This is a genomic window from Pseudidiomarina donghaiensis, assembly GCF_900116895.1.
GTDB lineage: Bacteria > Pseudomonadota > Gammaproteobacteria > Enterobacterales > Alteromonadaceae > Pseudidiomarina > Pseudidiomarina donghaiensis.
Genome location: NZ_FPCF01000001.1, coordinates 1 through 230,686 on the forward strand (window position 1 = coordinate 1; position 230,686 = coordinate 230,686).

Consider the following 230,686-nt stretch of genomic DNA (forward strand, 5'->3'; position numbering starts at 1 on the left):
CTAACACGGCTATCGGAGGCATTCCGCCCAAACAATTAACGCAAGCGGTTCATTAATTCTACGAATAACTGCTGCTTAAAATGGGGGAATTACAAGTACAAAATCAAGATTAAACGAAAATAGCGATAGCCAGTAACAAAGCTTCATTGCTTGGCCTTTCGATACACGTATAGTGGCGACTTACATGTTTTGCACATGTCATCGTTTTGATAACCCGACCAGCTAGAATTGCATTCTAAGCAGTTAAACTGATAAAAAATCGATGGTCTTTGAGTTACATTTCGCTCGACGAGCTCCGGTAAATGTTGCTTCACATGATATACCCACTTCTTGCCAGCTGTTTCATGTTTTAGATAGTTAATTACTATTTCTCGAAAAGGTTTATTTCGGCGCTCAAACTCTCTATATAAAGATTCGATGTTGAGCTGAATAACGCCGCAACGCTGAATTTCGGGACGGAGAAGGTTCATCGGAAGTCTGCGTCCTTTATGAACGATATATATGATTAATGGAACGCCTTGAACTAAAGATTTAATATCAACTAGCTGTCCTTCAAAATCACATCGCAATTCAACGTCATCAAGATTAAGCATTCTCTCCTTAGCAACGACTCTGTGGTCTATCTTTAGCTCTGGGACTGTAAAGCTTCTCAATTCCTCGAAAAGCTGGAGAATCATCAAGCGAACCGAGTGCTCAAACGAATAATCACATGGCTTAGTGGCAGAGTCATTATCTTTAGTTGTAGTAAGGTAATGAGAAAAGTGCCAGGTATTTACACTGCCTTGTCGTGCTATTAGAGGCTCGTCGCACGATGGACAAATGCAGTTACAACCTTGTCCTTTTTCGACTTCATCAACGGCTACAAATTGATCTGTAGCACGGTCTTTTGCAAATGGTATTTTGACGTTGTTCATATATTCTATTCCGAGTGTAATCACCCCATTTTAAGCAGCAGTTATTCGTAGAATTAATGAACCGCTTGCGTTAATTGTTTGGGCGGAATGCCTCCGATAGCCGTGTTAGGCCGTTCGTTGTTATAAAGCCAAAGCCACTGAGTGGCAAGTTCTTGTGCATGTTCTACGCTTTCAAACAGGTGCAAATCGAGCCATTCATGTCGTACTGTTCGATTAAATCGCTCAACATAGGCATTCTGAGTCGGTTTACCTGGTTGAATATAGAGCATCGTAATTTGATGTTTTTCAGCCCAGTTAATCAGCTCGCTTGACAAATATTCTGGGCCATTGTCGCAGCGAATCGCCGCAGGTTTTCCTCGCCATTCAATCACTTGCTCTAAGGCGCGAATAACCCGGGCACTTGGCAGCGACAGATCGACTTCAATGGTTAACCCTTCGCGGTTGTAATCGTCAATGAGGTTAAATGTTCGCAGTGAACGACCATCGACCAAACTATCGGACATAAAGTCCATCGACCAGACTTGATTCATTGCGGTTGGCACGCTTAAAGCGTCCGGTTTGTCACGTCGCAGGCGACGCTTGGGTTTGATTCGTAAGTTCAGCTCTAGCTCGCGATAAATGCGATACACGCGTTTGTGGTTCCATGGAAACCCCTTCACGTTACGCAAGTGCAAGAAGCACAAACCAAAACCCCAGCGTTTGTGCACCGTGGTTAAGCGCAGCAACCAATCAGCAATCACAGCGTTTTCATCGCTGAGTTTGCTTTGATAGTGGTAACAGCTCGTGCTAATGCCCGTGCAAACACAGGCAAAACGAACACTAATACCATGACGTTGAATGGCAGCTTGCGCCATCTCTTTGCGCTGAGATGGCTTTACAGCTTTCCCTCAAGGGCTTCCTTGCGGATCTCAGCTTTGAGTCGCTCTTCGGCATACATTTTTTTGAGGCGTTTATTCTCGTCCTCAAGCTCTTTGAGACGCTTCATCATCGATGCGTCCATGCCGCCAAACTTGGCGCGTCATTTATAAAATTGAGCTGAGCTCATACCGTGTTCACGGCAAAGCTCTGGAACCGGTATACCGTTCTCGTTTTGTTTCAGAATCTCTAAGATCTGACTGTCTGTGTATCGTGATTTGCGTATAGAAAACTCCTTCGTTTTAGTTTAACGGAATTTTCTACTTATAACTGCTCCGATTTTCTGGGGGGATTACACACTTTAGCCGGATATGGCGATTTAAGCTCGACTATTATGTTTAAATGATGTAGAAAAAGGTAATTCGTTTATAAGATTTAGGTTATAGGATGACAGCTGAAATTGCGGTATTGAATAAATCGGCCGTTGCACTTGCTGCAGATTCGGCGGTATCGATATCAGATGGAAATGGTAGTACAAAGGTTTATAACGGAGCGGAAAAGCTCTTTGCGTTAACTAAATTTCATCCTGTTGGGATTATGATATATGGAACAGGTAGCTTATGCCAAGTTCCATGGGAGCTTATTGTAAAAGAGTACCGAAAAAAGATAAAAGAAGACAGCTTTGATACATTAGAAGCTTATGCAGAGGACTTTTTCCAATTTCTCGCGACTGAACCGAAGTTGATTCCGATGGAACTGAGAGAACATTTTATTCGTCAGCATTGGAACTTCGTTTACACCCAGTTGTGGGAGCTCGTTGAATCAAAAGTGAGGGGGTTGATTGAGGATACTGGGCAAGACCCAACTCCGATTGAAACCTTCAATATTTTTGATAGTGAAGCTGCAGAAATAACGAAAATTTTGCATGAGAATAACTTTTTAAATAATTTCGATGCAGACGATGTTCGTACGATTCAGATGCAGGCTAAAGAATTCCTCGTTGAACTCATAAATCCAAGCCATCAAGACAGTGATTTCCCGCCTCAGTCTATTGAAATTGCTGCTGAAGTCTTAGCGTTGGCAACAGCAAAAGAGAATCCTCTTGGTTCGAATTCAGGTATCGTTTTTGCAGGTTACGGGAACAAAGAGTTTTTTCCGTCTGTTTTGGCTTTTAATTTAAAGGGATTCTGGTCTGAAAAATTACGAGTCATTCCAAACTCACAGAAGAGTGCGGTAGCTGGTTCTAGTGGGATACAAGCCTATGCCCAGGATGAAGAGGCACTGACTTTTATGCACGGTATTAGCCCGAGACTAAAATCAGACATTGTTAAGCAATTTCAACATCTCTTTCAAGAGATTTTATTTAAGTCAAATCAGCTTATTAATGATGCCACCATTGGAGATGGTGAGAAGGAGCAGTTGAGAGAGACACTTGTAAATACTGCACAACAACAGTGGGATGAAACGATTGCTTCGATTGAACGCCAGATACGAAGTCAATATACAGATCAGGTTGTCGATATGGTTGAGTTTTTGCCTAAGGATGAACTAGCATATATGGCAGAATCACTCGTTAACATGACGGCCTTCAAAAGAAAAGTGACAAACGACACGGAAACAGTTGGTGGTCCTATAGATGTTGCTATAATATCGAAAGGCGACGGTTTTGTATGGATTAAGCGAAAGCATTACTTCGATAGTGCGCTGAACACTCATTATTTTGATAACTTTTTGAAAGGAAAGTCAAATGTCAGGTAAAAACCTCAAACAAGAGCTGATGCTATACAAGTGGCGCTCTAAGTATTTACCTACCGAATCCACAGAGTCTAATAAGAATTCTCGCTTGAAGACTGGTCTGGATAAGAGTGAAAAACCAAAAAAGGTTGCATTTTCGTTGTAGATTGTCCAGCCTTGAGCATAAATTGTTTGAGGTGATGCCCTCACTTTTACCAAGCAAATAGTAAGTAAACATTATTACACTAAAATCCTTCAAAAATATCGGAACCGGCTATTAACAACGAAGAACTAAATTAAAAAGTTAGTTCGTCAAAAAAGCTAATAATAACTGGTATATCACCGTTAGCGTTATTGTAAGAGATAGGAACAGTTTGTCTAAATAACAGCATTACTTTCAATTCTTCTATGGACTCTAGCTTCAAGTAGTCTTTTAGTTTATCAATGTTGTCATCCAAAATTTCAAAGCGGTCCATGTGTTTTCTTAGGCGATCTGGTTTACCATCCGATTTTGTCACACCACGAAATTCGTATATCTGTTTAGCTATTTCACCTTGAGTTTTGGCAAACTCTAAGTCTTTACATTCAACTAGGTAGACGATTTTTTCGGAAGGACTCCATGCCAGTACATCAATATCGCCAAAATCTTTCTTGGTCTTTGCTTTAAGAATTTTGCTGACTTTAACATCAGCTTCAACTTCCCAGCCTAAGCGACTAAACTTGGCAGCAGCTTGTAGGTTGAATCTGTGCCCTGACTCGTTGCGTTGCGCTCCAATCCATTTTTTCATAGCTCTTGTATTGAAAAATGATCCATCTAAGGTTGCGTCATATGAATTTGACAAGCAATATAGAACTCCTTTACGTATCAGGCTAGGGGCGATAATCAACTGATCATTGAGTATAATTAATGGTCTTGCCGTTAACGACAACCGACGTCGATATCTCCAGGGAGAAATATCGCTAACGCGGAATTCTTTAGGTAGCACCGTCCAGCTTGACCTTTCTGGCAGAGTAAATCTATCAATAAAGGCTCTCATCACAGTGTCTGGAACACCATTAGTTTTAGAATGATGAAATAGCTCTGAGCGAGAGATTGGATAAACAGCTTTATTTTTTTCAATACCAATATCTTCAAAAACATCTAAAATCTTTCTGGCTTCATCGATCGATATACCAAACTCTTCGTGCCACGCAGACTCGAACTCCTGTTCTAATAGGCCTTCAACCTTTTCGTGAACTTGGGGCTCAGAGAAGTAATTATCATATTTGCTCGAAGCATGGTTTATCATCACGGTCTGAACGGATTTACCGTAAGGGTTTACTACGGTGTCATATGCGGTATGATCAAACTGCACATCACCATACGTGGAAAGTCTAAGTGTGGGCTTGACCAATTCGTACATTATAGAATCTGAGAGGTTTCCATATTGGAAAATGGCCGTTGCAAAAGTGATAAGCTTAGTGATATCGAGCTTATTTGGAACTCTGCCTCCATTATCTAATGATTCACATATAGCCATTTCAATTAGAATCCTAGCTCCTGTAAGCGTAGCATTATTGGATGAAATTCGTTCCAGTGCTACCGAATATACGTCATCCTTATTAAGATGAAGTCCCAACATGGCTTTGAAAGTCCGTTGCCAATGTTCAATATCGGCCTCTACGGCGGCATGGTTCTCAAGTAAGAAAAGCGTTAATGCTTTTTTGTTGAATGAACTCAAATAACACTGAATTTTTTTCCAAAGACTAAACGTTAAGTCGTTCAAATACTGCGTAGATTCATACTTGCCGTTGATATTACATGGTTCGTTATGGCTGTTTACCATCCATGCTAGCCCAATTTTAATAGTGGCGTCATCCAATCGATCTAACGCTAAAGGTTCCGGTAAGCTCATTTTTACGTAATCAAGAAAAGTTTGTGCAGTGAGCATATGCACTTCTTTCCCGTAGTGATCTAAAAAAATATGCTGAATGATTGCATCCACAATCTTCTCTTGATTATTACACTCAACAGACTCTTCTATAAAAACAGTGAGTAATGACTTAATGATTTTTTTCTCTGCGGTATTGTCAGCTCGATGAAGAGCAAGAAAATATTTTTTTAGGAACTTACAATGTATGTTTAGGAAGCCATTGTCTTCGAAAACAGATAATTCTATTAGACTGTTAAGAGTGTCAGGTTCAGGTACTTGATATATTTGCTTTGGGATATCAACATCTTCAAATTCAATTCTTAAAAAAACTTTGTCATGTAAAGACGAGTAGCCTAACTTAGATAGAGCTAAATCAGCTTTGCATATCCAATTACAGACACCATGCCATAACCTATATAAAAGGTCCTTGTTTTGAGTGTCAACCTGTGAAGGAGCGCACCACCATGAGCATAAGTTACCTTCGATCAACCCAAGTAGTTGTCCCTTATTAATGTTATCTACTGACGCATAAATTGGCTTGAAACGGTCTTCTTTAAAGTAGCTACCTGTAGTAAGTCTTTTCACTGAAATTACTTCATCGTATGGACTAAGAACTTTATGTATATCGTTTTCATTTTGTACTTCCCATCTAACATTTAACAAAGCGTTTTGAGCGATCATCATGAATAAAGATGAGCTAACAAAATCCTCATCAAAGGCTGCGTGAGGGATAATATTAAAATCATTATCTCTAGCCCACCCATAAAGATTGAGTAAACCGTTTAGATTGTGAGTATGAACTCCAGCATCAAGGACTCTAAGTTTAGCTTCTATAAGTCGCCAAAAGGTAAACGGACTCATGTTGATGATTTGATTGAAAGTATCCAAATCTGGCGCTGAAACGAACTCTAAATTCCAGTTATTAAATTCTGTACTGCCTTTAACTGCAAAAGCAACTGAACGGCCCCACCCACACCCAATAAGAATGCTAAGTCCGCTTTGAAATCCATCTAATTGGGACGCATAACGATGTGCTTTCTTTATGTGTTCAGTGAGAGTTTCTTCTAAATCGACATCTGGGCTCGGTGCACCGGTGATTAACCCATTTTCATAATTACGAAAGTTATCAAAAAACATTAAGAAGTGGACATATCGATGCTGATCAAGACAGACAAGTGCATCTGCACCGACAATTTCTTTATTGGAGTTTTTTATTGGTGAGAATGGTACGTTACTAATTTCGCCAAGTAACCGCGAGTGCTCACTAAAAAAATTAACGTACTTGACTTGCATGGCATATAGAAGCTGATCCAGCATTTTAAGCTTATCCATTTGTTGGATCACAAATAGGCGAACTGCAACACTCACCGCGGTTGGTAAAGCTAAGACGTATTGGCCAGCTTTTGTTTTATAAATAGGCTTACGCTCCAATGAGGAGTTTCCAAACGCTTCGTCTGTAAGCGCAATAATATCTGATTTTTCAATTATAAAAGGCTTAAGATCCTTTTCAGCTATTCCCAGTCGAGTTAAATCATCTAACGAAAAGCAAGCGATGTTATTCGATTTAGTCGATATGTAGGACGAGAAATCCCATTCTGATTTTGGATTCTCACAACCCCTCTGGTAACGCTTTAGACCTGTCGCAATAACAGACTCATTAGAGATAGATAGAATCGCCTTTACTGATTTTTTTATGCTTAGAAAAAAATCATAGTTTGGCATATCTTCTATTAAATCGATAAATATTTGCGTGTAGAAATAAGAGCTCTCCCACAGCCCGTTTAGGAGCATGTATGATCCTTCATTCGAATTGACTAGCCCAACCATAGTATCTTCAGCGGGGTCCTCCCACGAACCGATATATGTAGATCGAATACCATCGAATAGTCGAGTTAAACCGTCGCCATCTAGTAACTCCTTTCCACTGTCGGCAAGAAAACACTGATGAATCATAGTTTCGGTAGTCATTAGGTTGCTATGTAAATCTTGCTCGTATAGTAGACCTATTAGTTTGAGTAGAGCATCTTCAAAATCGTAGCTGTCGGTTAAATTACTTATATGATGATTAGTTCTAAATTGACCGAAGGTTGGGGCTATCATTTGTTGACTCTCATTAAAACGGAGTAGCTCGGAGAAGTCCAAATTATCAATATCCATATACAATTCTCAGTTTTTAACCATTCGAGTAAATTTTAATGCCGTTCAATAACCAACTGCAGTTGTTATGGAACGTGGGCCACCGCATTGCGATGGTTCAAAGTACTGATCTTGAAGTTGTAGGCTCATTGTCAAATCGCTTTTTCCATAACTATATTTTTACGTTAAATGCGTGGCTTGGGGTAAAATTCCAGATTTCCAGATATATCTTTAGTCAAAAGTACACCTATAACTACAAAAGATAAACTTTAGTTAGTAATCGCTGGACAGCTATTAGTGCTGTGTACTGTTGCAAGTAACGGATGCAAGAATTTTCAAACTAATATATGAAACATTTTACTACCAAGTGCTGGATGGTGGATCCTTATGGGGAACTAATTACTACCGATAATTGGCGTTATCGGAAGTAAAGATAACAGTTTGATTTGACTCTTAAGCTGGCCATGTTGCGCCATAATTGATTTGGCTACGCGCACCGAGGTGGTCTTGCTGTTGGTGCGTCTGCGTATAGATAATTCAGAGTTTTGCGTTGAAGGCATTTTCTACTTATAACTGCTCCGATTTTCCGGGGGATTACAATCATTTTTACAGCAAAAAGCACAGACCGGCCAGTATTGGCGCCTCTGTACTCTATACCTGCAGCTTTGGTTGCGCTGTAATAAAGCTAGCTTTTTCGAACGGAGAGTGAGTATGTGGGACGATACCAATACGGCGGAAGAACATGAGGAAATGGCGGGTGTCCGTCAGGAGTTCTTTGCTTTGTACAACAAAAGGCAGGCGCGAATAAGGATAAAATTCATAGATACAGCTCCGTCAATGCTCAGGTCTTTTTACGTGGTGTCATTTTTAGACCGGCGCACTAAATCCAGTTATCGAGGGCAGTTCAGTGATATCTATTGGCCTAGCATTTTTAATGACTTCGCCAGTCTTCAGGCGCATATTTCCTCGTTTCTAAAGCAATACGCTATCCCGACGGCATTTCTTGAGCAGTTAACTTGGGATGATCCAGAAGTAGCTTTCGAGCTCGACTTAGATGGTTCATGCCCAAGGAAATGATCTAGCTAGATCACTTCCTTGGGAATCAGTAGGAAGTGCATCAGCAATAGCAGGTGTACCCTCGACGATATCGTTGTTTTAAAGATTTCAGGAAGTTCGAATGCCCTCAAGAAATTTGATATTGGGAAAATAAGTGGAGGCCAATTTCTCTATGTATTGTTTTACATAGACCTGATTTTGATAATCAGAAAGCATGACCTCCGTTGCCGGAGCGCTATACTCTTGTTTTGATACGTCGCAAAGTAACATGTTGTTGTCTTTATTTTTTAAAAATGACTCAAAACGATTCAGGTCATTTTTCCCGGCATTTAAGGGCTCTGGATTAGAGATCAGTTCAATTCTTTCTCCCCATACTGTTATTGAATGATCTCTGACGTAACCGTTTATACGCTTTCTAATAGCTTGTTCAAGACTAAGTAAATCCAGTTCGCTCATAGCTATCGATGTAATGCCAAACTTATGAATAGTCCGGCGATCCCCGCACTGTAAGTGTTCATCTGCAGACCATAGATAAAAAAACTGATGGGTTGCCCTTTTCAAATTGTAAGTACGGTCTGAGTTAGGCAGACGAAAAGAAGGAATATCAGCTCGTTGTTGATTCGCAAGATAATCAATAGTCTGTTCCTGACGGTTGGTATAAGTCACATGCGCGCGCGTGCGAGAATGCTCGTCGTCCATTCTTTCAAAAAAGAGGTTTTGGATGGGGAACGGGTACCTTCGGCCATCAAGCCGCATAAATTCGCAGTATTTTTCGTGAAACGGATTGAATTGACGTAGGTATGTCTTTGTTGTCTCTTTAAGAGCACTCAAGGTTGTCACTATCCGTTCACCAGCGCCCAGCTCCACTTCGATAGGCAGGCGGATTTTGTACCTGAAAACCGGCTTCATGAATTGCCTATCTTGCGGCACTATGCGTGCCGATGTTATTACGCTAACCCGCACGACATCATAAAAGTCGTAAAATTTTTTAAGTTGAGGCATTACGCGTTCCTCAACAAAGTTGTCTACAAGCTCGGGGGTCGATAACGATTCGAAATCAAGAGACGGCATTGTGAAGTTACTCAAGAATTGAACTGCTTCTTCGATAGCGCCCTTTGAACGAACTACGCGACCGAAATTTTTAGGAGTGTTAAAGATCTCGATTCTTATAGGTAAGAACCTCTCGCCATTCCGAATTTCTGGTTTAAAGGTGCAGTTCGTTATTTCTGGGAATTTTTTGTATAGCTGCTCGATTGGTGCTTGAAGACGAAGGCTGCATTCTTCGCTGAAGATAGCCAAACGTTCTTCGGTCCTTAGATATTTAGTCGAAATCATACGAGAACCACGCATTCTAAAACTTCTTTTCGTAATTCATATTTGTGTTTGTAGTTGAGCATATTATTGACCGCCTGAAGGTTTATTGATGGGGGAAATATAGTCAAAGAATGGCAAAGGTCAAGCGGCGTGGGTGCAATAAGCCACTGAAATGTATAGTTAAAAAGCGTTTTTTAGTGGTTTTAACGGTAAAGGTTAGAACGAATTTTGCTTTAGCTGAACAGCATCTATAGCGATCGATCGAAAAAATGTAGAAGCATGTTTTGCATAGAACAACTGATCTAATATACGGTCTCACTTTCTCTTTCGATATATCAGCCGAAGAAATGCCTAAAAAATCTGAATGTTGCGGTAATGATGTGTTTAGGGAGCCTTGAGTTTGTTTGCAACTTGCCGCCGATATTTAAGCTATTACTCCACAAAAATTCAGCGAGTTTATGATCGCGCTTTATCGCAAATCGGGCAGGATACCCCTAAAAAAACAAATAAAAAATATAGGGTTACCTGGAAATTCTTTTTATGGACGTACGGAGTTTCCTTTCCCTCAAGAATAGAACCATGACTCGATGAGGCTTCATATTACTGACGGTCCCCCAGTAACAAGATCCACAAGGACGATGAATTTGGGCGTGATTTGACAGGTCTACATTTAGTTGGGGATGAGAAATGCATGTTGTTGTACTAATGTTGAAATTTAAACTGAAGAGACCCAAATGAAAGAGTCTACTGAAAAGCAAACGCTGATATGAAGTGATTATATGCTACACTAATAAAGAATCCTTAGCGTAAGGACATTGTTATGAGTACAACACAAGCTACCTTACTGTTATTTGCCCCGATAGTAATGCTTATCGGTGGTTTAGCTATGTTTTACTGGTCGCACAATAATAAAAAAGGGCGTGTAGATGCGAAAGCATCGTTAAAGCGCCTAGCTAACGACTCAAATGAAGCTCAATAACGAGCTTCTCTGAGCCGGGAGCAAACCCCGCTCAATAACACCTTCAAGCACCACTTTAAACAAACATCAAGCAGCTTTATTTTTACAGCATTCTCATAGAATTTGTAGGGGAATTGAACGAAACCCTTCAATGGCACACCTGACAGGATTCGAACTGTAGTGGTCAAGAAAAACTGGCCACCGGTTTATAGTTAATCCAATATGTTGCTCGGAGATATTTGGGCCGCACTCTCGGGGAATCAATTTTGCTCCGTTGGTAACCCTCTGCTCAAACCGTAAGGTCGGTACGAATGGACCATTACTACCGATAATTGGCATTATCGGAAGTCATGTCCTTGGTTTTTGCAGTAAAAAGCTTTGCTTTTGATGAGTAGCGAATGTGCTCCTGAAATGAAGACATTTCGTGAGCGAACTGTATAAAATTACGGGGTAGTTACATAAAGGCCGCATAGTGGATAGAGTAATCGCAAAGGAACGTAAAATATGAAATTCTTGCACCTGACCATAGTATTAACCATTTCATTAATAGCCTCTGCATGTGCCAGCACAGGGGTTATATCACTCGGCGAGAACCTCTATTACATCGGTAAGAAGGACGGCTCTCCGGGGCTCGGGATTAGCCTAGAGAATAAAGCTGAAGTGTATAAAGAAGCTAACGCGTTTTGTGAATCCAAGGGCTTGAAGCTTGAAATTGTAGAAGAAACTGTAGTGGCCGCGGCTCCTGCACGGCTGGGGTCAACTGAAATTGAATTCAAGTGCATTTAAGTTGCTTCAAAATTAATTGCTCCGTACCACTAAAAGTGGACACTTTTAGTGGTACGGAGCAACCTCCAAGGAAGCTCTGATAATGGATTCCTATCAACATCAAACAGTTCTTATGTAACGTCAAGTACGGAACAAGTCTCGTCGTCGGAAAGCTTAACAAGGGCTCAGAAAAATGCAGTACGATCGGCGAAACAATATCTTAATATGACTGGTTTTTCGCGAAGCGGACTTATCCGACAGCTCTCATCTAATTTTGGGGAAGGTTATAACCTTTCTGATGCAACTATCGCGGTTGATAGTATGAACATTGATTGGAACAAACAAGCGGTAAGATCTGCGAAGCAATATCTTAGCTTGCAGGGGTTTTCGTGCAAAAGACTCATAGAACAACTCTCATCTAGTGCTGGAGATGGTTATACCCAAAGCCAAGCAACTTACGGGGCTACGCAGGCCGGTGTTTGTTAGTCCCTTAAGGTCGAGAACCGGATTGTTTTATGTTGTCCTGCGTAAAATTGTGGGTGAAAATCGCTCAATTGTTAACTATGTCCGGTAAGGCCTAATATGTACCGATACTCTTTAGGTTAAACCGCATTCTAAGAGCGAACCGTATTATTTTAGGGGTAGTTACAAATGAACTCAATTTATAGGTTGAATTTACTATGATTTATTTTGCAATGATTACCGCAATTATTGCCATATTTCTGGCAATCCGAAATGATATTCAACTTAGAAAAGTTAATGAGTTACAGTTAAGTAATGAGCAATTGCGCAACGGAACAAGGGGAGTAGATGCGCGACTTGAAAAGCTGATACGCGAGAGTGAACATCAAACACTGCATAATAAAATCTTATTTGAAAGTATTATTTTTCACCTCTCAGCAAGCGGTACAGCTTATTCGTCGCGCATTTGGGAAACATATTCCGTTGAAATGAAGAAAGCTTGGGAAGTGGAATATGACGACGAACCATGGCCAAAATATCTGCCAATAATTGGTGAACCAAGCTATAGTCTCTCACGACGAGTAAACCAAGCAGACTTTGAATCTTGGCGATCTTATACAACAGGTGGTTGTCGATACAATATCGACGCCAGTATCGTTGTAACTTCAGACTATATATTTGATCTCGAAAGACGAATTGTGTGACTAATCCATGTGGGGAAGTTTCTCTTGGAATTGAAGAAGTAAGAATACTCGTATAAAAAGGCGAATAATTCTTACAACGAAGCCATTTCATGAGCGACCAATAGTAAATTTCGGGACAGTTATATTCTGCCTTGGGGAGTTCAAGTCTTAAGATATAATGCGTTAAAAAAACAAAAGCCATCAAACTTGGTGATGGCTTTTTGTGACAAGAACGTGGTTAGTTTTCCTGTCGTGGTGTTCAAATCCTCAAATGCAGTATCGCAAAAAGATTAATGTTGTACAACGCATTACTTTTCAATCAATGGACCGGTCAACCACTGCTTATCTTCATTATTTTGCCAGAAAGCTTCTGCTGAGCTTTTTGACAAAAGCTCGTCAAGACTATACTCATTAGCTTTCTCTTGCTTTATGCCTTTGCTTGTAGGTTCAACGCTTTGTTTCTGGAGATTCATCATTTACCCAACCTGTTTCAATATCTAACCGAGTTAACTCATCCGCGTGACTGGTGTATTCACGAAGCCCAGATAAAAGCTCTGACTCCTCGTACGGGAGCTTCAATTTTTCTTATTAGACTCACTCAAACCAGTCCACCTCTCAAACCTAACAACTGTTCTGCTTGTATCGCCATTGTGCTGGCTCGTGGTGCTTTATGATGCATTAAGCTCTAGTATGCTACCCAACTATGCTTTTAGCAAAAAGTATGGAAGCCACGTCAAGTTTCGCACTAATTTTATAAAGTACACTGTCGCTCGAGCGACTATTTGTAAAATGAGCAAGCGCTATAACGAAATAGCAAAAGGGACGCACCGGCGTTTTTCAAGGTAGTTGACACTTTTTTCTCGTTTAAGCAGCCTGTTTTTCTTCCTGCTTAACTGGCTTTTTCTCAGGGTTTAATGTTGTTGGCCCGACTGGCTCACAATTGCGTACATCGCGCTTACCCCATCGACTTGGATTTGCTGCTTTTGCAGCCTCCATGCACCGTTTCCGTTGAGCCAAGATGGCTTTGTCTTGGCCGGTGTGACGTTGATGAGGCGTCACAAAGTTTAATTGACTGTGTTTGTGCTCGTAGTTGTACCAGCGTGTGAACTTTAACACCCACTGTCGAGCTTCATCGAGGCTCTTAAAGCCACTTGATGGCCATTCTGGCCGGTATTTGCAGGTTCTAAATTGCGACTCTGCAAACGGGTTGTCATTACTTACTCGCGGGCGGCTGTATGAGGTGGTCACACCTAGCTCATATGCTTTAGCCCGCATCGTCTGTGACTTCATCGGCGCACCATTATCAGAGTGCAACACTAAGCCTGTGTGTAAGCAGTTTTCACGCAACAATGTGCGTTGTAAGAGTTCAGCCGCGAGCTCGCCGGACTCCTGCTCGTGAACTTCATCACCAACGATTTTGTGACTAAACAAGTCTTCGAGCATGTACCAATAATAAAATTGCCCACGTACAGCGCTCGGTAAATAGGTGATGTCCCAGCAGAACACTTGCCCAGGTCCCGTAGCTTCAAATGTCTCCGGCGCTTTATGGCCCTTAGGCGCTGCAGTGCGACCGCGATGATGCAATTGACCATGTAGCTTCAGCACCCGGTAAAAAGTTGATTCGGAGCCATAATACGCTGCAACGCCTATTCTTTCAGCTAATTTCAGGGCTTCTGCTTTAAATTCTTGTGTGTGGACTTTGCGTGTTTTATTTGCTTTCATGATTCACCGAGTTAAGTGATTTTACTCACTTAGCTCGGTGTCCAAAAGTACTGGTACGGATCAATGAAACAAACACCAACGTGGTTGGACAGAAAATATGATAGGTACACTCTTAGCAAAGAATGTTGACAGCAGCGCCGATTCTAGGATTAGGACTTATTGCTTTATATTGGAACCCTCATGGACGGAAAGGTAAGGACGGTAGTCGTTAGTGATATTTGTCGACATAAAGATGTGTTCTAAAATTTCAGGCCTTACCAAACACCGCGCTCCAAGCGATGGATAAGGGAAAGTACCTGCTGAAATTCGAAAAATGAATTTAAGTTTTCAAGGGGGGAGCGTTTACCTAGGGCTCTGGAGGGCTTTTTAGCCAATGAATAGCTTCGGAAAGATCTCCCCCAAAAAGTGCCTCAGCGTTAGTAATCACTTCAATTAATGCATAAATGCGATCGCTTTCCGCAGTGTTAAAGCGTCGATGCTTCCTTTGCTTGACTTTGTTCCAGTAAGGAAGGTGAAGCGCATGTAAGATTTCGTTTTCTGACAGCGCCGTCTCGTTCGCTATAGAACCTACGATGTCAAACCTGAAACCTTGCACGATGAGAACGCTCATGGCTAAGTGGTCGTCAGGCAACTCGAGCCTTTCCATTAAAGTTAGTTTTAATGGTTGGTGAGCAGATATTGGGATGTAGTTTTCGTGGTGCATTTGAGTATCTCGACGTTAAAGCCAAGTTATAAATATCCAATTTATAACACAGTCATCCCCTAGAGTATTTATCGTGCAGTTCAACGGCATTGTTTGTAGTTATTCTTGTGAGCCGTCTAGTTGAATAGAGGAGATTTATATTTTTCTCCCTTCTTTGTAACTCGACTAAACTAGTTTAGGTTTTGTCATCTCGTTGCGTTTTACGCTCTCTCAAATAGATGTTTATAAACATCGCAAGCCCGCCTACGACAAAGATGAGACCAGCAACAAGGATCAGAGTTGCTTGTGTTGTTGTCATAATCGCTTCCTTTTTCCGTTGCACCAAACACCAAACACTAAATGTTAAAATGGTGCCGACATAATTGCCGCAGGATGCTAAGACGCTCGCGAGCTACCAAGAGCGTCTTAAGTTAAGATTTGGCGAATCAAATTAAGCAATGATGCTTTAGATTTATTTACAATCGATTCGATGATTTCTCATATCACCATATTTAATATCGCAGTTATGATATTTAATTCTGGTCCATAATGATCCTGCCACAGTACATTGCATTTCGCCGAGAGATTTTTGGCAACGTGCAGCGTTTGCATAATATGGGTCAGGGTGTTCCCAGGAAAACCAATGTGCTGTGAGTGGTTGGACAATGAAGGAGCCACTGCCCCGCATTTCTACCTCTATTGGCGACTTCGAGTGGTTGTATACTGTAAACCGCGTAGTGTCAGCCTGTACAACCGAACTTCCAGAAACAAACATTAATACAAATAACAAGAACTTCTTAATCATTAAAGTATCCATCCTACTAGTAAATAGGCGATTTCTTTGGAAATTCAATTGCTAATGACAAGGATGGAACATAGAAGACCTGCGTTTTTCCGCTGACCAAGATGCAATACTGTAATGTTCCCTATTAGGATTGAACTTCCATATCACCAAAATCACAAAAGAGCCCATCATTTTAGATGAGATGCTAATCATAGTATGTAGATTCATGGTATGCAATGAGTCAATTTTGGCTCATGAAAAACCTCTCACAAAAGTGCATTTTGGTTAGCATTTTTGCTCAAAATGTAAAATCGTATCGTCTGCAACAGGGCCTTTCGCAAGAACAGCTTGCGGAGAGAGCTGGAGTTCATCGAACGTATATCGGAATGTTAGAGCGCGAAGAAAAAAATGTGACGATATACAACATAGAGCGAATCGCAATTGCGCTAGGGCTTGAAGCCTATCAATTACTAAAATCGAAAAATGATTAAACTGCGATGGGAAAGAAGCGAATATAAAGTAATCTATAACGATTAAGTGAATGCCTCCGCAACCCGCTCAACGATAGAAAATGCTTTATCAAACATTGCCTCCTAAAAAATAAAAAGCTGCGAGTAACCCCGCAGCTTTTAAAGGTAATAGAAGGATCTCTATTTACGGCGAATGCGCAAACGAAATGCCTTCTTACCACACTCATGAGCGTGAATACGACGTCCCAACTTTTTATGAAAAAAAGAGGTTACGTAAATGTATTCAAAGTCATCACCTGAGGTAAGCATAAGCTTTTCTCCTATAATTTCGGTTAAAGAAAAGCAGACGCTGTTAAATTGTCATTCGTCGCATTTGGATGTAAAAATTACACCACAAATACTAGAATACTGATCTCTCAAATCGGTACGACAGGTAACAGCGGTCTACCGTAACTTCTCTCATAACTTCGAGTGTCGAGCTCGCTGTTATGAGAGAGTCCCCACAACATGTTGTAGCTAAAGTTTTTCCTAGCACAGTATATTGCGATGGAACCTGTCCTATTCTAATTGATTATTCCACCCAATCAAGCGAATCAAAGGCGATTATTTGACCTGATTGATGGTTCTGAAGTGGGGGCTATCGCTGAATAGCTAACCAATAAAGCGCATTAGAAAAATCAATCAATTAAAATTTTTTTCTTATTATTTTTTTGTTTAACAAGGTGAATTATTAGACAATTAATCTCTATGACTAGATTTTAGTAGCTTTAGAGCTGTTGAACCTGATGTTAGCTACAACAATTACCGTATTCTCACACTAGATACACTTACTAAAAGTTGATGGCTGGTAAAGCCGCGCTTATCGGAAGCGATCGAAAAACAAGGTCAAGCGGCGACGCCGTGGTTGTCGGTAGTGATCACAAAATTGGGGGCAGCGGCAAAGCAGAGGTTATCGGTCGTGATCACAAAATTGGGGGCAATAACAAATCTGTGATTGTCGGGAATGATCACAAAATAGGGGACAATAACAAAGCTATAATTATCGGAACTGAACGCAAAACAGGGCGCACCATCAATACTATTGCCATCGAAAGTGTTCATACAGTCGAGATGTTAGCAACAAAGGTATAGTTGTCGGTCGTGATCACAAAATTGGGGGCAGCGGCAAAGCCGTGGTTGTCGGCATTGATCACAAAATAGGGGGCACCAAATACATAAACTAATAATACTAAGGAATACAATGTCGACCGAAAATGCACTTGTTCGCTCAACTGTTAGAGTAATGGCGGGTAAAAATGGCCAAGAACCTTTTTCCGTGGGGACTGGGTTTTACTATAAAGTGCAAGACCCCAAAACATCGAATGCGAAAATACTTATTTTAACAAATAAGCACGTTGTGAATGGCGCAGACTACATTAGATTTGTTCATTCTTATGCGGACTCTCTTGAAGACTTAGACGAACATCACCAACCTGTTGGAAGAGTTGATAAAACAGAACAAATTCCAATTGCACCATTTGTATATAACCATCCAAACCCAGATATAGACCTTTGTGCTATTGATGTAGCAGCTTTTCAAGGCTCAAGCGGTTCACCTGTTTTCTCGTATGAAGCACCAATGTTCAGACAAGCTAGTGGTGCATATACACCAGGAACCAAAGTAAACCTTATAGGTGTTGTTTGGGGCGTTATCGAGTCAAGCGTAGAGGGGGATTTAAAAGTCATAGAAATACCTTCTGCATTAAAGCATGTGCCGGTTATGAATGCTTCATTAAACCTTGCCTTAGCGCTTCATGCTGATGTAATTAAAGATCTAGATGCGTTAATTTTTGCAACAATAAACTGATATGAGCATGTGCATATTACAAGCCGGTCAAGAACGGACGCAAAACAGTAGGCTGTGCTCTTTCCTCGCCATTCTAGCATACTATTTACGCGCCGTTTACCGGGGCGTCATACCAATAGGATAAGATTGTGCGTGATCGACTGAAAAATTTAACAGAAGAAGATTATTGGGTTTATGGAGTAACCGAGTCTGACTTTGATCACGCTATAACTATCGTCCGTGAAATGATTGATGCTCGTACTCAACAATATAAGGAGAAGGAAGCTCGAGTACGGGCAGAGAGTCCAGACGTTGCCGACGACATACTTGACGATGTCGCACACTACTGTAGTGGTCAAGTAATATTGGCCACGGGTTTGTAGTTATTCCAGTACCGTTTTTCCGACTCAGATGGCGTCAATCCACCGTTGTACGAGTGCGGTCTCCATCGACTGTAATAACCGAGAATATAATCACTGATCCGTTGCTTGGCTTCAGTAAAGTTTCGATAGCCAGTAGTCGGCACCCATTCCGTTTTTAAGCTTCTAAAAAAGCGCTCCATTGGGCTATAGTCCCAACAATTTCCGCGTCGGCTCATGCTTTGCGTCATTCGGTAACGCCATATTAATCGTCTAAATTTGCGACTGGTATAATGACAGCCCTGGTCGCTGTGATACATCAAGTCCTTTGGCTGCCCCCTGCGCTCAAACGCCATCGTCAGCGCCTGACACGTTAAATTGCTGTCTGGAGAATGACTCATCGCCCAGTCAACGGGTTGTCGTGCGAACAAGTCAATGACAACGGCCAGGTAGGCCCAGCGGCTGCCTGTCCAGATGAAGCTGACATCGCCGCACCACACTTGATTGGGCGCGGTCACCGCAAACTGCCGGTCCAATAAATTTGGAATCGCAACATGCTCTTGTGCCGCTTTCTTATAAGCATGCTTCGGTAACTGGCAGCTAACCAGTTCTAGCTTCTTCATCAAGCGCCCAGCGCGATAACGTGTCAGCGTAATGCCGTGCGTATCGTCATTGGTAATCATGTCAGCGATTGTTCTGGCACCGGCTGAGCCATTACTTAAACGGTGCGCTTTGCGCACTAGGCTGCGGAGCCTAATCGCTTCTGGCGAGATACGTTTATCTCGTCGCTGCCAGTATTTAAATGTGCTGCGGTGGACATCCAGTACCTCGCACAAATCTTTCACCGAATACCGGCGTGTATTGCTCTGACTCAGTCTCTCGATTAACGCGAGTGTTTCATGGAGTCCGACATCAACAGAGCTGAAGCCTTTTTTAATATATCGTTTTCTAATTCAAGGCGTTCGACGCGCTTCTTGAGCTCACGGATTTCAACCTGTTCAGGCGTCATGGGGCTGGCTTTTGGAGCCTTACCGGCGCGTTCTTCTCGTAGCTGCTTTACCCATTTACCAAGCGTTGAATACCCAACGCCCATGGCATCGGCGGCTTCCTTGTGAGAATACCCCTGATCGACGACTAACTGTGCTGTTTCCAGTCTAAATTCCGGACTAAATTTAGGACGGTTCTTCTTTGTCATTTTGTCACCTAATTTTGCTATGCTGTCATCATAACAGCTCTAATCAGGTGGCCAAATTAACTATGCCACTACAACTCGTTTGAATAAAAATTTTACTCACAGTGTGAGATAAGTATTAAATCAGCGAATCACTGTCGCAAGTAACACGAACCAGAGCCGATCAACGATGAATGACAGAGCAGAGCCAATGATCCAAAACACGGAAGCGTTTGAGCAATTACTCGAGTCACATCGCGGTATTTTGTTCAAAGTCGCCAATACATACTGCTGGCAGCCGGATGACCGAGCTGATCTGCTGCAGGAAATGGCGACTCAGTTATGGCGCGCATGGCCTGACTTTGACCCGACTCGCACTTTTTCGACCTGGATGTATCGCATTGCATTAAATGTCGCCATTAGCTATTTGCGCAACCAGTCGCCGCATCGACGGAACCTGGTGTCAATGAGCGAAGAGCATCACCTGGTTGCAGATCCGCAAACGGCTGAGCAAACATCTGAGATGACCCATCACCGCCTGCTATTACATAACTTTATTGAGCGCCAGACAGCTTTGGACAAAGCCTTACTGTTGCTCTATCTGGAAGAGCATTCGCAGCGGGAAATTGCTGACATTCTGGGTATTACGGAAAGCAATGTTTCGACCAAGATTGGTCGGCTGAAACAGCGCTTACACGATGAGCTGTGAACATGCACTTAAGCGGCAAATGAAGTAACAAAGTAAGTAACAAATTAAGCAAAGGACATCACCATGGAAACTCATGAACTAAAAGCGGCCTGGCAAGCTATCGATAAGCGCTTCGAGCGAGAAAATCGCTTAACCTGGCAGTTATTGCGCGACCAACGGCTCGACAAGGTACGCAGCAGTTTGTGGCCTTTGATTATGGGCCAATGCCTGCAGATGCTATTTGGGATAGTTTTTATTCTGCTGGCCGTTCTGTTGTGGAACACCTCGGCAAAGCCTGTTGCGACTATGATTGCCGGCATTGTGGTGCATGCTTATGGTGTCATCGTGATCATTACCGCCGGGGTGGTGTTGGGCAAACTCCGGTCAGTCGATTACGCGGCTCCCGTACTCGCCATTCAAAAGCAATTGGCGCAGGTGCGTCGTTACTACGTGATAAGCGGCATGATCGCCGGTCTGCCCTGGTGGTTTATGTGGGTACCCGTGCTGATGGTGCTGATAGGTCTCACGGGCGTTGATTTGTATGCCCATACGCCCTGGACAGTCTGGTCAGGTATAGCAGTGGGCGCCATCGGGTTGCTTAGCACGGCGTTGTTTCACCGCTGGTCACGCAGCAGCAAACGGCCAAAACTAGCTCGCTATATGGAAGATTCCGTCACCGGTTCCAGTTTGCGCAAAGCACAGTTGCAACTAAGCGAGTTGCAACGCTTTGAAGAGGATTAAAAAAGCCGCTGGAGCAAACAATGCTCCGGCGGCTTCGATGAACCAAACCGTGGTTACTTAATATCAAACCGGTCAGCGTTCATCATCTTCGCCCAGACCTTGGCAAAGTCTTTCACAAACTTCTCTTTGCTATCATCCTGAGCATACACTTCAGCGTAGGCGCGCAAGATAGAGTTTGAACCAAAGACCAAGTCAACGCGGGTTGCGGTGAAGCGGACGTTACCGGTGTTACGCTCGACAATTTCATACGAGTTCTTGCCGGTTGGTTTCCACTGGTAGCCCATGTCGACTAAGTGCACGAAGAAGTCATTCGACAGCGTGCCCACACGGTCGGTGAAAACCCCATGTTTGCTGCCACCATAGTTCACACCCAGAGTCCGCATACCACCTAAGAGCACGGTCATTTCTGCTGCTGTTAAGCCCATCAACTGTGCTTTATCCAGCATCAACTCTTCCGGCTTCGACTTAAAGTCATGCTTTAAGTAGTTACGGAACGCATCATGCACAGGCTCTAGTGGTTCAAAGCCCTCGATGTCGGTTTGCTGGGCAGTTGCATCACCCCGACCCGGAGTGAAGGGCAGAGTAATTTGCACGCCACCGTCTTTCGCGGCTTTTTCAACCGCAGCGGTGCCACCAAGGACAATTAAGTCCGCTAAGCTTATTTTTTTCGCTAAACCGCTTTGAATACCTTCCAGTACGTTAAGTACTTTCTGTAAGCGGGCTGGCTCGTTGCCTTCCCAGTCTTTCTGTGGGGCTAAACGAATTCGTCCACCGTTGGCACCACCGCGATTATCTGAACCACGGAAAGTACGTGCGCTGTCCCATGCCGTTGCAATCAGTTCCGCTACCGTTAAATTGGTTGCCAGAATCTTGGCTTTCAATTCACTGATTTCACTGTCAGACAGCGTGTAATCAACCGTTGGAATAGGATCCTGCCAGAGTAAATCTTCGCTCGGCACGTCCGGGCCCAAATAACGGCTTTTCGGACCTAAATCGCGGTGCGTTAGTTTAAACCAGGCACGAGCGAACACGTCGGCGAAGTATTCCGGGTTGTTATAGAACCATAGTAATGGACAGTAATCATTAATTCGGGAAAGGTTTACTTGTAAACATTCTTCAAAATAATTTAAGTGTCTGAAATTTATTGATTTACTAGGCTCAGTGCATTTTTTGGCTCGTGAATTTTGCTAATAAATCATCGAAGTTGGTAATAGCCTCCTTATGAAGCTCAGAGATCACACTTTTACCGCGGATATCACAGAGAATGTTTCAGTGCCTACAGTCATTTTTCGATCACCTTGTTTTCGCATGATAGTTTCTTCTTATATTGGTAAGCATGTAAAGGTTTGCAATATAGGTTAATACAATTTAGTTAGCAGTGTTAGACAGTTTTAGGGTACTTAACTATTGAATGTCGCGATGATTACTTCCGATAATAACCATTATGTGAAGTAATCTCATTCGCTGGACATAGAAGAATGCGTTCGGTATTTTTCGTGACCAGACTAACTGGAATTATTGCTTGAATTTTCGGTAAGGTTCAGCAAGAATGAAGAGGTACGGATTAAGAACGTTTCGATTAGTAGTCTGTCAAATTACTAATCACCTCAATTCAAAATGGAGCTCCTAAAGAGCTCCATTTTGTTAATACTGTCGAATATTGCAATGAAGCACGAGCCCTCAGATATTATTTCAGATATTTTAATGGCGCACGCAACTTCTAATCGTATGCCGTTTATGGGGTATTCACAGATTAGTATTGTAAGAGCATTGGAACAGGGGGTAGATGCAAGGATTGTTGAGCAACTAAAGTCCTACATTCTGTTCTCGATTCAATGTCAAACATTAGGTTTGAGCGAAACATCACTTAAACGAAAAATCAAACTGAACAAAAAGCTGAGTCCAAAGCAGGCAGATAATCTTCTGCAGCTGACCATATCTTGGCATGCGTTAATCAACTTCTTTAATCACGATCGCCAATTGTTATCAAGTTGGCTTTATACTGACCTGCCGGCTTTAGACGGAACAACGCCAGCCAGCATGCTCAGTACAAACTTTGGGTGACGAGTTTTATCCGAAACACTTGAAACTATGAAATATGGCGAGTTTTTTTAGCATTCCGCCCTCGTCTCGAAAGGCCAAGACGTCTTGCGTGCCACCTTGTTTCTTCCTCGCCTCGATTCAAAATTTTTGCGATTTCACGATACGTTTTAGTTGCGATATTACGCCTCAGAACCTGCTGTTCTGTATGTGAAAGTGGCTTATTGCGTGTACTAATGTAAACACCCAAGCGATTTGCTTTTCGACGAACACCTTCTGAAGTTCTGTTTAGCTTTTTAGCGATATCCTGGGCACCAAGTGCTTCTATATTATCGCGAATAAACGCAATATCTTTTTCACTGTATTCTGCTTTCAGAGCGGTTCCGGCTGCTCGTTTTGATTGAATTTCTAGACTCCGCGCACGTCGGAGTAATGCTGATTTTGTGACTCCGAGCTTTTCCGCAATATGACTTGCCGATTTTCGGTGATAATAGCGTCGAAGATACGCGTCCATTTTAGCTGTCCAATCGATTCTCGTGGTCATCATATTTGCTTCATTTGAAGACCGCTAAACAGCGGTCTTTTTATCATTAAAAAAGAAATTTAAGACGCCGCGCTTGGATTCTGTAATTTCTGTAAGGCGACGTAACTTGTAAAAGACGAAGTTGTGACATAGAACTCGTCACCGGAGTTCGCAGGGTTATGCAAAAGTACATTGACGTCATCGTTGAAGATTTTTAATGCTGCGATTAACGACGATCGTAGCGTTTTAATTTCCTCGAAATCCTCGAGTCCGATGTGCGTTTTAATGACTAAAGAGAGTTGGCCAGCCTCGGGCTCTGACTCAAACTGAATCAACTTCTCAGTGTCGTTTTTAATCAAAGAAATGAAAACGAAGTCTTCATTTTTCTTCTGCTTAGCATCGAGCTTTTCGAGTGCTTTGATACACATTTCTTTGTTCAAAGTGAGTGCGTCTGTTTCACTAAAATTCGGTAACGCGCAAACCATTGGGCGGCGAATGTGCTCCTGTGTTTTAAGAAAAACAACAGAATCCTTAGTACGCAAAATAATTCGTTCATGCTCTTGCGTGAACAATATTTGTGCATCCGCGGTTGCCCTCAACAAGTTGATCATCTTTCTTAGCGCGTGAAGCGTACTAGAATCGAGAACCGAGTTGACGGTTAACTCTTTATCAATTTTTTGTGTCTTAATGCTAAAATTACTTGATTCAAAAACTAGAGCACCTGATCTGTTTTGTATCGTGACATAGTCCGCGACGGATGCGCCTTGCGCTTTGTTAAAGTCATCGATTAGCGCAATGGTGTTATCTGAAGATTTGCTCAACTGAAATGCATCCTCACTTTCACTTAGTTGCGGTAAGTCATAGTCAGAAAGCGTATCTAATATTTTAATGTTCTGTCGAAGTGTCGATGAATCATCATTCGCAACAAATTTATTTTCCTCTGGAAATAAGTCCGCTTGATTATCGTCGACTGGAGCCTTGCCTGATAGGATTGCCATTGATGCCGCGACCGTATTAATTTCGAGTTTTATATGGCGTGCGAATAATGTTTTTTCTATCAGCGTCGAGAAAAAGACAGCATCAAGTTCTATCCATAGTGAATCAGTGAACTCATCATCAAAAATGGCATCTAGCTTGTGCCAGGCCCAGAGCTCTTCGTTTAAAGGCGAGGCAAGCGTAAGTGTGCTTGAGCTTGCATCACAGATGAGAACAATTGCATTGCGATTCAATGTATCGCGATCGTTTTGAAGCGATGTCGTCTCTTTAAATAACTTCGCTGCACATTTGAGCGGGAAGCGGTCAACAATAGTATCCATAATCATAATGAATTTATTTCCTTTTTGTTCGATTCGAATGTGATGTATGAATCAAGGAGATTCAAAATTTCAGGTAAGTAACGCCAGAGCGGCCAGCGCAAATTGAGTGGCTTGGTTGCAATAGAAACGCAGGTATCGACATCGTGCTCTGATAGTGATGGTGTAAAAGCATTTTTATCAATAAGCGCCTTCCATTTCTCTGCTCTCGCATCATGCCTAGGTAGGTGAAGTGCAATGGTCAAATTTGTAAGAGAAAGAAGTTTAAGCGCACGGAAATGTCTCTCTGCGATGCGTAAGTTAGTAATTGAATCTTTATCAATTGTCTGGCGAAGTGTTTGAATCGCGCGTCGATTCTTGGCGTTCCAAGTTATATTCGAGACGCTATCAAGATGTCGAATCCAGGCTCGATTATTTGACGTAAATGGCTTATCGCTTAAGAAGTTGATATCGAGTTCGCCAGCGTGCGCTTCGAAGTGAGTTTCGAAGTGAGTGAGTAGGGCTTCTTCGATGCTGCGCCCTGATGATTGTTTGTATAGCTTCAACGCATTCAAAAAGTCACTAAATGAAAACTGCTGCGTGACGAGGTCATCATTCTTCGTGATGATTGCTGAACACTGAAGTACATACTTTAACCCGCGAGTGTAAGACTTAAACAGCAGCTGCTCGCAACGAGAGATATCGGGTAGGTACGACTCGTATTGTTTTTTGAATTCAAATCGATAATTGCAGGTGGAAACAAGTGCGGCAGCAAGCTCCGATGATAGCGCCTGCGCACGTTGCGCATCGTGCATAAAGAACAAGACGTCGAGTAAGTGTAGATAGCTTCGCGCTGTGACGGCGGGGCTGACGTGACCGAGGATTTGGGCAGCGACATCTAACGTTGGGAAAAATAGGTTTGCTGACTTCCCAATTTTTTTAAGTGATTGCGAAATGCGGTTGATTCGTGCATCAGAAAACGTGTCGTTTTTTAAAAAATATAAACGCTCTCGATAGTCTAAAAGCCCTAATACACAGCACATTGCAAATAGCAGAACTAAGTTGTTTGCTGCTGAATGCCGGAGCGAGTGATTAACGAGCTCATCGTTATTGCATGTTTCACGCAAAATGGCTAAAAACTCGTCATCGAGAGTAGTAAGAGTCGCTTCGTCAAACACAGTTGAATAGCCGAGTCGGCGGCGCTCGTCAATATGCGTTTGTAGCTCGAGCTCAAGTTCAGGTGACAACAGACATGTCGGAATGTGCCGAATGGCTCGCATAGTTTTACGTTGCATGAGTCGTGACACATTAATCGTCTCGAGGTTGAAGCACACGTCATCAATTTCAAGCAAAGTTGCTTCTTTACGTCGTAAACCAGTCGCGTAGCTGAGATTAACAAATAGAATAAACTGACGACGTTCTGCAATGTTCGACTTAGCAAGAAAAGCTTCGCATGCCTCATTCAAATCTTGCGTGTTTATATAATGAGCGCGCGTCTCAACGCTACCTGCACCCGAATATTCCAGCTCTTGCGCATCGAAAAACTTGAGTTTGGTGGCTTGTGATAAGTACTGTAAAAAGCCAAGCGCAGTGCCTTGTTTGCCGGCTTCGCCAATGGTGCTAAGCGCATCCGCAACGGACTCGGTGAGCTCTTCGAGTTGTTCGTTTGATTCTTGCGCGTTACGCAAAAGTAACTCATCGCACCATGCCGATTTTGCGAAAACTGTTAACGTTGATAAGTACGTTTCAATCGTACTCATTCGTAATTTATCTTTGAAATGACTACCGTGCAGAGCTAAGTCGACAATATATGTCGCAACGGCAACAGCGGTTAAACTGATGTCACTATCAGCATCATATGCGCTTGATAACGCCGCTATCAGATTTACTTTTAGTAGTTTAAATGCGGCTGTATTTCTACGCTGGCGTTTATCTGCCTTTGCAAATGCTTGTACTGACTTTCGAATACTATCGAGTAATTCAGAGTCGGATGATGCGGTGCGTGCATCAAATGCAAATTTTCGCAAAGCATTGCATTCAAAAAGCTCAGTGAGTTTCTCTAGCTTTACAAATTCTTTCGTGGTGCGTTTGTTTCGCCTTACCTGCGCTGGTGTCGCATTATCAACGAAGGAAGAAGGCGCATCTATGCCAGTCACGGCTTTTATAAAGCTCACATCACTTAGCTGCGAAAAAGCATCTTCAAACGTCGTGGCGGCGATGCTTTGGCTTAAGAAAGAAACAGCTTGGATTGCGCTTGATAGCGTAACCGCTTTTTCATTAAAGGACTGTCCAATCGAGTAGGTTAGCCAAAGCGATTTAAGTTGAGCTGCGATGACAGCTGTTCTCAGCTCGCGAGGCGGACGGGACTTTAAGAGCTTAAAAGCTTGTATCGCAACTGCGTCGAGTAAAAATCGCTTCGAAGCTGTAGTTAGTGATGCGAAAAGCGCATCTTTAAAAGCCACCAAATCATTGAAGTCAGCGCTAAGGACAGCGGTTAATTGCGCAACAGACTTTATATTGGCGTGACGGCAAAGGAGCAGCGCCAAAACAATGGTCTGTGCTTGAGATTTATCCCGAATGAGCTCTTGCTCAATCATCGCATTAACGCCATCGATGAAAGCAAAGGACGGACTGTCATCGGCAATCACTGGCTTTACTTGCTTAACTGCTAAGCGCGCAGTTGGCGTTGTGAGCGCGTCGTTATACTCCCGACAATATTCGTATAACGCAAAGAAACAAATGCGAACGGCATTGAGTTCGACATCTCTTTTTGCATGCGCGTAAACTTTTTGAGCGCGTTGCGAGAAATAGTGTTTTGGGATATTTTTAGGCTGAGATAACGCTTTCGCACACTCATCTTGAATGACTCTGTATGCGAAACCAGCGCAATCGCGTATACCTTTGTTTTCATTGCTAAGTTTTTCAACAAAGAAATCGAAGTTTAACTTCATAACTTAAATTCCTTCCTGAGGAGCTCCAGAAGTTGCAACGCTTTTGCATCGTTTTCATGATGATGCGCATCATAGACCTCAAGCTGCTTACGTTGGCTCGTGATGAAGTCAGTAATTGAAAGCAGGCTGTGATTGCTAAGCGCATAGGCATTGCTGCGTGAATGGTTAAGAAATAAGTTCAAAGCAGACTGTAAGAACTGACCTTGCGTTATTGAACTTCGCAAAAACGATTGAGCTGCCACATGACGGAGCGAGTGGCTTGTGACTTTCGCAGTAAGTAGTTGAGTCAGTTTGTCGTTGACGAATGCGCTTGAAAAAGACTCCCACTTTTTGTTGTCGGTGATTCGTGACACAATGTGTATTGGTGTTGAAATGGCAAGTATTGATGCGAGTCCTTCAGCAACTGCAATGTGTGCATCAATCAATTCACAAAGCTTTGATGTTAATACAATCAGTCGTCGCTCTTTTTTATGATGAACGGCTTTATCTTTGACGCTCATGACTCCCAGTTTGCTTGAGTAGAATTCGTGATTAGGGAATGGTTCAGCAACTGGTCGCAGCCCAACCGTCATTGAGACGCGCAAATAAATATAAAAAGCTAGCTCGTTGAACGCATGAAAAGCCTCGGTTTTTAAATGTTGTGAGGCTGAATTGACGCTGTGCATAAGAATTTCATCGAGCAGCGAGCTTCGTAGTGTCATTTCAGAGCCTGCATGAGCGAGATGTTCTGAGTGCGATACCGCGTCCACACGAGTTACTCTCGTAAAGCCGACTGTGGCGATGAAGCTGCCCCAAGCTTGATTAATTTGCTTGGCAATTTCTCGATGGGATTGAAGTAGGTAGTGCTGTTGTACGGATCCTTGCTGCTGTAACAAATTAAGTGTCGCCTCAGGTATAGCCTCCCGGGCGTATTGTAAAAACACTTTTTCAAATGAACTTCGCGTTATACCGAACTTAGCAAACCCTGCGCTTTTTATTTGAGCGTTTATCCAAGCGTTAGAGTCATTTTCCTCAATACCAAAGGCATAGGAGATTTCACACTCATGACGGCGAGTTGCATCGATATTAGAAAGTGAGTTCTGTAGCAAGGAAATCAACGGCTCTGGAAGACGAATCGTTATAAGCTCACTTGTGTAGTAGTGGAAACGTCGAGATTCTTCTTTAGGGCCTTCGATGTCGATAAGTCGTGCATTAAGCGTGAGCCGCGCGTCCTCAAGTTCGTTCTTGACGCGTTTTTTTAGTAGATAATCAATAGAGCCAGCCTGAATCATTGATGCTGAAAATTTGGGGGAGCCGCGATTTATGAGCATTAACTCAAGCGGCCTGGGCACGCCTAAGATCTTGAGAAAAAATATAAAGAGATAGGCTGACGTCTTTGCGTCGATTTGAGAAAACTTTTCGAGGATGAGATTTTTATCGATATGATTTAACAGCGCGGTCAACTCGCATGGCGTTGCAGCCGATAAAGTCCACGCAGGCGCAACTTCTGCATTATAGAGAGCTCGTTGAATCCCTGTGATTTTCTTCTGAAAGATTGAATACTCCTGACTCGTAAGCTTTGTGAGCTCGGGCGTGATATGAAGCACGCTCGCCAGGTGCTCCCCGTTTTTGTTTAACGCATCGACTAAATCTGCATTAATATCGCCGTCGAGCTGTAAGCGTTGGCGAAGATACTTAGCTGCAGCATTAAAGCCGTCCGAGTGCGCATTTTTTGAGGTTGGTTCACGAGACGGTTGGTAGTATCTCGAAAGCTTTTCGAGTTCAGTATTATTTCGATTTAACGCGACTTTTCGTAGTTCGACTTGTACTTCATAAATGCTTGCGCGAGTCACGAAGTTCGCGCCGAAAGGGAGCTGTGCGTCGTTGTTTCTTATAAACGTTTTATAAAATTGCAGATATGCTTCGTAATCATCGGTGCCGCGCGAGAGGTAGAGTCGAGCTAACATGGCACACAGTAATTTAAATTGATGAAAATTGGCATGATTTTCGCCGAACGCAGGGATGAGCATCATCGTCACTGAAAGAGGGTGTGACTCAAGTTCGCCATGGAATTCCGTGCGGCGAAAATTCGTTATTTCAGCTTCTTTATAACTGCACAGATATTCATAAATCCTAGAAAGTTCTGAGCGCTCCTCTGCGCTAATTTCATTTATCTCAAGCACAGCTTCGCATACGAGACGAAGCCGCGCGGCAACTTCAGTAATTGCGAGACTTGGCTGAATATGAAAGTACTTTTCGATAAGCTCACGCATTATGCATTCACTCGCTTTAACTTGGGCGCGGGAACGTCTTTGAGTAACTCCTCAGTATTTATGCTGCTAATTTGTGTCTCAGTGTTGAACACAGCGCTTTTCGTGAAAGCCTTTTTCTTCTTTTTGAGAGCGCTTGTGGTGCATGCAATGACTTTGGCGTAGTCGCATTGACGCAAAAAGGGAGAATTCGCGTCGGCGGTGTGTGAAAAAGCATAGCCAGATTTGGCATCTAAAGAGCATAGCGATTCGAGCTCTAATCTATTGAGAACTCTTTGACGCAGGGTAAGCAGTGTGGGTGTGTTTTTTAGGCGCGTCACAACAACGTCAGTATGAAGTTCAGGAACCATTTTTGAAAGGGCACAGAATACGAACGCATTTTCGTAGAAGTAGAGCTTTTCGCGAATTGAAACTACGCGAACGGGAGTCATTAACTCAAGAAATTGTTCAAGTCGGTCTGTTTCAAATAACAACCGCAGTAGTCGGCGCACCTGGACGTTATGCTTTGCATGAACATCAAGCTCGACACTGTCGATGTCACGCAAACGTACTTTTTTAATTGATTCGGCCATTACAACATTCCCGTAGATTTTTCTTTTACTGACGAAAATGCTACGGGCTAAATTTTGAATAGTGAAGAGCACAGACAAGCGTTTTAGAGGGTGTCTGTACTCACACATATAAGAAAACGCTCAATTTTCGGTCAAAAAGTAATCGATTTTGATCTTTTGAGGTTTTTGCAACGAGTAAAAGCTAATTGTGTTGAGTGAGGCGAGATATTTTTTTGTTGGGGAATTAGGTCCGCTTGGTGCCAATTGCGGACGTTAACTTAGACCGAAGTGGCGGCATGTTGATTGCGACTTTTTATTATTGCTTTAAACGCCACTTGCCATGTCCATCAACACAGCTTTGGTTGATGATAAGTATCTATCTAAATTGCATCTACTAGTGCGTTTGATAGAACTCAAAAAAGCACCGGGGGTGATGTTGACGTTAGCACCATAAGTTAACCTAACGACAGTTTTGAAATCCGCTTTTGCAGATGTTGTATTATGAGCCAAAACATTCCTCATCTTTCGCATTTCGTCGATAATATTTCCGTTTCGTTGAGCCGAGATTATAAACGGATCCGATGTCGAGATAACATGTTGAACGCTTTCACGAATATATTTTGACTTTGTCCATTTCAGATTCTGAACAGGTATTGTTCTACCGTAACTTAGAAACAATCCTCTAGCCCCAGACATTGCGCCCGCTGATACCGCCAAAGCTGGGAAAGTACCATTTGTGTACGTTGCGCCAGAGACAAGCTTGTAAGCTATTTCTGCTACAGAATCCTCGAAAATAGAGAAGAGTCTAAGCATTATCATTTCTGCTATAAAATGCTGATATTTAGCCTCGATGCTTCCTGACTCAGACCTATACTTCTCTAATCTATCGATCTGCTGGTGAGCATTTCTAACAGTTATCTCTAATTTTGGTGCCGGCATGACTAGAAGAAACTTCGAATATATTGATCCCGTACTCGCCTTTGCGCTATCCGTTGCGTAGTAGATTTGCACGCATCCACAAACTCTATATCTTGCTGAGTTTTATTCTCTTCAGAGTTATACCGCTCGTCTATCTCTAAGACCACTTCTTCTAAAGCCTCAGTTGAAGGTTGTATGTCGTCTATCACTATAATCAATGAGAATAGAATTGGAGAGCGATTGAAAATCGTATCAGAGATTCTTTCTGGTGGAAGGCTCGCTATCCGATCAAAACATTTGTCCAGCCTTGCAGATATCTCATTAGAATCATCAAAGCTCTCATCATAGGCCTTATAAAAGGCATCAAGCTTTGTAGAGCTATAGTCAGATAAACCGTTTATAAAATTAAAAACAATGTCCGATATAAACTGTGTCTCATTCATGCGAGCGATGTCATTTGCTGTGAATATTCCGTAATTTCTCCAGAAGTTAATTCTGGATGAAGCTTGTTTTAGGCACAGCTGTTTCATTTCACCGCTATACGCAGCATTCCTTTTCTCTTGAGCATTGAGAGACTTGCTTATTGAATTGATTCGACCAAATATTTCTATCACATCTTCGTCGTTAGCTCCGAGGAGATAACCGACGGGAATGGCAGTGAGGAGATACTTTTGCTGTTCATCACTCTTTAGCTGTGAGAACTTGACTTTTTTTTCATGGTTTGGGTGCTTAGATGAAAATTCATCTAACGTGAATCCAATAATGGATCTGCATCGCTGCTGGCCATCCACCACTTCCTTGATGCTCCTAGAACGTTCTAAATCGAGCGAGTGCCTTACATAGATTGCTGGGATTGGCTTTTGTTCTAAGAGACTATTAATAAGATACGACTTTTGTGCCAGACTCCATACAGAACGCCTCTGATACCAAGGGTTCAAATCAAGTTGCCCCTCCTTATTAAGGTTTATTAAGTCCTGTATAACTATTGTTTGATAATCTACTCGGTCCATTACACATTCCATTTTTTATATTTCTAGCAATGATAATATTTGAATTCTCTGTGTTTATCTATCTCTGTTTAGTGAAAGCGAAGAAGTCCAACGCGCAATATTGCTGACTTGAGCTGTCTTGCATGGTAAATATCGCCCTTATTTATTAATCGCGGGGGAACCATAACCTTAAAAAGTTCAAAGTCCGCTCTTCGCTCAAAGCTGTCGAAATGCTTCGTATATGAAGATATACAAAATAAACACTTCTTCGTCTAGAATAACTCTCAGCGAATTTGTTGAGGAAACCAAATATGTCTACAGTCCAGATGATGTCACTCGCGGTTTTGATAATTGGGATTGGAAGCTTTTACGCGCTTGGGATTTGGGGTATCAAGCGATTGAAGCAGTCGGACAAAGAAACATAGCTCTGCATAAAGTGCAGGCTGAACGACTTAGCACTTCACTCCCTCCCCCCACAGACACGCCTTCGAAGCTCGCGAATGCCATCACGAGCTGATTCATCAAAATCATACTTGAGCATTACGCGTAGATATCGAGTGACGTACTGACAGTGAAATTTTCGATTAGGTGGCAACCAATCGCGAGGGCCTTTTGCGCCTTTACTCCGATTAAGACTGGCTGCGACTGCAAAAAGATTGATTGAGTCGTTAGCAAACTTTTCTCGCTCTGCATCTGTCCATTTCTCCGCGCCATGCTCCCAAGCCCACGCGAGTGGCACAAGGTGGTCAATATCCATTTTCGATGAGTCAAAAAGTGCGCTCCCCGAGTATGGATCGTTCCAGCGTCCACGAAGCACGCGACAGCCATTTTCTGACATTGTGACTGGTCCAGTCGATAAGTCTTGTAAAAGTTCGTGACGAGTGTTTAAGCAATCACCATCGTCATCTGTCCAGTGTGCAAAAGCGCTCCTTGAGTAGCTTTCTGATGTTGTTGAACTTGCACGCTTAGTAACTGAGCTTTTATTATGTTGGAGATTTCCTTTTGGTAGCCTTCCACCAGCCGCAACGCAGGCTTCGAGTGTTTCGAAAGCAGTGAAGTTTTTCGTTCGCGAGTAATATTGACTTGAGCTGTCGTGACAAATTTTGCTCTTGCTCATTTTGACCTGCTTTGCGAGCAGTTCACCCGAAAACGTCAGTAGGCAACATGACACGAAAATGATGATGGCTGATTTGAGTAAGCGCCCAGTGTACTTCGATTGCATAGCGTTATAGTGCATGTCGTATTCTCGCGTGCGATATCTGATATCTACAGTGTAAGTCATTTCGTAAATCGAGTGTAACGTCTAGTAGCCACCTGAAACATCGCATAACCTAGCTGAAGAGCTTGATATAAGGATGTTTTGACATGACGCCACAGGAAATTAGTAAAGCAATTAACAAGAAGGGTTTTGACCAAGGTGCGATAGCGCACGCACTCAATTGTTCACCAAGCCTGATTTCAAAAATTATTAACAGAAAAGCTATTTCAATGCGAGTTGCCAAGGCAGTAGCTCTTACGATTGAATTACCCTTGCTTGAAGTGTTTCCTGAGTATGAGCGTTTAGTACGGCCGGTTTTGACGAGAGAGAAACAGCAAGAATTACTTAAATCTAAGTTGATTGACTTGCTTTAGTAACGCTTTCAAAAGGCGAGACTGATAAGTAATGACCTCCTCAATAAGGTTATTTAGTGTTTTTTATTTGAGTCGTTCTTATCCTTGTTTTGAGCAGATAAAATGATTACCAACCCGATAGCAACGAAGGCTATTGGCGTAAGTGTCATGATGATTGCTTGCGTTATAGTCATGCGTCAAGTCCTTTGCGGCTGTGAGTATTACGACCTACGTTTTATCATTAGTATCTTTCATTCTAGCTACCTAATTTGAGCTATTGTAAGTAACCAAGCAACCGGTTAGAAAGCGGGTAAGAGGAGCAGTAGGGCCCATGTTAATGTCATGTCTTGATTCAGTATATCGACTTTTCGAAACAAACCAAATGAACGGCGCTGACTGATAGGCCAGCACCGTAAACTATTCCTATTTATCTCGCGAGGTAGCTTCACCTTCTTCACTTGCATGTTTTTTTATCATGTTCGTAAAGATGTACAAGAATTTCGTCGAAATCCTCACGCATTTTTAGAGTTTTCAGGAAAAAGTGAAAGCTGTTTTTGAGTGCGGCAAGCCCGGTTACTCCGTGCTCTTCCAAAAAATCAAAGAGAAGAGGTTGCTCCAGTGTCATTAGTTTATTAATTTCAGAGCTATCCCAATATCCAAGCTTGGCGAGCGGTAACTCAGCGGTTGATGGTATCCCTGTGAGTAGCAATGAGAGTCGAAGGTGCTCGCAGAAATCGATAATATGAAAGCCTGTGGGAGACCAGAACTTGTCCGAGTTGATGCATAGACATTCCCAGCCGAGTTTTCGATGCTCACGTTGGTTAGCGACAAGCTGTGACGTATGTTTTGTCGTATGCATCGATTGACGCAGCGGAGCGCTTTGTATCACTTCGATATAAACACCGCGGTTAATTAGCACAAAATCAACACGCTGCTCTGAGTCGCTAATTGAGTCTCCTACCAGCGCCTGTGTTAAAAATGGAATTTTGTTCAATCGCAAAAAATTAGCGGTGACAAGTTCGCCGATTGAGCTATGACGTTTACCGCTGGCGTCTAAATAATAAGTTGGTATCGCCTGATCTTGTTTTCCATGCTTCCATTCAATCTCGTTAATCATAAGTTTACCTTTAAATAAAAAAATAAAATTCACATCAAATAAAGCGGCTCAGCTTCACGTTTCATGCGGCGTACGCAATGTTTCTGCTTTGGTTCGAGCGCTTTGCTTTTTTGCCAAATCATGTGGGGATACAGGGTGGTAAAGTGAAATCATTATGTGCATGAGCTCTGTTAGTTGAAATAAAAATGACTCAACTTTCGAATGATTTACTGCGACAAATTTTGTCGCAATGGTTGTCGATGTCTTTGAAAGTAGCATGACAGAATCGCGACAGATAAGACGTTTATGTCCTGACTTTTTCGAGTGAAGCTGTCCTAAGTGAACTTTGCGCGAGATGGTGCGCTCACATACGTTTGCAAGCGCTGCCGCTTCACGGGTCGTGATAAAGTCCTGACAACCGTCTAGACATGAGTCGTGATGCTGCCGGGACATAAGTCCCGACTTGTCTTGATTAGTGCGCATAACGTGTCATCTCCATACGAAGTTGGATGTGATAATCACGCTCAGCCGCTTCTAGAATGCCCTGAAGAATAACCTCTAGCATTTCGAAGTGCTCTTTTGTGAACGGAATCTTCAGAGTGTTCGAGATGAAATACACCCATGACTCTAAAGCTTCCAAATTATTACGCTCAAAACCAATTCCGATGATTCTGGTTAGTTGATTGCCCGGCAAAATTTGAAGTTTTGTCATCAAATGACGAGCAGTGAACCCGGCATATTCACGATGCTCTTTCATCACTTGCTCCGCATCATCAGCCATAAACATATCGTTATTCATCATGGCTCACCTCCAACGTTTTCACATCGAAGTTTTGCTTCAACAAACGCTCAAATGCGCTACCATCCTGGCGGGTCAGGTTTGGCACATAACGCGAGTAAACTCGAAATAACATCTCAGTCGTTGCATGACCCATCTGCCGAGCAATCCACTCAGGGCTTTCACCCGAGGCAAGCCAGAGCGTGGCGGCAGTATGTCGAGTCTGATATGCCCGCCGTTTACGCAGCCCCAGATAGCGCAAGAGGGGGTACCAAACACGTTTAGTCACATTGTTATGCGAAAGCGGGGTACCTGCGCGGGTGGTGAAAACGAATTGATTATGATCGGTTGCTTCACGTTGAGACATGAGCGCATCGTAAACAAGCTGACTCATGTCGATAGCTCGAAAAGAACCATCCGTTTTTGTGCTTTCGATGCGACCATTAACGAGGGTACTGCGGACTAAAACTTGGCGTTGTTGAAAGTCCACTGCATCCCACTGTAAACCATCAATTTCGGCAGTGCGCATGCCAGTGAAAAAACGAACCGTGTAGTAGTTCTTAAAATCAACACGCACATTATCAAGAATGAGCCTCACCTCTTCGAGCGTAAAAGGTTCTACATCCGTACGCGGAACCTTTAACGATTTAATTCCTTGATAGGGTGAGCTAAAATTAAATCGGTTGGCTGCCTCATTAAGGATCATGCGCAATGGCGTCATGATATGGTTGATCCGCGACGGTGATAGCTGTTTGCCATTTCGAGCTGTAACTTTGGCGAGGGAGGCTCGAAATGACAGGATTTCCGCTTTGGTGATGTGGCCAACTTCTTTTTCTCCAAAATTCGGAATCAAGTACTTATCAATAGTGTTCCGAACGGTGTCGCTATGTGATTTACGCCACTGGGTCTCCATTTCACCAAACCACTGCTCAGCAAAGTTGCGGAACGTTGGAAAATTACCGGAACTTTCATGTAAAGCCTGACTTGCAAAAAGCTTGGCTCGGTTGCTGTTTGGAAAATATTTGTGATATTCAAAAGAGCCTAGCGTGATTTCAGCTTCGATTGTTTGAAGAAGCTTCTCTACTTTTTTTCGGTTCGTTTTTGTGTCCGGTAAAGAGGTCGTTTCTTTACAACGAACACCTTGGTACCGGAAATCTATAATTAACCGCTTTGTTTCTGGCCGAGCATAAACACTACCCATGAGCTACACCTCCCTTTGCCATGGGAACCATGGTTGATGCCTGTGAGAATTTACCTAAGTCATCACGAATTTGCTCCCAGAGGTACAGGATCTTCCGTTTCCCAAAAGGTCGGATGTAATGAATCCCTTCTATTAGTACGGAATCCTTAAGCTGTTCGCGGATCGTGCGAGTGTCATATTTGATTTTTTCAGCAAGCTCAGCCGTGGTTAAGTAAGTTATATCTTTTTGCATGGAAACCTCCAATCATTGGTGATAGATTAGATGACATATAGTTTTTCAAGATTTCAATTTGCCATCTAGAATGACACATTAGCACGCAAAATAACATTTGCAATGACTTTTTGCCATTTTAGATGACATTTTTCGGGGGAGTCATGATAAAGGTTCATTTGGCAAGAATGATGGGTGAGCGAAAGCTAAATATTACTGATGTTGCACGAGCGACGAATTTAAATCGAAATACCGTAACATTGTTATACCGTGAAACAGCGAGGCGAGTGGATTTCGAGACACTCGAAGTACTCTGTAAATTGTTTGAATGTGAAGTAGGAGATTTGATTGAATATATAGAAGAGTAGCGATTACGAAGTTTTAGTGAAACGTATATCTTGTTAATTGAGCACAGTTTTAATCGCCCCTAGTTCACTAGATACTCGTTAGCCTCGATACACAGCGCTTTTCATACGTTATGTGATGACTGCGTTATAAATGAGGTAGTTACACGGTAGCTGTAAATGTCTCTTAAGGCTCGAGATACTAACTTTTGAGTATGTCGATTCAGCACATGACACTATTTGAGTACTATAGTGCCGGATAATTACACTAGAAGATAACGATGTCATAAATTAATTACATCAAAACATTGAAGCTGAAATTTTAGTCCATGTTTTACTATCGGTTGTAGCCATAAATTTGCGACCATCTTTTAGATAACAAGCGATAACAACTTCTTTCTTATTTCCTCCGAGCAACATTCCTCCTATAGCGCCTATAGGACCAAGTAAAACAGCGCCAGCCAGACCCCATCCGGCCGTCCCAGCGAGTTTTTTTACTTGTTCTTCACTTAACAACTCTACCCTTTCAAAGTCGGTACCGAAATTATAAGTTTCACCTTTAAAAAGGTGGCTTGCTGTGCTGGCTCGAGTCATAATTGCAACGCCTAAAAGACTAGAAAATTGCCATGCTCCGTGGTCTAAATCGCCTGCGTGAATTTGTATTTTTGCCATGTTTCGTCCTTAAAACGCAGTTGCTTTCTTTTTGCAGCGTTCCGTAGCAACACTCTCGGCTGTGCGACCAGCATTAGTGCCTGATTTGAGTGTTGGATAAGAGCCGATCTCTTTAAAATATTCAACGCCTCGCGCTACGCAGCGTTCGACTTTATCATTACCAGTGCAGGCTGAAATTGAAATGAGGAATACAAACGATATAAACTTTATTAGATAGTTCATGAGCATCTCCGAAGTTGAGAATGTTTTTGTAAGATAATACATGCCATGTACAGTTTCACAACAAAATATTAACCAGGCTGGGCGTGAATATTGGATTTGCTTTATGGGGCTAAGATTCCCAAGCAACTTTTGAAGTTCAATACTCCTATGTCCTTTAGAGGTTAGTTAGCGCCGCTTGTTTTCATACGTAATCTAAAACTTACCCGATGGAGGTGTGCGGGGACTGTATAGTCAGAAAAAACTCAATTCAGGAGTCACTCGGATGGTAATTAGCTATAGAAATCCCTTCGTGAGCTAAAGGTCAGAATTTATCATTAGATATTTTTTTAAGAAATCCCTGGTCCCAGAACGGTCCCAATTTGGTCCCAAATGCTTTTTCGTTAGTGGACACTATCAATTGAAGCTAGATCAGAATGGCGCACCCGACAGGAGTCGAACCTGTGACCTCTGCCTCCGGAGGGCAGCGCTCTATCCAGCTGAGCTACGGGTGCGTAGTAATTCGTGGTGAATTCAGAAGAGCCGGCATTATAGAGGCCGGCGGCGGTTATGTCTACCGCCTTCCGGCTGTATGTGGGGGTTAATTTGCGCACGAAAGGGCGCTTAACGGTAGTGCCTTAATGCCGCCTTGCCACAAACCAAGATATAGCAATTCTTCGTCATCATGTTGCGCTAGCATCAGGCTTTTTACGCCACCAATGTCGGTTTCCGATGAAAAGTCATGTGACTGCCAACTTTCACCGTTATTTTCACTACACAGCACAATAAGCGGCTGTTCCGGCTTTAGTTTGGTATAGCGGGCGGTATATAAATCGCCGTTGGTGTCAGCTTTTACATCCCAGAAAAAGGCGTGCTCGACATCGCCCAGTGGCGTTGTCCATGTTTCACCGTAGTCGGTGCTGCGCACAATGCCATTTTCTCCGCTAAACATAACGGTATTGTTATCAAGGGGGTGAACAAGGCCGCCTTTGAATGTAGAGGGCGGCGCAAGTAAGTCGTTCCATTCCTGCACGCTGCCCGTGGTTTGATTGTAGCGGCCAAAATAACCGTTTTCGATAGCGCCTTGGCCGCCAAACCACACCGTTGTTTTAATGGGGTCTATAACCAGTAAGCGCATGCCTGTTGCGAATGTGTCCCACGCGCCATGAAGTAATGTCCAGTTTGCAGCACTGCGGTTTGCAACTGCAAGAGCACCTTGGCCTAAGGCATAAATTTGATCGGTTCGTGCGTCGTACGCAAGATTAAAAATTGGCGTATTAAATTCGCCGCCGAAATTATGCGTAATGGCTTGCCAAGTCTGCCCACTATCGGTTGACTCATACAGCGGAAAAGGTTGGTCGGCTTGCTCGCTAGGTTGGGCGGCCACAATATAATGGCCGGCGCCAATAATAGCGATGCCGGTAATGGCTGTTGCTGAGGGCGTGCGAAGTTGCCAGCTAGCCGTAGAAGACTCTCGCCAGTATAAACCTGTGGTTGAGCCTGCTAGTTGGGCGTCGCCATCGGTCTTCAAAAACTCGACGGTTTGGTTGCCGCTTAATATCACGCGTAGTTGACTAACCGGTGGCGGCTCGTTAGGTGGCTCGCTGGTTTCGCTAGAACCACCGCAAGCACTCAGTTGAACCACTATAAACAGCAGGGCGAAGCCGCGAAGGTTTGTCATAAAATCCGACATGATTTTCTCCTTGTTGTTTTTTTAGACAGATGCAGCGCGGCGCGAAATTGTGACAGCCTCGAAATTACTCCTGTTTCATGAGCTTGAGGTTATGAAAGTCAAAGCTAAAGTCGGTGAACGGTGCCGCCGCCTCAATAGTGGCGCTATTAACCCGATTTTCGCGGTCAGCCGCAAAATCAATAAAGGCGTCCGCCTCAAGCAAAGGCTCTGCCCAGCGAATGATAAAGGTATCGCCGTTGTAATGCTTTAACTCGCCGGTTAATAGTTCTGTGTGGGCAAAGTCAATGAGCAGTTTGCCATCGCGAGCGCGCACCGTCACATCGCCATACCACGGGTCACGGTAGGTGCCAACGTACGCGCGCAGCGGCAATGCGGGGCGAATATTGTCTGGTTGCTCTATGCTGAACAGCAGCTTTTCACGCATCGACGCCTGATATTTTTTCTGTTCGTCGGCTACCCAGTCGCGGTCAGGTACGTCTAAAACTTGTTCTAGGGCTTCTTGCGTCACCGCCGTTAATGCGCCAAACGCCTGCTGGTTACTCAGCACCACCATGCCGAAGTTTTTTTCAGGAATTAATGTGGTGAGCGACAACATGCCCAAAATACCGCCGCTGTGGTAAACATGCTTAACGCCGTGCTGTTGCTTCACAAACCAGCCTAAGCCGTAACCCATGCCATCGCGTATGGGTGTGGTAAGGTTCCAGTTTTGCTCTGGCGGGTTTTCTAAATTGTCGATAAGCCATTTGCCTAAGTCATTCACGTTGGCGGCCATGGCTCCGGCGGCGCGGAAATCTTCAATATAGTCCAAGCCAAAGCGATGCAGCTCGCCCTGGTATTCAATAGTACCGACGGCGCGATTGGTGTTTTCAACTGGAATATTAGAATAGCCAACGTACGTATTTGTCATGCCAAGCGGCTGCAAAAACTGTTGTTCAATGTAGTTGCTATAGGGCATGCCGCTTACCCGTGCAATAACCTCTCCGGCCACCACAAACATGAGGTTGTTGTAGTTAAACTTTTCACGTAGCCCGTCTTTTAATGGCACATGAGCCAAGCTGGCAATAATGTCGCTAGTGGTTTTGTCCGTATTTGGCCAAATCATTAAATCGCCAGCACCAAGGCCAAGCCCACTGCGGTGGCTAACCAGGTCACGAATGGTCAGCTCTGCCGAGCGTTGTGGGTCGCTTAAGCGAAATTCAGGAAGATATCGCACGACGGGGTCATCCCAGCTGAGCTTATTATCGGAAACTAACTTGGCTAACGCAGCGGTGGTAAAGGCTTTGGTGTTCGAGGCAATGCCAAACAATGTGTCAGCGGTGACTAGGGCTTCACTTGCAATGTCGCGCACGCCAAAGCCTTCGGCTAAAACCACTTCGCCATTGTGCACAATGACAACGGCTAAACCAGGCACGTTAAATGCTTCTAGGCTTTTGGTCGCGGCCTCGCGGGCGGCATTGGTTGGGGATGCTGACGCGTTCAGTATAGCGCCAGAGAAGAGCATGCTGACTAGAGTAATTAGAAAACGCTGCATAGGCTTCATGTTATTTAGGGCTCGTATTAATACAAAGATAATTTCTAACATAACCAAATTTGGTTTATATAAGAAGTCAGCATTTCAAAATAACCTCACTAAGAGGCAACACCTATGAAGCGTTTTTACTTAAGCGTTACGGTCGTTCTTTTTATGCTCATAACCAATACGGTTTGGGCTGACGAAGCAAAAGATCTTATGCGAGCCGCGCAACAAGCACAGCACAATAATCAGCATGAGGCCGCAATTAAACCGTTTGAGCAGGCCTTTAGCCAAGGCGCGTATGAAGCGTTTTTGCCCTTGGCGCGCTATTACTATAATGCTGAATACAAAAATGACACGCGCATCAATGCGCTCATCAAGCAACTGGAGCAGGCATCAGAGCAGGGCCACACGAATGCGTCTGAAATGGCTAGGAAGCTCTTTCTTTCAAATGAGTTTACGAACAAAACTAAGGCTTTCCACCATGCCCAACTGGCCGCGGCGAATAGCACGAAGGATACCGAACAGTGGGTTGAGGCAAATATGGTTCTGGCCGAACTTTATTTTGCCGGGCTAGGTACTGCAAAGAACAGTGAAACCGGCTTTAACACCATGAAACGTGTCGCGTATTCCAATGGTAAGCCTAATCTCAAGGTTCACGTGCAGCTAGGCCTGTTATACGGAAGGCAAGGCAATATTGATGAGTCTGCAAAGTGGTTCAATTCGGCAATTAACGCACGAGCAGGTTACAAAAAGGATGCAAAGTCGCTCATATCCGATATTTATTATCAATTGGGTATTAACGATCATTCGGTGCAAGCCGCTTTTGAGTATTTTGAAGGTAAGCCATTAACTGCAGAGCAGCTAAACGACTTAAAAACCTTTGCTGCAGAAGGTGACCAAGATGTTCAGTTGGCACTAGCCATGGCTATGGCGAGGGCATGGCTAAGAATCAGCAAATGGCCGAGTTCTATTTCCAACAAGCCATAACAAACGACGACTTAGCTAGTTTAAAAGCCTATATAGAGTGGCTTGATTACTACGTTGACACAACCCATGCTAAGGCGTTTCCTTATGTTCTGCGTGCCGCCAAGAAAAACGACCCGAAAAGTATGGGGCGGATGTCTGATCACTATCTAAAAGGTATTGGTACCGCGGTAAACTATGGTGCGGCGCGTGATTGGGCAGCGCGTGCTATCAGCGCTGGGTTGGAAGATGCTGAGAATGAGTTGGTGTTAGCCTTGCTTATGTCAACACCCCCGAGCAGTACTCATTGGTATTCTTACACTCAGAATACTCGAGGCGGCAAATTATACACAGCGAGCTCCGCAAATTATGGGCCGATGAACCTAAGTGGCCGGCGTATTCAGTACGTATTAAATCTAACAAAATACGGTTCAATACAAACTCAGCACTACGATGACATTATATTTCCGCGCGAATATACGAATTTTGTCACCGCGTATAAAGTCGATTGTAGTCAGCGCGAGCTGCAAGAAATAGGGTATTTGCTCCTTAATGGCGACAAGCTAGTTTATGAAGCTTTAGAAAGCGGTCGTTGGGGCTGGGGCAAGCCAGACTCAACCAGTACGACATCGCGTTTGTTGCAGCGAATTTGTAACTAGCGCTAAAGCAACACACTTCGAATAAGTAGGCCGACGAGGGTGACACAAATCACCCCGGCGGCCCACAAGCCGATAAACCATAACCAACGCTGCCAAGCTGGTTTAGTCATGGTAACCACTCTGTTCACTGACTTTGCCGCGAAACACCCAATAGGTATAGCCAGTGTAGGCAAATATTATCGGCAATAGGATAACAGCACCGACTAGTAAAAAAGCTAGGCTGTTATCCGGCCCGGCAGCCTCCCAAAGGGTAATTTCAAACGGAATCAAATAAGGGAATATGCTGGCACCAAAACCGACAAAGGCAATTAAAAACACCCCAAGTGCCCACAAATAAGGTCGGCCTTGTTGTTGCTTGGTTAGTGAATTTAGTAAACCGCCACCAATAATGGCTAAGGCAAATGGCACTAACCATAAGCCGGCAGAGCCTGGCCAAGTTAACCAACGTTCGGCAACGTTATCGAAACTAGAAACCAAGTAGACGCTTACCCCAGCAATAGCAATAATAAGTAAAATTGCGGTATTTAAACCCCATTTATAGGCCTTTCGCTGCAAATCGCCGTTGGTTTTCATGACTATCCAAGTTGCGCCAAGTAAGGCGTAACCCACACAAACGGCCAAGCCAGCAAAAATAGTGAAAGGGCTTAACCAGTCAAACCAGCCGCCGGCATAAGCTCGATCGGAAACTTTAATGCCTTGTAGCATGGCGCCAAGCATAATGCCTTGGCTGAAGGCTGCAACCATAGAGCCAAGCATGAAGGCACGATCCCACCAGTGTTTGTTGCTTGTGCTTTTAAATCGAAATTCAAAGGCGACGCCTCTAAAAATCAAGCCAAGCAGCATGGCGATAACAGGCATGTACAGTGCGGGCATTAACACTGCGTAAGCTAATGGAAATACCGCTAGCAATCCGCCGCCGCCAAGCACTAACCAAGTTTCATTGCCATCCCAAACGGGGGCAACCGAGTTAACCATGCGGTCGCGGAACTTTTCTTGTTTAACCCATGGAAACAAAATGCCCATGCCCAAATCGAAACCATCTAGGGCCACGTAAGCAAAGACCGCAATGGCAATTAAAATAGCCCAAATGAATGCATAATCCATGGTTTAGCCCTCCTCGTGATAAAGGCGTTCGGCAGCCATAGGTACCCGCGCATAATCGGGAATGTGGGTGTGTTCAGGGTTGTCGGCCATTTTGCGTAAGATATACACAGTACCTGCGCCAAAGACTAAAAAATACACCACTATAAATGCTACTAAGCTTGCACCGACTCCAACGGCATCAATCGGTGAGGCGGCGTCGCTAGTTCTCAGCAAGCCGTGAATAACCCACGGCTGACGACCAACTTCTGTGACAATCCAGCCGGCTATGACGGCGACAAACCCCATTGGCCCCATGAACACTGCCGAGCGCTGCAACCATGGTGAATCGAAAAGCTTGCCGCGTAAGCGAAGATAGCCTGACCACAACCCAACCAAGACCATCAATAAACCTATACCGACCATAATGCGAAACGACCAAAATACAATGGGGACTGGCGGCCAGTCTTCCTGAGGAAACGCATCTAGTCCGGTTACTTCTGCATTCACGTCATGCTTTAGAATTAAGCTTGCTAACCCCGGCACCTTAATCGCGTAGTCTACTTCGGCGGTGTCTTCGTTGGGCCAACCAAATAAGTAGAGAGGAGCGCGAGCTTCGGTTTTAAAATGCCCTTCCATTGCAGCCACTTTCGCCGGCTGGTGTTCTTGCGTATTTAAGCCATGAAAGTCACCAACGACTACTTGCAGAGGTGCGACAATAAGCGCCATCCACATCGCCATAGAGAACATCTTTCGCGCGACTGCTGACTTACTGTCTTTCAACAAATGCCAAGCGCCAACGGCGCCAACAACAAATGCCGTGGTTAAATAGGCAGCCAGCAGCATATGAGCAAGGCGGTACGGGAACGATGGATTAAAAATGACTTCCATCCAGCTTTCGACAATAAATTGGCCTTGCTCGTTTATGGCGTACCCTGCTGGAGTTTGCATCCAGCTATTGACGGACAGAATCCAAAATGCGCTGATGGCTGTGCCTACCGCAACCATTAAAGTTGCAAAGAAATGTAAGCGCTCACCAACTTTGTTCATGCCAAATAGCATAACACCTAAAAAGCCGGCTTCGAGGAAAAATGCAGTGAGTACCTCATAACCCATCAATGGGCCAATAACGGGACCAGCCTTGTCAGAAAACACTGACCAATTCGTGCCAAATTGGTAGCTCATGACAATACCTGACACCACACCCATACCGAAAGCCACGGCGAATATTTTTAACCAGTAACGATAAAGCTTTTGGTAAACTGGGTTGCGAGTTTTAAGAAACAGCCCCTCAAGTACGGCAAGGTAACTAGCGACACCGATAGTAAATGCTGGAAAGATAATGTGAAACGCAATGGTAAAGGCGAATTGTACTCGCGCTAGAAATACTGCGTCAGCTGCTGAGAACCACGTTTCAAACATGACAGACCTCGTAAATGCAGAACCTTTAGTCAGTATAGGTGCTCTTGGTCAACTTTTTATGGCAAATTGCGTGGTTTTTCAGGATGATTTCTAATATTACCCCTACAAAATATATGGCAAAAAGTTAATGGTGTACCTGAGTTTGTTTTTCGCGGCACTGCTGTCGGCAACTTTACTGCCGGGCTCGTCCGAAGTTTTGCTGGTAGCACTCAAGCTTGATGGGCATCAGGGCGTCAGCCTGTGGCTTGTCGCAACCTTAGGGAACACACTAGGTTCGTGTGTGAATTACGCTTTGGGGCGGTATGCATTGCACTGGCAGCATAAGCGCTGGTTTCCAGTTACACCTAAGCAGCTGAATAAAGGCCAGCAGTGGTTTGCTAAGTACGGTAAGTGGAGTCTATTGCTGGCGTGGATGCCAATTATTGGCGACCCGATAACGCTATTCGCTGGCATTATGCGGCTTCGCTTTGCGGTGTTTTTAGTGCTCACCGCCATTGGCAAAGCCGCACGCTATGCCATTTTACTTGGGCTACTCGGTGTTACGGTTGGGTGAGTTACGCATCCCTGCATTTCTAATTGCTTCTAAACGGCTATCGATGGTTGCTCTGTCAAACCATTGACCTGCCACCATAACACCCGAGCGCTCGGCCAGGGCTGACGGGTTTTCTAGTGGATTTTGTTGCAGCAACACCAAGTCAGCGCGATGGCCTTCTGCAACGCGGCCAAACAAATCTTTGTCGTCAAAGTATTCTCCAGCCGCAACGGTTGCACTGTGTATAATTCCAGCGAGCGGAATGCCGGCATCATGCAACACGGCAATTTCACGTAAGGCAGAGAAACCCGGCACGCTAAACAACTGCGGGGCGTCGGTGCCAAAAATCATCGGTACCCCCCCGTCAAACAGGGCCTTAATTAACCGCTGTCGATTGTCGTGTTGAATCGCCGCTGCTTCGGCATTGAAGTAACCCAAGCTCGGTTCTTCTAGGTAATTAAACCAGCCAGCGCGAACGGTTTCGGGCACGTAATCAATTTCGTCATATTGGCGCAGCTGTTCGATATCACTCGCGCCAATAATTGTTGCCCACAATGCCTGCGTTGGCACTACAGCGGCCCCGTGGCGCAGGGTTAAGTCAACAAGATAGTCGAGTTCATATTTGCTGGCGGGTCGATTTAAAGCGTCAATGGCTTCTAAATAGCCATCTAAGTGATCAATAGTGCGTTGCCCTTCTGTCAAAGCCACTTCAAGACCTACGTCTTTCGGTACGTGACCCGCAAAATCCATGTTTGCGTCACGGGCTGTTTTCGCCATCGCTTGGTATTCGCTAAGCGTGAGCCCAGGGTGAACCTTTAATAAGTCCCAGCCTTCGTCACGTTGTTCAATAACGCGTTGCGTGGCTTTTTCTGGCGACTCAATGCTGTTGCCGTTGAAGCTTGGTCCAGCCAAATATAGTGTCGGTCCAACTCGTTTTCGTTCGGCAATATCGCTTTTTAATTGTAACTGGTGGGGGTAGCCGAGCATGCCGCGTACCGTGGTGACGCCGTTGGCGACATACATAAACAACACATCATCAAGGTAGCGTTCCGGTAATTGACCAAAGCTAGTCGCTGGTGGCACATGGCCGTGCATTTCTGTTAAGCCAGCCATTAAAAATTGGCCGGTGCCGTCAATGTGTAGGTAATTCTCGGGAATGGCCACATCAGAAGTGGCGCCAACAGCAACAATGCGATCGTCTTCAACCAGCACGGTTTGACCTTCGGTTAGTTGCCCCGAGTCGCGCGTAACGCTCACCACTGCAACATTGATAAAGGCAAAAGCATTGGGTGTTTGAGGCGCAGCTTCGGGCGCAGGTGGTTGAGCGGGCTCGCACGCTGCGAGGAAAATTAGCAAAGTAACAAGTGTCATGAAGCGAACTATTGTGTTCATTGTTAAGTCTCGGTTGTCTACCGCAGCGACAAGCAGGTTTGGCGTGTTGCTGCGCACTTTGGCTGGTGATTGGTTTAGGCTCTGATCAACAAAAACGATCACTTAAACATGAACAAGGATTATCGAAAATGCAATATTCACGACTCATTGCGTGGGCTGGCGCTTCAGTTTTGGCGCTGCAGGTTTTTGCAGAACCAGTTTTGGCGGCAACGATGGAAGGGAAAAAACAAGTGTCGACCTTCCAAGCTGAGGACATTTTCGCACTGGAATGGGCAACTGACCCGCAAATTTCACCTGATGGCCGTTACGTGGTGTATGTGCGTCACGGCTTTGACATTATGAAAGACAACACCAAGCGCAGTTTGTGGATGCTTGATACAAAATCAGGCAGTCATACTCCATTGTTTGATGATCAATATAGCTATGGCAATCCTACCTGGTCACCGGATGGCTCACGCTTGGCGTTCAGCTCGAATCGCGGCGGTAAAAATCAGATTCATGTTTACCACGTGGCAACTAAAACGCACAGTGCGATAACCGAGGTGCAGGAAAGCCCGCGCCAGTTTGCCTGGTCAAAAAACGCTAAACACCTAGCTTTCATGATGAATGTTGCAGCCCCGAAAACAGATTTTGCCAAATCGGTGAAAAAACCAGAGAAGCCTAAAGATGCTAACTGGGCAAAACCGCCAGTGGTGGTTGAACGAACCTATTATCAACGCGATGGTGCTGGCGTTTTAAAAGATGCGTACAGCCAATTATTTGTGGTGCCCAGTGATGGTGGTCACGCACGTCAATTAACCGAGGGTGCACATAGCCATAATGGCCCCTTGGCATGGGTTGATAATGACCAAGCTTTGGTGTTTAGCGCCAATCGCAACGATAACTGGGAGCATCAAGTAAATGAAGCTGACTTATGGCAGGTGGCAGTGAGCGATGGTGAGCTCACTCAAATAACGAGCCAACTTGGCCGTGAATATGCCCCGGTTATTTCACCCAACGGCAAGCAACTCGCGTATTTACAGCGCGGTAACGAGCCGGTTCCGTACTACAATGCCAAGCTTACTGTTATGGATTGGCAGAATAAAACGTCACGCCAGTTACTTAGTGACTTTGATCGTTCTGTAGAAAGTCCGCTGTGGATAAACAACTCAGCGCTAGCGGTGCAGTATGCAGATCGCGGGCGCTTTAAATTGGCGAAGGTGACACTCAAGGGTCAATTGACTGACTGGGTAAACGACGTCGGTGGTGTTTCTATCAGTCGCCCGTATTTAAGTGGTAGCTATTCGCTAGCGGCTGAATCTGGCGCTGTTGCATACACGGAGGGTAGCTCATATCGGCCGGCAGATGTGACGCTATATCACCAAGGTAAAAAGCGTAAACTAACCGCACTCAACGAGGATGTGTTAGGTCACCGCGAACTTGGGAAAGTGCATGAGTTTACCTATACCTCAAGCTACGATGATACCGAAATTCATGGTTGGTACATTACGCCGCCAAACTATGACCCGAATAAGAAATACCCGCTGGTGTTAGAAATTCACGGTGGCCCGCACTTGGCCTATGGCCCAACCTTTGCTGCTGAGCAACAACGCTATGCCGCAGAAGGTTATATTGTGTTTTATAACAATTACCGCGGTAGTACCTCGTATGGTGCCGAACACGCCTTAAAACTAGACGGTTTTTACTCGTCTGAGCGCGATCACGCAGACCATATGGCTGGTATTGATGTATTAATTGATAAGGGGCTTGTCGATGCTAGCAACTTATTCATAGCAGGTGGTTCAGCAGGTGGTATAGCGACGACTTACGCGGTGGGTTTAACCGACAGGTTCAATGCAGCAGCGGCAACGAACCCAGTTATTAACTGGGTAAGCAAAACACTGACTGCCGATAGCTATTTAGGGCAAATTCACAATCAATTCCCTGCTAAGCCTTGGGAAGACTATGAACACTATTGGAAGCGTTCACCGTTATCGCTGGTAGGCAATGTGAAAACACCAGTTATGTTATTCAGTGGTGAGAATGACCGGCGCGTACCCATGTCGGAAATTGAGCAGTTTTATCAGGCTCTGCAGTTACGGCAAGTAGATACGGCTATGGTACGTGTACCCGATGCCTCGCATGCGGTAACTGCTCGACCTTCGAATATGATTGCGAAAATTGAACACACATTAGCGTGGTTTAAACGTTACTTGAAAGAATAAATATTGATATTATGGCGCTAGATACAGTTCACAACGAGCAAAGATAATCATGGAACGTTTTCTTGAAAATTTGATGTACAGCTTACGTTGGCTGCTAGCGCCAATTTACTTGGGTTTAAGTTTGGCAGTTATGCTGCTTGGTATAAAGTTCTTTCAAGAGCTGTACCATGTAGCGCCAGTTATTTTTACCATTAAAGAAGTGGACCTTATTCTGCTAACGCTGACGCTCATTGATATTGCGTTAGTCGGTGGGCTGCTGGTTATGGTGATGCTGAGCGGTTACGAAAATTTTGTCTCAACGCTCAATATTAATAACGACACCGAAAAGCTCGCGTGGCTAGGTAAAATCGATTCGGGCGGTTTAAAAAACAAAGTGGCGGCGTCTATTGTTGCTATTTCGTCTATTCACTTATTAAAAGTGTTTATGAACGCCGAAAACCTGACAGAAACCACCATAAAATGGTATGTCATTATGCACCTAACTTTCGTGGGTTCGGCGTTTGCTATGGGTTATCTCGACCGCTTAACGCGTAAAAGTGGTGACGATTAAATAATAAAGTTAGCTGACAGGTACGCGTGGTACGCGAGCACTAACACCAGTGAGCAAGTCGTAGCTGATAGTGTCTGCACACTGGGCGATCTCGGCAACTGAAACATTTGCTCCCCACAATTCAACTTCATCACCGATGTTCACTTCGGGAACGTCGGTGATATCTACCATGATCATGTCCATGGTTACGGTTCCCGCTAAATGTGCTTTGTGACCGTTTATAAATACTGGTGTGCCGTTTTTAGCGTGACGCGGGTAACCGTCAGCGTAACCAATCGAGACAGTTGCTATTGTACTATCACGTTTGGCTTCCCATGTGCCGCCATAACTGACAGTGTCGCCCGCTTTGATATCGCGAATTGCAATCACCGCAGCAACCAGTCGCATGACACTTTGTAGCGGTGCAGGAAGCTGTGAAGAGCTTGGGTTGTCACCATAAATTAGAATACCCGAACGTACCCATTGCTGGCTGGGGTGTGCCAAGTCAATGGCGGTGCTGACCAACGCGGCAGAGTTCGCGACGCTTAGGTCTAAATTGGCTTCGGTCACCGCGCAAGCATCTTCAAATAATTCAAGTTGCTGTTGATTGAGTTTATGGTTGTGGGAATCGGCCGCGGCAAAGTGCGACATCATGGTCACGCTAGCGACTTGTGGGCAACGCTTTAACTGTTGATAAGCCTCTGCCACCTGTTCAGGCGCCCAACCTAGCCGGTGCATACCAGTGTCCACTTTCAGCCATACCGCCAACGGTCGCACTAGTCGAGCGGTGGTTATTGCATTTAGCTGTTCTTGTTGATGTACCACCGGTTGAAAATTGTAATGTGCGCAAATGGGCAACTCAGCCTCGCTAAAACAGCCTTCAAGCAAGATCACCGGTTGTTGAAAACCGGCATTACGCAATTGCACAGCTTCGTCCACAAACGCCACTGCAAAGGCATCAACATAACGCGCTATAGCATTGGCAACCGTCAACATACCGTGCCCATAACCGTCAGCCTTTACTACACCAATAAGGCGTGCGCCCGCCGCTAACTGACGAGCAACACGTGCATTATTTTCAAGGGCTTGGCGGCTAATTTCTGCGCGGGTTGGGCGAAAGTGCACTCCGTTATTCATGGGGCTCCTTAAATCATGACAAAGCTGGCAATAATATACAGTACAAAGGTTATCACGCCGCCCGTTAGTGCATAGGGTAACTGGGTGCGCACATGTTCGAGCAAGTCGCAGCCCGAAGCCAATGCAGACACTGCGGTGGTGTCGGAAATGGGCGAGCAATGGTCACCAAATACGCCACCACCTAATACCGCGGCGAGCAGCAACGGGGCTGGTAAATCAAGCGCGACTATCATGGGCGCGGCAATGGGAATTAGTATGGCAAACGTGCCCCAAGATGTTCCTGTGGTGAAGGATATCAGTGCTCCGGCAAGAAATAACATAGGTGCAATTAAAATTAATGGTAAAAAGTCACCGACTAAATTGGCTAAAAATATGCCAGTGCCTAGCTCGCGCAAGCTGCTGCCAAGAGCTAAAGACAGCAGCACAATGCTGACTAACGGCAAGAGCTCGGACATACCTTTAAAACCGATATTGACCAATTGCTGATGACTTTTACGTTTGCTTGCCAGCAGCATAAGGTAAGCAACTACGCACGCTAAAGCCGTGGCATAAAGCACAGATTTCGAACCGTCGCCTTGGGTGATATCGCCACCGCCAGTACCGAACATAAAGGCCACCATGCCAAATACCATGACCAACAATGGCACCAGCATATAGCGCGCTTTACTGTTGCTAGGCACATGTTCAGGCAAGTCTTGGTGCGGCTGAGGCTGTGCTTCAATGGCGCGCATTGGGCCATGAACTTTACCGCTAATTGCCGTGTAAAACACCAAAACCAAAGTAACTAACGCATAAAAGTTAAAGGGAATTGTTGCCCACAACGTCGCGACTGACGAGCCGGGTAGGTTTTGCTGCTCAAGCATACCTAATACATAGGCGCCCCAGCCGTTCAGTAAAATTAATATGCAAATTGGGGCACTGGTACTGTCAATTAAGTAGGCAAGTCGCGCGCGACTCATGCCTAACTTCTCGAATAAGCCGCGTGACAAAATACCCGCGGTTAACACACTGAGGTTCGACTCGATAAACACGAAAACGCCGGTAAAAACCGTCATTAAACTGGCACTACGTTTGGTTTTCCCTAAGCCCCGAGCCAACAGGGCTTCAACCGTTGCGGCAACGCCACCAGACTCGCGAATGTAGGCCAGTAATGCGCCGACCATTAAGCTGAAGATTAAAATTCGTGAATTCCCAGCTGAACCGAACACGGCGACAATTCGCTCAAGGGTAGCTACGAAGGTGTACAGTAACGACTCGTTCGTGTGCCACATGAGTAGCAATTCTGAAGAGGCTATTGCTAAAAGAAGGGCAACAATGACTTCTTTTCGCCAAAACACCACCAAAATTGCTACCAGTGGAGGGATTACTGACATCCAACCCATATTCTGTGCCTTCATGTTATTGTTTGTCGCTATTGTGCCAAGGACACATACCTTGCGCAATTTAGCAGTATTGTTGTGCCGAACACAACAAACTGATACTAGCGAAGGTGCCTTAAACGATGTACTTTGTAGGCATAATTTCCAATTTACATCATGCGCTAATGACACAACGTATACCTATAGCAACGCTCGGGCCGGCCGGCACATTTTCTGAACTGGCGGTTTGGGAGTTCGCTAAACAATATGAGCACATGCATTATGCGCTCTACCCAAGCTTACAGCGCACCTTGGCAAGCGTGCCATCACGCCACGATATTGCGGTGGTGCCGCTAGAAAATATCGTTGAAGGCATTGTTTCGCCGGTGGTCGACAGCTTTGTGCGGCAACCGCTGCAAATTATCGCTGAACTTGCTATTCCAGTGCGTTTTTCTTTGGTTGCGAACCATCAAGAGCCGCAGCGTGTGTTTGCGCAGTTTGTGGCTCAGGGGCAATGCTCAGACTGGCTCGCGCAACACGAGGGCGATGTGGTAACCACTGCCAGTAATACCGAGTCGCTAGAATTACTGCTTAACTGCCAAACCCCAGCCGCTGCAATTGTGCCGGAGCATTTAATAACCGAAGCGTTATTAGCTAAGCATGAATTTGCCCAGGTGGTGCACGATGTTACTGATTACGCCCATAACGTCACGCGCTTTGTGGCCGTGCAGCACCCGCAACCCTTGGCCGCCGCGCAACCTGATAAGCACTATAAGTCGTCGATTGTTATTGTCGATGATCAAGACCATCCGGGCTTATTGCTTGAACACTTGCAGGCTTTTGCTGTGCACCAAGTGAATTTACTAGCTCTGGTTTCTCGGCCGACCGGTCAGAAATTTGGCCAGTATCATTTTTTCATTGAGCTTGAAGGGCACTTAGAGCATCCGCGGGTGCAGGCTGCCTTAAGTGCCGTGAAACTGCGCAACCGCGTTATTGAGCTTGGTAGTTATGTCTACTCTAACTCTAGTTCAAGTTGCAGCTGATCATCAGGGTCGGGTAGCGCGACACTAATGCCGATAAGCCGAACACCGCGATGATCACGGCGCTCCCAGGCTTCGCGCAATAAATGATAAAACAAGCTGGGCGATGCGGTTTGCAGCGTGCGCGACACCGTGGTTTGTTGAAAGTCGCTAAATTTAAGCTTCACGGTTTGGCTTTTTATATGCGCTTGCTGCCAGCGTGTTACCCGTAAGCGTTTTTGCAGCTGCGGTAACAATACTTCGTCAATAAACTGCTCGACTTGCCGCAGCTGGTGCATGTCTTGCGGTAAGGTTTCTTCAACCCCAACACTTTTACGTACGCGCTCGGTAACAATTTGGCGCGGGTCGTGCCCTTGGCAACGCTGGTATAGCAGCCAGCCCGATTTGTCACCCAACAGCTCTTGAAGTTTGGGCAGCTCGCATTGCTGAATGTCATGCCCAGTAAAATAGCCGGCGTAATTTAATCGCTCTAAGCTTTTAGGGCCAACCCCCGGAATACGCTTCAGTTGCAGTCGGCCAATATAGTCAACAACCGCATCTGGCGGCACCACAAACTGGCCGTCGGGCTTGCGCTCCTCGCTGGCTATTTTAGCCACCATTTTTTGATTGGAAATGCCCGCCGAAGCGGTCAACCCCATACCTCGTAACCGGTGCCGAATGCTTTCCATGGTCACACTAGCACTGCCGTGGTATTGCGTGTTGTGGGTTAAGTCCAGGTAAAACTCATCAATAGAGGCTGGCTCAACCAGTTCGGTGGTTTCTAGCAACACCGCAAGTACCTGCCTTGAAAGTTCGCGGTAGTACCCGTGGTCGGGTGACACAAAATGCAAATTCGGGCATAAACGCCGGGCGTGGGCTCCGCTCATGGCACTGCGCACACCAAATTGTCGCGCTAAATAGTTCGCCGTTGCCACCACGCCACGCTCTCCGCCGCCGCCCACGGCAAAAGGCTTATTGCGTAAGCTGGGGTCGCGCAAAACTTCAGCGCTGGCAAAAAATGCATCGAGATCCAATAAAGCAATTTTTCGCGTATTTAAATCTGTATTTTCTGACATAGCACGGAAGTGTTTAACCTTGGACGGAATCTGGCTATAATCGCAACAACGAAACGAGCAAGCAAGCTCATCAGCTTATACAGGAGTCCACTGTGAACGTACTGAAAGTCGTAAAATCTAGCCGTGTTTGGGTTGCTGCAATGGCTTTAGCAGTTGGTAGCGCTAGCGCCAGCATGATGCCGCAACAAAGTAATGATGACATTAAAGAGCGTATTGCTCCAGTTGCACAAGTGCGTGTTGCTGGTGCTTCAGCTGCAGCAAGTGGTGATACTGGTGGTGCACGTTCAGGTGACGCGGTATACAACAAATTTTGTGCTGCTTGCCACACGTCAGGTGTGCTAGGCGCACCTAAATTAAATGATGCAGCAGATTGGGAGCCGCGGTTAGCGCAAGGCATGGATACTGTGCTTAAGCATGCTATTGAAGGCTACAACGCAATGCCACCAAAAGGCACTTGTAACGACTGTAGCGATGAAGAAATTCAAGCTGCAATTGACTACATGATTGCTGAAATCTAAGCGATTTCTAACCAATATTCATAGTGCTTATGATGAAAAAAACCGCTGCGGCGGTTTTTTTATGCCTGTAATTTGACCAAAGTACTTTTCTAATGCGCTTATGAAAGATATACTCAGGCGTTAGTTTTACTAAAAGTTTACATTGTTTTTAGCACAAACGTCAGTATAGGTTTGTTCAAATAACAAACAATGCAATACTCAGAATATAAAATAAAATTATAAAAAAACAGAACATGCGACAGCGTCACGAAGCTGAAACCAACGAGCTGCATCAAAAACAGCAGCAAGAAATTGCGCGCCTGCGCAAGGCTGTCGCTCGTCTGAAAGACCTCACCACCAAGTATCGCCAGTCTGAAGTTATTCAAAAAGCTTTGTTTAAAATTTCAGAACTTGCTTCGTCGGTTACCGACATGGAGCAATTTTATCAATCGGTGCACGCCATTATTGGCGACCTTATGGTGGCGAAGAACTTCTTTATTTGTTTGCATGACCAGGTTGAAGACACGGTTCGTTTTGTTTATTTCGTTGATGAATATGACGACATACCATCGCTAAAAGCTATTCCAGCTGAATTATTGGGCAAGGGACTCACCGGCTATGTCATGCGTACGGGTAAACCGTTTTTGTATGATGAAGAAATCTTTAATCGGTTGCGCGATAGCGGCGAAATTCGCGATTTAGGGGCCGCTCCGGTTGACTGGTTAGGCGTACCATTGCACTCGGATAGCCGAGTTATTGGTGCCATGGTAGTACAAAGTTATACCGAAGACGTTCGCTACAGCGAAGCTGACAAAGAACTGTTCATGTTCGTTTCGCAGCATATTGTTAACGCCCTTGAACGGGTGCGGCAGCGTGAAATGATGCAAGAGGAAATTGCGCACCAAACGGCCAAGCTACGCCAAATTAACGATGATTTGAAATCAGAAATTTCCGAGCGCGAACGGGCTCAACAGTTGAGTACCGTATTGTTCGCCATCTCTGAGGTAACCAACACCTCTGACTCAATTCAAAGCTTCTACCAGCAGCTGCATCGGCAAATTGGCCAACTTATTAACAACGATAACTTTTTCGTGGCGCTGCTTGATGACGAGCGAAAATACCTAGAATTTCCGTACTATGTCGATGCTTTCGACAATAACTTGCAAAAAAAGCGGCCGTTGGCGCGCGGTATGACCGAGTATGTTATTCGGCACAAAAAACCAGTATTTATTGACGCCGATATGTATCAAACCTTGGTCAGCTCAGGCGAAGTTGAAGACGCGACCAGTTACTACGGTACCCAGCCAACACAGTGGCTAGGCTCACCATTGGTGGTTGATGACGAAGTTATTGGCGTGCTGTCGGTGCAAACCTACACCGGCGAAGTAGCCTATAAACAAGACGACTTAGAATTGTTGAACTTCGTTTCGCAACACGTTGCTGTGGCGATTGAGCGACGCCGTAACGCGGAAGAAGTACGTCGTGTAAACGCGTACCTAGAACGGAAAGTTGCAGAGCGCACCGAAGAACTGGTGAACGAAATTGAGCGCCGTAAAAAAGTTGAAGAAAAACTGTTTTATGATGCGCACCACGATGCCCTCACCGGCCTACCGAACCGCTCCATGTTTACTGAGCGTCTGCAACAAACACTCAAACACAAACGTCGTTATCCGCATCACAATTTCGCCGTGTTGTTTGTAGATCTAGATCGGTTTAAAGATATCAATGACACGCTAGGCCACTCTGCCGGTGACGAATTCTTACTTGAAGCCAGCCGTCGTATTGGTGAGTGTATTCGTGACAATGACACCGTAGCCCGGTTAGGCGGCGACGAGTTCGTTATTTTATTGGACATGATCCGTCATGTCGACGACGCTAAAGACATTGCCTCACGCGTGATTGAGAAAATGAAGCAGCCTTTTGTGTTTGGTGAAAGCGAACATTATTCCGGTGCTAGCGTTGGTATTGCCGAGTGTAAGTCACGCAATGACTCTGCTGAACGTTTATTGCGCGACGCCGATGCGGCTATGTATCAAGCGAAAAGCATGGGGCGTGGTTGTTATGTGGTGTTTGACGAAAGTATTCACAAAGATCTTGTCGCCTCATTACACCGTGAAACAGAATTACGACATGCGCAATTTGACCAAGACTTTGTGCTGCAGAAATTTAATGTATTTGAGCTGAACAAAAATCAAGCCGTGGCGCAAGAACTGCTGCTGCGTTGGCAACGTGATGACAGCTTGCTGCCGGCCGACCGGTTTTTAGCCATAGCGGAAAAAACCGGCATGACCATGGCGCTTGACCAATGGATGCTAACCCGCTGTTGCGAGCTGCTCGCGGAAGACGAAAGTACCTTGCCGGTTTATGTCAGTATTTCTGCGAAACACCTGTTTAAGCTGGCCGATGTTAAAGCCTTGCAAGAAATTATTGTTAGCTCAGGTGTGGCACCCGAGCGGCTTATTCTTGAATTCAGCGAAACCGAGCTGAACGATAACTCAAAACGTCAGCTGAGTTGTTTACGTCAGCTTGCAGACTTTGGTGTGGGCCTTGCGCTTAATGAGTTTGGGCGCAGCGCCGGTGCACTCCAATATATTTTGAATTACCCGTTTACTCACGTGAAGCTAGACCCACGTTTTGTGGCTGATATAGCCACCAGCCAACGCGCACAAACCATGGTGCGTAACGTGGTTCATTTATGTCGCGACTTAGGCATTGAAATAGCCGCCGCAGGAATTGACTTTGCCGACCAGCAAAAAGCCTTGGTGCATAACGGCGTCAATTTAGGGCAGGGAATACTGTTTGGAGAACCCGAACAGGTAAAGTCACTTTCTCAACAACAGCCGACGCAAGCGCAGTCGGCGGGCACCGCATAACCTCAAGTTAGTCTTCCATGGCTTTGCGCAATAACGCTAAACCGCTCGCACGTGCTGTTTCACGGGCTTGTTCGTTGGCTTTGGCTTGCTCTTCCCACTCTAAGTCATCTTGCGGTAGCTCGTACAAAAACCGGCTTGGTTCAGGCCTTACAACGTCACCGTATTGGCGGCGCTCTTTCGCCATAGTGAAAATAAGTGACTGCTGCGCCCGCGTAATGCCCACATAGGCCAACCGCCGCTCTTCTTCAACCATGTTATCGTCAATGCTTGACTGGTGTGGCAGTATGCCTTCTTCCATGCCCACCATGAATACATGTGGAAACTCCAGGCCTTTAGAGGCATGCAACGTCATCAGCTGTACTTGATCACCTTGCTCTTCTTCTTCGTTGCGCGACAACATGTCGCGCAGGCACAGCTTGGCAACCGCTTGCTCAAGCGTGACCGGTTCATTGTCATCGTCACCCTTAAGCATTTCGCTAACCCAACGCATTAACTCGCTCACGTTCTTCCAACGCATTTCGGCAGCACTCACACTAGGGCTGCTTTCATAAAGCCATTCCTCATAGCCAATCAGTTTTAATAAGTCGAATAAAGCGCCGGTGGCTTCTGGCGTGTGGTCGCAGCGCCGTGCGGTACGCTTCATGAAGTCGACAAAATACTGCACCGACTGAAATTCTCGTGCGCCTAAACGTGTTTTTAATGCTTGGTGATCAGCCGCTTCATACAAACTAACATGTAGCTCGTGAGCTAACTCGCCAATACGTTCAACCGTATGCGGGCCGATGCCGCGCTTCGGTACGTTGATAATACGAATAAATGCAGTGTCATCACTGGGGTTTACCAGTAACCGCAAATACGCCATCACGTCTTTTACTTCTGCTCGAGCAAAAAAGCTTTGCCCACCGGTCATACGGTAGGGAATACGGTTGCTCATGAGGGCTTTTTCAAAAATGCGAGCCTGGTGATTACCGCGATATAGAATTGCGAATTGATGGTAAGGCGTGCGCTCCAAAAAGCGTCGGCGGACAATCTCTGCTACCACACGTTCTGCTTCATGCTCTTCGTTGCGGCCATAGATAACCCGCAGGGGAACACCATATTCCATTTCAGAAAACAGCTTCTTGTCGAATACGTGCGGGTTGTTTTCAATTAAAATATTAGCAGCTTTAAGAATACGCCCATGCGAGCGATAGTTTTGTTCGAGCTTAATGACTTTTAGCGCCGGGAAGTCACGTTGTAACAGCGCTAAATTTTGTGGCTGCGCACCGCGCCACGAATAAATGGATTGGTCGTCATCGCCAACCACAGTAAAGTTAGCGCGCGTGCCAACCAGTAAACGCACCAGTTCGTACTGGCTGGTATTCGTGTCTTGATATTCGTCCACCAACAAATAGTGAAACTTCTGTTGCCAACGCTCGCGGGCTTTTTCATCAGCCTTGAGCAATAACGTTGGCAGTAAAATTAAGTCGTCAAAGTCTATCGCGTTGCAGGCTTTCATATTTTGCTGGTAACGCCGATAGAACTCGGCAAACATTTGCTCATCTGCTTGCTTCGCCTGTTCAAGCACTTGGTCTGGACTAAGCATGGCGTTTTTCCAGTTGCTAATTTGGCTTTGTAGCAACTTTAATAAATTCTTATCACCATCAAGCTCTGGTTCAGTAAGTGCCTTTAATAACGCAAACGAATCTTGATCGTCAAATAGCGAAAAACCGGCTTTCATATTCAAGCTTTTCACTTCTTTACGAATAATATTCAAACCTAACGTATGAAAGGTGGACACGGTAAGCCCACGCGTATACTGGCGGCCCAAAGTTTGGCCAACACGCTCTTTCATTTCACGTGCAGCTTTGTTGGTAAAGGTTACCGCTGCAATGTGCCGCGCTTGATAGCCACAGCGCTGAATAAGATGTGCAATTTTTTCGGTAATAACGCGCGTTTTGCCACTACCAGCGCCCGCCAGAACCAGAACTGGCCCTTCAATCGCTTTGACAGCTTCTTGTTGACGCGGGTTTAACAACATGGCTTAGCGTTACCTTTTATTGACATGAGCAGACGAAACACCTGCGGTGAAGCGGCAGATTTTACCGCAAACTCCTGCTAAGCTAAAAGGCAATTACTGATTAACTTGAAATTAGCGGTGGATATTGATCATGGACGCAAAAAAAATTGAAGATATAGCTCGTCAAATTAACGACAGCATTCCTGCAGGCGTAAAAGATTTTGCTGGTAGTTTAGAGCAGCGTATTAAAACTATTTTACAGCAACAATTAGGTAAGCTCGACGTCGTGACGCGCGAGGAGATTGACGTGCAGCAGCAACTGTTATTGCGTTTACGCCAACGCGTAGAACACCTTGAGCATGAGCTAGAGGCAATGAAAAAAGAAGACTAATTGCATTGCGCCCAAGTGGTGTTCATGCTGACAGGAACAAACTCTGGTAGTGCATCGGCAGCATTTTCAAGGCGTTTAGTATACTCACTTAGTGCCAATTCATTGCGAAGAATAGCGTTAACATCGCGGTTAATAAAATACCCAAGCTCGCCTACCTTGTACATCGGCGACCCTTTGGTTTCTCGCACTAAGCTTGTTGCATTGCCATTGATGGCAGACAAGCAACAGTTTTCTAAGTTATTAACCATGGTTCGAATAATTGAGTCGGGAACCTTCATATTCTCAGGATCACGGGAGAAGCGACGAAGCCCTTCAATTTTTTCATAAGCGTCGCTGACGCTTACCATGGCTTCTCTAAGTAAGGCTACTGTCTCATGGGCTAAAGCTAGATTGAGCTCACTCAGTATGCTACGGCTCGTGGTCGCTTCGTGCAGCGGAAACACACTGCGATTAAGGTTTAGTTCACGCCACTGTTCATTCAGGTAACGTAAGGTAGCGGTTTCAGGCGCCTCTAACTTTTCAAGCGCAAGCAGTTGTTCGGCAAAGCGGCATACGCGATCATGACTTTTTGCTTGATCGCTGGCTGGCTGTGTATTTGGTGTTGCTGCTGTAGGCGAGCTACTGTCAGTGCAACCAGTAAATAGAATGAGAGCAAAAGAATACAGACTTACCTGCCAGAGATGCTTAATTAGCAAACTCAATCTCCTTGTGTGCGTTAAGCTTTATCGCCCGAGTGTAACACTGACTTTACGCAAAAAGCACCTGCATAACTAGAATTATTCAAGCGGAATTCATACTATGGGTTTCGCGTAACAAATCTTCATTTAAGGAGAACAAAAATGGCGCAGTGGTTAACCGGTGAAGTGATTGAGAATTACGCATGGAACCAAGAGTTGTTCAGTTTGCGTGTACGTACACAGCCGTTTGAATTCATTGCTGGCCAGTTTGTTAGGCTTGGCCTACCGCATGAAGGTGGGCGCGTGCAGCGCGCGTATTCATTGGTCAATGGCCCCGATGAGCATGTCCTCGACTTTTTAGTTAACCGTGTACACGACGGTTTATTCTCTCCGCTGCTGCATGACTTGCGCGCCGGCCAAACCATTGAAGTATCACAACCGCCCAGTGGGTTTTTCACCCTAAATGAAGTACCAGACGGTGACAGCTTATGGCTTATTTCAACCGGTACTGGCATTGGCCCGTATTTATCTATGCTCAGTACCGATATTCCATGGCAGCGCTTTAAACGCATTCACTTAGTGCATGCCGTGCGTTATTCGGCCGACCTAGCCTATAACGAAAAAATTCTACAGTGGGTAGCGGAACACCCCGGCCAGCTTACCTATCAACCCGTAGTAAGCCGCGAAGATCACGCTGGTGCATTACGTGGCCGTATTCCGGCGCTTATTCAACAGGGCGACTTACAGCGCGCCGTAGGCGATATCTTAGACGAACGCGCCCAGGTCATGCTATGTGGTAACCCAGACATGATTCGTGATGCCAAAACAGTGCTCGCCGATAGGGGACTTGCCAAGAATTTACGACGCAAACCCGGCAACGTCACCATGGAACATTACTGGTAAATAGACTATGCACAAAATTTTATTAAAGATGTTTGCACTATCCGTTGTTGTAGCCGCAGCAGCAGGCTGCTCTCAACCCGTGGACATTCAAGCGAGTAAACAGAACTTTATTGAGCACCAAGAGAGCTTTGACCGTCTATCAAATGTTGCTTGTACCTTTGCAAATTCAAATGATATCGATTTCTTCCGTTACCCATTAGATGTTCAGGGCGAGAAAGCGGAGGCTTTTAAGTCGGAGTTTGATGAGATTGAGCATTTATTGGATACAGTAAACTCAGAACTGGTCGTAATCCGAGACTTTGATGATTACCACTGCGAACTATTTGTAATCATAAACGGCACATCATTTCTCGGTGAAGGAAGCAGTTTGAAGTATAAAATTCAGCCGGTGGATCTGGGGAATTATGAGTACACGGACGACTTTTTTAGCGAAGAGAGCAGGTTATATCGCGAAGCAAATCGCGCACGAGGTGAGGATGTAAAGTTCTCAATCGAACTAGAGAACGGCTGGTACCTTCAGTACCACTTATATCCATAATTGCGTCGAGTGTATTAAAACACCCGGCAACGTCACCATGGAACATTACTGGTAATTCGTACACCGAAATACGTGGTTGTTATCCGTCGAATTGTTGGTGCTCACGCTACACTCTAATTTTTCAGCGAGGGAGAGTGAGCATGGCAAAGGAAGGCGTTCGAATTGCCAAGATCTATACGCGGGCACTGCAAGGCATTGAAGCGCCACTAGTAACCATAGAGGTGTGTTTGGCATCTGGGCTGCCGTCATTCACCATGGTGGGGTTGCCACAAACGGGAGTGCGTGAGGCGCGCGACCGGGTGCGCTCGGCGATGTTGGCTAGCGATTTTTCCTTTCCCAAAGGGCAAAAAATTACCGTTAACTTAGCACCTGCCGATTTACCAAAGTTTGGTGCGCGCTACGACTTGGCCATCGCCATTGGTATTTTAGTTGCGAATAACCAAGTGCCTGAGTCGAGCACCGTCGGGCGTGAATTCTATGGTGAATTAACACTTAATGGTGATTTGCGTGAAGTGACCGGTATATTGCCGGCGGTAATGAGCTGTCGGGACGAAGGGCGCGAAGCGGTTATTCCATTAGAAAACGCCGATGAAGCAGCGGTACTGCGTGAGCAACAATGTGTGGCAGCCATTAGTCTGCGCGATGTGGTGGAGCACTTAATCAGCCCGAATAAATTGCCATTTATCAAACCGCAACCACCTAGCCAGCCGGACCCTATGCATGGTGATGTGGCCGATGTCATTGGTCAACATCAAGCCAAGCGTGCATTGTTATTGGCAGCTGCCGGTGGTCATCACTTGATGTTTGTTGGGCCTCCGGGCACAGGGAAAACCATGCTAGCTCAGCGTTTACTTGGGTTACTGCCCGCTCTTGATGAACGTGATGGTTTAGCGGTGGCTGCCATTCGCTCGGTGAGCGGAACCCTGCGCGGTAACCACTGGCAACAACGTATTTTGCGGGCGCCCCACCATTCCTGCTCGGCTGCGGCATTGGTTGGTGGCGGGTCACCCCCGCAACCTGGTGAAATTTCGCTAGCGCACAGATCACTGTTGTTCTTAGACGAGTTACCTGAGTTTGCACGCCATGTGCTTGACTCACTGCGTGAGCCACTCGAGTCAGGCACTGTGACTATTAGTCGAGCCGGGCATCAGGTAACGTACCCGGCGGATTTCCAACTGATTTGCGCGTTAAACCCGTCGCCATGCGGCTATTTTGATGGCGACCTTTCAAGTGCTCGCGCTTCGCCAGACCAAATATCACGTTACTTAGGTAAGCTGTCCGGGCCCTTGTTAGACCGAATTGACATGCAAGTAGATGTGCCACGTCAGCCAGATGTGTTGCGCCAACAGCACGAGCAGCAGGAACCGCTTTCGCCTACTTGGCGCGGATGGGTAGCTGAAGCTCGGGCCTGCCAACTTGAGCGCCAAGGCTGTTTGAATAGCGAGCTAAAACCAGCACAGTTAGCTGAGTTTTGTCGGTTAAGCGATGATGATCATGTGTTTTTGGTTGCTGCCATAGAGCAGTTTTCACTATCGCATCGTGCTTACCATCGTTTGTTGCGCTTAGCGCGAACCATTGCTGACCTTGACGATAGTGACGCTATACAGCGAAAACATTTGGCCGAGGCGCTTAGTTTTCGCGCTCTCGACCGAATACTTCAGCAGTTACACAAGTTGTAACGCTTGTTTGAACAAGTGCACCGCGGTGTCGACGTCTTCATCGCGAATATTGAGATGGGTGACCAAACGCATACGCTGCGAACGTGCAGTTAATATGCCGTTATCGCGTAAGTAATCACTCACTTTTTGTGCCTGTTCAAGTGACTCAAAGTTGACATAAACCATGTTTGTTTGAGCTGGCTCAACCGAGATATTCGGTAATCCGCTTAGTGCATCATGTAACTGTTGGGCGCGCATGTGGTCTTCAGCTAAGCGCTCAACATGATGATCTAAAGCGTGGTCCATTGCTGCCGCGATGATACCCGCTTGGCGCATGCCGCCACCAAGCATTTTGCGCCATCTATGTGCCCGTTGAATAAACTTTTTGGAGCCAACTAATACCGAGCCAATCGGTGTGCCTAAGCCTTTCGAGAAACAAATAGAGACACTATCAAAAGGTTCCACAAGATCACTTAGTGACTTTCCTGTCGCTACACAGGCATTAAAAATTCGAGCTCCATCTAAGTGCAATTTCAGCCCATGCTTATCGCATAACCGCCGCGCTTTTAACATGTAGTCTTGCGGAATTACACGCCCAGTATGGGTATTCTCAAGCGACAATAACTTGGTGATTGGAAAGTGTGGGTCATCCGGTTTAATTCGCTTTTCGACAGTCGCCAAATTTAACGTGCCATCGGCTTCTACTTCAAACGGCTGTGGAACAATACCGCCTAATACCGCAGCACCGCCGGCCTCGTAACGGTAGGTGTGGTATTCTTGACCAACAAGGTATTCATCACCGCGTTGGCAGTGGCTTAATAAGGCCAGTAAGTTGGTTTGAGTGCCACTACTGGCGATTAACGCGGCCTCTTTACCGGCTAACTGCGCCACTCTTTGTTGCAGTGCATTAATAGTCGGGTCATCACCAAATACGTCATCCCCTACTGGCGCCGCGGCCATAGCCGCACGCATTGCGGCGGTCGGGAGAGTGACGGTATCACTACGCAAATCAATCATGGTACCCCCAAGCTGGTGGTGGAAGATCAATCGGTTGGCTCAAATCGACCTGTACTTCAAAAATTCGCCCTGGGCGTGAGAGCTTATAACTCATTGTTTGCGCGTCGATAAATTGAATGGTCCAGGTGTTGGTTACCGACACATCCAAGCCATTCTCAATAAATAAGCTTTTGCTGGCATCGTCAACAGGGAAGGCTTGCACAGTTGCCGAGCCGCTCGCTAAGGTTTGCCCACCATAAGGTGAAACTGCATCAGCGCTGCCGTCTTCGTGTAAATGAATGTGTTGAAAGTCAATATAACCAGGATGTTGTGTCAGTACCCAAGTTCGTGAACGATCTTCACCAACATGTAATGGCATGCGTATCACTTGGTCTTCGCAGTCGCGAATATGTACCACCAGAGGATGATCCCATGCGGCGCTTGGCTGGTTATCTTGAACAATAGTTGCCCGAAAGGCTTGTCCACAATACGGTTGAAATTGCTCCATGAAGGCTGATTGCTCAGCGAGCAATTGCCCATTGCCATTATGGTTGGCTGGTGCGCAAGCGGTTAGCCCAGTAACAGCAACGAGTGTTGCAAAAAATGTGTTGGTACGCCCTAATTTTAACGCAGAGTAAATCATGGAAGATTCCTTTTTATAAAACGAGGGGCTTTGCTGTAAGTGGCCACCTGGTTATTTGATATTCCAAAATGTGTGGATACTTTGCCATAGCTTGCTTTGCTATAAAACATACCGTCGTGCGATAATGTCAGCCATTCGACGCAAAATACACTGCGACTCAAAGTAAAAAACGGACAAAACAATTATGCATGTTTACCAAAATGTTCTGGAAATGATTGGCAACACGCCAATGGTCAAAGTATCTAATATCGACACTGGCCCTTGCGAATTATATCTCAAGCTAGAATTCATGAATCCAGGCGGTTCAATAAAAGATCGCATTGCCGTAAGCATGATTGAAGCGGCCGAGGCCTCAGGTGCACTCAAGCCGGGTATGACCATTATTGAAGCAACCGCAGGTAATACCGGGTTAGGTTTGGCGTTAGTGGCAGCCAGCAAAGGTTATCCGCTGAAAATTGTTATGCCAGACAAAATGTCGGCTGAGAAAGTAAATAACCTCAAAGCTATGGGCGCTGAAGTTGTACGCACGCGTTCAGACGTGCAAAAAGGGCACCCTGAATACTACCAGGACATGGCTGCACGCTTAGCAGAAGAGCACGGTTATTTTTACGTGAATCAGTTTACTAACCCTGCCAATGTGGCCGCGCACTATCGCACCACCGGACCAGAAATTTGGCAACAAATGCAAGGCAATCTTGACGCCTTTGTCTGTGGCGTTGGCTCTGGCGGCACCTTGTCAGGTATTGGCCGCTATTTGCGTGAGCAAAACACCAATGTCGACTTAGTATTGGCAGACCCAGACGGTTCAATATTAGAACCGCTGATCAACCGCAACGAAACCGTCGAAGCGGGCAGTTGGTTGGTTGAAGGTATTGGCGAAGACTTCGTGCCAGATATTTGTGAAATTAACTTAGCCAACAAAGCCTATGCGATTAGTGACAAAGAGGCCTTTCATACCGCCCGCGAGCTGTTAGTTAAAGAAGGCGTCATGGTGGGTTCGTCAAGCGGCACACTCATTGCCGCGGCATTACGTTATTGCCGTGAGCAAACTGAAGCAAAACGCGTTGTCACCTTAGCCTGTGACACGGGCAACCGTTATTTATCAAAATTATACAACGATGAGTGGATGGCCGCTCAGAACTTGCTGGAGAAGTAACATGGCACAAACAAAAGACTTAAAATTCGCAACCCTAGCAATTCATGGTGGCCAGTCACCCGAGCCGGCAACAGGTGCGGTTATGCCGCCAATTTTCACCAGTTCGACTTATATTCAAGAAAGCCCTGGCGTGCACAAAGGCTTTGAATATTCGCGTTCGCATAACCCAACGCGATTTGCGTGGGAACGTGCCGTTGCTAGCTTAGAAGGCGGCAAGCAAGGCCTTGCGTTTGCATCAGGCATGGCTGCCACGTCAACGATTATGGAATTGCTTGATACTGGTGACCATGTTATTGCCATGGACGATTTGTATGGCGGTACGTTTCGCTTGTTTGACAAGGTGCGTGGGCGCTCAGCAGGGTTGAATTTCTCTTACGTTGATTTGGCTGATTTAGCTGCCGTTGAAGCCGCAGTGACGCCAAAAACACGCATGATTTGGATTGAAACACCAAGCAACCCAATGTTGAAGCTAGTGGACATTAAAGCTGTCGCCGCTATTGCGAAAAAGCACAACATGATTGTGGTGGTGGATAATACGTTTGCAACGCCATACAACCAACGGCCGCTAGAAATGGGTGCCGACATTGTCATGCACTCGGCAACCAAGTACCTCAATGGTCACTCAGACATGGTGGGTGGCATTGCCGTGGTTGGCGACAATGATGAGCTAGTTGAAAAAATGCTGTTCTTGCAAAACTCGGTTGGTGCAGTGGCAGGTCCATTTGACAGCTACCTTGCGCTGCGTGGTGTGAAAACATTAGCCTTGCGCATGAAGCACCACAATCAAGCGGCCATGGAATTAGCTCAGTGGCTTGAGCAACACCCACAAGTTGAAAAAGTGATTTACCCTGGCCTAACTAGCCACCCGCAACATGAGCTGGCGAAGCAACAAATGTCAGGGTTCGGTGGCATGATCTCAATATTATTGAAGGGCGACCTTGAAAAAGCCCGTCGCTTCCTAGAAACCGTCGAAATTTTTGCACTTGCAGAAAGCCTAGGTGGGGTGGAAAGCTTGATTGAACACCCAGCAATTATGACCCATGCGTCGATTCCGAAAGAAAATCGCGAAAAACTCGGTATTTTGGATAATTTTGTGCGCATTTCGGTAGGTATTGAAGACCTAGACGACCTAAAATCGGACCTAGAAAAAGCGTTAAGCGCCTGATATTTCAGGCGCTTTAACACTCTTTTACAATTTGATGAATTTACGCTAGGCTAAGTTCCACTATTAAAACGACGCTGAAAAAGCGCAAAATAAGGGAACAAAGTTATGCCTCTTAGCCTATTTTTAATGCAAGGTTTGGTGGCCGCGTTGTTGTTCTATGTGTTGGTGGGGCAATATCACCGCCAACCGTTGTGGAATATGCTTGCCGTACTCGTGTGTGGGCTTCTGCCACCACTTAACTGGACTATTTTGTTGGTCGCAGTTGGGGTTCGCATGTGGCGTCGGTCAACACCAATGGTGCCTATTAAGTAATAACACTAGGTAAAACAAGTAGCGAGATACGCCGTTAATATGCAGTCAACACTTCAACCGTTTCATTTAGCTGTGCCGGTGCATGATATTGCCAAAGCGCGTGAGTTTTATGGCGCTATTTTAGGCCTTAGCGAAGGGCGCAGCAGCGAACAATGGGTTGATTGGAATTTCTACGGCCACCAATTCGTAACCCACCTAGCCCCAGAAAAAACTGGTGTGGCGCACCATAACCCGGTCGACGGCCATGCCGTTCCTGTTCCTCATTTTGGGGTGGTATTAACCATGTCCGATTGGCATACGCTGGCTGAACGTGTCCGCGCCGCTGGCATTGAGTTTGTTATTGAACCGCACATTCGCTTTAAAGGGCAGCCTGGTGAGCAAGCCACCATGTTTTTTTATGATTTCAGCGGCAACGCACTTGAATTTAAAGCCTTTAACGACTTAAACCAACTGTTTGCAAGCTAGCCCTAGTACTAGCGCGCTAAGTTGCCGCCACTAATAATGACCCCAATGCGCTGCCCCGCAAATAGCTCTGGGTAACGTTGAATAGCCGCAATAACAGTTGCCGATGAAGGCTCTATCCATTGTTCGGTCAATTCAAACACTAACTTTTGCGCGGCCAAGGCTTCGCTGTCAGTCACTAATAAAATGTCATCAACGCGCTGCTGAATAATTGCAAAGGTTTTATCGCCAACGCTTGTCAACAACCCATCGCATACACTCATTGGCGGCATGGCGGGTTGTAACACGCCCGTACGAAACGAGGCTTGCCCATCGGCGGCTAACTCAGGCTCAACCCCATACACCTTGGGCACCCCATTGGCTTTGGCTGCCGTTGCGGTACCGCTCAGTAGCCCCCCACCGCCAAGTGGCGCCACCACACAATCTAAATCGGGCTGCTCAAGCATCAGCTCATGAGCCGCAGTGCCTTGCCCTTGCCATATGTGCTCGTGATTATAGGGCGGTATAAATTCACGCCCAGTAGGCTTTTGTGCTGCAACAAATGCCTCGCGAGCCGCCATACCTGGGTCAATGGTGATTAATTCAGCATCATAACGCGCCATGTTGTCGCGCTTAAATTCAGAAGCATTCGCTGCCACACCAACCCGAACCTTAACCCCTAATTGCTGGCCAGCGGCTGCAAGCGCCGCCCCGTGATTACCCGACGACACGGTATAAACGCCGCGAGCTCGCTGTTCTTCACTTAATTGCAGCAGCGCATTACACGCCCCCCGAAACTTAAAGGCGCCTGTGTGTTGCAAATGCTCGCATTTTAACCACACCCGAGTAGCCAGCGCTTCATTCAGTTTTAAGCTGACTAACACGGTAGTGCGGCGCACGTATGGAGCGATGCGCTGGCTTGCTGCGGTTATCTTGGAATAGTCGTCTTGTATCGTCATAAAGCGTATACTACCTGAAAGCAAAATCGATATTAGCTATTAGATATTAGTTCTGATGTTTCGAGCTCTTGCTAATATCCAATATCTAATAGCTAATATCGCTTTAGGGGTTTATATGGTTTTGAATACTTTTGAGCGCATTCGAGCGCTGCCCATGGCGTACCAAACCGTCATGGCACTGTACCTGTGCCAACGCATGGTACCGAACTACGAATTATTTCATCATGTTACTGGTTTTGGCGACCCGAAACCACTGCAAGGTGCATTGAACGCGTGTTGGGACTGGGCTTGGCAGGGCAAAGCGGTGAAAGTGAATTTCGCCCGTTGGCAAGAAAAAGTCGATGACGTGACACCAAGTGAACATGGTCATGACATGCTCGGCGTGTACCCGGCTATGGACGCATGCACAGCCATAAGCACCTTGTTGCAGGGGCTTATGGATCAAAATAGTGCTGATTTAGTTAGCGTTGCCAAGGTTTCCCAAGCGAGCGTGGCGAAGTTTTTAGAGCTGACAGAAGGTGCTGACATGGATGCGCAGGAGCGCCGCAAGCTGCTTCGCGAGCATGAGTTAGCGCAGTATGAAATTGAAGTGCAGCAGGCTATTTTGAACTATCTAGAAACCGTTGCTGAGCATGAGGCGCAACCATCGCAAACCTTGGTGCGCCAAGTGCGTGACATGATCGCCGACGAAGGCGTATCTAACATCGGCGTTAGCATGGCGGAAGAGTAATTTACGACTCTTCCTTATTTTCGGTGCGCGCTGGTTGGGCGCGCACAATGGCCAACCAACCAATAACGCCAAACAAAACAATCTGCCAATAGTCGCCGCGGCGCCATTGAATATGTTCTTTGTATACAGTTGCAAACATCAGCAATTGAATAAGGTGCAAGGCAATCAGCAGCACCATAAGAAATAGAAAAAATGCGAAGCCCTTACCGGCAAACGGTGACACTATGTTGGCCAGCATAACGCCCCAAATAATCGCAAACACTAAACGCCCTAACCACACTGCAATTCCCATCATTTAATCCTGTTCGTGAAGTGGCTCAATATCACTGCGCACTTGATAAAGTCTGAATGTAACCTGGCCAGCGTGCTTTTCACGGTGCAAACGCCAACTATGGGGCACGGTTGGTACCAAGCCGCGCTCCGTTTCAACGTAAACCCAGCTTTGTTCCGCTAACCAGTTATTTTGCACCAGTTGCTCAATACAACGCTCAGCTAACCCCATGCCAAATGGCGGGTCAATGAACACCACATCAAATGGCTGTGCAGGCTGCTGGCGCAAAAATGCCAGCGCATCGGCTTGCTGCACTAATGCTTGGCCTGAACAAGCAGGTGACAATGCCGTGGCATGTTGCGTTAACAGTCGCGCGGCCTGGGTGTCTTGTTCAATCAAAATAACTTGCGCAGCACCGCGTGAAAGCGCTTCAAACGCAAGCGCGCCGCTACCGGCAAATAAATCTAAACAACGCGTATCAAGCAGCTCGAATTGTAACCAGTTGAATACGGTTTCTCGCACGCGGTCAGTGGTTGGGCGTAAACCGGGAACATCGGCTATGGCAAGTTTGCGTCCGCGCAATTGCCCGCCAATAATTCGTAGCTCGCCAGAGCCCTTGCTTTTCTGCTTGTGCGTGTTTCGCGGCATGCTAAAGTAAGCCTTCTTATAAATGACGTGTTAAACTGTGCGGCATTGTAAACTGACCCGCACAGAACTTCCAAAGGTAAAACAGGCATGGCCAAAGGATCTTTCTTTTCGTTGTTTCGCAAAAACAAAAACGACGACGCTAAATCATCAGCAGACACCGCTGTTCAAGAGCAAGAATCACAGGCGCAACCAGAACAGCAACCAGAACAGCAACCAGAACTGGAAGCCGAGCAACCGCTACCAGAAGAACCGTCTATGGCTGAAGTTGTAGCGCCCGATGCTGCCGAAATTTGTGCGCAAGTTACCGCCGAGTCGCGTGCTGACGCAGCACCGCAGGTGGAAGAAACCCAGTCGAAGCCAAGCCTTTGGAAACGCTTAACGGCAGGGTTGCGTAAAACCTCAAGTGCCATTGGCGACGGCTTATGGGGTATTTTCAAAGACAAAAAAATTGATGACGAACTGTTTGAAGATCTCGAAACCCAATTGCTTACAGCCGACATTGGCGTGCCGACAACCTTAAAAATAGTTGAGCAATTGACCGAGCAAGCCAGCCGCAAGCAGCTGCAAGACGCCTCAGCGCTGTATGAACTCCTCCAGCAAAACATGACCGATATTTTAACCCCAGTGGCGCAACCATTAACGATTCCGGCCGAGCAAAAGGGGCCCTTTGTTATTTTAATGGTTGGCGTGAACGGCGTAGGTAAAACCACAACTATTGGCAAGCTGGCTCAGCAATTTAAACGCGAAGGTAAGTCGGTTATGTTGGCTGCAGGTGACACATTCCGCGCTGCGGCAGTTGAACAGTTACAGGTGTGGGGCCAACGTAATGATATTCCGGTGGTTGCCCAACATACTGGCGCTGATAGCGCGTCGGTGATATTTGACGCGGTAGAAGCCGCCAAAGCCCGTGGCATAGATGTTTTAATTGCCGACACGGCCGGACGCTTGCAAAACAAAGCCCATTTAATGGACGAGCTGAAAAAAGTGGTGCGGGTGATGCGCAAACTCGACGACACTGCTCCGCACGAAGTTATGCTCACCTTAGACGCAGGCACTGGGCAAAATGCAATTAGCCAAGCCAAGCTGTTCACTGAAGCGGTTGGGGTTTCAGGTATTACATTGACTAAGCTTGACGGTACCGCCAAGGGTGGTGTTATTTTTGCCATTGCCGATCAATTTAATATTCCTATTCGCTATATTGGTGTTGGCGAAGGCATTGACGACTTACGGCCATTTGTTGCCAAAGAGTTTGTCGGCGCACTATTTCAACGCGAATTAAGCGAGACAGAAACCTCATGATTAAGTTTGAGCAAGTTAGCAAAACCTACCCTGGTGGGTTTCAAGCGCTGAATAACGTAAGTTTTCACCTTGAGCCCGGCGAAATGGCTTTTTTAACCGGCCACTCGGGCGCAGGCAAGAGTACCTTGCTAAAGCTAATTAGCATGATGGAACGCCCAACAGCTGGGCGAGTACTTATTAATGGCCACGACTTAAAGCGTATCAACGTACGCCAAATACCCTATGTGCGCCGCGATATTGGCATGATTTTTCAAGATCACCGCCTATTAATGGACAAAACGGTGCTGGATAACGTGGCTCTGCCATTGCTTATTGAAGGCTACAGCATGCAAGAAGCTCGCAAGCGTGTGCAAGCGGCGCTTGAAAAAGTAGGGTTGGGTGACAAATTACGCCATTACCCCATGATGCTTTCAGGTGGTGAACAACAGCGAGTTGGTATAGCGCGCGCTGTGGTGAACAAACCACCGTTATTGTTGGCCGACGAACCAACCGGTAACTTAGATCCGAAATTATCAAGTGAAATCATTAAGTTATTTGAAGACTTCAACCGCGTTGGTGTGTCTGTGCTTATTGCTACCCATGACTTAGGCCTCATAGCGCGACTGCGCTACCGCACCTTAACGCTACGCGATGGCCGTATGATCAACGACGGCTTGCAAGAGGAGGGGTAAGCAATGAGTTTACTGTTCCGTAGTCGCCAACAAGGCGCGCAACAAGTCAAAATTTCTGGCTTTCGTCGTTTTGTCATGTTTTGGGTGCATAATGCCCAGCAAGCCGTTGCAAGCCTTGGTGAACTAGCGCGTTACCCGTTAGCAAGCCTCATGACCATGGCCGTATTAGGCTTAAGTTTAACCTTGCCAGCAACGCTGTATGTGGTGGTTAAAAACACAGAAACCATTGGTGCTGATTGGCAACATGCCTCAGAAATTACGCTGTTTCTGCGCAAAGACTTAAGCCAGCAAGAAGTTTCAACCTTTCACAAACGGTTAAGTTTGTCGAACGATGTTGAAAGCGTGCGCTGGATTGATAAAAACGAGGCGTTGCAAGAATTTCGCGAGGCCTCTGGGTTTGGCGATGCCTTGAATGCATTAGAAAACAACCCGCTACCAGATGTGTTGTTAGTGTTGCCCGTTGCCAACAAACGCGGTACGGCTCAGGCCCAAGCGCTAGCGCAACAGCTGAGTAACGAGCGCGAAGTTGAGCAAGTGCGGCTCGATTTAGATTGGCTGCAACGCCTAGAAGCGTTGTTAAACCTAGTACGCGATGGTTTATTGGCGTTGGCAACGTTGCTATGTGTCGCTGTGGTGCTCATAGTGGGCAACACCATTCGGTTAAATATCAACAGTAAGCGTGACGAGATCATGGTGATGAAGCTCGTTGGTGCAACCGACGGCTTTATTCAACGCCCATTTTTGTATACCGGTGTGTGGTATGGTTTTGTTGGCGGTTTTATTGCGTGGTTAGCAACCGCAATGGTGATCTGGTGGATATCGGGTGCCGTAGCAGACATTAGTGAGTTGTACCAAAGCCAGTTTCGGTTATCAGGTTTAAACTTTAATGAAATGATGGTGTTATGGCTGGTTGCCATTGGTCTTGGTTTGCTCGGTTCTTACATTGCTGTAAGAAAACATGTACGAACCATTGAACCGCAGTAATTTGATCCCCATTTGATCATTGTCAGCAGCGTCAAGTTTGCTAGAATGAGGGAACTTTCAGATCATAAAGTGGTCTGATGTGTGTCTGGATAATGAAGTGCGGGCACAAGCGAGAGAGGATGTTGTTGCATGAGCTCTGAAATGACAAGTATGGCATTAGCTGTTCCACAAGCCAGTGGCAGCCTAGAAGCGTATATTTCGTCGGTAAACCGTATTCCAATGCTAAGCGCAGAAGAAGAGCGGGAGCTGGCTACACGCTTACACGAACAGGAAGACTTAGAAGCTGCGCGTCAGTTGATTATGTCTCACCTGCGTTTTGTCGTGCATGTTGCACGTGGCTATTCTGGCTACGGCTTACCTCAAGCAGACCTTATTCAAGAAGGTAACATTGGCTTAATGAAAGCAGTACGTCGTTTTGACCCAGCGGTTGGCGTACGCTTGGTATCGTTCGCGGTACATTGGATAAAAGCTGAAATTCATGAGTATGTGCTGAAAAACTGGCGCATGGTCAAAATTGCCACCACCAAAGCGCAGCGCAAATTATTCTTTAACTTGCGCAAAATGAAAAAGCGCTTGGGTTGGTTTACGCAAGAAGAAGTGAACACAGTTGCAGAAACCTTAGGTGTTAGCACCAACGAAGTGTTGGAAATGGAAGCGCGGATGAGCGCCCATGACCAAGCATTTGAGTTAAGCTCAGATGACGATGACGCACGCGAAGGTTCTACCTATTCACCAGCGCAGTATTTAGAAGATAAGCGCTCAGACCTAGCTGAAGAAGTTGAAAACGAGCAGTGGGAATCACACACCCAGCAGCGTTTATTGTCAGCGATTAAAACCCTTGATGAGCGCAGCCAAGACATTGTCCGCGCCCGTTGGTTAGATGATGACAACAAAACCACGTTGCAAGAATTGGCTGATAAATACCAAGTTTCAGCGGAACGTGTGCGTCAGCTAGAAGCAAATGCTATGAAGAAATTGCGTATGGCAATGGCTTAAGTAAAGAACACATTCATTAAAAGCTCGAAGTTGTTATAACAGCTTCGAGCTTTTTTTATGGATAAAATTCAGCAGCTCTTTAGCACCTTTGGTTATGGCCTTGTTACTTCATGTTCAGTAAGTTCAATGGTCGGTGCTGGGTGCTCTCGATACGCCAGTTGCGAAGCGAAAACCAGTTGAATACCGTTAGTGCCAAGTTCTGGTAGCTTAGCTTGTAGAAATTCATATGTGGTTCTATGCGGGTGAGCAATGGCGATGGCTTCCCCATTTTTCTTTGCATGTTTGAGTAGGTCATTCCAACGAGCAGATATTTCGCTCAGGCGCGGATCATTGTCAAGAAACACATGGCGTCGAGCCACGGGTAGGCCGAAATTTTTTGCTATCTGTTCTGCCTGGGTTGCAGCGGTTGTGCGGCTGTCGAGAAAATAGAAATTGCGCAGTGCTAGCTGCTCCATCACCCATTGCATGGGCTCAACCAGCGAAGTAAGCCGACTGCCCATGTGGTTGTTCATGCCAACAGCTTGTGGTAATTGCATGAAGGCTTGTTCCATCAGCATGATAAATTCAGCTTTGTTGTCTTCGCTGCGAAGCATGCCTAGGCCTGCATCGATGTTATTACCGGGTTGCATAGGCATGTGAATAATGACTTCTTTGCCTGTTTTCTGTGCTGCTTGTGCAATACGCTCAGCATAAGGAGTGTGTGGTAGCAGCGCTAGGGTCAGCGCACCAGGAAGCTCTGCAAAATTTTGCTGAAAACGACTGTTACCTAGGTCATCGATAACAATGGCAATTCTTATCGGCGCAGAGTTATCGGTAGCAGCTACGTCGGCTTCTTCCACGGCTTCGCCGTTGGCGCAAAACGCCATAATGAAAACCATGAAACCACCGAAAAATCGTTGCATTAACGACACCATTGAACTGGGTTAACCGCGTCACCTTTAACGCGAATCTCGAAATATACCGCAGGTTCCTCACGGCCGCCACTCTGACCAACTAACGCGATGGTTTCGTTGGCGCGCACAATGTCGCCTACGGCCGGAAGTATGGTTTGGTTGTGGCCGTACAAACTCATGTAACCATCGCCGTGGTCAAGAACAATCAGCAAACCGTATCCACGTAGCCAGTTGGCATATAACACGCGACCATCAGCAATGGCGCGTACTGGCTCCCCATCGGCGGCATTAATAACAATGCCTTTCCAAGTAACCCCGCCGCTGCGAGCTCGACCAAACACACGTTGTACTTTACCTGCCGCGGGCCAGCTTAGCTTGCCCTTTAATGCTGATAGGCCTTCGAGTCGAGGTTCGTCACGCAGTGCAGAACGAATGGCGGCCAACACTTGCTCAAGTGCTTCTTGATCTTGCTTCAGTTCGGCAATGCGCTGCTGGTCGGCCGACTGCTCGCGGCTCAGGCGCTTGATAAGCTGCTTTTGTTCGTCTTGCTGAGCTTTCAACACACCTTGTTGTTGGCGTTGTTGTTTCTTACGGCGCTCAAGCTCTTCTTGTTGGGTTAATACGTCGCTACGAACTTGCTGCAGTTGCTGCTGCGTTTGCGCAATCGCATCGATTTCAGCTAAACGTGCGCGGTTAAAGTAACCATAATAGCCAAGCACACGCTCAAATTTGCTCGGCTCTTGCTGTTGCAATATAAGCCGTAAGTAGTCGTGTTCGCCCACGCGGTAGGCTGTATCCAGTTGCTTCTCTAGAAGCTTACGTTGTTGGCTGAGCTGCCGTTCGAGCGCTTGCGCCTGGCTTTGTAAGTCGTTGATACGACCTTGCGCATCTTTGAGTTGCTCTTGGGTGCGATTCAATTCACTGGCAACCGTCGCCATTTGCTGTTCAAGTTGCTTCAACTCGCGCTCAGTTAATGAGAGCTGTTCAGCGCGCTGGCCAATAGCCGCTTCGCGGCGTTTCAGTTCGGTCGCAATCTGTTCAAGCTGAGCCTCTGTTTTGGCTTGTTCTTCGGCACTTGCTTGCTGCGCCGCTGCATGCAGCGGCGCTATAAGCATTATGAAAACAGCCAGCCATCGCATCACGAGGTTAATGTCACAATCGGTTTGCCGGTCATTTCTGGCGGCTGCTCAAGGCCCAACAGGTGCAGCATGGTTGGCGCAACGTCAGATAACGTGCCACCTTCGCGTGCAACGGCTTGCCGACCGACATAAATAAACGGCACTAATTCGCTGGTATGCGCCGTGTGAGACTGCCCGGTACTATGGTCTTGCATTTGCTCGGCATTGCCGTGATCGGCAGTGATTAAGCATTCGCCCCCAACTTTTTCTAAAGCAGCTACAACGCGTGCAATAGAACGATCAACGGCTTCGACGGCCTGAACGGCGGCATCAAAGTTGCCCGTGTGGCCAACCATGTCGCCATTTGGGTAATTACAAATAATGACATCAAATTCGCGATTTTCTATTGCGCTAACCAAGGCGTCGGTGAGTTGCTCTGAGCTCATTTCGGGTTGTAAATCGTAGGTTGCGACGTTGGGTGACGGAATTAAAACACGCTGTTCGCCGTCAAATTCTTGCTCACGCCCGCCACTAAAGAAAAAGGTTACGTGGGCGTATTTTTCGGTTTCAGAAATACGTAATTGCTTATATTGCTGTTTCGCAAGCCATTCGCCCAGTACATTGTTTAAACTCTCGGGTGGATAGGCAATAGGCCCCTGCAAATTCGCTTCGTATTCGGTCAGCATGACAAAGTGCGCAAGGTTTGGTACCTGACCGCGCTCAAAACCACTAAACTCAGTGTCTAAAAAGGCATGGCTAAGCTCACGGGCACGGTCGGCGCGAAAGTTCATGAAAAACACACTGTCGCCATTTTGAATTGGGGCTGGCTCGGCAATAATGGTTGGCTTCACAAACTCGTCGCTTTCATCACGCTCGTAGGCGTCGGCTAAAGCAATGAGCGCATTATCGGCAGTGAATGCACCTTGACCATGCACAAGTGCCTGCCAAGCTTGTTGCACACGGTCCCAGCGCTTGTCGCGGTCCATGGCAAAGTAGCGGCCACAAAGTGTAGCAAAACGGCCGCGGCCAAGCTGTGCAAAGTGTTTATCAAAACGCTCAATGGTGTCTTTCGCGGAACGCGGTGGCGTGTCACGGCCATCCAAAAAACCATGCACATATATTTTTTCAGCACCGCGTTGTGCCGCCAATTCAACCATGGCTAACAAATGGTCTTCGTGGCTATGCACGCCGCCGGGTGATAACAACCCCATGATATGAATCGCTTTGCCTTGCTGAACCGCTGCGTCAACGCCTTCGGTTAATACAGGGTTGTTGAAGAAATCACCATCGGCAATGGCTTTGCTAATGCGGGTGAAATCTTGGTACACCACGCGCCCGGCACCTAAGTTCACATGGCCAACTTCAGAATTCCCCATTTGCCCATCGGGTAGGCCGACGGCCATACCTGAACCGTCAATGAGTGTATGCGGGCACGACTGCCACAATTTATCCATTGTCGGCGTATTTGCCGCAGCAATTGCATTATCGGCGGCCGCCTCGCGGTGGCCCCAACCATCTAAAATTAATAAGGCAAGTGGTGTGTGTGGCTTGGCCATGACATCCCCAATGGTTTAGTAGTGATTTCAAAAAATTGGGTTTATTTTATGCGATTTTTGCGTGGCGCGCATCCTTTGTCGACGCTAATGAACTGCGGCCCATGCGCAAATTTTACTGGCAACGACAATTGCAGTCGGTATACTCTGTGGCTGTTTTTTTTCAATTGGAGTCATCAATCTCATGGATCAACTTCTCGCTTTCGCAATGGACCACTATTTTATGAGTTTATTGTGGGTGATTCTGCTGATTGCGATCATCGTAAGTTACATCAAAGGCGCAACCTCAAAAGTGAAACTACTAGAGCCACAGCAAGCGACTCTGCTAGTGAACCGTAATGACGGTGTGTATGTTGATATTCGTTCTGTGGATGAATACCGGAAAGGTCACATTCAAGATTCGATTCATTTAACGGCCGAGAAGATTCGAAAAAATGAGGTGCAAGCTCTTGAGAAATTCAAAACTGCCCCCATCGTGGTTGTATGTGCAACAGGAATGACTGCGCGATCGGCCGCAGCCGCTCTTAGCAAATCAGGCTTTGAAAATGTTGCCGTACTGCAGGGTGGAATTTCTGCTTGGCAGGGCGCCAGTTTTCCACTGGTTAAGAAATAATTTTAATCTCTCGTAATAGGACGTATAAAAATGGCTGACGAACAGCAAGTAAATGGTGCAGACCAACAAGCGCAACAACAAGCATTCCAAATTCAACGCATTTACGCGAAAGACGTGTCTTTCGAAGCGCCAAATGCTCCGGAAATTTTCCGCAAAGAGTGGACGCCTGAGTTAAACTTAGACATGAACGTAAAAAACACCAAAATTGAAGACGGTGTTTACGAAGTGGTTCTTAAAATTACCGCAACCAACAAAGTTGGTGACGACGTTGCGTTTTTGGCTGAAGTTCATCAGGCTGGTATTTTCACTATTTCTGATGCAATCGAAGACGGCCAACGTGCGCATTTGTTAGGTGCTTTCTGCCCGAACATTTTGTTCCCGTACGCGCGTGAGTGTTTATCAAACTTAGTTAGCCGTGCAACGTTCCCACAATTGAACTTAGCTCCAGTTAACTTTGACGCCGTATTTGCACAGCACGTGCAGCAACAACAGCAACAAGCACAGCAAGCCGCTGAGCAAAAAGCTGACGCATAATAGCCACTAATTATGCGTAATTCGCAAGTCACAGTGCTAGGCGCTGGTTCGTACGGAACCGCCCTAGCGCTTTGCTTTGCCCGCAAGGGCACTCATACCTGTTTGTGGGGGCGCGATGCTGAGCAAGTAGAAAGCATGGCCAAAACCCGCGAAAACACCCGTTACCTGCCGGGTATTCAACTTCCTGACACCTTACATGTTACGGCTGACTTAGCTGAAGCTGTGGCCGACAGTAAAAACATTGTGGTGGTGGTGCCAAGTAGCGCCTTTGCACAAGTATTGCGTGACATGAAACCGCATTTACGCGCTGACGCACGAATCGCTTGGGCAACGAAAGGGCTTGAGCCTGAAACAGGGCGTTTATTATTTGAAGTTGCTGAAGAAATATTGGGCACAGACCATGCGCTTGCGGTGTTGTCGGGCCCAACGTTCGCCATGGAAATGGCGAAAGGCTTACCAACTGCTATTTCAATGTCGTCAACCGACCCCAAATTTGTCGAAGAGCTTTCAGAACTGCTGCATTGCGATCGCAGCTTCCGTGTCTATACCAACGATGATTTTATTGGCGTGCAATTAGGTGGTGCGGTAAAAAATGTGATTGCCATTGGCGCTGGCATGGCCGACGGAGTAGGTTTTGGTGCTAACGCGCGTACTGCGTTAATAACCCGTGGCTTGGCCGAACTCACCCGTTTGGGGCTGAAACTAGGCGCGAAGCCGGAAACCTTTACGGGCATGGCCGGTTTAGGTGACTTAATTCTTACGTGTACCGATAACCAGTCGCGTAATCGGCGTTTTGGCTTAGCTCTAGGCCAAGGTAAGTCGGTGGAGCAAGCCATGAAAGATATCGGCCAAGCCGTTGAAGGGTATCGTAATACGCGCGAAGTGGTCACCCTGGCGAAACGTCACGGTGTTGAAATGCCCATTTGCGAGCAGCTTTACGATGTTTTATACGGCGACACCACGCCTCAACAAGCGGCAATTAACTTGTTGAGCCGGGCGCGCACGTCAGAATAATTAGCTTAACAATTGCTGGGCAATGGCTTGCCATTGCTCATCAAAATGCTCCGTTGGTGCGCGTTTAAACTCAGACCGTACAAACTGTGCAATTTTGCCCTCGGCGTAAGCCATTACTAGATTTGCAAGTATACCTTCATCAAGACCGCCACGCACTTGTTCACGTAAACGGCGCTCACGTAGCACTTGTTTAATATTTGCTTCGACCTTTTCAAAAATACCAAGCACACGGGCGCGCAAACGGTCATGTTCACCAAGCAGTGCATCGCCAGTAAGTATGCGTGTAATACCCGGGTTACGTTCGACAAATGTGAGCACCAAGCGCACAATAAGCTCACAACGTGCAACCGTGTCTTTTTCATTCTCAGTGATTTGATTTATACGCGACAAAATTGCGTCTTCGGTAAAATCAATTAACCCTTCGAACATTTTTGCTTTTGACGCAAAGTGTCGGTACAGAGCAGCTTCAGAGACGCCCACCTCTGCTGCAAGTCGAGCAGTGGTAATACGCTGGCCTGGGTTAGTTTCAAGCATGGCAGCGAGTGCTGCCAAAATATCTTGCTTACGGTTTTGTTTCGCAGCCACGCAAAACTCCTTTTAGTGATTATCTTTAATTTGTGCAGCGTGTCGCAGAATTTGCTCTGCAATGGCTTGTTTAGCAGCACGTGCTAATTGTGTTTGCTGAATTTCTCCGGCGTTATCGCGCCATAATAACGTCATTGCGTTGTCGTCGCTGTTAAAACCAATGTCGCTGTTGCTAACATCATTAGCGGCAATCATGGCCAAGCGCTTACGTTCAAGTTTACCTCGTGCGTAATCTACAACGTCATTGGTTTCCGCCGCGAAACCAATGGTAAAAGGCGGATTATCACGCGCTGCAACCTTGGCTAAAATATCTGGGTTTTTCACCAACTCAATGTGCATGGTGTCTTGGTTCTTTTTAATTTTTTGCGTTACCGCAATTTCAGGGCGGTAATCGGCAACAGCCGCACAACCAATAAAAATGTCGGCGTCGGCAATAACTTCATCTACGGCATTAGCCATGTCATTTGCACTCACCACATCGACGCGCTGTACGCCAGCAGGTGTTGTTAGGTGACAGGGGCCAGCGACAAGTGTAACGCGAGCGCCAAGTTGTTGTGCTGCTGCAGCAAGCGCAAAACCCATGCGCCCAGAACTGTGGTTACTTAAATAGCGAACAGGGTCAATAGCTTCGCGCGTTGGCCCGGCTGTAATGACAATGTGTTGGCCCGCGAACAGCGCTTCACTAGGTTGTAACAGTTGTACAATGAATTCGCGTAAAGCTAACGGCTCTGGCATGCGGCCAGCGCCAATATCACCGCAGGCTTGTTCGCCACTAGCGGGTGGTACTATGGTCACGCCATGCTGCGCTAAGCGTTGACAGTTACTTTGCACGAGCGAGTTTGCCCACATTTGCTGATTCATAGCAGGTGCGATAGCAATAGGAGCTGACGTGGCGAGACAGAGGGTACTCAATAAGTCACTAGCGTGGCCGTGCGCAAGCTGGGCGATGGTGTTAGCTGATGCTGGCGCAATAAATACGAGATCGGCCCACTTAGCCTGCTCAATGTGCCCCATTGCAGCCTCTGCAGCCGGATCAAGTAGATCGGTTGCTACCGCATTGCCAGACACCGCTTGTAATGTTAGCGGGGTAATAAAAGCTTGGCCGCCTTGGGTCATGACACAGCGCACTTCAGCGCCATAATCTTTAAGGCGCCGAACTAGCTCAGGAATCTTATAAGCAGCGATACCACCGCTAATACCAACTAGAATACGTTTACCAGCAAGGGTTGCCATAGTAAATATCCATATGTTTCGGGAGTGTTACCCACCTGATTTGTCGCGAACTTTAAATTTACCACAACCTCACTTTGTTAGCGATAACACAAAATGTTACAAACAATGGGTTTGCATTTTCCGTAAGAAAATTTAAAATTAGTATTCAAATTTTTAACAATTCGGTTGGGTGTTTATGAAACAAGTAAAATTAGTTGTTGGTGGTGCGTTGGCTCTTTTATTGGCTGCATGCAATTCGACAGGCTCAGGTTCTACCACAAGTGCTAACTATATCTTAAATGAAGAGGGCGAGATCACGCATATTTGCCGTAATGAAACTAAAGTCGGCACTAACTTCAAAGAGCGTGTATGCCGTACGGTAGCTGAAATGGAAGAAATGGGTGAAAAAGCACGTCAAGATGTTGAGCGTGCACAGCGTAGCCACATGGACTCACGCAACTTCTAATTCCGAGTAAGCTTTGCCATTCGATGTGTACTCACTTAGGAGAATGGAATGGCAAAGTTAAAGGAATGGCCAGAAACTGAGCGTCCGCGCGAAAAAATGGCGGAGCTTGGTGTTGGCACGCTCACGGATTCAGAGCTTCTCGCGATTTTACTGGGTACCGGCATTCGCGGTAAAGATGTCGTTACTTATTCGCGTGACCTACTGAGTACCTTCGACGGTATCGGTGGTATGTTGGCAGCTCCGGCCGCAGAGTTATTAAAACAACCCGGGCTAGGGCCTGCTCGCGTTATGCAGCTGCAGGTTGTCATGGAAATCTCTCGGCGTTATCTTGCCTGGCAATTGCGGCGCGACGATGGGTTTACCCAACCTGCTATGGTTAAAGACTACTTAACTGCACAATTGCGTCACCAACAGCGCGAAATTTTTGTCGTACTACTATTAGATAGCCAACACCGATTATTAAAGTACGTTGAATTATTTCAAGGCACTATTAATGCAGCGCCGGTGTATCCACGTGAAATTATAAAATTAGTTATGCAGCATAACGCGGCGGCTGTGATTTTAGCGCATAATCATCCGTCGGGTGTTGCTGAGCCTAGCCAAGCTGACCAGCGGGTTACAGAGCGTTTAAAGCGGGCATTGACCATGATCGATGTGGCTTTACTTGATCACTTCGTTATTGGTGCAGGATCGCCAGTTTCATTTGCCGAACGAGGGCTTCTGTAGTAAAGTAGCGCCGCCGTTTACAGGATCACAACGATCAAAAAATATCAGCGATCACTTGATTGCCGGGCCGATTTGCTGTATAAAATGCGCCCTCGGATTCAAGGCAAGGCCGCGATGGGCGACAGGCGAGCTTGAAGCAATTTTGGAGTAAAAAAACGATGTCACGAGTATGTCAAGTTACAGGAAAGCGTCCGGTTACCGGTAATAACCGTTCACACGCGCGCAATGCGACCAAGCGTCGTTTCCTGCCGAACCTACAATCTCACCGCTTCTGGGTTGAATCAGAAAAGCGTTGGGTGAAGTTGCGTATCTCTACTAAAGGTATGCGTATTGTTGATAAAAATGGTATCGACGCGGTGCTTGCAGAAATGCGCGCTCGCGGCGAAAAAGTGTAAGGAGCTAAACCATGCGCGATAAGATCCGTCTAGTTTCTTCTGCCGGTACTGGTTTCTTTTACACTACCGACAAGAACAAACGCAACATGCCAGAAAAAATGGAAATCAAAAAATACGATCCAGTGGTTCGTAAGCACGTGATTTTCAAAGAAGCTAAAATTAAGTAAGCTTCTTCTGAGCACAAAAAACCCAGTCTTGACTGGGTTTTTTTGTGTCTCAAATTCAGCTGCACTGGTTTAACGGGTTGGGTCAACCACCCCATTCACACTGGTATTATGACGGTACCAACCGGTAATGCTGAAACGGTCACGCTGGCCAGCAAGCACTTCGTGCACAAATACGTCACTTAGAAACACCACAAGTTTGCCCGCTTCCGGTAGCACTTGTTCAAGCACTTCACCACGTTCGCCATAAATGACTAGTTGCCCGCCGTCAGTGTCTTGCCAATCGGGATTTAAATAGAATACGGTGGTTAAGATACGGTTGCTACGTCCTTTAAATGCATCTAGATGTTTGCGATAAAAGGCCCCTGGAGGGTAATGCGCTAAGTGGCATTCGTAATCGAAAAGCCCCATGAATAATTCGCGATTAACCTGCAAGCGTAAATTTTCCATCATGTCTAAATAAGCTTTTTCTGGCGTCGCTTGTGCATTCAACCAACGGATCTTATCTTGGCGCACCGCCGTATTCGTGGTGTATTGATCAGCGCGACCAATACCCGCTTGCTGCCAATCTGCAGCGGTTAGCTGCTGTGCATAGTCAAACAGCTGCTGGCAGTATTCGAGCGCTAAGAAATTTGGCACAATAACGTAGCCGGAGGCGGCCAGTTGATCAAAATCAATCGCCGAGGTTTTAAAGGCGGATTGATCAATCTCTGGTGCTGTTATTGTCATGAAGTGAATACTCCCAAGGTTGGTCGCGCGAATATAGAGTAGCTTGCCAATAAAAACAAGCATCATACTATGGACTATTTATGCCAGAATTACCTGAAGTTGAAGTCAGTCGGCGTGGTATTGCGCCGCATTTAGAAAATCAGCAAATCGCTGATGTGGTGGTGCGCGATAGACGTTTACGCTGGCCCATACCTGAAGCGGTTTCGAAGGTGGTTGGCGCAACGATTACGCGCGTTGAGCGCCGCGCAAAATACCTAATTATTCATACCACACAGGGGTATTTAATTGTTCATTTAGGCATGTCCGGTGCGCTGCGCGTCGTTCCAACCGACACTTTGGTTGTGAAGCATGACCACATTGATCTGGTGTTAGCTTCGGGGTGGTGTTTACGTTTTAACGACCCACGCCGTTTTGGTTGTTGGTTATATAGCGAAGAACACCCTGCGCTTAACCACCCGCTATTAGCTAAGCTTGGACCAGAACCACTCACTGCTGCGTTTAATGTTGAACACTTATACAGCGTGTCTCGTGGCAAGCTGCAAGCGATTAAAACGTTTATTATGGACAACCACGTGGTTGTTGGGGTGGGCAATATATACGCGAACGAGTCGCTGTTTAAAGCTGGCATTAACCCGAAACGTGCGGCGGGTAAAATTAGCCGTGCCCGCTATGAGCGTTTAGTGCCAATTATTAAAGAAACTTTGGCCAAAGCTATAGAGCAGGGCGGCACGACCTTACAAGACTTCACCCAAGCCGACGGCCAGCCTGGTTACTTCAAACAAGAACTAATGGTGTATGGCCGCGGTGGAAAGCTTTGCATGCAATGCGGCGGACGGTTAAAAGAAATCCGCCTTGGTCAACGCAGTACTGTTTATTGTACTCAATGCCAGCGTTAGCAAGCCTGCATGGCAAGCGTGCGTGCCAACATTATGTCACTTAAAGCTCGCTATTAACTTGCTGTAAAAACGGCCTCAATGCGTCAATGAACCCCGCAGCGTCGCTAATAAAGGGCGCGTGGCTGCAGTGAGCCGCAATCACCGGTTGCTGTGTTGCGAGTGTGGCCGGTAGTAGCTGCGTTACTTGCTCAGCAACAGCGACAGGTACTAATGCATCAAGTCTGCCGTATATCCGTAGCAACGGAACTTGTAGGTTCTTCAGCTGTTGTCGTAAATCGACAGTGGCGAGCATATCTAAACCGGCATCAAGCACCTCAACCGAAGCCATGGGCTTGGCAAATAACCACTCTTTGATTTGTTTGACGTCGTCACGGGCGTGCGGCGAACCTAGTGACTGCAATGCCAAAAAGCGCTCAACCGTGCGTTTAAAGTTTTTACTAAGCTGTTTCGCGAACGTGTTGAGTATATGAGGTTCAATACCGGGCCAGCTGTCTTCTTGCGCCGGGAAGTAAGGTGATGAAGCCACTGTGGTGAGGCTGTGAAATCGCTCGGGGTGGCTTAGCGCCAATTGGGTAGCCACAAGGCCCCCTAGTGACCAGCCAATCAGGTGACACTTTTCAGGTAGTGCTTCAAGCGTCAGTCGGCATAAATTCTCAAACGACAATTCGCAGTTATCTGGCCATTGTGAGTCACCATAACCTGGTAAGTCGAGGCGATGTAACCGTCCCTCGCGGGCTAAAGGTTCCACCACGGGTGTCCAGATGTTGGCATTCAGCCCCCAGCCATGGAGTACAACAATATCCGTTCCTGTGCCCCTGACGGCACGCCAAACTGAAGCTACCATTACATGTTCTCTACCACTGCGAAAGGAAGCGTCTATGTTAGGGTATTGCTGGCTATGTGATCAATCGTTGCGTGTTGCTGAAGTGACAGGGTTTTGCCAAGTGTGCTTGCGTGACTTACCCAGGTTGCCACCGTCGTGTGTGCGTTGGCGCTGTCAAAACCCAGAACGAGCTGCTGGGCGTCACTGGTTTTCGGCTTTTAGTTGGCAACCGGATATTCAGCATCTTATTCATCGTTTCAAATTTCAACGGTGTCCTGAGTTGGCTAAAATATTGGCGCCATTTTTGGCGGGGCAGGTGCGTCATTGTTATCGAGACCGTCCTCAAGCTTGGCCCGATATGCTGGTGGCCATGCCGATGACTTACAAGCGTTGGTGTCAACGTGGTTACAATCAAGCAGGGTTATTGACGCATGCTTTAGCGCCGGTGGTGCAGTTGCCGGTTGCTGCAGGCTTGCTTCGGCGTTTGCGCGATGATCAAGGCAAACAACATCAGTCTGGGGCAGAGCAGCGCTGGCAGAACATGCACCAAAGCATGTATTGCACACGCAATGTTGCAGGGTTAAAGCTTGCGGTTATTGACGACGTATTAACCACTGGCGCATCAGCGTCGGCAGCTGCCAATGCACTGATGCGCCGTGGAGCAAGTGCGGTTGATGTGTGGACTCTTGCTTATGCCGAGCCACATCAACCGCGAGACGCTGACTAATGCGCGTGAGCGGCCTCAGCAGCTTCGGCTGCTGCGGCTTCTACGTTTTCTTCGTCACTGAGTGTTGGACGTACTTCAGGCGCCAGGAAAATAGCGTTGCTCAAAAGCTTAGCGCTGCCCCAGAAGAATGCTCGGAAGTTAACATCGTCAGCAAATGCAATAACCCGACCGCGGCCTTTACGGTGCGCCATGATTGCCGCTTTATCGGCCAACGTTTGTTGGTTAGGCTTGGCGGTAAAACCAGCCAACAGAGGCGTCTTTTCGCTGTAGCGAGCAACGGTTACAAATGGCTGCTCAGGCACGACCATGGCGTTGAGGCTATCTTTGAACACCGGCAGCGTATTACGTGGGAAGCCAAATGTTAGCGGGTGCGTAGTGTCTAGCTGCAGTTCGAAAATCGCACCTGCTAAACGACGTTCGCCGTAATAGTCATCCATGTCGCCGTAGTTAAGCTCTTGCTGTTCAAAGGCATCACGGAATGTTTTGGTATCAACAAACTTAGCGGCCAAAATGTTTTGTTCACTGAGCCATTTCGCACCACCTTGTTGACCAATAATAACACCGCCATTGTGCACCCAATCACGCAGCCGTTCAGCGCTATGCTTGTTCAGTTTGGAATAACGACCATCAACCATCAAAATATGCGTGTAACGGGTTAAATCAACTTGGTTTAGACGATCGGTGTCGACCATAGATACCGGCAAACCAACGTGGCGATCAAGGTAGTACCAAGCTTCACCGGCTTCGTACATATTGGCATCAGTACCCACGACCATCATCACACTTACAGGTTTCACTGGCGCTAAATTACGGCTGCCCAAGTCCATGCCTTTAGGTGTTAATCCTGAGCTAATAGCATGTACTTTTAACTGGTTGTCGGTGGCAATTTCGGCAAGCTTCGCTTGTACTTGTTGCCAGTCTTGCGTTTGGTAAGCGCGTGTGACGACTACAGTGCCCGGCGCCAGCTCAACGTCGCCATTAGCAGTTTTCGCTGTGAACCCCTGATTGGCTTGACGCACATGAATGTCTGCTTGCAGTAGACGGGTTAACGCTCGTGGTGCAAAGTAGCTGTGCCATTCAAATGCGTAAGCATAGGCGTCTGCTGGCAGTTCAACAGACAGCGGCGCTGGTGCTTGCCATGGTTGTTTTGCGACATCAATGCTCCAGCCGTCAAATTCACCAAATTGCACGTTAAATGCATGTGGGAAGGTCCAGCCAGAAACATCGTAAAAAGTATTATCTTTAAAACTTTTCTGGTCCATGAATATGGCGCGAATGAGCACATACTGCTCTTGTGCCAGCGGAATATAATAGCTGCTACCCGGGGAGTATTTTACGCCGTCAACATTAACAGCTTTGGTCAACGGATAACTTTTAATGCCATGCTGAGCAAGAATATTTAGCATTTCGTTCAGGCGGGCTGGGTCGGTATTGTCGCCCACAACGTAGCCTTTAAAATCGGCCTTTTTGGCAGCTGCCATTGCGTCATCGTAAAAACGCTGTTGATAGTCTAAGAACCATTTTTTATTCGCGTGTGCACCATACATAGTGGTTAACGAAGTGGTGAACTGGTTCTGAATGGTGAACGGGAACTGAACTAAACCGTTAATAGAATCTTGAGCGTGCCCGCGGCTTGATGCCTGCTCAAACAAAATGCCGATCGCGCCTTGAACATCTGGATAGGTTGAACCTTTACCTACGTAAAAGTCATCGAACGCTTCTTCGGTAAAATACAAACGACCTTGTTCATCCAATGCTGCCGCATGACCTTCAGCCAAGGTTTGGGTAAGTTTGACATTTTCTGCAGGGGTATTTGGGTTTTTGCGTGACGGAATACCGGGCTGAAAGAAAAAGGTACTATCGGTGCCCATTTCATGGAAGTCGGTTAACACGTTTGGTTTCCACTTTTGGAAATTGGCAATACGCGCGCGTGACTCAGGGTGTTGCAACAACAACCAGTCACGGTTTAAGTCGAACCAGTAGTGGTTAACTCGGCCGCGCGGCATGGGCTGTATGTGTTCACGGTGCTGGGTGTCAGCCACGAGGTTTTGGCTTTTATGCTGGTTTGCCCATTGAGCAAAGCGCGCCAAACCGTCAGGGTTAAAACTTGGGTCAAGCAAAATAATACTGTCGCGCAGTACCGCCTCAATTTTTTCACCTTCCGCAGCGGCTAAATAATAGGCGTACAAGAGTGCTGAGTTGCTACCACTTGGCTCGTCGCCATGAATGCTATAGCCCATGTAAAGCACTAAAGGTGCTTTGTCGACGTCACCTTTTTGGTTTGGATCGGCCAATGCGACATGTTGCTGACGCAGCGCTTCGATATTGCTGTGGTTTTGTGGTGAAGTCACTGTTAGCAATACCAACGGACGGCGTTCGTGGGTATAACCAGTAACTTCCATTTGAAAGCGATCAGACTTCTCCGCTAGCACTTCCATGTAGCGAACAAGTTGCTCAGGACGCACATGCCATTCGCCTACTTCATAACCCAAAACCTCTTTCGGGGTGGGTATATCAGGATTATAACTAACGTCTTTCGGTAGATAGTCATCAAGACTAGTAGCGTGCGCCGTAAGGGACAAGACAACGCCCATTAACGCGATAGCAAACTTGCGAAGCATGATTAATTCCTATGTTTCTAGCTAGAATATTGGTCTACCAAACTAGCAAATTCTTTGCCTAAGCCAAAGCCGCTTACTATGCAATGACCAATTTTTGCGATAAGATATACCCTACTAAATTACTCAGGTATAGCAGTGAGGTGGTTGACCCATGATTCGTATTACAGAAAGTGCACAAGCACATTTTCGCAAATTGCTTGCCGATCAAGCGGATAATACAAATATTCGCGTGTTCGTGGTGAACCCGGGTACGCCTTCAGCTGAGTGCGGGGTGTCTTATTGCCCACCAGATTCGGTTGAAGCCGACGACGAAGTACTGCCATTTAGTGGCTTTGATGCAGTGGTAGACTCAGGTAGTGCGCCGTTCTTAATCGATGCCGTCATCGATTACGAAGAGCAAGATCTAGGTTCACAGTTAACCTTGAAAGCACCTAATGCAAAAGCTAAGAAAGTCGCCGACGATGCACCACTTATTGAGCGCGTTGAATACGTTATTCAGTCAGAAATTAACCCACAACTGGCTAACCATGGCGGTAAAGTGGCAGTCAGCCAAATTACCGACGACGGTATTGCCGTGCTGCAGTTTGGTGGTGGTTGTAACGGTTGTAGCATGGTCGATGTCACCTTAAAAGAAGGCATCGAAAAAGAACTTGTACAACGCTTTCCTGGTGAGCTGAACGGCGTACGAGACGTGACAGAGCACCAACCTGGTGAACATTCGTACTATTAATTTTTACCAAAAATTAATCTTGTATAGAAATTGGATGTGATCCCATCCACTAATTTCCTTCGTAGTGTGAATTGCCTATACACGCAATGAGGAAATAGTCATGAATGGGATCACAAAACTTGGTCTCGCATTGTCAGCAGCAGTGGTGCTTGCTGGCTGTGGTAGCGACAATGATACTCCAACAACAGTAGTAACTCCACCACCCCCACCACCAGAATCAACTTTTGTGCGTGTGCACCACTCGGTGGCTGATGCCCCTGATGTCAACGTATTGGTTAATGGTGAAGCAGCACTTAGCGGTGTGCCCTTTGGGGCCTCTTCAGAAGTACTTGAGCTTGACGAGGGCACTTACAGTATTCAGGTTGACGGCATTTTAGTCGACGAATCAACCGCTACTGTGATTGGGCCGGCTGACTTAGAGCTCGCTGCCAACACACGCTATGAAGTTTTTGCCGTGGGTAAAGTCGGCGACGAAACGATTGCGCCATTAATTATCGATAATCCAGTGAGCGATATTGCTGAAGGCAACTTCCGTCTGCAAGTGGTTCACGCAGCACCAGATGCACCTGCGGTAGATATTTATCTAACCGTTGTAGATGCTGATTTAACCGCGGAACAAGCTGCAGCAACCTTAGAATTTCAAGACTTCACGCCGCAGCTAGATGTTCCAGCTGGCGAATATCAAGTTAGAGTTACGGCAGCAGGTGATGCGTCAGCGGTGGTATTTGATAGTGGCGCAGCAACTTTTGAGGCGGGCGAAGACTTAGTTATCGCTGCTGTAGCTAACACCGGCACAGGGCCGTCACCTATTCAGTTGCAGGTTGCTGATGGTACAGGTGCACAGCTGGTTTCTTCAGTTGACGCCGGCGGTGAGCTGCGTATTGTGCATGCCAGCGCGGATGCTCCGGCGGTGGATATCACCGTTAACAATGCGGCTACACCAGCAGTGTCTGGTCTAGCATTCTTGCAAGCCACTGACTTTATTAATCTGCCGGGTGCAGAGTATTTAGTAGATGTTGCGGCGGCTGGAGGCGACCCTGTTGTCATCGATGATGCGGTGTTGCCTTTGCAAGATAACCAACGCGTCAGTGTTTATGCAGTAGGCGCCTTGGGCGACGGTTCTCTAACCTTGGCTGTCATTGAAGATTGGACGCGCCGCATTGCTACCGAAGCGCAGGTGCAGTTGGTGCATGCATCGCCAAGTGCAGGTGCGGTAGATATTTATGTGACAGCAACAGCTGATATTGCCGAAGCAACACCAGCATTTGAAAACGTGCCATTCGACTCTGCAGCTTTGGTGTCTACCGGTTACGTTTCGCTTATGCCTGGCAGCTATGTGATTACCGTGACAGCAACAGGCACAAAAGATGCTGCCATTGGGCCTATCGAGTTACAGCTTGATGGCGCCGGTGTTTATACAGCCGTCGCTGTTGATGCCACCGGTGGTGGTTTACCGCCCCAGCTTATTCTGATGGATGATCTGGCACCAGTGATGTAAGCGAACGCCGTTTTAAGTAAAGCCATTGGCTAACGCCACGGGCGAGTAGAAATAAACTCAGCGCCAACCATAATCCATGGTTGGCGCTTTCTTTATCAATAAGCCACTGCCCAATAAAAACAGCAGGTATGAATATACCCAGCGCACTTACAGCCATGGTATCGCGCATGGCTTGAGTTAAACCCAAGCCAATATAGACACCGTCAAAATAGTAGCTCCAATGGCCAAGCAACGGTAAAACCACCAGCCATGGCAAATACACAAGTGCCGTCGTAATGACATCGGGCAAGTCGGTAAGCAAGCGAATAATAAATTCGCCGGCCAGCAAAAAAACTAAGCAATAGACGAGTGAAAAAATAACCGACCACAGCAAGGTTAACTTCATCCAATAGCGAATATTTTTAGTGTCGCCGCGGCCTCGGGCAGCCCCGAGCAATGCTTCGACAGCGTAAGCAATGCCGTCTAGGCCCAGTGAAATGAGCATTAAAAACTGCATTAGAACAGCGTTTGCGGCGACCACAACAGCGCCAAACCTTGCGGCATAACCTGTCATAGTGGCCATACAAAGTTGTAGTAATAACGAACGAATAAATACATCACGGTTCATTTGAGAAAACCGTTTGAAGTAAGCTACGTCAAATTGCCATTTTCGAACGTCTGTCAGGGTGTCGCGAATAAGCCAGATGCCAACCAAGGCGGTACTTACCTCAGCCAATACTGAGGCCCAAGCCGCACCTTTAACGTTAAGGTTTAACCCCAAAATTAGAATCACGTCAGCAATGACGTTCACGGCGTTAGTAAAAATGACCAGCGCCATAGCACTGCGGCTTTGCTGGCGGCCGAGTAGCACACCAAGCACCAACAAGTTAATTAATGCGGCTGGGGCAGCTAACAGTCGAATAGACACATAACTACCTGCAAGTTGACCAAGCTCTATACCTGGTTCAATAAGCCACCAGGCAAAGCCAATGAGTACTGGTGAAAGTAGCCACAGCAATATACCTAACCCCAGCGCTATTGCGATGCCATGCAACACCACACGTTGCTGAGCCGAGTGATCATTGGCGCCAAATGCAGCTGCAATTTCAGCCGTTGTGGTCATGCGTAAGAAAATTGCGAGCAAAAAGATAAAACTAACTGTCATAGCACCAAGAGCAACAGCGCTTAAGTATATCGATTGCGGCAAATGGCCAACAATTGCGGTGTCAATTAAGCCCAATAACGGAGCCGCAATATTTGATATAATCATTGGCAATGCAATGGCGAAAATAATGCGATGATCTGCCAACTTGCCAAATTTGAAGGGGAACTTTTTAATGCGATTCATGCTTATTATTCTTGCGTTAGTTAGTTGCGGCGCATGGTCGGCACCGAATAGCGTCGCTATTTTGCAATACCATCATATTGGCGATGATACACCGCGTGTTACCTCAGTAACAGCGCAAGAGCTTGAAGCACACTTTGCCTGGCTAAAAGAGAATGACTTTGTGGTGATGTCGTTGGTTGAAATTCAGCAGCGATTAGCGTCGGGCGAAAATCTACCCGAATACACCGCTGCAATTACCATTGACGACGGCTGGCGCAATGTTTACCGCAATGGTTTGGCGGTGTTCAAAAAATACCAATACCCGTTCACTATATTTGTGAATCCAAAACTTATGGCGGAAGCGCCAACACAGTACATGAGTTGGCAGCAGCTTAAAGAGCTGCAAAAATATGGGGCGAGTATTGCGAACCACTCAAACAGTCACTGGCACATGACTTGGCGGAAGAGTTCAGAGCCGACTGAGGCGTGGCGCGAACGTGTACGCAATGACGTGGTTGAAGCGCAACAGCTCATCGACGAACACCTCGGCGAACAAGCGAAACACTTTGCTTACCCATATGGTGAATATGACGAAGCACTTCAAGAAATTCTCGAGCAAGCAGGTTTTATTGCGTTCGCTCAGCATTCAGGACCTTGGTCTGCTGCCAGCCCACTTACCGCGATTCCAAGATTTCCGGCATCTGCCCAATACGCATCGATTGAGACGCTAGCGACAAAACTAAAAAGTCTTGCTTTGCCGGTGGTTGATTATCATCCACAGCAACCGTTATTGGCTGCAGACAATAATACCCCCGAGGTTGTGGTCGAATTAGCAAACACAGACGACTTTGATAAAAACCAAATGAACTGTTTTGCTAGTGGCCAGGTACTCCAGCCGACATGGCAAGCGAATCGCTTTCGTGTGAGCCTAACCGAAGCACTGCCAATTGGGCGCTCTCGCGTGAATTGTACAGTGCCAAGTAAGTCATACAATTGGCGCTTTTACTGGTATTCGCATCCGTTTATTCGTGCCGACCAACAGGGGCGTTGGCCGGATTAATGAAAGGTTGGTGCGATTATGGAAAAGTCCGTTGCTAGCTGTTCCATGCTTACCGTTGGAATTTCGCCAATGATATGCTCGGCTTTGAATATGGCTTGTCGGTGTCCAGCAGGATTTACCAGCACGATGGCGGCACTATGGTTAACGAGGTAATCCGTTTCACCCTCTTCGGGAATGGAATACATTAAGCCTAAGTCATTCACGAACGGATAAAGCTGTGGGTGCTCGGCACGAATACCAACAAATTCATCGCCAAAAAAAACCGCATAATCGCTAACACGTTTTACATTATCGCGTTGCGGATCGACCGAAATCATCCACACTTTTACTGGTGTGTCTGTGTATTGCTTTAACTTAGGCAATACCTGACGTAAATCCGCCATCGTGGTTGGACAAATATCTGGGCAAAACGTATAGCCAGTAAACAGCAGTGTCCATTGCCCTTCAAGGTTGGCATTAGACACGTTATGGCCCAAAGAGCTCTCCAGTACAAATGGCTGAAGCGTTCGAGGCGGATCGTAAACTAACGCCTTAGGTTGTGGCTTCGGAAGGTTATTGTAAATAACAACTCCCGCAACTAACGCAATGAGCGCAACAACGGTGACAAGTAATCGTTGCATCGTGTTTTATCCTACAGGTAATACAGGGCTGACTAAATAATGATCTGCTAGCAATAATGCAAACAACGCAAATAGCTGCCAGATAGAGAATTTAAACATGTTAAACGCAGTATGTTTAGTCGGGGCAAACTTTAGCTTCCACGCATACCCTAAGAACCAAATGCTTAGAATGCTGGAGCCAATTAAGTAAACAATACCAGACATTCCAACAATGTAAGGTAGCAAGCAGATAATACCGAGCAAAATGGTGTAAAGAAAAATACAAGTTTTGGTGAACTCTACGCCATGAGTCACTGGCAACATGGGGATTTCAGCTTTAGCGTAATCTTTTGCGCGATGCACCGCGAGCGCCCAAAAATGCGGTGGGGTCCAGGTGAACACAATCATCACCAGCAAAATGGCAAATGGATGAATTTCATTGGTTACTGACGTCCAACCTAATAACGGCGGAGCCGCCCCGGCTAAGCCGCCAATGACAATGTTTTGTGGCGTTGCGCGCTTTAAGTACATGGTATACACCATGGCATAGCCAATAAGGCTTGCGAAGGTTAACCAAGCGGTTAGCATATTCACCCAAATAGCTAAAACAGCAAACCCAACAACACCAATTGTCGCAGCAAAAGTCAGCACTCGCTTAGGTGACAGGGCGCCTGATGGTAGAGGGCGACGTAAGGTTCGCGCCATACGCGCATCAATATGGCGGTCAACCAAATGATTCACCGCAGCGGCAGAGCCGGACATTAAACCGATGCCAATAAGTGCTGGCACCATAATTTGCCAGGCAATCCAGGTTGGTGATGCTAAACACATACCAACCAGAGCTGTAACTAATAGTAGTAAGACCACATTGGGCTTAGTTAACGTAAGATAGTCACGCCAATTTGCTTGTTTTTTGTATGTTTGAGCAAGTGCTTCGTCGGCACTTGCCATCTGTGCTTGTTCTGCCATGTTGTTATCCTCGCCTCTTTTGAAGTTTAGGCATTGCGGGCGATTTTATAATTTAGTCCGACTAAGCTTAGCAGCAATAATGCACCCACTGCATTATGTGCAACGGCAACACTGAGTGGCAGCAGCAATAATACATTGCTAAAACCTAGTGTTACTTGGGCAATTAATAAAACGGTTATCCAGTTTAAGCTGGTACGAATGACGTTTGAGCTGGCGCGGCGGTACCCCATCCATAATAAAAGCCCAACGACTAAAATTGTAAAATAAGCACCAAAACGGTGCGCTATGTGAATGGTCATGCGTTCTGCGTAGTCATGCGCACCGTATTGGTAAGTGCTAGCCTCAGGTACTGAAAATGCTCCGGCTATATCAAGTCGTTCAGTCCAGTTACCTTCACAAAATGGTAACTCGGTGCAAGCCATTGCAGCATAGTTTGCAGCAACCCACCCGCCTAATGCTATTTGGCCGAGTACCACAATTAATGCAAACAGCGCAAACGCTGATAATGACCTAACTTTCGGGTCGCCCAACGGTATATGCACGCGTTGTAGCCTTAAACTGAGTAAATAAAGCAACGATATAGTGCTAAACCCACCTAATAAGTGCCCCATAACGACCAAAGGTTGCAAATTCATGGTTACTGTCCACATTCCCAGTGCGGCCTGAAATGTCACCAGTGCTAATAAAAATAACGGAAGCTTTACGGGTTGTTCACTGTGTTGACGTTTGCGCCACAGTGACCAAATAGCGATACCAAGAATAACCAGCCCTAAAGTACCTGCTGCATAGCGATGAATCATTTCGTTCCATGCTTTATGACTTTCAAGCGGCGTGTCTGGGAACAACTCGGCTGCTTTGTTGGCGTCTTTGGGTACGGTCAGTTCACCGTAACAGCCCGGCCAGTCAGGGCAGCCTAAACCGGCATCAGTAAGGCGTGTGTAAGCCCCTAAAACAATCACCACAAAGGCGAGAACAATACTTAATTTTACGAAGCCACGCATGCTGTTACCCTATCTTTGAGAGCTTTAACAAGGTGCGTAAGTCGGCCAGCAAATTCTTGGCTTCCGCACGCATTTTTTCTTCATCGGCGAACGTTGCATAGTGCAGCACGACGTTGCCTAGCGGGTCGATAATCATTAAATGGTGTGCCGGTACAGCATTGATTGCTTGGCTAAGTGCGGCGTCAGAGACCGCCGTAATCAACGGAACATTGCTTAAGTCTAATGAGCTTGGTTGAGCGCTGATTAACACTGGTGCGACGCGGTCGGTTTCTTTGCCTAAGGCGACGTCAAGTTGGTTCATGGCGTACAAGGCTTGAATACAAGCTGCACCGCATGCACCGTCGTCACGCAGGGCAACGCGCCAACCTTCGGGGAGCAACTGGTTGAGTTGTTTGAGCTCAAGTGGTGGCACCAACATGGTGCCTTTATTGGTTACCGCGCCCTGATACCAGTTTTGGTCGAGCACTAATTTGGCGCCAATAACAGGAATTAAAAAGGCCAGCACAACACCAATTAACGTGGCTCGCGATTTTTTAACGTTCGACATGATCATTCCTCTGTTGTTATTTTTTTGGAACGGCTTGCAAACCAAAACACCAATAAACAGGCGAGGGCCAATGAGAACCACTGCCATGCGTATGCACGATGCTTTTCAGGTGTCATGACTTGCGGCTGCCATGCTCGTGGCCAGCCCATTTCTTCTTGCTCCGAGAGTAGCACCACATAGGGTTCTATGGGAAGCTGCAGCGCGTTGCCAATAACACTGGCGTTTAGTTGCTGCACGCGAACCGGCTTTTGTTGGTGTTCCACCAAGTGTGCGTTCGCCCCCCAAACGCTACTTAGCTCGGGTAAGTAAAAGTACCCAGTCAGCGTTAAAGGCTGCTGCGGTATTTGCAGTTGTGGCCTGACTTCGCGACTTTTGCCCAGCGGTACCCAGCCTAAATTCACCATGACAATACGTGACGCATTATCCATGTCTGCTTGCAACAAGCCCACCACGTGATAGCCAACCTGGCCCGCTTGAATTTGGTTATCAAGTAGCAAGTAATCCGCTAGAAATTCACCCGAAACAGTTACTTGGGTAAATCGCGGTATTGTTTCTTGCGGGTTCATGCTGTTATTTAGCTGAACGGTTTGCTGGCCACGTTGTTCATAGTCGGCAAAAAATTGTTCTTTTTGATTGGCGCGCTCAAGTTGCCAAAAACCAAGCTTGACCAAAATAGCAATTGCTAGCACAGTGAGCAGCATGCCAATAAGTTTGCTCATGCGAAATGACTTACGCATAGCAAGCCTGACAATCAACGCCTTTAAGCGGGCGAACTCGGGAAGGAACAATGGTTACTGCAGCAAAAATCATACTGGTACTACTCATGTTATTTATGGTCGTTAATTTATTTCGCGCATTGTTTGCCATGCTGCGTAACGACCCGACCAAACCCTCAATGACAAAATATCTCGGCCAGCGAGTGATGTTCTCGGCGATAGCCATTGTGGTGATCGTGATATTACTGGCGTCTGGATTGCTGACACCGAATCCGCGACCGTACTAAGCTTTCAAGCTTAGTACGGCCACCACTACTTTATAAAATGTATACGAAAATAAACAAGCACACCCAAACCACATCAACAAAGTGCCAATACCAACTCGTGGCTTGGAAGGCAAAATGGTTGTCTGGTGTGAAGTGACCTTTAATGACGCGCAAGAACATGATGATTAACATCAGTGTTCCTAGGGTAACGTGCAAACCATGGAACCCGGTCAACATGTAGAAGGTATTACCGTAAACACCAGAATCTAATGTCAAACCAAGATCTTGGTATGCATGTACGTATTCTGCGCCTTGCAAGTATAAGAAGATACAACCTAAGACAATGGTGATACCCAGCCACAGTGTGAGCTGCTTACGGTTATTCTTCTCAAGGCCAACGTGTGCAAAATGACAGGTAAAGCTGGACACAATCAGAATAATGGTGTTGTAGAGCGGTAAGCCAAACCAACCCATTTCGCCTGATTTTGTGCCACCTGGCGTTTCTGTAAGCGGCCAATGCGCTTCAAAAGCTGGCCATAACACTTCATTAGTCATGGCGTTGTTACCAGCGCCGCCAAGCCATTCAACAGCAATTACTCGGGCATAAAATAACGCACCAAAGAACGCCGCGAAGAACATGATTTCAGAGAAGATAAACCAGCTCATGCCTTGGCGATAAGAATGCCCTAATTGGTTACTGTACAAGCCCGACATTGATTCGTTAATCTGGTCGCGAAACCAACCAAATAACATCACAATCATGACTGCTACGCCACCAAGCAGGACGTTTGTGCCCCAGCCGTCGGTAGCTTCATTTTTCATATCAATAACGGTGTGCCCTGCACCAAACGCAATTAAGCCTAAACCAATAGCGCCAACTATTGGCCATGGGCTAGAAGCAGGGACGTAATATTTTTCATGTTGTTGTGCCATAAAATAATCCTCAGTCGGCCGATGGCGTCGCTTCAAAAGTAGCGAGCACATCCGGTTGAGCATTGGCTGTCATATCGTACATGGTGTATGACAAAGTCAACGTATGTATATGTTCTGGAATATCTGGGTCAAGATAAAACTGCATGGGCATTTTGGTGTCAGCACCTGCCGCAAGTGGTTGCTGATTAAAGCAAAAGCACTCAGTTTTATTTAAATACAGCCCGGCTTCACCCGGTGCAACAGATGGAATAGCTTGCGCCACCATGTTCTGTCCCGTTGGGTTACTGGCCAGAAAGTTAACAACCTTGGTCTCACCAGGGTGAACACGTACTGAGTTCACCTCTGGCGAAAAGCCCCAAGGCATGCCTTTGTTGACCCGAGTAATAAACTGCACGTTAATAGTGCGCGAGGTATCTACTTGGCGCGTGTTAGCGGCTGCTTGTTCGTTTTTAGTGCGGCCGTTAAACCCAGTGATGTCGCAAAACACTTCGTACAGTGGAACCAACGCAAAGCCAAAGCCAAACATGCCCACAACAACAAACAGTAGACGTTTTACAACGCGCGCGTTGTCTGGCCGCGCGTTAGTTGGGGTTGGATCGTTGGTTGCCATAATTACTTCACCTCGGGCGGCGTTTCAAAGGTGTGATACGGCGCCGGTGAAGGCACTGTCCACTCTAGCCCTTCTGCACCCTCCCATGGCTTCGCAGGTGCTTTTTCGCCGCCGCGTGCGCACTTAATCACCACCCACAAGAAGATAAGTTGTGATAAGCCGAACGCAAAGCCGCCAATACTAACAATTTGGTTAATATCCGCGAACTGCAGCGAGTAGTCAGGAATACGACGAGGCATGCCCGCTAAGCCCGCAAAGTGCATTGGGAAGAACAGTAAGTTGACCGAGATTAACGAGCACCAGAAGTGCCATTTCGCTAATGTTTCGTCATACATGTGACCTGTCCACTTTGGTAACCAGTAGTACGCTGCCGCCATAATCGAGAAAATAGCGCCGCTAACTAGCACATAATGGAAGTGTGCGACCACGAAGTAGGTGTCGTGATACTGGAAGTCAACCGGTGTAATAGCCAACATGAGCCCAGAGAAACCACCAATGGTGAACAAAATCACGAATGCGAGTGCAAACAGCATCGGCGTTTCAAAGGTGATAGAGCCGCGCCACATGGTGGCCACCCAGTTGAATACTTTCACCCCAGTGGGCACCGATATCAACATAGTGGCGTACATAAAGAATATCTCAGCGGCTACCGGCATCCCTGTGGTAAACATGTGGTGCGCCCATACAATAAAGCTTAAACCGGCAATTGCTGCAGTGGCGTAAACCATGGATGAATAGCCGAATAGCCGTTTGCGTGAGAACGCTGGAATAATGGCTGAGATAATCCCGAATGACGGCAGAATCATGATGTACACTTCGGGGTGCCCAAAGAACCAGAATATGTGCTGGAACAAGACTGGATCACCGCCGCCAGCGGCATCAAAGAAGCTCGTGCCAAAATACTTATCAGTGAGCACCATGGTTACCGCACCGGCAAGTACCGGCATAACGGCAATCAACAAGAATGCTGTGATAAACCATGTCCACACAAACAACGGCATCTTCATGTACGTCATGCCAGGGGCACGCATGTTCATAATGGTCACGATAACGTTAATCGCCCCCATAATGGACGAAATACCCATGATATGAACAGAGAATACGAATAATGCGGTTGAGTCACTACTATAGGTAGTTGATAGCGGTGCATAGAATGTCCAACCAAAGGCTGGACCACCGCCTTCCATGAATAACGAGGCCAATAAAATGGCAAAAGCAAATGGCAGAATCCAAAAGCTCCAGTTATTCATGCGCGGCAATGCCATATCTGGCGCGCCGATCATCAACGGTACCATCCAGTTGGCTAAACCGGTAAAGGCCGGCATAACCGCCCCGAATACCATGATCAAGCCGTGCACTGTGGTCATTTGGTTAAAGAAGTGCGGGTCTACTAATTGTAGGCCTGGTTGGAATAGCTCGGCGCGAATAACCATCGCCATAGAGCCGCCAACCAAAAACATAATAAAACTGAACCATAGGTACATTGAGCCAATGTCTTTATGGTTCGTGGTAAATAGCCAACGGGTAAAACCCGATGGCGCGTGGTGGTGATGATCGTTATGATCCATCTCGCCAGCAACTGTGCTCATATCGGGTCTCCCTTACTCGTTCATGAATTTATTAACATCAGCGGCCTGAATGAGGTCGCCCGTGTTGTTACCCCAAGCATTACGTTCGTACGTAATAACCGCGGCCAACTCACGTAAACTCAACTGATTACCAAACGCCTGCATAGCGGTGCCGGCTTTGCCGTTCACCACAATATCAATGTGACCATCAATATCATTAAGCACCATGTCAGTGCCTTTCAGGCTTGGGAATACGCCAGGGATACCTTCACCGCTTGGCTGGTGGCATGCGGCACAGCTGCCCAGATAAATACGCTCACCAAGTTCCATCAACTCGTCTTTGCTCATCGACATAGACAGCAAGCGTTGTTCTTCTTCTTTGGCTTGCTTCTGAATGGCTTCTTGCTCGCTTATCCAAGCTTGATACTCAGCCGGCTCTTTGGCAATAACCACTACCGGCATGAAGCCGTGGTCTTTACCACATAGCTCGGCACATTGGCCGCGATAAATACCAGGTTCGTCAACCTTGGTCCAAGCTTCATTGATAAAGCCAGGGTTGGCGTCTTTTTTAACGGCAAAATCCGGTACCCACCAAGAGTGAATAACGTCATCTGAAGTCACTAAGAAGCGAACTTTGGTGTCAGTAGGAATAACCAAAGGGCGGTCTACTTCAAGCAGATAGTTTTCGCCTTTATCCAGTCGGTTATTAATTTGGTCTTGGCGTGTGGCAAGTAAACTAAAGTACTCGACGTCATGATCAAAATACTTATAGTGCCATTTCCACTGTGACCCAGTAACCAATACGGTAACTTCTGCTTCGGATGTGTCTTCCATAGCAAACAAGGTTTGCGTAGCTGGAATAGCCATACCAATAAGGATCAAAAAGGGAATGACCGTCCAAATGATTTCCACCTTGACGTTCTCATGGAACGTTGCCGGCTTCGGATTTTTAGACTTACGGTGGATGACCATGGAAACAAACATGGCACCGAAAACGATAACGCCTATGACACAACATATATAAAAAATTGTCATGTGTAGGTCGTAAACGCGTTGACTGATCTCGGTTACCCCTTGAGTCAGGTTCAACGACGATTGTGCGCTGGCAGCAAATGGAAGCATTGCTGTTAGCGCGGTGATGAGCTTAGTACTCACGCGACATCTCCTCTCATTCTTCCGACGTGGCTTGGGCCACGAATACACCGAAGTGCGAGCCTGAAGAACAACGAGGTGAGTAGAAAAAGGAACAGCATTTCGTTAGAAAATCGCTTTCCCCACTAACCCTTTGTTGTTATGTATCAATAATTATTGTTGTTTATTGTGTTAGCAGTTAATGCACATTCAAAATACCATTTTCTGGTGAAAAAGAAACCGGCAATTCGAATAAATTTTACATTTGCGTATAAAAAAAGGGCCACTAATGTGGCCCTAATAGACAACCTTCACTTGCAGGATTAGTGGAGTGGGGTGGGTGAAGGTAGATCATTCAATACAAAACTGTGCGTTTGGCTAACTTTGCTTGCCATTTTAAGACGTTGTTGCATGCGCGGCGAAAGCTCTCCCAACCAGCTGAGTACAATGCTACTCGTGCCGGCGAGTAACGCTTGTTCGGTTGCCCATTCGCGTTCATCTTGATTGCGGCCATGTACCCAACGGATGCGCGTACGGCTAATACCTGCGGCAACAAGTTGTTCGATCACCTCACGACGAGCTCCAATCACTGTTATCCATTGATGAGTACGCACGGACAGCGCTTGAAGGCGTGGAAGCAAGCTTTCAATGTGCTGGCAATTCGACTCTAATGCTGGTGTCGTAGACCAAACATCAAAACCAATCTCATTCATTACATTAAAATTTTCGTTTCTCATAACCATGCTCCATTGCGAATCACACCTACAGCCAAGCCTTCAATGGTGAAATATTGGTGTGTTAAATCGACCTGAATTGGCGAAAACTCTTCGTTTTCTGGGTGCAACAATATGATATTTCCGCGCCGTTCGAACCGTTTCACGGTCACGTCGTCTTCAACTCGAGCGACAATAATTTGGCCATTGCGGGCTTCATGAGTTTTATGTACCGCAAGTAAATCACCGTCTAAAATACCGATATCTTTCATGCTCATACCGTTAACACGAAGCAAGAAGTCAGCATGTGGCTTGAATAAGTTTTGATCGACTTGATAGTGGCTTTCGATATGCTCTTGAGCCAAAATAGGCTCGCCCGCAGCAACTTGCCCGATTAAAGGAAGCCCTTCGGGAACTTCTTCTTGCTCAAAACCGACTAAGCGAATACCACGTGACATGCCGGGCATCATTTCGATAACGCCTTTTTTGGCGAGCGCTTTAAGGTGTTCTTCAGCTGCGTTCGCTGATTTAAATCCAAGTCGCTGCGCAATTTCTGCCCGCGTCGGTGGCATACCCGTTGCGTCTATATTGTCTTTAATAAGTGTCAGAATTTGCTGCTGTCGTGGCGTTAATGGTCGCATAACGATACCTGTTTATCTATACAGTAATACTGTGAGTATATACAGGTGTTTTGGATTCGCAACTTTTTTGTGCAACTTTTTTTCAATCAGACAAATTTTTTCAACAGTGGTATGCTTTATAGGTCTGTAATTAGTGGGGATATTACATGAGTCTGAAAGGCTTTTGGCGCGCTTGTATGTACTGGCCAGTGCGCTGGTTAACGCGCTATGAAGTAATTCTCGACGACACTGCACAGCAGGTAGTTGGCGAGAAGCATGTGGTGTATGTGATGCGTTCAACGTCGACCACAGATTTATTGGTAGCGCAGCGTGCACTGCAAAGCGTCGGGCTACCTGATCCGACCGATGATCTGATGATCAACGGTCAGCAGTTATCGCGCGTGATGTATTTAGATCAAACTGACCATGACTGCGCGCAACAAGCGATCACGGATTTCGAGAAGCTGATTGGTGCTCATCAAAAAGACAGTCAGTTGAATATTCAGGTTATGCCGATCGGGTTGTTCTGGGGGCGTTCGCCCGGACAAGAGCCTCGGCAAGGCCATACCATGGTATCAGACGTTGATAACCCTGGGCACTGGCGCAAGTTTTGGCTCGTCATGTTCTCAGGGCGCCATGTATTAGTACGGGGCAGTCGCCCAGTAGCGCTGCGTGAGATGGCCTCACAACGCGGCACAACCCAGCGTTTAGCGCATAAATTAGCGCGTGTTGCGCGGGTGCACTTTGTACGTATGCGTCACGCCGTTGCTGGGCCTAAGATGACCGAGCGCCAAGTGGTCATTCAGGACTTATTAGACACGCCAGCGCTCAAGCAAGCCATAGCGGATGAGGCTCGTAGCAAAAAGGTCTCTGAGCAGCAGGCACGTAAAACCGCTGAGAAATATCTGCATGAAATAGCCGCTAGTTATAGCGACACTTTAGTTCGTCTATTAGATCGCTTTATGACTTGGTGTTGGAGCCGAATATACAATGGTATTCACGTGGAAGGTGGTGAGCGCATTCGAGCTTTAGCCGAAGCTGGGCATGAAATTGTTTATGCACCGTGCCATCGTTCGCACATGGACTATTTGTTACTAAGCTATGTGATTTATAAAGAAGGCCTAGTGCCACCGCATATAGCAGCGGGCATTAATCTAGACTTTTTCCCTGCTGGTCCAATTTTCCGCCGTGGCGGGGCGTTTTTTATTCGTCGTAGCTTCCGCGGTAACAAGTTGTACTCAACAGTTTTTCGGGAATATCTCAATCGTTTGTTCCAAAAAGGTTACCCAGTGGAGTACTTCACTGAAGGTGGTCGTAGCCGAACTGGACGACTGTTACCACCCAAAACCGGCATGATAGCCATGACGGTTCAAGGTATGTTGCGCGGCGGCCAGCAGCGCCCCATGTCGATTGTGCCGGTGTACCTAGGTTATGAGCATGTGATGGAAGTGGGCACTTACTTAAAAGAGCTCAAAGGGAAGTCGAAAGAGAAAGAGTCGGTGTGGCAAGTGTTAAGTAGCTTGCGCCACTTGCGTAATTTCGGTCAAGGCTATGTCAGCTTCGGTGAGCCTATCAATTTGGGCGAAGCGCTTGAGCAATTACAGCCAAAATGGCGAGACGCTATTACTACCGGTGCCGAAGAACCTGAGCGCCCGAAGTGGTTGACACCAACAGTGAACGTGTTGGCCGATCAAATTATGTGCCGTATCAATAACTCGGCAGCGCTCAACAGCATAAACCTGTCAGCGCTGATTGTGCTAAGTTCAGAGCATCATGCCATTACGCGTGAAGAGTTAATAAGCCAACTAAATTTGTATACCCGTATTCTACGTGAAGTGCCTTACACGAAAGACGCATACGTACCTGAGCAAAGTGGTGCAGAGCTGTGGGAACTCGCCAAGAAGCACGATAAGTTTACCGTTGAGGCGGATGGTATTGGCGAGATGATTCGGTTAGATGGCACTACAGCGATTGCAATGACCTATTACCGAAATAATATCATGCACATGGTAATTGTGCCGGCGTTACTTGCCGCCTTTGCCATGGGGCATAAGCGTTTTAGCGCTGACCAAGCTGTTAATTTGCTGACTAATTTACACCCTCTGTTAGCGGCTGAACTGTTTATTAGTCACAGTAAGAGTGACATGGCGTTGTGGGTCAAAGCACTGCTAGAGCAATATGTTCAGTGCGGTTTGCTAACACAGTTAGACGCCGATACCTATACCGTGCCGAAGCGCGATTCAGCCAGTTATTCGCAGTTGGTGTTGTTGGCCAGAAGCGCCAGTGAAACGGTGCAGCGTTTTGCCATTGTGCTTGAGCTGCTGCAGCAAGCACAGCCGATATCACGTTCAGATCTTGAGCAGTACTCGGTGCAACTTGCCGAGCGCCTTAGTGCCATTCACGGTGTCAATGCGCCCGAGTTTTTCGATAAGAAAGTACTCAGCACGCTTATTGGCACGTTGAAAAGTGAAGGCTATTTCACGGTTGAAGAGTCAGGTGCAATGGTTGCCGATGCGCGAGTCGACAACTTTAGTGATGGCGTTGACTTGTTATTAGAGCCGGCGGTGTTACAGACTATTCGTCAGTCGGTGCAGCAACTTGTTCAGCGCGAAACTGACACTAACAACTAGGCTAAAACCAATAATGTGCAGCAACAACGAGGGCTAAAACCCAGCCCACGTTGTTGTTGTGCAAAAAGGCTTGAAAGCAGCGTTGTGGCTCGCGGTACCATATCAGATAGTGTTGCCATAAAAACATGCCAATAATCACGGCGAGCCCTAGCCAATAAACGAATCCAAATAGCAACTCGTAACCTAACCAAGCCAATAAAGCCAACGTAGCTATTTGTAATAGCGCAATGGCAAATTTGTCATGGCCAGCGAATAATATTGCGGTAGATTTTACACCGATCTTTACGTCATCGGCGCGATCAGCCATGGCATATTCAGTGTCGTAGGCCACTGTCCAAGCAATGTTTGCGGTAAATAAAATCCAAGCAACGAGCGGCAGCCCTTGCTCTAAGGCCGTAAAAGGCATGAGCACGCCAAAACTAAAGGCAACCCCAAGTACTACTTGCGGTAGCTGGGTAAACCGTTTGCAAAACGGGTATAAGGTAGCCACGCCGGCTGCCGCAAAGCTGAGCAAAATGGTGGCCTGATTAAATTGTAAGACAATGATAAACGCAATAAGCAATAACAAAGCAAACAATGCCAGAGCATGCCACGGCTTGAGCTCACCTGTTGCTAAAGGGCGCAGCTTGGTGCGGCTAACATGACCATCAATGTTGCGGTCAGCGTAATCGTTAATGACACACCCTGCTGAGCGCATAACAAATACGCCAAGCATAAACAAAACCACGGTGCGTAAAGGCGGATTGCCATTGCCGGCAATGAGTAGGGCTACCAATGTAGGCCAACCAAGCAAGAGGCTGCCAATAGGCCGATCAGCACGCATTAATCGCCAACAGGCGCTGATAAACTGTCCAATGTTAATCATGGGTATTGTCCTGCATAAGTGTGGCCGCTATTTGAGCTGGAATAGACTCGCCGATAAAAACTTCGGCAACCAGTACCCGCTGACCCGCCGCGGTAAAACAGCTGCGCCGGCCCCACAGCGATTGCGCCGGATAACCTAAGCATTGATGAAGTACACCAATGCGTGACTGGGCGGAAAACGTAGATACCTCAATGCGCGAGCGCTGTAGATCGGGTTGCGCAAATAAATGAGCACCTAGTGGCTTGTCGCCAAGTTGGCCAAGTTTTAATGCCGCAGCCTCAAGGGCGCTTTGTGGGAAAACACTACGCGCAAATACCCAAGGCTTGCCGTCACAGCATAAAATAACTTCGCGAATGGTTGCGTTGGCTTGCCCTTGGCTTGCACTTTCGGTTAACCACTTAGCTTCGTCTGGGCGAATCATTCCCGGACGCTGGCCGAGCACCTCAACCGAAAAGTCTTGGCAATGACGCTTTAATTTCGCGGTAAGGGAGTCGGGGTCAAGCAGCCATTGAGTTAGGAGTGCACTGGTAGGTAAGTGCTGCGCCAGCGCTGGCTGCCAGTCTGCTTGCTGGCCCTGGCTGACGATAGGAAACTCGAGTTGTTGTAACTCAGAAAAGCGCATGTACTACCGACGACCGTATTGGGTTAAAAACCGAATAACAACGCCAATGACCAAGCCGGAAACCAGCCCCGCTGTGTGTGCGGTATTGGCAATATTGACCCACAGTAGCCCTGTATAACCAAGCACCAACCATGCGAGCATAAAAATAATTAAGCCGTTTGGAAGAAACAATGGGTGTCGAGGGTTTTTCCAACCAACGACACTGGCAATACCGAATAGACCATAAACCACGCCAGAAAGGCCGCCAAAATAAGGGCCACTTTCTATAAACTGCGAGGTGTTTGAGGCTATTGCGCAAACTGCGAACGCCAATACTAACCACTTAGTGCCATAGTATCGCTCAAAGCGGCCACCTAAATACCACCACCAAAACACGTTAAAGAGAATGTGCAGCACACTGAAGTGCAACACGGCCGGGCTGACAAATCGCCAAGGTTGCGCCCAAGGCAAGCTTTCAAAGTCATTTGGGTTAAACAGTAGAGCGCCTAAAATACCCTCGGCTAAAGGCGTCATTAAGCCAAGAAAAACCAGCACAACAATTGCAGCATATAAGGCTGTGAACCAACCTGCTTGACGCAACATTATGCTCAGCATGGAAGATGGGTTAGTGTTTGTTTGCTGCGGTTGAGCCGTTTGCGAGTCAGTAGACTCAACGGCTTGATTGGCAATATCTGGGTTGTCTTTAAAGGCTTGAATAAGTGCTTTTGCATGCGCATGGTAGCTGGAAACAGTTAACCACAATTCAAGCTGATTACCCTGTTCGCTAACGGTTACTGGCACACCGTTTTGCTGTAGGTAACGATACAGGTTCGCCATCATTTCAGCATCACGGGTGGTCAGTAATTTTTGCATTTAACCGCGCTCCACAGCCTCTGGAAACTGTTGTGCCCAAGCGGTCATGCCGCCGTCTAAGCTACTGGTATTCTCAACGCCTTGGTTAACCAAGTATTGCGCAGCACCTTGGCTGCTATTGCCGTGATAGCAAACGACCACCACAGGGTTGTCGTCATCAAGCCCATTCAGAAAATCTTGTAAGTTGGCATCGGTTAAGCGCTGTGAACCGGGTATGTGCGCTGCAGCAAACGAGCGTTCGTCACGAATATCGACAAATCGTGTCTCGCCTTGCTGCCACATTTGGTGAGCGGTGGTCACATTAATTCGTTTAAATTCTGCCATGGTTACTTCCTAATTTTCTGTATTGGCGCAGATTAACTCCAGTCTAAAACGACTTTGCCTGATTGACCAGAGGTCATAATGTCAAAGCCTTCTTGGAAGTCATCAACCGACATGCTGTGGGTCAATATTGGTGACAGATCGAGACCTGACTGCAGCAAGCTTGCCATTTTGTACCAGGTTTCGAACATTTCACGACCATAAATGCCCTTAATGGTGAGACCTTTGAAAATAACTTGGTTCCAGTCAATGGCGACGCTTTGCGGTGGAATGCCAAGCATGGCTATTTTGCCGCCGTGATTCATAGTTTCAAGCATTTGCGCAAACGCTGAAGGCACGCCAGACATTTCCAGGCCGACGTCGAATCCTTCTTTCATGCCAAGCTCGTTCATCACGTCTTTCAAGTTTTCTTTACTGACATCAACAGCGCGCGTCGCACCCATTTTCTTCGCCAAATCAAGACGATATTCATTTACGTCGGTAATAACCACGTGGCGCGCACCAACGTGGCGAGCTACTGCTGCGGCCATAATTCCAATGGGGCCTGCGCCGGTAATCAACACGTCTTCGCCCACTAAGTCGAAGGCTAAAGCGGTATGTACAGCGTTACCAAATGGGTCAAAAATAGCGGCTAAATCATCGCTAATGTCGTCTGGTAATTTGAAGGCGTTTTCCGCCGGAATAACCAAGTATTCAGCGAATGCACCAGGGCGGTTAACACCCACACCAACGGTGTTACGGCATAAGTGACGGCGCCCGGCGCGGCAGTTACGGCAATGGCCGCAGGTAATATGGCCTTCGCCTGAAACGCGGTCGCCCGTGTTAAAACCACGCACACCTTCGCCCATTGCCTCAACTACGCCAACATATTCGTGACCGACCACCATAGGCACTGGAATAGTCTTTTGTGACCATTCGTCCCACTTGTAAATATGTACGTCAGTGCCGCAAATAGCGGTTTTTTTAATGCGAATGAGTAAGTCGTTGTAACCGTACTCAGGCTTTTCAACGTCAGTCATCCATATGCCTGGTTCAGCGTGTAATTTGGCTAAAGCTTTCATCGTTTTTACCTTCAGTAACGGTGTTAAATTATGCCTAAGTCTTTACCAATTCGGGTAAAGGCGTCAATGGCACGGTCAAGTTGCTCACGCGTGTGGGCAGCCGACATTTGGGTGCGAATACGTGCTTTGCCACGCGGCACCACAGGGAACGAGAAGCCAACAACGTAGATGCCTTCTTTGAGCATGCGCTCAGCCATTTCTGATGCCAATTTAGCATCGCCAATCATTACTGGAATAATGGCGTGATCTGCGCCGCTGAGGGTAAAGCCTGCCGCAGTCATTTGGGTACGGAAGTAATTTGCGTTGTCCCAAAGCTTTGCGCGCAACTCGTGACCGTTTTCAAGCATTTCAAGCACGCGAATAGACGCTTGCACAATAGCTGGCGCGACTGAGTTTGAGAACAAATATGGGCGTGAGCGCTGACGTAGCCAGTCAATGACACATTTTTTACCTGAGGTATAACCGCCTGACGCGCCGCCTAAGGCTTTGCCTAAGGTACCGGTAATAATGTCGACACGACCCATCACGTTGCAGTACTCGTGCGTACCTTTACCGTTTTCACCTAAGAAACCAGTTGCGTGACAGTCGTCCATCATGACTAAAGCGCCATACTCGTCGGCTAAGTCGCAAATGCCATTTAAGTTGGCAATAACACCGTCCATTGAGAATACGCCGTCGGTCGCGATGAGAATGTTACGCGCGCCATCGGCCTTAGCTTGTTTAAGTTGGGCTTCTAAGTCGGCCATGTCGTTATTTTTGTAACGATAACGCTTAGATTTGCTTAAGCGAATACCATCAATAATAGAGGCATGGTTTAGCTCGTCACTGATAATGGCGTCTTCTGGGCCCATTAAGGTTTCAAATAAACCGCCGTTAGCATCGAAGCATGATGAATACAAAATTGTATCTTCGGTGCCCAAAAAATCGCTGAGTTTGGCTTCGAGCGTTTTGTGAATATTTTGCGTGCCACAAATAAAACGCACGGAAGCAGTACCAAAACCGTGTTCATCAAGGCCTTTTTTTGCGGCTCGAATAAGTTCTGCGTTGTTGGCTAAACCTAAATAGTTGTTGGCACAGAAGTTAAGAACAGATTCACCATTGCCGACTTCAATTTCAGCGTCTTGGTCGCCTAAAATAATTCGCTCGTTTTTGTATAAGCCTTCTGCTTGCAGCTCGTCTAGCTGGGTTTCAAGCTGTTGATAAAAATCTTGCTTCATGTAATTCTCCGTGCGTTGACGTTACGGGTGAACCATAATGTTATTGATTACCCCATAGTTTACCTGATCAGCAGGGGGCTTGGCATCCTCATTTATATAGGTGGAGAAATTTCATGCATCAACGGGCAATTTATCCTGGCACCTTTGACCCAATAACCAATGGTCATGCCGATTTAATCGCGCGTGCAGCCAACCTGTTTAGCGAAGTGATTGTGGGCGTCGCGAACAGCCCAAGTAAAAAGCCGATGTTTTCGCTGGATGAACGGGTTGAGCTGGTACGACATGTGGTGTCGCATCTGCCCAATGTCACCGTTGTCGGTTTCAGTGGCTTACTAGTCGACTTTGCCAAAGAATATCAGGCCACGGTACTTATTCGAGGATTACGTGCAGTATCTGACTTTGAATATGAGTTTCAGTTGGCCAACATGAACCGTCGACTGTTTTCAGAACTAGAAAGCGTGTTCTTAACACCGTCGGAAGAAAACTCCTTTATTTCATCAACCTTGGTGAAAGAAGTCGCCATTCACCATGGCGATGTGCGCCAGTTTACCAGCGCTCGTGTGGCCGAGGCCTTAGCGGACAAGGTGAAAGCAAAAGCGCTGTAGTTTTACAGCGCTACGTCAACAAATACCCATGCCAATAATAGTGGGCAAACCACACGTAAATGCCAAAACAACAAGCGATAGCGAAGTTCAGTATGGGCCAATTCGCGAAGCCGATTGCTGCGCCGCCATAGCCAACCGATAACGATAAAGTAAAAGAGCCCAGACAAAGGGAGTTGAAATTGCGTCACGTAAGTAACCACCCAGTTAAACAATGGGTCGAAGAACACCACCAAAGTTATCCCAATTAAACTAATCATTGCAGCAATGATTAGTGCTGCTTGGCGACGATTGACTGGGTGGGTTTCAATGGCATAAGCAATAGGCACCTCGGCAGTTGCAATGGTGGACGTTAGAGCAGCAATGCTTAACAACGCGAAAAAGCCAAACCCTAACCAAGAGCCAGTATTGCCGAGGCGATCAAATAAGTCCGGCAGCACCTGAAAAATTAAGCGGCCTTCGCCAATAAGTTGCTCACCTTCAGTGACAGACAATCCTTGTGCCATAGCCACATACAGCGCCGGAATAATTAACAAACCGGCCAAAAAGGCAACCAGCGTATCAAGAGCTGCAACGCTCCAAGTTAAGCGGCCTAATCGCGTTCCTTTTTTCAAATAACTTCCGTAGATCATCATGCCGCCAAGGCCGATAGACAGCGAGAAAAAGGCTTGCCCCATAGCCGAAACAAGTAAATCAGCACTGAACATGGCATTAAAATCGGGTACTAAGTACGCGCGAAAACCGTCACTGGCGCCAGGTAGCGTGGCAATGTAGACAATGAGACCTATGAGCAACACCACCAATAATGGCATGAGGCGCCGCGACCATCGTTCAATACCATTCTGCACCCCTTTGATAACAATTCCAAAAGTGAGCGTAACAAAGACTAAAAGCAAAATAATATCACGCAACATGGAACTCGTTTTTGTCCATTGCGCCAAGCTACTCATGCTTAATGCTTGCAGCAGAAAAGTAAGCCCCTCCGCCACCATCCACGCAGCGACCAAATGATAGAAGCTGAGCATAAGAATAGCGCCGATGACGTTCAAGTAACCCATGGTTTTACCGCTAGCGGCAGTAACAGGAGAGTGAGTTTGGCTTAATGTTGACAGGGCTTTAACGGGGTTTGCTTGTGCCGCATGGCCTAGGCTTAATTCGGTGTACAAAGCCGGCACCGCGAGAATAACTACAACGGCCAAGTAGACCAGTAAAAATGCCGCACCGCCGTGGTTTGCAGCTTGGCTAGGGAAGCCCCAAATATTACCTAATCCGATAGCTGAACCGGCAGCGGCAAGAATAAATCCAATTCTGGTATGAAAGCTATCGCGCATAAAACAACCAATTATTAGTTAAGATTTAGGCAGAAATTAGCCGTTAAAAGCAAGCATTCTAGCCTGTATAACATCCATAAGACTACCATTTTTGCCCTTTTCACGTTAGAATCGCGCCCACATTTACTTTTCGATAATTTTGCTCAAACCAGACCCGCAGGAGTCCGCCACATGACTGATCTGGATCTTGGCCGTTACGGCATCACAGACGTCACTGAAATTGTCCATAACCCTTCCTATGAACAATTGTTTGAAGAAGAAACACGTGCTGATCTACAAGGCTTTGAAAAAGGCGTTGTCACCGACTTAGGCGCCGTTGCTGTTGATACAGGTATCTTTACTGGTCGCTCGCCAAAAGATAAATATATCGTACGCGACGACGTAACCAAAGACACGTTGTGGTGGGCAGACCAGGGCAAAAATGACAATAAAGCCATTACCCCAGAAATTTGGGCGGACTTAAAAGACACAGTTACCACGCAATTATCAGGCAAACGTTTGTTTGTTGTAGATACTTACTGTGGTGCGAATGAAGACACCCGTTTATCGGTACGTTTTATCACTGAAGTTGCATGGCAAGCGCATTTCGTGAAAAACATGTTTATTCGTCCTTCAGCAGAAGAGCTGGAAAACTTTACGCCTGATTTCGTGGTTATGAACGGTGCAAAATGCATCAACCACAAATGGCAAGAACACGGATTAAACTCTGAAAACTTTGTTGCCTTTAATTTAACCGAACGTATTCAACTTATTGGCGGAACCTGGTACGGCGGCGAAATGAAGAAAGGTATGTTCTCTATCATGAACTACTACTTGCCGTTGCAAGGTATTGCGTCAATGCATTGTTCTGCTAACGTTGGTGAAGACGGTGACGTTGCAATTTTCTTTGGTTTGTCAGGTACCGGGAAAACGACGTTATCAACCGACCCGAAGCGTCAGTTAATTGGTGACGATGAACATGGTTGGGACGACGACGGTGTCTTCAACTTTGAAGGCGGTTGTTACGCCAAAACCATCAACCTGTCAGCGGAAGCTGAGCCGGATATCTACAACGCCATTCGTCGCGATGCCTTGTTAGAAAACGTTACTGTGAATGACGAAGGTGTGGTTGATTTCAACGACGGCTCGAAAACCGAAAACACCCGTGTTTCATACCCGATTTACCATATCGACAATATCGTGAAGCCAGTGTCTAAAGCGGGCCACGCGAAGAAAGTTATTTTCTTAACGGCAGACGCTTTTGGTGTTTTACCACCGGTTTCTAAGTTGACCAAAGAACAAACAGAGTATTATTTCTTGTCAGGCTTTACTGCCAAGTTAGCTGGTACAGAGCGTGGTATTACTGAACCAACGCCTACTTTCTCAAGCTGTTTTGGGGCTGCGTTCTTAACCTTGCATCCTACCCAGTATGCCGAAGTTTTGGTGAAACGTATGGAAGCATCAGGTGCTGAAGCCTACCTAGTCAACACCGGTTGGAACGGCACTGGCAAGCGTATTTCAATTCAAGCAACCCGCGCTATTATTGACTCCATTTTAGACGGTAGCATTGAAGACGCAGAATTTGTGCAATTGCCATATTTCAACCTTGCCATGCCAACCGCGTTAGCAGGTGTTGAAGAGCAACACATTCTAGACCCACGCAACACCTATGCAGACCAAGGTGATTGGGACGTGAAAGCGCAAGACCTAGCCAATCGTTTTGTGGCGAACTTTGAGAAGTTCACCGATAACGACGAAGGCAAAGCGTTAGTTGCAGCTGGCCCGCAGCTGTAAAACACAAGCTTTAGCGTTGGTAATAATCAAACCGCAGCTGCGCAAGTGGCTGCGGTTTTGCGTATAAAAAGCCCTGTAATAAGTCGCAATCCGCCTCGCGCAGCAATTGAGCCTGTACTGGAACTTCTACCCCTTCGGCAACTACCGTAAGATCAAGCTGGTGTGCTAGTGCAATAATACCGGCCAAAATGGCATTGTCGCGCTTACTGTTGGCAATTTCACGCACGAAACTGCGATCAATTTTTATTTTATGCACAGGCAAAAAGCGCAAGTAAGCCAAACTTGAATAGCCAGTACCGAAGTCATCAAGCGAGACTTTGATGCCCATACTATCCAGTGTGTGAATGGTATCGATGGCGCGTTCCTCGTCAGCCATCAGTACGCTTTCAGTTATCTCTAGCTCCAGGTGAGCAGGCTCAACGCCAGTTTTTTGCATAATTTCACGCACGGTCTGCAAAAAGTTCGGTTGAATAAATTGCACCGGCGAAATGTTCACCGCCACCGAAATAGCTTTGCTTCGCTGCTTGTTCATTTGAGTAATGTCATGACAGGCCTGCTCAAGTACCCAATTGCCCATGGCGACTATTTGCCCTGACTCTTCAGCCAGTGGAATAAACTCCGCAGGTGACACCATGCCGCGTGTTGGATGATGCCAGCGAATAAGGCTTTCAATGGAGCATACCGTTTGCTGGTTGGCGCACAAAATAGGTTGATAATACAATTCAAGTTGTTGCTTTTCTAACGCGTCATGAAGCTCTTGTCGCAACAGTAACTTGGCGCTGAGTTGCTTTGAGATGTCCTGGGAGAACCAATGTGCGGTATTGCGACCATTTAGCTTGGCCTGATACATAGCCATGTCACCATGTTGTATCAAGGTGCTAGCTTCAGGTACCAAGGTTAGCTTTCGCGAGGGCTCATAGGCGGCAATACCAATGCTTGGGGTAATGCTTAAAGCATGCTGACCAACAGTAAAGGGCTTTTTAAATACACCTTGCAAGCGCAGCAAAATACGTTGTGCTTCTTCGGCGTTGGCAACCTCGGGCACGAGTAAAGCGAACTCGTCGGCCGCCAAACGGGCTAGGGTGTCACCGGGATCAAGCAGCTCGTTAATACGCTCGGCAATTTGTTTTAATAGCGCGTCACCGCCAGCTAAACCGAGTGCGTCATTGACAGCCTTAAAGTTATCAATATCAATGTAGTAGAGTACCAACATTTGTTGCTGGCGCTGGGCAAGTAACAAGTCATGTTCAACTCGCTCCTCAAAGAAGTCCCGATTCAAGCAGCCAGTCAGTGCATCATGGGTTTGGCGGTAGGTTAGTTGCTCTTCCACTGACTTTTTGTCGGTAATATCCTGCAATACTCCAATAAAGTGTGACACCTCGCCATTGACTTCGCGTACCGGCGAAATATGTACCTCATTCCAATAGCTAGTGCCGTCTTTGCGGTAATTGAGTACCGTTGTTTTTAACTCCAGTTGGTGCTCTAACGCATGAACAATTTCATCTATAACCGCTTGCTCAGAATGACCGCCCTGCAAAAAGTGCAGGCTTTGCCCTAGCACTTCGCTGGCGGTGTACCCGGTTGTTTTATAAAAAGCATGATTGGCGTAAACCAGCGGGCGTCCCGGCGCTCGCGCATCAATAATAACAATACTATTAATGCTTGACTCTACCGCACGCTCAAGCAAGAAAGCTTTTTCATGCTCAATAGGGCTTAAGGCAATGACGTTATGTGGTTTAACTTCCATGCTACATCTTTACGTTAGTTTACTATGTTTACTCGAATATACTAATGTAAAGCTTATGTAACAATGGGTTAATTATACCTTAGTGTAAGTTTTCCCAAGGCGAGTACAGTCACGGCCATCATGTTTGGCTTGATATAGCCCTTCATCGGCACGACGAACAATGGAAATAAGTGTGTCTTGTTCATTGAGTTCTGCTACCCCAACGCTAATTGTTAGGTGCAGATGTTCATCGGTGAATCGGTGTTTCGCGGTAGCCGTTCGAATTTTTTCAGCCAACTCAACAGCGCCTTCAGCGTCGGTATTTGGCGCAATAATCATAAATTCCTCGCCACCCCAACGGCCTAAAATATCTGTGGCACGTATTTTCTCGCGTAACAATTCGCTTAACTCAATAAGCACTTGGTCACCGACAAGGTGGCCATAGCTATCATTCAGTACTTTAAAGTGATCAGTATCCAGAATTAAAACTGAAAGCTCTGTGTTGTGGCGCTGAGCACGCTGAACTTCGCTGTCAAGCACAGCGTCTAGATGCGAACGGTTATGAAGTTGGGTCAGTCCATCGGTAATGGCAATGCGTTGTAACTCTCCATTACGTTCTTCTAAAAACGCATAAGCTTCCGCGCGGGACTTTTCATAATGGCGGGCAATGGTTAACACCGCAAATAATGCACAAGAAATATTAAAAAAAGCGGGTAAGTTAATCGCATAGCTAGGCCAGGCGTTAGCCGACCAGACAATATAACCAATGGTTAGCAGCAAAAATGGTACGGTAACTTGCAGGCCTCGGCGTATACCGAGCAAGAAGAACGCGATGGTCGGCACCATGCTTAACCAAATAAACGCGTAATTACGCCCTTGGGTTAACGCAACATAGATAACCATAAACACAATAATTGTGCCGGTTAGCCAGTTAGCACTGCGCTCTAAATTCAGATTGCGCCGAAGGTCGGTTTGAATGCCTAAAATAACGCCAAAAACCGCAAGGTTGGCTGCGGCAACAGTGTAATAACCGAACAAGGTCAGGTTCAGAATGACAAAAATGCCGGAATACAGCTGTAATATAAGCAGCAAGCTTTGCATCAATCGAATACGCCAATAGCGCGGGTCTTGTCGTTCAAAAGGGTGGTTTATAATCCACCACCCTTTTTTAAGCAAAGCTTGCCAACTCATACATTAATTACCGTTGTTATTATTTTAAGTTTTCGGCATGCGGCAGTTCGTGAGCTGGCGCTTCTTTGTTACCTTCGACTAAGAAGTGCTGCATCCAACGCATTAAACGCATGGAATAATCTAACTGGGCGGCAACGCGGCGATTACCGTGTCCTTCACCTGGGTAAAGCACTAAACGCACAGGTACATTACCATGAGTTTTCAAATAGCGGTATAGCTCCATAGACTGGCTCGGGTGTACCCGCGTGTCTTCTTTGCCGTGCATAATAAGAATTGGCGTGCGCGCTTTTTCTGCATGGTAAATCGGGCTGCGCTCTAAATACCACTGCCACTTTTCCCAAGGGTAGCTGCGTGCATGTACGGCGTGCATTTCTTTGGCAATGTCAGTGGTACCAAACTTAGAGATATTGTCACTAATACCGACAAACATGACGCTTGCGGCAAAATGTTCAGTTAAAGCTGTGGCTGCCCAAGCTGAGGCAAAACCGCCATATGAACCGCCAGTAATACCCACTTTAGCGCTGTCGACCAAGCCAATATCAACCAAGTGCTTTTTGGCGTCAACTAGGTCATCAAACTCTTTACCAGCGTAGTCGTTTTGGCCGAGCTTCGAGAACTCAACGCCACGGCCAGTACTGCCACGGTAGTTTGGGAAGAATAGGGCATAACCTTGCTGCGCAGCATATTTTACTGGGCTGCCGTAACGATCAAGCCAGCCATTGCTGTAATGCGACTCGGGGCCACCGTGCACAACCATCATGAGTGGATAGCGTTGGCCTTCTTTGTAGTCGGTAGGGTAAACGACAATGCCTTCAAGCGTTAAACCATCGCGCGCTTTGTAACGCATGGTTTCTTGACGCGGCATGGTAATATCGGCTAACCATGGGTTCGAGTCAGTCATGCGGGTAATGCGGTCGCCACTAATGCGAAACAGTTCAGTAGGATGCTCAGCGCTGTGGGCACGAACCAAGACGTCGCTTTTACCTGCGGCAACGTCAATGTCAACGGCCACTAATTTGCTTGGCTCCATGATTACGCGACTTTCAAACCACTGCATGGTTAAAGCTTGTACTTCACTCTGTGTGCCGCGGTGGCCAAGCCAAATCAGTTCGTCATTGCGACGCCAAGCAATGTCTTGTACATGACCCAAATAATCAGGCAGTACATCTTTACGCTCATTATTTTTGTTAGTGTCATAAACGTACAAGCGACCATCGGCTGGGTCGTTATAATCAGCCGCGCCGATCACCGCTAAGTAACGGCCATCGGGGGAAAACTCAGCTTTACCGAGTTTACCAACTGACTCAAACGCTGAAACTTGTTTACCATTTAGGTCGAGTAACTGGTATTGGCTACTCATATAGTTGTCGTCAACTAAAGCAGTTGGTGCAACGCGCACTAAAAGTTGCTCATGACCAGGGCGAAACGCAACCGATAATACTTGTATGTCGCTAGTAATTTTTACTGCACTGGCATCGGCCTTTTGGGTGTCATAAAGCCATAAGTGAGTAAATTCATGTTGCTCTTCGTAAACCTCGGCCTTGAAACCTTTTTTGGCAAGCTTCGATTTAGTTTCATCGGCTTTTTCGCGGGCACGAAACGCAATGTAACGGCCATCGTTGCTAATAGCATAACTGCTAATTGCGGCGTCGTGGCTTAATACCAACTGCGCTTCACCGCCCGTGGTAGACATTTTATAAAGGCTGGTGTGCTTCGCGTCACCGCGCTTGGCTAAGAAGTAAATTGTTTGGCCGTTAAAACTGACAGCGCCTAGTGACTCTTTACCGGTAATGAACGGCACGCTTTGGTTGGCGCCGTTGGCCACATGCAGCTCAATATACGAGCTACCGTCTTCATCAACATAAGGTGTGCGAGGCACCACTCGGGTAAATGCTGCTAGCTCGCCATCCGCCGCTAGAGCAGCACTATTGATTGATTTGACGGTGACTGTTTCGGTTAACGTAATGTCGCGCGCTAGCGCTGGGAATGCAGTCACTGCGGCAACTAACAAGATAACTAAGTTGCGTAACATACTAAACTCCTCTTATAAATTTAATTCAGTTTACCAGTAAAATTATTGACTTCCCACGAAATATAGCCAATCTGTTAACAACATTTCAGCAACGGGCAAGCTATGAACGATCAACTACTCATCGGTGGCATTCTAATAGGCGCGCTGGTTCTCTTTGTATGGGATCGCTGGCGCTATGACTTAGTCGGAATGTTTGCCTTGCTGGTTGCTGCAGCGCTCGGCTTGGTGCCCGCCCAAGAAGTGTTTTCTGGCTTCGGCAATGCGGCGGTTATTACCGTTGCCGCTGTGTTAGTGATTAGTCATGCGATGTGGCGTTCCGGCGTGGTTGATGCGTTAGCTTCTTTAATGAAGCGTGCTGGCGATAAAGCTTGGGTTCAAATGATCGCGTTAACCAGCGTAACAACCTTTTGTTCGGCGTTTATTAGTAACACGGGCACTATGGCGATTATGATCCCCGTAGCCTTACAATTGTCGCGCAGTGGTATCGGGCATGCGTCCCGAGTGCTCATGCCTATGGCCTTTGGCTCGTTATTGGGCGGCACCATTACTATGATTGGTACGCCGCCAAATATAATCATTGCCGATATTCGGCATGAAACTATAGGCGAAAGCTTCGGTATTTTTGACTTCACGCCGGTGGGACTTAGCTTAGCAGCGATTGGCTTAGTCTTTATGTGGCTGACTAGCAAATGGCTGGTACCGAAAACGAAGAGCCGTGATGCCGCCAACTCGCCTTACGATATGAGCTCTTATATAACCGAACTGTGGGTACCAGAGTCAGCCGGTTTCGTTGGGCAAACCTTGTATGAATTAGAATCAAAAATAAAAGAGAACTTTGCGGTAGTTGCGATAAAGCAAGGTAAATCGGTTACCACAGCGCCCCCTAGGTACTATCGAATCAAGGCAGAAGACGTGTTGATTGTTGAAGCTGATACAGACACGTTACAACAGATTATTGACGCAACTGGCTTCGAATTAAACGCCGACGAAGAGCTTGCTGAACGTTTCCTGGTGTCTGACGAGGTGCAAGTAGTGGAGGGGGTTGTTGGGCCTGACTCAAGGTTAATTGGCCGTTCAGCCGCGGACTTGCGCTTGCGCCATCGCTTTGGGGTGAATGTTCTTGCGGTTGCGCGCCAGGGGCAGCCGGTTAAACCAAACTTAGCAAATATTCGATTCAAACCTGGCGATGTGTTGCTACTGCAGGGCGACGCTGAAATACTTACCGATGTGTTTCGTCGCTTCGGCTGTTTCCCATTAGCCCAGCGTAGCATGCGGATTGGCGGCGAGAAGAAATTGTTTACCCCATTAGCTATTTTTGCTGCAGCCATACTGACCAGTGCGCTTGGTCTTTTATCTGTGCCAGTTGCTTTCACGGCCGCAGCCGGAGCTATGGTGCTCAGCAACATTATCCCATTGCGCGAACTTTATGAGAACGTGGACTGGCCTATTGTTGTTTTATTGGGCGCCACTATTCCGCTAGGCGGAGCATTGGAGCGTAGTGGTGCGGCTCATACTTTGGCGGAATGGGGGTTATTAATAAGCAACGATGCGCCAGTAGCTGTTGCGTTAACGGTGTTGTTGGTTGTCACCGTTGTATTATCCAATATTGTGAATAATGCAGCGGCAGCGGTACTCATGGCGCCCATTGCGTTAAACATGGCGTCGTCGTTAGGAGTGTCTGCTGACGGTTTTTTAATGGCGGTAGCAGTAGGGGCGGCATTACCATTTATTACCCCAATTGGGCACCAGTCAAATATTCTGGTTATGGGGCCGGGCGGTTATGCATTTGGCGACTATTGGAAGCTAGGCCTGCCCTTAACGATTGTACTCATTGCAGCAGCTGTGCCGCTTATTCTTTGGTTTTGGCCGCTAGCCGCGTAGCCTCAGCACCGCGCGCAACAATGCGTAACTGCGATATGGTTTGTTCGGTTAAGCGTTGCTTTTCTTTACTATCAGCGTCAAGCGCGTCGGCACCTGCACTAAAAACAATGCGCACAATAGCGTCTGCTTGTAGCTCTGCAAGTTCACGCGTAAATTTCTGCTCAGCAACTAAATAATCTACGAGCTCAGCGGTAAAATGCTCAACTTCACGCGTGACAGCCAACCTGAAATCCCGCGAATTCCCTGACTTTTCTTGCAGTAAAAGGCGAAATATCGCGGTGTTATTACTGACAAACTCCATAAAAGTGGTCACCGATGCCCGAATAATCGAACCGCCTTTGGCAATCTGCTGGCGCGACTGGCGCAGCAATTGGCGCAAGGTTAAACCGCCTTCATCAACCAGTGTTAACCCGAGTTCTTCCATGTTTTGGAAGTGACGATAGAACGAGGTCGGTGCAATGCCGGCTTCGCGCGCCACTTCACGCAAGCTCAAACTGGCGTAGCCATGCTCGGCACTCAATTGGTTCATGGCCGCTTGAATAAGGGCTCGACGAGTTTTTTCTTTTTGGGCAGCACGAATACCAGCCATGTTCTAGCAACTCTTTTTGTAAGTTGTGGTCGAACGAATTATGTCAGTGAACGCTTGTTCACGCAATTCATCGTTTTTTACATGAAAGTACTTGCACCTAGTGCTGGCCACATGTAAATTGAGCGAACACTTGTACTCTGAATTACATTGGAGGCAAAAGTGTCAGATTATTTATTTAGCAATTTGAGTTGATTTATATGTCCTTACGCGAAAGCTCAGCAGCCGCTGAAAAACCCCCTATTATTTGGCTAAACACCTTGGTGTTTGCTATCACGTTTTCAGTTGCCGCTATTGGTGTGCCTGTATATGCGTTCACACATGGCTTTTCCGCCGGTTTGATTACTGCGCTGGTGGGAACCATTGTCTTTGCCGGTATTTCAATCACCGCGGGCTACCACCGGTTGTGGGCCCACCGCACCTATGACGCCCATTGGTCACTGCGCATTTTATTCGCCCTTGGCGGTGCGTTGGCGGTGCAAAACAGCGCACTGCATTGGTCGTCTGATCACCGCGAGCATCACAAGCACGTTGACGACAACGACAAAGACCCGTATTCGGCTAAGCGTGGATTTTGGTATTCGCATATTGGCTGGATGCTGCGTGAATACCAAGCGTCGCGTTACAGCAACTACGATAACGTGAAAGACCTTCAAAAAGACCCTGTGGTGATGTGGCAGCACCGCAACTACTTGCTGTTAACCTTGCTCACGACCATTGGCTGGCCCGTAGCTATTGGCTTGATGTTAGGCGACGTGTGGGGTGCAGTGATTTTGGTTGGTTTTGCACGTTTAGTCATTAATCACCACACCACCTTCTTCATTAATTCGTTGGCACACATTTGGGGTAAGCAAACTTACACCGACCGCAACACTGCGCGTGACAACGGTTTTCTGGCTTTATTGACGTTTGGCGAAGGCTATCATAACTACCATCATATATTCTCAGCCGACTATCGTAACGGTATTCGCTGGTGGCAGTTTGACCCAACGAAATGGTTGATTCGTTCATGTTCATGGTTAGGCCTTACCCGTAACCTGAAGCGTACAAACGGCTACCAAATTGAAAAAGCACGCCTTGAAATGCAGTTTAAAAAGGCCACCGAACAAGCTCAAATTTCGTGTGAAACCACATTGGCGAAGTTGCATGAAGAGTTTGATGTGCTAGTAGCAAAATTGCGCGAATATTATCAAGTACGCAAACAATTGCTTGATATAAAAACCAAGGCATTAGCGCAAAATGTTCACGTGCCAACGGTTGCTGAACTGCATGAAAAAGCTGAAGCCGTGCGCAACGCGCTCAATCACCATAAGCGTGAGTTTTCACAAATGCTGGCGCGCAGCCTGCAAGGGCCGAACGCCGCTTAGTATCGGCCAAATGCCGTCGTTAATAGAGCGCAATAGAGCACGCAGTTATCTGCGTGCTTTTTTATTCCTCTAATTCCCACACAAAAGAATGTGGAAAGCTTGGTAGGTTTTCCGCGGTGTTATTTTTTCGTGCTTCACTCACCGCCTGCGCAACCTTATTGCGGTAATCGGCAAGCTCAAACCATACTTCGATAAAACGCTCGGAGGGTTGCTGGCCGCTCTCAACGTACGCTTGCAGCAACGAACCCGCTACCGCGTAGGCTTCGCGTAAGCGCGTTGCTTGCTTGGCTTCATAGGCGGAAATTTGTTGCAGCACTGGTGCTGAAAAGTCATCATCTTGGCTAAATTCTTGGTCTATAAAATAACTCCAGTAGGCCTCAGAACTTTTGCTTTTAGCATTCATCCAGTCGTGAAAATCAATGCGGTTAACAATGTCGCCACTGTTCGGCTCAATAATCAGCACCGTGGGAGTACCGAAGTAAATGGGTAAGCCAAATTGATTGGCAACATCAAAGCCTGCGGCAAAATAGCCGGTATTCACTATTGCCACTTCGTAGCGTTGCTTAACTGCGGCGTATAAGCTGGGTTCGGAAAGCTGAGTAGCTAGTGCCTGACTGTCTTTGCACCAGGTTGCACCAAGTACCACTAATAAGTGCTTATGGTTGGCTTTGGCCAGTTCTCGCGTAGCAATAACGTGTTGTAGGTTTGCTGAGTTTTGCTCGAAAGCAAAATCCGGGTTAATTTGTGGAGCAGTTTCACAAGAAGCGGTAGTGCAGGAAAAGCTCGGCGTGCTCGCCAATAAACCCGCGCACGTAAGTCCAACAATGAGTGTCGCTTGAATACTTCGAATAAACATTGGGTAGTTCGCCTTCTGCAACAGAACACATCAAGACAACGCTGCGCATAAGTTTTTAGGCATAAAGTTTTATGCAAAAATTAAGGCGCAGCGTGTAAGTAATCGCTTACTTCTTGGCTTTAGCAAAGGCTTCAGCCAGCGCTGATCCCATAGCTGAGTTCATCGGTGCCTGGCCACCTGACTGACCACCCGCTTTTCCACCTTCTCTTCCACCTGAACGTGAACCACCTTGGCGTGGCCCTTTGGCTTTGCCGCTTTCCGGTCTATTACCAGCCGCTTTGGCTGGGGCGGCGGTAGGCTCATCACTTAAGCGCATGGTTAAACTAATACGCTTGCGCGGTACATCCACTTCAAGCACTTTCACTTTCACTATATCGCCGGCTTTGACAATTTCTCGCGGATCACTCACAAACTTGTCAGCCAAAGCAGAAACATGAACCAAGCCGTCTTGATGCACGCCAATATCCACAAAAGCACCAAACGCCGCCACATTGCTCACCACGCCTTCAAGCGTCATGCCGGGTTTCAAATCTTTAATGTCGTCCACACCGTCTTTAAAGCTAGCCGTTTTGAACTCAGGACGCGGGTCGCGGCCCGGTTTATCCAATTCGCGCAATATGTCCTGCACCGTCGGTAAACCAAATTTTTCATCAGTGAAATCGCCGGCATTTAATCCGCGTAAAAAGCTCGAGTCGCCAATAAGCTCAGCCACCTTGCGATCGTGTTGCGCGGCCATGCGCTCAACCACCGGGTAGGCCTCAGGGTGTACCGCAGACGCATCAAGTGGCTGTTCGCCATTCATAATGCGCAAGAAGCCGGCGGCCTGTTCAAATGATTTTGGCCCCATGCGAGCCACTTTAAGAAGTTGCTGGCGGGTCGCAAAACGGCCGTTGCTGTCACGGTGCGCGACAATGTTTTGGGCTAAGGTTTTGCTTAAACCAGCCACGCGCGCAAGCAAAGCAACTGAAGCGGTATTAATATCCACACCAACAGCGTTTACACAGTCTTCAACCACCGCATCAAGGCTATGTGCCAACTGCGCTTGGCTTACGTCGTGTTGGTACTGGCCAACACCAATTGATTTTGGCTCAATTTTTACCAGCTCAGCAAGCGGGTCTTGTAAACGACGTGCAATAGACACCGCGCCACGAAGTGACACGTCAAGATCTGGGAACTCCTGAGCCGCTAACTCAGACGCTGAGTACACCGAGGCGCCGGCTTCGTTCACAATCACCTTGCTGGCTTTAATTTCAGGGTTGGCTTTCAGCATTTCACCCACGAGCTTGTCGGTTTCGCGCGAGTAGGTGCCGTTGCCAATCGAAATCAATTCAACTTTGTGCTGTTTGCACATACCTGCAAGTGTGCGCATGGCCTTGTCGACTTGATTCTGCGGTTGAAATGGAAACACGGTGTTGGTGCCCAGTACTTTACCGGTGTTATCTACCACCGCAACTTTAATACCAGTACGCACACCAGGGTCAAGGCCCATGGTTACTTTGGCGCCGGCCGGTGCGGCCATGAGCAGGTCTTTCAAGTTATTGGCAAATATTTGAATGGCGTCGGTTTCTGCGCGTTCACGTACAGTGCCGAATAGCTCGGTTTCCATGTGCAGCAAAATTTTAATACGCCAGGTCCATTGCACGGTTTGCTGCATCCAGGTGTCCGCAGCACGGCCTTGGTCTTGCCAGTTTATGTGGGCAGCAATAAGTTGTTCGCCGTAACTACGCGCTTTGGGGTCATCTTGTTGCGGGTCGGCATCAAGCTTCAACTGCAAAATGCCTTCGTTGCGGCCACGGAATAGGGCAAGAGCGCGGTGTGACGGTATTTTCTTAACTGCTTCGCTAAACTCAAAATAGTCGCGATATTTCGCGCCTTCGGTTTCTTCTCCGCTTGCGACCACACTCGAAATATTCGCGTTATTCCATAAATAATCACGAACTTTCTTCAATAATGCCGCATCTTCGGCGAAACGCTCCATAAGAATAAAGCGCGCGCCATCTAACACGGCTTTCTCGTCGGCAAAGCCGGCGTCAGCATTGATGTAGTTAGCGGCTGCTTGTTCTGGAACCGTATCTAAGTTGCTAAAAAGCGTGTCCGCTAGTGGCTCTAAACCCGCTTCAATGGCAATTTGGCCTTTGGTGCGGCGCTTCGGTTTGTAAGGTAAATATAAGTCTTCAAGCTCGGTTTTTGACTCGGTGGCAGTAATCGCCTGCTCAAGTTCGGCTGTTAATTTCCCTTGGTCGCGAATACTGGCCAAGATCACCGCGCGGCGGTCTTCAAGCTCACGTAAATAAGTTAAACGCTGGGCTAAATTACGTAATTGGGTGTCATCTAAACCACCGGTTACTTCTTTTCGGTAACGGGCAATAAAAGGTACTGTGGCACCGTCGTCCAATAGCGCGATAGCAGCTTTTACTTGCTGCGAACTGACCGCTAACTCGTTCGCGATTTGCTGAGTAATCGAGCTCATAGCTTCTCTCTTTGGTTCTGGAGTTTCTGTTCGGTTTAAAAAAAACGGGCTCAAGTATATCAGGGCGTTTTGCGAATGTGCGCTTTTGTGCGTTAAAAAGCGGTTAGCTAAGCTGAAGCCTTGGTCAGTTGGTAACTGATATCGGTTACAAACCAAAGTTGAGAGCCGGTTGGGGTGCGTACCACAAATTCGTCATCAAGCTGCTTACCCAAGGCGGCGCGTGCCATGGGCGCATCAATAGATATCACGTCATTGCGTTGATAAATCTCGTCGGGGCCAGCGATGGTGAAAGTTTTCTCCAGACCTTGTTCGTTTTCAACGGTCACGGTTGCGCCAAAAAACACTTTGCCGTCTTGTTGTGGCGAATAATCAACGATTTTGAGTTGTTCTAAACGCTTGCGCAAAAAGCGAATACGTTTGTCTATTTGCCGTAGTTTCTGCTTATTGTATTTGTAATCGGCGTTTTCACTACGGTCGCCTAGGCTGGCTGCCCAAGCGACTTTTTCAGTGGTTTCACGGCGCTCTACGCGCCACAAATGGTCAAGCTCGTTCTGTAATTTCAAATAGCCCGAGCGACTAATTAAATTGGTTTTCATACTGCTTGGCTAATTTCTTCTACCGATGACACCGGAATAAGAAGCTCTCGTGTGCTTGTACTCAACCAAATCATGGGGGTCCACAAGTCAACTTTGAGTTCCGGCAGACGAAACACATGAGCGAGGTCGATAACTGGCAAAATTTGGCCGTGAATAGATACCACCCCCGCAATATTGGCTGGGGCGCCCGGCAGCTGCGTTGGTAGTAGCATGGGTACAACTCGTAAAACGTGCTCAAGTGGGACAGCGTACTGTTGCGCAGCAAGATGAAAAGGCAGCACAGATATCAATGTATTTCCTTTATGATGAACCTAAATGGATTCTTATTTTAATGCTTGCTGATTTAGCTAAGCTTAGCTTAAAAGTTGCAATTCTCAAGAAAAAACTGGTATCTCGCGCTTAAACTAACTACTTTAAAACTATAAACTTTTATGGCGCGAAAGCGGGCAGGTAAGTCATGCAGCAGCGAAAACAGCAAGACATTAAACAGCGCAATTGCATTACTGTGCACAGCGATCAAGGTCGGCCCGTGGTTTTTGGCCATGGATTTGGTTGTGACCAACTCATTTGGTTGCCGGTTATTGGTCAGTTGCCCAAAAGTGTGGCGCCCATTACGTTTGACTTCATGGGCTGCGGTCGCTCTGACTTCAGTGCTTATGACAAAGAAAAATACGGCAGCTTCAATGGCTATGTACAAGACTTAATTGATGTTATTGAAGCGTTAAATCTAGGTGCCGTTGATTATATTGGCCATTCGGTGGCCGGTATGATTGGCATGCTAGCTGCAGTGAAACGGCCCGATTTATTTAAACAAATCATTGCTATTGGCCCTTCGCCAAAGTATCTAAACGATGCCGATTACCAAGGTGGCTTTGAACGTGAAGACATTATTGATTTGTTGTCGATGATGGAGCGCAATCACTTTGAGTGGGCCGGCTACCTAGCCCCGATTGTGATGGAAAATAGCCAACGCCCTGAATTGGCAGAACAGCTGCGTAAAAGCTTCGCAAATTCAAACCCGGAAATATCACGCCGGTTCGCAGAAGTACTATTTTTATCGGACAATAGGGAGCACCTAAAGCACGTACCGGTTCCTGTGACCTTAATGTACTGTGCTGTGGATGTGATTGTTCCAGTTGGCGTTATAGAATACATGGCGGCACAAATACCGCACAGCAAAATGGCTGAGCTGAATGCCGCGGGGCACTATCCGCATGTCAGTTCACCGCAAGAAGTAAGTCAGGCAATAATGGCGATTTTATGATGGACAAGAACGCGTGGGTTGAGCAAGCCCCCGTCGGGTTACTGGCTATTCATGGGGATAGCACAATTACCCACATTAATACCATGCTATTGAAACTACTAAACTATGAGCGCGAAGAGTTAATTGGTCAGCCGATTAATTTGCTGTTTGCCCGCTCAGGGAAATTATTTTTTCTCACCCATGTATTTCCGTTGCTGCAGCACCAAGGCCTGGTTGAAGAAATGTATTTGCGGTTGCGAGACCGCGATGGCCATGACATTCCCGTATTAATTAATGCCAGCAAAGTTGAGGACAGCAAAGGAGCCCCGCGCTTCTTGTTTGCCATGATGCCCATTCAACGACGCTTTATTTTCGAAGACCAACTGGTTGAAGCGCGCAAAGAAGCTGAACAGGCGCTCATGGCTCAGCGCGAGGCGACTGATGCGCTACAGTCAGCGCGTGAAGAGCTAGAAGAAAAGCAAGCACAGTTGCTGCGTTTGAACGAGCAGCTGCAGCGCCTTGCCAATACTGATGAGCTAACCCAATTAGCGAACCGCCGTAGCTTTGAAGAGCAATTGGAATATCAACTGGCTTTGCAAAAACGGCAAAGTGGCCGTGCCGGATTGATGCTACTTGATATTGACCACTTTAAGAAAATTAATGATCTGCATGGCCATGGTTGCGGTGATGAGGTGCTGTGCAAAGTAGGTAAGCTTCTGCGTGAACTGATGCGTGAGGTAGACACAGCGGCGAGGATAGGCGGTGAAGAGTTCGCGATTATTCTGCCGGGTGTTGATGAGCAAGGCTTGCAGACTGCTGCCGAGCGTATCCGTAAGAAAATCGAGTCGACGCGCTGGCGTCATGGCTCTGTAACCATGAGTGTTGGAGTAACTATGGTACGTCACGATGATAGCCGTGAGGCAGTCATGCAACGTGCTGATCGCGCCATGTACCAAGCTAAGCGACAAGGCCGAAACTGCGTCGAAATAGCCTGAAACCTTTCGTTACAAGCCGTTGTTGGTAAACTAAATTATTTCGCCCTATAGTGGCATTATGAACTTGTTTGAATAAACTGAGCACGTCAACAATGAGCCAAGAAACCTTTAAAATATTAGTGGTAGATGATGATGCGCGTCTGCGCAGTTTGCTGGAGCGCTATTTGCATGAGCAGGGGTTTTATGTGCGCTCAGCTGCGGAAGGTGAGCAAATGAACCGCTTGCTTGAGCGGGAAAATTTTCACTTGATGGTGCTAGATTTAATGCTGCCAGGCGAAGACGGGCTGTCGATTTGCCGCCGTTTGCGCCAACAAAACAATGATATCCCTATTGTCATGTTAACCGCCAAAGGCGACGAAGTAGACCGCATCATTGGTCTTGAACTTGGCGCCGACGATTATCTTGCCAAACCCTTTAATCCGCGCGAGTTGCTGGCCCGAGTGCGCGCTGTGTTGCGTCGCCGTGGGAAAGAAATACCCGGCGCTCCAACCGCTGATGACCAAGAAATTACCTTTGGCGAATTTCGCTTAAATTTGGGCACCCGTGAAATGTACCGCGGCGATGAACCGATGCCGTTAACCAGTGGTGAGTTCGCGGTATTAAAAGCGCTGGTCACGCATCCGCGTCAACCAATGTCGCGTGACAAACTCATGAATCAAGCCAGAGGGCGCGATTATAGCGCCTTAGAACGAAGCATTGATGTGCAGGTATCGCGCTTGCGTCGCATGCTGGAGGCTGATCCAGCGAATCCGCGCTACATACAAACCGTTTGGGGTCTTGGCTATGTGTTTGTTCCCGACGGCAAGGGTGCCGACGTAAAAGCGACCAGTTAATGCGACTTTTTCCGCGCTCCGCGTTTGCTCGTACCGTTGCATTGATAGCGGTACTGCTACTTATTAACCAACTCGTGTCGTATGTGATGGTTGGTCTGTATGTGGTGAAACCAAGTATGCAACAGGTGAGTAGCGTTGTGGCGCGGCAAGTACAAGGCATTTTAGCGCTTGATCAGTGGCTGTCTGAAGTTGAACTTGATGCTGAACACCAGCAACGTTTAGTTGAGCGCTACACGCAAGCAACAGGTATTCGCGGTGTTAATGTTGAAGACGCCTTAGACCAAGGGCTAGCCAATACCACAACTTATAATTTTCTATCCGCACAATTGTCAGATTTATTGCAAGCTAATACCGAAGTGCGTATTTCGCAAGGTGACGTTTACCGCGTGTGGCTGCGCACCGAAAACCTACCGGGCTATTGGCTTACCCTAGAACTTGATAGTTTTGATGAAGCGCGCTTCTCACCATTGCTGTTTTATTTGGTACTCATTGGCGGTCTGAGTGTGTTGGGGGGCATGGTTTTTACCAACTGGCAAAACCGCCCATTAAAATCACTTGAGGCTGCTGCAAAGCAGATTGGTAGCGGTGAATATCCGGATGCTTTGGCTGAACGGGGCTCAACTGAAGTGATTGCGGTAACGCGAGCTTTCAACCAAATGAGCCAAGGCGTCAAACAGCTAGAGCAAGACCGTGCGTTACTGATGGCTGGTATTTCGCATGACTTGCGCACGCCGCTGACTCGCATCCGTCTTGCGACCGAAATGATGCCGCCAGCCGAAGATTATTTGGCCGAGGGTATTATTAGTGACATTGATGATATGAACTCGATTATTGACCAGTTTATTGATTATGTGCGCAGTGACACCTCGGCAGACAACGAACAACAGAACTTAAATTACTTGGTCGAAGACGTGGTGGCTCATGTGCCAGACTCATGGCACTCAAAAATTGAAGTGATTTATAACGACATGCCGAACGTGCCGGTACGTGAAATTTCGATCAAGCGAGTACTGCTGAATTTGTTAGAAAACGCCGAGCGTTATGGCCATCACAAAGTACTCATAGAAACGGGCTACGACACCGAACGCCGTATGGCGTGGTTTAAAGTGTGCGACGATGGCCCAGGTATACCGGCTGCCGAAGTGGAGCACCTAATGCAGCCCTTTACTCAAGGTGATAAAGCACGCGCTATGAAAGGCTCTGGCCTTGGCTTGGCCATTATTAAACGTATTATCGAACGCCACCATGGCCGTGTATTACTCGGCCAAAGCGAACGCTTGGGTGGGCTGTGTGTGCGCGTTGAACTGCCGGTTTAGCGCGGTTTAGCCGCGCACTCGGTTAAGCCCGTTCAGAGCAGCAACACGGTAGGCCTCAGCCATGGTTGGGTAGTTAAAGGTGGTGTTGACGAAGTATTCAATGGTGTTACCTTCACCTTTTTGTTCCATAATGGCCTGGCCAATGTGAATAATTTCTGCAGCACGCTCACCAAAGCAGTGAATGCCGAGCACTTCGTTGGTTTCTCGGTGAAACAGAATTTTTAAGCTACCCACCGCCATATTTGAAATTTGCGCTCGAGCCAAGTGTTTGAACTGAGCGCGTCCCACTTCGTAAGGCACTTTCTGCGCGGTAAGCTCTTCTTCGGTCTTTCCAACTGAGCTTATTTCCGGAATGGTATAAATACCTGTCGGAATATCACTGATTAAGCGTTGGTTGCACTCGCCTTTTAGCATGGCGGTAGCGCAGATGCGGCCCTGGTCGTAGGCTGCACTGGCCAAGCTTGGGTAACCAATAATGTCACCGACAGCATAAATAGTGTCGGTTTTGGTTTGGTAATGCTTGTTCACTTCAAGTTGGCCGCGGTAGTTTGGTTTTAACCCAACGCTTTGTACGTTTAGTCCTTCAATGTTACCGGAACGACCGTTGGCAAAAAGTAAGCAGTCGGCATCAATGCGTTTGCCTGATTGAGTATACAACGTAACGCCGTTGTCGTGCCCTTCAATACGATCGTATTCTTCGTTATGGCGAATAACGACACCGCTATTACGCAAGTGGTAGCTCAACGCATCAGAAATTTCAGCATCAAGAAAGCTAAGCAGGCGTTCGCGGGTATTAATGAGATCAACCTTGACGCCTAAACCGCGAAAAATACTGGCGTATTCACAACCAATAACACCAGCGCCATAAATAATAATGCTGCGGGGTTCATGTTTAAGGTCTAATACGGTGTCCGAGTCGTAAATGCGTTCGTGGTTAAAGTCGACATCGCTTGGGTGATAGGGGCGTGAACCTGTGGCGATAACCACTTGCTTGGTGGTGATGTATTCAATAGTACCGTCGGCTTGGGTTATTTTTAACCGATTGGCATTTTCAAACGCGGCACTGCCATGAATAACACTCACACCATTGCGCTCATAAAAACTGCTGCGCAAACCAACCTGTTTACGAATCACGCCTTGCGCATGTTTTAAAATTTCCGCAAAAGTTAAACCACGATGAATACGCTCGCCCGCGAACAGCGGGTTGGCGTTATATTCAATTAAGCGGCTTACCGAATGGCGCAGGGCTTTAGAAGGAATAGTGCCCCAGTGAGTACAACCGCCGCCGAGTGAACTGTGTTTTTCAACCATCGCAACGTTACGGCCATTTTTCGCCAGTTGCATAGCTGCACCTTCGCCACCAGGGCCGCTACCAATCACTACCGCATCAAATTGTGCCTCGCTTACACTCATTTACCACTCCTTCTTGGTTGTGCCCTAAGCTTCTTTGCCGTTATAGTAACGGAAACAACTCGTGTTCAGCCAGTTTAATGGAATCGTCATGGCGCACAAACCTGTTCCCGAAATATTAACCCGTCACATTGTAGCAGCTAGCCGCCTGTTGCGTATTGAAGCGGTAGACTTACGCTTTAGCAACGGCGTTGAACGTCAATTTGAACGTATGGCCAGTAGTGGTCGCGGTGCTGTGATGATTGTTCCGTTCATTGATGACGACACGCTCATGCTTGTTCGTGAGTATGCAGCAGGCTTACATAATTATCAGCTGGGCTTTCCAAAAGGCTTGATAGACCCCGGCGAAACGCCTGAACAAGCCGCTAACCGTGAACTAAAAGAAGAAATTGGCTATGGCGCAAAGCAGCTGGTGCCATTGAAAAGTGTGACCATGGCGCCGCAGTTTTTTTCAGCGACGATGCATATTTTTATTGCCCGCGATTTATATCCCGAGTCATTACCTGGTGATGAACCCGAACCACTTGAGCAAGTGCCTTGGTTAATCAGCAAGGCTGATGCGTTGCTGGAGCAAGAAGATTTTACTGAAGCCCGAAGTATTGCGGCGCTGTTGATGACACTGCGGGAGTTACAGGCATGAATAAGCACATAGCCCCAGAACAACTTGCCGAATGGTTGCAAGGGGCTGCCGAAGTAGCCTTGCGCGCCGGTGATTTAATTCTTGAGTTATACGAAGAACAAGCATACGAGACTTACGAAAAAGATGACGAGTCGCCGGTGACCAGTGCTGATTTTGCTGCCAACCGGTTAATTGTTGATGGTTTGGCCAAGCTAACACCCGATATTCCAATTTTATCGGAAGAGGGCTCGCATTTGAGCTTTGAAGAACGCCAGCAATGGCCGCGGTATTGGATTATTGACCCGATAGACGGCACCCAAGAATTTATTGCCCGCAGTGGTGATTTCGGCGTGATTATTGCGTTGGTTGAACATAACAAGCCGGTACTGGGCGTTATTTATTGGCCTGCCGGTGATGTGTTGTACACCGCGCAACGTGGGCAAGGTGCATTTCGTCAAGACGCGCACGGCAAGCAACAAATTCACATTCGGCGCTTGGCCGATCCCGCCCAAGACGTTATCCATCTGGCAATTAGCCGTCGGCAGCCACGTGAACGTGTGTTGCAGCGCATGACCGCTGAGCGTGAACTTGCATTGTTTCCAGCTGGCAGTTGTTCATTAAAAGCCTGCATGATCGCTGAGGGCCGTGCCGATTGCTTTTTACGCGTCGGGCCTACTGGCGAGTGGGACACCGCTGCTGCTGAAGTGATCGTTGGTGAAGCCGGCGGCTGCATTGTCAGTGAAGATTTCCAGCCGCTAACCTATAACCAAGAAGCAAACCTAGGCAACCCGAATTTTATTATTTTGGGCGACCCAGCCGTTGCTTGGAAAAGCGTGTTTACTCATCATCAAAACGATGATTAGCGGGCAAAATATTCACCGTCTCGTGCAATTCTGACCACACTAAAACGGCGTCTCCGCGCTCTAATTGAGCGCGGACATCGGCCACTTTTTGCTCTAGCGATTTTTCTTCATCGCCATAGTCAGTGCCCTCACGCAGCACAAAAGCCTCAATGAGTTGGGTGAGCGTGTCGGGATTAACTTGCTGCCAAGGTATTTCCATTAGTTTTGCGCCTCTTGTATGGCTTCTTCAGCCTCTAACCATTCCGCTTCGGCTTGCGCGAGTTGAGCTTGCGCGTGTGCTTGTTGTTGAAGTAGCTCGGTCAATTCATCTTTACGCTGAGCTTCGTACAGAGAATTGTCAGCCAGCGCTTCGCTAAACTCGCTCAGCTGTTGTTCAAATTTCTGCATGGCTTGCTCCGCCTTTTTTACGCGATCTTTCAGTGGCTTGAGCGCTTGTCGGCGCTCAGCTTCTTGGCGTTTTTCAGCTTTGCGATCAGTTTTACCCGAGCTGCTTTGGGTGGTCGCGGCTTTTTGCTGTTGCGCATGCTGCTTCAACCAGTCGTGGTAGGCGTCAAGATCGCCGGCAAAAGGCTCGACGTGTTGATTGGCCACTAAATAAAACTCATCCACTGTGGTGCGTAACAAGTGTCGGTCATGCGACACAATAACCATTGCGCCGTCAAAATCTTGTAGCGCATACACCAGCGCCTCACGCATGGTGCTGTCTAAGTGGTTGGTTGGTTCATCAAGCAGCAACATATTTGGCTTTTGATAAACAATTAGCGCCAATACCAAGCGCGCCTTTTCACCCCCCGACATAGGGCCAACTAGTGCTGTTGCGGCATCGCCAGAGAAGCCAAAGCCTCCTATAAAATCACGTAGCTGTTGTTCGGTTGCAATGGGGTCTAAGCGCTGCAAGTGCTGTAGTGGGGTTGCCTGCACATCTAAAGTTTCTAATTGGTGTTGGGCGAAATAGCCAAGGCTAATGCCAGGGTTTAGCGCGACCACACCGGCTTGTGCATTGAGTTCACCGGCAAGTAGCTTCACCAAGGTTGATTTACCCGCACCATTACGGCCGAGCAGGCCGATACGGCTGCCGGGTACTAAATTGAATTTAATGTCGCGCAAAATAATTGTATCACCATAACCGGCTTGAACTTTTTCTAAAGTCAGTAATGGATTCGGTAGCTGCGCTGGTGGCTTAAACTGGAAGTTAAAACCACTGGCTGCGCGCAGTGGTGCCGAAGCCTGCAACCGTTCGAGCGCTTTTATGCGACTTTGCGCTTGCTTGGCTTTACTTGCTTTATAACGAAACCGGTCAATGTAACTCTGCAGATGTTTTCGCTGAGTTTGCTCTTTTTCAAATTGCGCTTGTTGTTGTGCAATGTGCTCTGCTTGCTGGCGCTCGAAGCTGCTGTAATTGCCGCTATAGCTCGTCGCAGTAAAGTTTTCAATGTGCACAATGTGCTGTACCGTTGCGTCAAGAAAGTCACGGTCGTGCGAAATAACCATGAGTGTACCAGGGTAGCGTTGCAGCCAGTCTTCTAACCAAAAAATAGCGTCCACATCTAAGTGGTTGGTTGGTTCGTCAAGCAATAGTAAATCGGCGCGAGCAATCAGTGCTTGGGCTAGGTTTAAGCGCATACGCCAACCGCCCGAAAAGGCCTTTACCGGATGGTATATTTGCTCTGGCTGGAAACCTAGGCCATCGAGCAACGCCGCCGCTCGAGCAGCAGCATCATAACCGCCAATGGTGGCCAGTTTGTCATGCAGCGTACCGATAGCGTGGCCATCATGGTCGGCTTCGGCTTGTGCCAGCTGCGCCTCAAGTTCACGTAATTCCGTATCGCCATCAAGCACGTAGTCTAGCGCTGAACGCTCAAGCGCTGGGGTTTCTTGTTGAACACTCGCAATACGCCAAGCCTTAGGCGCTTCGCAGCTGCCTTGCTCAACGCTTAGCTCTTGACGTAACAGCGCAAACAGTGACGACTTACCGGTACCGTTACGGCCAACAACGCCTACATGGTGACCAGGGAAAATGGTGATGTCTGCATTTTCCAGCAAGACCTTGCCGCCGCGCATTAACGACATGGCGCGAATGTTTATCATATGAAGCCTTAACTTGGTGTTCGACGAAGTTTCTGCGACAATTATACCTGATAGCCACAGAGGTGAATATGACTCAAACTCGCAAACGTTTTATCGCTGGCGCTGAATGCCCAGCTTGCCATGCTCAAGATACGCTCATGCTGACCATTGCGGGCACTGACGAAAAAGTTAGCTGTGTGCAATGCGGGCATGAATTTTCCGAACGTGGCGCGAACAAGCCAGAGCCTGAAACGGCTAAAAAATCAGTGGCGCAAGAGGGGCTTATTGGCATATTCAAACCCGAGTAAGTACGCTACATATGTGCGTTGCATGGGGGCTGAATAACCGCTACTGTTAGAGCATCTTTTTTGTATTTAACGAAAATAAGCGAGAGCAGCATGAGTCAAATAGTCTTCGGCGGTATTTGGGTTATTCTTATCACTGTTTTTATTCAGTGGTTGATTGCCAGTGGCTCAAAAGCCAAGCAGCCAGGCGCTGTGCCGGGCAAAATTAATGAATCATTAAGCCACAACTCCTTTGTATTTCGGGCGCACCGCACTTTTCAAAATAGCATTGAAAATGTCCCGTTTTTTCTTGCCGCGGCATTTTTAGCCATTTTCGTGGGGGTAGACTCACAGTGGTTTACTATTTCGGTATGGGTATTTGCGTTTGCTCGCATTATTCACATGCTGTTGTACTACGGCATTGCGACAGAAAAAAATCCCAGCCCACGTAGTTACTTCTTCATGATTGGCGTCATTGCTAATGCGGTGGTGCTGGTTCAGGTCGCTATTGCGCTGGTGGCTTAAAAACTCAATTGCAACGTTTAGGATAATCTATGAATCAACGGCAGTATCCAATTGGCACTCCGGGCGAAGCTTGGGGCGCAGAAGAAAAACAACAATGGTTAGCGGCGCAACAAGTAAAGCGCTCTTATTTTGATGACGTTGTAAGTCAAATCAACCAGTTGCACGAACAATTCGATGTTGAGCAATACGGAGCATTAGAATATCCCAGCAATACATTCCCATTGTTTATTGTGAAAACTCGCCATTGGGACAACAGCAAACCAAATGTGTTAGTTACCGGCGGTGTTCACGGCTATGAAACCTCAGGAGTGCATGGTGCCTTAGCGTTTATCAAAGAGCACGCGGAGCATTATAGTCAGTGGTTCAACATTATGGTTGCGCCGTGCATTAGCCCGTGGGGTTATGAAACCATTAATCGTTGGAACCCGTTCGCGATTGACCCAAACCGTTCATTCAAAGAAAACAGCCCAGCGGGTGAAAGCGCAGCAATTATGGACTACCTACAGCGTCATGAATTGACGTTTTTAATGCATATTGATCTGCACGAAACAACAGATACCGATAACTCAGAATTCCGCCCAGCACTGGCTGCTCGCGACGGTACTTTCAATGAGAATTGGAATATTCCCGATGGTTTTTACACGGTGGGCAATTCAGAGAAGCCTACCCAAGATTTTCAACAGGCGATTATCGATTCCGTGCGTAAGGTCACCCACATTGCACCGCCAGACAATGACGGCAAGATTATTGGTGCGCCCATTGAGCAAGAAGGGGTGATTCATTACGCCGGTAAGCAATTGGGTTTATGTATGGGCTTAACCGATGCACCTTATGTGAGCACTACCGAGGTATACCCAGATAGCGACAATGCGTCACCAGAACAATGTATTGCGGCCCAAGTGGCAGCAGTGAAAGGTGCGTTAGAGTTTCTGCGCACAGTATAAAACCTGTGCTATGGTTATTTTTAGCAAACGGAATGCAGTACTGCTTTAGTGAGCCCAACGCTTTGGCAGACCGATGACAACAGGGCATAATAACAAGGAAAAATAACATGAATTGGTATATTACAGTTTTAAAAAAATACGCTGTTTTTTCGGGACGCGCCCGCCGTTCGGAATACTGGTTTTTTGTATTGTTTAACATCATTGTTAGCTTTGTACTTGGCTTTATTGACGGCATGCTCGGCTTGGGTAACCCTGAGGCTGGTATTGGTATTTTGAGCCTCATTTATGCTTTAGCTGTGCTTATTCCATCCATTGCTGTTGGTGTACGCCGGTTACATGACACGAATCGCTCAGGTTGGTGGCTATTAATCTCATTAATTCCGCTCATTGGTGCAATTGTGCTTATCGTATTCTTTGTGTTGGATAGCCAGCCAGGTGAAAACCGCTTTGGCCCAAATCCAAAAGGCATGTAATGCAACCTAGTATCTCGTTTATTACCTTAACGGTTGAGAATCTAGAACGAGCCGTCGCGTTTTATCGCGACGGCCTCGGCTGGCCTACTGAAGGTATTGTGGGCGAGAGCTATGAAAATGGCGCGGTGGCTTTTTTTAAGTTGGCCAACAATTTGACCTTTGCATTATGGCCAAAACAAAGTCTTGCCAATGAAACTGGCTTGCCGCACGACAACCATGGCCCCACCAATGTGCTGCTTGCCCATAATGTGCCCAGTGAAGCGCAAGTAGAGCAAGTACTGCTAGAAGCAAAACAAGCTGGCGCAACTTGGGTCAAACCAGCCAAGCGAACTGCTTGGGGCGGCTATGCCGGGTATTTTATGGACCCCGAACAACATTTATGGGAAGTGGTTTACAACCCGCACTTATGAGCCAAAACCATCAAACCATCACTGCACAAACCGCCCGCTGGGTTAACGACGTTATTGTTGCACATAATTTTTGCCCTTTTGCGCGCCGCGAAGTCGAGCAGCAAACCATTCACTATGAGGTAGCCGATAGTGCTGACAGGGCACAGCAGCTGGCGCAGCTACTGCAGCTTTGCCAACAGCTTGATGACTCCCCTGGCATAGCGACCACGTTGTTTGTTATTCCTGAGGGCGTGAGCAACTTCGACGACTTTCTTGATCTTGTCGATGTGGCAGAGCGTTTGTTAGAGCTTGAAGGGTACGACGGCACCTACCAGTTAGCGACATTCCATCCAGACTACCAGTTCGCGGATAGCCCCGCAGATGATGCAGCTAATTACACCAATAGAGCGCCGTACCCAACCTTGCATATTTTACGTGAAGAAGGGCTAAGCTTAGCTTTAGCAAGTTACAACAAGCCGGAACGCATTCCACAGCGCAATATTGACTATGCACGTGCCAAAGGGGCTGATTATTTTGCTGATTTACTTGAGCGCATTAAAGCTGGCATGAAAACAACCGTGCGCCTGCAAAAATAGCTCAAGCTGAAACGTCACATGGATTGCCGCCAAAAGCATTTGTGTCAATGTTGGTTTGCTAAACGACATTAGTGACAAAACACTTAAAGTTAATATGGGAATTGTCGATACTAAAATTATCGTGCAGTTAACCAAGGTTGTTCATCTGTTATGAATTTATCCACGCTTCTGGGCATGTTGTCCGGCATTGCTATTGTTGTTTTATCCGTATTTTTAACCGCTGCTGACGCCTGGGCTTTCGTGAACTTGCCAGGCCTTGCCATTGTGCTCGGCGGAACCTTTGCGGCCACGCTGCTGGCATATCCGCTACGCGAACTCGTACGAGTCTTCAAGATATTATGGATAGTGCTGCGTAACGAAAAAATGTACGCCCAGGATGATCAAAAAGAGCTGGTTGAAGTTGCGAAACAGCTAGTACAGGGGCGCATTGCCAACGCTGAAGACCAGATGAACCAGGTGAAGAATCCATTTTTGCGCACCGGTTTACAATTACTCATTGACCAAACCCCCACGCAAGATATCGCCGAGCTGCTAGAGTGGCGTATTTTAAAAATGAAAATTAAAGAGCGTGCGGAAGCGCAGGTTTACCGCACCATGGCTGCTTTTGCGCCAGCTTTCGGTATGCTTGGTACCTTGGTGGGGTTGGTGAACATGCTGCACGGCATGGGCGAAAGCAGTATGACCGAGATTGGTGTCGATATGGCCTTTGCCTTGCTAACCACCTTATATGGAGTGGTGTTAGCAAACATGTTGTTCAAACCAATTGCGATTAAGTTTGAGCGCCGCACTGAGCGCCGCGTGCAATTGATGAACATGATCTTAGAAGGCATATTGCTCGTCGCTCGTGGTCGCAGCCCTGGCTATATTCGTGAATATCTCACCACCTTCTTTGCGCATGTCGAAGATGAACTTGATATTGACGAGCATAATCAATTAGCCAACGGGCGCGCTTAAGCATGGCAGAGCCAACCTTGAATGACATGCTTGAACGTGAAAACCAGCGTGCGTCTGCTCCAGCGAGCCGGCGCAGTGGTAATACAGCGCGTGAACCCAGAGAGCATAGTCAGCAAATTTCAGCACGCATGTTTGGTAACGTGTTAGAGGCCGATAACCAGCAGCAAGACGAAGACAGCTGGGTGACAACCTACATGGACTTGCTAACGTTGCTGCTGGTTTTGTTTGTGGTGCTGCTTGCCAACGCCGACTTAACTGGCGGTAAGCAACAGGACGAATTTAGTACCATGCAGGGACAAATCGAACAGCAAATGGCAAGTTCAGGCTTCGGTGATAATGTGGAAGTAAGCCGCAGCCCAGGAAAAATCAATATTAAACTGAACGACAAAATTTTATTTGATAGCGGTGAAGCGACCTTTAATGACAGCGCCGCTGAGGTGATGGCGCCGATTGTCGACTTGCTTGCAAAAAACCGCTTAATGATTAGCGTGGAAGGTCATACCGATAATATTCCCATTAGTACTGCGCAATTTCCAAGTAACTGGGAGCTGTCGGCGGCGCGCGCTATTTCTGTGGTGCGTCTGCTGCAACAACGGGGTATTGATGGGCAGCGGCTACGAGCTATTGGCTACGCGGATAGCCTGCCACTACAAAGCAATGACACTGCTGAAGGGCGGGCGGTGAATCGCCGAGTTAATTTGGTACTGAGCGAACCCGAGTAACATTTACCAAAACCTTGCAGAGTGCTTATTGAGACAAACCTGCTGGCTCTTTACTATGTGCAACGTTAAATCACTGGTTAACGTTGCAACGTGGGGGAGCACAGCATGTACAAGTTATTATTGGGCTTAATTATCAGCACCATGGTTGTGTTAGTGGCTTGCAGCCCGCAGGAACAAGAAGCCTTTGTCAAACCCACAACAGCACAACCGAGTGTTTCAAAAAGTGCCGCTAAGCATCGCGAGGTAAGCCTTTCTCGATCGCACGCACAAGTCGTACAACTTGCTTTTCCACTTTAACCGCTTCTGAGCGCTGGCGCTGTAACGCCCAGTCGATATGCTCTTGCACCATCGCGGTGCAGTGTTCACGACGCTGCTCTAAGGCGTGAATAATGTCGGTATCTGTTGGCGCGTTGCCCATGGCGACCGCGAGGTTTCTTAGCCAACAGTCATAACCAATGCGCCGAATTGGCGAGCCCTCAGTTTGCTTTAAAAAGGTTTCTTCATCCCACGCCCACAACTCAAGCAATTCGGGCGCATGCAAATTTGCGCGCGGCGAAAAATCATTTTCGTCGGTCAGTTGAGCATAGCGGTTCCATGGGCAAATAAGTTGGCAGTCATCACACCCATAAATGCGGTTACCAATAAGCGGGCGTAACGGTTCTGGAATACTGTCGCGCAGCTCAATGGTTAAGTATGAGATACACTTGCGCGCATCAAGCACATAAGGCTCAACAATCGCTTGGGTTGGGCAGATGGTGATACAAGCACTGCAACTACCGCATTTTTCTTCCACGGGTTGGTCGGTAGGTAATGGTAAATTAATTAACAGCTCGCCTAAAAAGAACCAAGACCCACTGCCTTCATCCAGCACGAGCGTGTGTTTGCCGCGCCAACCTAGCCCGGCTTTGATTGCCAGCGGTTTTTCCATAATTGGGGCAGAGTCAACAAAGGGCCTAAAATCGAGATCGCTGCATGCTTCTTGTATACGATCGCCAAGTTGCTTGAGGCGCTTGCGCATTAACTTGTGGTAGTCACGCCCAAGGGCATAACGGCTAATGTAGCCAAGCCGTGGGTTTTTGAGGGTTTTTGCGAAACCAGCTTCTGCGGGTAAATAATTCATCCGCACCGAAATGGCGCGCACGGTACCGGGGTGTAGCTGGTCGGGGCGAGTGCGCAAATCGGCATGACGCGCCATCCACTCCATGGTGCCGTGCATGCCACTGGCGAGCCATTTCTGCAAATAATCGCGTTCGGCGCTAAGATCAATATCTGTGATGCCAACTTTTTGGAAGCCTAGTTCAGCGCCCCAACGTTTGATATCTGCAGCAAGTTGGTGATAATCCATAAAAATGCATTTATCCTTAACAAAAGCTGACAAACCAGCGTGACAATTCGCGCTAACATAGCAAAAAACACCAAGGTCTGCACTGATGAGCGCTGATTACAGCACAATGATTTATACCACTGAGCAAGTTCGCCACGGAGAACGTGCAGCGGCTGAAGCCTTAGATATAAGCATGGCGCAATTAATGCAACGTGCGGCGCAAGCGTGTTTGCTCGCAATTCGACAGCAACAGCCAGCGCCGGCGCGTGTACTAGTTTTGTGCGGGCCCGGTAATAACGGTGGTGACGGCTGGGTTTTAGCGCGCCTTGCCCAGCAACAGGGGTATCAGGTGCAAGTTGCGGCTGCAGAGCCGCAAAGCCCATTAGCCAAAGACGCCGCTGCAGCTTGGCACGATTTAGGCCAATCATCGCTGGCCTTGGATACGCTTGAAGACCATCATTTTCAAGCGCAGGACATTGTGGTGGATGCCTTATTAGGTAGTGGACTTAACCGTGACTTAGACGGCGACATAATGCGCGCCGTTGACCTCATAAACCAAGCTACCAAACGCTATTCAAACTGGGTGCTCAGCGTTGATGTGCCAACGGGGCTGAACAGTGACACGGGGCAGCCGCAGCCGATGGCCGTTGAAAGCCACCACACTGTCACCATGGTGGCAGTAAAAGTGGGCTTGGTCACAGGGCTAGCGGCCAACTATTGTGGCGCCATTGAGTTAGCTGATTTAGGCATTGCCGCTACTTTTTATAAGCAGCAGCCGAGCTTGCGAGTCATCGGCAGCCATTGTGCTGAACACCAGTTGTCACCGCGGCTAAAAGCGTCACACAAAGGCAACCTTGGTCACCTGCTGATCATTGCCGGTGGCCCAGGGATGAGCGGAGCGGCCGTTCTTGCTGGCCAAGCGGCATTGCGTTGCGGCGTCGGTAAGGTTTCGGTGGCATGCCACCCACAATCGCAGTTAGCCATAGCGGTGCAGCAACCCGAACTTATGGTTCACGTGGTGACAGATGATCTGCAACCTTTATTAGCAAAAGCCGACGTGGTAGTGATTGGTCCTGGGCTGGGGCAAAGTGAGTGGGCGCATCAATTGGTTAGCAGCGTGGCCAAGTGGCACGGCCCCGTTGTGTGGGATGCCGATGCACTGAACCGTCTAGCCGAGTTAACCGTGACCAAGCCAGTTGAGTCTATTTGGTATATGACGCCCCACCCAGGAGAAGCCGCGCGATTGTTGAAAACCAGTACCTCGGAGGTCAATGCCGACCGATTAGCTGCACTGACTAAACTTTGTCAGAACTTTCAGGCACAAATATTACTCAAAGGGGCTGGTACCCTAGTACAAAGTGGTTCGCAGCGATGGGTATGTCGGCGCGGCAGCCCAGCGCTGGCCAGTGGCGGCAGCGGCGATGTGTTAAGCGGTATAGTCGGCGCGTTGATTGCACAAGGCGTTGCAACAGACATGGTATTGCCACTCGCAGCATGGCTGCATGCAGTCGCTGGTGAACTTGCGGCGCGCGATGGTGAACGTGGTACACTTGCCAGCGATATTATTGCGGAACTGCGTGCCTTGGTGAACCCATGGCAAGTAATTGATAAATGAGTGGAACTTAAATGACAGATGTGACACGTCATGCCGTTGATGAAGCGGCGCTGCTAAGTTTAGCGAATGAATTGGCACAGCAAGTGCAAGCGCAAGAGGCGCAGTTAGAACAAACGGGCCTCACCATTTACTTGTTAGGTGAATTAGGTGCTGGCAAAACCACCTTTAGTCGCGGCTTTATTCAAGCGTTGGGGCACAAAGGGCACGTAAAAAGCCCAACCTATACCTTGGTTGAAACCTATGAGTTAGCACCCTGGTTTGTGAACCATTTTGACTTATATCGTTTAGCGGACCCAGAAGAACTTGAATTTATGGGTATCCGTGATTACCTTGGAAACCATAGAATCGTATTGGCCGAATGGCCGCAACGCGGCGCGGGCTATCTTCCGCCTGCAGATATAATTATAACGATTGATTATGCGGGCTCAGCGCGATCAATCAATTTAAGTGCGCAAACAAAACGAGGTCGGGTATTGCTCGATAATATGTAATGCAAAAGCTAACAGCGGTACTTCTAAGCTTGGTCGGTGCGTTGGTCTATATGCTTTCGTTCGCCGCGCTAGCTAATGACATTAATAATGTGCGAGTGTGGCCAGCGCCGGACAATACGCGAGTGGTTTTTGACTTAAGTCAGAGCCCCGATTTTAGCTATTTCACACTGTACCAAGCGGAGCCCTACCGATTGGTAATAGATTTTAATGCAACGCAATTGAAGGTTAATTTGAGCGCGATTGAGAACGAGTCGCTGTTGATTAAAAAAATTCGCACCAGTACCCCGAAAGACAAACAGTCCACCCGAATTGTTCTTGAGTTAACAGAAAAGATAGATGTCAATGTGTTTCCGTTAGCGGCGAATGATCGTTACGGTGAGCGTTTAGTGGTTGATTTGCCGGGCCGTTCGTTAGCACGTAAAAACGAACCATTACGTGTTGAGCAATTAGAAGAGCGCAAGGTAACTATAGCGATTGATGCGGGCCATGGCGGCGATGACCCTGGCTCAATAGGGCCAAGTGGTACCTACGAAAAGCACGTCGTATTAAAAATTGCCAAAGCGCTGGCAGATATCATCAATCGTGATCCTGCCATGCAGGCTTATCTCATTCGCACCGGTGATTATTACGTGGGGCTAAACGCGCGACCACGGAAAGCCGAAGAAATCAAAGCTGATTTATTGGTCTCCATTCACGCCGACGCGTTTACCAGCCCGCAGCCTCGAGGGGCCTCGGTGTGGGTGTTGTCTAGCCGTCGAGCAAACAATGAAATGGGTCGCCTACTGGAAGACAAAGAACGCTTGTCTGACGTATTAGGTGGGGTGGACTTGCGTATTGAGGAAGACGATACCTATGGTTATCTCAATAAGGCGCTGATTGACATGTCAATGGGCCATGCGATGAGTTCGGGTTACGATATGGCAACCGAAGTTATTGCGGAGATGAAAGCTGTGGCACGCATGCACAAAACTGAACCCCAGCATGCTAGTTTAGCGGTATTGACGTCTGGCAATGTGCCTTCAATGCTGGTTGAAACAGGCTTTATTTCGAATCCACAAGAAGAAAAGCTGCTGCAAAGTAACAAGCATCAGCAGCAACTTGCACGCTCAATTTATCAAGGTATTCGCAATTATTTTCAACGTCGCCCACCAGATGGAACGCTATTTGCAACCAACAGGAACAGTACTCATGTGGTGCGTTCTGGTGAGTCGCTTTCAGTGCTGGCAAAGCGTTACAATACCACCATAAAAGCGATTAAAGAGCAGAATGACCTCAACAGCAATGTGCTATATGTGGGGCAGAAGCTACAAATTCCATCGTCATAACGGTTAGGTTAATACATGCCCATTCAGCTATTGCCGATAAGTCTGGCTAACCAGATTGCGGCCGGCGAAGTTATTGAACGCCCAGCGTCTGTTGTGAAAGAGCTGGTGGAAAACTGCCTAGATGCACAAGCGACTGAAATTACGGTCGACATTGAGCAGGGCGGGCGCCGGCGCATTCGGGTGCGCGACAACGGCGCAGGTATTCCGAAAGAGGAACTCGCGCTAGCACTTAGCCGCCATGCAACCAGTAAAATAAGTTCGCTTGCCGATCTTGAGGCTATCCAAAGCCTTGGATTTCGTGGTGAAGCACTAGCCAGTATTAGTTCGGTATCGCGTTTAACGCTAACAGCAAAAACCGAGCCGCAAGAGCAAGCTTGGCAAGCTTGGGTTGAGGGGCGCGACATGCAAGCTGAGCTTGCTCCAGCAACGCACCCTGAAGGCACAACAGTTGACGTTCAAGACTTGTTTTTTAACACCCCTGCGCGGCGTAAGTTTTTACGCACCGACAAAACAGAATTTAGCCACATTGATGAAGTGCTCCGACGCATTGCGTTAGCGCGCTTTGATGTGCGTTTTAATTTAGTTCATAACCGTAAACCGGTACGGCAATATCACGCGGTAACAAAACCGGAAGACTATCTGCAGCGCGTGGCGCAAGTGTGCGGAAAGTCTTTTACCGATGTGGCCGTCGGTGTAGAACAGCAAGCTGGGCCGGTACGATTGTGGGGCTGGGTTGCGCCGGCGCATGGGTGTCGACACCAAGCAGATGTGCAATATTTTTACGTAAACGGCCGAATGATGCGCGACCGTCTTCTCGGGCACGCTGTGCGCCAAGCTTATGGAGAAACACTTGGCGACGAGCGAACGCCGACGTTTGTGTTGTATTTGGAATTACCAGCAACCGATGTTGACGTTAACGTGCACCCGGCTAAGCATGAAGTTCGCTTTCATCAAGCTCGGCAAATTCATGACTTCGTGTTGCAGGTCGTGCGTCACGCGTTGCACAACGCCGCGACTTCAACTAACAAGAACGGCGCATCTGAGCAGCCAGAGTCAGCAAGCCATGGGTATAAGCCAAGCCATGAGGCACTTGCCGCACAAGTGCGCGAGTTACAACCCAGGCACAGCTCTGTTTTCCCCAGCCGAGAAGTGCCAGCGCCAGCCGTGCCGGCCGTTTCGCAAGGGCCACTACCTGAACAAGCGGCAGGCGTTGCCGCTGTGGTACAACAGAGGTTCGCGTTGCTGACACAGCCAAGTTTGAGCCTGCTTGATTTGCAACGTGTGCAGCACAGTTATCTAACCCAACATATGCAACAGCAATTTAGCGTTGGGCTTGCCGGCCAACCGTTACTGGTTCCAGTAAAAATTTCTGAGCCGGCGTTGGTCAAACAGCTGACGCAACTTGATGAGAAATTATTAGCACGCTTGGGCATACGGCTAGAAATAACAGCCGGCAATGCGCCTTCGGTTACCGTACTGCAAGTGCCAACGCCATTGCGTCAGACTGATATTGTCGCGAGCTTGGCGGACGTTGCCGCACGCCTAACCACGCACGCCAGTGCGGTGGAGTCGCAAGTGCTGCCGTGGTTAGCTAGTCTGGCGGTACAAACCGAGTATTCAACCACCCAGGCAGAGCATTGGTGGCGCTGGTGGCAGGATAACTGCGACGCTAACGCGGCTTGGCTAATACCGATACCGCTGCCGGAACTGCCGGAGGCCTTACGATGAACCCGCAGGTAAAACAACCTTTTGTGATTTGCTTATATGGGCCAACTGCGGCCGGTAAAACTGGGTTAGCGATTGCGTTGACGCAGCACTTGCCGTGCGACATTATCTCGGTGGACTCGGCACTCATTTATCGCGGTATGGATATTGGTACGGCCAAACCTACCGCCGCAGAGCAAGCTCAAGCGCCGCATCGTTTGATTGATATTTGTGAGCCTTCCGAGAGTTACTCCGCGGCACAGTTTGCTGCCGACGCGCGGCGCGAAATAGATGACATTATTGCGCGCGGACGCATTCCGTTATTAGTCGGCGGCACTATGCTCTATTTTAAAGCGCTGCTTGAAGGCATGTCGAAACTGCCTGAAGCTAACCCGGAAATTCGCGCCCAACTGCAACAAGAACTTGAGGTACAAGGCGCGGCTGCGTTGCACCAGCAACTGCAGCAAATAGACCCAGTAAGTGCTGAGCGAATTCACCAAAACGACCCTCAGCGCTTGCTACGAGCCCTAGAGGTTTACCGAATTAGTGGCAAATCGCTCACTGAATTAACGCAACAACGGCATGGCGCTTTACCGTATCCTGTTATTCAAATGGCCATAGCGCCCAGTGATCGCAAAGTACTGCATGAACGTATTTCGTTAAGATTTCGTCAAATGTTGGAACAAGGCTTCTTGGATGAGGTCAAACGACTACGACAACAGTCTGATTTACATCTTGATTTACCGGCTTTACGCTGTGTCGGGTACCGTCAAGCATGGCAATACTTAGACGGTAAATTTGACGACAACGAGCTGATAGACCGTGGTATTTTCGCCACGCGGCAGCTAGCCAAGCGGCAGCTAACGTGGTTGAGAAAGTGGCCCGGCGTGCATTGGTTAGAAACCGATGCCGATAATTTAGTGGAGCAAGCACTAGCGATTTGTGCCGGTGAGCCAGAGTTATTTAGTCAAGTTGCTCTTGAAAACGAATAGATTCACCCTATATTCAATAAGGACTAAAATAAAAAATGACACTGTAAAAAAGCAGTTCTTAAACTATATTAACAAGTGACTAGCATGAGCGGGCGGTAAGTTGTTGCTGGACACAAACAATAACAAAAAAGGATAATAAATATGGCTAAGGGGCAAACGTTACAAGACCCGTTTTTGAATGCGCTTCGCCGTGAGCGTGTGCCGGTTTCGATTTATTTGGTAAACGGAATTAAGTTGCAAGGTCAAATTGAGTCGTTTGATCAATTTGTCATATTGTTGAAAAACACAGTCAGTCAAATGGTTTACAAGCATGCCATTTCAACAGTGGTACCGGCGCGTATTCCGCAAAATTATTTGCCAGTAGCTGAAGGCAGCGAAGAGGCGATTGATTAATTATATTCAAAACAGAATAAAGGAGCAGTGATAGCTTGTTTGATAGGTTTGAGAGTGGTGAACGGGCTATCCTGGTCCACGTTGATTTTCCAGCAGAAATCGATCGTGAAGACCTTTCTGAATTGCAGTTATTAGTATCTTCAGCAGGGGTGGAAACTCTTGGTGTAGTTACCGCTGCGCGCAGTACCCCAAGTTCAAAATATTTTGTCGGCTCAGGTAAAGCCGAAGAAATCGCCGATCAGGTAAAACTGCTTGAGGCGAATATCGTTATTTTCAATCATGGTTTAAGCCCCACCCAAGAGCGTAACTTAGAAAAGCTCTGCCAATGCCGAGTGCTTGACCGAACCGGTCTTATTCTCGACATATTTGCCCAGCGCGCCCGTACCCATGAAGGTAAGTTACAAGTGGAGCTGGCGCAGTTGCGTCATATTTCAACCCGACTGGTACGCGGCTGGACCCACTTAGAGCGCCAAAAGGGCGGTATTGGTTTGCGCGGTCCGGGTGAAACCCAGCTTGAAACTGACCGCCGTTTAATTCGCGGTCGTATCAAGAATATTCTTGGCCGTTTAGAAAAAGTTCAAAAACAACGTGAACAAGGTCGGCGCGCACGTCAGCGAGCGGAAATACCGACGGTTTCATTGGTGGGGTACACCAACGCCGGAAAATCAACCTTGTTCAATCGCGTGACAGAGTCTGATGTCTATGCGGCAGACCAGTTGTTTGCGACGCTAGACCCAACGTTGCGCAAGTTAGAGTTACCCGACGTAGGGCCAATTATTTTGGCAGACACAGTTGGTTTTATTCGACACTTACCCCATGAATTGGTCGCCGCATTTAAAGCGACCTTGCAAGAAACCCAAGAGGCTGACTTGCTACTCCATGTGATTGACGTTGCTGATGAGCGTCAAGCGGAAAACATCGCTCAAGTACATGAGGTATTGCAAGAAATTGGCGCCGACGACATACCACAGTTATTGATCTGCAATAAAATAGATAAACTTGCAGACGGCGTTGCGCGTATTGATACCGATGACCAAGGCATGCCGACGCGCGTTTGGCTATCAGCGCAGTCTGGTATTGGAATTGATTTGTTACAAGATGCGTTAGTAAGACGCTTGCGCCCACAGATGGTTGACGTATGCTTGCGAATTCCGCCCTCTATGGGCAAATTACGTGGTAAGCTGTATGCCATGAAAAGCGTTACGTCAGAGCAAACCAGTGATGACGGTAAGTTGGCGCTACACGTACGAATGTCTGCTGTTGATTGGCAGCGTTTGAGTAAGCAAGTCGCCGAAGAGTATGGCGATACTTTGCAAGGCTTTGTAGAATAGTTGTAAGCAAAGCGAAAAATAGAATTCATAAACTACCCAGAGTTGGAGTAATCAATGGCCTGGAATCAACCGGGAAACGGTAACAATAACGACCGTGATCCATGGAAAAATCAAGGCGGCCGCGATCAAGGCCCGCCAGATCTCGACGAAGCAATTAAGAACTTGCTTGGCAAGCTTGGGCTTGGTGGTAACAAAGGCAAAGGCGGTGGTAGCAATAAAACTGGTGGTGGCTTTCCAGCCCGCGGTTTTGGTGTTATTGCCATTATTGCTGTAGCCATCTGGTTTATTGCTGGTTTTTACACAGTGAAAGAAGCCGAGCGTGGTGTTGTGCTGCGCTTTGGCCAGTATCACAACTTGGTGGAGTCTGGTCTGCATTGGCGCCCATTGTTTGTCGATAGTGTACAAACCGTCGATGTTAGCAACGTACAACAGTTTCAGTCAGAAGGCTTTATGCTGACCCAAGACGAAAACGTTGTTCACGTTGAGCTTGACGTGCAGTACCGCATTGTGAACCCGCGCGACTATTTATACGCGGTTGAAAATGCTGACAACAGCTTGGCTCAAGCAACCGACAGTGCGCTGCGTTATGTTGTGGGTCACACCACCATGGACGAAGTACTGACCGTTGGCCGTGAAGCTGTACGCCAGAACACCCTTGAGTTGCTTGAAAATATCATTGCGCCATATCAGCTCGGTATTCAAGTTGTCGATATCAACTTGCTACCAGCTCGCCCACCAGAGGCAGTAAAAGACGCATTTGATGATGCTATTGCCGCACAAGAAGATGAGCAACGCTTTATTCGTGAAGCCGAAGCCTATGCGCGTGAAATTGAGCCGTTAGCCCGCGGTCAGGTGCGTCGTGTGTTACAAGAAGCACAAGCTTACCGTGAGCAAGTGGTGTTAAAAGCACAAGGTGAAGTTGCTCGATTCAATGAGTTACTGCCGCAGTATAAAGCTGCGCCACAAGTGACTCGTGAGCGTTTATACATAGAAACACTTGAGAATATTTACAGCAACACTGCCAAAGTCATGGTAGACGTTGAGGGTAGCAACAACATGATGTATCTACCGTTAGATAAAATTCTTGAGAAGCAGCGTGCCAGTGAGCAGCCTGCGCGAAATGAAGCATCAAGCACTAATTCGCGTCCAACAGAAAGTGTGCAACCAAGCAGTAGCACCACAACACGCTCTAATAATAGCGGCATTCGCACCAGCGACCGCTTTAATGATGGCCGGGGGTAAACGATGAAAAATTTTGTAGCTGTACTCGTAATCGTTGCCGTAGTGTTGGGCTTTTCATCAATTTTTGTGGTGAAAGAAGGCCAGCGCGCCATTGTCGTGCAATTTGGTAAGGTTCTGCGTGATGCAGAAACGGGCGAACCAGTTGTTTATACGCCAGGTTTGCATTTCAAATTACCTTTTATTGAAGACGTGAAACGCCTTGATGCACGGTTTAAAACCTTAGACGGCAACCCAGATCGCTTTGTAACGAGCGAGAAAAAAGACCTGATTGTTGATACCTACGTAAAATGGCGTATTTCTGACTTTGCGACTTACTACCTATCCACCAACGGTGGTAACCAAGCACAAGCGGAAGCGCTTTTAACCCGTCGTGTTAGCAGTGGATTACGCGCCGAGTTTGGTAGCCGTACCATTAAAGAGATTGTCTCGGGTGAGCGTGATAACCTCATGCGCGAGGCCTTGATTCGTGGTGCTGATAGCGCTCAAGAACTAGGTATCGAAGTGATTGACGTGCGAGTGATGCAAATTAACTTGCCAACCGAAGTAAGTCAGTCAATTTTCCAGCGTATGCGTGCTGAACGTCAAGCTGTGGCTATGGAGCACCGCTCTGAAGGTCGCGAGCAGGCAGAGTTCCTTCGTGCTGACGTAGATGCACGTGTCACGGTTATGTTGGCAGACGCAGAACGTGAATCACGTGAACTTCGTGGTCAAGGTGACGCAGAAGCGGCAGGTATCTATGCAAACGCCTACAGCCAAGACGCTGAGTTCTTCTCGTTTATTCGTAGCTTGCAAGCTTATGAAAAGAGCTTCGAAGCGGGTAACGATGTTTTGGTGTTAGAGCCGGACAGCGATTTCTTCAAATACTTGAAGCAATCGACAGCGAATTAAAAGCAAGAGCGATATCAGCTAGTCGATATTGGATATTAGAAAAACCCGCGGTTGTTCCGCGGGTTTTTTGTGTTTAAGCTCTAGCGATTAACGAATAACGAATAACGAGCAGCGAACTATGTCCTATAAGTCGCATTACCAACAATTTATGGCGCAACATCCTGACACCTTGCATTGCGCGCCACACAGCCACCATTACTGGCCAGACTGCACCCGAGATGCCCAGTTAGCTTATTGGTCTGATAGCGCTAAAGGTGTTGATCACAAATGGGACATAATCTTCGGTGAACGCGTACCCGATGTGCAGCGTCGTTTGGCTGAATTGCTAAATCACCCGCACCCGCAGCAGTTTGTATTTGCAAGTAATACGCACGAGTTATTGTACCGTGTGTTTAGTAGTTTTGATCCAGCCAAACCGCTACGGGTTCTTAGTACCGACAGTGAGTTTCACAGTTTTTCACGCCAAATTCGGCGCCTGCAAGAACGTGCTAAGTTTGAGCTTGTCACCGTGGCTACCGAGCCATTTGAAACCTTCCCACAGCGCTGGTTGGCAGCAGTGAAGCAGGGTGGTTATGACCTTATTTTCACCAGTCAAGTGTTCTATAACTCGGGGGTGGCAGCACCTGAGCTATCAACCTGGTTGCCTGAAGTGTCGGAACAGACACAGGTTATAGTTGATGGTTACCACGGCTGTGGTGCATTGCCTACTGATTTACAAGCATACGCAGACCGAATTTTTTACCTAGCCGGCGGATATAAGTACTTGCAAGCTGGGGAGGGCTGCTGCTTCATGGCGGTGCCGAAACAGTGCCAGCTACGCCCGGAATATACCGGTTGGTTTGCCGACTTTGCAAACTTAGCGAAACCGCAGCAAGGCGAGGTGGCTTATGCCGGAGATGGCATGCGATTCGCTGGTGCCACCATGGATTTTACCGCGTTGTATCGATTGCAAAGTGTACTGGCGTGGTGGCAGCGTGACGGGTTATCTGTGGCGACAATGCATGCGTATGTGCAGCAGTTGCAGCAAGCATTTTTGGCGACGCTTGACGAGCTGCAGCACCCGCTGGTTAATCGCGACCATTTGCTGGTACCAGACTTGGCCAATCATGGTCACTTTCTTACCTTTAAACTCGACACCGCTGAGCAAGTCGCAGAGTTAGCTCAGCAGTTAGCAGAACAGGGTATTCACACTGATTATCGTGGCAACCGTTTACGTTTCGGCTTTGCGATATACCATGATGTTGAAGACTACCAACGATTGAAAAAAGCGTTAAGCCCGAACTGATCGGGCTACCGCCAGTGCCAAATACCTGTTAAAATCGCCGCCTGTTTTTTCAACAGTAACCGCTGGTAACGAGATCATGGGCAAAAATGTAGTAATTTTAGGTACGCAATGGGGTGACGAAGGTAAAGGCAAAATCGTAGATTTGCTGACAGACAAGGCGTCACTAGTGGTTCGCTATCAAGGCGGACATAACGCAGGTCATACCCTTGTTATCGACGGTGAAAAAACCGTTTTACACCTTATTCCATCCGGAATTTTGCGCGAAAATGTAAAATGCATTATCGGCAACGGCGTGGTGCTATCGCCAGAAGCCTTGATGGAAGAAATTGCCATGCTCGAGAAGCGCGGCGTACCAGTTCGTGAGCGCTTATTGATCAGCGAAGCTTGCCCTCTTATTCTGCCTTACCATATTGCGCTTGACCAAGCGCGCGAAAAAGCCCGTGGTAGCAAAGCTATCGGCACCACCGGCCGCGGCATTGGCCCAGCGTACGAAGACAAAGTGGCTCGTCGTGGATTGCGAGTTGGCGACTTGTTCCATTTTGAACGCTTCGAAGAAAAACTTCGCGAAGTGGTCGAGTTTCATAACTTTACCTTGGTTAATTATTACAAAGCTGAAGCTGTAGACGTTGAAGCGGTACTCGAATATTGCCGTGAAGTTGCCAAGTTGCTTGAAGGTATGATTGCCGACATTCCAGCATTGCTTGACGAAACACGTCGTGCTGGCGGACATATCATGTTTGAAGGCGCGCAAGGCACATTGCTCGATATCGACCACGGAACATATCCGTACGTAACGTCTTCAAACACCACCGCTGGTGGGGTGTCAACCGGTGCAGGCTTTGGCCCGCGCTACATTGACTATGTGTTGGGTATCGTCAAAGCCTATACCACACGCGTTGGTAGTGGCCCATTCCCAACTGAGCTTGAGTGTGAAGTAGGCCAGCACCTTGGCGTTAAAGGCCATGAATTTGGTGCTACCACCGGCCGTAAACGCCGTACCGGCTGGTTCGACGCGGTTGCTGCACGTCGTGCTGTACAAATTAACTCAGTGAGCGGTTTTTGCTTAACCAAGTTAGACGTACTTGACGGTTTGGACGAATTGAAAATCTGTATCGGTTATAAACTACCAAGCGGCGAAGTGGTTGATTATCCGCCAATGGCAGCCGAAGATTATGAAACGGTTGAACCAGTTTATGAAACCATGGCAGGTTGGAAAGAAAGCACGTTTGGCATTACTGAACACAAAAACTTGCCAACAGCAGCGCTTGCTTATATAAAACGAATTGAAGTTCTGACTGGTGTGCCAGTGGACATTATTTCAACAGGTCCAGACCGCGCAGAGACCATGATTTTGCGTCATCCGTTCGCAAATTAACCAAACGGACCGTAAAAGCTAAAAAAAATGCGTTTTACTATTGCATCATCAAAATCGATACAATAGAATGCGCTCCACCTAACCGGGGTGCCGGCATAGCTCAGTTGGTAGAGCAACTGACTTGTAATCAGTAGGTCCCGAGTTCGACTCTTGGTGCCGGCACCAACTTACAATATGGTTATGGAGGGGTTCCCGAGCGGTCAAAGGGATCAGACTGTAAATCTGACGGCTCAGCCTTCGCAGGTTCGAATCCTGCCCCCTCCACCATTTTGCATTGTCTGTAGAATGCGGTGAGTCCAGAATGGTTTGAGGTGGCCCGATTCAAGGCATGCGGGTATCGTATAATGGCTATTACCTCAGCCTTCCAAGCTGATGATGTGGGTTCGATTCCCACTACCCGCTCCAATAATCTGTATTTGTGCTGATATAGCTCAGTTGGTAGAGCGCACCCTTGGTAAGGGTGAGGTCGGCGGTTCAAATCCGCCTATCAGCACCACGTATCTGGCCAAACTCTTCCCTTGTCTCGTCTCGCTAATTTCGGCATAATCGCCGGTTAATGATTTTCAATTGTTGGTGTTAATCACCGTACGTTGTCCAAAAAGAGGCTGTCATGGCAAAAGAAAAATTTGAACGTTCCAAACCGCACGTTAACGTCGGTACTATCGGCCACGTTGACCACGGTAAAACTACTCTGACCGCTGCGATCACCACAGTATTGGCGAAAACCTACGGTGGTTCAGCACGTGCATTCGATCAAATCGATAACGCACCAGAAGAAAAAGCGCGTGGTATCACCATCGCAACTTCACACGTAGAGTATGACACTCCAGCACGTCACTACGCCCACGTAGACTGCCCAGGGCACGCTGACTATGTTAAAAACATGATCACTGGTGCTGCGCAGATGGACGGCGCTATCTTGGTAGTAGCTGCAACTGACGGCCCAATGCCACAAACGCGTGAGCACATCATATTCATCATCGTTTTCATGAACAAATGTGACATGGTAGACGACGAAGAGTTGTTGGAATTGGTTGAGATGGAAGTTCGTGAACTTCTTTCTGAGTACGATTTCCCAGGCGACGACTTGCCAGTCATTCAAGGTTCAGCGTTGAAAGCGTTGGAAGGCGAAGAGAAGTGGGAAGCGAAAATTGTTGAATTGGCAGAAGCATTGGATAACTACATTCCAGAGCCAGAGCGTGATATCGACAAGCCGTTCATCATGCCAATCGAAGATGTATTCTCAATCTCAGGCCGTGGTACTGTAGTAACTGGTCGTGTAGAGCGTGGTATCGTTCGCACTGGTGACGAAGTAGAAATCGTAGGTATCCAAGATACCGTGAAAACTACTGTAACTGGTGTAGAAATGTTCCGTAAATTGCTTGACGAAGGTCGTGCAGGCGAGAACATCGGTGCCTTGTTGCGTGGTACTAAGCGTGACGAGATTCAACGTGGCCAAGTATTGGCGAAGCCAGGTTCAATCACTCCACACACTCAGTTTGAAGCAGAAGTGTACGTATTGACCAAAGAAGAAGGCGGACGTCACACTCCATTCTTCAAAGGCTACCGTCCACAGTTCTACTTCCGTACCACTGACGTAACTGGTGCAGTAGAATTGCCAGAAGGCGTAGAAATGGTTATGCCAGGCGACAACCTGAAGTTCGTAGTAGAACTGATTCACCCAATCGCGATGGACGAAGGTCTTCGTTTCGCGATTCGTGAAGGTGGTCGTACTGTAGGCGCAGGCGTAGTATCTAAGATCATCGCTTAAGACCTTTCGGGGTTGTAGCCCGGCGTTCTACGCCGGGTTGTTTTGAAAGGGGAGCTTCGGCTCCCTTTTTTGTTTCCGGAAAAGACTCTTTGCTCGTCCGTCAATTTGACAACTTCTATTTCCTTGCCTAAATTATTTTTAACAACAAATAACAAAGGAGGTTGTAATGAAATTGCTACATATAGGAATGATATTTGCTATTTTGCTTGCCTTGACAACGTCGGCAGCTTTTTCGCAGAACAAAGCTAGTCAAATAGAAATCTATAAGGGCGAAATTTCGAGTGCTGAGGAACTGAGTTCATACTTTCGAAATACTCCAGCTCGAGAAAACCCGCTCAATAAGTTGTCGTCAATGGGCCGTACTATCTTTATTGAGGATTTAGTTTGGACCGATAAAGGCTTAGGAAGTATCAATACTTACCCACTAGAAATAGAATTAGATTACGATGATGCGCATGCAATACTGGTGTTGTTTGGCTTGAAAGATATGACCGCGTTGATTTTCGATGACTTGCAGCTAAGTAGTGGGGTCGCTGATGACAACAACGAAAGTGGCAATTATCCTACCAATAATTCCTGTCCATTGCTAGAAAACTATCGCTGCGAGCCGCCGGCAACATGTACATATGCACATCGTAATTATTGTATTACTTGCAACTGCGGAATGGCTATACCTTAATTTATAATGATACTGCCAACCTATACGATAGCTACTCTTATCGGGCTTGGTTCGCTTGCCCCTAATGCTTGGTATACAGAAGTTGACCAACATAATAAATGTCGTGATGACGTATTGACGGCATTTTATGAGTACTTTGATCTGATTGAGACATATCAAATAGCTCCTGCAGTCGATTCTGGATCGCGCGAACCCATTTTTAAACGACTATTTTCGAAAATTGAAGAGATTATTGAAGGAACAAGTCAGTGCGAAGAGGTGGATGGAGGCGCGTTGTTGCGTAAGGTGGTTAAGCCTTATACGCATATTACCGGCGATGCAAAGGTGTTACGTCTTTATGAGAAACATATCGATGCGCAATTAGATAGTTCTCAAAGTTCTGAAGTTCAAAAAGATATTGATTTGTATTATCGGCTAACATGGCAATTGCGCGATTATGAACGGTTTAACAATTGGCCCGATGACTATGTAGTATCTGATTTAACTCTTAAAGAGTGGCCTCAAATAGAGCAATTCATCAACGTTGACCATAGTAACTTCAGCATGACAAATTTAAGCTTCGATAACTTTGAAGTGTTGGTCGTTGCTGATTTGTTTTGTGGGTTTTCGCAAAAAATGTTTAGCGCACTCGAATCTGGTGAAAGCGAATTCGATTCGGACATTGAACTTACTTTTGCTTTTGGCCAATTTTCTAACTCAGCCCCCAAGAATATTGTTGATTTATCCAAGCGTCTCCCAGCGCATCAATTTGTGCTCGTGCTTAATGATCAGTACGCGACCGAAGAGATTTATTTCTACCAGTTTCCAGTTTTTTATTTCCTTCATAATGGACAAGTCGTCGATAAACTCTTGGGTTGGCCTAACGCGCAACAATCCGAAGTGGTGAACGATAAATGGCGCGCACTTCGCCGACTAGACTCCGACAAAGCGCAGCCATAAGATCGACCAAGTAATATCTTAATATCCAGTTCAATACACGCCTTGTTTTAACGCGTTTGATCGGTATAATACAGCGTCCGTTTCTGTCACATAAACAGAATATGCAGGGGTGTAGTTCCAATTGGTAGAACAGCGGTCTCCAAAACCGACGGTTGGGGGTTCGAATCCCTCCACCCCTGCCATTTAAAGCAGCTATTAGCTATTGGATATTAGATATTAGAGAGAATCGTTCAGATTTTAGTGCTTTCACTAATATCCAATATCTAATAGCTAATATCGACTTTGGTTTTAATTACAGGATTAAATAATGAGTGCAAACACCGAAACGCAAAGCAGCTCACTCGACGGCTTAAAATGGATCGTCGCTATTGCCTTGCTCGCAGCCGCAGTATTGGGTAACTACTATTATGGCGAACAAGTTTCAGTACTTTACCGCGCCATTGGCGTTGTTGTACTCGTTATTATTGCCGGCGTTATTGCTGGTATGACTGGCAAAGGTCGCCGTTTCCGTAGCTTTGCGAAAGAAAGCCGTGCTGAAACGCGTCGTGTAGTTTGGCCATCACGCCAAGAAGCAACTCAAACAACCATTATTGTTGTTGTGGCCACCGCTATCGTGTCACTCATTTTATGGGGTATGGATGCGATATTGGTTCGTGTTGTTGGCTTCTTCACCGGACTGGAGTTTTAATCGATGACTGATCAAGTAAAAAAACGCTGGTACGTGGTTCAAGCTTTCTCTGGTTACGAGAAACGTGTTGCCGAATCACTGCGTGAACACATCAAAATGAACGGCATGGAAGACAAGTTCGGTGAAGTGTTAGTGCCAACCGAAGAAGTTGTCGAAATGAAAGCTGGTAAGCGCGCAAAAAGCGAGCGCAAGTTTTTCCCAGGTTACGTCCTGGTAGAGATGGCGATGGATGAAGACGCGTGGCACCTAGTGAAAAGCATTCCGCGCGTACTTGGTTTTATTGGCGGTACGCAAGAGCGTCCTACACCAATTACCCAAAAAGAAGCTGACACTATCTTAAACCGTCTGCAGGAGTCGGTTGATAAGCCGAAGCCAAAAACCTTATTCGAACCAGGTGAAGTTGTGCGTGTTAACGACGGTCCGTTTGCCGATTTCAACGGTACGGTTGAAAGCGTCGATTACGAGAAGAGCCGTTTGACGGTGTCGGTGTCTATTTTCGGTCGCGCTACACCAGTCGAACTCGAGTTCGGCCAGGTTGAAAAAGCTTAACAAATACAAGTACGATATTGGCTAATAGATATCTGATATTAGCCAAAACACAATTTGAAGCGGTCAGCTAATATCTAATATCAAATAGCTAATAGCTGATCTCTTGCAATGAGGGGCGAATAGGACTATAATTCGCCTCCTTTTTTATATTGGGGAGCCGTTAGAGTAAGTCAACTCTTAGATTTACGAGGCGTTTGACCCACAACCAAGAGGCATAAACATGGCTAAGAAGTTAAAAGCTATTATCAAGCTGCAAGTAGCAGCTGGTGCAGCTAATCCGTCACCACCAGTTGGTCCAGCTTTGGGTCAGCACGGTGTGAACATCATGGAATTCTGTAAAGCGTTCAACGCAGCAACTGACCAACTTGAAAAAGGCGCGCCAGTTCCTGTTGAAATTAGCGTTTTTGAAGACCGCTCGTTCACCTTTATCACCAAAACTCCTCCAGCAGCATTCTTGTTGAAGAAAGCAGCAGGCATTAAGAGTGGTTCAGGTCGTCCTAACACCGAGAAAGTGGGTACCGTTACTCGCGCTCAGTTAGAAGAAATTGCCAAGGTTAAAGAGCCAGACTTAACAGCGGCTGACCTTGACGCAGCAGTTCGTACTATCGCCGGTTCAGCTCGTGCGATGGGCCTGAAGGTGGAGGGTTAATAAGATGGCTAAGTTAACGAAACGTGCACGTCTTATCCGTGAAAAAGTTGAAGCTCGTGATTACGAAATCAACGAAGCAATTAACTTATTGAAAGAATTAGCAACTGCAAAATTCAAAGAAAGCGTTGATGTATCTGTAAACTTGGGTATCGACGCTCGTAAATCTGACCAAAACGTTCGTGGTGCAACTGTACTGCCAAACGGCACTGGTCGTGACGTACGTGTAGCAGTTTTCACAAGCGGTGCTAACGCTGAAAAAGCGAAAGAAGCTGGTGCAGACTTAGTAGGTATGGAAGACTTAGCTGAACAAGTTAAGAAAGGCGAGATGAACTTTGATGTTGTTATCGCTTCTCCAGACGCTATGCGTGTTGTTGGTATGTTAGGCCAAATTTTAGGTCCACGTGGCTTAATGCCAAACCCTAAAACTGGTACCGTAACTCCAGACGTTGCAACTGCTGTGCAAAATGCTAAAGCAGGTCAGATTCGTTATCGTAACGATAAAGCGGGTATCATCCACGCGACTATCGGTAAAGTTGATTTCGATAACGACAAACTGAAAGAAAACTTAGAAGCCTTGTTGGCGGCCCTGAAGAAAGCGAAGCCTTCTTCTGCAAAAGGTCAGTTCATCAAGAAAGTAAGCTTATCAACCACTATGGGCGCTGGCGTTGCCATCGACCAAGGTACGTTGACTGTAGCTTAAGGTTTTATGGGTTGGAGCTGTAGCTCCCGTCCAAGACCGCAGGTGTATCGCGGCTGACCTCTCGAGAGAGACTATTCAGCGACACTTAATTTCCTGCGCAGATGGTGATATCCGATCCAGACTCTCTGGGTAAGAGATTCACCGTGACAACGTGGCAGAAGTAGTTTATCTGCCTATGTGTAACGATAGGCCCAAGGTGCTTGCACGGCGGGCCAAACAAAGAGGTGATACTAGTGGCACTAGGTTTAGTAGCAAAACAAGCAATCGTTAAGGAAATTAACGACGTTGCTTCAAACGCTCTATCCGTCGCTGTTGCTGAGTATCGTGGTATGGAAGTTGCGGACATGACCCAACTTCGTCGTCAAGCTCGTGAGCAAGGCGTGTATCTGAAAGTTATTCGGAACACTCTAGCGAAGCGTGCATTTATTGACACGAAATTTGAGGACATGGACTCAGCGTTAACAGGTCCTTTGATTTACGGATTCTCTATCGACGCACCAGGTTCGGCTGCGCGTTTGTTTAAAGATTTCGCTAAAGAAAATAAGCACCTGAAAGTTACTGCACTATCAATTGGCTCAGGCCTGATGGGCGCAGACAAGCTTGACGCTGTTGCATCACTTCCGACTCGCGACGAAGCATTGGCGAAATTGCTTGCGACCTTCAAAGCGCCTGTTAGTAAGTTCGTTCGTACTATTAACGAAGTTCCTACTAAGTTTGTGCGTGTGTTGTCGGCAATTAAAGACGCTAAATAGAAGCGGTTTTTTTAACCATTTTTTTGTAATTTATAACCCAGGAGTTTAGAGTTATGGCTCTTACTAAAGAAGATATTTTGAACGCGATCGCTGAAATGCCAGTTATGGAATTGGTTGAGTTGATCGAAGCTGCAGAAGAAAAATTCGGTGTTGACGCTTCAGCTGCTGTTGCTGTTGCAGCTGGTCCAGCTGCTGCCGCAGAAGCTGCAGAAGAGAAAACTGAGTTTGACGTAATCTTGAAATCTGCTGGCGCTAACAAAGTAGCAGCTATCAAAGCAGTTCGCGGCGCAACTGGTCTTGGCTTGAAAGAAGCTAAAGACATGGTTGAGTCTGCACCTGTTGCTGTTAAAGAAGGCATCAGCAAAGAAGACGCAGAAGCACTTGCTAAAGAATTGACTGAAGCTGGTGCGGAAGTTGAAGTTAAGTAAGTTTAACCACTTACATAACTTGGCCTTTTAGGCCTAGGGCTGGTGGCAATTTTGCTACCAGCCTTTTTGCGCTGTAAAGCATGTATCATTTTTGCCCGTTATTGGGGTGCATGCTCGCGGTGACAAAAACGGGAACGACAAGCTTTAAGTAGTTTGTTTTTAACCATCGACTCCTACTCCGGTGGTTAGGGTCATCAATCAGCTAGCTGAGGAACCCCATGGCGTACTCCTACTCTGAGAAAAAACGTATTCGCAAGGATTTTGGTAAGCGCCCTCATGTACTTGAGGTGCCATACCTGCTGTCAATCCAATTAGATTCATTTAAAAAATTCATCGAGCCGGATCCAGAAGGCAACAACGGTCTGGAAGCGGCATTCCGCTCAGTATTTCCGATTACCGCATATTCAGGTAATTCGGAATTGCAGTACGTGAGCTATCACCTTGGTGAGCCAGTATTTGACGTACAAGAATGTCAAATTCGTGGTATTACCTACGCAGCTCCTTTGCGGGTGAAACTGCGCCTAGTGCTTTTTGATAAAGAAGCGGCGGCAGGCACCGTAAAAGATATTAAAGAGCAAGAAGTTTACATGGGTGAAATCCCATTGATGACTGAAAACGGTACCTTTGTAATCAATGGTACTGAGCGTGTCATCGTTTCTCAGTTGCACCGTTCACCGGGCGTGTTCTTTGATCACGACAAAGGTAAAACTCACTCATCAGGTAAAGTGTTGTACAACGCGCGAGTGATTCCTTACCGTGGTTCTTGGTTGGATTTTGAGTTCGACCCGAAAGACAACGTATTCGTACGTATCGACCGCCGTCGTAAACTACCTGCGTCAATTATCTTACGCGCTTTGGAATACAGCACCGAAGAAATCTTAGACATGTTCTTCGAAACCACGTATTTCCAATTCCGTGCGAAGAAAGTGTTCATGCAATTAGTGCCTGAGCGCTTACGCGGTGAAACAGCGAAGTTCGATATTAAAAACGACGATGGTGAAATCATCGTTGAAAAAGGCCGTCGTGTGACAGCTCGCCATATCAACCAAATCGCAAGCTTGAACCAACCAGAAATGGAAGTTCCGCTTGAATACTTGGTTGGTAAAGTATTGGCGAAAAACTACGTTGACAAGAAAACTGGCGAAGTAATTGCTGAAGCAAACGCTGAGCTTACGTTAGAATTGTTAGCGAAGTTACGCGAAGCTGGCTTTAAGAAGTTCGAAACCCTGTTCGTGAACGATCTTGATCATGGCCCGTACATGAGCGAGACCTTGCGCATTGATTCAACCAACAACCGTTTAGAAGCGTTGGTAGAAATTTACCGTATGATGCGTCCAGGCGAGCCGCCAACCAAAGAAGCGGCTGAAACTTTGTTTGATAACTTGTTCTTCAGCGACGACCGCTATGACTTATCGTCAGTTGGCCGCATGAAGTTCAACCGTCGTTTAGGTCGTGAAGACCTAACTGGCCCTGGCGTATTGACTAAAGAAGATATCGTTGAGGTTATGCGTAAACTCATCGAAATTCGTAATGGTCAAGACGAAGTCGACGATATCGACCACTTGGGTAACCGCCGTATTCGCTCGGTGGGCGAAATGGCTGAAAACCAATTCCGCGTCGGTTTGGTGCGTGTTGAGCGCGCCGTGAAAGAACGTTTAAGCTTGGGCGACCTTGATGGCACCATGCCGCAAGACTTAATCAACGCGAAGCCTATTAGTGCTGCGGTGAAAGAGTTCTTCGGTTCAAGCCAGTTGTCACAGTTTATGGACCAAAACAACCCATTGTCAGAAGTCACGCACAAGCGTCGTATTTCTGCTTTAGGTCCGGGCGGCTTAACGCGTGAGCGTGCTGGCTTTGAGGTTCGAGACGTACACCCAACGCACTACGGTCGCGTGTGTCCAATCGAAACCCCAGAAGGTCCAAACATCGGTTTGATTAACTCGTTGTCTACGTTTGCGCGTACCAACGAATACGGTTTCTTAGAAACCCCATACCGTCGTATCGACAATGGTGTGGTGACCGATGAAGTTGATTATTTGTCAGCGATTGAAGAAGGTAACTTCGTCATCGCGCAGGCTAACGTTGCACTGAACGATAAAGGCGAGTTGATTGAAGACCTCGTTCCTTGTCGTCATAAAAACGAATTCACGCTGATGTCAAAAGAGCAAGTTCAGTACATGGACGTTGCCCCGCAGCAGATCGTTTCAATTGCAGCAAGCTTGATTCCGTTCCTAGAACACGATGACGCCAACCGTGCATTGATGGGCTCGAACATGCAACGTCAGGCAGTGCCGACTTTGCGTGCAGACAAGCCGTTGGTGGGTACTGGTATTGAGCGCACCGTAGCTGTTGACTCGGGTGTAACCGTAGTTGCTAAGCGCGGTGGTGTGGTTGATAAAGTTGACGCTAGCCGCATCGTAGTCAAGGTAAACGAAGAAGAAATGATGCCAGGCGAAGCCGGTATCGATATTTATAACCTTGTTAAATACACCCGTTCGAACCAGAACACCTGTATTAACCAAACCCCAACCGTTAACGTTGGCGAGCCGGTAATGCGTGGTGATGTATTGGCAGACGGTCCGTCTACCGATATGGGTGAATTGGCGTTAGGTCAAAACTTACGCGTGGCGTTCATGCCGTGGAACGGTTACAACTTCGAAGACTCGATTCTAATTTCAGAACGTGTTGTTCAAGAAGACCGTTTAACCACCATTCACATTCAAGAATTGAGCTGTGTGGCGCGTGACACCAAACTAGGTGCTGAAGAAGTTACCGCTGATATTCCAAACGTCGGTGAGTCTGCGCTGAACAAGCTAGACGACGCCGGTATTGTTTATGTTGGTGCGGAAGTTTCTGGTGGCGATATCCTTGTTGGTAAAGTGACGCCGAAGGGCGAGACCCAATTAACACCAGAAGAAAAACTGCTGCGTGCAATTTTCGGTGAAAAAGCTTCAGACGTAAAAGATAGCTCACTGCGTGTGCCTAATGGCGTGACCGGTACAGTTATCGACGTTCAAGTATTTACGCGTGATGGCGTAGAGAAAGACGCACGTGCGAAGTCCATCGAAGAGATGCAACTGAAGCAAGTGAAGAAAGACTTAACGGACGAGTTCAAGATCCTTGAAAAAGGCATTTTTGAGCGTGCTCGTAGCTTATTGTTAGCGAACGGTTTTGACGAGTCTAAGCTTGCTGGCCTTGAGCAAAGCAAGTGGTTGACTCAGAACCTGAAGAAAGAAAATGCGCAGCAACAGCTTGAGCAAATCGCCCAACAGTACGAAGAAATTCGCAATGACTTCGATGCTAAGTTTGAGAACAAGCGTCGTAAGATTGAGCAAGGCGATGACTTAGCGCCTGGCGTACTGAAGATTGTAAAAGTGTACCTTGCGGTTCGTCGCCGTATTCAGCCGGGTGATAAGCTTGCTGGTCGTCACGGTAACAAAGGTGTAATTTCAACGATTGTTCCAGTTGAAGATATGCCGCACGACGAACACGGCACCCCAGTGGATATCGTATTGAACCCGTTGGGCGTACCGTCGCGGATGAACATTGGTCAGATCCTTGAAACTCACTTGGGTATGGCTGCTCGCGGTATTGGTACCAAAATCGAAAATATGATGAAGCGCCAGGCAAAAGTTGCCGAAATGCGTGAATTCTTAGCGCAAGTGTATGCGTTAGGTGAAACTCGTCAAGAAGTTGATATTAACGACTTCAGCGACGATGAAGTATTGCGCCTAGCGGAAAACCTCAAAAAAGGTCTTCCAACCGCAACACCTGTGTTCGATGGTGCAGTCGAAAGCGAAATTAAAGAACTACTGAAACTGGCTGATTTACCAGAGTCTGGACAGATCACGCTGTGGGATGGTCGTACCGGTGAACGTTTCGAGCGTGATGTAACTGTTGGTTACATGTACATGCTGAAATTGAACCACTTGGTTGACGACAAGATGCACGCGCGTTCAACCGGCTCTTACAGCTTGGTTACTCAGCAGCCGCTGGGTGGTAAAGCACAGTTCGGTGGTCAGCGCTTCGGTGAGATGGAAGTGTGGGCACTGGAAGCATACGGTGCAGCTTACACCTTGCAGGAAATGTTGACGGTGAAATCGGACGACGTAAACGGTCGTACGAAGATGTACAAAAACATTGTCGACAACGATCTGCGGATGGAAGCGGGAATGCCGGAATCCTTCAATGTATTGCTGAAGGAAATCCGCTCGCTTGGTATCAACATTGAGTTGGACCAAGACTGAGACACCACCGGACGCTATTTGCCAGGAGATAAATCGTGAAAGACTTATTAAAGTTTTTAAAACCGTTAAACCAGACTGAAGAGTTCGATGCGATTCGCATCGGACTTGCTTCTCCGGACATGATCCGCAGCTGGTCTTTCGGTGAAGTGAAAAAGCCAGAAACGATCAACTACCGTACGTTCAAGCCTGAGCGTGACGGGTTGTTCTGTGCGCGCATTTTCGGCCCGGTAAAAGACTACGAGTGCTTGTGTGGTAAATACAAGCGCTTGAAGCACCGTGGTGTTATTTGTGAGAAGTGTGGTGTTGAAGTAACCCTCACTAAAGTGCGTCGTGAGCGCATGGGTCACATTGAACTAGCGAGCCCTGTTGCCCACATCTGGTTCTTGAAATCACTACCAAGCCGTATCGGCTTAATGCTGGATATGACCTTGCGTGATATTGAGCGCGTATTGTATTTCGAATCATACGTTGTGACTGAAGCCGGCATGACCGATCTTGAGCGTGGCCAAATTCTTACGGAAGAAGAATATTTGGATGCGCTTGAAATGCATGGCGATGAATTCGAAGCGAAAATGGGCGCAGAAGCAGTGTTGTCATTGTTGCAACACATCGATATCGAAGGCGATATCAAGCAATTGCGTGAAGAGTTGCCGGAAACCAACTCTGAAACCAAGCGTAAGAAAATTAGCAAGCGTTTGAAGTTGCTTGAATCATTCCATAACTCAGGCAACAAGCCAGAGTGGATGATCTTGAAAGTGTTACCTGTGTTACCACCAGATTTACGTCCGTTGGTACCGCTTGATGGTGGCCGCTTTGCAACCTCAGACTTGAACGACTTATACCGTCGCGTGATTAACCGTAACAACCGTTTGAAGCGTTTGTTAGACCTTGCTGCACCAGACATTATCGTGCGTAACGAAAAACGTATGTTGCAAGAAGCGGTTGATGCGTTGTTAGACAACGGTCGTCGTGGCCGTGCCATTACTGGCACCAACAAACGTCCATTAAAATCTTTGGCAGACATGATCAAAGGTAAACAGGGTCGTTTCCGTCAGAACTTGTTGGGTAAACGTGTAGATTACTCAGGCCGTTCTGTCATCACGGTTGGTCCTAAGTTACGCTTGCACCAGTGTGGTTTGCCGAAGAAAATGGCGCTTGAGTTATTCAAGCCGTTTATCTATGGCAAATTGGAAGGCCGTGGTTTAGCGACGACCATCAAAGCTGCGAAGAAAATGGTTGAGCGCGAAATTCCAGAAGTTTGGGACGTGCTTGACGAAGTTATCAAAGAACACCCAGTCATGCTGAACCGTGCACCAACCTTGCACCGTTTGGGTATTCAGGCGTTCGAACCAGTACTTATCGAAGGTAAAGCGATTCAGTTGCACCCATTGGTGTGTGCGGCCTATAACGCCGACTTCGATGGTGACCAAATGGCGGTTCACTTACCATTAACGCTTGAAGCGCAACTTGAAGCGCGTGCGTTGATGATGTCAACCAACAACATTTTGTCACCAGCAAGTGGTGACCCTATCATCGTTCCTTCACAGGACGTTGTATTGGGTCTGTACTACATGACGCGCGAAAAAATCAACGCGAAAGGCGAAGGCATGGCGTTTAAAAACGCTAAAGAAGCCGAGAAAGCATACCGAAATAAAGATGCTGAGCTGCACGCACGCGTAAAAGTACGTATCACTGAAACGTTGACCGACGAAGAAGGTGTGACCACCACAACCACCAAACTGTATGACACCACTGTGGGTCGTGCGATTTTGTCATTGATACTGCCTACCGGCATGCCATTTGACATGATCAACCAAACCATGGGTAAAAAGCAGATTGGTCGCTTGTTGAACCGTTCATACCGTGACCTTGGCTTGAAGCCAACAGTCATTTTTGCTGACCAAATCATGTATACCGGTTTCCACTACGCAATGATTGCGGGTGCGTCAGTTGGTATTGATGACATGGTTATTCCTGATGCGAAGAAAGACATTATCGACGCAGCAGAAGAAGAAGTTGCTGAAATTCAAGAGCAGTTCGAGCAAGGCTTGGTAACCGCTGGTGAGAAATACAACAAGGTTATCGATATTTGGTCGACCGCGAACGAGAAAGTTTCTAAAGCGATGATGGAAAACTTGTCGAAAGAAACTGTGATCAACGCGCAAGGCGAAGAAGAACAGCAAGACTCTTTCAACTCGGTTTACATGATGGCGGACTCGGGCGCTCGTGGTAGCCCCGCTCAGATTCGTCAGTTGGCCGGTATGCGTGGTTTGATGGCGAAGCCAGATGGCTCAATCATCGAAACACCAATCGTTGCGAACTTCCGTGAAGGTTTGAACGTACTTCAGTACTTCATCTCAACCCACGGTGCGCGTAAAGGTTTGGCCGATACCGCATTGAAAACAGCAAACTCTGGTTACTTGACGCGTCGTTTGGTTGACGTAGCGCAAGACGTCGTTATCGTTGAAGACGATTGTGGCACCGAAGACGGCTTGTTCGTTAAGCCGTTAATTGAAGGTGGCGACGTAGTAGAACCGTTGCGTGAGCGCGTATTGGGTCGTGTCGTGTGTGACGACGTACTTATGCCTGGTAGCGACGACGTGCTTATTCCACGTAACACATTGCTCGACGAGAAAATGTGTGACGTGTTAGAGCAAAACTCTGTCGACCAAGTAAAAGTACGCTCTGTTATTACCTGTGACACAGACTTCGGTGTTTGTGCAAACTGTTACGGTCGTGACCTAGCACGTGGCCACTTGGTGAACCAAGGTGAAGCCGTTGGTGTTATCGCGGCACAGTCAATCGGTGAGCCAGGTACACAGTTAACCATGCGTACGTTCCACATCGGTGGTGCGGCATCGCGTGACTCAGCAGCCAACAACATTCAAGTGAAGAACAAGGGTACCTTGAAGCTTCACAACGCCAAGTTCGTTGAAAACAGTGACAGCCACTTGGTTATCACCTCACGTTCAACTGAATTAACGTTGATTGATGAGTTTGGTCGTGAGCGCGAGCGTTATAAAGTGCCTTACGGTGCGATTCTGAAGAAAAACGAAGGCGACGCAGTTGATGCGGGCGAAATCGTTGCAAACTGGGATCCGCACACGCACCCAATCATTACCGAGGTAGCCGGTCGTCTGAAGTTTGTCGACTTGATCGACGGCGTAACCATGACCCGTCAAACCGACGAGCTGACAGGCCTTTCAAGCATTGTTGTGCTTGAAACAGGTCAACGTACCAGCGCCGGTAAAGACATGCGTCCTATGGTTAAGTTGGTAGACGCGAAAGGTAAAGACGTGAACATCGTTGGTACCGACATGCCAGCGCAATACTTCTTGCCAGGCAACGCGATTATCAACCTTGAAGATAACGCTGAAGTGAAAGTGGGTGACACGGTTGCACGTATTCCACAAGAAGGTTCAAAAACACGCGATATTACCGGTGGTCTACCGCGCGTTGCCGACTTGTTCGAAGCGCGTCGTCCGAAAGAACCAGCTATTTTGGCAGAAGTTTCTGGTACCGTTAGCTTTGGTAAAGAAACCAAAGGCAAGCGTCGCTTAATTATCACCCCTACGGATGGTAATGAGCAGTACGAAGAAATGATTCCTAAGTACCGTCAGTTGAACATCTTCGAAGGTGAGCAAGTGACTAAAGGTGAAGTTATTGCCGATGGTCCTGAAGCACCGCACGATATTTTACGTTTACGTGGCGTAAGCGCACTTGCGAACTATATCGTGAACGAAGTACAAGAAGTTTATCGCTTACAGGGCGTTAAGATTAACGATAAGCACATCGAGACCATCGTGCGTCAGATGTTGCGTAAGGCGATTATCTTGAACCCAGGCGAAACTGAACTGCTTGAAGGCGAAATGATGGAGCTGTCTGAAGTACTTGCTGCAAACGCGAAAGCCGAAGCAGAAGGTAAAATTCCAGCTTCGTATGAGCGTCAGCTGTTAGGTATCACCAAAGCGTCATTGTCGACTGAGTCGTTCATTTCTGCTGCGTCGTTCCAAGAAACCACGCGCGTATTGACCGAAGCAGCCGTACAAGGCAAGCAAGACCCATTACGTGGCTTGAAAGAGAACGTTATTGTTGGTCGCTTGATTCCAGCTGGTACTGGTTTCGCTTACCACCGCGAACGTGCGCGCAAGCGTGCTGAAGCGTTGGCAGGTACCGAAGCACCGCGTTTAACCGCAGAAGAAGCAGAGCAGCAATTAGCTGACGCTTTGAACTTCGGTAACGAAGGTTCGGACAACGGTGATGCTACCGAATAAGCGTTAATTAGTTAACGTGCTAGCAAAAGCCAGCTTGAGCAATCAAGCTGGCTTTTTTGTTGCCGCTTATCCGCTTATATTCCCGTTTGTCATATAAGCATATGCTGTTGAAGAAATTCCACTACACTGCGTATACAAGCTATGTTCTGGAGAAAAAACATGACTACGTATTATCACTTAATCAAAAAACTGGTGGCAGTGTCGAGCATACTTATGGCATCAGCCATGTTGTTTCAGCCTGCTAAGGCCAACAATGCCGAAGGGGCCCTTGACGGACTTTGGCGCGGTAAACTAGAAGTTCAACCGGGTGTGGCGTTGGTTGTCGGTATTGATGTTCAAGGTGAAACCGTTACGTTAGATAGTCCAAATCAGGGGCTATGGGGGCATGCACTTAGCGCCGTGACTATCGCCGATGGCACGCTGACATTCAGTGCCAAAGACTTACAAGCTGAATTTACGGGAACTATCAATGGTGATGTGATTGCTGGCACCTTTACCCAAGGCCGAGCACGCTCCCTAACACTACAACGTCTTTCAAACGCAGACCTTGAGCGCTTAAAGTTTGAAGGCGGGTACGCGGGAGATCTTATTATCAATGGCGCACCACAATTGCCGTTACAGGTAAATGTGGCAGTAATCGCTGATAGCTACTACGCATCACTGGACAGTCCAGCCCAGCAAAGCTATGGCATACCGCTAACGAATTTCCACATTGACACCGAAACCATGCGTTTTGAATCGCCAATGATCAAAGCATCATATACCGGCAATGGGGAAGGCCCCGGCCTGTATTCCGGAAAGTTTGTACAGGGCCTCGAGCGTAAGCTAACACTTAAAAAGCTTGGCGCGGCAGAGGAGAGAGTTGAAGTCCCAAAGCCTAAAATGGGTGAGCATGGCGGCGCCGTTGCCGTGATCACCCCTACAGGCGTCACGCAGAAGTTTTTTGCCGACCATAACGCGCAAACCACTTATGAAATTGGTTCGGTCACCAAAACCATGGTGGCTTATTTGCTGGCTAAAAGCAGTGTCGAAGAAACCACGAACCTTGAGCAAAAGCTTAAGCACTTTTTTCCTGCGGCACCAAGTTCAATAACCTTAGAACAACTAGCAACTCATACGAGCGGCGTGCCGCGGCTACCGGCTGATTTATTTAGCGATGCGAACCCCACTGACCCATATGCCCATTATAACTTAGCCTTGTTAGAGCAGGCTTTGCCAACGGTACAGCTTGGTCATGCGGGCGCCGATGCACAAAGCTATGAGTATTCTAACTTTGGGTATGGCTTGTTGGCTGAAGCGCTCGCCAAGGCGCACGAAACTAACTTTAACCAGCTGCTCACCAGCCAATTGTTTCGCCCCTTAGGAATGAGTTCTAGTTCGATGGCGCTTGCCCAAATACCTGCAGATGAAACCCAATCGGCGGCGCTAGCGGACGGTCACGACGTTTTAGGGCAGGTGGTTGCGCCATGGCACTTCCAAGCATTGGCTGGGGCCGGAGCTGTACGTTCGACACTACCTGACATGATTACTTATGTGCAGGCCATGATGACAATGAGCGCAGAGCAGCAGCGCGTAGCACAACAACTGTTTGCACCAAGGTTCAGCATGGGTGATTGCTGCCAGCAGGCGCTAGGCTGGATTTTAAAGCAGGATGCAAACGCTCAATGGTTTGCCTGGCATAACGGACAAACCGCTGGCTTCGGTGCCTATGTTGGCTTCTATCTAGATGGTTCTCGCGGTATTGTGGTGTTGAATAATCAATCGGTTATCAATAATGAATATGCGGAGCAGCTATTAACGGGAACAACCCAATTGCATGAATAGTTTCTATTACCCGTTTTATCAATTAGCAGGCTGGGGAATGGTGTACGCCGGCATTATTTTTATGGTCGCCCAACAGCCTCTCTTTAGTAAAATTGAACTGCTGTTTGGTGCGGTCCTTATTAGCACTGCGGCCTTGCATTCCCATTTGCTGCGCTGGGGGTTTAAGCGCTGGATTAAGCCAGCAAGTTTTCTAGCCCAGTTGCTTTATCTACTCCTTGGCGCAATTGTCGGCGGTTTGATTGCCGGCGCGATGTTAGTTGTGTGCATTGCCTTGTTACAGGGGACGACTTGGTTAGATCCGGTACCTAGTGGGCAGTGGAGCACGTTGATTGGTATGGTGTATTGGCCAAACAGCCTGAACATGGTGATAGCGCTTATAGTCTGGGGCGCGCTGTATTTAACTATTATACGTTCAAGACAGCTTCGAGATGCAGAGCTTGCTTTATCACAAGGTCAATTAGCGTTATTAATGCAACAGCTCAATCCACATTTCTTGTTCAATATGCTGAATAATATTCGTGCGCTAATACTCGAAAATCCAACCAAAGCACGCGAAGCCTTGACTCAGTTATCGGACATGCTGCGCTATAGTTTGCAGGCTAATAAAGAAACTCAAGTTGAGTTGCGTGATGAACTCGACATTGTCGAGCAATATATTGCGTTGAACAAAATACAGTACGAAGAGCGACTGCACTATAGCCATGAAATTGATAGTGAGGCTTATGGCGCGGTGATTCCGCGCTTACTGTTGCAACAGAGTATTGAGAACGCCATCAAGCATGGAATTGCGACCTTACCCGAAGGCGGGCGTATTCACCTCAGTGTACGGTGCATTAGTGATGAGCAATTAGAAATAATACTAACAAACCCGATTACACCGCAACGGCAGTCTAATCGTGATGATACTGGGGCCAAGCGTCGGCACCTTAAAAAGCATACCGGTATTGGCCTAGCGAACAGCCGTTCGCGGTTGAACCTCACATACGGCCGAGCGGCAACGCTTATTTTTAGTCGTGATGAGTCAACTGCCTTAGCGACCTTAAAAATAACCTTACCGTTTCAGCCGGCGACAACGGAGCAACTGCCATGCGCATAGCAATTGTTGACGATAGCCGACTTGCTCGGTTAGAGCTGAAGCAGCAACTGGCGCATCTGGCTGAGGTTGAAGTGGTGGCTGAAGCGGCAAGCGTTGCCGAAGCGCTTGCCATGTTAAGTGATGCCGCAATTGATCTTTTGCTACTGGACATCGACTTACCAGACGGCAATGGTTTCGATGTTTTAGAGCAAGCAGCAACAGTTCCACTGGTTATTTTTGTGACGGCCTTTAACGAGTACGCCATTCGTTCGTTTGAGGTGAACGCCTTGGACTATTTGCTGAAGCCTGTGCGCCAAGAGCGCCTGTTACAAGCTATCGACAAAGCTCGACGCCTAGCACAATCGCCAACCGTTAAAGCTGAACAGCGTATTTTTATCAAAGACCGAGACCAATGTTATTTTGTGCAAGTGGCTGACATTATTGCGTTTGAAGCGCTTGGCAACTACACACGTGTGCATTTAGCTGGCGCAACACCGGCTATTTATCGTACAATAGGCTCCATTGCCGAACGGCTTGACCCGAATGTATTTTTTCGAGCGAGCCGCAGTTGGATTATTAACACCCAATTTATTGAGCATATTGAACCAAGTATCAGTGGCGGTTTTCATGTTGAATTGAAAAATGGCCAGCACGTTGATATCTCAAAACGCCAAGCTGCAGCATTTCGTCAGGCTTGGTCGCTATAGTCACTCATAGCTAGTCAATTGTCGCTTTTCCTTGACAGTCCAATTATTGACCATTAAAATTCGGCCTCCCCATATTTGGGCGATTAGCTCGTGGCTTGTCGACAGCAAGCTTAAAAATAAGGGGAAACTTGGATTTTTCATTCTGTTGAGCGACATCAACATAATCAGGAGTAATGAATGGCAACAGTTAATCAGCTGGTGCGCAAAGGTCGTCAAAAGCCGGTTGTGAAAAGCAACGTTCCGGCACTTGAGGCTTGCCCACAAAAACGCGGCGTATGTACCCGTGTTTACACTACTACCCCGAAGAAGCCAAACTCTGCACTGCGTAAAGTATGCCGTGTGCGTTTGACTAACGGCTACGAAGTTTCTTCGTACATCGGTGGTGAAGGTCACAACTTGCAAGAGCACTCAGTCGTATTGATTCGCGGCGGTCGTGTAAAAGACTTGCCAGGTGTTCGTTATCACACAGTTCGTGGTGCTCTCGACTGTGCAGGCGTGAATGATCGTCGCCAAGCACGTTCTAAGTACGGCGCGAAACGGCCTAAGTCTTAACGGTTCTCCGTTAGTAAGGCCAAACTGTAATTTATAAGTTTTGGGGAATACCCTGAATTAATCGGAGAATATTGAGATGCCAAGAAGACGCGTCATAGGTCAACGTAAAATCCTACCGGACCCTAAGTTCGGATCAGAGTTGTTGGCTAAATTTATCAATGTCGTCATGGTTGACGGCAAAAAATCTGTCGCTGAAAAGATCATCTACGGTGCGTTAGATATCCTGGCTGAGAAGTCAGGCAAAGACCACCTTGAAATTTTCGAATCTGCGTTGGACAACGTTCGTCCTACTGTCGAGGTTAAATCTCGTCGTGTTGGTGGTTCTACCTACCAAGTACCAGTAGAAGTACGTCCTGTTCGCCGCAATGCACTGGCTATGCGTTGGTTAGTTGATGCTGCGCGTACTCGGGGTGAAAAATCCATGGCTCAGCGTCTGGCAGGTGAAATGCTAGATGCATCAGAAAGTAAAGGCTCTGCTGTGAAGAAGCGTGAAGACGTGCACCGTATGGCCGAAGCGAACAAAGCTTTCGCACACTATCGCTGGTAAATTCACAGTTAACCCAAAGAGGAATTTATGGCTCGACAAACATCGATTGAGCGTTACCGTAACATCGGTATCTGTGCTCACGTAGACGCAGGTAAAACAACCACCACTGAGCGTGTGTTGTTCTACACCGGTTTGTCTCACAAATTAGGTGAGGTACATGACGGTGCGGCGACTACCGACTGGATGGAGCAAGAACAAGAGCGCGGTATTACTATTACCTCTGCTGCTGTTACTGCTTTCTGGAAAGGTATGGATCAGCAGTTCCCAGAACACCGCATTAACGTTATCGATACTCCAGGGCACGTTGACTTCACTATCGAAGTAGAACGTTCACTGCGTGTACTTGATGGCGCGGTTGTTGTTCTGTGTGGTTCTTCTGGTGTTCAGCCGCAAACTGAAACTGTATGGCGCCAAGCGAACAAATACGAAGTACCTCGTATGGTGTTCGTAAATAAAATGGACCGTACCGGTGCAGACTTCTTGCGCGTTGTAGGTCAAATCAAAACTCGTCTAGCTGCAACTCCAGTGCCAATTCATTTGAACATCGGCACTGAAGACAACTTCAAAGGCGTAGTTGACTTGATCAAAATGAAAGCCATTAACTGGAATGAAGAAGACCAGGGTATGACTTTCAACTACGAAGAAATTCCAGCAGAGTTGAAAGACAAAGCTGAAGAAATGCACAATGAATTGGTTGAAGCTGCTGCTGAAGCCAACGAAGAGTTGATGAACAAATACCTTGAAGAAGGTGAATTGACCGAAGCTGAAATTAAAGCTGGTCTGCGTCAACGTACACTGAATAACGAAATTATTCTGTGCTTGTGTGGTTCTGCGTTTAAAAACAAAGGCGTTCAAGCAATGCTTGACGCGGTTATCGAATACTTACCTTCACCAACTGAAGTTAAAGCGATTCGTGGTATTTTGGAAGACGAATCTGAAGGCGTGCGTAAGTCATCTGATGACGAGCCGTTCTCAGCATTGGCATTCAAAATCGCAACCGACCCATTCGTAGGTACTTTGACCTTCTTGCGCGTTTACTCGGGCATTTTGAAGCAGGGCGACACTGTATATAACCCTGTTAAGAGCAAGCGCGAGCGTATCGGCCGTATGGTTCAGATGCATGCAAACGACCGTAAAGAGATTAAAGAAATCTTAGCGGGTGACATCGCAGCGGCTATCGGCTTGAAAGATGTAACTACCGGTGACACTTTGTGTGACCCGAACAACATCATTACGCTTGAGCGTATGGAATTCCCAGAGCCAGTAATCTCTGTGGCTGTAGAACCAAAAACTAAAGCTGACCAAGAAAAAATGGGTATCGCTTTAGGTAAATTGGCTGCAGAAGATCCATCGTTCCGCGTTAAAACCGACGAAGAGTCAGGCCAGACGATCATCTCTGGTATGGGTGAGCTTCACCTAGACATCATCGTTGACCGTATGAAGCGTGAGTTCAAAGTTGAGTGTAACGTAGGTAAACCTCAGGTTGCTTACCGTGAAACTATCCGTCAGAAAGTGGAAGTTGAAGGTAAATTCGTACGTCAATCAGGTGGTCGTGGTCAGTTCGGTCACGTTTGGTTGCGTATTGAACCAATGGAGTTCGACGCGAACGACGATGACGCACCTAACTACGAATTCGTTAACGAAATCGTTGGTGGTGTGGTACCGAAGGAATACATCCCTGCGGTAGACAAGGGTATTCAAGAGCAAATGCAAAATGGTGTAATTGCTGGCTACCCAGTACTTGGCGTGAAGGCGACCTTGTACGATGGTTCATACCACGATGTCGACTCATCAGAAATGGCGTTCAAAATTGCGGGTAGCATGGCCTTCAAAAAAGGCGCACAACAAGCTAAGCCAGCATTGCTTGAACCAATGATGAAAGTTGAAGTGGTTACCCCTGAAGACTTCATGGGTGACGTGGTTGGTGACTTGAACCGTCGTCGCGGTATCATCGAAGGCATGGAAGATGCCCCAGGTGGTCTGAAAGAGGTTCGTGCACAGGTTCCATTATCAGAAATGTTCGGTTACGCTACTGACCTGCGTTCGCAGACTCAGGGCCGTGCATCTTATGCAATGGAATTCTTGAAGTACGCTGAAGCACCAAACAACATTGCTGAGCAGGTTATTGCTGCTCGTCAAACTAAAGATTAAGTAGAGTCTGGTCCGGTTCTACCAAGGACCGGACTTTTAACTTAAGTTAAGGAAAAGTCATGGCAAAAGAAAAATTTGAACGTTCCAAACCGCACGTTAACGTCGGTACTATCGGCCACGTTGACCACGGTAAAACTACTCTGACCGCTGCGATCACCACAGTATTGGCGAAAACCTACGGTGGTTCAGCACGTGCATTCGATCAAATCGATAACGCACCAGAAGAAAAAGCGCGTGGTATCACCATCGCGACTTCACACGTAGAGTACGATACTCCATCACGTCACTACGCACACGTAGACTGCCCAGGGCACGCTGACTATGTTAAAAACATGATCACCGGTGCTGCGCAGATGGACGGCGCTATCTTGGTAGTAGCTGCAACTGACGGCCCAATGCCACAAACGCGTGAAAAAAAAAAGTTCATCATCGTTTTCATGAACAAATGTGACATGGTAGACGACGAAGAGTTGTTGGAATTGGTAGAGATGGAAGTTCGTGAACTTCTTTCTGAGTACGACTTCCCAGGCGACGACTTGCCAGTAATTCAAGGTTCAGCGTTGAAAGCGTTGGAAGGCGAAGAGAAGTGGGAAGCGAAAATTGTTGAATTGGCAGAAGCATTGGATACCTACATTCCAGAGCCAGAGCGTGATATCGACAAGCCGTTCATCATGCCAATCGAAGACGTATTCTCAATCTCAGGCCGTGGTACTGTAGTAACTGGTCGTGTAGAGCGTGGTATCGTTCGTACTGGTGACGAAGTTGAAATCGTTGGTATTCAAGATACCGTGAAGACGACTGTAACTGGTGTTGAGATGTTCCGTAAATTGCTTGACGAAGGTCGTGCAGGCGAGAACATCGGTGCCTTGTTGCGTGGTACTAAGCGTGACGAGATTCAGCGTGGCCAAGTATTGGCGAAGCCAGGCTCAATCACTCCACACACTCAGTTTGAAGCTGAAGTGTACGTATTGACCAAAGAAGAAGGTGGCCGTCATACGCCATTCTTCAAAGGCTACCGTCCACAGTTCTACTTCCGTACCACTGACGTAACTGGTGCAGTAGAATTGCCAGAAGGCGTAGAAATGGTCATGCCAGGCGACAACCTGAAGTTCGTAGTAGAACTGATTCACCCAATCGCGATGGACGAAGGTCTTCGTTTCGCGATTCGTGAAGGTGGTCGTACTGTAGGCGCAGGCGTTGTATCTAAGATCATCGCTTAATGCGTAGCCCGGCGTTCTCTCTATGAGATAGGGCCGGGTTGTTTTGAAAGGGGAGCTTCGGGCTCCCTTTTTTGTTTTAACGAGCAACGCCCTTCTAATATCCAATATCCAATAGCTAATATCGGCCTTGCTTTTTTATTAAAAAAGCATGAGGATGACTCCATAATAAATGGAGTACCCCGACAATGAAGCAGTTTGTCATCCTCATTCTCAGCGTTATCGCCATTGCTAGCGCTAATAGCGCACCGAAAGAAGTACGCATAGCCGCTTACGAATACCCACCGTATTTCACCACCGAGAACACCCAGCACTTAGTCGGCGATATCGTCAAAGCACTTAATGCTAAGCAGTCTGACTACCATTTTAGCGTGGTACACATTGCGCCAAATGGTCGTTATGACGCCTTGCGTGAGCAGGGGTGTTGCGATGCGATATTTTTCGAAGATCGTAGTTGGGGATGGGAGCACGTTGATTATGCTGTTCAGTTAACCACGCCTATTTATGAAGACAAAGAGCGTTTTGTCGCGCGCAAGCATATCAACAGAGGGCAGTCTTTCTTTCAGGTAAAAGGCCTGCGCTTTGGTGGCATCATTGGTTACCATTATCCGTTTGTTGCGAATGAAAAAGATAACCGTGTGCTCGAAGAAGAGTACGGTATTTATTTGGGGCATTCGCACCAAGTAAATTTACGTATGCTATTAAATGGTCGATTAGATTTAATTATGCTTGCCGATGCCTACATTCGCTCGGTACTCATGGAAGAAACGCGTAGTAAGTTGCTACTTTCTGAGCAGCATTACAGCGTTCATCAACTAAGTGCTGTGAGTAATCCAGGCAAGGCTATTAGTGCTGACAAATTAGAGGTGTTATTGAGCGAGTTACGTCAAACCGGGGAGTTACAGCAAATATTGTCCAAGCATCGGCTTTAGTAAACGCTAAGACCAAGGCGGTTTGCCAATTCGCGAATCATAAACATGCCGCGCGCAGAGTTTCCGAAGCTGTTTAGCGGCGGGCTCCAAGCACTAATGACACCGTAGTCTGGAACAATGGCGATAATTCCGCCACCCACGCCACTTTTTGCCGGCAAGCCCACAGTAAAGGCAAATTGCCCCGACTGATCATACATGCCACTGGTACTCAGTAGTGCATTAATACGCTGCGCATCACGATGTGAGGTGATTTGCTTTCCGCTGCGAGGGCACTGACCGCGGTTGGCTAAAAACGCCAAGCTACTCGCTAGCTGTTCAGTGTTCATAGTCAGCGCGCACTGCCAGAAGTAATGGTCGAGTACTTCTTCAACGTCTGACTCAATATTGCCGAAACTTTTCATCAAGTAAGCTAACGCGGCGTTGCGAGCGCCATGTTCACGTTCGGACTCATGAACCCGAGAATCGACGCACACAGCTTCACTGCCGCACAAACCCCGAACCATGCTCAGTAATGCCGATTTACTGGCTGAGTAATGGCTAACTAACACATCGCTGACTAAAATCGCGCCCGCGTTGATCATGGGGTTGCGCGGAATGCCTTTTTCCCATTCAAGCTGAACAATTGAATTAAAAGGCTGACCTGAGGGCTCCATCTGCACGCGTTCCCATAACGGGTCGCCAAGACGTTCCATCGCCAACATCAGCCCATAAATTTTAGAAATAGACTGAATGGAAAACGGTTTATTGGTATCGCCGACCGAGGTGACGTTGCCATCAAGCGTGGCAACCGTCAGCGCGCAGTAATCAGCTTTAACCTCTGCCAAGGCAGGAATGTAATCGGCGACTTTACCGTCATTCACAGACATGGCCTGCTGCAGAATATCCTCTAGCAGTGGTTTGAGGTTGTCAGGGGCATGTATTGGTTGCCCGCCGCTGATTACATCGTGTGTCATGGGTTGAACTAATGACTCCTATTAAGCCTTATTGGCATTGCTCGATAACAGTGGTTTTAAGAAGCGTGCAGTATGTGAGCGCTCACATTTAACAATCTCCTCGGGGCTACCGGCGGTTAATATCTCACCGCCGCCTGAGCCACCCTCGGGCCCTAAGTCGATAATCCAGTCGGCTGTTTTTATCACGTCCAGGTTATGCTCAATAATAACAATGGTATTGCCATGGTCGCGCAAGCGGTGCAGTACCGTCAACAGTTGCTGAATATCGTGGAAGTGCAAGCCGGTGGTTGGCTCATCCAAAATATACAAGGTTTTGCCGGTATCGCGTTTGGATAATTCCCGGGCTAATTTTACCCGTTGCGCTTCACCACCCGAGAGCGTGGTTGCTGATTGCCCCAAGCGAATGTATGACAAGCCGACATCCATCAAGGTTTGTAGTTTGCGAGCAATGGCCGGAATAGGCGCAAAGAATTCACGGGCGTCCTCCACGGTCATATCGAGCACTTCGTGAATGCTCTTACCTTTGTATTTAATTTCTAGCGTTTCGCGATTGTAACGTTTGCCCTTACACACGTCACAAGGCACGTACACGTCAGGTAAGAAATGCATTTCTACTTTGATGACACCGTCGCCTTGGCAGGCTTCGCAGCGACCGCCGCGCACGTTAAAGCTAAAACGACCCACTTTGTAGCCGCGCGAACGGGCTTCTTCGGTGCCCGCATATAATTCTCGAATTGGGGTGAAAATACCGGTATAAGTGGCTGGGTTCGATCGTGGCGTACGGCCGATAGGGCTTTGATCAATGTCGACCACTTTGTCTAAGTACTGCATACCGTCAATGCTAGTATAGGGTGCCGGTTCGCCCGTAGTCGCTTTATTCAATTCGCGGTGGGCAATACGAAACAGGGTGTCATTAATTAAGGTTGATTTACCTGAGCCAGACACACCCGTCACACAAGTCATGAGACCAATGGGCAGCTCGGCGTTGACGTTCTTCAAGTTATTGCCGGTTGCACCATTTAGTTTTAGCCAATGCTTACCGGATTTGTTGCGTTGCTGCGGCACGGCAATTTCTTTGCGACCTGATAAATAGTCACCCGTAAGTGATGCTTCATTGGCAATAATGTCTTCATAGTGCCCTTGTGCAATCACTTCGCCGCCGTGCACACCTGCGCCAGGGCCAATATCAATAACGTGGTCAGCAGCGCGTATGGCATCTTCGTCGTGCTCAACCACAATCACGGTATTACCCAGGTCGCGTAGGCGCGTGAGGGTGTTCAACAAGCGCTCGTTGTCGCGCTGATGCAAGCCAATCGATGGCTCATCCAACACGTACATCACACCCACCAAGCCCGCGCCAATTTGTGACGCTAAACGAATACGCTGAGCTTCACCGCCTGACAATGTTTCTGCACTTCGTGACAAGCTTAGATAGTTCAGGCCTACGTTGACGAGAAAGCCTAAACGGTCGTTGATTTCTTTTAGAATTTTTTCCGCAATTTTGGCGCGCTGGCCTTCAAGTTCCAACTGTTGGAAAAACGCTAAAGCATCGCCAATAGAACGCTCAACCACTTGCGGCAGGGTTGTGTCATTGACATAAACATGGCGTGCTTCTTGACGTAAGCGTGCGCCACCACAGCTTTTACATGGCTGCGATGCCAAATACTTGGATAAATCTTCGCGAACGGCCATCGAGTCGGTTTCGCGGTAGCGGCGCTGCATGTTCGGAATAATGCCTTCAAATGCATGAGTGCGTGCAACGCGGTCTCCACGGTCGTTCATGTAGCTGAACTCAATTTCGGTTTTGCCACTACCAAACAGAACCACCTGTTGATGCTCGTCGGCCAAGCTATTAAACGGCTTGTTCAGGTCAAATTTATAATGCTTAGCGAGCGACTGAAGCATTTGGTAGTAATAGAAGTTACGTTTGTCCCAGCCACGTATGGCACCGCCAGTTAGGCTTAGCTCTGGGTTGGTGACCACTTTGGCGGGGTCAAAAAACTGCTCAATACCTAAACCGTCGCATGAGCCACAGGCGCCCGCCGGGTTGTTAAACGAGAACAAGCGCGGCTCAAGTTCTTGCATGCTATAGCCACAGTGAGGGCAAGCAAAGTTGGCAGAGAAGACAATCTCTTGCACGCTCGAGTCAGCTTCCATAGGCACTGCAATAGCGGTGCCGCCGCTCAGTTCTAAAGCGGTTTCAAATGACTCGGCTAGACGCAGTTCTAGGCCTTCGCGTACTTTTATGCGGTCAACGACCACTTCAATGGTATGTTTCTTCTGCAGCTCAAGCTTTGGCGGATCGCTCAAATCGCACAGTTCACCGTCAATGCGGGCTCGAATGAAGCCTTGCGCGGCTAAATTCTCGAGTACCTTGGTGTGCTCGCCTTTGCGCTCTTGAATAATAGGCGCCACAATCATCAGCTTTTCACCTTCCGGCAATGCCAGCACTTGATCAACCATTTGCGAAATAGTTTGCGCAGCAAGTGCCACATTGTGCGTTGGGCAGCGGGGCTCGCCAACTCGGGCGAACATTAAACGTAGGTAGTCGTATATTTCGGTAATGGTACCCACGGTTGAGCGCGGATTATGCGAGGTTGACTTCTGCTCAATCGAAATCGCTGGGGATAACCCCTCAATGCTATCAACATCGGGCTTTTCCATCAGTGACAAGAACTGACGTGCGTAGGCCGATAAAGACTCCACGTAGCGGCGTTGACCTTCAGCATAAAGGGTATCGAATGCTAAAGAGGACTTCCCGGAACCTGACAAGCCAGTTATCACCACTAACTTATCGCGTGGAATGGTTACGTTGATATTTTTCAGGTTGTGGGTGCGGGCACCGCGGATTTCTATTTTATCCATGAGAACGACGACTCTGTGTTGTCAATGACAAGCGATTGAATGAAACGAGTATTATCGCACAACCAGTACCTTCTGGTACAATGGCCAGCGATTTTTTCCTGCAGCTATGAGAATTTCATGCGACAGCAACACCAAGACAACCGACTAACTCCTATCGAGCGGCGCGCTTCGGGCGCTTTAGCTGCTGTATTTGGATTACGTATGCTGGGCCTGTTTTTGATCATGCCCGTTATCGCTATTTATGGTCAAAAATATCCAGACTATACGCCATTGCTTATTGGTTTAGCCATTGGTGCTTACGGTTTAACCCAGGCGTTGCTGCAAATTCCGCTGGGAATGTTGTCAGACCGCATTGGTCGCCGCCCGGTTATTGTAGGTGGCTTGCTTCTATTCGCCGTAGGTAGCCTTGTGGCCGCCACCGCAGACACCCTGGTGGGCGTTGTGGTTGGCCGAGCACTGCAAGGTACAGGCGCCATTGCTGCGGCTATTTTAGCGCTCGCTGCCGACATTACACGCGACTCACAACGCCCTAAAGTAATGGCCACTATTGGCATGTTTATTGGTCTGTCGTTCGCGTTAGCGTTGGTGTTGGGGCCATTGTTAGGCGCGCAAATTGGTTTGTCGGGCTTGTTCTATTTCACAGCAGTTAGCGCTGTTTTCGGTATTGTCGTATTGTTGTTAGCGGTGCCTAAAGTGGCGCAAAAGTCTGCCCGCGGTGATCTGATACCACTGAAAAGCGAATTAGGTATGCTTTTCAAAGACCGCCAATTGGCACGTCTTAACTTTGGGGTGTTTGTACTGCATTGTGTACTCACCGCATTTTTTGTGGTGGTGCCATTGCAGCTAATGCGTGGCGGGCTTGCTGCGGACGATCATGCGTGGCTGTACTTACCCACGTTAATTGCCTCGTTTGCATTTATGATTCCAATGCTCATTAAAGCCGAGCGTCAGCGCCAACAACCTCGCTTTTTCCGCGTCGCTATTGCCCTGGTGCTGGGCGCTGTGGCTGTTATCGTCTTTGTACCGGCGCATTGGACGTATTTAGCTATCGCTGTTGTGCTATTTTTTACCGGCTTTAACTTTCTTGAAGCAACCTTACCGTCATCGTTAACGCGCTTTGCCCCCGCAGGGCGCAAGGGCAGCGCAAGCGGTATTTACGCCACATTTCAGTTTTTCGGGGCCTTTGTAGGGGGAGCCGCAGGCGGGTCCATTTATCAACATATTGGCCTCATCGGCGTTGGGATTTTCTGTACAGTACTGCTACTATGCTGGTTCGCAATTAGCTTTGGTATGCAGCCACCGCCGCAGCAACAAAGCGTGAGCTATGAGCTACCGTTATTGACAGCGACACAAGCCGATGGCCTTGCTGAGCAGCTTAGCGCCATTGACGGTGTGGAAGAAGTTCGCATTGTGGCGGCGGAGAAAACAGTGTATTTAAAAGTACACAAAACCAATTACAATGAAGCAGACGTGAGGGCGCAGTTGGCGCCCTATACTGCATAAGCAAAACATTTAAGTAGAACATAAAAGACAAGTGAAGGAGCAGATGGCATGGCCAGTCGCGGCATCAACAAAGTAATTTTAATAGGTAATTTAGGCGCCGACCCAGAAGTGCGCTACACGCAAAGCAACACAGCCATCGCCAACCTATCTATCGCCACTAGCGAAACCTGGAAAGATAAGCAAACTGGCGAGCCACGTGAGCAAACCGAGTGGCACCGTTGTGTGGCGTACCGCCGTTTGGCAGAAATTGCCGGTGAGTACTTGAAAAAAGGCTCGAAAGTATACGTTGAAGGGCGCCTGCAAACCCGTAAATGGCAAGGCCAAGACGGCGTTGAACGCTACACCACAGAAATCGTGATTAACGACTTGCAAATGCTTGATGGACGCCCAGGCGGCGGTCAAGGTCAAGGCGGCGGTTACGGTGGCGGTCAGTTTGGTGGTGGCCAACAAGGCGGCCAACAAAACGCACCACAAGGTGGCCAACAGGGCGGCCAAGGTGGCTTTGGCGGCGGTCAGCAAGGCGGCCAGCGTCAGGCTCCAGCGCAAAGCTTCTCTCAGCAAGGTAATCAGCAAGGTGGCCAGCAGCCGGCGCAGCAGCCGCAGCAGAACCAAGAGCCGTTTGTGCCAGACCAAGATTTCGACGACGATATCCCGTTCTAAGCACACACTAAGACTTAAAAAGCCCTGTATTAAACAGGGCTTTTTTGATGATCCGCATAGTGCGTTGTTTCGTTTTGTTCTAAACTAGTCATTAACTTCTAGTTGCAACGTGAGATTTCCGTGTCCATACGAACAACGCTGTTATCCCGATTACGCAATGTAAGCGTTGGCTTGTTAGCCGCTGCAACGCTGCTTAGTTGCGAACAATACCAAGACCCCATTAACGTGGTCGGTAATTCGTGGCTAGGTTATCAGCCGTTTTATGTGCAAAACATACTTCATCCAGAGCTTACCCCAACGCAGCTAAACGTGACCATGTTAGTTTCTGACGTGAGTGTGCTACGCATGCTAACTAACCAGGCTGCAGCGGTGGCTTTTCTAAGCCTTGATAACGCGCTCAGTTTGAACTCGCGTACCGATTTAAATTTCTGTATTGCCGCCGTGCTCACCAGCTCTTATGGCGCCGATGCTGTGCTCGCGCACTCAGATATTGACACCAAACTAAGTGGTGAAGAACCGTTATTAATAGGCATGGAAGACAGCGCTCTGTCGCGGTTTATTTTGTCGCGTTGGATAGAGCTACATGAAATTAACCCACAGCGTATTAAACGACAAATTGTCACTCCAGCAGGGCAGTTGCGGGCGTTTGAGCGTAAGCAGTTTGATGCTGTGATTGCTTATGCGCCTTTTAGTCAACAGCTTGAACAGGCTGGCGCCGTCACGGTTTTCAGTAGTCGCGAAATCAAGGATGAAATTATCGACACCGTGATTGTTCGGCAAAGCGCTTGGCGCCAACATAAAGAAGCGCTGAAAAGCTATGTGACCAACAATTGGGACCAAGCCATTGAAGCCATTGCCAATAATCAAAGCGAAGACTTCAGTACTTTGGCGCAGCTGACTGGGCTTTCCAAGCCAGAGTTAAAAAGTGCGTTGGCAGGCTTACAGCTATACAACAGCCAAGCGAGTCGTGAGTTTTTAGCAACGCGCTATGATCAAGTTTCCGCAACTGTAGCTAGCCATTTGGTCGACTCAGGCTTGCACGCTAACTTAAAAGCATTGCCGGTTTGTGAGGGCGTGCTGTGAAGTCATTACATTTCTGGCAGCGGCTAAGTTTGCAAATTACGGTACCTATTGTGGTGATCGCGCTGATTATTTTAGGTTCGCTTAATTATTACCTTATTAAAGCACAGCAAGAAGAAGCCTACCAACGTGCCGAGTTGGAGCTACGTTCAATGGTGGTTGTCGCTCAGGGTTCAATGAACCGTATTTTCGCGATTAATCGATTTAACGCGCTAGCCGAGCTACTGAGTGAAATTCATGTGCACCCGCAAGTGCGCCATGCCGCAGTGCTAGATAGCGACGGCAAGTTCATGGCGTTTTATAACGCCAATATTGTTGACCCTAGTATACAAAGTTTTATTCAGGACGTGCCGCAACAAGCTCTACAAAACGCTGGACGCTCAGGGGTTACGCAGATTACCTATCACCCAGAGCATAAACATTTTGTGGCCATAGTACCAGTGCTTACCGGACCTGACTTAGAGGTTGAGCTTAAACGCAACATATTGCTGATCAGCTACGCGCACGACAATACCTGGTACAAACTCAGCTCGATAGCACTTAATGAATTGGTGGTGTTTTTAACGGTATTGTTTGCGCTAGGGGTACTGCTTTGGCTGGGGTTACAAATTGTCATTGTACGTCCTGTTGCCCAGCTAGTAAGTAAACTCGACAGATTTGCCAAACGTGAAAAAATTGAGCCGCTACCGGGGCGTCGCTATAACGAGCTCAACCTACTTGGCGAAGCTTTAATAAACGCCGCACAGGCGCGTGAGCAATACGAACAACATTTGAATAAACTGAGTGCTGCGGTTGAACAGAGTAGCGACAGTATTGTCATCACCGACCTTGATGCGCGTATAGAATATGTCAACCAAGCTTTTACCGATATCACAGGCTTTAGCGCTAACGAAGTGCTTGGTAGGGACCCAAAAGTGTTGGCCTCGGGGAATACACCGCAAAGCACTTATGAGGCCATGTGGAGCGCGCTCACTCAAGGCAAAATCTGGCAAGGCGAGCTATACAACCGCCGTAAGGATGGTAGTGAGTACCGCGAATGGGCAACTATTTCGCCGTTGCGCGATGACGACGGCAACATCACCCATTATTTAGCAAGTAAGCAAAACATTACCGAAAAGCGCGCCGCGGAAGCACAATTAAATTATTTGGCGTACTACGACGTGCTCACGGGGCTTCCTAACCGAACAAAATGCCTCGAATTACTCAGTGAATTTATGCAGCAGCGCACCCCACGCAAGTTTGGGGCTGTGGTGCTATTTGACCTAGACGGTCTGCAACGAATTAATGATGTTCGAGGCTTTGAGTTCGGTGACAAGGTGTTGCTAGCGGTAAGTGAACGCTTAGCTAGCATTGTTAAACATCAAACGGACGCGGTACTCGGTAACCTTGGTGGTGATTTGTTTGCTTTGTTGCTACCGGCCCATAGTGAACGAGAGCACATGCTGGCGCATTCCAAGGTGATGGTGCAAGAGGTTCTGGATGAAATATCACGTGAGTTGGTGATCAGCGATGAAAGCCTCACTATCACTGCAAGTGCTGGCATGGTGCTGTACCCAGAGTATGCAGATACCCCAGAAGCCATCATTCGTCATGCTGAAACCGCTATTCACAATGCAAAAGAGTCAGGGGGCAATCAGTTAGCTGTTTACAACCCGGCGTATAGTTACCAGTTGGAGCAGCGGTTCGAAATAGAGCGCGAGTTGCGCGAAGCAATGATGCTCAATCAACTTGAACTCTATGTGCAGCCACAACAGCATGCCAATGGCGAAATAGTCGGGGTTGAAGTGTTGTGCCGTTGGCATCATCCCGAGCGCGGCATGGTGCCGCCGGGCATTTTTATTGAAATAGCTGAGAAGTCTGACCTTATTGTTGAGTTAGGAGACTGGATTCTCAGCGAAGCCATTACGTTACTCAATAAACTGCCTGCGCACATGACGCTGGCGGTGAACATTAGCCTGCGCCAATTCCGCAAATACGACTTTGTCTTCAAAATAGAGCGTTTGTTATTGCGCAGCGGTGTTGAACCGCACAGGCTGATACTTGAGGTGACCGAAAACCTGTTTGTTGAAGACTTCGAAGACATAGCACTAAAAATGAAGACGCTGAAGCAGTCTGGGGTGCAGTTTTCCATCGACGACTTTGGCACCGGGTATTCGTCACTTGGCTATTTAAACCAACTGCCGTTAGATGAGCTAAAAATCGATAAAAGTTTTGTTGATGGTATTGGTGATCATCACAAAGAGAAATTAGTCGAAATGGTTATCTCAATGGGCAAGCACTTAGACTTGCGAGTGGTTGCTGAAGGTGTTGAAACGAAAAGTCAGGTGCAGTATCTACAAGAACAATCAGCCGACATTGTTTGCCAAGGTTATTATTTTGCCAAACCCTTGCCGGCTGTTGCGTTTATTGAAGGCTCTAAATAACGTGCGCAATTAGCGCACGTTATGTTCGTTAGCTACTTTGTCAAAATACTCTAGGGCCTGCTTTGCATATGCCCGTTTTTCAATATAGTTGCCAGCAAAAAAGTTTTTCTTAAAGCCGTACGCAACCATGTCTTTCAAGCGCTTCAACGGAACGTCTACGGCGCTCAATGCCAGTTCATACTCGCGGGTAACTGTGGTACGCGACACCAGGCGGTTATCGGTACAAATAACCGTTGCTAAACGGTTGTTGAACATGTGCTTAAAGTTATGGTTACTCACATCGCCAATATCTGGGTTGGTTTGCAGGTTACTGGTAATACACACTTCAATGGCAATGCGGCGGTCAGCAATAAATGAAGCGAGCCGGCGGGCATAATCTTCTTTGTCGGTAATGCTGGGGTCTTGAATCATATCTGGTGAGAACAATGAGTAACCGTGGCCCAAACGGTCGGCATAACATTGTGTTAAGGCTTCAAAAATGCTTTCAGCGCCGTATGCTTCGCCAGCATGCACTGTTTTTAATAAGAAGTTCTGATGCGCGTATTCATACACTTCTTTGAAGTCATGGGCAGGGTAACCCATTTCTTGCCCTGCAATGTCTAAGCCAACAATCGGCAAGCCTTCTTCGTCTCGCAAGCGAACGCTAGCGCGAATCATTTCCATGGCGGCGGTTTTGATCACTTGCTTGGGTTCATGGTCACGCAACATTTGAAACAGTTGCGTGTAATACGGTGAGAACCCCTTTTTACCAAACATACGCATGGCGCAGTTGATAATACCGTAATCAAATGGCGGCTTGTCGCCGTTCGCCACTGCGGACTGCGCATTGTATTCGTGTTTAGCGCGTGACAAGCCTTTGTTGGTGGCGTGCATAACCGTATCAAAATCGATACCGCGCGCTGGGTCCATCATTAATTGCGGGGCAAAACGCACCTCAATGTAAATCACGCCCTCAGCAATGTTGTCTTGCGCTAATTCGTATGCCGCCTGTTCAAGGTTTTCCATATCGCGCAACACCGCGCAGGTGTATTGAAAACCGTTTAAGTATTCACCAAGGTTCTGGTACGACTCTTTAAACACCAAGTCATATAAGCCATCTACGGTGTATGACGGTAACTCAATATTGCTCCGCTTCGCCATTTCAATAAGCCCGTCGGGTCTTAAGCTGCCGTCTAAATGCAGGTGCAGATCAGCTTTGGGCATGGCTTTCAAAAAGTCGGGTGAGTATTGAGTGGTCATTCGCTTCTCCTTAGTCAATTTTTCAGAGTATACCACTAGGGAAAGCGTTTTTCGTTATTCGTGCGCTTCGCTGTTCGTGCGTTCTCTTTGTTCTCTGTTCGTGTTTTATGAGCTAACGCTTGTCGTGATTCAAAAAAAAAGACACACTAAACCACCAACGAATAGCGCCGCGCACGAACAGCAAAGCGCACGAACAGCGAAGCGTACGAATAACGAACAGCGAAGCGGACGAACAACGATCTTATGGCCTCACTTTACTTTACTTACTCGGCAATGAACGCCGGCAAAAGCACCTCATTGCTGCAGGTAGCCCACAACTATGAAGAACGCGACCAACGCGTATTGCTATTAACCCCTTCAATTGATGACCGAGCGGGGCATGGGCGCATTGCTTCGCGGTTAGGTATTGAGCGTGAAGCCTTGGCTTTTTCTAATACCACGGATTTAGCCGCACTGATTGAAGCGCGCCATAGTCGAGAAGCCATAGACTGTGTGCTGATTGACGAGTCGCAGTTTTTAACCGAGCAGCAGGTTTGGCAGTTAACTGATGTGGTCGATAGGCTTGATGTACCGGTTATGTGTTACGGTATTCGTAGTGACGCGTTTGGAAATGCTTTCCCAGGCAGCGCTATTTTGCTTGCCGTAGCCGATAAATTGGCGGAAATGAAAACCATCTGTTACTGCGGCCGCAAAGCAACCATGAATTTACGAATTGATGCGCAAGGCAATGCCGTTAAAGAAGGGAACCAAATTGCCATTGGCGGGAACGATCGATATATCTCGTGCTGCCGTAAACATTGGAAGGAAAAGCTTGGTCGGTAATTACACAGATTAGCGATTAGCTGCTAATATTTGTCTACGTCTTAAAAACTTGTTGGAGAGTCAATGACATCCGCGCCTATCCCCAAAAATGAGTTGCAGCGGCTGCACCTTCTGCACGAGCTCGACATATTGGATACGGAGCCGGAACCTGTTTTTGACCAAATTACAGCGTTTGCAAAAGACCTGTTTGAAGTTGAAACTGCCATTATTACCTTGGTTGACGCTGAGCGTCAGTGGTTCAAATCAGCCGTTGGATTTGACGGGCAAGAAACGCCTCGCGAAGTGTCGATGTGCGCGCACGTGGTTGCCAAGGGCGCTACTATGGTCGTTAACGACGCCAGCCAAGATCCTCGCTTTCATGATAACCCCTATATTGACTGTATTGATGGCGTTCGTTTTTATGCCGGCGTCCCGCTTGAAATGGCTCCGGGGTTATTTATTGGTACGCTCTGTATTATCGACAGTAAGCCTCGAGAGTTGACACAACAACAGCAGTATTGGCTGGAAACACTCACGGATTGGGTGCGTGACGAACTGCAAGCGCGCTATGCCATTAGCAACTACGAACAAGAGCGCCATGTGCTAGCGCAAGGTCCTGTTGCTGCGGTGGTATGGCAAGTTGAGCCCGAAGCACACTTAATTTATGTTGCCGAGAACGCTGAGCGCGTGTTGGGTTACCAAGCCGATTATTTATTAGACCCAGCAGTGCGTTACGAGTCTATAGTGCACATAGCCGATCAACGCGAGCTGCTTAGCCGTATGCAAGCTGTTTTAGACGGTAAGCGCGAAACCTTAGAAATGGATTATCGGGTGCTTACGCCGACGGGGCAGGTGCGCTGGGTGAGTCATTTTGCTAAAGCCGATCATGACCGCTCGGGCCGAGTGATTCGCGTCCGCGGTTATTTACACGACAGCACCAAACGCAAGAACCTTGAATTAAGTCTTCAGCATGCCAACCAAAGTTTCGAGCTCGCACTGTCTGCGGGCAACCTATCAACTTGGGACTGGGATCTCACAGCGCAACAGGTAAAAGTTAATCATACATGGCGCGAACTGCTTGGCCGGAACAAGAGCTATGCGCGTGATAATGCGTGGGCCAAGTTAATTCATCCAGATGACTTTCAAGATGCACGACAAGCGCTGCAGAGTCATTTAAAAGGGCAGACTGAGCGTTTTGAAGCTCGTATGCGCATTCAACACGCAGACGGTCATTATTTATGGCTGCATACTATCGGCAAAGTAATTGAGCGTGATGAAAACAACCTTGTTACCCGCATGGTTGGTATTCATCACGACATAACAGAACATGTACAGAACGAGCAGCACCGTCGGCAGCAAGAAGCCGTGCTTAGTTTGGTGAGTACAGTTCAGCATGAATTTTTATTTGTGAAAAACTTCAGCGAGGTTTGTGACACTGCAATTCCCAAACTGATGGCCTTAACCGAAAGTGAGTTTGGCTTAGTGGGAGAATTACATGACTCGAATTCGCGTGCGCGCAACATGGTGTGGTTGCATGGTGTGAAAACTGCCAATGACGAAGAGAAAAATGCCGCTTTCCAGCGCTTGATTCAACAAGGGCTGGATGTTGAGGTAAGCGGGGATGTGATACAGACCGTGTTGATTCGCGGTGAACCTCAACTGTGTCCGTTTCCTGTGCAGGCCCATGAAGCGACGTTCTTTCCGGTTGAAATGCCCGAGTTTCAGAATGCGCTGATTATGCCGTTGTACTTTAAGCGTAATGTGGTCGGCTTATTGCTACTGGCTAATGCTAATGATAGCTATCAGCGTGAGCAGCTTGCCTTGCTCGAGCCAATTTTGAATACTTTGGGCACTTTAATGCATATACGGCGCATGGACGAGGAGCGGAAAAGTGCTGTCGATGAATTGCGAAAAATGGCAACAACTGACGAGTTAACGAAAGTGGCCAATCGACGTGTTTTTCTTGAAACGGCGGAACAACGATTGCTTGAATATCAGCGCTACGACACACCTGTGAGTGTTGCGATTATTGACCTTGATCACTTTAAAAAAGTGAACGACACCTTTGGTCATGCAGCAGGTGACCACGTATTGACACAATTTTGTCGTATTACCGAGCAACAGCTTCGTGAAGGCGATTTATTAGGGCGCCAGGGTGGTGAAGAATTCGGTATCTTATTTTTACACGCAAACAGCCAGCAGGCCATGCAAGGTGCCGAGCGCGTTCGCGCAGCTATTGAAGCAGAAGATTTCATTTGGGAAGGGAAAAATATACCAGTCACTGTGAGTATTGGGGTGGCGACGTTGCAAGCCACAGATAACGATCTTGATCGTTGGTTGGCGCGAGCCGATCGGGCGCTTTACGAAGCAAAAGCTGCAGGTCGTAATCGCTGTATTGCCGCAGACGAGATATAATAACGACGATATTTCCATCATCGCACGAACTAAGAGGTACTTATGCAGGTAAACACGCAGGCAAGCGGACAAATGACCGAGCTAACAATAACCACTCCGGATGATTGGCACCTGCACCTTCGCGATGGTGAATTACTTGCGAACACCGTACCGGCCACAGCAGAAGTTTTTGGCCGCGCAGTGGTCATGCCCAATTTAGTTCCGCCGGTCACCTCGGTCGAACAAGCCGAAGCTTATCGCCAGCGCATTTTAGCGCAACGCCCACCCGAGAATAACTTTCAACCGCTCATGGCGTTGTATCTTACCCAAAACACTAGTTTAGAGACGGTTCGTGCCGCCGCCCAAAACCCTCATGTTATCGGCTTTAAACTATATCCTTCAGGGGCCACCACCAACTCAGACGCTGGTGTGACCGATGTTGATGGTCTAGATAACGTGTTCGCAGCAATGGCGGAGTTACAAGTACCGCTGTTGGTTCACGGTGAAGTAACAACCGCCGATATTGATATTTTTGACCGTGAAAAGGTATTTATTGATCGGCATTTGCGACCGCTTATGCAGCGTCATCCAAACTTAAAATTAGTGCTCGAACACATTACCACGGCCGACGCCGTCGCTTTTGTTGAAAGTCAAGGCAGCAACGTGGCCGCAACCATTACGCCACAGCATTTATTGATGAACCGTAATGATCTCTTAGTTGGCGGTGTGCGCCCGCACAACTATTGCTTACCAATCCTAAAGCGCCGCGATCATCAATTAGAGCTGCGTCGTGCTGCGGTATCAGGCAGCCCGAAATTTTTCATAGGAACAGACTCAGCACCGCATGCCCAGTCGAAAAAAGAAACGGCCTGTGGCTGTGCGGGTTGTTACTCGGCACCTGCAGCGCTACCGTTATATGCAGAGTTTTTTGAACAAATGAATGCGTTAGAGAAGCTAGAAGATTTTGCAAGCGGCTTTGGTGCAGATTTTTATGGCTACCCACGTGCAGCAACCAAAGTAACCCTGGTACGTGAGCCGTGGCGGGTACCGGAGGTTGTTTCGACAGCGGTAGGGCCTATGGTACCCTATTGGGCTGGAAACCTACTCAATTGGCAGGTTAAATAAATAACAATAATTAACAATAAATAAACATTTGCTTGAACAATTTAACAATCTAGTATTTATCGTAAAGGCATGGTCTTATAGACAGTACAGACTATAATTAAAACTATAATAAAAAGCATAATTTAAAAGGGAAACGTCTTGATTCGTTTGTGGCGCGCTAAACACAACAATCGACTGGTGCTGACTTATGCGTTGGCCACCAATTCTGTATCGCTAGCTATCGCTGAGTTTGCAAGCTCCGATCCGGCTCACTCTCCTGCGCTCATCGTTTCAGATTATGCGGAAGTGACCGCAGGCAATTGGGCTGAAGCGATTCAACAGCTAACCAATAAATATGCGCGTTATAGCAAAGGCAACCCAGCTGTAGTGTTGGTGCTGGCGCCATCGTTGTATCAAAGTGTGCAGTTAGAACGCCCCAACCTCCCGCCTGAAGAAGTCAGCCAAGCCTTGCGTTACAACCTACGCGATTTAGTGTCGTTGCAACCGGGTGACATTATTGCAGATTATTACGACGTGCCAGTACAAATGCCCGGGCAAGATAAACTCAATGCCATAGTTGCTGACCGTAAAGTTTTAGAGCCTGTACTTTCGGTGTTGCACGAAATTAGTGACAACATTGTCGGAATCATTTCTGAGGAGCAGGCCATCGCGCCTTTGTTCCAGCATGTTGCCGAGGCCAGCGTTGTGGCTTATCAACATGGCCAAGAGCCGGCCCTGCTGCAGGTTTATTTAAATGGTCAAATGCAAGTAAACCGTGTGGTACGTAATCTTGAGCAATTATCGCAGCTGACAGCTGATGAAATTGATTTGGGTGGCGCATCGCCACTGAGCGTTGAAGTGCAACGCTCCGCTGATTACTTTGAACGCCAGCTACGCCAACGTCCGGTAAGCAATGTTGTATTGGCGGTGGGGTTAAAACATCGTGCCGGCGTACAAAAGCAGTTAAGCGAAGACTTAGGGCTAGAAGCAAGCTGGATTGATTATCCCGAGTGGGCACAAGAACTTGGTGCCGGAGATTGTTCTGATTTTCCAGTGCTGGGCGCCATATTGTTAACGCAGGCATTGCGTGAAGCTAAGCAGGTGGCCGCATGAAGCAGCTAGCTAACCTGTATGTTCCAGAGTTACATCCGCGTAAGCAGTCGCTGACCTTTACACGCGCAGCGGGAGTGGTCGCGGCGGCCGCAGTGCTCGCCGTGCTGTTTTCTGGAGCAAGTCATTGGTATGCCGGGCAACAACAGATAGCAACTCAGCGCACGAATCATGAACTAAGCCAAGTGCAACAGCGGTTAACGGCTAAACAAAATGAATTACGCGCAGCGATGAATAATCCGCAAGTTGAAAAAGAAATTGCGAATATTGAAGCTCAACTCGCTCAACGGCAACGCTTGCTGCAGCAAATGACTTCGGTAACCGCAGCTAGTCAAACTAGTTTTGCGCAGTTGCTCACAGATATCGCCAAAGCTGATGTTGAGAGTATTTGGCTGCAGCGGGTTATTGCCGCCAATAACCAGTTAACGCTGCAAGGTAAAACCACCGATGCCAGTGCCTTACCGCAATGGTTGGCGAGTTTTTCAAACTATCCAACATTACAAGAGCGCCAGTTTGGCGTGTTTGAACTGCGCGATAACAGCCAAGAAGCTGCGCTCGACTTTACTGTCGGTAGTCTTGCGCACAGTAGTTTGTTGTCGCACTCGGCGCGCACTGCGGGGGCTCAATAATGAAAGCTCAATGGCAGCAGTGGCAAGCAAAATTTGAACAGGCAGATCCGAAACGCCGGCGCATTTGGTTTGCGGTTGTTGTGCTGATGATTTTGTACTTAGGGTTTTGGGTAGGCGCCCGTCCGGCTCTGGACTTAATTCAAGCGGAGCACAATAAACAGCAACAAGTACAAGGCCAAATTGCGCAATTACAGGGCGAAATAAATAGTGTTGATGCACGTTTGGCTGGTGACCCTCAGGCAGCACAACGCCAGCGCCTTGAGCAGTTGCAGCAGCGACTGGTGCAAATTAACCAACGCCTGAATCAAGAGGCAAATTACGTTAGCGCCGCAGATAATCGCGCTTTACTCAAAGCCCTATTAAACGAGGCTAAAGGGGTTAAAGTAACGTCGGCGCAAGCGCTACCGGCAGAGCTGGTTTATCAAGATGCCGAAAATGAAGACAGCGCTATTTATCGCCACCGTTTGCAATTAACAGTTCAAGGTCGTTACTTTGCATTAGCTGATTATTTGCAGCAATTGGAGCAGCTCGATTGGTCGTTTTACTGGCAGCGTCTAGATTATAAAGTACTTAATGCGCCAAATGCTGAGGCGGTGATCGAAATTTACACAATTAGCTTGGAGCGCGACTATGTTGCAAGTTAATCAACTTGGTGTGGGCTTGTTCTTGGCAATTTTATTGGCAATAACCCCAGTGGGTTTCGCGCAAGAACTGAGTGACCCGACAATGCCACCGCGGCAACTTGAACAGCGTCATGACAGTACGCAAAAATCTTCAAGTGGTCCTCGTCTGCAGTCGATACAGTTTATGGGAAGTAACCGTTCTGCATTGATTAACGGTCAGCGATTTTACCAAGGCGAGCGTTTTGAAAACTACTTGGTTGAAAAAATAGATTTAAATTTTGTCACTTTGCGCGATCAGCAAACCGAAAAACGATTAACGTTGAGGTTGTTTGAATTGACTAAGGACAGTGTGAAGACTTCGGGGAACAATTTATGACACGAACCGCCATTTTCGCCGCTGCGATAATCATACTTACCGCATGTGCACAGCAACCGGAACGCAAACCGGTTGAGGCGCAACAGGCGCTGCAATCAGGGGCTGGTTCGCGTGGTAATACCGAGCGCCCACCACTGCCTGAGTCGGTGCGACAAAGCCTACGCGGCGACAATACAGAATTGCGAGAAGCTGGTGCAAAACTATTAGCAGAACCACGTTTTTCAATTTCAGCCAACGGCATAAGTGCAAAAGATTTCTTTGCTGGCTTAGCTGCTGACTCACCCTATAACATTGTGGTGCACCCTCAAGTAAACGGCGAAATTACGGTGAGTTTAAAAGATGTCACGTTAACTGAGACCTTAGAAGTTGTCAGCGATATTTATGGTTTTGAAGTACGTAAAGAAAACCGCATGATTCGTGTGTTTCCAGCGGGGCTGCGCAGTGAAACTATCGCTTTAGATTATCTTGCACTGCGTCGTATGGGATTATCACAAACTAGTGTGAGCTCTGGCGGCGTGAAAGACAACGACCGCAATAACTCTGGCAATAATCAATACGGCGGCAATGCCAATAATAACTTGCTTGGCAACCAAGGTGGTGCAAACAACACCGCACAAAACATGAATGGCATGCAAACCAACGGTTCATCCATTAGCAGCTCGTCGGAAACCGATCTTTGGAATGACCTTGAAGCTATTTTAAAGGGCATTATTGGCCCGGGCGAAGGCCGCCGTGTGGTGGTGGCGCCACAAGCCGGCTTGGTCACCGTAACTGCCATGCCATCGGAGCTTCGGGCCGCGCGTGAATTTTTAGAATCGGCCCAGAAACGCTTGCAGCGCCAGGTCATTCTTGAAGCTCGCATTGTTGAAGTTGCGCTTAATGACGACTACCAACAAGGCATTAATTGGAATGATTTATTCAGCGCGGGAAGCGGCAGTGGCGCAATAACATTTGGTGCCAATGGCTCGGTTAGTAATTCGCTTGAAGGCGTGTTTGGCATGACACTCAACGTTGGTGATTTTGCCGGTGCGTTGAACTTGCTGCAAAACCAAGGCAACGTGCAAGTGCTATCGAATCCGCGAGTTAGTGCTGCCAATAACCAAAAAGCAGTCATTAAAATTGGTGAAGACGAATACTTCGTCACCAATGTATCGACAACCACGGTTACCGGCACCGCCACAACGTCAACACCAAACATTGAATTGACGCCATTTTTCTCGGGTATTTCGTTAGACATTACGCCACAGATTAGCGAAAACGGTGAAGTTATCTTGCACGTTCACCCGTCCGTCGTTGAAACCTCTGAACAAGAGAAAGTGGTCAAACTTAATAACGACACCTTTGTGTTACCTCTGGCGCAAAGCAATATTCGTGAAAGCGATACTATTGTGAAAGCACGTAACGGCGAAATTGTTGTGTTAGGTGGCCTCATGCAAACCACTTACAGCAACGTTGAGGCGAAGGCGCCGTTGTTAGGTGATATTCCAGTAGTCGGTAATTTGTTTAAAAACACCCGCCGAACTGAGCAGAAGAAAGAGCTTATTATCTTAATTCGACCAACCGTTGTTGGCGCAGAAACCTGGCAAGACGAGCTCAATCGTTCGAGTGAAATTTTGCAAAAATGGTACGGAAACTAAAGCCGCTATGTATCAGAAGCATTACGGGCTTTCCGAGCTGCCCTTTACCTTAACACCGAACACCAGCTTTTACTGTGATCTGGAAGGTCACCGTGCGGCCTTAGAGGTGTTACTTACCGCGTTGCAAACCGGTGAAGGCTTCATAAAAGTGGTTGGTGAGGTAGGTACAGGGAAGACTTTGTTATGCCGTAAGCTGCTTAACGAGTTGCCTGAAAAGTATGTGACCGCTTACATACCTAATCCATATTTGACGCCCGAAGAGCTGCGCGCGCAAATTGCCAGAGAGTTACAAGTTGATATTAGCGCTGCAACCAGTCAGCAGCTAGTTACCCAAGCTATTCAACACAAGTTGATGGAAATTAATCAGCGTGGCGAAACCGTTATTATTGTGCTTGATGAAGCGCAAGCGCTGCCGAGTGATTCGCTAGAAGCATTGCGCCTAATTTCTAACTTAGAAACTGAAACCCGCAAGCTGCTTCATATCGTTTTATTTGGTCAGCCTGAGCTTGATGAGCGCTTGGCGGAGCGAGCCCACCGGCAATTACGGCAGCGTATTTCGTTTAGTTATCATTTGCAGGCGATGACAGTGCATGAGTTAGCCCGTTATATTTCGCATCGGCTGCATGTGGCAGGCTATAAAGGCACTCCAATTTTTAGCGGTAAAGTGGTGAGTATGTTGCATCAAGCAAGTCGTGGTATTCCGCGTTTGGTAAATGTGTTGTGCCACAAGGTGTTACTGCTAGGCTACGGCGGAGGGGTTTATCCCATTACCGCAAAGCACGTTAAAATGGCGGTTGAAGATACCGAAGACGCGACCTTGCCCCAGGCCAAGTGGCCATGGGTGATGGCTAGTGCCATCGTTGTGGGCGCTCTCATGTGGGTTGCCTATAGCCAAGGCTGGTTAGATGGGGTTGCCGCATGAGCGTCATTAATCGCATGCTGAAAGACCTAGACCAACGCCAGCAAACAGCGCGTACGCAAACCTATACGCCGGCGGCGGTAGCGCCACAACCTATTCACTGGATTTGGATTATCGTCACCGTACTCTTTAGTGCCGCGGTGATCATTGGTGGTTTGAATTTGTGGTGGATTTACGCTGACAAAAAACAGCATGATCAAGAGCCCGTGCAGGTTACCGAAGTGCCCCCTGTAACCACGGGTGATGCTGCTAAAGTTGTGCAGCAAGAACCAACTCTAGAGCAGCCCCAAACAGAAGTGATTGAACAACCAGAGTCGTCAGTTCAGTCACCGGTAAAAAATAAAGCGATCGTTGATGTAAGCGCGTTGCAGCCGGTGGCTGAAGCAAAACCCAATTTAGCTACTGAAAAACCTTCAAATAACGAAAATGCGACCGCTTCTGCAGACGCAACAGAGCTAACCGCAACAGATAAGCCGACAACTGAGAGTAAACCTGCGCCTTCCGCCAAGGTTGTGAAGAAATCACCGCATAGCACTGGAACGTTTGAGGTAACCCGGGTACAGCTTAGCCCTGACGAGCTTGCCGCCAATAATCTTGAAAAGGCACGCGCCGCGTTTGATAAGGGTAACCGCACCGAAGGCCAAACTTTGTTAGAAAAAGCGCTGGTTGTGAAGCCCGATCATGTTGAAGTACGCAGTGAGTTGGCGGCATATTGGTATGGCCGAGGCATGACCACTCGCGCCTTGACCCTATTGCAACAGGGATTAGATATGCGCCCTCAACAGGCTGAATGGCAGTTACTGTTCGCCCGAATTCTAGAACGCATTGGTCGCGTAGAGCAGGCCTACACCGCGCTATTGAATATCAGCAGCGACGCACCAGAGGCGCCAGAACTCATGAAGTTGCGTGCTGCTGCAGCCACGCAACTTGGTTATTTTAATGAAGCGGCTGCAGACTATACTGTGCTAGCTAGCCAGTTTGGCGAGGGACGTTGGTGGCTGGCCGCAGCGGTTGCGCATGAAGATGGTGACAACCTTGAAGCTGCAGTGCGCTGTTATCAGCAGGCTCTACAAAGCCGAGACTTAGGCAATGACGCGCGCGAATACGTGGAACAGCGTTTAGTTATTTTGGAGGGCTACTAAAATGCGTCCTCGTTTAAAAATGCGCTTAGGTGACCTGTTAGTTCAAGACGGCATGATTTCTAGCAGCCAGTTGCAGCAGGCACTGAGCGACCAAAAACAGAATGGCCGCAAGCTGGGTGTGACGCTGGTTGACTTGGGATTCATTAAAGAGCACGAACTGCTCGAGTTTTTAGCACGCCAGCTGAATATTCCCTTGATTGCTTTAAACGACAGAAAAATTCCAGAAAATGTCGTTAATTTAATTCCAGAGGTGCAAGCCCGACGCCATCGCGCACTGGTTATTGAAGCGGACGATACCTCAGCGTTGGTCGGCATGAGTGACCCAGCCGACTTAGCTGCGGTGGATGCGATTTCTCAATATCTGCAGCCACGAGAACTTAAGCTTGCCGTTGTGCCTGACGCGGACTTACTTGAAGCGTTCGACAATTTATATCGTCGCACCAAAGACATCGCGCAGTTTGCCAAAGAGCTACAAACCGAAACCCAAGACGGCGCGGAGTTTGACTTAGGCGCGTTATCATTAGATGACGATGACGACGAAGCCACTGTAGCGAAATTGCTGCAGTCTATTTTTGCCGATGCCGTTCAGGTACGCGCGTCCGATATTCATATTGAGCCCGATGACCGTGCGTTGCGAATTCGTATGCGGGTTGACGGTGTGCTGCAAGAGAACGTGCTGACCGAAACCAACATTGCCAATGCCTTGCTGTTGCGCTTAAAACTCATGGCTGGGCTCGATATATCGGAAAAACGACTGCCACAAGACGGACGGTTTAATATCAAAGTACGCGACCACAGCATTGATGTGCGGGTGTCGACCATGCCCGTGCAATACGGTGAGTCGTGCGTTATGCGTTTGCTAGACCAATCAGCCGGCTTACTGCACCTTGAGCAAACCGGTATGCCAGAGCACATTTTACAGCGAGTACGGCGCTTAATTCACCGCCCTTACGGTATGCTAATTGTGACCGGCCCAACAGGTTCTGGTAAAACGACCACTTTGTACGGCGCGCTTAGCGAACTGAACCAAGCCGAGAAAAAAATTATTACGGTGGAAGACCCGGTCGAATATCGTTTACCGCGTATTTCACAAGTACAAGTAAACAGTAAAATTGGCTTAAGTTTTTCCAACGTTCTGCGTACCACCTTGCGCCAAGACCCCGACATTATCATGGTGGGTGAGATGCGTGACCACGAGACCGTTGAAATTGGTTTACGTGGTGCAATAACCGGTCACTTGGTGCTAACCACCTTGCACACCAACGACTCCATTACCAGTGCGCTGCGTTTAATAGACATGGGCGCTGCACCGTACTTGGTTGGTGCTGCGTTGCGAGGCGTATTGGCGCAGCGGCTTATCCGTCGCGTTTGTGATAACTGTAAAACCGCAGACCAACCCGAAGCGGCGGAATTAACGCTATTGCGCCGTATGGATCCGTCAATTCCAGCCGACGGTAGTGGTTTTGTGCGCGGCAAAGGTTGTCGTAGTTGTAACCATACCGGTTACAAAGGCCGAATTGGTGTGTTTGAATTATTAGAAATGAACGAAAGCATGATCGACGCGTTGCGAGACAGTAATATGCGAGAATTTGCGCAAGCTGCGCGGCAATCTGAAGGGTATCAACCACTGGCAAGCGTGGCGTTAGAGTATGCCCGTGAAGGTATAACGTCGTTGGACGAAGTGCTCTTCTTAGCTGAAACCGTCGAAGAAAAAGAATTGCGCGTAACTGACGCAACAGCAGGTGACGATGGCGAATTATAAGTATCGTGGTCGCGATACTGGCGGCCAAGTAGTTCAAGGAGTTATTGAAGCGGCTAGCGAAAGCTCTGCTGCCGAAAGCCTATTGCGCCGAGGCGTCACGCCACTTGCGATAAATGTTGAATCGGCCGCCAACAAAGCGAGCCCTGAGAAAAAAGGCTTATTTCAACAACGTATCAATCACGTTGATTTGATTATTTTTACGCGGCAAATGTATTCACTCACCAAAGCCGGAATTCCACTGCTTCGCGCTATGGAAGGCTTAGCCGAAAATACCAGCAACAAGCGCTTCAGTGCGGTTTTGCACGATTTGGTTGATCAGTTAGAACGTGGTCGTCAATTGTCATCAGCAATGGCCTCTCACCCGCGAGTGTTCCCGCGCTTGTTGGTAGCCATTGTGCACGTGGGCGAAAATACCGGTGAGTTAGAAGGCGCATTTTTGCAGCTTTCCGATTATTTAGAAAAAGAACAAGAGACTCGCAAAGCGATTAAAGCGGCACTGCGATATCCCATGTTCATTATGATGGCTTTAGTGGCAGCTGTTGTGGTTATCAACATTTGGGTTATTCCCCCGTTTGCACAAATGTTTGCGAATTTTAATGTTGAACTGCCGCTACCCACACGAATTATATTGGCGACCTCAAATTTCTTTGTAAATTGGTGGCCGCTTATGCTCGGCGCCGTCGTGGTCGCTATTGCTGGTATTGTAAATTACGTAAAAACCACAGCAGGTAAGTTAGCCTGGGATAAGTTCAAAACCCGCATGCCAGTGGTGGGTGATATTATTATGCGCTCGCTGCTCGCGCGTTTTGCACGAACCTTTGCGGTGATGCTGCAAGCCGGTGTGCCATTAACACAAGGCCTTGGTTTGGTTGCCGAGGCGGTGGATAACGCGTGGATGAGTGGTCGTATTAACGATATGCGACGTAATATTGAACGCGGCGAAAGCTTAACGCGTACAGCCCGTAGCAGTGAATTGTTTACACCGCTGGTATTACAAATGATCTCAGTCGGTGAAGAAACCGGGCGAGTTGATGAAATGTTGTTTGAAGTAGCAGGATATTATGAACGCGAAGTCGATTATGACTTGAAGAGCTTAACCGCACGAATTGAACCCATTATGCTAGTCTTTGTGGCAATTATTATCACAATTATGGCACTGGGTGTATTCTTGCCGATGTGGGAAATGATGGATGCGTATCGAGGTCGTTAAAGGCTTTTTAATACATTAATTTAACAAATGGCGTTAACCTTTAATATTTGCGTGAATTATCGACATAAAAGATAATAACCATATGGGGACTAAGGGATGTTAGCTGTGCAACACACTATAACAAAAAGACAATCAGGCTTTACCCTCATTGAATTGATCATTGTTGTGGTAATTCTGGGATTATTAGCAGCTTCAGCATTGCCGCGTTTTACCAGCGTGACTGCCGACGCCGAAGACGCAGCCGTTGAAGGCGTGGCCGGTGGCTTTGCCAGCGCGGTAGGGCTTGTGCGCGCCGAATGGGAACTGCGCGGCCGACCGCAAGGAAACGTTGACGGCGCTGGCGCTGTCGTTGTTATGGATGGCATTAGTGTTAATGTTGACGGCAGCACAGGCTACCCCGTGAGTGGCGATAACAACTTAGACGCCCATGATTTAAACATATCTAGCGAAGATTGCCGCACCATTATGCAAGCCATCTTGCAAGGCGCGCCAACCGCTACCACCAGTTTTACCCTGCTGGGTGAAAACCGTTATTACGTGTCACGCGAAAATAACGGCGTTAATGATATTTGCGTGTATTATTTAGCAAATACCATTAAAAACTTGGCCTCTGCGCCAAGTGGCACCGACTATTTGTCTGTCGGTAACGTGTTTGTTTACAACCCGCGTACCGGTGGGGTAAGTATTTTTAGCAATAATTAGTTTATACTTTGGGGAACACCCGCTAATTTTAATAGGGAAGAGCGTTATGAAAACACAAAAAGGTTTTACCTTAATTGAATTGATCATCGTGATCGTCGTACTTGGTATTTTGGCTGTCACTGCAGCACCGCAGTTCTTCAACTTCTCAAGTGACGCACGCGTGTCAACACTTGAAGGTTTACGAGGCTCAATGAACGGCGCAGCTGACCTAGTATTCGGCAAGGCAGCGATTGCTGGCGTTGAAGGTGATGCTAACGATGGCGCAACAACGCCAGCGTATATTACTGTTGACTCAATAGAAGTAGTATATGGATACCCAGCGGCAACTGCAGCGGGTATCACTGCTGCACTTAATATTACTCCTGCTGACTGGCAAATTGCTTACACCGCAGCAACTGGTGATCCAGGTGATACAGCCACTTCAGTTCGTTTTGCTCCGGCAGGAACTATCCCAACGGCTGACTTTTCGGCTGCTGACCACACAACAGTAGATGAATGCTACGTTGAGTATACTGACGTAGATGATGCTGGTGATCGCCCAACAATCACTGTTGTAACAACCGGTTGTTAATATAGCTAGGATTGTTTAAAAGCGCCTGCGGGCGCTTTTTTATTGCCTGCGATTTAGCGAACAGTGAGCGAAGCGAACGGACGAACAGCGTAGCGCAGCGCACCAATATACCGAATAACGAATAACGAATAACGAATAACGAACGGCATTCACCGTGCTTCGCACGTCCCGGCGTAGAACGCCGGGCTACAGGAATCCGGCTATTGCCGGATTACTGGCGCTCTATCCAGAAGATGACGCGGTCGTTGCCACGGTATTGCCCGAAGCCGGCGGTAGCACGAGGGAAGCGATGACTTGCGCCATTTTCGTCAAGCCATGGGTATTCCAGCCAGCTGTCGGTTTGGTATTCAAACAAGAACTCGCCGGTAGCAGTCGGTGAAGGCGGCGTCCAGTAGAGGCTCTCAGGTAAGAGCTCGCCAGTGAGTAAATCGCTATCAACACCAGCTGCGGTAGTGGTCAGCGCGTTCGGGTTTTCCACAATGTTCAGCGAGGTTGCAGTGGTTGCTGTGCATGAATCGAGGTCGTTCAGTAAAAAACGGCTGCCATCCCAATACTCTGCCCGCATAACCACCGGTAACGGCTCATTTTCAGGACCATAGGTATTTTCGAGCACCATGCGGCCATAGCGTAATTCAAGCACGCCGCTTAATTGTGCGGCCATGCCTTGTTGCGTCGTCAAACTGCTTACTAAGAAATCGCGGTTATCCATTTCTGTAGTAACGCGCAATCCTAGCCGCGCAGACGTATAGGGGCCATCGGTGGCTTCCGTAGCTAGACGATTAAAGGTCGCAATGCTACCCAGATTGTCATACTCGCCACGTATCCAAGCACCAGTTAACGGTGCAACCAATCGCGTCGCAAACGCGTCAGCGCTAGTATCGAGCGGGCTAGTGTTGGCAGCAGCGAGTGCAAGAACTGCGGTATTGTCATACACATCACTTTGGTAGTTCTGTGTAACAACCCCAAGAGTGTTTACCGCGCGCACACTAAATTGCACAGCAATATTGGGCTGGCCCATGTAGGTAAATCCAGAAACTGAGCATGCGTTGGTTACGCTAGAGCTGGCTAGCTCAAACCGGTCGGGGTAAAAGCGCCCAATTGGGCTTGCTACCTGTTGCAGAACATTACCGGCACCTAGGTAATTATTGCCCACTAAAGCGGGTAAAATATTCGGCGTGCCAGCTTCGCGCCAGCGCGCACCCCCAGTACGCAGAGCTCCGGCGTAGTCAGGATCATCAACAAACGGTGCGGTAATGGTCAGCTTGCTGCTGCTCCATGTATCACCGGGAATGACTGGGTAGGCCATGGAGTCGTAACTTGCGGTTACGTTTTCGCTGCCGCCAATTTCATTGCCAAAGTTCGGTGTCGGGTTGCCGTTCGCATTTAGTGATTGAATTATAAAGGTGAAGTCTTCACCCGCGGCTTTAAACCCAGCGCCGGTATTGGTTGTGGTTGTCCATAAGTCACCGGCGTCATCAAGTGCACGAGCGACAAGAGTGTGCGGGCGCACCACGAAGTCGTTCACGCTAGTACCAACCAAGGTTGCGGCAGGGTTGCCGTTTCCGGTATTTTCGGCAAGGTTTAAACTGGCGTGCAGTCTTAGCTGCCCAACATCACTGTAATTTGCGGTTATTGGTGCGCTGCCGTTCGCATCAAACGTCAGCGAAACTGGCGCGCTAGTGATTGTCGTGCCATTGTCGTTTAACGGAATGCTAGAGCCGTTAGCTAAAAAGCTTTGTCCCGCTTGGCAGGTTAATGGGTTGGTGCATTCTAGCCCAACGTTAACACTTTGCTCGCCTTGCACCCGCGCTTCGCAGGCGCCGGTTAGCGTATTGGTCTCCACAGCACGCAACAGTATGGGGAAATCGAGCCCCGCATGACTACTGGTAATGGCGCTAACGCCGTCCGGTGCAGTAAATACCAAGCCGGCATTCACAAACTCAACGTTGCACCCAGTAGCACTAACACCGGTACTGTCGTAACACTGTACGGCGTTGGTTGCCGGTGGCACTTCGTTAGTAAGCGAAATTGCAGTTACACCGCCTGTGGTGTTTCTAAGCTGACCACTGCCGCTACCATTGGTGAACTGCCACTCGCTGGTTTCAGCGGTACTGGCAGTTATAGCACCGCCTAACCACGTACTGCCGCTTACGCTGGCGGTGGCGCTTAGCGCAACGGTGTCGTCGAAAGTTTCACTACAGTCTGCGTTGGCACACGCAATAATTTCAATTGGTGCAGCTAAACAGCTGACCATGCGGGTGGGGTGCAAAATGCGATAATGATTCACCGCCGCTGGTTCGGGTTCACAGCCAGCCGCTGCGTTTACGTCAGCTTGAGTTTGCGGCGAGTAGGTAATCTCTGTATTTTGGCCAACTGTAACTGTACCGGCGGTTAGCGCACCACCTTGAAAGTTGGTGTTGTTACCAAACTCAATGTCAGAGGTTTCGTAAGGACTGTAAATAAGTCCGTTAAAGGTAAATTCAGGGCAGTTGTTGCCGCTGTTACAATAATTACCTATAACAAAGTCAGCGCCTTCGTATAAATACACTACCAAATCGCCAACGTTGCCGCCACTATTAAAAGAGTTATCGTTTCCACCCGATACACCATCGCGAATAAACAGACGAACTGGCCCAGAAGTAGAGATATTAATACTGGTATTATTGCCTAAGGTTATTGATTTAATAAAGTAATCACCAGGGCCTAAAGTCAATGTATTGCTGTTGGTTGAAAAGGTAATTTGTTCTATATAATAAGTGCCACCACCACTGGTTGATGACAGCGCATTGTTGCCTTGGGTGCGAATAGTACCGTAGGTGCCCGGAGCGATGTTGGTGTTGTTTTGTAAGGTTCCTGAGCCATTGAAAATCGGGAACACATCTGGATCTAACGGCGGAAACTCAAGGTCAACGGTGTCTATACTGCCTGACGGCGTGGGGGTATTACCACCGTTGCCGGTTTCATCAACAATGTCGTTATTATTTATTTGCGAACCACCACCAGACTCAAAGCCATTGGAGCCAACTATGCCATAGCCTGCTAGCTCATTGAAGAGCTGGCACTGATCGGGGGGCCCAGAACCACCGCCTCCGCCGCCGGGGTCACCAGCTGAACCAGGGGGGGAGCATGCAAACGCATGAGTAGGGTCAACAGTACTGTCGGAATCTGTACAGTATTCATTGCCCGCCACTGAGTCTGGGTTACCACTATTGTTGTCAATAGTCGTTGCCGAGGCGTCCCCTCCAATGCTACCAGACCATCCAATGGTGATAGTGTCTTCAGCCACAGCATTATCGGTAATGTACGCGGCGGAATCTTGTAATTCGATGTTTTGCCCAGCTGCGTTACCGGTAACTCCAGAGCCACTCTCTATGATCACGTTACCACTGGCAATTACATCACCTTCGATATCCGAAGAAGTAGCGCGAATTAATACGGAACCCGCGGTAACGTTGCCAGTCAGCTGACTGCTGCTTGGCAGCACAAAATTGTTAGTGGCGGTAACATTGCCATTAATCACTACGTTCGACCCTTGATATTGGCTGCCATCAAAAAATGGCACCACATCGCTGCCCGAAACGTTACCGTTAATGGTAGTCTGGCTATAAATAGTAACGGGGCCATTAGAATTTATTGCGCTACTAAAAATTGAACCTTGTGACAACAATGTCACAGAATTAGTGCCGGTAATTGGGCCAGTAACAGTATTTTGCGAACCAAATGTGATATCACTACCGCTAATTGAACCTGAAATAGTAGTGTTGCTATTCGTATCTATGGTACCGCCTTGCAGGCTGCCACTCACGCTACTCTGATAACCAAGGCTAATGCTGTTGCTGGCTATAAGGTTACCTTGATACAGGTTGTTACTAGCATTTAAGGCGTTAATGGTAGTGGCTTCCAGATCACCAATAAACTCACTTTGGCCATCCACTGTAATCGTGCCGCCGGCATTTAATGAGCCGTGAATACGAAATTGCCAACCAGTGGTAATATTTCCCGTTGCATTTATGATAACGCTATTGGCGTTGCCGACATTTATCTGTGCATTCTGCAGGTTAACGTCACCTGATACGTTAATTTCCAATACTTGGGTTGCGTCAATAATATCGCCCCATTGCAACGTCAATCCATTAGGGCAAATTACCGGATTATTGCCTTTTTGATTACAACCAGTTGGTACCTGCTGTTTTAGATTATAGGTTGCTGCACTGACAGGGCATGACAACAGAAGTACCAAAACCAACCACGATAAATGTTTATAAAACCCCATCGCTAGCCTCCAGCATGAGTTCTTTTGAGTAGGTCATGTCACCGGCTTGGCAAGCGCCCTGAGCAATAATGCGAAAATGTGTGCCGCTGTAGGGGCTGGTTAAATCAGCACGGTCGCAATACACCGTGGTTGAGCAGTTACTTAAGCCCGCAATAGCAAAAGACTGCTCAGCACGAACTTCAGGCGGAGCCGCCGCGGTGCGCTCTGGGCATAACCCGCTGGCAGCTGGCGCGTCATGAGGGAATAATTCTGTCAAAAATAATTCAGCGCCAGTGCGCGCGGCCGCTTGCGCACGCGTGCCATAAACTTCGCCGACAATCGCTTGTGTGGAGTCACCCAAAATGCGCACCATAGCCATACCAATAAGGCTCATTACTACAATAATAAACACCGCGACAGCCAAGGCGGCACCGCGTTGTTTAACTATTGATGGGCTGTGACTAGGGAACATTGGCAATATGTACCTCATGAACAATTTGTAGTGGTTCGGAGCCTGCTTCGCGGCTAAAACGCCAGTCTAGTTGCACTAAGCTGTTGCGCTGCAACGTTGCCTCAAAAACATAAAATGGAAACTCGTTATTGTTCAAGTCATTGTAGATGTCTTCGGCCATTATTTCAGCACTTGCGGCACCAATGGTTTGCAATTGGCTAAAACTACGTTGCACGTTTTGTAGGCCGTAGCCAGCGAAGCGATAAATGCGCTGGGTGGTGTCGTCATAGCACCAGCTTATTGGCTGGCCGCCTATGTAGTAACGCCGCGCCGGGCTTTCGGCTCCGAAAAATGCCGGGTTTGTTGAGTAGTTTATTTCTACCAAGTTATCTTGTGCCGGCGTGGTCGCTGTAATGTTCGTGATCACCTTGCGGCGCTGCACGTTATTGCCGTAAATATAGCTCGTATTGGTTGCATAAACGAGCAAGTAGCCGCCAATAAGGCCTGCGTTTGACTCAGGCTCGACAGCAATGAATGGGTCACTGCCGGTTGGGCCCGGCCGCGGTATGTCAAGGTACAAGCTGCTGGCGAGTATTGGCATGAACTCTAAGCAGCGCTGAGAGTCGGTGCTTGATACACGAACACTTCGCGGCACCGCGCCCTGCAGTTCGCTGCTTAATCGGTTTAGCGCAAAACGTGACTGCGACACCAGTTGGTCGCGCTCGGTGGCATCACGAAATATTTGTGCGCCAAAGCCTAAATAATTAAAAACAAATAAGCCCGCTATGGCCAACAGCACGATGACAATAATCAACTCAACCAGTGTGAAACCGCTGCGCCGTGTCATTAGTAATTCCCTCGCAGAGTGGCAAAGGTAAAGTTTTGACCGAAGGAGGTGGTAATTGTCACTTCAATTTTTTTGTACAGGGTTACCGTTGACTGACATGTGCCGCTGGTATCGCTATAGCAAACGCTAATCGCAAACTCGAAACCTGGGTAGCGTGCGGCAATATCAGCACCCATGGCATCGGCTAATGTGGGGCTAGTTAGTTGCAACTGATGGTAGTCATCGACATCGTCAAAGTCATTGCGTGCTTCACTGTCCGGGCCTAAATTAGCCGGCAGCGTACAGGCGGGCGCGCCAGTTTCTCCGCAGCGCTCAGCGCCACCACTGCGGTCACTGCTTTCATCAAATGACTTGCCGTTAATTTCTTGAATAAATGCTTCGCCTAAGGCGGCAGCGCGTTGTTGCAACAAGGGCTCAGCGCTGCGCTGCGCTTGCGGAAAAACCAACACTGTCAGCAAGACAATTGAAATTGCCAGTACCACAATGCCGATAATAATCTCAATAAGGGTAAAACCGCGCTGCATGGTTGCTCCGAGGGCGCTACGTTTATTGTAATTTGTTTATATATTGTTCTGTATACTACACTTTTTTAGTTTACACTGCATATATTGTTCGCCATATATGACTATTGACGCAGAGCCACAAAAATCATGCCAATGACAAATTTTCACAGCCGCCAAAATGTAAATTATCAGCAAGGTTTCACGCTGGTTGAGCTGATTATTGTTATTGTATTGGTCGGAATTTTGGCAGTGACTGCTGGGCCTCGAATTTTTGGCTCTGGCGGCGTTGACCAAGTGGTTACAGAACGCCAACTGATTAGCTTATTAAGGCTTCAACAACAACGTGCCATGCAAGACATGGCAAACCCCTGTTATGGCATTAGCATCACCAGTGCACAAGTTAGCCCGGTTGAATGCGGTGCGAGTATTAACACGGCGCGGCTGATACAGGTACCCAGTGCCAATGGTATTAATGTGGTGTCTAGCATTAGTGGGGCAGCCACGGGGTTTTATTTTAATGCCTTGGGGTGTCCAGTTTCGACCAATCATGCAACCGTTGCCGAAAGCTGTGGTCAAAGCAGTGTCGAAATTCAAATGACCGGTGCAAATGCACGCCAAATTTGTGTACAGAGCCAAGGCTATATTCGCCCAGGAGCTTGCAGCTAAGTTCTGTGTAGATAATACACATGCGCGCTTGCCCACAAGGGCTGCGCTTGGTAAAGTTACACGGTTTTTCAGTCCACCAAATTACGAGTAAGGGAACATCCCCTCATGTTTAAGAAGTTACGCGGCATCTTCTCCAACGACCTGTCCATTGATTTGGGTACAGCAAACACACTTATCTACGTGAAAGACGAAGGCATCGTGTTGAACGAGCCGTCGGTCGTCGCTATTCGCCAAGAGAAATCGGGCGGGCCAAAAAGCGTCGCAGCTGTGGGTCATGCGGCAAAACAAATGCTTGGCCGTACGCCAGGTAACATCAAAGCTATTCGCCCGATGAAAGACGGCGTTATTGCTGACTTTTACGTGACTGAAAAAATGCTCCAGCACTTTATTAAGAAAGTGCACGACAGCCACTATTTCCGTCCTAGCCCGCGTGTTTTGGTGTGTGTGCCTTGTGGTTCAACCCAAGTTGAACGCCGTGCCATTCGTGAGTCTGCCTTAGGTGCTGGCGCGCGCGAAGTGCATCTTATTGATGAGCCAATGGCCGCTGCAATTGGTGCTGGGTTACCAGTTTCTGAGCCGACCGGCTCCATGGTGGTTGATATTGGTGGTGGTACCACAGAAGTTGCGATTATCTCGTTAAACGGCGTGGTGTATTCATCCTCTGTGCGTATTGGTGGTGACAAATTTGATGAAGCCATTGTGAACTATATCCGTCGTAACTTTGGTTCACTTATCGGTGAAGCAACTGCTGAGCGCATTAAGCACGAAATTGGTTCAGCGTTCCCTGGCGAAGAAGTTCGCGAAATAGAAGTACGTGGTCGAAACCTTGCCGAAGGTGTCCCGCGTTCATTTACGCTAAACAGCAACGAAATTTTAGAAGCACTGCAAGAGCCATTAATGGGTATTGTGAGTGCGGTTATGGTTGCGCTTGAGCAATCACCACCAGAGTTGGCGTCAGATATTTCAGAGCGCGGCATGGTATTAACCGGCGGTGGCGCGTTGCTACGTGACCTTGACCGCTTGTTGATGGAAGAGACCGGTATTCCAGTAATTGTCGCGGATGACCCGCTGACCTGTGTAGCTCGCGGTGGTGGTAAAGCACTCGAGATGATCGACATGCACGGCGGTGACCTGTTCAGTTATGAGTAAGCGGCCGCATGAAGTCGCTTTTTGAACGGGGGCCAACCCTTCTCTCACGACTGGTCATGGCGCTTATATGCGCCGCCACGTTGATGTTTTTAGACCACCGGCTGAACACCATGCAGCCGGTGCGTTCGTTTTTATCGACCGTTGTCGCCCCGGTTCAATATCTAGCCGTTCTGCCACAAGAAGTTCTTGATCGATTAGTTTATCTGTCTACCACACGGACCACACTTCGCGAAGAAAACGTCCAACTCAAACAACAGTTGCAAGAGCTTGAAATGGCGGTGCAGCGATTAAACTTTCTCGAGAATGAAAACGACCGCTTGCGCCAACTACTCGGCTCTGATGTGCGCCAAGAAAGCCGTCGCATGGCCGCCGAAGTGGTGTCGGTAGCAACCGACCCGTTTTCTCACCAGGTGGTCATTAACAAGGGCAGTACTAATGGTGTTTATGATGGCCAGCCAGTACTCGATAACCGTGGCATTGTTGGGCAGATTATCAGTGTTGGTCGTGGCACCGCCCGCGTGCTACTTATTTCTGATCAAAGCCATGCCATATCACTACGGGCCGAGCGCAATGATATTCGTGTGCTTGCTCGCGGCACAGGCGACTTGCAGCAGCTTGAACTGATGTTCATTCCACACTCGAGTGAACTTGAGGTGGGTGACAAACTTATGTCGTCCGGCCTTGGCGGGGTCTTTCCTGAAGGCTATCCGGTGGCAGAGATTATTTCCATTGATCGTGATGAGCGTTTGCAATACGCACGCGTGTTAGCGCGCCCTTATGCACAACTTGACCGCATACGTACGGTATTATTGCTGTGGCCCGCATCAGCCACTGAAACCCCAGTGTACGATGAAGTGAAATCTCCAAGTGCGAACGAGGAGAACATCAATGTGGATTAAATCGGGATTGATACCGTTATTAGTCAGCTACATTGTGGCCCTGGTGCTCATGGTCATGCCCATGCCTGCATTTATGGAACCGTGGCGCCCAGACTGGCTTAGTTTGGTGATTATTTATTGGGTGATGGCATTGCCGCATCGGGTAGGTATGGGCAGTGTGTTAGTGCTTGGCTTGGTGGCCGACATACTCATGGGCTCGGTGTTTGGTATTTATGCAACTGCGTTGTTAATTATGGCTTATCCTGCAATTCGTCATTTTCAACGCATTCGCAACTACTCATTTACCCAGCAAGCCCTAGTGGTCGCGATTTTGGTCATGGTGAAGCGCATTATTGTGTATGAACTTGAGCATGTGCTTAACGATGCTGTATTTCAACTTGCTTATTTATACCCAGTTATTTCGTCAGCCATAGCTTGGCCGTGGGTGTATTTAATTTTGCGCAAATATCGGAGGCATTACCTTGTCCGTTAGTTCGCTGGTTTTAGCTTCTGGCTCACCACGTCGCTTTGAGTTGTTGCAGTTACTCGACCGGCCCTTTACGGTGGTGCGCCCAGATGTTGTAGAACAACGCAATGCGACAGAGTCGCCTACGGATTACGTAAAACGGCTAGCGGTAGATAAAGCCCGCGCAGGGTTGGCATTAGCAAGCGCCGATGCGTTGGTATTAGGCGCCGACACCATTGTTGTGGCTGATGGCCAGGTACTTGAAAAGCCAACAAGCTTTGAGCACTTTGCCGGCATGATGCAGCAGCTGTCTGGGCAAACACACCAAGCCGTAACCGCTGTTGCGGCGGTTTGCCAAGGCATTGAGCGTGTGATTGTTAGCGCTGCAAAGGTCACATTTAAGCCACTTAGCAGCGAAGAAATAGCCGACTATTGGCGCTCTGGTGAGCCACACGACAAAGCAGGTGGCTACGGTATTCAAGGGCGTGCAGCGAAGTTTGTAACACACATTGAGGGTAGCTACTTTGCTGTGGTGGGTTTACCCGTGTATGAAACCGAACAGCTCATTGTTGCGTTAATCAATGACATAGGGGGGCGCCCATGAGTGCAGAAATTCTAATGAACGTAACGCCCACAGAAACTCGGGTGGCATTAATTGAAAATGGTATTTTGCAAGAAATACACATTGAGCGGCAAGCCAAGCGAGGCTTGGTTGGTAACGTTTACGTGGGTAAAGTGTCGCGCGTATTACCGGGCATGCAAGCCGCATTTATTGATATTGGGCTAGAAAAGGCGGCGTTTTTGCACGCCTCAGACATCGTCACGCAAATTGAGCAAGCGGAAGATATTGCGCATGGCACCATGCCGGTTGCTGATATCGCTCAGTTGGTGCGCCCAGGTCAGCAAATTTTGGTGCAGGTGGTCAAAGACCCGCTCGGCACCAAAGGGGCGCGTTTGACAACAGACATCACCATTCCTTCGCGTTACATGGTGCTGATGCCGCAGTCACCGCACGTGGGCATTTCACAACGCATTGAAGACGAAAAAGAGCGTAACCGATTAAAACAAGCGGCGCTGCCGTATTGCGATGAAGAAGGCGGTTTTATTGTGCGCACCGCCGCCGAAGGCGCTCGTGATGATGAGCTACAGCGCGACGCTAAATTTCTGCGCCGGTTATGGGACACCATTCAAAAGCGCCGCAAAGGCATGCGTAAAATCGGTTTGGTTTATGAAGACTTAAACCTGTCGTGTCGTATTTTACGTGACTTTGTCGGTGAGCAAATTGAACGTATACGGGTTGACTCACGTGCCACCTACGACTTACTCAGCGAGTTCGTGCAAGAGTTTATTCCGGAGCTAACCGAAGCCTTGGAATATTATGCGGGCGAGCGTCCAATATTTGACTTATTTGATGTTGAAAACGAAGTGCAGCGAGCGCTTGATCGCAAAGTTGAATTGAAATCTGGCGGTTCAATTATTATTGACCAAACCGAGGCAATGACCACCATTGATATTAATACCGGCGGCTTTGTAGGTCATCGTAACCTTGAAGAAACTATCTTCAACACCAACATAGAAGCAACCCAAGCCATTGCGCGACAGCTGCGCTTGCGTAACCTGGGCGGTATTATCATTATTGATTTTATCGACATGCAAAATAGCGATCATCGTCGCCGCGTGTTGCATAGCTTAGAGCAGGCGCTCGCCAAAGACCGTGCAAAAACGTCGATTAATGGCTTTACTACTCTTGGCCTTGTCGAAATGACACGCAAGCGCACACGTGAAAGCTTGGAGCATGTGCTTTGTTCGGAGTGCCCAGTGTGCAGCGGGCGTGGCTCCATGAAAACGGTTGAAACCGTGTGTTACGAGGTTATGCGCGAAATTGTTCGAGTGAACCGTGCCTACGCCGCTGATCATTTCATGGTCTACGCTTCAGCTGCGGTTACCGAGATGCTGTTAAACGAAGAGTCGCACGCGTTGGCAGAGCTTGAGGTTTTTATTGGCAAACAAGTGAAGGTGCTCGTCGAACCGCTGTATCATCAAGAGCAGTTTGATGTAGTGATGATGTAGTTTCAGATAGAGCCATTATGCAACGAACATTTGGGTTCATTTACAGAACGGTACTTTATAGTTTTGCGATTGTACTGGTGCTATTCGCGTTATTCATTAGCGCGTTGCGCTATTTACTGCCGCAATTGCCTGATGTCACTGATCAGCTTGAGAATATTCTTAAGGAGCGTTTTCGGGTTGAGGCTTCACTTGGCAGTATTAGTGCTGATTGGGGGCGTAATGGCCCAGAGTTAGTGCTGCACCAGTTACGTGTGCAGCCAATGGCTGACAAAGCCACGCGAGTTGATATTGAGCAAGCCCGTATTTTGCTGAACTTTTGGCAAAGCGCCGGCTCGTTATCATTGCAGTATGACCAAGTGCAGTTAGACCAACTGGTGCTGCATTACGATATGCGTGACGCCGAATTAGATGATGCCAGCAGCGGCATTGTCCTATCGGATAACTTAACCAATTTACTGCTGAATCAACTAGATCACATTGAGGTGACAGACAGCACCATTGAATTGGTAAATCTACTCGGTATTCAGCGAGCGATAGACATTCAAGACTTGCGTTGGATGAATCGCGAGCAGCGTCACCAAGGCGTGGGCAAGCTGACATTTTCTGAAGTAACCGACAACACCCTCGACTTTATTGTTGATATTAGAGGCAATAGCGTTAACGCGTTAACCGGCCAAGTTTATGTCAACGCGCATCAACTTGATATCTCGCCGTGGGTGCAGCAACAGGTTGTTGACACCCAAATCAACCAAGCTGAGTTTAATCTTCAACTATGGCTAAACTTCGCGCAAAACCAATTCACAGAAGGCTTGTTGCAGTTGGGTGAGCAAGCACTTACTTGGCAGGTTGGCCAAGAGCAGCATGCATTGCGTATACCGCACGGCGAGTTAAAACTACGCCCATTTGGGAACAGTGGCTGGCGTGTTAACTCTAACCCGCTCACTATTGAACACAATAACGACAGCTGGGTACTACCCACCTTTAGTTGGGAACAAACACCGCGCTCAACCGCAATGAGTTTTGTTGATGTGCCTTTGGCGCCCATGTTAGAGCTTTTGAACCTGTTAGGTAGCGAGGGGGCGGCGGTGAGCGAGCAATTAGCCGATCGCTCTGCGCAGGGCACCATGGACATTGCGCTGCAGCAAAGTTTAGAGCAGCCGTTGCGTTGGTTTGCTCAGGGCGAGCAACTTAGTTGGGGGCAAATAGCAGGGGTACCTGGGCTAACCAATGTTAACTTGAGCTTGCAGGGGCAAGAAAACCGTATTACCTGGCGCCTAGACGGCAAAAATGCGGCGTTTCAAAGTGACGCGTTAGATTACGATGACGCTTGGGCGTTACCTTATATTAATGTTTCAGGTGATTTCGTCTGGCATAACGAGCAAGACTGGCAACTGTATATTGCGCCAGGTAGCCGCATTGAACTCGAGGGGCTACCCATTGCTTTTCAAGCGCGGTTGCAGCCAGTTGACGGCAGTGTCATGGTCAATGCGCGTGCTAACTCAGTGAATGAACAACCCATTCCTGCCGCCGTGCTGCGTCAACATCTGCCCGTGGTTATGGGTGATAACCTGCATGACTATTTAACGGTGGCAATTCAAGATGGTGAGGCGCAGGAGTTAGCCATGAGTTGGCGCGGCACTGTTGCCGACTTTCCTTACCATAATAAGCGTGGTGAATTTGAGGCGCGAGCGCGGCTAACAGGCATGAATTATAAGTTTCAGCCCGATTGGCGCCCTGTATATGACGCCAATGTGGTGGTTAATTTCAATAATGAGCGTATGCATATTGTCGCCACCGACGGGCAGCTTGGTAACATTGATGCCCAGCGTGTTGATGTCGTAATACCCGATATATTAGCCGGCTCAGACGCTTACCTAGATATTCAAGCGGCCATTGCTGGCAATGCGACTGAGTTGCAGCCAATTTTCAATGACAGCCCGCTGGCTGGTAGCTTAGGCACCACATTTACAGAATTAAAGCTGAGTGGGCCGTTAACAAGTCAGTTGCAATTAACGATTCCGTTAACCGAGACACCAGACGTTGTGGCTGAAGGCTATGCCGATTTAAGCGATGTGACAATGAAAGTCGAGAGCTTAGGCGAAACCTTTACGGATATTCGCGGGCGAGTGCGCTTTCGTAATGACAAAGTGGAAAGCGACGACCTCGCCATACGTTGGAATGGCTTTCCCATTGAAGCCAAACTAAATACCCAGCAGCGAGAAGATGACTTTTATGTAGATGTCAGCGCCGTTGGCCATTGGAACCTTGAGCGCTATAAGCCGCTGGTTAGCGGCGCCATGCCTTGGCAAGCAGATTTTAACTTAAGCCTACCTACGGCAGGCGGCTACGCTTTCCGTTGGCAACAAACGGCCGACATTAGTCAGGCCAACGTGCAAGCTCCAGCACCCTTTTATCGCGAAAGCGGCACAGAAGGGCGGCTCGAACTCATGGTGTCTGGCGACCAAGAATCTATTTTAGTTAACGCAGAGGTTGACGACTTCGGTTTACTTGAGTTGCAGCTAGACAGCGAGGAGCAGTCTTTGCCGTCGGGCTACATGCGCATTGGCAATGAGTTTGGCCAAGCACCAAGCCCGAACGTAGTGCGCTTGAACCCGCGCTTTATGGTCGATGTAAACATTCAGCAAATGGACTTAGAGGCCTGGCAGCAAGCCTACCAGAGCTTACAACAGCTCATTCCAGAAAAAGCAGTAGCATCGGCTTGGGCAACACGGCTTCAACCTGACTTTATTCAGTTAACCACTAATAACATGACGTACGACGCGGTCCAGCTTGACGATGTCACCACTGTTGCATGGCCTAGCGCGGAAGGATGGCAAGCTCGCATTGAATCAAAACAAGTATTAACGGACGTTATCTGGCAAGCCAATGAAGAAGGCAAAGATGCGATAAAAATTCGCGCTGATTATATTGAACTAAGCTCAGGTGTTGACGAACCAGAAGCAACGCCCCGGCAAGCACCAAAAAGCTTTACCGGCCTGCCGGATATTTACCTAGACTGCCAGCGCTGTCAGTTTGATAGTTACGACTTAGGCGAAGTGAGCTTGCATTTAAGTGCGACCGACAAAGTATTCACGTTAGAACAATTTAGTGCAAAGCATCGCAATCACGATATCGTTGCCCATGGTAGTTGGGCTTTAGAAACCGACACCAAACACCCACAAACGCATCTTACAGGCACGTTCAAGTCGGCTGATTTTGGTGAGTTTTTAGAAACCTATAATGTAACGTCAATGGTTCGCGACAGCAGCGCAACTTTTGATTTTGACTTGCGCTTTCTTGCTGCGCCTTATAGTTTTGAGTCGAAATCACTAAACGGCACAGTGAAGTGGAATCTTGGTCAAGGGTATTTAAACGAAGTGAGTGACCGCGGAGCCCGACTGTTCTCGCTATTAAGTCTTGATGGCATATTGCGTAAGCTACGCTTTGACTTCCGTGACGTGTTTGCCAACGGCCTGTTCTACACCAATTTCTCCGGTGACTTTAATATTGCCAACGGTATTGTGAATACGACCAATACCCAACTTAATGGCGCCGCAGGTGATATGGAAGTCAAGGGCAGTACCAACCTAGTTACTCGACAGCTGGACTATGACTTACAGTTCGTACCGAAAGTGACGTCAAGCCTACCGGTTATTCTGGCGTGGATGATTAATCCACCATCGGGTTTAGCGGCCTTGGTGATTGACCGAATGCTGTACGATGCTAAGGTAATTAGCCGGCTTGAATATGAAATTTCAGGCACCATGGACGACCCAACCATTACAGAGGTGGCGCGTGATAGCCGTGCGGCACCAATACCACCGGAGGTACGTGACAATGTCGACCCTAACCAGTCAAACGACGAACAACCGCAAAGTGGTACTGACAGCGCTGCAGATGACCAGCAGCGCGAACCCACAAGACAACCTGAAAACAATTGAACAACTGTTAACTCAGTTACCCCCTCAGCGGCCACAGCTGGTTGTGTTGCCCGAAGCCTGTTTATGCTTTGGTGCAGGCGACAAGCGTCAGCGTGAGCTTGCCGAGCCTTTCAAAGCGGGGCCGCTACAACAGCAGCTAGCAGCCTTAGCCAAACATCACGGTATTTGGCTGGTTGCCGGTACGATGCCGATTATTGATAGCCCCAAAGCAGACAAGTTTACCGCCGCAAGTTTGGTGTTTAATCCGCAGGGCGACTGTGTTGCGCGCTATAACAAGATACATTTGTTCGACGTTGATGTTGCCGATAACACGCGCAGTTACCGTGAATCGCACTGGACTTCTCCAGGCACCGAGGTAGTGACCGTAGACACGGAATTCGGCACCTTAGGCTTGGCGGTATGCTATGATGTGCGCTTTCCCGAGTTATTCCGCGCGCTGCGCACCAAGGGTGCCGATATTTTAGTATTGCCGTCTGCATTTACTCAGGTTACCGGTCAGGCGCACTGGCATGTACTGACACGTGCTCGGGCCATTGAGCAGCAATGTTTTATGGTGGCAGCCGCACAAGTTGGTGTGCACGCCAATGGTCGCGAAACTTATGGGCATGCCCTTGTTATTGATGGCTGGGGCCGCATATTAGCAGAAGCAACTGAGCCTAAAACTCAACTCGTCAGTGACGTTGCTAATATTCACCAACTCGACAAAATTCGCCGCGATATTCCAGTGGCACAACATATTCAAAGTAGTCAAAAGGTTCTTCATGCAAGCACAAAGCGTACAAGATAATCTTCTCACGCAATATCAACTGGATGCTGATGCCCTGCATCGTTCGCTACACCAGTTGTACACCGGCGACATTGATTTCGCTGATATTTATTTACAAAGCAGTATTAACGAGTCTTGGGTGCTTGAAGATGGCATTGTCAAAGAGGGAAGCTTTCATATTGAAGCTGGCCTTGGTGTTCGTGCCGTGCATGGTGAAAAAACTGGTTTTGCCTACGCCGACGATATTTCGCCGCAAGCATTACAACAAGCCGCTGCGGCCGCCCGAGGAATTAGCCAAGCTGGCGCCAACAAACAGGTACAAGCATTTAGTGCTGCGCCAAATGTGGTGCGTTACGCGGCGGTAAACCCATTAGCAAGTTTAGACGAACAAGCAAAGATTGATTTGCTCCGCGAAATTGACGCCTATGCGCGCAGCCTAGATAGCCGAGTTGTTGAAGTTATTGCAAGCATTAGTGGCAGTTACGACGAGGTTTTAATAGCCGCTACTGACGGCACTTTTGCCACCGATATTCGCCCACTAGTGCGTGTAAATTGCACCGTGCTGGTCGAACAAAACGGCCGCCGTGAACGCGGTAGTGCCGGTGGTGGCGCGCGCGTCGATTATCTGTATTTCTCGCAAATTATTGGTGAAAAACCCCGTTGGAAAACTTTTGCTGACGAGGCTGTGCGGCAGGCACTGGTTAATTTAGAGGCGCGGCCGGCACCAGCAGGTACCATGCCGGTGGTTCTCGGTGCAGGGTGGCCAGGCGTATTGCTACACGAAGCGGTTGGTCATGGCCTTGAAGGTGACTTTAACCGTAAGGGTGCTTCAGCCTATGCGGGGAAAATAGGCGAAATGGTTGCATCTGAACTTTGCACTATTGTTGATGACGGCACCATGAATGACCGCCGTGGCTCATTGACGATTGATGATGAAGGCACACAAGCCGGCTATAACGTGCTGATTGAAAAAGGCCGTTTGGTTGGTTACATGCAAGACAAGTTGAATGCTCGGCTTATGGGCGTTGACCCAACTGGCAACGGGCGTCGCGAAAGCTATGCGCACTTGCCCATGCCGCGCATGACCAACACCTACATGTTAGCTGGTGAGCATGACCCAAAAGAAATAATCAAAAGTGTGAAAAAAGGCATTTATGCACCGCATTTTGCCGGCGGGCAAGTGGATATAACTTCAGGCAAGTTCGTCTTTTCAGCTTCAGAAGCTTATTTAATTGAAGACGGTAAAATTACCGCCCCAGTTAAAGGTGCAACATTGATTGGCAATGGCCCTGACGCAATGCGTCAAGTATCCATGGTTGGCCATGATCTAGAACTTGATCAAGGCGTCGGCGTGTGCGGTAAAGACGGGCAAAGCGTGCCGGTTGGGGTCGGACAGCCAACCCTGAAATTAGATGCCCTAACAGTAGGTGGCACCGATTAAACGGCGGCCACCTCACGTAAATATTTAAACAACTCGCGAGCAGCCGTCGGCGGTTTGCCCTGTTGGCTTTGCTTGTTTGCTTGGCGATAGAGCTGGCGTAATTTTTGCCGGTCAGCATGAGGGTAGCTATCAATAAACTGCTGAATAGCGTCGTCGCCTTGCGCCAAAATTTGGTCACGATATTTTTCCAATTGGTGGAATACAGCATTTTGCGCATGGTGCGCATTTTCAAGCTCGCTAAGCGCTTGTTGAATTGGCCCCGTGTCACGGTTGCGCATCATTTTGCCAATCAGTTGTAATTGGCGACGGTAGCCTTCGCGTGTGTTGCGAATACGCTGTGCCAGTAAAATAGCATCAAGTAGCTCTTCGTCGAGTGGTATTTTGGCCAGCTTACCTTCGGCAAGGCTTACGAGTTGTTCGCCAAGCTGCTGTTGCTGCTCGGCGGCACGTTTTAGTTCAGATTTGCTGACGATATCGTCGTCGCGTTCAATTTCGCTCATAACAGACCCCTATGGTTTGCGCGAATTGTAACTGAAAAAAGAGAAAAGCGTTATTCGTTAATCGTTATTCGTTGTTCGTGCGTTCACTACGTTCACTGTTGGTACGTGCTTCGCACTGTTCGAAAATTCTTTTACGAACAGCGTAGCGGACGAACAGCAAAGCGCACGAATAACGACAAGCGCAGCGATCGAATAACGAATAACGAATAACGCTCTAAAGGTTTTCAAAGGAGAGGTAATGATTCCAGATATTGATGCACTTAAACACGACCTTCACGACGTGGAACAAGCCGTCGCCGACGCCATTAAATATGCCGAAAAACTCGGTGTTAGCGCGGCTGAGTGTGCCATGAGCCGCAGCAGCGGCATTAACGTTGGCACTCGGCTTGGTGAAGTTGAAACGGTTGAATTCAACCAAGATGGTGCATTGGGCATTACGGTGTTTCGCGGTCAGCAAAAAGGCTCCTCGTCGACCACGGACTTGACCGCCAAGGCTATTCGCGCGGCAGTTGAAAAAGCCAATGACATTGCGCGTTTCACCTCGCCTGATCCCTTTGCTGGGTTGGCGCCGGCCGAGTTAATGGCGACCGATATTCCCGATCTCGATTTGTGTCACCCAGCAGACCAAAGTGCTGAGTTTGCGCTCGAGCAAGCCTTGGCTTGTGAGCAGCACGCATTGCAGTTAGACCCACGCATTGTGAACTCAGACGGCGCTGGTTACAGTAGCCATGTGGGCTATCGTGTTTATGGCAACAGCCATGGTTTTGTGGCTGGCTATTTGCAGTCTCGGCATAGCCTAAGTTGCTCGCTCATTGCCAAAAGCGGCGACGCCATGCAACGCGACTACAGCTACTCAGTGGCGCGAAACCGTGAAGACCTATGGACACCAGCCCAGGTGGCTGAAGACGCCGTAGAGTCGACTATAGCGCGTTTAGACGGGCAAAAGATTGCTACCGCGAAAGTTCCAGTTATTTTTCGTGCTGACGTGGCCAATAGCTTGTTTGGGCATTTAGTGGCAGGTATTAGTGGCGGTAGTTTATATCGTAAATCAAGTTTTTTGGTTGATCATTTAGGTAAACAAGTGCTGCCTGAGTGGCTGACGATTACTGAGCGACCACATTTGCGTGGCGCCTTGGCGAGCAGTCCGTTTGATCACGAGGGCTTGGCCACGCAGGAGCGCGAGATTATTCGTGATGGCGTTTTACAAACCTATCTACTCACCAGTTACTCGGCGCGCAAACTCGGCATGAGCCCAACTGGGCATGCCGGTGGTATTCATACCTGGGAAGTCGGTTCGCAAGTACCTGACTTACAAGCGCTGTGCCGCCAAATGGGAACTGGGCTATTGGTGACCGAGTTAATGGGCCAAGGGGTGAACATTGTTAATGGTGATTACTCGCGCGGTGCGGCAGGCTTCTGGGTGGAAAATGGTGAAATTAAATACCCCGTTGAAGAAATCACGATTGCTGGCAACTTGAAGGACATGCTGCGTAACATTGTTGCGATAGCTAGTGATGTTGACCTACGACACGGTGTACGCACCGGCTCGGTATTGCTTGAAGAAATGCGCATTGCTGGGGTGTAAGCTACCCCAGCAAGAATTATTCAAGCAAGTATTACCCTAGCATTAGTGTTGCGGTACCAAGAAATGCGAAAATACCAACCACATCGGTGACTGTGGTGAGAATAACCCCGCCGGCTAGCGCGGGGTCGATATTAAAGCGTTTTAGAATAAGTGGCACGGTCACACCGGCCAAGCCTGCTGCCAGCAGGTTCGCCATCATGGCGAAGGCAATAATTCCGCCAATAACAAAGTCTTGTTTCCATAAGGCCACCACGCCGGCAATAAGAATCGCCCAAATTACACCGTTTAGCGCGCCAATGGCTAATTCTTTGCCAATTAACCAGCGTTGGTTACTGGCACCAATGTGGCCTAGTGCCATGCCTCGAATAACCAGTGTGAGCGTTTGTGAACCGGCAATACCACCCATGCTGGGGACTATGGTATTCAAAATCGCCAATATGGCCATTTGCGCCAAAATATCTTCAAACATGGAGCTAACCGCAGCAGCTAAAAGCGCGGTGATTAAGTTCACCCCGAGCCAAACGCTGCGGCGACGGGTACTTTTTAAAACCGGAGCGAAGGTATCTTCGTCATCATCTAAACCGGCCATGCTCAACATGGAGTGCTGCGCGTCTTCGCGAATAATATCAACCACGTCATCAATGGTTATACGACCAAGTAGACGGTTCTCGTCATCGATAACCGGTGCTGAAATCCAGTCTTGGCGTTCAAACAGTTTGGCAACTTCCACTTCGTCCATGTCCACGTTAATGCCCTGAATGTCAGGGTCCATCACGTCTTGCACCAGCTTGCTGGGGTCAACAGTGAGCAAGCGGCTAATGCCAATTTCACCAATGAATTTGTCGTCGCGGTCAACCACGTATAATTTGTCGGTTGCTTCGGGCAGCTCACCTTTTAAACGCAGATAACGTAAAACCACGTCAATGGTAACGTCTGGACGTAAGGTAATGGTGTCGGTGTTCATCATGCCGCCGGCGGTTTCCTCGGCGTATGACAAGGCTTGCTCGGCCCGCTGACGATCTTGCTCGTCCATCGACTTCAGTACTTCTTGGTAAACTTGCTCTGGCAAGCCACGTAGAACGTACGCTAAGTCATCGGTGTCCATGCCTTCGGTAGCGGCCGCAAGTTTTTCCGGCGCCATTTGGCGAATGACCGATTTTTGAACTTCTTCAGAGAGTTCTTCAAGAATATCGCCGTGTTCATCGGCATCAACCAACTGCCAAATAATGGCACGCGCTTTGGGCGGTGATGATTCTAACAGGAGGGCGACATCCCAGGCGGGCAGGTTGTGCAGCTGGCGACGCGCCTGCACGAACATGCCACGGGCTAACGATTCAGAAACTTCCTGAATACGTTGTTCGGCAAATTCTTTGTCGGCAACTTCAGCTAGCATACATAAACCCCTCATTAATTTGAGAAGTTTACCGCATCATTGCTCTTCGTCAAAGCGAGATTCAATTAAGTTGGCAATTGCGTCCACGGCTTCAACGGCATCTTCACCTTGTGCAATAACGTCAATTTCGCGTCCTTGGCCGCTTGCCAGCAGTAATAAACACATCACGCTTGACGCATCCACTTGTTGCTCACCCTGCACAATATGAACTTTCGCTTGAAACTGGTGGCTTAGCTTGGCGAGTTTTGTTGCGGCGCGCGCGTGCAAACCAAGTTTGTTACGAATAGTGACGGTACGGCGAACAACATCAGACACGGTCAATCTCACTTCTTGTGGCGGCTAGCTTCGCGGTGGCGAACTTGTACTTTAAAGGGTTGCTCAGCAAAGCGTTGGGCTAACTGTTCAGCAATGTACACCGAGCGGTGTTGACCACCGGTGCAACCAATGCCAATGGTTAAATAGCTACGATTGCTGCGCTGAAAGTAGGGTAGCCAGGTGTCTAAAAACACCTCGAGTTGGTGAATAAACTTCGTCACCAGTGGCTGCTGCGCAAAGAAATGCTGCACAGCGGGATCTTGGCCCGTTAGTGGCTTTAACTCAGGTTCCCAATGTGGGTTGGGTAGAATTCGCGCATCAAAGGCGTAGTCTAGGTCAGGTGGTAAGCCATATTTGTAACCAAACGACTGAAATACCACAATTAAGCGCGAAGCGGCTTTACCTAAGACGCGCTCGGAAACTTGCTCGCTAAGTTGGTGCACACTCAAGTCACTGCTATCAATGCGCCACGTTGCGCGCTCAGCCAGCGGCTCAAGCATGGCGGCTTCGGTTGCCAATGCATCACCCAGTGGCAGCTCATTTAATGATAACGGGTGCAAGCGACGGGTTTCACCGAAGCGACGCAGTAACACGCTATCCGATGAGTCGATGTAGAGAATTTCGGGTTTGATTTTACTCGGTAAGAAATCAAGCGCTTCAGTTAATTCATTTGGGTCAGCGGGTAGATTGCGAACGTCGACACTGACGGCAACTTTGTCATATTGCTCAATAACCGCGTGAACAAGGGTCGGCAACAAGGTAATCGGAATATTATCGACACAGTAGTAACCTAAGTCTTCAAGGACTCTCAGTGCAATCGTTTTACCTGAGCCAGAACGGCCTGTGACGATAATCAACTGCATTGTTGGTGGCTACCCCGTAAAGATGTTGTAGAGTTCCTGATCGCTGTCCGCGTCTCGTAACGCGCGCGTACAGTTCTTATCATTTAAACGTTGAGCAACGGCCGCTAGGGTTTGTAAATGCTGCTCGTGCTGATCTTCTGGCACTAATAACGCAAAAATTATATCCACCGGTTGATTGTCTATCGCATCAAAGTCAATAGGCTCTTGTAGCGTCATGAGAATAGCAACGGGCTTATTGGCTGAACTTAAGCGGCCATGCGGAATCGCAACGCCCAAGCCGATACCGGTACTACCAAGACGTTCCCGGTTCAACAGACTCTCAAAAACGTCAAAGCTAGTCGTGCCTGACAAACGAGTGGCGGCCATTTGGCCAATGAGCTCAAGTACTTTCTTTTTACTTGAGCCGTCGACTGCACGACGCGTGCAGTCGGGGCTTAACAAGGTGGATAAATCCATGATT

General features: G+C 47.6%; 215 protein-coding genes, 6 tRNA genes and 3 pseudogenes (1 of these 224 cut by a window edge). 131 read left to right on the plus strand and 93 right to left on the minus strand.

Going from position 1 to position 230,686, the window contains the following annotated elements; translation table 11 throughout:
- Window positions 1–143: 143 nt before the first annotated feature.
- The gene (locus BM334_RS00005; RefSeq protein ID WP_092836177.1) at window positions 144–914 is read right to left on the minus strand and encodes a competence protein CoiA family protein; all 771 of its coding nucleotides are present in this window, start codon (window positions 912–914) and stop codon (window positions 144–146) included.
- Between the two features lie 53 nt (window positions 915–967).
- A pseudogene (locus BM334_RS00010) lies at window positions 968–2,055 on the minus strand (IS3 family transposase).
- Between the two features lie 161 nt (window positions 2,056–2,216).
- Here BM334_RS00010 and BM334_RS00015 point away from each other — a divergent pair.
- On the plus strand, window positions 2,217–3,527 hold the full coding sequence (locus BM334_RS00015; protein ID WP_092836186.1) for a hypothetical protein: 1,311 nt from the start codon (window positions 2,217–2,219) through the stop codon (window positions 3,525–3,527).
- A 272-nt stretch (window positions 3,528–3,799) separates the two neighbouring features.
- On the opposite strand, the gene BM334_RS00020 is transcribed toward BM334_RS00015, so the two are convergent.
- Window positions 3,800–7,573 (minus strand): anti-phage protein Upx-like protein, encoded by a 3,774-nt coding sequence (locus BM334_RS00020; RefSeq protein ID WP_092836200.1) that lies wholly within the window; start codon window positions 7,571–7,573, stop codon window positions 3,800–3,802.
- A gap of 690 nt (window positions 7,574–8,263) precedes the next feature.
- Here BM334_RS00020 and BM334_RS00025 point away from each other — a divergent pair.
- Window positions 8,264–8,629 carry a hypothetical protein gene (locus BM334_RS00025; protein WP_092836201.1) on the plus strand — a complete coding sequence of 122 codons (366 nt, stop codon included), beginning with the start codon at window positions 8,264–8,266 and terminating at the stop codon, window positions 8,627–8,629.
- A gap of 87 nt (window positions 8,630–8,716) precedes the next feature.
- Here BM334_RS00025 and BM334_RS00030 read toward each other — a convergent pair whose 3' ends face one another.
- Window positions 8,717–9,958 (minus strand): hypothetical protein, encoded by a 1,242-nt coding sequence (locus BM334_RS00030; RefSeq protein WP_092836203.1) that lies wholly within the window; start codon window positions 9,956–9,958, stop codon window positions 8,717–8,719.
- A 784-nt stretch (window positions 9,959–10,742) separates the two neighbouring features.
- On the opposite strand from BM334_RS00030, the gene BM334_RS12660 reads away from it, so the two are divergent.
- The 4 genes from BM334_RS12660 to BM334_RS00045 all read left to right on the plus strand — a co-directional run bounded on the left by BM334_RS12660 (window position 10,743) and on the right by BM334_RS00045 (window position 12,811).
- On the plus strand, window positions 10,743–10,901 hold the full coding sequence (locus BM334_RS12660) for a hypothetical protein (RefSeq protein WP_157981842.1): 159 nt from the start codon (window positions 10,743–10,745) through the stop codon (window positions 10,899–10,901).
- Between the two features lie 483 nt (window positions 10,902–11,384).
- Window positions 11,385–11,666: a hypothetical protein gene (locus tag BM334_RS00035; protein WP_092836208.1), complete on the plus strand. Its 282-nt coding sequence runs from the start codon at window positions 11,385–11,387 to the stop codon at window positions 11,664–11,666.
- A 48-nt stretch (window positions 11,667–11,714) separates the two neighbouring features.
- Window positions 11,715–12,131: an Ltp family lipoprotein gene (locus BM334_RS12930; RefSeq protein ID WP_092836212.1), complete on the plus strand. Its 417-nt coding sequence runs from the start codon at window positions 11,715–11,717 to the stop codon at window positions 12,129–12,131.
- Window positions 12,132–12,325: 194 nt separating this feature from the next.
- Window positions 12,326–12,811: a hypothetical protein gene (locus BM334_RS00045; RefSeq protein ID WP_092836215.1), complete on the plus strand. Its 486-nt coding sequence runs from the start codon at window positions 12,326–12,328 to the stop codon at window positions 12,809–12,811.
- Between the two features lie 287 nt (window positions 12,812–13,098).
- Here the strand turns inward: BM334_RS00045 and BM334_RS12665 are convergent, their stop codons facing one another.
- The 4 genes and pseudogenes from BM334_RS12665 to BM334_RS12760 form a co-directional block, all read right to left on the minus strand.
- A complete protein-coding gene (locus BM334_RS12665; protein ID WP_157981843.1) occupies window positions 13,099–13,266 on the minus strand; it encodes a hypothetical protein in 168 nt (55 codons plus the stop codon).
- A gap of 388 nt (window positions 13,267–13,654) precedes the next feature.
- Window positions 13,655–14,425 (minus strand): annotated as a pseudogene (locus BM334_RS00050) (IS3 family transposase); the annotation flags it as partial.
- A gap of 433 nt (window positions 14,426–14,858) precedes the next feature.
- Entirely contained in the window at window positions 14,859–15,215 is a 357-nt protein-coding gene (locus BM334_RS00055; protein ID WP_092836221.1) for a hypothetical protein, read from the minus strand.
- 175 nt (window positions 15,216–15,390) lie between these two features.
- Entirely contained in the window at window positions 15,391–15,513 is a 123-nt protein-coding gene (locus tag BM334_RS12760; protein ID WP_256209324.1) for a hypothetical protein, read from the minus strand.
- 701 nt (window positions 15,514–16,214) lie between these two features.
- Here BM334_RS12760 and BM334_RS00060 point away from each other — a divergent pair.
- The 3 genes from BM334_RS00060 (at window position 16,215) to BM334_RS00070 (ending at window position 18,294) form a co-directional block, all read left to right on the plus strand.
- A complete protein-coding gene (locus BM334_RS00060) occupies window positions 16,215–16,469 on the plus strand; it encodes a helix-turn-helix domain-containing protein (RefSeq protein ID WP_241970872.1) in 255 nt (84 codons plus the stop codon).
- Window positions 16,470–17,288: 819 nt separating this feature from the next.
- Window positions 17,289–17,579, plus strand: coding sequence for a hypothetical protein (locus BM334_RS00065; protein WP_092836222.1), 291 nt, complete (start codon window positions 17,289–17,291; stop codon window positions 17,577–17,579).
- 109 nt (window positions 17,580–17,688) lie between these two features.
- The gene (locus BM334_RS00070) at window positions 17,689–18,294 is read left to right on the plus strand and encodes a hypothetical protein (RefSeq protein WP_092836223.1); all 606 of its coding nucleotides are present in this window, start codon (window positions 17,689–17,691) and stop codon (window positions 18,292–18,294) included.
- Between the two features lie 334 nt (window positions 18,295–18,628).
- Here BM334_RS00070 and BM334_RS00080 read toward each other — a convergent pair.
- A protein-coding gene (locus tag BM334_RS00080; protein ID WP_092836227.1) for an IS3 family transposase occupies window positions 18,629–19,827 on the minus strand; the annotation gives its coding sequence in 2 pieces (ribosomal slippage) (window positions 18,629–19,557 and window positions 19,557–19,827; 1,200 coding nt in all).
- A gap of 187 nt (window positions 19,828–20,014) precedes the next feature.
- Here BM334_RS00080 and BM334_RS00085 point away from each other — a divergent pair.
- Both BM334_RS00085 and BM334_RS00090 read left to right on the plus strand, forming a co-directional pair.
- Window positions 20,015–20,512, plus strand: coding sequence for an RNA polymerase sigma factor (locus BM334_RS00085; protein ID WP_092593869.1), 498 nt, complete (start codon window positions 20,015–20,017; stop codon window positions 20,510–20,512).
- Between the two features lie 63 nt (window positions 20,513–20,575).
- Window positions 20,576–21,232 carry a hypothetical protein gene (locus BM334_RS00090; RefSeq protein ID WP_092593868.1) on the plus strand — a complete coding sequence of 219 codons (657 nt, stop codon included), beginning with the start codon at window positions 20,576–20,578 and terminating at the stop codon, window positions 21,230–21,232.
- 53 nt (window positions 21,233–21,285) lie between these two features.
- On the opposite strand, the pseudogene BM334_RS00095 reads toward BM334_RS00090, so the two are convergent.
- Window positions 21,286–22,293 (minus strand): annotated as a pseudogene (locus BM334_RS00095) (peroxidase family protein); the annotation flags it as partial.
- Window positions 22,294–22,897: 604 nt separating this feature from the next.
- On the opposite strand from BM334_RS00095, the gene BM334_RS00100 reads away from it, so the two are divergent.
- Window positions 22,898–23,296: a DUF2384 domain-containing protein gene (locus BM334_RS00100; protein WP_092836232.1), complete on the plus strand. Its 399-nt coding sequence runs from the start codon at window positions 22,898–22,900 to the stop codon at window positions 23,294–23,296.
- Window positions 23,297–23,321: 25 nt separating this feature from the next.
- Here BM334_RS00100 and BM334_RS00105 read toward each other — a convergent pair whose 3' ends face one another.
- From BM334_RS00105 to BM334_RS00140, 8 genes are all read right to left on the minus strand, one after another.
- Entirely contained in the window at window positions 23,322–23,819 is a 498-nt protein-coding gene (locus BM334_RS00105; RefSeq protein WP_126801797.1) for a hypothetical protein, read from the minus strand.
- Between the two features lie 56 nt (window positions 23,820–23,875).
- Window positions 23,876–25,117 carry a hypothetical protein gene (locus BM334_RS00110; RefSeq protein ID WP_092836243.1) on the minus strand — a complete coding sequence of 414 codons (1,242 nt, stop codon included), beginning with the start codon at window positions 25,115–25,117 and terminating at the stop codon, window positions 23,876–23,878.
- On the minus strand, window positions 25,114–28,038 hold the full coding sequence (locus BM334_RS00115; protein ID WP_092836246.1) for a tyrosine-type recombinase/integrase: 2,925 nt from the start codon (window positions 28,036–28,038) through the stop codon (window positions 25,114–25,116). The genes BM334_RS00110 and BM334_RS00115 overlap by 4 nt, the downstream gene beginning before the upstream one ends.
- Entirely contained in the window at window positions 28,035–30,290 is a 2,256-nt protein-coding gene (locus BM334_RS00120) for a hypothetical protein (protein ID WP_092836260.1), read from the minus strand. The genes BM334_RS00115 and BM334_RS00120 overlap by 4 nt, the downstream gene beginning before the upstream one ends.
- The gene (locus tag BM334_RS00125; RefSeq protein WP_092836274.1) at window positions 30,290–30,859 is read right to left on the minus strand and encodes a hypothetical protein; all 570 of its coding nucleotides are present in this window, start codon (window positions 30,857–30,859) and stop codon (window positions 30,290–30,292) included. The genes BM334_RS00120 and BM334_RS00125 overlap by 1 nt, the downstream gene beginning before the upstream one ends.
- A 303-nt stretch (window positions 30,860–31,162) precedes the next feature.
- Window positions 31,163–31,777 carry a hypothetical protein gene (locus BM334_RS00130; protein ID WP_092836277.1) on the minus strand — a complete coding sequence of 205 codons (615 nt, stop codon included), beginning with the start codon at window positions 31,775–31,777 and terminating at the stop codon, window positions 31,163–31,165.
- 2 nt (window positions 31,778–31,779) lie between these two features.
- Window positions 31,780–32,766: a DUF262 domain-containing protein gene (locus BM334_RS00135; RefSeq protein WP_157981844.1), complete on the minus strand. Its 987-nt coding sequence runs from the start codon at window positions 32,764–32,766 to the stop codon at window positions 31,780–31,782.
- Between the two features lie 439 nt (window positions 32,767–33,205).
- The gene (locus tag BM334_RS00140) at window positions 33,206–33,862 is read right to left on the minus strand and encodes an HNH endonuclease family protein (protein ID WP_241970873.1); all 657 of its coding nucleotides are present in this window, start codon (window positions 33,860–33,862) and stop codon (window positions 33,206–33,208) included.
- 248 nt (window positions 33,863–34,110) lie between these two features.
- Here BM334_RS00140 and BM334_RS00145 point away from each other — a divergent pair, with 248 nt between their 5' ends.
- Window positions 34,111–34,377 carry a helix-turn-helix domain-containing protein gene (locus BM334_RS00145; RefSeq protein WP_092836282.1) on the plus strand — a complete coding sequence of 89 codons (267 nt, stop codon included), beginning with the start codon at window positions 34,111–34,113 and terminating at the stop codon, window positions 34,375–34,377.
- A gap of 433 nt (window positions 34,378–34,810) precedes the next feature.
- Here BM334_RS00145 and BM334_RS00150 read toward each other — a convergent pair whose 3' ends face one another.
- From BM334_RS00150 to BM334_RS00165, 5 genes are read right to left on the minus strand one after another with little or no spacing between them, the layout of a single operon-like run.
- Window positions 34,811–35,473, minus strand: coding sequence for a hypothetical protein (locus tag BM334_RS00150; protein WP_092836285.1), 663 nt, complete (start codon window positions 35,471–35,473; stop codon window positions 34,811–34,813).
- A gap of 54 nt (window positions 35,474–35,527) precedes the next feature.
- Window positions 35,528–35,935 (minus strand): helix-turn-helix domain-containing protein, encoded by a 408-nt coding sequence (locus BM334_RS12605; protein ID WP_126801798.1) that lies wholly within the window; start codon window positions 35,933–35,935, stop codon window positions 35,528–35,530.
- A complete protein-coding gene (locus BM334_RS00155) occupies window positions 35,925–36,254 on the minus strand; it encodes a hypothetical protein (protein WP_092836288.1) in 330 nt (109 codons plus the stop codon). Before BM334_RS00155 ends, BM334_RS12605 begins: the two co-directional genes overlap by 11 nt.
- On the minus strand, window positions 36,244–37,431 hold the full coding sequence (locus tag BM334_RS00160; RefSeq protein ID WP_092836290.1) for an Arm DNA-binding domain-containing protein: 1,188 nt from the start codon (window positions 37,429–37,431) through the stop codon (window positions 36,244–36,246). The genes BM334_RS00155 and BM334_RS00160 overlap by 11 nt, the downstream gene beginning before the upstream one ends.
- Complete coding sequence (locus tag BM334_RS00165; protein ID WP_092836295.1) at window positions 37,424–37,663, minus strand: hypothetical protein; 240 nt, start codon at window positions 37,661–37,663, stop codon at window positions 37,424–37,426. Before BM334_RS00165 ends, BM334_RS00160 begins: the two co-directional genes overlap by 8 nt.
- Before the next feature lie 167 nt (window positions 37,664–37,830).
- On the opposite strand from BM334_RS00165, the gene BM334_RS00170 reads away from it, so the two are divergent.
- On the plus strand, window positions 37,831–38,010 hold the full coding sequence (locus BM334_RS00170; RefSeq protein ID WP_439895600.1) for a helix-turn-helix domain-containing protein: 180 nt from the start codon (window positions 37,831–37,833) through the stop codon (window positions 38,008–38,010).
- 276 nt (window positions 38,011–38,286) lie between these two features.
- Here BM334_RS00170 and BM334_RS00175 read toward each other — a convergent pair whose 3' ends face one another.
- From BM334_RS00175 to BM334_RS00195, 5 genes are all read right to left on the minus strand, one after another.
- Window positions 38,287–38,658, minus strand: coding sequence for a hypothetical protein (locus tag BM334_RS00175; RefSeq protein ID WP_092836301.1), 372 nt, complete (start codon window positions 38,656–38,658; stop codon window positions 38,287–38,289).
- A gap of 9 nt (window positions 38,659–38,667) precedes the next feature.
- Window positions 38,668–38,880, minus strand: a complete 213-nt coding sequence (locus BM334_RS00180; RefSeq protein ID WP_092836303.1) for a hypothetical protein — start codon at window positions 38,878–38,880, stop codon at window positions 38,668–38,670.
- Window positions 38,881–39,294: 414 nt separating this feature from the next.
- Window positions 39,295–39,371 (minus strand) — tRNA-Arg (locus tag BM334_RS00185).
- A gap of 86 nt (window positions 39,372–39,457) precedes the next feature.
- Window positions 39,458–40,549 (minus strand): hypothetical protein, encoded by a 1,092-nt coding sequence (locus tag BM334_RS00190; protein WP_092836305.1) that lies wholly within the window; start codon window positions 40,547–40,549, stop codon window positions 39,458–39,460.
- 64 nt (window positions 40,550–40,613) lie between these two features.
- Window positions 40,614–42,080: a serine hydrolase gene (locus BM334_RS00195; RefSeq protein WP_241970874.1), complete on the minus strand. Its 1,467-nt coding sequence runs from the start codon at window positions 42,078–42,080 to the stop codon at window positions 40,614–40,616.
- Between the two features lie 114 nt (window positions 42,081–42,194).
- Here BM334_RS00195 and BM334_RS00200 point away from each other — a divergent pair, with 114 nt between their 5' ends.
- Together BM334_RS00200 and BM334_RS00205 are read left to right on the plus strand one after the other, a co-directional pair.
- Window positions 42,195–43,052 (plus strand): SEL1-like repeat protein, encoded by an 858-nt coding sequence (locus BM334_RS00200; RefSeq protein ID WP_092836307.1) that lies wholly within the window; start codon window positions 42,195–42,197, stop codon window positions 43,050–43,052.
- Complete coding sequence (locus tag BM334_RS00205) at window positions 43,004–43,687, plus strand: SEL1-like repeat protein (protein ID WP_126801799.1); 684 nt, start codon at window positions 43,004–43,006, stop codon at window positions 43,685–43,687. The genes BM334_RS00200 and BM334_RS00205 overlap by 49 nt, the downstream gene beginning before the upstream one ends.
- Window positions 43,688–43,789: 102 nt before the next feature.
- Here BM334_RS00205 and cydB read toward each other — a convergent pair whose 3' ends face one another.
- Entirely contained in the window at window positions 43,790–44,791 is a 1,002-nt protein-coding gene (cydB, locus tag BM334_RS00210) for a cytochrome d ubiquinol oxidase subunit II (protein ID WP_092836311.1), read from the minus strand.
- Window positions 44,792–44,794: 3 nt separating this feature from the next.
- Window positions 44,795–46,189: a cytochrome ubiquinol oxidase subunit I gene (locus BM334_RS00215; RefSeq protein WP_092836313.1), complete on the minus strand. Its 1,395-nt coding sequence runs from the start codon at window positions 46,187–46,189 to the stop codon at window positions 44,795–44,797.
- Window positions 46,190–46,316: 127 nt separating this feature from the next.
- Here BM334_RS00215 and BM334_RS00220 point away from each other — a divergent pair, with 127 nt between their 5' ends.
- Window positions 46,317–46,742, plus strand: a complete 426-nt coding sequence (locus BM334_RS00220) for a YqaA family protein (RefSeq protein ID WP_092836315.1) — start codon at window positions 46,317–46,319, stop codon at window positions 46,740–46,742.
- Here the strand turns inward: BM334_RS00220 and BM334_RS00225 are convergent.
- Window positions 46,719–48,113 (minus strand): amidohydrolase family protein, encoded by a 1,395-nt coding sequence (locus BM334_RS00225; RefSeq protein ID WP_241970875.1) that lies wholly within the window; start codon window positions 48,111–48,113, stop codon window positions 46,719–46,721. The two genes, BM334_RS00220 and BM334_RS00225, sit on opposite strands and share 24 nt — an antisense overlap.
- A gap of 128 nt (window positions 48,114–48,241) precedes the next feature.
- Here BM334_RS00225 and BM334_RS00230 point away from each other — a divergent pair, with 128 nt between their 5' ends.
- Together BM334_RS00230 and BM334_RS00235 are read left to right on the plus strand one after the other, a co-directional pair.
- Complete coding sequence (locus BM334_RS00230) at window positions 48,242–50,317, plus strand: S9 family peptidase (RefSeq protein WP_092836317.1); 2,076 nt, start codon at window positions 48,242–48,244, stop codon at window positions 50,315–50,317.
- A 49-nt stretch (window positions 50,318–50,366) separates the two neighbouring features.
- Window positions 50,367–50,867: a TIGR00645 family protein gene (locus BM334_RS00235; RefSeq protein ID WP_092836319.1), complete on the plus strand. Its 501-nt coding sequence runs from the start codon at window positions 50,367–50,369 to the stop codon at window positions 50,865–50,867.
- 9 nt (window positions 50,868–50,876) lie between these two features.
- On the opposite strand, the gene alr is transcribed toward BM334_RS00235, so the two are convergent.
- Window positions 50,877–51,983, minus strand: a complete 1,107-nt coding sequence (gene alr / locus BM334_RS00240) for an alanine racemase (protein ID WP_241970876.1) — start codon at window positions 51,981–51,983, stop codon at window positions 50,877–50,879.
- Window positions 51,984–51,991: 8 nt separating this feature from the next.
- Window positions 51,992–53,365: a Na+/H+ antiporter NhaC family protein gene (locus BM334_RS00245; RefSeq protein WP_092836322.1), complete on the minus strand. Its 1,374-nt coding sequence runs from the start codon at window positions 53,363–53,365 to the stop codon at window positions 51,992–51,994.
- Between the two features lie 119 nt (window positions 53,366–53,484).
- Between BM334_RS00245 and BM334_RS00250 the strand changes: the two genes are divergently transcribed.
- On the plus strand, window positions 53,485–54,384 hold the full coding sequence (locus BM334_RS00250) for a prephenate dehydratase (protein ID WP_092836325.1): 900 nt from the start codon (window positions 53,485–53,487) through the stop codon (window positions 54,382–54,384).
- On the opposite strand, the gene dinB is transcribed toward BM334_RS00250, so the two are convergent.
- On the minus strand, window positions 54,354–55,436 hold the full coding sequence (gene dinB / locus BM334_RS00255) for a DNA polymerase IV (protein ID WP_092836327.1): 1,083 nt from the start codon (window positions 55,434–55,436) through the stop codon (window positions 54,354–54,356). The genes BM334_RS00250 and dinB overlap by 31 nt on opposite strands.
- A 140-nt stretch (window positions 55,437–55,576) precedes the next feature.
- Between dinB and BM334_RS00260 the strand changes: the two genes are divergently transcribed.
- Both BM334_RS00260 and BM334_RS00265 read left to right on the plus strand, forming a co-directional pair.
- On the plus strand, window positions 55,577–55,954 hold the full coding sequence (locus tag BM334_RS00260; protein ID WP_092839136.1) for a c-type cytochrome: 378 nt from the start codon (window positions 55,577–55,579) through the stop codon (window positions 55,952–55,954).
- A 233-nt stretch (window positions 55,955–56,187) separates the two neighbouring features.
- Window positions 56,188–58,806 carry a sensor domain-containing phosphodiesterase gene (locus BM334_RS00265; protein ID WP_092836329.1) on the plus strand — a complete coding sequence of 873 codons (2,619 nt, stop codon included), beginning with the start codon at window positions 56,188–56,190 and terminating at the stop codon, window positions 58,804–58,806.
- A gap of 7 nt (window positions 58,807–58,813) precedes the next feature.
- Here the strand turns inward: BM334_RS00265 and rep are convergent, their stop codons facing one another.
- Complete coding sequence (gene rep, locus BM334_RS00270) at window positions 58,814–60,826, minus strand: DNA helicase Rep (RefSeq protein ID WP_092836331.1); 2,013 nt, start codon at window positions 60,824–60,826, stop codon at window positions 58,814–58,816.
- A 130-nt stretch (window positions 60,827–60,956) separates the two neighbouring features.
- Between rep and BM334_RS00275 the strand changes: the two genes are divergently transcribed.
- On the plus strand, window positions 60,957–61,196 hold the full coding sequence (locus BM334_RS00275) for an accessory factor UbiK family protein (protein WP_092836333.1): 240 nt from the start codon (window positions 60,957–60,959) through the stop codon (window positions 61,194–61,196).
- Here the strand turns inward: BM334_RS00275 and BM334_RS00280 are convergent.
- Window positions 61,193–61,891, minus strand: a complete 699-nt coding sequence (locus BM334_RS00280; protein ID WP_092836335.1) for a hypothetical protein — start codon at window positions 61,889–61,891, stop codon at window positions 61,193–61,195. The two genes, BM334_RS00275 and BM334_RS00280, sit on opposite strands and share 4 nt — an antisense overlap.
- Before the next feature lie 144 nt (window positions 61,892–62,035).
- Between BM334_RS00280 and BM334_RS00285 the strand changes: the two genes are divergently transcribed.
- The 3 genes from BM334_RS00285 (at window position 62,036) to BM334_RS00295 (ending at window position 64,993) form a co-directional block, all read left to right on the plus strand.
- Window positions 62,036–62,776, plus strand: coding sequence for a ferredoxin--NADP reductase (locus tag BM334_RS00285; protein ID WP_092836337.1), 741 nt, complete (start codon window positions 62,036–62,038; stop codon window positions 62,774–62,776).
- Window positions 62,777–62,783: 7 nt separating this feature from the next.
- Window positions 62,784–63,314, plus strand: coding sequence for a hypothetical protein (locus BM334_RS00290; RefSeq protein WP_092836339.1), 531 nt, complete (start codon window positions 62,784–62,786; stop codon window positions 63,312–63,314).
- Window positions 63,315–63,454: 140 nt separating this feature from the next.
- Complete coding sequence (locus BM334_RS00295) at window positions 63,455–64,993, plus strand: YifB family Mg chelatase-like AAA ATPase (protein ID WP_092836341.1); 1,539 nt, start codon at window positions 63,455–63,457, stop codon at window positions 64,991–64,993.
- On the opposite strand, the gene ltaE is transcribed toward BM334_RS00295, so the two are convergent.
- Together ltaE and BM334_RS00305 are read right to left on the minus strand one after the other, a co-directional pair.
- The gene (gene ltaE, locus BM334_RS00300; RefSeq protein ID WP_092836343.1) at window positions 64,979–65,989 is read right to left on the minus strand and encodes a low-specificity L-threonine aldolase; all 1,011 of its coding nucleotides are present in this window, start codon (window positions 65,987–65,989) and stop codon (window positions 64,979–64,981) included. The two genes, BM334_RS00295 and ltaE, sit on opposite strands and share 15 nt — an antisense overlap.
- A complete protein-coding gene (locus BM334_RS00305; RefSeq protein WP_092836347.1) occupies window positions 65,982–66,611 on the minus strand; it encodes a hypothetical protein in 630 nt (209 codons plus the stop codon). Before BM334_RS00305 ends, ltaE begins: the two co-directional genes overlap by 8 nt.
- A gap of 184 nt (window positions 66,612–66,795) precedes the next feature.
- Here BM334_RS00305 and BM334_RS00310 point away from each other — a divergent pair, with 184 nt between their 5' ends.
- From BM334_RS00310 to BM334_RS00325, 4 genes are all read left to right on the plus strand, one after another.
- Window positions 66,796–67,767: a PLP-dependent cysteine synthase family protein gene (locus BM334_RS00310; RefSeq protein WP_092836348.1), complete on the plus strand. Its 972-nt coding sequence runs from the start codon at window positions 66,796–66,798 to the stop codon at window positions 67,765–67,767.
- A 1-nt stretch (window position 67,768) separates the two neighbouring features.
- Complete coding sequence (locus tag BM334_RS00315) at window positions 67,769–68,932, plus strand: cystathionine gamma-synthase (protein ID WP_092836349.1); 1,164 nt, start codon at window positions 67,769–67,771, stop codon at window positions 68,930–68,932.
- A 105-nt stretch (window positions 68,933–69,037) separates the two neighbouring features.
- Window positions 69,038–69,244: a hypothetical protein gene (locus tag BM334_RS00320; RefSeq protein ID WP_092836351.1), complete on the plus strand. Its 207-nt coding sequence runs from the start codon at window positions 69,038–69,040 to the stop codon at window positions 69,242–69,244.
- A 39-nt stretch (window positions 69,245–69,283) separates the two neighbouring features.
- On the plus strand, window positions 69,284–69,709 hold the full coding sequence (locus BM334_RS00325; protein ID WP_092836354.1) for a VOC family protein: 426 nt from the start codon (window positions 69,284–69,286) through the stop codon (window positions 69,707–69,709).
- Window positions 69,710–69,717: 8 nt separating this feature from the next.
- On the opposite strand, the gene BM334_RS00330 is transcribed toward BM334_RS00325, so the two are convergent.
- On the minus strand, window positions 69,718–70,644 hold the full coding sequence (locus tag BM334_RS00330) for a pyridoxal-phosphate dependent enzyme (protein ID WP_177214989.1): 927 nt from the start codon (window positions 70,642–70,644) through the stop codon (window positions 69,718–69,720).
- A gap of 115 nt (window positions 70,645–70,759) precedes the next feature.
- Between BM334_RS00330 and BM334_RS00335 the strand changes: the two genes are divergently transcribed.
- A complete protein-coding gene (locus BM334_RS00335; RefSeq protein WP_092836367.1) occupies window positions 70,760–71,374 on the plus strand; it encodes a YjaG family protein in 615 nt (204 codons plus the stop codon).
- Window position 71,375: 1 nt separating this feature from the next.
- Here BM334_RS00335 and BM334_RS00340 read toward each other — a convergent pair whose 3' ends face one another.
- Window positions 71,376–71,669: a DUF1145 domain-containing protein gene (locus tag BM334_RS00340; RefSeq protein ID WP_092836373.1), complete on the minus strand. Its 294-nt coding sequence runs from the start codon at window positions 71,667–71,669 to the stop codon at window positions 71,376–71,378.
- Complete coding sequence (gene rsmD / locus BM334_RS00345) at window positions 71,670–72,293, minus strand: 16S rRNA (guanine(966)-N(2))-methyltransferase RsmD (RefSeq protein ID WP_092836380.1); 624 nt, start codon at window positions 72,291–72,293, stop codon at window positions 71,670–71,672. It abuts the gene before it with no gap.
- 87 nt (window positions 72,294–72,380) lie between these two features.
- Between rsmD and ftsY the strand changes: the two genes are divergently transcribed.
- The 4 genes from ftsY (at window position 72,381) to rpoH (ending at window position 76,243) form a co-directional block, all read left to right on the plus strand.
- A complete protein-coding gene (gene ftsY / locus BM334_RS00350; protein ID WP_092836384.1) occupies window positions 72,381–73,592 on the plus strand; it encodes a signal recognition particle-docking protein FtsY in 1,212 nt (403 codons plus the stop codon).
- Window positions 73,589–74,263 carry a cell division ATP-binding protein FtsE gene (gene ftsE / locus BM334_RS00355; RefSeq protein WP_055439382.1) on the plus strand — a complete coding sequence of 225 codons (675 nt, stop codon included), beginning with the start codon at window positions 73,589–73,591 and terminating at the stop codon, window positions 74,261–74,263. The genes ftsY and ftsE overlap by 4 nt, the downstream gene beginning before the upstream one ends.
- A 3-nt stretch (window positions 74,264–74,266) precedes the next feature.
- Entirely contained in the window at window positions 74,267–75,247 is a 981-nt protein-coding gene (gene ftsX, locus BM334_RS00360) for a permease-like cell division protein FtsX (protein ID WP_092836387.1), read from the plus strand.
- 129 nt (window positions 75,248–75,376) lie between these two features.
- Window positions 75,377–76,243, plus strand: a complete 867-nt coding sequence (gene rpoH, locus BM334_RS00365; protein WP_092836389.1) for an RNA polymerase sigma factor RpoH — start codon at window positions 75,377–75,379, stop codon at window positions 76,241–76,243.
- 92 nt (window positions 76,244–76,335) lie between these two features.
- Here the strand turns inward: rpoH and BM334_RS00370 are convergent, their stop codons facing one another.
- From BM334_RS00370 to gpmI, 3 genes are read right to left on the minus strand one after another with little or no spacing between them, the layout of a single operon-like run.
- Window positions 76,336–77,145 carry a divergent polysaccharide deacetylase family protein gene (locus BM334_RS00370; RefSeq protein ID WP_157981845.1) on the minus strand — a complete coding sequence of 270 codons (810 nt, stop codon included), beginning with the start codon at window positions 77,143–77,145 and terminating at the stop codon, window positions 76,336–76,338.
- Window positions 77,145–78,251: a murein hydrolase activator EnvC family protein gene (locus tag BM334_RS00375; RefSeq protein WP_157981846.1), complete on the minus strand. Its 1,107-nt coding sequence runs from the start codon at window positions 78,249–78,251 to the stop codon at window positions 77,145–77,147. The genes BM334_RS00370 and BM334_RS00375 overlap by 1 nt, the downstream gene beginning before the upstream one ends.
- Before the next feature lie 23 nt (window positions 78,252–78,274).
- On the minus strand, window positions 78,275–79,810 hold the full coding sequence (gpmI, locus tag BM334_RS00380) for a 2,3-bisphosphoglycerate-independent phosphoglycerate mutase (RefSeq protein ID WP_092836403.1): 1,536 nt from the start codon (window positions 79,808–79,810) through the stop codon (window positions 78,275–78,277).
- A gap of 181 nt (window positions 79,811–79,991) precedes the next feature.
- On the opposite strand from gpmI, the gene BM334_RS00385 reads away from it, so the two are divergent.
- The 3 genes from BM334_RS00385 to gpsA are packed head-to-tail and all read left to right on the plus strand — an operon-like array spanning window position 79,992 to window position 81,968.
- Entirely contained in the window at window positions 79,992–80,420 is a 429-nt protein-coding gene (locus BM334_RS00385; protein ID WP_092836405.1) for a rhodanese-like domain-containing protein, read from the plus strand.
- Window positions 80,421–80,450: 30 nt separating this feature from the next.
- A complete protein-coding gene (gene secB / locus BM334_RS00390; protein ID WP_092836407.1) occupies window positions 80,451–80,954 on the plus strand; it encodes a protein-export chaperone SecB in 504 nt (167 codons plus the stop codon).
- A 12-nt stretch (window positions 80,955–80,966) separates the two neighbouring features.
- Window positions 80,967–81,968 (plus strand): NAD(P)H-dependent glycerol-3-phosphate dehydrogenase, encoded by a 1,002-nt coding sequence (gene gpsA / locus BM334_RS00395; RefSeq protein ID WP_092836409.1) that lies wholly within the window; start codon window positions 80,967–80,969, stop codon window positions 81,966–81,968.
- Here gpsA and slmA read toward each other — a convergent pair whose 3' ends face one another.
- Together slmA and coaBC are read right to left on the minus strand one after the other, a co-directional pair.
- Window positions 81,969–82,553 carry a nucleoid occlusion factor SlmA gene (slmA, locus tag BM334_RS00400; RefSeq protein WP_092836411.1) on the minus strand — a complete coding sequence of 195 codons (585 nt, stop codon included), beginning with the start codon at window positions 82,551–82,553 and terminating at the stop codon, window positions 81,969–81,971.
- Window positions 82,554–82,565: 12 nt separating this feature from the next.
- Window positions 82,566–83,786, minus strand: coding sequence for a bifunctional phosphopantothenoylcysteine decarboxylase/phosphopantothenate--cysteine ligase CoaBC (gene coaBC, locus BM334_RS00405; RefSeq protein WP_092836413.1), 1,221 nt, complete (start codon window positions 83,784–83,786; stop codon window positions 82,566–82,568).
- 175 nt (window positions 83,787–83,961) lie between these two features.
- Here coaBC and BM334_RS00410 point away from each other — a divergent pair, with 175 nt between their 5' ends.
- The 4 genes from BM334_RS00410 (at window position 83,962) to rpmG (ending at window position 85,519) form a co-directional block, all read left to right on the plus strand.
- The gene (locus tag BM334_RS00410) at window positions 83,962–84,231 is read left to right on the plus strand and encodes a hypothetical protein (protein WP_055439762.1); all 270 of its coding nucleotides are present in this window, start codon (window positions 83,962–83,964) and stop codon (window positions 84,229–84,231) included.
- A gap of 48 nt (window positions 84,232–84,279) precedes the next feature.
- Entirely contained in the window at window positions 84,280–84,957 is a 678-nt protein-coding gene (radC, locus tag BM334_RS00415) for a RadC family protein (RefSeq protein WP_055439761.1), read from the plus strand.
- 158 nt (window positions 84,958–85,115) lie between these two features.
- The gene (rpmB, locus tag BM334_RS00420) at window positions 85,116–85,352 is read left to right on the plus strand and encodes a 50S ribosomal protein L28 (protein WP_055439760.1); all 237 of its coding nucleotides are present in this window, start codon (window positions 85,116–85,118) and stop codon (window positions 85,350–85,352) included.
- An 11-nt stretch (window positions 85,353–85,363) separates the two neighbouring features.
- Window positions 85,364–85,519 carry a 50S ribosomal protein L33 gene (gene rpmG / locus BM334_RS00425; protein WP_055439759.1) on the plus strand — a complete coding sequence of 52 codons (156 nt, stop codon included), beginning with the start codon at window positions 85,364–85,366 and terminating at the stop codon, window positions 85,517–85,519.
- Window positions 85,520–85,588: 69 nt separating this feature from the next.
- Here the strand turns inward: rpmG and BM334_RS00430 are convergent, their stop codons facing one another.
- Window positions 85,589–86,245 carry a 2OG-Fe(II) oxygenase gene (locus BM334_RS00430; RefSeq protein WP_092839142.1) on the minus strand — a complete coding sequence of 219 codons (657 nt, stop codon included), beginning with the start codon at window positions 86,243–86,245 and terminating at the stop codon, window positions 85,589–85,591.
- Between the two features lie 80 nt (window positions 86,246–86,325).
- On the opposite strand from BM334_RS00430, the gene mutM reads away from it, so the two are divergent.
- Window positions 86,326–87,141, plus strand: coding sequence for a bifunctional DNA-formamidopyrimidine glycosylase/DNA-(apurinic or apyrimidinic site) lyase (gene mutM / locus BM334_RS00435; protein ID WP_092836414.1), 816 nt, complete (start codon window positions 86,326–86,328; stop codon window positions 87,139–87,141).
- A gap of 40 nt (window positions 87,142–87,181) precedes the next feature.
- Here mutM and bioH read toward each other — a convergent pair whose 3' ends face one another.
- Window positions 87,182–87,985, minus strand: coding sequence for a pimeloyl-ACP methyl ester esterase BioH (bioH, locus tag BM334_RS00440; protein ID WP_092836415.1), 804 nt, complete (start codon window positions 87,983–87,985; stop codon window positions 87,182–87,184).
- A 34-nt stretch (window positions 87,986–88,019) separates the two neighbouring features.
- Here bioH and BM334_RS00445 point away from each other — a divergent pair, with 34 nt between their 5' ends.
- Window positions 88,020–88,691, plus strand: a complete 672-nt coding sequence (locus tag BM334_RS00445) for a ComF family protein (RefSeq protein WP_092836416.1) — start codon at window positions 88,020–88,022, stop codon at window positions 88,689–88,691.
- Here BM334_RS00445 and BM334_RS00450 read toward each other — a convergent pair.
- Window positions 88,688–91,312: a M14 family zinc carboxypeptidase gene (locus BM334_RS00450; protein ID WP_241970877.1), complete on the minus strand. Its 2,625-nt coding sequence runs from the start codon at window positions 91,310–91,312 to the stop codon at window positions 88,688–88,690. The genes BM334_RS00445 and BM334_RS00450 overlap by 4 nt on opposite strands.
- A gap of 151 nt (window positions 91,313–91,463) precedes the next feature.
- Between BM334_RS00450 and nfuA the strand changes: the two genes are divergently transcribed.
- Together nfuA and BM334_RS00460 are read left to right on the plus strand one after the other, a co-directional pair.
- A complete protein-coding gene (gene nfuA, locus BM334_RS00455; RefSeq protein WP_092836417.1) occupies window positions 91,464–92,042 on the plus strand; it encodes a Fe-S biogenesis protein NfuA in 579 nt (192 codons plus the stop codon).
- 100 nt (window positions 92,043–92,142) lie between these two features.
- Window positions 92,143–93,540, plus strand: a complete 1,398-nt coding sequence (locus BM334_RS00460; protein WP_092836418.1) for a DUF4397 domain-containing protein — start codon at window positions 92,143–92,145, stop codon at window positions 93,538–93,540.
- Here the strand turns inward: BM334_RS00460 and BM334_RS00465 are convergent.
- Window positions 93,506–94,867: an MATE family efflux transporter gene (locus BM334_RS00465; protein ID WP_092836419.1), complete on the minus strand. Its 1,362-nt coding sequence runs from the start codon at window positions 94,865–94,867 to the stop codon at window positions 93,506–93,508. The two genes, BM334_RS00460 and BM334_RS00465, sit on opposite strands and share 35 nt — an antisense overlap.
- Between BM334_RS00465 and BM334_RS00470 the strand changes: the two genes are divergently transcribed.
- Window positions 94,857–95,906, plus strand: a complete 1,050-nt coding sequence (locus tag BM334_RS00470; protein WP_092836420.1) for a polysaccharide deacetylase family protein — start codon at window positions 94,857–94,859, stop codon at window positions 95,904–95,906. The genes BM334_RS00465 and BM334_RS00470 overlap by 11 nt on opposite strands.
- Here BM334_RS00470 and BM334_RS00475 read toward each other — a convergent pair.
- The 5 genes from BM334_RS00475 to BM334_RS00495 are packed head-to-tail and all read right to left on the minus strand — an operon-like array spanning window position 95,903 to window position 99,759.
- A complete protein-coding gene (locus tag BM334_RS00475) occupies window positions 95,903–96,526 on the minus strand; it encodes an SCO family protein (RefSeq protein ID WP_092836421.1) in 624 nt (207 codons plus the stop codon). The genes BM334_RS00470 and BM334_RS00475 overlap by 4 nt on opposite strands.
- Before the next feature lie 6 nt (window positions 96,527–96,532).
- Window positions 96,533–97,456 carry a heme o synthase gene (cyoE, locus tag BM334_RS00480; RefSeq protein ID WP_241970908.1) on the minus strand — a complete coding sequence of 308 codons (924 nt, stop codon included), beginning with the start codon at window positions 97,454–97,456 and terminating at the stop codon, window positions 96,533–96,535.
- Between the two features lie 44 nt (window positions 97,457–97,500).
- Complete coding sequence (locus tag BM334_RS00485) at window positions 97,501–98,475, minus strand: COX15/CtaA family protein (protein WP_092836431.1); 975 nt, start codon at window positions 98,473–98,475, stop codon at window positions 97,501–97,503.
- Window positions 98,476–98,479: 4 nt separating this feature from the next.
- The gene (locus tag BM334_RS00490; RefSeq protein ID WP_092836434.1) at window positions 98,480–99,022 is read right to left on the minus strand and encodes a redox-active disulfide-containing membrane protein; all 543 of its coding nucleotides are present in this window, start codon (window positions 99,020–99,022) and stop codon (window positions 98,480–98,482) included.
- Window positions 99,023–99,024: 2 nt separating this feature from the next.
- Window positions 99,025–99,759 carry an SURF1 family protein gene (locus BM334_RS00495; protein ID WP_092836437.1) on the minus strand — a complete coding sequence of 245 codons (735 nt, stop codon included), beginning with the start codon at window positions 99,757–99,759 and terminating at the stop codon, window positions 99,025–99,027.
- Between the two features lie 50 nt (window positions 99,760–99,809).
- On the opposite strand from BM334_RS00495, the gene BM334_RS00500 reads away from it, so the two are divergent.
- Complete coding sequence (locus tag BM334_RS00500; protein ID WP_092836440.1) at window positions 99,810–100,025, plus strand: DUF2909 domain-containing protein; 216 nt, start codon at window positions 99,810–99,812, stop codon at window positions 100,023–100,025.
- A 30-nt stretch (window positions 100,026–100,055) separates the two neighbouring features.
- Here the strand turns inward: BM334_RS00500 and BM334_RS00505 are convergent, their stop codons facing one another.
- The 6 genes from BM334_RS00505 to lexA all read right to left on the minus strand — a co-directional run bounded on the left by BM334_RS00505 (window position 100,056) and on the right by lexA (window position 105,600).
- A complete protein-coding gene (locus tag BM334_RS00505; protein WP_092836442.1) occupies window positions 100,056–100,937 on the minus strand; it encodes a cytochrome c oxidase subunit 3 in 882 nt (293 codons plus the stop codon).
- 10 nt (window positions 100,938–100,947) lie between these two features.
- Window positions 100,948–101,547 (minus strand): cytochrome c oxidase assembly protein, encoded by a 600-nt coding sequence (locus tag BM334_RS00510; protein WP_092836444.1) that lies wholly within the window; start codon window positions 101,545–101,547, stop codon window positions 100,948–100,950.
- A gap of 2 nt (window positions 101,548–101,549) precedes the next feature.
- Window positions 101,550–103,136, minus strand: coding sequence for a cytochrome c oxidase subunit I (gene ctaD, locus BM334_RS00515; RefSeq protein ID WP_092836445.1), 1,587 nt, complete (start codon window positions 103,134–103,136; stop codon window positions 101,550–101,552).
- A 12-nt stretch (window positions 103,137–103,148) separates the two neighbouring features.
- Window positions 103,149–104,237 (minus strand): cytochrome c oxidase subunit II, encoded by a 1,089-nt coding sequence (coxB, locus tag BM334_RS00520; RefSeq protein ID WP_092839148.1) that lies wholly within the window; start codon window positions 104,235–104,237, stop codon window positions 103,149–103,151.
- A 332-nt stretch (window positions 104,238–104,569) separates the two neighbouring features.
- Window positions 104,570–104,983, minus strand: a complete 414-nt coding sequence (locus BM334_RS00525) for a hypothetical protein (RefSeq protein WP_092836446.1) — start codon at window positions 104,981–104,983, stop codon at window positions 104,570–104,572.
- Window positions 104,980–105,600, minus strand: a complete 621-nt coding sequence (gene lexA / locus BM334_RS00530) for a transcriptional repressor LexA (RefSeq protein ID WP_092836449.1) — start codon at window positions 105,598–105,600, stop codon at window positions 104,980–104,982. Before lexA ends, BM334_RS00525 begins: the two co-directional genes overlap by 4 nt.
- Window positions 105,601–105,746: 146 nt before the next feature.
- Here lexA and plsB point away from each other — a divergent pair, with 146 nt between their 5' ends.
- Window positions 105,747–108,209 carry a glycerol-3-phosphate 1-O-acyltransferase PlsB gene (gene plsB / locus BM334_RS00535; RefSeq protein WP_092836452.1) on the plus strand — a complete coding sequence of 821 codons (2,463 nt, stop codon included), beginning with the start codon at window positions 105,747–105,749 and terminating at the stop codon, window positions 108,207–108,209.
- A gap of 1 nt (window position 108,210) precedes the next feature.
- Here the strand turns inward: plsB and ubiA are convergent, their stop codons facing one another.
- From ubiA to BM334_RS00565, 6 genes are read right to left on the minus strand one after another with little or no spacing between them, the layout of a single operon-like run.
- Window positions 108,211–109,074 carry a 4-hydroxybenzoate octaprenyltransferase gene (gene ubiA, locus BM334_RS00540; RefSeq protein ID WP_092836454.1) on the minus strand — a complete coding sequence of 288 codons (864 nt, stop codon included), beginning with the start codon at window positions 109,072–109,074 and terminating at the stop codon, window positions 108,211–108,213.
- Complete coding sequence (locus tag BM334_RS00545) at window positions 109,067–109,696, minus strand: chorismate--pyruvate lyase family protein (protein WP_092836457.1); 630 nt, start codon at window positions 109,694–109,696, stop codon at window positions 109,067–109,069. The genes ubiA and BM334_RS00545 overlap by 8 nt, the downstream gene beginning before the upstream one ends.
- A gap of 3 nt (window positions 109,697–109,699) precedes the next feature.
- Entirely contained in the window at window positions 109,700–110,548 is an 849-nt protein-coding gene (locus BM334_RS00550) for a rhomboid family intramembrane serine protease (protein WP_092836460.1), read from the minus strand.
- Window positions 110,549–110,872 (minus strand): thiosulfate sulfurtransferase GlpE, encoded by a 324-nt coding sequence (glpE, locus tag BM334_RS00555; protein WP_092836464.1) that lies wholly within the window; start codon window positions 110,870–110,872, stop codon window positions 110,549–110,551.
- Window positions 110,873–110,904: 32 nt separating this feature from the next.
- The gene (gene tdh / locus BM334_RS00560) at window positions 110,905–111,930 is read right to left on the minus strand and encodes an L-threonine 3-dehydrogenase (RefSeq protein WP_092836467.1); all 1,026 of its coding nucleotides are present in this window, start codon (window positions 111,928–111,930) and stop codon (window positions 110,905–110,907) included.
- A gap of 23 nt (window positions 111,931–111,953) precedes the next feature.
- The gene (locus tag BM334_RS00565) at window positions 111,954–113,147 is read right to left on the minus strand and encodes a glycine C-acetyltransferase (protein WP_092836471.1); all 1,194 of its coding nucleotides are present in this window, start codon (window positions 113,145–113,147) and stop codon (window positions 111,954–111,956) included.
- Window positions 113,148–113,260: 113 nt separating this feature from the next.
- On the opposite strand from BM334_RS00565, the gene coaD reads away from it, so the two are divergent.
- Complete coding sequence (gene coaD, locus BM334_RS00570; protein WP_092836474.1) at window positions 113,261–113,752, plus strand: pantetheine-phosphate adenylyltransferase; 492 nt, start codon at window positions 113,261–113,263, stop codon at window positions 113,750–113,752.
- A 2-nt stretch (window positions 113,753–113,754) separates the two neighbouring features.
- Here the strand turns inward: coaD and BM334_RS00575 are convergent, their stop codons facing one another.
- The gene (locus BM334_RS00575) at window positions 113,755–115,080 is read right to left on the minus strand and encodes a sodium-dependent transporter (RefSeq protein WP_092836477.1); all 1,326 of its coding nucleotides are present in this window, start codon (window positions 115,078–115,080) and stop codon (window positions 113,755–113,757) included.
- Between the two features lie 171 nt (window positions 115,081–115,251).
- On the opposite strand from BM334_RS00575, the gene pckA reads away from it, so the two are divergent.
- Complete coding sequence (gene pckA / locus BM334_RS00580; RefSeq protein ID WP_092836480.1) at window positions 115,252–116,853, plus strand: phosphoenolpyruvate carboxykinase (ATP); 1,602 nt, start codon at window positions 115,252–115,254, stop codon at window positions 116,851–116,853.
- A 10-nt stretch (window positions 116,854–116,863) separates the two neighbouring features.
- Here the strand turns inward: pckA and BM334_RS00585 are convergent, their stop codons facing one another.
- The 3 genes from BM334_RS00585 to BM334_RS00595 all read right to left on the minus strand — a co-directional run bounded on the left by BM334_RS00585 (window position 116,864) and on the right by BM334_RS00595 (window position 121,802).
- Window positions 116,864–118,600 (minus strand): putative bifunctional diguanylate cyclase/phosphodiesterase, encoded by a 1,737-nt coding sequence (locus BM334_RS00585; RefSeq protein ID WP_092836483.1) that lies wholly within the window; start codon window positions 118,598–118,600, stop codon window positions 116,864–116,866.
- Between the two features lie 72 nt (window positions 118,601–118,672).
- Window positions 118,673–119,770, minus strand: a complete 1,098-nt coding sequence (locus BM334_RS00590; protein WP_092836486.1) for a GGDEF domain-containing protein — start codon at window positions 119,768–119,770, stop codon at window positions 118,673–118,675.
- Window positions 119,771–119,789: 19 nt separating this feature from the next.
- Window positions 119,790–121,802 carry a S9 family peptidase gene (locus tag BM334_RS00595; RefSeq protein WP_092836490.1) on the minus strand — a complete coding sequence of 671 codons (2,013 nt, stop codon included), beginning with the start codon at window positions 121,800–121,802 and terminating at the stop codon, window positions 119,790–119,792.
- A gap of 102 nt (window positions 121,803–121,904) precedes the next feature.
- Here BM334_RS00595 and BM334_RS00600 point away from each other — a divergent pair, with 102 nt between their 5' ends.
- A complete protein-coding gene (locus BM334_RS00600) occupies window positions 121,905–123,683 on the plus strand; it encodes an SLC13 family permease (RefSeq protein WP_092836493.1) in 1,779 nt (592 codons plus the stop codon).
- Here the strand turns inward: BM334_RS00600 and fabR are convergent.
- Complete coding sequence (gene fabR, locus BM334_RS00605) at window positions 123,652–124,272, minus strand: HTH-type transcriptional repressor FabR (protein WP_092836496.1); 621 nt, start codon at window positions 124,270–124,272, stop codon at window positions 123,652–123,654. The two genes, BM334_RS00600 and fabR, sit on opposite strands and share 32 nt — an antisense overlap.
- A gap of 197 nt (window positions 124,273–124,469) precedes the next feature.
- On the opposite strand from fabR, the gene BM334_RS00610 reads away from it, so the two are divergent.
- Window positions 124,470–125,636, plus strand: coding sequence for an acyl-CoA desaturase (locus tag BM334_RS00610; RefSeq protein ID WP_092836499.1), 1,167 nt, complete (start codon window positions 124,470–124,472; stop codon window positions 125,634–125,636).
- A 61-nt stretch (window positions 125,637–125,697) separates the two neighbouring features.
- On the opposite strand, the gene BM334_RS00615 is transcribed toward BM334_RS00610, so the two are convergent.
- From BM334_RS00615 to BM334_RS00630, 4 genes are all read right to left on the minus strand, one after another.
- Window positions 125,698–126,492, minus strand: a complete 795-nt coding sequence (locus BM334_RS00615) for a thioredoxin domain-containing protein (protein WP_092836502.1) — start codon at window positions 126,490–126,492, stop codon at window positions 125,698–125,700.
- 106 nt (window positions 126,493–126,598) lie between these two features.
- Window positions 126,599–128,962: a Tex family protein gene (locus BM334_RS00620; protein ID WP_092836505.1), complete on the minus strand. Its 2,364-nt coding sequence runs from the start codon at window positions 128,960–128,962 to the stop codon at window positions 126,599–126,601.
- A 107-nt stretch (window positions 128,963–129,069) separates the two neighbouring features.
- Window positions 129,070–129,558, minus strand: coding sequence for a transcription elongation factor GreB (gene greB, locus BM334_RS00625; protein ID WP_092836508.1), 489 nt, complete (start codon window positions 129,556–129,558; stop codon window positions 129,070–129,072).
- Complete coding sequence (locus tag BM334_RS00630) at window positions 129,555–129,839, minus strand: chemotaxis protein CheW (RefSeq protein WP_177214990.1); 285 nt, start codon at window positions 129,837–129,839, stop codon at window positions 129,555–129,557. The genes greB and BM334_RS00630 overlap by 4 nt, the downstream gene beginning before the upstream one ends.
- On the opposite strand from BM334_RS00630, the gene BM334_RS12670 reads away from it, so the two are divergent.
- The 5 genes from BM334_RS12670 (at window position 129,797) to envZ (ending at window position 133,945) form a co-directional block, all read left to right on the plus strand.
- Window positions 129,797–129,961, plus strand: coding sequence for a hypothetical protein (locus BM334_RS12670; RefSeq protein WP_177214988.1), 165 nt, complete (start codon window positions 129,797–129,799; stop codon window positions 129,959–129,961). The two genes, BM334_RS00630 and BM334_RS12670, sit on opposite strands and share 43 nt — an antisense overlap.
- Before the next feature lie 54 nt (window positions 129,962–130,015).
- Window positions 130,016–130,822: an alpha/beta fold hydrolase gene (locus BM334_RS00635; protein WP_092836514.1), complete on the plus strand. Its 807-nt coding sequence runs from the start codon at window positions 130,016–130,018 to the stop codon at window positions 130,820–130,822.
- Window positions 130,819–131,796, plus strand: coding sequence for a sensor domain-containing diguanylate cyclase (locus BM334_RS00640; RefSeq protein ID WP_092836518.1), 978 nt, complete (start codon window positions 130,819–130,821; stop codon window positions 131,794–131,796). The genes BM334_RS00635 and BM334_RS00640 overlap by 4 nt, the downstream gene beginning before the upstream one ends.
- A 92-nt stretch (window positions 131,797–131,888) precedes the next feature.
- Complete coding sequence (gene ompR, locus BM334_RS00645; protein ID WP_092836521.1) at window positions 131,889–132,629, plus strand: osmolarity response regulator transcription factor OmpR; 741 nt, start codon at window positions 131,889–131,891, stop codon at window positions 132,627–132,629.
- Window positions 132,629–133,945, plus strand: coding sequence for a two-component system sensor histidine kinase EnvZ (gene envZ / locus BM334_RS00650; protein ID WP_092836524.1), 1,317 nt, complete (start codon window positions 132,629–132,631; stop codon window positions 133,943–133,945). Before ompR ends, envZ begins: the two co-directional genes overlap by 1 nt.
- A gap of 6 nt (window positions 133,946–133,951) precedes the next feature.
- Here envZ and sthA read toward each other — a convergent pair whose 3' ends face one another.
- Window positions 133,952–135,358, minus strand: coding sequence for a Si-specific NAD(P)(+) transhydrogenase (sthA, locus tag BM334_RS00655; protein ID WP_092836527.1), 1,407 nt, complete (start codon window positions 135,356–135,358; stop codon window positions 133,952–133,954).
- An 88-nt stretch (window positions 135,359–135,446) separates the two neighbouring features.
- Here sthA and nudE point away from each other — a divergent pair, with 88 nt between their 5' ends.
- A complete protein-coding gene (gene nudE / locus BM334_RS00660) occupies window positions 135,447–135,995 on the plus strand; it encodes an ADP compounds hydrolase NudE (RefSeq protein ID WP_092836530.1) in 549 nt (182 codons plus the stop codon).
- Entirely contained in the window at window positions 135,992–136,837 is an 846-nt protein-coding gene (gene cysQ, locus BM334_RS00665; RefSeq protein WP_092836533.1) for a 3'(2'),5'-bisphosphate nucleotidase CysQ, read from the plus strand. The genes nudE and cysQ overlap by 4 nt, the downstream gene beginning before the upstream one ends.
- Here the strand turns inward: cysQ and BM334_RS00670 are convergent.
- Together BM334_RS00670 and BM334_RS00675 are read right to left on the minus strand one after the other, a co-directional pair.
- Complete coding sequence (locus BM334_RS00670; RefSeq protein WP_092836536.1) at window positions 136,812–137,036, minus strand: YheU family protein; 225 nt, start codon at window positions 137,034–137,036, stop codon at window positions 136,812–136,814. The two genes, cysQ and BM334_RS00670, sit on opposite strands and share 26 nt — an antisense overlap.
- The gene (locus tag BM334_RS00675; RefSeq protein ID WP_092836539.1) at window positions 137,036–138,925 is read right to left on the minus strand and encodes an ATP-binding cassette domain-containing protein; all 1,890 of its coding nucleotides are present in this window, start codon (window positions 138,923–138,925) and stop codon (window positions 137,036–137,038) included. Before BM334_RS00675 ends, BM334_RS00670 begins: the two co-directional genes overlap by 1 nt.
- Window positions 138,926–138,993: 68 nt before the next feature.
- Between BM334_RS00675 and BM334_RS00680 the strand changes: the two genes are divergently transcribed.
- The 8 genes from BM334_RS00680 (at window position 138,994) to BM334_RS00715 (ending at window position 143,791) form a co-directional block, all read left to right on the plus strand.
- Complete coding sequence (locus BM334_RS00680; RefSeq protein ID WP_092836542.1) at window positions 138,994–139,212, plus strand: YheV family putative zinc ribbon protein; 219 nt, start codon at window positions 138,994–138,996, stop codon at window positions 139,210–139,212.
- Window positions 139,213–139,302: 90 nt separating this feature from the next.
- Window positions 139,303–139,713, plus strand: coding sequence for an MAPEG family protein (locus tag BM334_RS00685; RefSeq protein ID WP_092836545.1), 411 nt, complete (start codon window positions 139,303–139,305; stop codon window positions 139,711–139,713).
- Window positions 139,714–139,742: 29 nt separating this feature from the next.
- Window positions 139,743–140,657, plus strand: a complete 915-nt coding sequence (locus tag BM334_RS00690) for a M14 family metallopeptidase (RefSeq protein WP_092836548.1) — start codon at window positions 139,743–139,745, stop codon at window positions 140,655–140,657.
- Between the two features lie 107 nt (window positions 140,658–140,764).
- The gene (locus BM334_RS00695) at window positions 140,765–141,130 is read left to right on the plus strand and encodes a DUF805 domain-containing protein (protein ID WP_092836551.1); all 366 of its coding nucleotides are present in this window, start codon (window positions 140,765–140,767) and stop codon (window positions 141,128–141,130) included.
- Complete coding sequence (locus BM334_RS00700; protein ID WP_092836554.1) at window positions 141,130–141,540, plus strand: VOC family protein; 411 nt, start codon at window positions 141,130–141,132, stop codon at window positions 141,538–141,540. Before BM334_RS00695 ends, BM334_RS00700 begins: the two co-directional genes overlap by 1 nt.
- Window positions 141,537–142,115: a DUF1415 domain-containing protein gene (locus BM334_RS00705; protein ID WP_092836557.1), complete on the plus strand. Its 579-nt coding sequence runs from the start codon at window positions 141,537–141,539 to the stop codon at window positions 142,113–142,115. The genes BM334_RS00700 and BM334_RS00705 overlap by 4 nt, the downstream gene beginning before the upstream one ends.
- A 150-nt stretch (window positions 142,116–142,265) precedes the next feature.
- Window positions 142,266–143,069 carry a motility protein A gene (locus BM334_RS00710; RefSeq protein ID WP_092836560.1) on the plus strand — a complete coding sequence of 268 codons (804 nt, stop codon included), beginning with the start codon at window positions 142,266–142,268 and terminating at the stop codon, window positions 143,067–143,069.
- Between the two features lie 2 nt (window positions 143,070–143,071).
- Entirely contained in the window at window positions 143,072–143,791 is a 720-nt protein-coding gene (locus BM334_RS00715; protein WP_092836563.1) for an OmpA/MotB family protein, read from the plus strand.
- Between the two features lie 229 nt (window positions 143,792–144,020).
- Here BM334_RS00715 and queG read toward each other — a convergent pair whose 3' ends face one another.
- Entirely contained in the window at window positions 144,021–145,136 is a 1,116-nt protein-coding gene (gene queG / locus BM334_RS00720) for a tRNA epoxyqueuosine(34) reductase QueG (RefSeq protein ID WP_092836566.1), read from the minus strand.
- Between the two features lie 85 nt (window positions 145,137–145,221).
- Between queG and BM334_RS00725 the strand changes: the two genes are divergently transcribed.
- The 35 genes from BM334_RS00725 to BM334_RS00895 all read left to right on the plus strand — a co-directional run bounded on the left by BM334_RS00725 (window position 145,222) and on the right by BM334_RS00895 (window position 182,437).
- Entirely contained in the window at window positions 145,222–146,730 is a 1,509-nt protein-coding gene (locus tag BM334_RS00725) for an NAD(P)H-hydrate dehydratase (protein WP_092836569.1), read from the plus strand.
- A gap of 11 nt (window positions 146,731–146,741) precedes the next feature.
- On the plus strand, window positions 146,742–147,221 hold the full coding sequence (gene tsaE, locus BM334_RS00730) for a tRNA (adenosine(37)-N6)-threonylcarbamoyltransferase complex ATPase subunit type 1 TsaE (RefSeq protein ID WP_092836572.1): 480 nt from the start codon (window positions 146,742–146,744) through the stop codon (window positions 147,219–147,221).
- Entirely contained in the window at window positions 147,221–148,546 is a 1,326-nt protein-coding gene (locus BM334_RS00735) for an N-acetylmuramoyl-L-alanine amidase (RefSeq protein ID WP_092836575.1), read from the plus strand. Before tsaE ends, BM334_RS00735 begins: the two co-directional genes overlap by 1 nt.
- Window positions 148,547–148,561: 15 nt before the next feature.
- Window positions 148,562–150,274, plus strand: coding sequence for a DNA mismatch repair endonuclease MutL (gene mutL / locus BM334_RS00740; RefSeq protein WP_092836578.1), 1,713 nt, complete (start codon window positions 148,562–148,564; stop codon window positions 150,272–150,274).
- A complete protein-coding gene (gene miaA / locus BM334_RS00745) occupies window positions 150,271–151,242 on the plus strand; it encodes a tRNA (adenosine(37)-N6)-dimethylallyltransferase MiaA (RefSeq protein WP_092836581.1) in 972 nt (323 codons plus the stop codon). Before mutL ends, miaA begins: the two co-directional genes overlap by 4 nt.
- A gap of 141 nt (window positions 151,243–151,383) precedes the next feature.
- The gene (gene hfq / locus BM334_RS00750; RefSeq protein ID WP_055439697.1) at window positions 151,384–151,635 is read left to right on the plus strand and encodes an RNA chaperone Hfq; all 252 of its coding nucleotides are present in this window, start codon (window positions 151,384–151,386) and stop codon (window positions 151,633–151,635) included.
- 35 nt (window positions 151,636–151,670) lie between these two features.
- A complete protein-coding gene (gene hflX, locus BM334_RS00755) occupies window positions 151,671–152,966 on the plus strand; it encodes a ribosome rescue GTPase HflX (protein WP_092836583.1) in 1,296 nt (431 codons plus the stop codon).
- Between the two features lie 54 nt (window positions 152,967–153,020).
- A complete protein-coding gene (gene hflK / locus BM334_RS00760) occupies window positions 153,021–154,208 on the plus strand; it encodes an FtsH protease activity modulator HflK (protein WP_092836586.1) in 1,188 nt (395 codons plus the stop codon).
- A 3-nt stretch (window positions 154,209–154,211) separates the two neighbouring features.
- Entirely contained in the window at window positions 154,212–155,096 is an 885-nt protein-coding gene (gene hflC / locus BM334_RS00765; protein ID WP_092836589.1) for a protease modulator HflC, read from the plus strand.
- A gap of 118 nt (window positions 155,097–155,214) precedes the next feature.
- Window positions 155,215–156,381, plus strand: coding sequence for an aminotransferase class V-fold PLP-dependent enzyme (locus BM334_RS00770; protein WP_092836592.1), 1,167 nt, complete (start codon window positions 155,215–155,217; stop codon window positions 156,379–156,381).
- 76 nt (window positions 156,382–156,457) lie between these two features.
- The gene (locus tag BM334_RS00775; RefSeq protein WP_092836596.1) at window positions 156,458–157,756 is read left to right on the plus strand and encodes an adenylosuccinate synthase; all 1,299 of its coding nucleotides are present in this window, start codon (window positions 156,458–156,460) and stop codon (window positions 157,754–157,756) included.
- Window positions 157,757–157,845: 89 nt separating this feature from the next.
- Window positions 157,846–157,921 (plus strand) — tRNA-Thr (locus BM334_RS00780).
- Between the two features lie 17 nt (window positions 157,922–157,938).
- Window positions 157,939–158,023, plus strand: a tRNA-Tyr gene (locus BM334_RS00785).
- A 63-nt stretch (window positions 158,024–158,086) separates the two neighbouring features.
- Window positions 158,087–158,161: transfer RNA gene (locus BM334_RS00790), tRNA-Gly, on the plus strand.
- Between the two features lie 15 nt (window positions 158,162–158,176).
- A tRNA-Thr gene (locus BM334_RS00795) sits at window positions 158,177–158,252 on the plus strand.
- 114 nt (window positions 158,253–158,366) lie between these two features.
- Window positions 158,367–159,527: an elongation factor Tu gene (gene tuf, locus BM334_RS00800; protein ID WP_092836599.1), complete on the plus strand. Its 1,161-nt coding sequence runs from the start codon at window positions 158,367–158,369 to the stop codon at window positions 159,525–159,527.
- Between the two features lie 166 nt (window positions 159,528–159,693).
- Window positions 159,694–160,206 (plus strand): hypothetical protein, encoded by a 513-nt coding sequence (locus BM334_RS00805; protein ID WP_092836602.1) that lies wholly within the window; start codon window positions 159,694–159,696, stop codon window positions 160,204–160,206.
- Window positions 160,207–160,212: 6 nt separating this feature from the next.
- Window positions 160,213–161,145 (plus strand): hypothetical protein, encoded by a 933-nt coding sequence (locus BM334_RS00810; protein ID WP_092836605.1) that lies wholly within the window; start codon window positions 160,213–160,215, stop codon window positions 161,143–161,145.
- 105 nt (window positions 161,146–161,250) lie between these two features.
- Window positions 161,251–161,327, plus strand: a tRNA-Trp gene (locus BM334_RS00815).
- A gap of 125 nt (window positions 161,328–161,452) precedes the next feature.
- On the plus strand, window positions 161,453–161,833 hold the full coding sequence (gene secE, locus BM334_RS00820; protein ID WP_092836608.1) for a preprotein translocase subunit SecE: 381 nt from the start codon (window positions 161,453–161,455) through the stop codon (window positions 161,831–161,833).
- Between the two features lie 3 nt (window positions 161,834–161,836).
- Window positions 161,837–162,382 carry a transcription termination/antitermination protein NusG gene (gene nusG, locus BM334_RS00825; RefSeq protein WP_055439981.1) on the plus strand — a complete coding sequence of 182 codons (546 nt, stop codon included), beginning with the start codon at window positions 161,837–161,839 and terminating at the stop codon, window positions 162,380–162,382.
- 220 nt (window positions 162,383–162,602) lie between these two features.
- Window positions 162,603–163,031 carry a 50S ribosomal protein L11 gene (gene rplK / locus BM334_RS00830; protein ID WP_055439982.1) on the plus strand — a complete coding sequence of 143 codons (429 nt, stop codon included), beginning with the start codon at window positions 162,603–162,605 and terminating at the stop codon, window positions 163,029–163,031.
- Window positions 163,032–163,035: 4 nt separating this feature from the next.
- On the plus strand, window positions 163,036–163,731 hold the full coding sequence (gene rplA, locus BM334_RS00835) for a 50S ribosomal protein L1 (protein ID WP_092836611.1): 696 nt from the start codon (window positions 163,036–163,038) through the stop codon (window positions 163,729–163,731).
- A 233-nt stretch (window positions 163,732–163,964) separates the two neighbouring features.
- A complete protein-coding gene (rplJ, locus tag BM334_RS00840; protein ID WP_055439984.1) occupies window positions 163,965–164,483 on the plus strand; it encodes a 50S ribosomal protein L10 in 519 nt (172 codons plus the stop codon).
- Window positions 164,484–164,536: 53 nt separating this feature from the next.
- Complete coding sequence (gene rplL, locus BM334_RS00845; protein WP_055439985.1) at window positions 164,537–164,911, plus strand: 50S ribosomal protein L7/L12; 375 nt, start codon at window positions 164,537–164,539, stop codon at window positions 164,909–164,911.
- Window positions 164,912–165,129: 218 nt separating this feature from the next.
- Entirely contained in the window at window positions 165,130–169,158 is a 4,029-nt protein-coding gene (gene rpoB, locus BM334_RS00850; RefSeq protein ID WP_092836615.1) for a DNA-directed RNA polymerase subunit beta, read from the plus strand.
- 35 nt (window positions 169,159–169,193) lie between these two features.
- Window positions 169,194–173,432, plus strand: a complete 4,239-nt coding sequence (rpoC, locus tag BM334_RS00855; protein WP_092836618.1) for a DNA-directed RNA polymerase subunit beta' — start codon at window positions 169,194–169,196, stop codon at window positions 173,430–173,432.
- Window positions 173,433–173,591: 159 nt separating this feature from the next.
- Entirely contained in the window at window positions 173,592–175,256 is a 1,665-nt protein-coding gene (locus tag BM334_RS00860) for a serine hydrolase domain-containing protein (protein ID WP_157981847.1), read from the plus strand.
- Window positions 175,249–176,352 (plus strand): sensor histidine kinase, encoded by a 1,104-nt coding sequence (locus BM334_RS00865; protein WP_092836624.1) that lies wholly within the window; start codon window positions 175,249–175,251, stop codon window positions 176,350–176,352. The genes BM334_RS00860 and BM334_RS00865 overlap by 8 nt, the downstream gene beginning before the upstream one ends.
- Entirely contained in the window at window positions 176,343–177,038 is a 696-nt protein-coding gene (locus tag BM334_RS00870; protein WP_055439990.1) for a LytR/AlgR family response regulator transcription factor, read from the plus strand. The genes BM334_RS00865 and BM334_RS00870 overlap by 10 nt, the downstream gene beginning before the upstream one ends.
- A 177-nt stretch (window positions 177,039–177,215) precedes the next feature.
- Entirely contained in the window at window positions 177,216–177,590 is a 375-nt protein-coding gene (gene rpsL / locus BM334_RS00875) for a 30S ribosomal protein S12 (protein ID WP_034777283.1), read from the plus strand.
- A gap of 76 nt (window positions 177,591–177,666) precedes the next feature.
- Complete coding sequence (gene rpsG, locus BM334_RS00880) at window positions 177,667–178,137, plus strand: 30S ribosomal protein S7 (RefSeq protein ID WP_055439991.1); 471 nt, start codon at window positions 177,667–177,669, stop codon at window positions 178,135–178,137.
- 27 nt (window positions 178,138–178,164) lie between these two features.
- Complete coding sequence (gene fusA, locus BM334_RS00885; RefSeq protein ID WP_092836627.1) at window positions 178,165–180,288, plus strand: elongation factor G; 2,124 nt, start codon at window positions 178,165–178,167, stop codon at window positions 180,286–180,288.
- 59 nt (window positions 180,289–180,347) lie between these two features.
- Window positions 180,348–181,508, plus strand: coding sequence for an elongation factor Tu (gene tuf / locus BM334_RS00890; protein WP_092836630.1), 1,161 nt, complete (start codon window positions 180,348–180,350; stop codon window positions 181,506–181,508).
- A gap of 185 nt (window positions 181,509–181,693) precedes the next feature.
- A complete protein-coding gene (locus tag BM334_RS00895) occupies window positions 181,694–182,437 on the plus strand; it encodes a substrate-binding periplasmic protein (protein WP_092836633.1) in 744 nt (247 codons plus the stop codon).
- Here the strand turns inward: BM334_RS00895 and glsA are convergent.
- Both glsA and uvrA read right to left on the minus strand, forming a co-directional pair.
- Entirely contained in the window at window positions 182,434–183,390 is a 957-nt protein-coding gene (glsA, locus tag BM334_RS00900) for a glutaminase A (RefSeq protein ID WP_055439365.1), read from the minus strand. The two genes, BM334_RS00895 and glsA, sit on opposite strands and share 4 nt — an antisense overlap.
- A 21-nt stretch (window positions 183,391–183,411) precedes the next feature.
- Window positions 183,412–186,255: an excinuclease ABC subunit UvrA gene (gene uvrA, locus BM334_RS00905; protein WP_092836636.1), complete on the minus strand. Its 2,844-nt coding sequence runs from the start codon at window positions 186,253–186,255 to the stop codon at window positions 183,412–183,414.
- A 117-nt stretch (window positions 186,256–186,372) separates the two neighbouring features.
- Here uvrA and BM334_RS00910 point away from each other — a divergent pair, with 117 nt between their 5' ends.
- From BM334_RS00910 to BM334_RS00925, 4 genes are all read left to right on the plus strand, one after another.
- Window positions 186,373–187,758 carry an MFS transporter gene (locus BM334_RS00910; protein ID WP_092836639.1) on the plus strand — a complete coding sequence of 462 codons (1,386 nt, stop codon included), beginning with the start codon at window positions 186,373–186,375 and terminating at the stop codon, window positions 187,756–187,758.
- Between the two features lie 48 nt (window positions 187,759–187,806).
- Window positions 187,807–188,418: a single-stranded DNA-binding protein gene (gene ssb, locus BM334_RS00915; protein WP_092836642.1), complete on the plus strand. Its 612-nt coding sequence runs from the start codon at window positions 187,807–187,809 to the stop codon at window positions 188,416–188,418.
- A gap of 120 nt (window positions 188,419–188,538) precedes the next feature.
- Window positions 188,539–189,501, plus strand: a complete 963-nt coding sequence (locus tag BM334_RS00920; RefSeq protein WP_126801804.1) for an ABC transporter substrate-binding protein — start codon at window positions 188,539–188,541, stop codon at window positions 189,499–189,501.
- Entirely contained in the window at window positions 189,498–191,921 is a 2,424-nt protein-coding gene (locus BM334_RS00925) for a bifunctional diguanylate cyclase/phosphodiesterase (RefSeq protein WP_092836648.1), read from the plus strand. The genes BM334_RS00920 and BM334_RS00925 overlap by 4 nt, the downstream gene beginning before the upstream one ends.
- Before the next feature lie 9 nt (window positions 191,922–191,930).
- Here the strand turns inward: BM334_RS00925 and BM334_RS00930 are convergent, their stop codons facing one another.
- Window positions 191,931–193,160, minus strand: a complete 1,230-nt coding sequence (locus BM334_RS00930; RefSeq protein WP_092836651.1) for an adenosine deaminase family protein — start codon at window positions 193,158–193,160, stop codon at window positions 191,931–191,933.
- Between the two features lie 243 nt (window positions 193,161–193,403).
- On the opposite strand from BM334_RS00930, the gene BM334_RS00935 reads away from it, so the two are divergent.
- From BM334_RS00935 to BM334_RS12895, 14 genes are all read left to right on the plus strand, one after another.
- Window positions 193,404–193,982 (plus strand): thymidine kinase, encoded by a 579-nt coding sequence (locus tag BM334_RS00935; protein ID WP_092836654.1) that lies wholly within the window; start codon window positions 193,404–193,406, stop codon window positions 193,980–193,982.
- A 63-nt stretch (window positions 193,983–194,045) separates the two neighbouring features.
- Window positions 194,046–196,376: a sensor domain-containing diguanylate cyclase gene (locus BM334_RS00940; protein WP_092836657.1), complete on the plus strand. Its 2,331-nt coding sequence runs from the start codon at window positions 194,046–194,048 to the stop codon at window positions 196,374–196,376.
- Window positions 196,377–196,448: 72 nt separating this feature from the next.
- A complete protein-coding gene (gene pyrC, locus BM334_RS00945) occupies window positions 196,449–197,480 on the plus strand; it encodes a dihydroorotase (RefSeq protein ID WP_092839151.1) in 1,032 nt (343 codons plus the stop codon).
- Window positions 197,481–197,618: 138 nt separating this feature from the next.
- Entirely contained in the window at window positions 197,619–198,572 is a 954-nt protein-coding gene (locus tag BM334_RS00950) for a hypothetical protein (RefSeq protein WP_092836660.1), read from the plus strand.
- Entirely contained in the window at window positions 198,569–199,198 is a 630-nt protein-coding gene (locus tag BM334_RS00955; RefSeq protein ID WP_092836663.1) for a PilN domain-containing protein, read from the plus strand. The genes BM334_RS00950 and BM334_RS00955 overlap by 4 nt, the downstream gene beginning before the upstream one ends.
- On the plus strand, window positions 199,198–199,842 hold the full coding sequence (locus BM334_RS00960) for a hypothetical protein (protein WP_092836666.1): 645 nt from the start codon (window positions 199,198–199,200) through the stop codon (window positions 199,840–199,842). The genes BM334_RS00955 and BM334_RS00960 overlap by 1 nt, the downstream gene beginning before the upstream one ends.
- On the plus strand, window positions 199,829–200,197 hold the full coding sequence (locus BM334_RS00965; RefSeq protein ID WP_092836669.1) for a hypothetical protein: 369 nt from the start codon (window positions 199,829–199,831) through the stop codon (window positions 200,195–200,197). The genes BM334_RS00960 and BM334_RS00965 overlap by 14 nt, the downstream gene beginning before the upstream one ends.
- A complete protein-coding gene (gene mshL / locus BM334_RS00970; RefSeq protein WP_092836672.1) occupies window positions 200,194–201,834 on the plus strand; it encodes a pilus (MSHA type) biogenesis protein MshL in 1,641 nt (546 codons plus the stop codon). The genes BM334_RS00965 and mshL overlap by 4 nt, the downstream gene beginning before the upstream one ends.
- A 7-nt stretch (window positions 201,835–201,841) precedes the next feature.
- Complete coding sequence (locus BM334_RS00975; protein WP_092836674.1) at window positions 201,842–202,756, plus strand: ExeA family protein; 915 nt, start codon at window positions 201,842–201,844, stop codon at window positions 202,754–202,756.
- Window positions 202,753–203,895: a tetratricopeptide repeat protein gene (locus BM334_RS00980; RefSeq protein WP_092836677.1), complete on the plus strand. Its 1,143-nt coding sequence runs from the start codon at window positions 202,753–202,755 to the stop codon at window positions 203,893–203,895. The genes BM334_RS00975 and BM334_RS00980 overlap by 4 nt, the downstream gene beginning before the upstream one ends.
- A 1-nt stretch (window position 203,896) precedes the next feature.
- The gene (locus tag BM334_RS00985) at window positions 203,897–205,657 is read left to right on the plus strand and encodes a GspE/PulE family protein (RefSeq protein ID WP_092836681.1); all 1,761 of its coding nucleotides are present in this window, start codon (window positions 203,897–203,899) and stop codon (window positions 205,655–205,657) included.
- On the plus strand, window positions 205,644–206,867 hold the full coding sequence (locus tag BM334_RS00990; RefSeq protein WP_092836684.1) for a type II secretion system F family protein: 1,224 nt from the start codon (window positions 205,644–205,646) through the stop codon (window positions 206,865–206,867). The genes BM334_RS00985 and BM334_RS00990 overlap by 14 nt, the downstream gene beginning before the upstream one ends.
- Before the next feature lie 96 nt (window positions 206,868–206,963).
- Complete coding sequence (locus BM334_RS00995; protein WP_177214991.1) at window positions 206,964–207,569, plus strand: type II secretion system protein; 606 nt, start codon at window positions 206,964–206,966, stop codon at window positions 207,567–207,569.
- A 46-nt stretch (window positions 207,570–207,615) separates the two neighbouring features.
- Window positions 207,616–208,140 carry a pilus assembly FimT family protein gene (locus BM334_RS12895; protein ID WP_092836688.1) on the plus strand — a complete coding sequence of 175 codons (525 nt, stop codon included), beginning with the start codon at window positions 207,616–207,618 and terminating at the stop codon, window positions 208,138–208,140.
- Between the two features lie 211 nt (window positions 208,141–208,351).
- Here the strand turns inward: BM334_RS12895 and BM334_RS01005 are convergent, their stop codons facing one another.
- The 4 genes from BM334_RS01005 to BM334_RS01020 are packed head-to-tail and all read right to left on the minus strand — an operon-like array spanning window position 208,352 to window position 214,214.
- The gene (locus BM334_RS01005) at window positions 208,352–212,413 is read right to left on the minus strand and encodes a DUF6701 domain-containing protein (RefSeq protein ID WP_092836691.1); all 4,062 of its coding nucleotides are present in this window, start codon (window positions 212,411–212,413) and stop codon (window positions 208,352–208,354) included.
- A complete protein-coding gene (locus BM334_RS01010; protein ID WP_092836694.1) occupies window positions 212,400–212,864 on the minus strand; it encodes a hypothetical protein in 465 nt (154 codons plus the stop codon). The genes BM334_RS01005 and BM334_RS01010 overlap by 14 nt, the downstream gene beginning before the upstream one ends.
- Window positions 212,854–213,690, minus strand: a complete 837-nt coding sequence (locus BM334_RS01015) for a PilW family protein (protein WP_092836697.1) — start codon at window positions 213,688–213,690, stop codon at window positions 212,854–212,856. The genes BM334_RS01010 and BM334_RS01015 overlap by 11 nt, the downstream gene beginning before the upstream one ends.
- Window positions 213,690–214,214, minus strand: coding sequence for a type IV pilus modification PilV family protein (locus tag BM334_RS01020; RefSeq protein WP_092836700.1), 525 nt, complete (start codon window positions 214,212–214,214; stop codon window positions 213,690–213,692). The genes BM334_RS01015 and BM334_RS01020 overlap by 1 nt, the downstream gene beginning before the upstream one ends.
- A gap of 132 nt (window positions 214,215–214,346) precedes the next feature.
- Here BM334_RS01020 and BM334_RS01025 point away from each other — a divergent pair, with 132 nt between their 5' ends.
- The 9 genes from BM334_RS01025 (at window position 214,347) to tldD (ending at window position 225,570) form a co-directional block, all read left to right on the plus strand.
- Window positions 214,347–214,859, plus strand: a complete 513-nt coding sequence (locus tag BM334_RS01025) for a type II secretion system protein (RefSeq protein ID WP_177214992.1) — start codon at window positions 214,347–214,349, stop codon at window positions 214,857–214,859.
- Between the two features lie 105 nt (window positions 214,860–214,964).
- Window positions 214,965–216,008, plus strand: coding sequence for a rod shape-determining protein (locus tag BM334_RS01030; RefSeq protein WP_055439340.1), 1,044 nt, complete (start codon window positions 214,965–214,967; stop codon window positions 216,006–216,008).
- An 8-nt stretch (window positions 216,009–216,016) separates the two neighbouring features.
- On the plus strand, window positions 216,017–216,907 hold the full coding sequence (gene mreC / locus BM334_RS01035) for a rod shape-determining protein MreC (protein WP_092836706.1): 891 nt from the start codon (window positions 216,017–216,019) through the stop codon (window positions 216,905–216,907).
- Window positions 216,897–217,379, plus strand: a complete 483-nt coding sequence (gene mreD, locus BM334_RS01040) for a rod shape-determining protein MreD (RefSeq protein ID WP_092836709.1) — start codon at window positions 216,897–216,899, stop codon at window positions 217,377–217,379. The genes mreC and mreD overlap by 11 nt, the downstream gene beginning before the upstream one ends.
- Window positions 217,369–217,956 (plus strand): Maf family protein, encoded by a 588-nt coding sequence (locus BM334_RS01045; RefSeq protein WP_092836712.1) that lies wholly within the window; start codon window positions 217,369–217,371, stop codon window positions 217,954–217,956. The genes mreD and BM334_RS01045 overlap by 11 nt, the downstream gene beginning before the upstream one ends.
- On the plus strand, window positions 217,953–219,422 hold the full coding sequence (gene rng / locus BM334_RS01050) for a ribonuclease G (protein WP_092836715.1): 1,470 nt from the start codon (window positions 217,953–217,955) through the stop codon (window positions 219,420–219,422). The genes BM334_RS01045 and rng overlap by 4 nt, the downstream gene beginning before the upstream one ends.
- 17 nt (window positions 219,423–219,439) lie before the next feature.
- Complete coding sequence (locus BM334_RS01055; protein ID WP_092836718.1) at window positions 219,440–223,363, plus strand: YhdP family protein; 3,924 nt, start codon at window positions 219,440–219,442, stop codon at window positions 223,361–223,363.
- The gene (locus tag BM334_RS01060; RefSeq protein ID WP_241970878.1) at window positions 223,260–224,150 is read left to right on the plus strand and encodes a carbon-nitrogen hydrolase family protein; all 891 of its coding nucleotides are present in this window, start codon (window positions 223,260–223,262) and stop codon (window positions 224,148–224,150) included. The genes BM334_RS01055 and BM334_RS01060 overlap by 104 nt, the downstream gene beginning before the upstream one ends.
- Entirely contained in the window at window positions 224,125–225,570 is a 1,446-nt protein-coding gene (gene tldD / locus BM334_RS01065; protein ID WP_092836724.1) for a metalloprotease TldD, read from the plus strand. Before BM334_RS01060 ends, tldD begins: the two co-directional genes overlap by 26 nt.
- Here the strand turns inward: tldD and yjgA are convergent.
- Window positions 225,567–226,070, minus strand: coding sequence for a ribosome biogenesis factor YjgA (yjgA, locus tag BM334_RS01070; RefSeq protein ID WP_092836727.1), 504 nt, complete (start codon window positions 226,068–226,070; stop codon window positions 225,567–225,569). The genes tldD and yjgA overlap by 4 nt on opposite strands.
- A gap of 238 nt (window positions 226,071–226,308) precedes the next feature.
- Here yjgA and pmbA point away from each other — a divergent pair, with 238 nt between their 5' ends.
- Window positions 226,309–227,655 carry a metalloprotease PmbA gene (gene pmbA / locus BM334_RS01075; protein WP_092836730.1) on the plus strand — a complete coding sequence of 449 codons (1,347 nt, stop codon included), beginning with the start codon at window positions 226,309–226,311 and terminating at the stop codon, window positions 227,653–227,655.
- 31 nt (window positions 227,656–227,686) lie between these two features.
- On the opposite strand, the gene mgtE is transcribed toward pmbA, so the two are convergent.
- The 5 genes in view from mgtE to hpf are tightly spaced (at most 36 nt apart) and all read right to left on the minus strand, a layout consistent with a single transcriptional unit that may run on beyond the window.
- Window positions 227,687–229,048, minus strand: coding sequence for a magnesium transporter (gene mgtE, locus BM334_RS01080; protein WP_092836733.1), 1,362 nt, complete (start codon window positions 229,046–229,048; stop codon window positions 227,687–227,689).
- A 36-nt stretch (window positions 229,049–229,084) separates the two neighbouring features.
- Window positions 229,085–229,363: an HPr family phosphocarrier protein gene (locus BM334_RS01085; RefSeq protein WP_092839158.1), complete on the minus strand. Its 279-nt coding sequence runs from the start codon at window positions 229,361–229,363 to the stop codon at window positions 229,085–229,087.
- 8 nt (window positions 229,364–229,371) lie between these two features.
- Entirely contained in the window at window positions 229,372–230,226 is an 855-nt protein-coding gene (gene rapZ, locus BM334_RS01090; RefSeq protein ID WP_092836736.1) for an RNase adapter RapZ, read from the minus strand.
- 9 nt (window positions 230,227–230,235) lie between these two features.
- Window positions 230,236–230,682, minus strand: coding sequence for a PTS IIA-like nitrogen regulatory protein PtsN (gene ptsN / locus BM334_RS01095; protein ID WP_092836739.1), 447 nt, complete (start codon window positions 230,680–230,682; stop codon window positions 230,236–230,238).
- 3 nt (window positions 230,683–230,685) lie between these two features.
- Window position 230,686 carries a 1-nt sliver of a ribosome hibernation promoting factor gene (hpf, locus tag BM334_RS01100; protein ID WP_055439327.1) on the minus strand. It continues 287 nt past the right edge of the window, so just 1 of its 288 coding nucleotides falls inside the window; its start codon lies off the right edge, out of view — the gene reads right to left on this strand; only part of the stop codon is in view: it crosses the right edge, with 1 base visible at window position 230,686.

Bases quoted from the DNA above. Each gene is read 5' to 3' on its own strand.
- rplL (WP_055439985.1), top strand. From the start codon at position 164,537: ATGGCTCTTACTAAAGAAGATATTTTGAACGCGATCGCTGAAATGCCA.
- BM334_RS00575 (WP_092836477.1), bottom strand. From the start codon at position 115,080: ATGCGCGATAGCTTTCATACCAGAATTGGATTTATTCTTGCCGCTGCC.
- BM334_RS00985 (WP_092836681.1), top strand. From the start codon at position 203,897: ATGCGTCCTCGTTTAAAAATGCGCTTAGGTGACCTGTTAGTTCAAGAC.
- mshL (WP_092836672.1), top strand. From the start codon at position 200,194: ATGACACGAACCGCCATTTTCGCCGCTGCGATAATCATACTTACCGCA.
- BM334_RS00965 (WP_092836669.1), top strand. From the start codon at position 199,829: ATGTTGCAAGTTAATCAACTTGGTGTGGGCTTGTTCTTGGCAATTTTA.
- BM334_RS00325 (WP_092836354.1), top strand. From the start codon at position 69,284: ATGCAGTCAACACTTCAACCGTTTCATTTAGCTGTGCCGGTGCATGAT.
- ptsN (WP_092836739.1), bottom strand. From the start codon at position 230,682: ATGGATTTATCCACCTTGTTAAGCCCCGACTGCACGCGTCGTGCAGTC.
- BM334_RS00230 (WP_092836317.1), top strand. From the start codon at position 48,242: ATGCAATATTCACGACTCATTGCGTGGGCTGGCGCTTCAGTTTTGGCG.
- BM334_RS00085 (WP_092593869.1), top strand. From the start codon at position 20,015: ATGATCCAAAACACGGAAGCGTTTGAGCAATTACTCGAGTCACATCGC.
- queG (WP_092836566.1), bottom strand. From the start codon at position 145,136: ATGGATTATCACCAACTTGCTGCAGATATCAAACGTTGGGGCGCTGAA.
- miaA (WP_092836581.1), top strand. From the start codon at position 150,271: ATGAACCCGCAGGTAAAACAACCTTTTGTGATTTGCTTATATGGGCCA.
- nudE (WP_092836530.1), top strand. From the start codon at position 135,447: ATGGCGCACAAACCTGTTCCCGAAATATTAACCCGTCACATTGTAGCA.
- BM334_RS00615 (WP_092836502.1), bottom strand. From the start codon at position 126,492: ATGTTTATTCGAAGTATTCAAGCGACACTCATTGTTGGACTTACGTGC.
- tdh (WP_092836467.1), bottom strand. From the start codon at position 111,930: ATGAAAGCTTTAGCCAAATTACACGCTGAACCAGGCATATGGATGACT.
- alr (WP_241970876.1), bottom strand. From the start codon at position 51,983: ATGAATAACGGAGTGCACTTTCGCCCAACCCGCGCAGAAATTAGCCGC.
- BM334_RS00510 (WP_092836444.1), bottom strand. From the start codon at position 101,547: ATGGCAACCAACGATCCAACCCCAACTAACGCGCGGCCAGACAACGCG.
- BM334_RS12660 (WP_157981842.1), top strand. From the start codon at position 10,743: ATGAGTACAACACAAGCTACCTTACTGTTATTTGCCCCGATAGTAATG.
- BM334_RS00045 (WP_092836215.1), top strand. From the start codon at position 12,326: ATGATTTATTTTGCAATGATTACCGCAATTATTGCCATATTTCTGGCA.
- envZ (WP_092836524.1), top strand. From the start codon at position 132,629: ATGCGACTTTTTCCGCGCTCCGCGTTTGCTCGTACCGTTGCATTGATA.
- radC (WP_055439761.1), top strand. From the start codon at position 84,280: ATGGCAAAGTTAAAGGAATGGCCAGAAACTGAGCGTCCGCGCGAAAAA.
- BM334_RS12895 (WP_092836688.1), top strand. From the start codon at position 207,616: ATGAAAACACAAAAAGGTTTTACCTTAATTGAATTGATCATCGTGATC.
- BM334_RS00955 (WP_092836663.1), top strand. From the start codon at position 198,569: ATGAAGCAGCTAGCTAACCTGTATGTTCCAGAGTTACATCCGCGTAAG.
- BM334_RS00975 (WP_092836674.1), top strand. From the start codon at position 201,842: ATGTATCAGAAGCATTACGGGCTTTCCGAGCTGCCCTTTACCTTAACA.
- BM334_RS00070 (WP_092836223.1), top strand. From the start codon at position 17,689: ATGTCGACCGAAAATGCACTTGTTCGCTCAACTGTTAGAGTAATGGCG.
- BM334_RS00550 (WP_092836460.1), bottom strand. From the start codon at position 110,548: ATGCAAAAATTACTGACCACCCGTGATGCTGAAATGATGGCGAACCTG.
- BM334_RS01030 (WP_055439340.1), top strand. From the start codon at position 214,965: ATGTTTAAGAAGTTACGCGGCATCTTCTCCAACGACCTGTCCATTGAT.
- rpoB (WP_092836615.1), top strand. From the start codon at position 165,130: ATGGCGTACTCCTACTCTGAGAAAAAACGTATTCGCAAGGATTTTGGT.
- BM334_RS00205 (WP_126801799.1), top strand. From the start codon at position 43,004: ATGGCTAAGAATCAGCAAATGGCCGAGTTCTATTTCCAACAAGCCATA.
- yjgA (WP_092836727.1), bottom strand. From the start codon at position 226,070: ATGAGCGAAATTGAACGCGACGACGATATCGTCAGCAAATCTGAACTA.
- BM334_RS00245 (WP_092836322.1), bottom strand. From the start codon at position 53,365: ATGGGTTGGATGTCAGTAATCCCTCCACTGGTAGCAATTTTGGTGGTG.
- rpsL (WP_034777283.1), top strand. From the start codon at position 177,216: ATGGCAACAGTTAATCAGCTGGTGCGCAAAGGTCGTCAAAAGCCGGTT.
- BM334_RS00810 (WP_092836605.1), top strand. From the start codon at position 160,213: ATGATACTGCCAACCTATACGATAGCTACTCTTATCGGGCTTGGTTCG.
- BM334_RS00735 (WP_092836575.1), top strand. From the start codon at position 147,221: ATGCAAAAGCTAACAGCGGTACTTCTAAGCTTGGTCGGTGCGTTGGTC.
- BM334_RS00410 (WP_055439762.1), top strand. From the start codon at position 83,962: ATGAAACAAGTAAAATTAGTTGTTGGTGGTGCGTTGGCTCTTTTATTG.
- BM334_RS00495 (WP_092836437.1), bottom strand. From the start codon at position 99,759: ATGCGTAAGTCATTTCGCATGAGCAAACTTATTGGCATGCTGCTCACT.
- BM334_RS00370 (WP_157981845.1), bottom strand. From the start codon at position 77,145: ATGCAACGATTTTTCGGTGGTTTCATGGTTTTCATTATGGCGTTTTGC.
- BM334_RS00705 (WP_092836557.1), top strand. From the start codon at position 141,537: ATGAGCCAAAACCATCAAACCATCACTGCACAAACCGCCCGCTGGGTT.
- BM334_RS00960 (WP_092836666.1), top strand. From the start codon at position 199,198: ATGAAAGCTCAATGGCAGCAGTGGCAAGCAAAATTTGAACAGGCAGAT.
- coaD (WP_092836474.1), top strand. From the start codon at position 113,261: ATGCATCAACGGGCAATTTATCCTGGCACCTTTGACCCAATAACCAAT.
- BM334_RS00165 (WP_092836295.1), bottom strand. From the start codon at position 37,663: ATGCAAAAAGATATAACTTACTTAACCACGGCTGAGCTTGCTGAAAAA.
- BM334_RS01025 (WP_177214992.1), top strand. From the start codon at position 214,347: ATGACAAATTTTCACAGCCGCCAAAATGTAAATTATCAGCAAGGTTTC.
- sthA (WP_092836527.1), bottom strand. From the start codon at position 135,358: ATGAGTGTAAGCGAGGCACAATTTGATGCGGTAGTGATTGGTAGCGGC.
- BM334_RS00895 (WP_092836633.1), top strand. From the start codon at position 181,694: ATGAAGCAGTTTGTCATCCTCATTCTCAGCGTTATCGCCATTGCTAGC.
- BM334_RS00005 (WP_092836177.1), bottom strand. From the start codon at position 914: ATGAACAACGTCAAAATACCATTTGCAAAAGACCGTGCTACAGATCAA.
- BM334_RS00275 (WP_092836333.1), top strand. From the start codon at position 60,957: ATGGACGCAAAAAAAATTGAAGATATAGCTCGTCAAATTAACGACAGC.
- BM334_RS00995 (WP_177214991.1), top strand. From the start codon at position 206,964: ATGTTAGCTGTGCAACACACTATAACAAAAAGACAATCAGGCTTTACC.
- hfq (WP_055439697.1), top strand. From the start codon at position 151,384: ATGGCTAAGGGGCAAACGTTACAAGACCCGTTTTTGAATGCGCTTCGC.
- BM334_RS00030 (WP_092836203.1), bottom strand. From the start codon at position 9,958: ATGCGTGGTTCTCGTATGATTTCGACTAAATATCTAAGGACCGAAGAA.
- BM334_RS00805 (WP_092836602.1), top strand. From the start codon at position 159,694: ATGAAATTGCTACATATAGGAATGATATTTGCTATTTTGCTTGCCTTG.
- BM334_RS00015 (WP_092836186.1), top strand. From the start codon at position 2,217: ATGACAGCTGAAATTGCGGTATTGAATAAATCGGCCGTTGCACTTGCT.
- rplA (WP_092836611.1), top strand. From the start codon at position 163,036: ATGGCTAAGTTAACGAAACGTGCACGTCTTATCCGTGAAAAAGTTGAA.
- BM334_RS00620 (WP_092836505.1), bottom strand. From the start codon at position 128,962: ATGAGCTCGATTACTCAGCAAATCGCGAACGAGTTAGCGGTCAGTTCG.
- rpsG (WP_055439991.1), top strand. From the start codon at position 177,667: ATGCCAAGAAGACGCGTCATAGGTCAACGTAAAATCCTACCGGACCCT.
- BM334_RS00340 (WP_092836373.1), bottom strand. From the start codon at position 71,669: ATGATGGGAATTGCAGTGTGGTTAGGGCGTTTAGTGTTTGCGATTATT.
- BM334_RS00285 (WP_092836337.1), top strand. From the start codon at position 62,036: ATGGCGCAGTGGTTAACCGGTGAAGTGATTGAGAATTACGCATGGAAC.
- BM334_RS00120 (WP_092836260.1), bottom strand. From the start codon at position 30,290: ATGCGTGAGCTTATCGAAAAGTACTTTCATATTCAGCCAAGTCTCGCA.
- mgtE (WP_092836733.1), bottom strand. From the start codon at position 229,048: ATGCTAGCTGAAGTTGCCGACAAAGAATTTGCCGAACAACGTATTCAG.
- nfuA (WP_092836417.1), top strand. From the start codon at position 91,464: ATGATTCGTATTACAGAAAGTGCACAAGCACATTTTCGCAAATTGCTT.
- BM334_RS00195 (WP_241970874.1), bottom strand. From the start codon at position 42,080: ATGCAGCGTTTTCTAATTACTCTAGTCAGCATGCTCTTCTCTGGCGCT.
- BM334_RS00320 (WP_092836351.1), top strand. From the start codon at position 69,038: ATGCCTCTTAGCCTATTTTTAATGCAAGGTTTGGTGGCCGCGTTGTTG.
- BM334_RS00990 (WP_092836684.1), top strand. From the start codon at position 205,644: ATGGCGAATTATAAGTATCGTGGTCGCGATACTGGCGGCCAAGTAGTT.
- mutM (WP_092836414.1), top strand. From the start codon at position 86,326: ATGCCAGAATTACCTGAAGTTGAAGTCAGTCGGCGTGGTATTGCGCCG.
- BM334_RS12605 (WP_126801798.1), bottom strand. From the start codon at position 35,935: ATGCGCACTAATCAAGACAAGTCGGGACTTATGTCCCGGCAGCATCAC.
- greB (WP_092836508.1), bottom strand. From the start codon at position 129,558: ATGAAAACCAATTTAATTAGTCGCTCGGGCTATTTGAAATTACAGAAC.
- BM334_RS00200 (WP_092836307.1), top strand. From the start codon at position 42,195: ATGAAGCGTTTTTACTTAAGCGTTACGGTCGTTCTTTTTATGCTCATA.
- BM334_RS00485 (WP_092836431.1), bottom strand. From the start codon at position 98,475: ATGCGTGGCTTCGTAAAATTAAGTATTGTTCTCGCCTTTGTGGTGATT.
- glpE (WP_092836464.1), bottom strand. From the start codon at position 110,872: ATGGCAGAATTTAAACGAATTAATGTGACCACCGCTCACCAAATGTGG.
- BM334_RS01010 (WP_092836694.1), bottom strand. From the start codon at position 212,864: ATGTTCCCTAGTCACAGCCCATCAATAGTTAAACAACGCGGTGCCGCC.
- BM334_RS01005 (WP_092836691.1), bottom strand. From the start codon at position 212,413: ATGGGGTTTTATAAACATTTATCGTGGTTGGTTTTGGTACTTCTGTTG.
- BM334_RS01060 (WP_241970878.1), top strand. From the start codon at position 223,260: ATGTCGACCCTAACCAGTCAAACGACGAACAACCGCAAAGTGGTACTG.
- BM334_RS00295 (WP_092836341.1), top strand. From the start codon at position 63,455: ATGGCAAAGGAAGGCGTTCGAATTGCCAAGATCTATACGCGGGCACTG.
- BM334_RS00610 (WP_092836499.1), top strand. From the start codon at position 124,470: ATGTCCTTACGCGAAAGCTCAGCAGCCGCTGAAAAACCCCCTATTATT.
- tsaE (WP_092836572.1), top strand. From the start codon at position 146,742: ATGACAGATGTGACACGTCATGCCGTTGATGAAGCGGCGCTGCTAAGT.
- BM334_RS00335 (WP_092836367.1), top strand. From the start codon at position 70,760: ATGGTTTTGAATACTTTTGAGCGCATTCGAGCGCTGCCCATGGCGTAC.
- rng (WP_092836715.1), top strand. From the start codon at position 217,953: ATGAGTGCAGAAATTCTAATGAACGTAACGCCCACAGAAACTCGGGTG.
- BM334_RS00690 (WP_092836548.1), top strand. From the start codon at position 139,743: ATGAATCAACGGCAGTATCCAATTGGCACTCCGGGCGAAGCTTGGGGC.
- BM334_RS00105 (WP_126801797.1), bottom strand. From the start codon at position 23,819: ATGATGACCACGAGAATCGATTGGACAGCTAAAATGGACGCGTATCTT.
- dinB (WP_092836327.1), bottom strand. From the start codon at position 55,436: ATGTCAGAAAATACAGATTTAAATACGCGAAAAATTGCTTTATTGGAT.
- BM334_RS00035 (WP_092836208.1), top strand. From the start codon at position 11,385: ATGAAATTCTTGCACCTGACCATAGTATTAACCATTTCATTAATAGCC.
- BM334_RS00460 (WP_092836418.1), top strand. From the start codon at position 92,143: ATGAATGGGATCACAAAACTTGGTCTCGCATTGTCAGCAGCAGTGGTG.
- BM334_RS00260 (WP_092839136.1), top strand. From the start codon at position 55,577: ATGGCTTTAGCAGTTGGTAGCGCTAGCGCCAGCATGATGCCGCAACAA.
- gpsA (WP_092836409.1), top strand. From the start codon at position 80,967: ATGCGTAATTCGCAAGTCACAGTGCTAGGCGCTGGTTCGTACGGAACC.
- rep (WP_092836331.1), bottom strand. From the start codon at position 60,826: ATGTTGTTAAACCCGCGTCAACAAGAAGCTGTCAAAGCGATTGAAGGG.
- BM334_RS00590 (WP_092836486.1), bottom strand. From the start codon at position 119,770: ATGAGTTGGCAAGCTTTGCTTAAAAAAGGGTGGTGGATTATAAACCAC.
- BM334_RS00775 (WP_092836596.1), top strand. From the start codon at position 156,458: ATGGGCAAAAATGTAGTAATTTTAGGTACGCAATGGGGTGACGAAGGT.
- BM334_RS00585 (WP_092836483.1), bottom strand. From the start codon at position 118,600: ATGGAAGTTAAACCACATAACGTCATTGCCTTAAGCCCTATTGAGCAT.
- mreC (WP_092836706.1), top strand. From the start codon at position 216,017: ATGAAGTCGCTTTTTGAACGGGGGCCAACCCTTCTCTCACGACTGGTC.
- pyrC (WP_092839151.1), top strand. From the start codon at position 196,449: ATGACCGAGCTAACAATAACCACTCCGGATGATTGGCACCTGCACCTT.
- BM334_RS00155 (WP_092836288.1), bottom strand. From the start codon at position 36,254: ATGATGAATAACGATATGTTTATGGCTGATGATGCGGAGCAAGTGATG.
- BM334_RS00225 (WP_241970875.1), bottom strand. From the start codon at position 48,113: ATGAACACAATAGTTCGCTTCATGACACTTGTTACTTTGCTAATTTTC.
- BM334_RS00090 (WP_092593868.1), top strand. From the start codon at position 20,576: ATGGAAACTCATGAACTAAAAGCGGCCTGGCAAGCTATCGATAAGCGC.
- BM334_RS00940 (WP_092836657.1), top strand. From the start codon at position 194,046: ATGACATCCGCGCCTATCCCCAAAAATGAGTTGCAGCGGCTGCACCTT.
- BM334_RS01015 (WP_092836697.1), bottom strand. From the start codon at position 213,690: ATGACACGGCGCAGCGGTTTCACACTGGTTGAGTTGATTATTGTCATC.
- tuf (WP_092836630.1), top strand. From the start codon at position 180,348: ATGGCAAAAGAAAAATTTGAACGTTCCAAACCGCACGTTAACGTCGGT.
- BM334_RS00125 (WP_092836274.1), bottom strand. From the start codon at position 30,859: ATGGCCGAATCAATTAAAAAAGTACGTTTGCGTGACATCGACAGTGTC.
- BM334_RS00635 (WP_092836514.1), top strand. From the start codon at position 130,016: ATGCAGCAGCGAAAACAGCAAGACATTAAACAGCGCAATTGCATTACT.
- uvrA (WP_092836636.1), bottom strand. From the start codon at position 186,255: ATGGATAAAATAGAAATCCGCGGTGCCCGCACCCACAACCTGAAAAAT.
- BM334_RS00025 (WP_092836201.1), top strand. From the start codon at position 8,264: ATGTGGGACGATACCAATACGGCGGAAGAACATGAGGAAATGGCGGGT.
- pckA (WP_092836480.1), top strand. From the start codon at position 115,252: ATGACTGATCTGGATCTTGGCCGTTACGGCATCACAGACGTCACTGAA.
- BM334_RS00695 (WP_092836551.1), top strand. From the start codon at position 140,765: ATGAATTGGTATATTACAGTTTTAAAAAAATACGCTGTTTTTTCGGGA.
- ftsY (WP_092836384.1), top strand. From the start codon at position 72,381: ATGGCCAAAGGATCTTTCTTTTCGTTGTTTCGCAAAAACAAAAACGAC.
- tldD (WP_092836724.1), top strand. From the start codon at position 224,125: ATGCAAGCACAAAGCGTACAAGATAATCTTCTCACGCAATATCAACTG.
- BM334_RS00265 (WP_092836329.1), top strand. From the start codon at position 56,188: ATGCGACAGCGTCACGAAGCTGAAACCAACGAGCTGCATCAAAAACAG.
- BM334_RS00470 (WP_092836420.1), top strand. From the start codon at position 94,857: ATGCGATTCATGCTTATTATTCTTGCGTTAGTTAGTTGCGGCGCATGG.
- BM334_RS00060 (WP_241970872.1), top strand. From the start codon at position 16,215: ATGAGTCAATTTTGGCTCATGAAAAACCTCTCACAAAAGTGCATTTTG.
- BM334_RS00150 (WP_092836285.1), bottom strand. From the start codon at position 35,473: ATGATTAACGAGATTGAATGGAAGCATGGAAAACAAGATCAGGCGATA.
- BM334_RS00055 (WP_092836221.1), bottom strand. From the start codon at position 15,215: ATGCACCACGAAAACTACATCCCAATATCTGCTCACCAACCATTAAAA.
- BM334_RS00115 (WP_092836246.1), bottom strand. From the start codon at position 28,038: ATGAAGTTAAACTTCGATTTCTTTGTTGAAAAACTTAGCAATGAAAAC.
- BM334_RS00430 (WP_092839142.1), bottom strand. From the start codon at position 86,245: ATGACAATAACAGCACCAGAGATTGATCAATCCGCCTTTAAAACCTCG.
- rpoH (WP_092836389.1), top strand. From the start codon at position 75,377: ATGAGCTCTGAAATGACAAGTATGGCATTAGCTGTTCCACAAGCCAGT.
- fusA (WP_092836627.1), top strand. From the start codon at position 178,165: ATGGCTCGACAAACATCGATTGAGCGTTACCGTAACATCGGTATCTGT.
- BM334_RS00445 (WP_092836416.1), top strand. From the start codon at position 88,020: ATGTTAGGGTATTGCTGGCTATGTGATCAATCGTTGCGTGTTGCTGAA.
- BM334_RS00725 (WP_092836569.1), top strand. From the start codon at position 145,222: ATGAGCGCTGATTACAGCACAATGATTTATACCACTGAGCAAGTTCGC.
- BM334_RS00685 (WP_092836545.1), top strand. From the start codon at position 139,303: ATGAGTCAAATAGTCTTCGGCGGTATTTGGGTTATTCTTATCACTGTT.
- BM334_RS00465 (WP_092836419.1), bottom strand. From the start codon at position 94,867: ATGAATCGCATTAAAAAGTTCCCCTTCAAATTTGGCAAGTTGGCAGAT.
- ubiA (WP_092836454.1), bottom strand. From the start codon at position 109,074: ATGATTAACATTGGACAGTTTATCAGCGCCTGTTGGCGATTAATGCGT.
- BM334_RS00100 (WP_092836232.1), top strand. From the start codon at position 22,898: ATGAAGCACGAGCCCTCAGATATTATTTCAGATATTTTAATGGCGCAC.
- BM334_RS00450 (WP_241970877.1), bottom strand. From the start codon at position 91,312: ATGCTTCGCAAGTTTGCTATCGCGTTAATGGGCGTTGTCTTGTCCCTT.
- BM334_RS00865 (WP_092836624.1), top strand. From the start codon at position 175,249: ATGAATAGTTTCTATTACCCGTTTTATCAATTAGCAGGCTGGGGAATG.
- ftsX (WP_092836387.1), top strand. From the start codon at position 74,267: ATGAGTTTACTGTTCCGTAGTCGCCAACAAGGCGCGCAACAAGTCAAA.
- fabR (WP_092836496.1), bottom strand. From the start codon at position 124,272: ATGGCTGGTATTCGTGCTGCCCAAAAAGAAAAAACTCGTCGAGCCCTT.
- cyoE (WP_241970908.1), bottom strand. From the start codon at position 97,456: ATGGCAAGTGCCGACGAAGCACTTGCTCAAACATACAAAAAACAAGCA.
- rsmD (WP_092836380.1), bottom strand. From the start codon at position 72,293: ATGCCGCGAAACACGCACAAGCAGAAAAGCAAGGGCTCTGGCGAGCTA.
- BM334_RS00930 (WP_092836651.1), bottom strand. From the start codon at position 193,160: ATGACCACTCAATACTCACCCGACTTTTTGAAAGCCATGCCCAAAGCT.
- BM334_RS00140 (WP_241970873.1), bottom strand. From the start codon at position 33,862: ATGAGCAAGAGCAAAATTTGTCACGACAGCTCAAGTCAATATTACTCG.
- BM334_RS00475 (WP_092836421.1), bottom strand. From the start codon at position 96,526: ATGCAACGATTACTTGTCACCGTTGTTGCGCTCATTGCGTTAGTTGCG.
- BM334_RS00135 (WP_157981844.1), bottom strand. From the start codon at position 32,766: ATGGACCGAGTAGATTATCAAACAATAGTTATACAGGACTTAATAAAC.
- plsB (WP_092836452.1), top strand. From the start codon at position 105,747: ATGAGTCTGAAAGGCTTTTGGCGCGCTTGTATGTACTGGCCAGTGCGC.
- gpmI (WP_092836403.1), bottom strand. From the start codon at position 79,810: ATGGCCAAGCCACACACACCACTTGCCTTATTAATTTTAGATGGTTGG.
- BM334_RS00235 (WP_092836319.1), top strand. From the start codon at position 50,367: ATGGAACGTTTTCTTGAAAATTTGATGTACAGCTTACGTTGGCTGCTA.
- ctaD (WP_092836445.1), bottom strand. From the start codon at position 103,136: ATGAGCACAGTTGCTGGCGAGATGGATCATAACGATCATCACCACCAC.
- BM334_RS00330 (WP_177214989.1), bottom strand. From the start codon at position 70,644: ATGACGATACAAGACGACTATTCCAAGATAACCGCAGCAAGCCAGCGC.
- nusG (WP_055439981.1), top strand. From the start codon at position 161,837: ATGACTGATCAAGTAAAAAAACGCTGGTACGTGGTTCAAGCTTTCTCT.
- BM334_RS00500 (WP_092836440.1), top strand. From the start codon at position 99,810: ATGGTTACTGCAGCAAAAATCATACTGGTACTACTCATGTTATTTATG.
- BM334_RS00670 (WP_092836536.1), bottom strand. From the start codon at position 137,036: ATGGAAATACCTTGGCAGCAAGTTAATCCCGACACGCTCACCCAACTC.
- BM334_RS00870 (WP_055439990.1), top strand. From the start codon at position 176,343: ATGCGCATAGCAATTGTTGACGATAGCCGACTTGCTCGGTTAGAGCTG.
- BM334_RS00700 (WP_092836554.1), top strand. From the start codon at position 141,130: ATGCAACCTAGTATCTCGTTTATTACCTTAACGGTTGAGAATCTAGAA.
- BM334_RS00170 (WP_439895600.1), top strand. From the start codon at position 37,831: ATGATGGGTGAGCGAAAGCTAAATATTACTGATGTTGCACGAGCGACG.
- rpmG (WP_055439759.1), top strand. From the start codon at position 85,364: ATGCGCGATAAGATCCGTCTAGTTTCTTCTGCCGGTACTGGTTTCTTT.
- tuf (WP_092836599.1), top strand. From the start codon at position 158,367: ATGGCAAAAGAAAAATTTGAACGTTCCAAACCGCACGTTAACGTCGGT.
- BM334_RS12760 (WP_256209324.1), bottom strand. From the start codon at position 15,513: ATGACAACAACACAAGCAACTCTGATCCTTGTTGCTGGTCTCATCTTT.
- BM334_RS00175 (WP_092836301.1), bottom strand. From the start codon at position 38,658: ATGGCAAAAATACAAATTCACGCAGGCGATTTAGACCACGGAGCATGG.
- BM334_RS00290 (WP_092836339.1), top strand. From the start codon at position 62,784: ATGCACAAAATTTTATTAAAGATGTTTGCACTATCCGTTGTTGTAGCC.
- glsA (WP_055439365.1), bottom strand. From the start codon at position 183,390: ATGACACACGATGTAATCAGCGGCGGGCAACCAATACATGCCCCTGAC.
- secE (WP_092836608.1), top strand. From the start codon at position 161,453: ATGAGTGCAAACACCGAAACGCAAAGCAGCTCACTCGACGGCTTAAAA.
- coaBC (WP_092836413.1), bottom strand. From the start codon at position 83,786: ATGGCAACCCTTGCTGGTAAACGTATTCTAGTTGGTATTAGCGGTGGT.
- BM334_RS00565 (WP_092836471.1), bottom strand. From the start codon at position 113,147: ATGAAGCAAGATTTTTATCAACAGCTTGAAACCCAGCTAGACGAGCTG.
- BM334_RS00215 (WP_092836313.1), bottom strand. From the start codon at position 46,189: ATGTTTGAAACGTGGTTCTCAGCAGCTGACGCAGTATTTCTAGCGCGA.
- BM334_RS00680 (WP_092836542.1), top strand. From the start codon at position 138,994: ATGACTCAAACTCGCAAACGTTTTATCGCTGGCGCTGAATGCCCAGCT.
- BM334_RS00130 (WP_092836277.1), bottom strand. From the start codon at position 31,777: ATGCCGGCACCAAAATTAGAGATAACTGTTAGAAATGCTCACCAGCAG.
- rpmB (WP_055439760.1), top strand. From the start codon at position 85,116: ATGTCACGAGTATGTCAAGTTACAGGAAAGCGTCCGGTTACCGGTAAT.
- BM334_RS00710 (WP_092836560.1), top strand. From the start codon at position 142,266: ATGAATTTATCCACGCTTCTGGGCATGTTGTCCGGCATTGCTATTGTT.
- BM334_RS00315 (WP_092836349.1), top strand. From the start codon at position 67,769: ATGGCACAAACAAAAGACTTAAAATTCGCAACCCTAGCAATTCATGGT.
- BM334_RS00110 (WP_092836243.1), bottom strand. From the start codon at position 25,117: ATGATTATGGATACTATTGTTGACCGCTTCCCGCTCAAATGTGCAGCG.
- BM334_RS00375 (WP_157981846.1), bottom strand. From the start codon at position 78,251: ATGCTTATAGCGCCGCTGCATGCAGCGGCGCAGCAAGCAAGTGCCGAA.
- ompR (WP_092836521.1), top strand. From the start codon at position 131,889: ATGAGCCAAGAAACCTTTAAAATATTAGTGGTAGATGATGATGCGCGT.
- BM334_RS00675 (WP_092836539.1), bottom strand. From the start codon at position 138,925: ATGATAAACATTCGCGCCATGTCGTTAATGCGCGGCGGCAAGGTCTTG.
- BM334_RS00600 (WP_092836493.1), top strand. From the start codon at position 121,905: ATGAACGATCAACTACTCATCGGTGGCATTCTAATAGGCGCGCTGGTT.
- BM334_RS00065 (WP_092836222.1), top strand. From the start codon at position 17,289: ATGGCTGGTAAAGCCGCGCTTATCGGAAGCGATCGAAAAACAAGGTCA.
- rplK (WP_055439982.1), top strand. From the start codon at position 162,603: ATGGCTAAGAAGTTAAAAGCTATTATCAAGCTGCAAGTAGCAGCTGGT.
- mutL (WP_092836578.1), top strand. From the start codon at position 148,562: ATGCCCATTCAGCTATTGCCGATAAGTCTGGCTAACCAGATTGCGGCC.
- BM334_RS00505 (WP_092836442.1), bottom strand. From the start codon at position 100,937: ATGGCACAACAACATGAAAAATATTACGTCCCTGCTTCTAGCCCATGG.
- pmbA (WP_092836730.1), top strand. From the start codon at position 226,309: ATGATTCCAGATATTGATGCACTTAAACACGACCTTCACGACGTGGAA.
- mreD (WP_092836709.1), top strand. From the start codon at position 216,897: ATGTGGATTAAATCGGGATTGATACCGTTATTAGTCAGCTACATTGTG.
- BM334_RS00910 (WP_092836639.1), top strand. From the start codon at position 186,373: ATGCGACAGCAACACCAAGACAACCGACTAACTCCTATCGAGCGGCGC.
- BM334_RS00525 (WP_092836446.1), bottom strand. From the start codon at position 104,983: ATGAGAAACGAAAATTTTAATGTAATGAATGAGATTGGTTTTGATGTT.
- BM334_RS00490 (WP_092836434.1), bottom strand. From the start codon at position 99,022: ATGTCGAACGTTAAAAAATCGCGAGCCACGTTAATTGGTGTTGTGCTG.
- secB (WP_092836407.1), top strand. From the start codon at position 80,451: ATGGCTGACGAACAGCAAGTAAATGGTGCAGACCAACAAGCGCAACAA.
- lexA (WP_092836449.1), bottom strand. From the start codon at position 105,600: ATGCGACCATTAACGCCACGACAGCAGCAAATTCTGACACTTATTAAA.
- BM334_RS00020 (WP_092836200.1), bottom strand. From the start codon at position 7,573: ATGGATATTGATAATTTGGACTTCTCCGAGCTACTCCGTTTTAATGAG.
- BM334_RS00935 (WP_092836654.1), top strand. From the start codon at position 193,404: ATGGCCTCACTTTACTTTACTTACTCGGCAATGAACGCCGGCAAAAGC.
- rapZ (WP_092836736.1), bottom strand. From the start codon at position 230,226: ATGCAGTTGATTATCGTCACAGGCCGTTCTGGCTCAGGTAAAACGATT.
- BM334_RS00145 (WP_092836282.1), top strand. From the start codon at position 34,111: ATGACGCCACAGGAAATTAGTAAAGCAATTAACAAGAAGGGTTTTGAC.
- cysQ (WP_092836533.1), top strand. From the start codon at position 135,992: ATGAATAAGCACATAGCCCCAGAACAACTTGCCGAATGGTTGCAAGGG.
- hflK (WP_092836586.1), top strand. From the start codon at position 153,021: ATGGCCTGGAATCAACCGGGAAACGGTAACAATAACGACCGTGATCCA.
- BM334_RS00305 (WP_092836347.1), bottom strand. From the start codon at position 66,611: ATGATTTACTCTGCGTTAAAATTAGGGCGTACCAACACATTTTTTGCA.
- coxB (WP_092839148.1), bottom strand. From the start codon at position 104,237: ATGCTTCCATTTGCTGCCAGCGCACAATCGTCGTTGAACCTGACTCAA.
- BM334_RS00545 (WP_092836457.1), bottom strand. From the start codon at position 109,696: ATGCGCTTTTCTGAGTTACAACAACTCGAGTTTCCTATCGTCAGCCAG.
- BM334_RS01055 (WP_092836718.1), top strand. From the start codon at position 219,440: ATGCAACGAACATTTGGGTTCATTTACAGAACGGTACTTTATAGTTTT.
- BM334_RS01020 (WP_092836700.1), bottom strand. From the start codon at position 214,214: ATGCAGCGCGGTTTTACCCTTATTGAGATTATTATCGGCATTGTGGTA.
- BM334_RS00180 (WP_092836303.1), bottom strand. From the start codon at position 38,880: ATGAACTATCTAATAAAGTTTATATCGTTTGTATTCCTCATTTCAATT.
- BM334_RS00640 (WP_092836518.1), top strand. From the start codon at position 130,819: ATGATGGACAAGAACGCGTGGGTTGAGCAAGCCCCCGTCGGGTTACTG.
- BM334_RS00770 (WP_092836592.1), top strand. From the start codon at position 155,215: ATGTCCTATAAGTCGCATTACCAACAATTTATGGCGCAACATCCTGAC.
- BM334_RS00385 (WP_092836405.1), top strand. From the start codon at position 79,992: ATGGATCAACTTCTCGCTTTCGCAATGGACCACTATTTTATGAGTTTA.
- BM334_RS00860 (WP_157981847.1), top strand. From the start codon at position 173,592: ATGACTACGTATTATCACTTAATCAAAAAACTGGTGGCAGTGTCGAGC.
- BM334_RS00595 (WP_092836490.1), bottom strand. From the start codon at position 121,802: ATGTTACGCAACTTAGTTATCTTGTTAGTTGCCGCAGTGACTGCATTC.
- hflC (WP_092836589.1), top strand. From the start codon at position 154,212: ATGAAAAATTTTGTAGCTGTACTCGTAATCGTTGCCGTAGTGTTGGGC.
- ssb (WP_092836642.1), top strand. From the start codon at position 187,807: ATGGCCAGTCGCGGCATCAACAAAGTAATTTTAATAGGTAATTTAGGC.
- cydB (WP_092836311.1), bottom strand. From the start codon at position 44,791: ATGGATTATGCATTCATTTGGGCTATTTTAATTGCCATTGCGGTCTTT.
- BM334_RS00980 (WP_092836677.1), top strand. From the start codon at position 202,753: ATGAGCGTCATTAATCGCATGCTGAAAGACCTAGACCAACGCCAGCAA.
- BM334_RS00310 (WP_092836348.1), top strand. From the start codon at position 66,796: ATGCATGTTTACCAAAATGTTCTGGAAATGATTGGCAACACGCCAATG.
- BM334_RS00715 (WP_092836563.1), top strand. From the start codon at position 143,072: ATGGCAGAGCCAACCTTGAATGACATGCTTGAACGTGAAAACCAGCGT.
- bioH (WP_092836415.1), bottom strand. From the start codon at position 87,985: ATGGTAGCTTCAGTTTGGCGTGCCGTCAGGGGCACAGGAACGGATATT.
- BM334_RS00250 (WP_092836325.1), top strand. From the start codon at position 53,485: ATGTACTTTGTAGGCATAATTTCCAATTTACATCATGCGCTAATGACA.
- ftsE (WP_055439382.1), top strand. From the start codon at position 73,589: ATGATTAAGTTTGAGCAAGTTAGCAAAACCTACCCTGGTGGGTTTCAA.
- BM334_RS00160 (WP_092836290.1), bottom strand. From the start codon at position 37,431: ATGGGTAGTGTTTATGCTCGGCCAGAAACAAAGCGGTTAATTATAGAT.
- BM334_RS00190 (WP_092836305.1), bottom strand. From the start codon at position 40,549: ATGTCGGATTTTATGACAAACCTTCGCGGCTTCGCCCTGCTGTTTATA.
- BM334_RS00220 (WP_092836315.1), top strand. From the start codon at position 46,317: ATGGTGTACCTGAGTTTGTTTTTCGCGGCACTGCTGTCGGCAACTTTA.
- ltaE (WP_092836343.1), bottom strand. From the start codon at position 65,989: ATGATTGATTTGCGTAGTGATACCGTCACTCTCCCGACCGCCGCAATG.
- BM334_RS12665 (WP_157981843.1), bottom strand. From the start codon at position 13,266: ATGATGAATCTCCAGAAACAAAGCGTTGAACCTACAAGCAAAGGCATA.